The organism is Streptomyces sp. NPDC001714, assembly GCF_042892755.1.
Classification (GTDB): Bacteria; Actinomycetota; Actinomycetes; order Streptomycetales; family Streptomycetaceae; genus Streptomyces.
This window is the reverse complement of record NZ_JBIAUL010000015.1, coordinates 56,810-281,269: the sequence shown is the minus strand read 5'-3', so window position 1 is coordinate 281,269 and position 224,460 is coordinate 56,810. Positions and strand designations below refer to the sequence as shown.

General features: G+C 72.0%; 206 protein-coding genes, 1 pseudogene and 1 riboswitch (1 of these 208 running past the window's edge). Of the genes and pseudogenes, 92 read left to right on the top strand and 115 right to left on the bottom strand.

Annotation, left to right across the window (positions count from 1 at the left end):
- Positions 1 to 182: 182 nt before the first annotated feature.
- Together ACFY0P_RS34865 and ACFY0P_RS34860 are read right to left on the bottom strand one after the other, a co-directional pair.
- Positions 183 to 2,486 (bottom strand): FtsX-like permease family protein, encoded by a 2,304-nt coding sequence (locus tag ACFY0P_RS34865; protein ID WP_388922380.1) that lies wholly within the window; start codon positions 2,484 to 2,486, stop codon positions 183 to 185.
- Entirely contained in the window at positions 2,483 to 3,190 is a 708-nt protein-coding gene (locus tag ACFY0P_RS34860) for an ABC transporter ATP-binding protein (protein WP_388922377.1), read from the bottom strand. The genes ACFY0P_RS34865 and ACFY0P_RS34860 overlap by 4 nt, the downstream gene beginning before the upstream one ends.
- Before the next feature lie 139 nt (positions 3,191 to 3,329).
- On the opposite strand from ACFY0P_RS34860, the gene ACFY0P_RS34855 reads away from it, so the two are divergent.
- Together ACFY0P_RS34855 and ACFY0P_RS34850 are read left to right on the top strand one after the other, a co-directional pair.
- Positions 3,330 to 4,217, top strand: a complete 888-nt coding sequence (locus ACFY0P_RS34855) for a sensor histidine kinase (protein WP_388922374.1) — start codon at positions 3,330 to 3,332, stop codon at positions 4,215 to 4,217.
- The gene (locus ACFY0P_RS34850; RefSeq protein ID WP_388922371.1) at positions 4,214 to 4,921 is read left to right on the top strand and encodes a response regulator; all 708 of its coding nucleotides are present in this window, start codon (positions 4,214 to 4,216) and stop codon (positions 4,919 to 4,921) included. Before ACFY0P_RS34855 ends, ACFY0P_RS34850 begins: the two co-directional genes overlap by 4 nt.
- Here the strand turns inward: ACFY0P_RS34850 and ACFY0P_RS34845 are convergent.
- The 4 genes from ACFY0P_RS34845 to ACFY0P_RS34830 all read right to left on the bottom strand — a co-directional run bounded on the left by ACFY0P_RS34845 (position 4,918) and on the right by ACFY0P_RS34830 (position 8,269).
- Positions 4,918 to 6,030 carry an ADP-ribosylglycohydrolase family protein gene (locus ACFY0P_RS34845; protein WP_388922368.1) on the bottom strand — a complete coding sequence of 371 codons (1,113 nt, stop codon included), beginning with the start codon at positions 6,028 to 6,030 and terminating at the stop codon, positions 4,918 to 4,920. The genes ACFY0P_RS34850 and ACFY0P_RS34845 overlap by 4 nt on opposite strands.
- A 499-nt stretch (positions 6,031 to 6,529) precedes the next feature.
- The gene (locus ACFY0P_RS34840; RefSeq protein WP_388922365.1) at positions 6,530 to 6,766 is read right to left on the bottom strand and encodes a hypothetical protein; all 237 of its coding nucleotides are present in this window, start codon (positions 6,764 to 6,766) and stop codon (positions 6,530 to 6,532) included.
- Positions 6,767 to 6,802: 36 nt separating this feature from the next.
- On the bottom strand, positions 6,803 to 7,603 hold the full coding sequence (locus ACFY0P_RS34835) for a helix-turn-helix domain-containing protein (protein ID WP_388922362.1): 801 nt from the start codon (positions 7,601 to 7,603) through the stop codon (positions 6,803 to 6,805).
- A 225-nt stretch (positions 7,604 to 7,828) separates the two neighbouring features.
- Complete coding sequence (locus ACFY0P_RS34830; RefSeq protein ID WP_093501717.1) at positions 7,829 to 8,269, bottom strand: ATP-binding protein; 441 nt, start codon at positions 8,267 to 8,269, stop codon at positions 7,829 to 7,831.
- 113 nt (positions 8,270 to 8,382) lie between these two features.
- Here ACFY0P_RS34830 and ACFY0P_RS34825 point away from each other — a divergent pair, with 113 nt between their 5' ends.
- From ACFY0P_RS34825 to ACFY0P_RS34815, 3 genes are read left to right on the top strand one after another with little or no spacing between them, the layout of a single operon-like run.
- Positions 8,383 to 9,198 (top strand): helix-turn-helix domain-containing protein, encoded by an 816-nt coding sequence (locus tag ACFY0P_RS34825; protein ID WP_388922359.1) that lies wholly within the window; start codon positions 8,383 to 8,385, stop codon positions 9,196 to 9,198.
- Entirely contained in the window at positions 9,195 to 9,380 is a 186-nt protein-coding gene (locus ACFY0P_RS34820; protein ID WP_388922357.1) for a DUF397 domain-containing protein, read from the top strand. The genes ACFY0P_RS34825 and ACFY0P_RS34820 overlap by 4 nt, the downstream gene beginning before the upstream one ends.
- 34 nt (positions 9,381 to 9,414) lie before the next feature.
- A complete protein-coding gene (locus ACFY0P_RS34815) occupies positions 9,415 to 9,789 on the top strand; it encodes a nuclear transport factor 2 family protein (protein ID WP_351484064.1) in 375 nt (124 codons plus the stop codon).
- Positions 9,790 to 9,967: 178 nt separating this feature from the next.
- Here ACFY0P_RS34815 and ACFY0P_RS34810 read toward each other — a convergent pair whose 3' ends face one another.
- The gene (locus tag ACFY0P_RS34810) at positions 9,968 to 10,651 is read right to left on the bottom strand and encodes a class I SAM-dependent methyltransferase (protein WP_388922354.1); all 684 of its coding nucleotides are present in this window, start codon (positions 10,649 to 10,651) and stop codon (positions 9,968 to 9,970) included.
- 96 nt (positions 10,652 to 10,747) lie between these two features.
- Entirely contained in the window at positions 10,748 to 11,284 is a 537-nt protein-coding gene (locus tag ACFY0P_RS34805; protein WP_388922351.1) for a TetR/AcrR family transcriptional regulator, read from the bottom strand.
- 76 nt (positions 11,285 to 11,360) lie between these two features.
- Between ACFY0P_RS34805 and ACFY0P_RS34800 the strand changes: the two genes are divergently transcribed.
- The 3 genes from ACFY0P_RS34800 to ACFY0P_RS34790 are packed head-to-tail and all read left to right on the top strand — an operon-like array spanning position 11,361 to position 14,162.
- Positions 11,361 to 12,410: an aldo/keto reductase gene (locus ACFY0P_RS34800; RefSeq protein ID WP_388922348.1), complete on the top strand. Its 1,050-nt coding sequence runs from the start codon at positions 11,361 to 11,363 to the stop codon at positions 12,408 to 12,410.
- Entirely contained in the window at positions 12,407 to 13,129 is a 723-nt protein-coding gene (locus tag ACFY0P_RS34795; RefSeq protein WP_388922345.1) for a DUF998 domain-containing protein, read from the top strand. Before ACFY0P_RS34800 ends, ACFY0P_RS34795 begins: the two co-directional genes overlap by 4 nt.
- Before the next feature lie 10 nt (positions 13,130 to 13,139).
- Positions 13,140 to 14,162, top strand: coding sequence for an SDR family oxidoreductase (locus tag ACFY0P_RS34790; protein ID WP_388922342.1), 1,023 nt, complete (start codon positions 13,140 to 13,142; stop codon positions 14,160 to 14,162).
- A gap of 97 nt (positions 14,163 to 14,259) precedes the next feature.
- Here the strand turns inward: ACFY0P_RS34790 and ACFY0P_RS34785 are convergent, their stop codons facing one another.
- Complete coding sequence (locus ACFY0P_RS34785) at positions 14,260 to 16,644, bottom strand: tetratricopeptide repeat protein (RefSeq protein WP_388922339.1); 2,385 nt, start codon at positions 16,642 to 16,644, stop codon at positions 14,260 to 14,262.
- A gap of 215 nt (positions 16,645 to 16,859) precedes the next feature.
- Between ACFY0P_RS34785 and ACFY0P_RS34780 the strand changes: the two genes are divergently transcribed.
- Together ACFY0P_RS34780 and ACFY0P_RS34775 are read left to right on the top strand one after the other, a co-directional pair.
- Complete coding sequence (locus ACFY0P_RS34780) at positions 16,860 to 17,261, top strand: hypothetical protein (RefSeq protein ID WP_388922336.1); 402 nt, start codon at positions 16,860 to 16,862, stop codon at positions 17,259 to 17,261.
- A 25-nt stretch (positions 17,262 to 17,286) separates the two neighbouring features.
- Positions 17,287 to 18,993: an ATP-binding cassette domain-containing protein gene (locus ACFY0P_RS34775; RefSeq protein ID WP_388922333.1), complete on the top strand. Its 1,707-nt coding sequence runs from the start codon at positions 17,287 to 17,289 to the stop codon at positions 18,991 to 18,993.
- Positions 18,994 to 19,015: 22 nt separating this feature from the next.
- Here ACFY0P_RS34775 and ACFY0P_RS34770 read toward each other — a convergent pair whose 3' ends face one another.
- Positions 19,016 to 20,392 carry an aminotransferase class V-fold PLP-dependent enzyme gene (locus ACFY0P_RS34770; RefSeq protein WP_388922330.1) on the bottom strand — a complete coding sequence of 459 codons (1,377 nt, stop codon included), beginning with the start codon at positions 20,390 to 20,392 and terminating at the stop codon, positions 19,016 to 19,018.
- A gap of 139 nt (positions 20,393 to 20,531) precedes the next feature.
- On the opposite strand from ACFY0P_RS34770, the gene ACFY0P_RS34765 reads away from it, so the two are divergent.
- Positions 20,532 to 21,032 carry a DUF2165 domain-containing protein gene (locus ACFY0P_RS34765; protein ID WP_388922326.1) on the top strand — a complete coding sequence of 167 codons (501 nt, stop codon included), beginning with the start codon at positions 20,532 to 20,534 and terminating at the stop codon, positions 21,030 to 21,032.
- A gap of 25 nt (positions 21,033 to 21,057) precedes the next feature.
- Here ACFY0P_RS34765 and ACFY0P_RS34760 read toward each other — a convergent pair whose 3' ends face one another.
- Positions 21,058 to 21,654, bottom strand: coding sequence for an NADPH-dependent FMN reductase (locus ACFY0P_RS34760; protein ID WP_388922323.1), 597 nt, complete (start codon positions 21,652 to 21,654; stop codon positions 21,058 to 21,060).
- Positions 21,655 to 21,757: 103 nt separating this feature from the next.
- Between ACFY0P_RS34760 and ACFY0P_RS34755 the strand changes: the two genes are divergently transcribed.
- A complete protein-coding gene (locus ACFY0P_RS34755) occupies positions 21,758 to 22,597 on the top strand; it encodes a helix-turn-helix domain-containing protein (RefSeq protein ID WP_388922320.1) in 840 nt (279 codons plus the stop codon).
- Between the two features lie 214 nt (positions 22,598 to 22,811).
- On the opposite strand, the gene ACFY0P_RS34750 is transcribed toward ACFY0P_RS34755, so the two are convergent.
- Both ACFY0P_RS34750 and ACFY0P_RS34745 read right to left on the bottom strand, forming a co-directional pair.
- Entirely contained in the window at positions 22,812 to 23,384 is a 573-nt protein-coding gene (locus ACFY0P_RS34750; RefSeq protein ID WP_388922317.1) for a hypothetical protein, read from the bottom strand.
- A gap of 98 nt (positions 23,385 to 23,482) precedes the next feature.
- A complete protein-coding gene (locus tag ACFY0P_RS34745) occupies positions 23,483 to 26,095 on the bottom strand; it encodes a bifunctional FO biosynthesis protein CofGH (protein ID WP_388922314.1) in 2,613 nt (870 codons plus the stop codon).
- A 466-nt stretch (positions 26,096 to 26,561) separates the two neighbouring features.
- Between ACFY0P_RS34745 and ACFY0P_RS34740 the strand changes: the two genes are divergently transcribed.
- A complete protein-coding gene (locus ACFY0P_RS34740; RefSeq protein WP_388922311.1) occupies positions 26,562 to 28,148 on the top strand; it encodes a peptidoglycan-binding protein in 1,587 nt (528 codons plus the stop codon).
- Positions 28,149 to 28,244: 96 nt separating this feature from the next.
- Here ACFY0P_RS34740 and ACFY0P_RS34735 read toward each other — a convergent pair whose 3' ends face one another.
- Entirely contained in the window at positions 28,245 to 29,090 is an 846-nt protein-coding gene (locus tag ACFY0P_RS34735) for an LLM class F420-dependent oxidoreductase (RefSeq protein WP_388922308.1), read from the bottom strand.
- A gap of 154 nt (positions 29,091 to 29,244) precedes the next feature.
- On the opposite strand from ACFY0P_RS34735, the gene ACFY0P_RS34730 reads away from it, so the two are divergent.
- Positions 29,245 to 30,765, top strand: a complete 1,521-nt coding sequence (locus tag ACFY0P_RS34730) for a CehA/McbA family metallohydrolase (protein ID WP_388922305.1) — start codon at positions 29,245 to 29,247, stop codon at positions 30,763 to 30,765.
- A 290-nt stretch (positions 30,766 to 31,055) separates the two neighbouring features.
- On the opposite strand, the gene ACFY0P_RS34725 is transcribed toward ACFY0P_RS34730, so the two are convergent.
- Positions 31,056 to 31,736, bottom strand: a complete 681-nt coding sequence (locus ACFY0P_RS34725; RefSeq protein WP_388922302.1) for an IclR family transcriptional regulator — start codon at positions 31,734 to 31,736, stop codon at positions 31,056 to 31,058.
- Between the two features lie 72 nt (positions 31,737 to 31,808).
- On the opposite strand from ACFY0P_RS34725, the gene ACFY0P_RS34720 reads away from it, so the two are divergent.
- The gene (locus ACFY0P_RS34720) at positions 31,809 to 32,453 is read left to right on the top strand and encodes a nitroreductase family protein (protein ID WP_388922299.1); all 645 of its coding nucleotides are present in this window, start codon (positions 31,809 to 31,811) and stop codon (positions 32,451 to 32,453) included.
- Between the two features lie 21 nt (positions 32,454 to 32,474).
- Here ACFY0P_RS34720 and ACFY0P_RS34715 read toward each other — a convergent pair whose 3' ends face one another.
- Positions 32,475 to 33,086 (bottom strand): hypothetical protein, encoded by a 612-nt coding sequence (locus ACFY0P_RS34715; protein ID WP_388922296.1) that lies wholly within the window; start codon positions 33,084 to 33,086, stop codon positions 32,475 to 32,477.
- Positions 33,087 to 33,192: 106 nt separating this feature from the next.
- On the opposite strand from ACFY0P_RS34715, the gene ACFY0P_RS34710 reads away from it, so the two are divergent.
- Both ACFY0P_RS34710 and ACFY0P_RS34705 read left to right on the top strand, forming a co-directional pair.
- A complete protein-coding gene (locus ACFY0P_RS34710; protein ID WP_388922293.1) occupies positions 33,193 to 33,777 on the top strand; it encodes an exonuclease domain-containing protein in 585 nt (194 codons plus the stop codon).
- 23 nt (positions 33,778 to 33,800) lie between these two features.
- Positions 33,801 to 34,328 (top strand): hypothetical protein, encoded by a 528-nt coding sequence (locus ACFY0P_RS34705; protein WP_388922289.1) that lies wholly within the window; start codon positions 33,801 to 33,803, stop codon positions 34,326 to 34,328.
- Between the two features lie 63 nt (positions 34,329 to 34,391).
- Here the strand turns inward: ACFY0P_RS34705 and ACFY0P_RS34700 are convergent, their stop codons facing one another.
- Genes ACFY0P_RS34700 through ACFY0P_RS34690 form a run of 3 tightly spaced genes read right to left on the bottom strand, consistent with a single transcriptional unit; the run spans position 34,392 to position 35,421 of the window.
- Positions 34,392 to 34,673: a hypothetical protein gene (locus ACFY0P_RS34700; protein WP_388922286.1), complete on the bottom strand. Its 282-nt coding sequence runs from the start codon at positions 34,671 to 34,673 to the stop codon at positions 34,392 to 34,394.
- A complete protein-coding gene (locus ACFY0P_RS34695) occupies positions 34,670 to 34,969 on the bottom strand; it encodes a hypothetical protein (RefSeq protein ID WP_388922283.1) in 300 nt (99 codons plus the stop codon). The genes ACFY0P_RS34700 and ACFY0P_RS34695 overlap by 4 nt, the downstream gene beginning before the upstream one ends.
- Before the next feature lie 26 nt (positions 34,970 to 34,995).
- Positions 34,996 to 35,421, bottom strand: a complete 426-nt coding sequence (locus ACFY0P_RS34690; RefSeq protein WP_388922280.1) for an ATP-binding protein — start codon at positions 35,419 to 35,421, stop codon at positions 34,996 to 34,998.
- A 202-nt stretch (positions 35,422 to 35,623) separates the two neighbouring features.
- Between ACFY0P_RS34690 and ACFY0P_RS34685 the strand changes: the two genes are divergently transcribed.
- The 3 genes from ACFY0P_RS34685 (at position 35,624) to ACFY0P_RS34675 (ending at position 37,637) form a co-directional block, all read left to right on the top strand.
- Positions 35,624 to 36,478: a Scr1 family TA system antitoxin-like transcriptional regulator gene (locus ACFY0P_RS34685; RefSeq protein ID WP_388922278.1), complete on the top strand. Its 855-nt coding sequence runs from the start codon at positions 35,624 to 35,626 to the stop codon at positions 36,476 to 36,478.
- A 9-nt stretch (positions 36,479 to 36,487) separates the two neighbouring features.
- Positions 36,488 to 36,670 (top strand): DUF397 domain-containing protein, encoded by a 183-nt coding sequence (locus ACFY0P_RS34680; protein WP_388922276.1) that lies wholly within the window; start codon positions 36,488 to 36,490, stop codon positions 36,668 to 36,670.
- 112 nt (positions 36,671 to 36,782) lie between these two features.
- Positions 36,783 to 37,637, top strand: coding sequence for a serine hydrolase domain-containing protein (locus ACFY0P_RS34675; RefSeq protein WP_388922273.1), 855 nt, complete (start codon positions 36,783 to 36,785; stop codon positions 37,635 to 37,637).
- 148 nt (positions 37,638 to 37,785) lie between these two features.
- Here the strand turns inward: ACFY0P_RS34675 and ACFY0P_RS34670 are convergent, their stop codons facing one another.
- The gene (locus ACFY0P_RS34670; protein WP_388922272.1) at positions 37,786 to 39,435 is read right to left on the bottom strand and encodes an alkaline phosphatase family protein; all 1,650 of its coding nucleotides are present in this window, start codon (positions 39,433 to 39,435) and stop codon (positions 37,786 to 37,788) included.
- Positions 39,436 to 39,604: 169 nt separating this feature from the next.
- Between ACFY0P_RS34670 and ACFY0P_RS34665 the strand changes: the two genes are divergently transcribed.
- Positions 39,605 to 39,991 (top strand): nitroreductase/quinone reductase family protein, encoded by a 387-nt coding sequence (locus ACFY0P_RS34665; RefSeq protein ID WP_388922271.1) that lies wholly within the window; start codon positions 39,605 to 39,607, stop codon positions 39,989 to 39,991.
- A 176-nt stretch (positions 39,992 to 40,167) separates the two neighbouring features.
- Here the strand turns inward: ACFY0P_RS34665 and ACFY0P_RS34660 are convergent, their stop codons facing one another.
- From ACFY0P_RS34660 to ACFY0P_RS34630, 7 genes are all read right to left on the bottom strand, one after another.
- Positions 40,168 to 40,719, bottom strand: coding sequence for a DUF3455 domain-containing protein (locus ACFY0P_RS34660; RefSeq protein ID WP_388922270.1), 552 nt, complete (start codon positions 40,717 to 40,719; stop codon positions 40,168 to 40,170).
- 198 nt (positions 40,720 to 40,917) lie between these two features.
- Positions 40,918 to 42,378, bottom strand: coding sequence for an aldehyde dehydrogenase family protein (locus tag ACFY0P_RS34655; RefSeq protein ID WP_388922268.1), 1,461 nt, complete (start codon positions 42,376 to 42,378; stop codon positions 40,918 to 40,920).
- Positions 42,375 to 44,105 carry an amidohydrolase family protein gene (locus ACFY0P_RS34650; RefSeq protein ID WP_388922266.1) on the bottom strand — a complete coding sequence of 577 codons (1,731 nt, stop codon included), beginning with the start codon at positions 44,103 to 44,105 and terminating at the stop codon, positions 42,375 to 42,377. The genes ACFY0P_RS34655 and ACFY0P_RS34650 overlap by 4 nt, the downstream gene beginning before the upstream one ends.
- Positions 44,106 to 44,199: 94 nt before the next feature.
- Positions 44,200 to 45,318: an LLM class flavin-dependent oxidoreductase gene (locus ACFY0P_RS34645; protein ID WP_351702659.1), complete on the bottom strand. Its 1,119-nt coding sequence runs from the start codon at positions 45,316 to 45,318 to the stop codon at positions 44,200 to 44,202.
- 98 nt (positions 45,319 to 45,416) lie between these two features.
- Entirely contained in the window at positions 45,417 to 46,187 is a 771-nt protein-coding gene (locus ACFY0P_RS34640; protein ID WP_388922262.1) for an SDR family NAD(P)-dependent oxidoreductase, read from the bottom strand.
- Between the two features lie 9 nt (positions 46,188 to 46,196).
- Complete coding sequence (locus ACFY0P_RS34635; protein ID WP_388922259.1) at positions 46,197 to 47,120, bottom strand: LLM class F420-dependent oxidoreductase; 924 nt, start codon at positions 47,118 to 47,120, stop codon at positions 46,197 to 46,199.
- A complete protein-coding gene (locus tag ACFY0P_RS34630; RefSeq protein WP_388922256.1) occupies positions 47,117 to 48,352 on the bottom strand; it encodes an amidohydrolase family protein in 1,236 nt (411 codons plus the stop codon). Before ACFY0P_RS34630 ends, ACFY0P_RS34635 begins: the two co-directional genes overlap by 4 nt.
- A 44-nt stretch (positions 48,353 to 48,396) precedes the next feature.
- On the opposite strand from ACFY0P_RS34630, the gene ACFY0P_RS34625 reads away from it, so the two are divergent.
- The 3 genes from ACFY0P_RS34625 to ACFY0P_RS34615 all read left to right on the top strand — a co-directional run bounded on the left by ACFY0P_RS34625 (position 48,397) and on the right by ACFY0P_RS34615 (position 52,074).
- Positions 48,397 to 48,528, top strand: a complete 132-nt coding sequence (locus tag ACFY0P_RS34625) for a hypothetical protein (RefSeq protein WP_388922253.1) — start codon at positions 48,397 to 48,399, stop codon at positions 48,526 to 48,528.
- A 113-nt stretch (positions 48,529 to 48,641) separates the two neighbouring features.
- Positions 48,642 to 51,599 carry a BTAD domain-containing putative transcriptional regulator gene (locus ACFY0P_RS34620; RefSeq protein ID WP_388922250.1) on the top strand — a complete coding sequence of 986 codons (2,958 nt, stop codon included), beginning with the start codon at positions 48,642 to 48,644 and terminating at the stop codon, positions 51,597 to 51,599.
- 214 nt (positions 51,600 to 51,813) lie between these two features.
- Complete coding sequence (locus tag ACFY0P_RS34615; protein WP_388922248.1) at positions 51,814 to 52,074, top strand: hypothetical protein; 261 nt, start codon at positions 51,814 to 51,816, stop codon at positions 52,072 to 52,074.
- 116 nt (positions 52,075 to 52,190) lie between these two features.
- On the opposite strand, the gene ACFY0P_RS34610 is transcribed toward ACFY0P_RS34615, so the two are convergent.
- On the bottom strand, positions 52,191 to 53,759 hold the full coding sequence (locus ACFY0P_RS34610) for a FadD3 family acyl-CoA ligase (RefSeq protein ID WP_388922245.1): 1,569 nt from the start codon (positions 53,757 to 53,759) through the stop codon (positions 52,191 to 52,193).
- Positions 53,760 to 53,855: 96 nt separating this feature from the next.
- Between ACFY0P_RS34610 and ACFY0P_RS34605 the strand changes: the two genes are divergently transcribed.
- The 3 genes from ACFY0P_RS34605 to ACFY0P_RS34595 are packed head-to-tail and all read left to right on the top strand — an operon-like array spanning position 53,856 to position 56,204.
- A complete protein-coding gene (locus ACFY0P_RS34605) occupies positions 53,856 to 55,019 on the top strand; it encodes a lipid-transfer protein (protein ID WP_388922242.1) in 1,164 nt (387 codons plus the stop codon).
- Between the two features lies 1 nt (position 55,020).
- Positions 55,021 to 55,434: a Zn-ribbon domain-containing OB-fold protein gene (locus ACFY0P_RS34600; protein ID WP_388922239.1), complete on the top strand. Its 414-nt coding sequence runs from the start codon at positions 55,021 to 55,023 to the stop codon at positions 55,432 to 55,434.
- Complete coding sequence (locus ACFY0P_RS34595) at positions 55,431 to 56,204, top strand: enoyl-CoA hydratase/isomerase family protein (protein ID WP_388922236.1); 774 nt, start codon at positions 55,431 to 55,433, stop codon at positions 56,202 to 56,204. The genes ACFY0P_RS34600 and ACFY0P_RS34595 overlap by 4 nt, the downstream gene beginning before the upstream one ends.
- Positions 56,205 to 56,514: 310 nt before the next feature.
- Here the strand turns inward: ACFY0P_RS34595 and ACFY0P_RS34590 are convergent, their stop codons facing one another.
- A complete protein-coding gene (locus tag ACFY0P_RS34590; RefSeq protein ID WP_388922233.1) occupies positions 56,515 to 58,857 on the bottom strand; it encodes a PQQ-binding-like beta-propeller repeat protein in 2,343 nt (780 codons plus the stop codon).
- A gap of 199 nt (positions 58,858 to 59,056) precedes the next feature.
- Positions 59,057 to 59,779 carry a VOC family protein gene (locus tag ACFY0P_RS34585; RefSeq protein WP_388922230.1) on the bottom strand — a complete coding sequence of 241 codons (723 nt, stop codon included), beginning with the start codon at positions 59,777 to 59,779 and terminating at the stop codon, positions 59,057 to 59,059.
- 122 nt (positions 59,780 to 59,901) lie between these two features.
- On the opposite strand from ACFY0P_RS34585, the gene ACFY0P_RS34580 reads away from it, so the two are divergent.
- Positions 59,902 to 60,549 carry a TetR family transcriptional regulator gene (locus ACFY0P_RS34580; RefSeq protein WP_351484136.1) on the top strand — a complete coding sequence of 216 codons (648 nt, stop codon included), beginning with the start codon at positions 59,902 to 59,904 and terminating at the stop codon, positions 60,547 to 60,549.
- Between the two features lie 66 nt (positions 60,550 to 60,615).
- Here the strand turns inward: ACFY0P_RS34580 and ACFY0P_RS34575 are convergent, their stop codons facing one another.
- Positions 60,616 to 61,068, bottom strand: a complete 453-nt coding sequence (locus tag ACFY0P_RS34575) for an Lrp/AsnC family transcriptional regulator (protein WP_093501654.1) — start codon at positions 61,066 to 61,068, stop codon at positions 60,616 to 60,618.
- An 82-nt stretch (positions 61,069 to 61,150) separates the two neighbouring features.
- Here ACFY0P_RS34575 and ACFY0P_RS34570 point away from each other — a divergent pair, with 82 nt between their 5' ends.
- The gene (locus tag ACFY0P_RS34570) at positions 61,151 to 61,753 is read left to right on the top strand and encodes a LysE family translocator (protein ID WP_388922227.1); all 603 of its coding nucleotides are present in this window, start codon (positions 61,151 to 61,153) and stop codon (positions 61,751 to 61,753) included.
- A 38-nt stretch (positions 61,754 to 61,791) separates the two neighbouring features.
- Here the strand turns inward: ACFY0P_RS34570 and ACFY0P_RS34565 are convergent, their stop codons facing one another.
- The 3 genes from ACFY0P_RS34565 to ACFY0P_RS34555 all read right to left on the bottom strand — a co-directional run bounded on the left by ACFY0P_RS34565 (position 61,792) and on the right by ACFY0P_RS34555 (position 65,491).
- Positions 61,792 to 63,471, bottom strand: a complete 1,680-nt coding sequence (locus ACFY0P_RS34565; protein ID WP_388922224.1) for a tannase/feruloyl esterase family alpha/beta hydrolase — start codon at positions 63,469 to 63,471, stop codon at positions 61,792 to 61,794.
- A 302-nt stretch (positions 63,472 to 63,773) separates the two neighbouring features.
- The gene (locus ACFY0P_RS34560; RefSeq protein ID WP_388922221.1) at positions 63,774 to 64,238 is read right to left on the bottom strand and encodes a nitroreductase family deazaflavin-dependent oxidoreductase; all 465 of its coding nucleotides are present in this window, start codon (positions 64,236 to 64,238) and stop codon (positions 63,774 to 63,776) included.
- Positions 64,235 to 65,491, bottom strand: a complete 1,257-nt coding sequence (locus ACFY0P_RS34555; protein ID WP_388922219.1) for an acyl-CoA dehydrogenase family protein — start codon at positions 65,489 to 65,491, stop codon at positions 64,235 to 64,237. Before ACFY0P_RS34555 ends, ACFY0P_RS34560 begins: the two co-directional genes overlap by 4 nt.
- A gap of 99 nt (positions 65,492 to 65,590) precedes the next feature.
- On the opposite strand from ACFY0P_RS34555, the gene ACFY0P_RS34550 reads away from it, so the two are divergent.
- Entirely contained in the window at positions 65,591 to 66,760 is a 1,170-nt protein-coding gene (locus tag ACFY0P_RS34550; protein ID WP_388922216.1) for an acetyl-CoA acetyltransferase, read from the top strand.
- A 139-nt stretch (positions 66,761 to 66,899) separates the two neighbouring features.
- Positions 66,900 to 67,898 carry an expansin EXLX1 family cellulose-binding protein gene (locus tag ACFY0P_RS34545; protein WP_388922213.1) on the top strand — a complete coding sequence of 333 codons (999 nt, stop codon included), beginning with the start codon at positions 66,900 to 66,902 and terminating at the stop codon, positions 67,896 to 67,898.
- A 100-nt stretch (positions 67,899 to 67,998) separates the two neighbouring features.
- On the opposite strand, the gene ACFY0P_RS34540 is transcribed toward ACFY0P_RS34545, so the two are convergent.
- The gene (locus tag ACFY0P_RS34540; protein WP_388922210.1) at positions 67,999 to 68,445 is read right to left on the bottom strand and encodes a hypothetical protein; all 447 of its coding nucleotides are present in this window, start codon (positions 68,443 to 68,445) and stop codon (positions 67,999 to 68,001) included.
- A 142-nt stretch (positions 68,446 to 68,587) separates the two neighbouring features.
- Between ACFY0P_RS34540 and ACFY0P_RS34535 the strand changes: the two genes are divergently transcribed.
- A complete protein-coding gene (locus ACFY0P_RS34535) occupies positions 68,588 to 69,259 on the top strand; it encodes a pyridoxal 5'-phosphate synthase (protein ID WP_388922207.1) in 672 nt (223 codons plus the stop codon).
- 10 nt (positions 69,260 to 69,269) lie between these two features.
- On the opposite strand, the gene ACFY0P_RS34530 is transcribed toward ACFY0P_RS34535, so the two are convergent.
- The 6 genes from ACFY0P_RS34530 to ACFY0P_RS34505 all read right to left on the bottom strand — a co-directional run bounded on the left by ACFY0P_RS34530 (position 69,270) and on the right by ACFY0P_RS34505 (position 74,721).
- Complete coding sequence (locus tag ACFY0P_RS34530; RefSeq protein ID WP_388922204.1) at positions 69,270 to 70,478, bottom strand: cytochrome P450; 1,209 nt, start codon at positions 70,476 to 70,478, stop codon at positions 69,270 to 69,272.
- 39 nt (positions 70,479 to 70,517) lie between these two features.
- Positions 70,518 to 71,912, bottom strand: a complete 1,395-nt coding sequence (locus ACFY0P_RS34525; RefSeq protein ID WP_388922201.1) for an NAD(P)/FAD-dependent oxidoreductase — start codon at positions 71,910 to 71,912, stop codon at positions 70,518 to 70,520.
- Positions 71,902 to 72,129 carry a ferredoxin gene (locus ACFY0P_RS34520; protein ID WP_388922198.1) on the bottom strand — a complete coding sequence of 76 codons (228 nt, stop codon included), beginning with the start codon at positions 72,127 to 72,129 and terminating at the stop codon, positions 71,902 to 71,904. Before ACFY0P_RS34520 ends, ACFY0P_RS34525 begins: the two co-directional genes overlap by 11 nt.
- A 360-nt stretch (positions 72,130 to 72,489) precedes the next feature.
- The gene (locus ACFY0P_RS34515) at positions 72,490 to 73,374 is read right to left on the bottom strand and encodes a GNAT family N-acetyltransferase (RefSeq protein WP_388922195.1); all 885 of its coding nucleotides are present in this window, start codon (positions 73,372 to 73,374) and stop codon (positions 72,490 to 72,492) included.
- A 40-nt stretch (positions 73,375 to 73,414) separates the two neighbouring features.
- On the bottom strand, positions 73,415 to 74,038 hold the full coding sequence (locus tag ACFY0P_RS34510) for a GNAT family N-acetyltransferase (protein ID WP_388922192.1): 624 nt from the start codon (positions 74,036 to 74,038) through the stop codon (positions 73,415 to 73,417).
- Between the two features lie 245 nt (positions 74,039 to 74,283).
- A complete protein-coding gene (locus tag ACFY0P_RS34505; RefSeq protein ID WP_388922189.1) occupies positions 74,284 to 74,721 on the bottom strand; it encodes a Zn-ribbon domain-containing OB-fold protein in 438 nt (145 codons plus the stop codon).
- Between the two features lie 214 nt (positions 74,722 to 74,935).
- Here ACFY0P_RS34505 and ACFY0P_RS34500 point away from each other — a divergent pair, with 214 nt between their 5' ends.
- From ACFY0P_RS34500 to ACFY0P_RS34475, 6 genes are all read left to right on the top strand, one after another.
- Positions 74,936 to 76,540: a subtype B tannase gene (locus tag ACFY0P_RS34500; RefSeq protein ID WP_388922186.1), complete on the top strand. Its 1,605-nt coding sequence runs from the start codon at positions 74,936 to 74,938 to the stop codon at positions 76,538 to 76,540.
- 380 nt (positions 76,541 to 76,920) lie between these two features.
- On the top strand, positions 76,921 to 78,126 hold the full coding sequence (locus tag ACFY0P_RS34495; protein ID WP_388922183.1) for a flavin-containing monooxygenase: 1,206 nt from the start codon (positions 76,921 to 76,923) through the stop codon (positions 78,124 to 78,126).
- A gap of 238 nt (positions 78,127 to 78,364) precedes the next feature.
- A complete protein-coding gene (locus ACFY0P_RS34490) occupies positions 78,365 to 79,876 on the top strand; it encodes a flavin monoamine oxidase family protein (protein ID WP_388922180.1) in 1,512 nt (503 codons plus the stop codon).
- Positions 79,877 to 79,994: 118 nt separating this feature from the next.
- Positions 79,995 to 82,232, top strand: a complete 2,238-nt coding sequence (locus ACFY0P_RS34485) for an acetate--CoA ligase family protein (RefSeq protein WP_388922177.1) — start codon at positions 79,995 to 79,997, stop codon at positions 82,230 to 82,232.
- Positions 82,232 to 83,014 (top strand): enoyl-CoA hydratase/isomerase family protein, encoded by a 783-nt coding sequence (locus ACFY0P_RS34480; RefSeq protein ID WP_388922175.1) that lies wholly within the window; start codon positions 82,232 to 82,234, stop codon positions 83,012 to 83,014. The genes ACFY0P_RS34485 and ACFY0P_RS34480 overlap by 1 nt, the downstream gene beginning before the upstream one ends.
- Positions 83,015 to 83,075: 61 nt before the next feature.
- Positions 83,076 to 83,675 carry a flavin reductase family protein gene (locus ACFY0P_RS34475; RefSeq protein ID WP_388922172.1) on the top strand — a complete coding sequence of 200 codons (600 nt, stop codon included), beginning with the start codon at positions 83,076 to 83,078 and terminating at the stop codon, positions 83,673 to 83,675.
- Positions 83,676 to 84,048: 373 nt separating this feature from the next.
- Here ACFY0P_RS34475 and ACFY0P_RS34470 read toward each other — a convergent pair whose 3' ends face one another.
- Positions 84,049 to 85,383, bottom strand: a complete 1,335-nt coding sequence (locus ACFY0P_RS34470; protein ID WP_388922169.1) for an MFS transporter — start codon at positions 85,381 to 85,383, stop codon at positions 84,049 to 84,051.
- A 71-nt stretch (positions 85,384 to 85,454) separates the two neighbouring features.
- On the opposite strand from ACFY0P_RS34470, the gene ACFY0P_RS34465 reads away from it, so the two are divergent.
- Positions 85,455 to 86,492, top strand: coding sequence for a GlxA family transcriptional regulator (locus ACFY0P_RS34465; protein ID WP_388922166.1), 1,038 nt, complete (start codon positions 85,455 to 85,457; stop codon positions 86,490 to 86,492).
- On the opposite strand, the gene ACFY0P_RS34460 is transcribed toward ACFY0P_RS34465, so the two are convergent.
- From ACFY0P_RS34460 to ACFY0P_RS34445, 4 genes are all read right to left on the bottom strand, one after another.
- A complete protein-coding gene (locus ACFY0P_RS34460; RefSeq protein ID WP_388922163.1) occupies positions 86,382 to 87,647 on the bottom strand; it encodes an MFS transporter in 1,266 nt (421 codons plus the stop codon). The genes ACFY0P_RS34465 and ACFY0P_RS34460 overlap by 111 nt on opposite strands.
- Before the next feature lie 94 nt (positions 87,648 to 87,741).
- Positions 87,742 to 88,791 (bottom strand): Zn-dependent alcohol dehydrogenase, encoded by a 1,050-nt coding sequence (locus ACFY0P_RS34455; RefSeq protein WP_388922160.1) that lies wholly within the window; start codon positions 88,789 to 88,791, stop codon positions 87,742 to 87,744.
- The gene (locus ACFY0P_RS34450; RefSeq protein ID WP_388922157.1) at positions 88,791 to 89,945 is read right to left on the bottom strand and encodes an acyl-CoA dehydrogenase family protein; all 1,155 of its coding nucleotides are present in this window, start codon (positions 89,943 to 89,945) and stop codon (positions 88,791 to 88,793) included. The genes ACFY0P_RS34455 and ACFY0P_RS34450 overlap by 1 nt, the downstream gene beginning before the upstream one ends.
- A gap of 567 nt (positions 89,946 to 90,512) precedes the next feature.
- On the bottom strand, positions 90,513 to 91,427 hold the full coding sequence (locus ACFY0P_RS34445; protein ID WP_388922154.1) for an SDR family NAD(P)-dependent oxidoreductase: 915 nt from the start codon (positions 91,425 to 91,427) through the stop codon (positions 90,513 to 90,515).
- Between the two features lie 86 nt (positions 91,428 to 91,513).
- Here ACFY0P_RS34445 and ACFY0P_RS34440 point away from each other — a divergent pair, with 86 nt between their 5' ends.
- Positions 91,514 to 92,449, top strand: a complete 936-nt coding sequence (locus ACFY0P_RS34440) for a cyclase family protein (protein WP_388922151.1) — start codon at positions 91,514 to 91,516, stop codon at positions 92,447 to 92,449.
- A 318-nt stretch (positions 92,450 to 92,767) separates the two neighbouring features.
- Here ACFY0P_RS34440 and ACFY0P_RS34435 read toward each other — a convergent pair whose 3' ends face one another.
- The 3 genes from ACFY0P_RS34435 to ACFY0P_RS34425 all read right to left on the bottom strand — a co-directional run bounded on the left by ACFY0P_RS34435 (position 92,768) and on the right by ACFY0P_RS34425 (position 95,807).
- Positions 92,768 to 93,244 (bottom strand): ATP-binding protein, encoded by a 477-nt coding sequence (locus tag ACFY0P_RS34435; RefSeq protein WP_388922472.1) that lies wholly within the window; start codon positions 93,242 to 93,244, stop codon positions 92,768 to 92,770.
- Positions 93,245 to 93,797: 553 nt separating this feature from the next.
- Positions 93,798 to 94,670: an acyl-CoA dehydrogenase family protein gene (locus tag ACFY0P_RS34430; protein WP_388922148.1), complete on the bottom strand. Its 873-nt coding sequence runs from the start codon at positions 94,668 to 94,670 to the stop codon at positions 93,798 to 93,800.
- A 6-nt stretch (positions 94,671 to 94,676) separates the two neighbouring features.
- Positions 94,677 to 95,807: an acyl-CoA dehydrogenase family protein gene (locus ACFY0P_RS34425; protein WP_388922145.1), complete on the bottom strand. Its 1,131-nt coding sequence runs from the start codon at positions 95,805 to 95,807 to the stop codon at positions 94,677 to 94,679.
- 143 nt (positions 95,808 to 95,950) lie between these two features.
- Here ACFY0P_RS34425 and ACFY0P_RS34420 point away from each other — a divergent pair, with 143 nt between their 5' ends.
- Complete coding sequence (locus tag ACFY0P_RS34420; protein WP_388922143.1) at positions 95,951 to 97,567, top strand: class I adenylate-forming enzyme family protein; 1,617 nt, start codon at positions 95,951 to 95,953, stop codon at positions 97,565 to 97,567.
- Here ACFY0P_RS34420 and ACFY0P_RS34415 read toward each other — a convergent pair.
- Together ACFY0P_RS34415 and ACFY0P_RS34410 are read right to left on the bottom strand one after the other, a co-directional pair.
- Complete coding sequence (locus tag ACFY0P_RS34415) at positions 97,551 to 98,063, bottom strand: EF-hand domain-containing protein (protein ID WP_388922140.1); 513 nt, start codon at positions 98,061 to 98,063, stop codon at positions 97,551 to 97,553. The two genes, ACFY0P_RS34420 and ACFY0P_RS34415, sit on opposite strands and share 17 nt — an antisense overlap.
- Positions 98,064 to 98,229: 166 nt before the next feature.
- Positions 98,230 to 98,604: an STAS domain-containing protein gene (locus ACFY0P_RS34410; RefSeq protein WP_388922137.1), complete on the bottom strand. Its 375-nt coding sequence runs from the start codon at positions 98,602 to 98,604 to the stop codon at positions 98,230 to 98,232.
- A 377-nt stretch (positions 98,605 to 98,981) separates the two neighbouring features.
- On the opposite strand from ACFY0P_RS34410, the gene ACFY0P_RS34405 reads away from it, so the two are divergent.
- Together ACFY0P_RS34405 and ACFY0P_RS34400 are read left to right on the top strand one after the other, a co-directional pair.
- A complete protein-coding gene (locus ACFY0P_RS34405; RefSeq protein ID WP_388922134.1) occupies positions 98,982 to 99,563 on the top strand; it encodes a sigma-70 family RNA polymerase sigma factor in 582 nt (193 codons plus the stop codon).
- Positions 99,560 to 100,840, top strand: coding sequence for a maleylpyruvate isomerase N-terminal domain-containing protein (locus ACFY0P_RS34400; RefSeq protein WP_388922131.1), 1,281 nt, complete (start codon positions 99,560 to 99,562; stop codon positions 100,838 to 100,840). Before ACFY0P_RS34405 ends, ACFY0P_RS34400 begins: the two co-directional genes overlap by 4 nt.
- Before the next feature lie 225 nt (positions 100,841 to 101,065).
- Here ACFY0P_RS34400 and purU read toward each other — a convergent pair whose 3' ends face one another.
- Positions 101,066 to 101,950, bottom strand: coding sequence for a formyltetrahydrofolate deformylase (gene purU / locus ACFY0P_RS34395; RefSeq protein ID WP_388922128.1), 885 nt, complete (start codon positions 101,948 to 101,950; stop codon positions 101,066 to 101,068).
- A gap of 63 nt (positions 101,951 to 102,013) precedes the next feature.
- Positions 102,014 to 102,460, bottom strand: coding sequence for a hypothetical protein (locus tag ACFY0P_RS34390; protein WP_388922125.1), 447 nt, complete (start codon positions 102,458 to 102,460; stop codon positions 102,014 to 102,016).
- A gap of 172 nt (positions 102,461 to 102,632) precedes the next feature.
- Here ACFY0P_RS34390 and ACFY0P_RS34385 point away from each other — a divergent pair, with 172 nt between their 5' ends.
- A complete protein-coding gene (locus ACFY0P_RS34385) occupies positions 102,633 to 103,949 on the top strand; it encodes an ABC transporter substrate-binding protein (RefSeq protein ID WP_388922123.1) in 1,317 nt (438 codons plus the stop codon).
- A 37-nt stretch (positions 103,950 to 103,986) separates the two neighbouring features.
- On the opposite strand, the gene ACFY0P_RS34380 is transcribed toward ACFY0P_RS34385, so the two are convergent.
- A complete protein-coding gene (locus ACFY0P_RS34380; protein ID WP_388922120.1) occupies positions 103,987 to 105,606 on the bottom strand; it encodes a hypothetical protein in 1,620 nt (539 codons plus the stop codon).
- A gap of 199 nt (positions 105,607 to 105,805) precedes the next feature.
- Complete coding sequence (locus ACFY0P_RS34375; protein WP_351702810.1) at positions 105,806 to 107,191, bottom strand: transcriptional regulator; 1,386 nt, start codon at positions 107,189 to 107,191, stop codon at positions 105,806 to 105,808.
- Between the two features lie 274 nt (positions 107,192 to 107,465).
- On the opposite strand from ACFY0P_RS34375, the gene ACFY0P_RS34370 reads away from it, so the two are divergent.
- The 3 genes from ACFY0P_RS34370 (at position 107,466) to ACFY0P_RS34360 (ending at position 110,776) form a co-directional block, all read left to right on the top strand.
- Positions 107,466 to 108,128 carry a bifunctional DNA primase/polymerase gene (locus ACFY0P_RS34370; RefSeq protein WP_388922117.1) on the top strand — a complete coding sequence of 221 codons (663 nt, stop codon included), beginning with the start codon at positions 107,466 to 107,468 and terminating at the stop codon, positions 108,126 to 108,128.
- Between the two features lie 285 nt (positions 108,129 to 108,413).
- The gene (locus ACFY0P_RS34365; RefSeq protein WP_388922114.1) at positions 108,414 to 109,187 is read left to right on the top strand and encodes an ABC transporter ATP-binding protein; all 774 of its coding nucleotides are present in this window, start codon (positions 108,414 to 108,416) and stop codon (positions 109,185 to 109,187) included.
- Positions 109,184 to 110,776 (top strand): transporter, encoded by a 1,593-nt coding sequence (locus ACFY0P_RS34360; RefSeq protein ID WP_388922111.1) that lies wholly within the window; start codon positions 109,184 to 109,186, stop codon positions 110,774 to 110,776. Before ACFY0P_RS34365 ends, ACFY0P_RS34360 begins: the two co-directional genes overlap by 4 nt.
- Before the next feature lie 342 nt (positions 110,777 to 111,118).
- On the opposite strand, the gene ACFY0P_RS34355 is transcribed toward ACFY0P_RS34360, so the two are convergent.
- Both ACFY0P_RS34355 and ACFY0P_RS34350 read right to left on the bottom strand, forming a co-directional pair.
- Complete coding sequence (locus ACFY0P_RS34355) at positions 111,119 to 111,979, bottom strand: alpha/beta fold hydrolase (protein WP_388922108.1); 861 nt, start codon at positions 111,977 to 111,979, stop codon at positions 111,119 to 111,121.
- A 534-nt stretch (positions 111,980 to 112,513) separates the two neighbouring features.
- A complete protein-coding gene (locus ACFY0P_RS34350; RefSeq protein WP_030941023.1) occupies positions 112,514 to 113,206 on the bottom strand; it encodes a metal-dependent transcriptional regulator in 693 nt (230 codons plus the stop codon).
- Between the two features lie 393 nt (positions 113,207 to 113,599).
- Between ACFY0P_RS34350 and ACFY0P_RS34345 the strand changes: the two genes are divergently transcribed.
- Positions 113,600 to 114,355 (top strand): SIS domain-containing protein, encoded by a 756-nt coding sequence (locus ACFY0P_RS34345; protein ID WP_388922105.1) that lies wholly within the window; start codon positions 113,600 to 113,602, stop codon positions 114,353 to 114,355.
- A gap of 7 nt (positions 114,356 to 114,362) precedes the next feature.
- Here ACFY0P_RS34345 and ACFY0P_RS34340 read toward each other — a convergent pair whose 3' ends face one another.
- Entirely contained in the window at positions 114,363 to 115,784 is a 1,422-nt protein-coding gene (locus ACFY0P_RS34340) for a PAS domain-containing protein (RefSeq protein WP_388922102.1), read from the bottom strand.
- Between the two features lie 114 nt (positions 115,785 to 115,898).
- Positions 115,899 to 116,354, bottom strand: a complete 456-nt coding sequence (locus tag ACFY0P_RS34335; RefSeq protein ID WP_388922099.1) for a GNAT family N-acetyltransferase — start codon at positions 116,352 to 116,354, stop codon at positions 115,899 to 115,901.
- Between the two features lie 45 nt (positions 116,355 to 116,399).
- On the opposite strand from ACFY0P_RS34335, the gene ACFY0P_RS34330 reads away from it, so the two are divergent.
- A complete protein-coding gene (locus ACFY0P_RS34330; protein ID WP_388922096.1) occupies positions 116,400 to 117,053 on the top strand; it encodes a class I SAM-dependent methyltransferase in 654 nt (217 codons plus the stop codon).
- 438 nt (positions 117,054 to 117,491) lie between these two features.
- Here the strand turns inward: ACFY0P_RS34330 and pdxH are convergent, their stop codons facing one another.
- Positions 117,492 to 118,184, bottom strand: a complete 693-nt coding sequence (pdxH, locus tag ACFY0P_RS34325; RefSeq protein WP_388922093.1) for a pyridoxamine 5'-phosphate oxidase — start codon at positions 118,182 to 118,184, stop codon at positions 117,492 to 117,494.
- A 145-nt stretch (positions 118,185 to 118,329) separates the two neighbouring features.
- On the opposite strand from pdxH, the gene ACFY0P_RS34320 reads away from it, so the two are divergent.
- Positions 118,330 to 119,430 carry a citrate synthase 2 gene (locus tag ACFY0P_RS34320; protein ID WP_093501577.1) on the top strand — a complete coding sequence of 367 codons (1,101 nt, stop codon included), beginning with the start codon at positions 118,330 to 118,332 and terminating at the stop codon, positions 119,428 to 119,430.
- Positions 119,431 to 119,527: 97 nt separating this feature from the next.
- On the opposite strand, the gene ACFY0P_RS34315 is transcribed toward ACFY0P_RS34320, so the two are convergent.
- The 8 genes from ACFY0P_RS34315 to ACFY0P_RS34280 all read right to left on the bottom strand — a co-directional run bounded on the left by ACFY0P_RS34315 (position 119,528) and on the right by ACFY0P_RS34280 (position 129,917).
- Positions 119,528 to 120,133: a TetR/AcrR family transcriptional regulator gene (locus ACFY0P_RS34315; protein WP_388922089.1), complete on the bottom strand. Its 606-nt coding sequence runs from the start codon at positions 120,131 to 120,133 to the stop codon at positions 119,528 to 119,530.
- A gap of 8 nt (positions 120,134 to 120,141) precedes the next feature.
- Positions 120,142 to 120,888 carry an enoyl-CoA hydratase family protein gene (locus tag ACFY0P_RS34310; protein WP_388922086.1) on the bottom strand — a complete coding sequence of 249 codons (747 nt, stop codon included), beginning with the start codon at positions 120,886 to 120,888 and terminating at the stop codon, positions 120,142 to 120,144.
- Positions 120,885 to 122,480 carry a 4-coumarate--CoA ligase family protein gene (locus ACFY0P_RS34305; RefSeq protein ID WP_388922083.1) on the bottom strand — a complete coding sequence of 532 codons (1,596 nt, stop codon included), beginning with the start codon at positions 122,478 to 122,480 and terminating at the stop codon, positions 120,885 to 120,887. The genes ACFY0P_RS34310 and ACFY0P_RS34305 overlap by 4 nt, the downstream gene beginning before the upstream one ends.
- A gap of 58 nt (positions 122,481 to 122,538) precedes the next feature.
- Positions 122,539 to 123,705 (bottom strand): acyl-CoA dehydrogenase family protein, encoded by a 1,167-nt coding sequence (locus ACFY0P_RS34300; protein ID WP_388922080.1) that lies wholly within the window; start codon positions 123,703 to 123,705, stop codon positions 122,539 to 122,541.
- Between the two features lie 83 nt (positions 123,706 to 123,788).
- A complete protein-coding gene (locus ACFY0P_RS34295; protein ID WP_388922078.1) occupies positions 123,789 to 125,630 on the bottom strand; it encodes an acetyl/propionyl/methylcrotonyl-CoA carboxylase subunit alpha in 1,842 nt (613 codons plus the stop codon).
- 212 nt (positions 125,631 to 125,842) lie between these two features.
- The gene (locus ACFY0P_RS34290; RefSeq protein WP_388922075.1) at positions 125,843 to 127,441 is read right to left on the bottom strand and encodes an acyl-CoA carboxylase subunit beta; all 1,599 of its coding nucleotides are present in this window, start codon (positions 127,439 to 127,441) and stop codon (positions 125,843 to 125,845) included.
- Entirely contained in the window at positions 127,438 to 129,126 is a 1,689-nt protein-coding gene (locus ACFY0P_RS34285; protein WP_388922072.1) for an acyclic terpene utilization AtuA family protein, read from the bottom strand. The genes ACFY0P_RS34290 and ACFY0P_RS34285 overlap by 4 nt, the downstream gene beginning before the upstream one ends.
- Positions 129,123 to 129,917, bottom strand: a complete 795-nt coding sequence (locus ACFY0P_RS34280) for a TIGR03084 family metal-binding protein (protein WP_388922069.1) — start codon at positions 129,915 to 129,917, stop codon at positions 129,123 to 129,125. Before ACFY0P_RS34280 ends, ACFY0P_RS34285 begins: the two co-directional genes overlap by 4 nt.
- Positions 129,918 to 130,098: 181 nt before the next feature.
- Here ACFY0P_RS34280 and ACFY0P_RS34275 point away from each other — a divergent pair, with 181 nt between their 5' ends.
- Together ACFY0P_RS34275 and ACFY0P_RS34270 are read left to right on the top strand one after the other, a co-directional pair.
- A complete protein-coding gene (locus ACFY0P_RS34275) occupies positions 130,099 to 131,163 on the top strand; it encodes a permease (RefSeq protein ID WP_388922066.1) in 1,065 nt (354 codons plus the stop codon).
- Complete coding sequence (locus ACFY0P_RS34270) at positions 131,160 to 132,008, top strand: TIGR03943 family putative permease subunit (RefSeq protein ID WP_388922063.1); 849 nt, start codon at positions 131,160 to 131,162, stop codon at positions 132,006 to 132,008. Before ACFY0P_RS34275 ends, ACFY0P_RS34270 begins: the two co-directional genes overlap by 4 nt.
- Here the strand turns inward: ACFY0P_RS34270 and ACFY0P_RS34265 are convergent.
- Together ACFY0P_RS34265 and ACFY0P_RS34260 are read right to left on the bottom strand one after the other, a co-directional pair.
- Positions 131,978 to 132,994 (bottom strand): DMT family transporter, encoded by a 1,017-nt coding sequence (locus ACFY0P_RS34265; RefSeq protein WP_388922060.1) that lies wholly within the window; start codon positions 132,992 to 132,994, stop codon positions 131,978 to 131,980. The genes ACFY0P_RS34270 and ACFY0P_RS34265 overlap by 31 nt on opposite strands.
- Before the next feature lie 204 nt (positions 132,995 to 133,198).
- Positions 133,199 to 134,086, bottom strand: coding sequence for a hypothetical protein (locus ACFY0P_RS34260; RefSeq protein ID WP_388922057.1), 888 nt, complete (start codon positions 134,084 to 134,086; stop codon positions 133,199 to 133,201).
- A gap of 563 nt (positions 134,087 to 134,649) precedes the next feature.
- Here ACFY0P_RS34260 and ACFY0P_RS34255 point away from each other — a divergent pair.
- Both ACFY0P_RS34255 and ACFY0P_RS34250 read left to right on the top strand, forming a co-directional pair.
- Positions 134,650 to 135,396 carry a hypothetical protein gene (locus tag ACFY0P_RS34255; protein WP_388922054.1) on the top strand — a complete coding sequence of 249 codons (747 nt, stop codon included), beginning with the start codon at positions 134,650 to 134,652 and terminating at the stop codon, positions 135,394 to 135,396.
- The gene (locus ACFY0P_RS34250; RefSeq protein ID WP_388922051.1) at positions 135,383 to 135,991 is read left to right on the top strand and encodes a Fic family protein; all 609 of its coding nucleotides are present in this window, start codon (positions 135,383 to 135,385) and stop codon (positions 135,989 to 135,991) included. Before ACFY0P_RS34255 ends, ACFY0P_RS34250 begins: the two co-directional genes overlap by 14 nt.
- Before the next feature lie 19 nt (positions 135,992 to 136,010).
- On the opposite strand, the gene ACFY0P_RS34245 is transcribed toward ACFY0P_RS34250, so the two are convergent.
- From ACFY0P_RS34245 to ACFY0P_RS34220, 6 genes are all read right to left on the bottom strand, one after another.
- Positions 136,011 to 138,230, bottom strand: coding sequence for an ABC transporter ATP-binding protein (locus ACFY0P_RS34245; protein ID WP_388922047.1), 2,220 nt, complete (start codon positions 138,228 to 138,230; stop codon positions 136,011 to 136,013).
- Positions 138,231 to 138,323: 93 nt separating this feature from the next.
- On the bottom strand, positions 138,324 to 138,452 hold the full coding sequence (locus tag ACFY0P_RS34240) for a hypothetical protein (protein ID WP_388922044.1): 129 nt from the start codon (positions 138,450 to 138,452) through the stop codon (positions 138,324 to 138,326).
- Between the two features lie 308 nt (positions 138,453 to 138,760).
- The gene (locus ACFY0P_RS34235; RefSeq protein ID WP_388922041.1) at positions 138,761 to 139,888 is read right to left on the bottom strand and encodes a lipid II:glycine glycyltransferase FemX; all 1,128 of its coding nucleotides are present in this window, start codon (positions 139,886 to 139,888) and stop codon (positions 138,761 to 138,763) included.
- Between the two features lie 267 nt (positions 139,889 to 140,155).
- The gene (locus tag ACFY0P_RS34230) at positions 140,156 to 140,767 is read right to left on the bottom strand and encodes an isochorismatase family cysteine hydrolase (RefSeq protein WP_388922038.1); all 612 of its coding nucleotides are present in this window, start codon (positions 140,765 to 140,767) and stop codon (positions 140,156 to 140,158) included.
- A gap of 203 nt (positions 140,768 to 140,970) precedes the next feature.
- Positions 140,971 to 141,729 (bottom strand): metallophosphoesterase family protein, encoded by a 759-nt coding sequence (locus ACFY0P_RS34225; protein ID WP_388922035.1) that lies wholly within the window; start codon positions 141,727 to 141,729, stop codon positions 140,971 to 140,973.
- The gene (locus ACFY0P_RS34220; RefSeq protein WP_388922032.1) at positions 141,726 to 144,728 is read right to left on the bottom strand and encodes an FAD-binding and (Fe-S)-binding domain-containing protein; all 3,003 of its coding nucleotides are present in this window, start codon (positions 144,726 to 144,728) and stop codon (positions 141,726 to 141,728) included. The genes ACFY0P_RS34225 and ACFY0P_RS34220 overlap by 4 nt, the downstream gene beginning before the upstream one ends.
- Positions 144,729 to 144,841: 113 nt before the next feature.
- On the opposite strand from ACFY0P_RS34220, the gene serC reads away from it, so the two are divergent.
- Both serC and ACFY0P_RS34210 read left to right on the top strand, forming a co-directional pair.
- Positions 144,842 to 145,960, top strand: a complete 1,119-nt coding sequence (serC, locus tag ACFY0P_RS34215; protein WP_388922029.1) for a phosphoserine transaminase — start codon at positions 144,842 to 144,844, stop codon at positions 145,958 to 145,960.
- A gap of 138 nt (positions 145,961 to 146,098) precedes the next feature.
- Positions 146,099 to 146,581, top strand: a complete 483-nt coding sequence (locus ACFY0P_RS34210) for a hypothetical protein (RefSeq protein WP_388922026.1) — start codon at positions 146,099 to 146,101, stop codon at positions 146,579 to 146,581.
- Positions 146,582 to 146,636: 55 nt separating this feature from the next.
- Here the strand turns inward: ACFY0P_RS34210 and gcvH are convergent, their stop codons facing one another.
- The 3 genes from gcvH to ACFY0P_RS34195 form a co-directional block, all read right to left on the bottom strand.
- A complete protein-coding gene (gcvH, locus tag ACFY0P_RS34205) occupies positions 146,637 to 147,023 on the bottom strand; it encodes a glycine cleavage system protein GcvH (protein ID WP_388922023.1) in 387 nt (128 codons plus the stop codon).
- 148 nt (positions 147,024 to 147,171) lie between these two features.
- On the bottom strand, positions 147,172 to 148,677 hold the full coding sequence (locus tag ACFY0P_RS34200; protein WP_388922020.1) for a cellulase family glycosylhydrolase: 1,506 nt from the start codon (positions 148,675 to 148,677) through the stop codon (positions 147,172 to 147,174).
- A gap of 338 nt (positions 148,678 to 149,015) precedes the next feature.
- Complete coding sequence (locus tag ACFY0P_RS34195; RefSeq protein WP_388922017.1) at positions 149,016 to 150,008, bottom strand: WD40 repeat domain-containing protein; 993 nt, start codon at positions 150,006 to 150,008, stop codon at positions 149,016 to 149,018.
- Between the two features lie 94 nt (positions 150,009 to 150,102).
- Between ACFY0P_RS34195 and ACFY0P_RS34190 the strand changes: the two genes are divergently transcribed.
- The 3 genes from ACFY0P_RS34190 to ACFY0P_RS34180 all read left to right on the top strand — a co-directional run bounded on the left by ACFY0P_RS34190 (position 150,103) and on the right by ACFY0P_RS34180 (position 152,596).
- Complete coding sequence (locus ACFY0P_RS34190) at positions 150,103 to 150,786, top strand: GDSL-type esterase/lipase family protein (RefSeq protein WP_388922014.1); 684 nt, start codon at positions 150,103 to 150,105, stop codon at positions 150,784 to 150,786.
- A gap of 88 nt (positions 150,787 to 150,874) precedes the next feature.
- Positions 150,875 to 151,462, top strand: a complete 588-nt coding sequence (locus tag ACFY0P_RS34185; RefSeq protein WP_352356024.1) for a Uma2 family endonuclease — start codon at positions 150,875 to 150,877, stop codon at positions 151,460 to 151,462.
- A gap of 141 nt (positions 151,463 to 151,603) precedes the next feature.
- Positions 151,604 to 152,596, top strand: a complete 993-nt coding sequence (locus ACFY0P_RS34180; RefSeq protein ID WP_388922011.1) for an aldo/keto reductase — start codon at positions 151,604 to 151,606, stop codon at positions 152,594 to 152,596.
- A 226-nt stretch (positions 152,597 to 152,822) separates the two neighbouring features.
- Here ACFY0P_RS34180 and thpR read toward each other — a convergent pair whose 3' ends face one another.
- Positions 152,823 to 153,395, bottom strand: a complete 573-nt coding sequence (thpR, locus tag ACFY0P_RS34175) for an RNA 2',3'-cyclic phosphodiesterase (protein WP_388922008.1) — start codon at positions 153,393 to 153,395, stop codon at positions 152,823 to 152,825.
- Positions 153,396 to 153,455: 60 nt separating this feature from the next.
- Here thpR and ACFY0P_RS34170 point away from each other — a divergent pair, with 60 nt between their 5' ends.
- Positions 153,456 to 154,007, top strand: a complete 552-nt coding sequence (locus ACFY0P_RS34170; protein WP_388922005.1) for a GNAT family N-acetyltransferase — start codon at positions 153,456 to 153,458, stop codon at positions 154,005 to 154,007.
- A 63-nt stretch (positions 154,008 to 154,070) separates the two neighbouring features.
- Here the strand turns inward: ACFY0P_RS34170 and ACFY0P_RS34165 are convergent, their stop codons facing one another.
- Positions 154,071 to 155,420: an MFS transporter gene (locus ACFY0P_RS34165; protein WP_388922002.1), complete on the bottom strand. Its 1,350-nt coding sequence runs from the start codon at positions 155,418 to 155,420 to the stop codon at positions 154,071 to 154,073.
- A 29-nt stretch (positions 155,421 to 155,449) separates the two neighbouring features.
- Positions 155,450 to 155,887, bottom strand: a complete 438-nt coding sequence (locus ACFY0P_RS34160) for a MarR family winged helix-turn-helix transcriptional regulator (RefSeq protein ID WP_089101888.1) — start codon at positions 155,885 to 155,887, stop codon at positions 155,450 to 155,452.
- Positions 155,888 to 156,040: 153 nt separating this feature from the next.
- Here ACFY0P_RS34160 and ACFY0P_RS34155 point away from each other — a divergent pair, with 153 nt between their 5' ends.
- Positions 156,041 to 156,223 carry a ribbon-helix-helix protein, CopG family gene (locus ACFY0P_RS34155; protein WP_388921999.1) on the top strand — a complete coding sequence of 61 codons (183 nt, stop codon included), beginning with the start codon at positions 156,041 to 156,043 and terminating at the stop codon, positions 156,221 to 156,223.
- 110 nt (positions 156,224 to 156,333) lie between these two features.
- Positions 156,334 to 157,392, top strand: a complete 1,059-nt coding sequence (locus ACFY0P_RS34150) for a hypothetical protein (RefSeq protein WP_388921996.1) — start codon at positions 156,334 to 156,336, stop codon at positions 157,390 to 157,392.
- A 43-nt stretch (positions 157,393 to 157,435) separates the two neighbouring features.
- Here the strand turns inward: ACFY0P_RS34150 and ACFY0P_RS34145 are convergent, their stop codons facing one another.
- Positions 157,436 to 158,887: an NCS2 family permease gene (locus ACFY0P_RS34145; RefSeq protein ID WP_388921994.1), complete on the bottom strand. Its 1,452-nt coding sequence runs from the start codon at positions 158,885 to 158,887 to the stop codon at positions 157,436 to 157,438.
- A 112-nt stretch (positions 158,888 to 158,999) separates the two neighbouring features.
- Here ACFY0P_RS34145 and ACFY0P_RS34140 point away from each other — a divergent pair, with 112 nt between their 5' ends.
- Both ACFY0P_RS34140 and ACFY0P_RS34135 read left to right on the top strand, forming a co-directional pair.
- On the top strand, positions 159,000 to 159,254 hold the full coding sequence (locus ACFY0P_RS34140; protein WP_293989033.1) for a DUF2530 domain-containing protein: 255 nt from the start codon (positions 159,000 to 159,002) through the stop codon (positions 159,252 to 159,254).
- Between the two features lie 415 nt (positions 159,255 to 159,669).
- Positions 159,670 to 162,069 (top strand): HAD-IC family P-type ATPase, encoded by a 2,400-nt coding sequence (locus ACFY0P_RS34135; RefSeq protein WP_388921991.1) that lies wholly within the window; start codon positions 159,670 to 159,672, stop codon positions 162,067 to 162,069.
- Positions 162,070 to 162,172: 103 nt separating this feature from the next.
- On the opposite strand, the gene ACFY0P_RS34130 is transcribed toward ACFY0P_RS34135, so the two are convergent.
- The 3 genes from ACFY0P_RS34130 to ACFY0P_RS34120 all read right to left on the bottom strand — a co-directional run bounded on the left by ACFY0P_RS34130 (position 162,173) and on the right by ACFY0P_RS34120 (position 165,337).
- Complete coding sequence (locus tag ACFY0P_RS34130) at positions 162,173 to 162,955, bottom strand: hypothetical protein (RefSeq protein ID WP_388921989.1); 783 nt, start codon at positions 162,953 to 162,955, stop codon at positions 162,173 to 162,175.
- Between the two features lie 176 nt (positions 162,956 to 163,131).
- Positions 163,132 to 164,703, bottom strand: coding sequence for an FG-GAP-like repeat-containing protein (locus tag ACFY0P_RS34125; protein ID WP_388921986.1), 1,572 nt, complete (start codon positions 164,701 to 164,703; stop codon positions 163,132 to 163,134).
- 163 nt (positions 164,704 to 164,866) lie between these two features.
- A complete protein-coding gene (locus ACFY0P_RS34120; protein ID WP_388921984.1) occupies positions 164,867 to 165,337 on the bottom strand; it encodes a hypothetical protein in 471 nt (156 codons plus the stop codon).
- Between the two features lie 480 nt (positions 165,338 to 165,817).
- Between ACFY0P_RS34120 and ACFY0P_RS34115 the strand changes: the two genes are divergently transcribed.
- Together ACFY0P_RS34115 and ACFY0P_RS34110 are read left to right on the top strand one after the other, a co-directional pair.
- Positions 165,818 to 169,312, top strand: a complete 3,495-nt coding sequence (locus ACFY0P_RS34115; RefSeq protein WP_388921982.1) for a colicin E3/pyocin S6 family cytotoxin — start codon at positions 165,818 to 165,820, stop codon at positions 169,310 to 169,312.
- The gene (locus ACFY0P_RS34110) at positions 169,309 to 169,539 is read left to right on the top strand and encodes a hypothetical protein (RefSeq protein WP_388921980.1); all 231 of its coding nucleotides are present in this window, start codon (positions 169,309 to 169,311) and stop codon (positions 169,537 to 169,539) included. Before ACFY0P_RS34115 ends, ACFY0P_RS34110 begins: the two co-directional genes overlap by 4 nt.
- A gap of 83 nt (positions 169,540 to 169,622) precedes the next feature.
- Here the strand turns inward: ACFY0P_RS34110 and ACFY0P_RS34105 are convergent, their stop codons facing one another.
- From ACFY0P_RS34105 to ACFY0P_RS34095, 3 genes are all read right to left on the bottom strand, one after another.
- Positions 169,623 to 172,772 carry a sacsin N-terminal ATP-binding-like domain-containing protein gene (locus ACFY0P_RS34105; protein WP_388921977.1) on the bottom strand — a complete coding sequence of 1,050 codons (3,150 nt, stop codon included), beginning with the start codon at positions 172,770 to 172,772 and terminating at the stop codon, positions 169,623 to 169,625.
- A gap of 57 nt (positions 172,773 to 172,829) precedes the next feature.
- A complete protein-coding gene (locus ACFY0P_RS34100) occupies positions 172,830 to 173,363 on the bottom strand; it encodes a hypothetical protein (protein ID WP_388921975.1) in 534 nt (177 codons plus the stop codon).
- A 336-nt stretch (positions 173,364 to 173,699) separates the two neighbouring features.
- On the bottom strand, positions 173,700 to 174,626 hold the full coding sequence (locus tag ACFY0P_RS34095) for a DUF3027 domain-containing protein (protein WP_388921972.1): 927 nt from the start codon (positions 174,624 to 174,626) through the stop codon (positions 173,700 to 173,702).
- A gap of 548 nt (positions 174,627 to 175,174) precedes the next feature.
- Here ACFY0P_RS34095 and ACFY0P_RS34090 point away from each other — a divergent pair.
- From ACFY0P_RS34090 to ACFY0P_RS34075, 4 genes are all read left to right on the top strand, one after another.
- The gene (locus tag ACFY0P_RS34090; protein ID WP_388922469.1) at positions 175,175 to 176,518 is read left to right on the top strand and encodes an MFS transporter; all 1,344 of its coding nucleotides are present in this window, start codon (positions 175,175 to 175,177) and stop codon (positions 176,516 to 176,518) included.
- A 62-nt stretch (positions 176,519 to 176,580) separates the two neighbouring features.
- Positions 176,581 to 177,054, top strand: coding sequence for a DUF2771 domain-containing protein (locus tag ACFY0P_RS34085; protein WP_388921969.1), 474 nt, complete (start codon positions 176,581 to 176,583; stop codon positions 177,052 to 177,054).
- Entirely contained in the window at positions 177,024 to 177,782 is a 759-nt protein-coding gene (locus ACFY0P_RS34080; RefSeq protein ID WP_388921966.1) for a futalosine hydrolase, read from the top strand. Before ACFY0P_RS34085 ends, ACFY0P_RS34080 begins: the two co-directional genes overlap by 31 nt.
- Positions 177,769 to 178,620, top strand: coding sequence for a 1,4-dihydroxy-6-naphthoate synthase (locus ACFY0P_RS34075; protein WP_388921963.1), 852 nt, complete (start codon positions 177,769 to 177,771; stop codon positions 178,618 to 178,620). Before ACFY0P_RS34080 ends, ACFY0P_RS34075 begins: the two co-directional genes overlap by 14 nt.
- Positions 178,621 to 178,670: 50 nt before the next feature.
- On the opposite strand, the gene ACFY0P_RS34070 is transcribed toward ACFY0P_RS34075, so the two are convergent.
- On the bottom strand, positions 178,671 to 179,054 hold the full coding sequence (locus ACFY0P_RS34070) for a cold-shock protein (protein ID WP_093501504.1): 384 nt from the start codon (positions 179,052 to 179,054) through the stop codon (positions 178,671 to 178,673).
- A 188-nt stretch (positions 179,055 to 179,242) separates the two neighbouring features.
- Between ACFY0P_RS34070 and ACFY0P_RS34065 the strand changes: the two genes are divergently transcribed.
- Positions 179,243 to 179,497: a hypothetical protein gene (locus ACFY0P_RS34065; RefSeq protein WP_093501502.1), complete on the top strand. Its 255-nt coding sequence runs from the start codon at positions 179,243 to 179,245 to the stop codon at positions 179,495 to 179,497.
- On the opposite strand, the gene ACFY0P_RS34060 is transcribed toward ACFY0P_RS34065, so the two are convergent.
- From ACFY0P_RS34060 to ACFY0P_RS34050, 3 genes are all read right to left on the bottom strand, one after another.
- The gene (locus ACFY0P_RS34060) at positions 179,470 to 180,114 is read right to left on the bottom strand and encodes an HAD family hydrolase (RefSeq protein WP_388921960.1); all 645 of its coding nucleotides are present in this window, start codon (positions 180,112 to 180,114) and stop codon (positions 179,470 to 179,472) included. The genes ACFY0P_RS34065 and ACFY0P_RS34060 overlap by 28 nt on opposite strands.
- A 121-nt stretch (positions 180,115 to 180,235) precedes the next feature.
- Complete coding sequence (locus tag ACFY0P_RS34055) at positions 180,236 to 181,162, bottom strand: hypothetical protein (RefSeq protein ID WP_388921957.1); 927 nt, start codon at positions 181,160 to 181,162, stop codon at positions 180,236 to 180,238.
- Between the two features lie 70 nt (positions 181,163 to 181,232).
- Complete coding sequence (locus ACFY0P_RS34050; RefSeq protein ID WP_388921954.1) at positions 181,233 to 181,370, bottom strand: hypothetical protein; 138 nt, start codon at positions 181,368 to 181,370, stop codon at positions 181,233 to 181,235.
- Positions 181,371 to 181,558: 188 nt separating this feature from the next.
- Between ACFY0P_RS34050 and ACFY0P_RS34045 the strand changes: the two genes are divergently transcribed.
- A complete protein-coding gene (locus tag ACFY0P_RS34045; protein ID WP_388921952.1) occupies positions 181,559 to 184,093 on the top strand; it encodes a helicase-associated domain-containing protein in 2,535 nt (844 codons plus the stop codon).
- A 147-nt stretch (positions 184,094 to 184,240) separates the two neighbouring features.
- Here ACFY0P_RS34045 and ACFY0P_RS34040 read toward each other — a convergent pair whose 3' ends face one another.
- Complete coding sequence (locus tag ACFY0P_RS34040) at positions 184,241 to 184,789, bottom strand: hypothetical protein (protein ID WP_388921949.1); 549 nt, start codon at positions 184,787 to 184,789, stop codon at positions 184,241 to 184,243.
- Positions 184,790 to 185,021: 232 nt separating this feature from the next.
- Here ACFY0P_RS34040 and ACFY0P_RS34035 point away from each other — a divergent pair, with 232 nt between their 5' ends.
- Positions 185,022 to 186,665: a DNA repair helicase XPB gene (locus ACFY0P_RS34035; RefSeq protein ID WP_388921946.1), complete on the top strand. Its 1,644-nt coding sequence runs from the start codon at positions 185,022 to 185,024 to the stop codon at positions 186,663 to 186,665.
- On the opposite strand, the gene ACFY0P_RS34030 is transcribed toward ACFY0P_RS34035, so the two are convergent.
- Positions 186,623 to 187,879: a glycosyltransferase 87 family protein gene (locus ACFY0P_RS34030; RefSeq protein ID WP_388921942.1), complete on the bottom strand. Its 1,257-nt coding sequence runs from the start codon at positions 187,877 to 187,879 to the stop codon at positions 186,623 to 186,625. The genes ACFY0P_RS34035 and ACFY0P_RS34030 overlap by 43 nt on opposite strands.
- A gap of 18 nt (positions 187,880 to 187,897) precedes the next feature.
- Positions 187,898 to 188,083, bottom strand: a complete 186-nt coding sequence (locus ACFY0P_RS34025) for a hypothetical protein (RefSeq protein WP_351957006.1) — start codon at positions 188,081 to 188,083, stop codon at positions 187,898 to 187,900.
- A 359-nt stretch (positions 188,084 to 188,442) separates the two neighbouring features.
- Here ACFY0P_RS34025 and ACFY0P_RS34020 point away from each other — a divergent pair, with 359 nt between their 5' ends.
- The 3 genes from ACFY0P_RS34020 (at position 188,443) to ACFY0P_RS34010 (ending at position 194,870) form a co-directional block, all read left to right on the top strand.
- Positions 188,443 to 190,509: a HelD family protein gene (locus ACFY0P_RS34020; protein ID WP_388921939.1), complete on the top strand. Its 2,067-nt coding sequence runs from the start codon at positions 188,443 to 188,445 to the stop codon at positions 190,507 to 190,509.
- Positions 190,510 to 190,668: 159 nt separating this feature from the next.
- Positions 190,669 to 191,055: a hypothetical protein gene (locus tag ACFY0P_RS34015; protein WP_388921936.1), complete on the top strand. Its 387-nt coding sequence runs from the start codon at positions 190,669 to 190,671 to the stop codon at positions 191,053 to 191,055.
- Positions 191,052 to 194,870 carry a hypothetical protein gene (locus ACFY0P_RS34010; RefSeq protein WP_388921933.1) on the top strand — a complete coding sequence of 1,273 codons (3,819 nt, stop codon included), beginning with the start codon at positions 191,052 to 191,054 and terminating at the stop codon, positions 194,868 to 194,870. The genes ACFY0P_RS34015 and ACFY0P_RS34010 overlap by 4 nt, the downstream gene beginning before the upstream one ends.
- A 5-nt stretch (positions 194,871 to 194,875) precedes the next feature.
- Here ACFY0P_RS34010 and ACFY0P_RS34005 read toward each other — a convergent pair whose 3' ends face one another.
- Positions 194,876 to 195,568, bottom strand: coding sequence for a copper homeostasis protein CutC (locus tag ACFY0P_RS34005; RefSeq protein WP_388921930.1), 693 nt, complete (start codon positions 195,566 to 195,568; stop codon positions 194,876 to 194,878).
- Positions 195,569 to 195,691: 123 nt separating this feature from the next.
- Positions 195,692 to 196,363 carry a maleylpyruvate isomerase family mycothiol-dependent enzyme gene (locus ACFY0P_RS34000; protein ID WP_388921928.1) on the bottom strand — a complete coding sequence of 224 codons (672 nt, stop codon included), beginning with the start codon at positions 196,361 to 196,363 and terminating at the stop codon, positions 195,692 to 195,694.
- A gap of 47 nt (positions 196,364 to 196,410) precedes the next feature.
- Between ACFY0P_RS34000 and ACFY0P_RS33995 the strand changes: the two genes are divergently transcribed.
- Both ACFY0P_RS33995 and ACFY0P_RS33990 read left to right on the top strand, forming a co-directional pair.
- Positions 196,411 to 197,076, top strand: coding sequence for a hypothetical protein (locus ACFY0P_RS33995; protein ID WP_388921925.1), 666 nt, complete (start codon positions 196,411 to 196,413; stop codon positions 197,074 to 197,076).
- A 10-nt stretch (positions 197,077 to 197,086) separates the two neighbouring features.
- Positions 197,087 to 198,166, top strand: a complete 1,080-nt coding sequence (locus ACFY0P_RS33990; protein WP_388921922.1) for a GNAT family N-acetyltransferase — start codon at positions 197,087 to 197,089, stop codon at positions 198,164 to 198,166.
- Between the two features lie 6 nt (positions 198,167 to 198,172).
- Here the strand turns inward: ACFY0P_RS33990 and ACFY0P_RS33985 are convergent, their stop codons facing one another.
- The gene (locus ACFY0P_RS33985; protein ID WP_388921919.1) at positions 198,173 to 198,445 is read right to left on the bottom strand and encodes a DUF4031 domain-containing protein; all 273 of its coding nucleotides are present in this window, start codon (positions 198,443 to 198,445) and stop codon (positions 198,173 to 198,175) included.
- Positions 198,446 to 198,469: 24 nt separating this feature from the next.
- Entirely contained in the window at positions 198,470 to 198,856 is a 387-nt protein-coding gene (locus ACFY0P_RS33980; RefSeq protein ID WP_388921916.1) for a hypothetical protein, read from the bottom strand.
- Positions 198,857 to 198,911: 55 nt separating this feature from the next.
- On the opposite strand from ACFY0P_RS33980, the gene ACFY0P_RS33975 reads away from it, so the two are divergent.
- From ACFY0P_RS33975 to ACFY0P_RS33965, 3 genes are all read left to right on the top strand, one after another.
- Entirely contained in the window at positions 198,912 to 199,841 is a 930-nt protein-coding gene (locus ACFY0P_RS33975; protein WP_388921914.1) for a MurR/RpiR family transcriptional regulator, read from the top strand.
- Between the two features lie 139 nt (positions 199,842 to 199,980).
- A complete protein-coding gene (gene murQ / locus ACFY0P_RS33970; protein WP_388921911.1) occupies positions 199,981 to 200,910 on the top strand; it encodes an N-acetylmuramic acid 6-phosphate etherase in 930 nt (309 codons plus the stop codon).
- Positions 200,911 to 200,926: 16 nt separating this feature from the next.
- Positions 200,927 to 202,543: a PTS transporter subunit EIIC gene (locus ACFY0P_RS33965; protein ID WP_388921908.1), complete on the top strand. Its 1,617-nt coding sequence runs from the start codon at positions 200,927 to 200,929 to the stop codon at positions 202,541 to 202,543.
- Here ACFY0P_RS33965 and ACFY0P_RS33960 read toward each other — a convergent pair.
- The 4 genes from ACFY0P_RS33960 to ACFY0P_RS33945 form a co-directional block, all read right to left on the bottom strand.
- A complete protein-coding gene (locus ACFY0P_RS33960) occupies positions 202,485 to 204,014 on the bottom strand; it encodes a subtype B tannase (protein WP_388921905.1) in 1,530 nt (509 codons plus the stop codon). The two genes, ACFY0P_RS33965 and ACFY0P_RS33960, sit on opposite strands and share 59 nt — an antisense overlap.
- Positions 204,015 to 204,186: 172 nt before the next feature.
- On the bottom strand, positions 204,187 to 205,080 hold the full coding sequence (locus ACFY0P_RS33955) for an acyl-CoA thioester hydrolase/BAAT C-terminal domain-containing protein (RefSeq protein ID WP_388921902.1): 894 nt from the start codon (positions 205,078 to 205,080) through the stop codon (positions 204,187 to 204,189).
- Positions 205,077 to 205,514, bottom strand: a complete 438-nt coding sequence (locus ACFY0P_RS33950; RefSeq protein WP_388921900.1) for a GNAT family N-acetyltransferase — start codon at positions 205,512 to 205,514, stop codon at positions 205,077 to 205,079. The genes ACFY0P_RS33955 and ACFY0P_RS33950 overlap by 4 nt, the downstream gene beginning before the upstream one ends.
- A gap of 37 nt (positions 205,515 to 205,551) precedes the next feature.
- Positions 205,552 to 205,776: a hypothetical protein gene (locus ACFY0P_RS33945; protein WP_388921896.1), complete on the bottom strand. Its 225-nt coding sequence runs from the start codon at positions 205,774 to 205,776 to the stop codon at positions 205,552 to 205,554.
- Positions 205,777 to 205,787: 11 nt separating this feature from the next.
- Here ACFY0P_RS33945 and ACFY0P_RS33940 point away from each other — a divergent pair.
- The 7 genes and pseudogenes from ACFY0P_RS33940 to ACFY0P_RS33910 all read left to right on the top strand — a co-directional run.
- Positions 205,788 to 206,213, top strand: a pseudogene (locus tag ACFY0P_RS33940) (DUF5753 domain-containing protein); the annotation flags it as partial.
- A complete protein-coding gene (locus ACFY0P_RS33935) occupies positions 206,197 to 206,391 on the top strand; it encodes a DUF397 domain-containing protein (protein WP_388921893.1) in 195 nt (64 codons plus the stop codon). The pseudogene ACFY0P_RS33940 and the gene ACFY0P_RS33935, both read left to right, overlap by 17 nt.
- 24 nt (positions 206,392 to 206,415) lie before the next feature.
- A complete protein-coding gene (locus ACFY0P_RS33930; protein ID WP_388921891.1) occupies positions 206,416 to 206,778 on the top strand; it encodes a nuclear transport factor 2 family protein in 363 nt (120 codons plus the stop codon).
- A 48-nt stretch (positions 206,779 to 206,826) separates the two neighbouring features.
- The gene (locus ACFY0P_RS33925; protein WP_388921888.1) at positions 206,827 to 207,054 is read left to right on the top strand and encodes a hypothetical protein; all 228 of its coding nucleotides are present in this window, start codon (positions 206,827 to 206,829) and stop codon (positions 207,052 to 207,054) included.
- A 43-nt stretch (positions 207,055 to 207,097) separates the two neighbouring features.
- Complete coding sequence (locus tag ACFY0P_RS33920; RefSeq protein WP_388921885.1) at positions 207,098 to 207,673, top strand: hypothetical protein; 576 nt, start codon at positions 207,098 to 207,100, stop codon at positions 207,671 to 207,673.
- A gap of 180 nt (positions 207,674 to 207,853) precedes the next feature.
- Positions 207,854 to 208,753, top strand: a complete 900-nt coding sequence (locus ACFY0P_RS33915; protein ID WP_388921882.1) for a GNAT family N-acetyltransferase — start codon at positions 207,854 to 207,856, stop codon at positions 208,751 to 208,753.
- A 119-nt stretch (positions 208,754 to 208,872) separates the two neighbouring features.
- Positions 208,873 to 209,667, top strand: a complete 795-nt coding sequence (locus tag ACFY0P_RS33910; protein WP_388921879.1) for an SDR family NAD(P)-dependent oxidoreductase — start codon at positions 208,873 to 208,875, stop codon at positions 209,665 to 209,667.
- A gap of 22 nt (positions 209,668 to 209,689) precedes the next feature.
- On the opposite strand, the gene ACFY0P_RS33905 is transcribed toward ACFY0P_RS33910, so the two are convergent.
- The 3 genes from ACFY0P_RS33905 to ACFY0P_RS33895 all read right to left on the bottom strand — a co-directional run bounded on the left by ACFY0P_RS33905 (position 209,690) and on the right by ACFY0P_RS33895 (position 212,902).
- Positions 209,690 to 211,243, bottom strand: a complete 1,554-nt coding sequence (locus ACFY0P_RS33905; protein ID WP_388921876.1) for a carboxylesterase/lipase family protein — start codon at positions 211,241 to 211,243, stop codon at positions 209,690 to 209,692.
- Between the two features lie 145 nt (positions 211,244 to 211,388).
- On the bottom strand, positions 211,389 to 212,261 hold the full coding sequence (locus ACFY0P_RS33900; protein ID WP_388921873.1) for a metallophosphoesterase: 873 nt from the start codon (positions 212,259 to 212,261) through the stop codon (positions 211,389 to 211,391).
- 47 nt (positions 212,262 to 212,308) lie between these two features.
- Positions 212,309 to 212,902 (bottom strand): GNAT family N-acetyltransferase, encoded by a 594-nt coding sequence (locus tag ACFY0P_RS33895; protein WP_388921871.1) that lies wholly within the window; start codon positions 212,900 to 212,902, stop codon positions 212,309 to 212,311.
- Between the two features lie 347 nt (positions 212,903 to 213,249).
- On the opposite strand from ACFY0P_RS33895, the gene ACFY0P_RS33890 reads away from it, so the two are divergent.
- Both ACFY0P_RS33890 and ACFY0P_RS33885 read left to right on the top strand, forming a co-directional pair.
- Positions 213,250 to 213,714, top strand: coding sequence for a hypothetical protein (locus ACFY0P_RS33890; RefSeq protein WP_388921868.1), 465 nt, complete (start codon positions 213,250 to 213,252; stop codon positions 213,712 to 213,714).
- On the top strand, positions 213,705 to 214,109 hold the full coding sequence (locus ACFY0P_RS33885; protein WP_388921865.1) for a hypothetical protein: 405 nt from the start codon (positions 213,705 to 213,707) through the stop codon (positions 214,107 to 214,109). The genes ACFY0P_RS33890 and ACFY0P_RS33885 overlap by 10 nt, the downstream gene beginning before the upstream one ends.
- A gap of 22 nt (positions 214,110 to 214,131) precedes the next feature.
- Here the strand turns inward: ACFY0P_RS33885 and ACFY0P_RS33880 are convergent, their stop codons facing one another.
- From ACFY0P_RS33880 to thrC, 5 genes are all read right to left on the bottom strand, one after another.
- Positions 214,132 to 215,259: an NADH:flavin oxidoreductase gene (locus ACFY0P_RS33880; protein WP_388921862.1), complete on the bottom strand. Its 1,128-nt coding sequence runs from the start codon at positions 215,257 to 215,259 to the stop codon at positions 214,132 to 214,134.
- A 232-nt stretch (positions 215,260 to 215,491) separates the two neighbouring features.
- Positions 215,492 to 217,114 carry a chaperonin GroEL gene (gene groL, locus ACFY0P_RS33875; protein ID WP_388921859.1) on the bottom strand — a complete coding sequence of 541 codons (1,623 nt, stop codon included), beginning with the start codon at positions 217,112 to 217,114 and terminating at the stop codon, positions 215,492 to 215,494.
- A gap of 369 nt (positions 217,115 to 217,483) precedes the next feature.
- Positions 217,484 to 217,690, bottom strand: coding sequence for a cold-shock protein (locus tag ACFY0P_RS33870; protein WP_019057200.1), 207 nt, complete (start codon positions 217,688 to 217,690; stop codon positions 217,484 to 217,486).
- Positions 217,691 to 218,158: 468 nt separating this feature from the next.
- A complete protein-coding gene (locus ACFY0P_RS33865) occupies positions 218,159 to 218,434 on the bottom strand; it encodes a ubiquitin-like small modifier protein 1 (RefSeq protein ID WP_294001193.1) in 276 nt (91 codons plus the stop codon).
- Between the two features lie 43 nt (positions 218,435 to 218,477).
- Complete coding sequence (gene thrC / locus ACFY0P_RS33860) at positions 218,478 to 219,761, bottom strand: threonine synthase (protein ID WP_388921856.1); 1,284 nt, start codon at positions 219,759 to 219,761, stop codon at positions 218,478 to 218,480.
- A gap of 18 nt (positions 219,762 to 219,779) precedes the next feature.
- Positions 219,780 to 219,942, bottom strand: a riboswitch (SAM riboswitch).
- 157 nt (positions 219,943 to 220,099) lie between these two features.
- Here thrC and ACFY0P_RS33855 point away from each other — a divergent pair.
- Together ACFY0P_RS33855 and ACFY0P_RS33850 are read left to right on the top strand one after the other, a co-directional pair.
- Entirely contained in the window at positions 220,100 to 221,044 is a 945-nt protein-coding gene (locus tag ACFY0P_RS33855; protein WP_388921853.1) for a glucosyl-3-phosphoglycerate synthase, read from the top strand.
- A 131-nt stretch (positions 221,045 to 221,175) separates the two neighbouring features.
- On the top strand, positions 221,176 to 222,627 hold the full coding sequence (locus ACFY0P_RS33850) for a trehalose-6-phosphate synthase (RefSeq protein ID WP_388921850.1): 1,452 nt from the start codon (positions 221,176 to 221,178) through the stop codon (positions 222,625 to 222,627).
- A gap of 82 nt (positions 222,628 to 222,709) precedes the next feature.
- On the opposite strand, the gene otsB is transcribed toward ACFY0P_RS33850, so the two are convergent.
- The 3 genes from otsB to ACFY0P_RS33835 form a co-directional block, all read right to left on the bottom strand.
- A complete protein-coding gene (gene otsB / locus ACFY0P_RS33845) occupies positions 222,710 to 223,561 on the bottom strand; it encodes a trehalose-phosphatase (protein ID WP_388921847.1) in 852 nt (283 codons plus the stop codon).
- A gap of 219 nt (positions 223,562 to 223,780) precedes the next feature.
- Positions 223,781 to 224,014 (bottom strand): DUF3263 domain-containing protein, encoded by a 234-nt coding sequence (locus tag ACFY0P_RS33840; protein ID WP_388921844.1) that lies wholly within the window; start codon positions 224,012 to 224,014, stop codon positions 223,781 to 223,783.
- 17 nt (positions 224,015 to 224,031) lie between these two features.
- On the bottom strand, positions 224,032 to 224,460 hold the 3' portion of the coding sequence (locus ACFY0P_RS33835) for an extracellular solute-binding protein (protein ID WP_388921841.1). 840 nt of this gene lie beyond the right edge of the window; only the last 429 of its 1,269 coding nucleotides appear in the window; its start codon lies off the right edge, out of view; the stop codon is at positions 224,032 to 224,034.

Here is a 224,460-nt window from a genome sequence, read left to right as displayed (position 1 = left end):
GGGCGCGGGGCTCCATCAATGTGCGGCTCCGCCGCGTGGGCGCGACCGGCCACAACGGCGCCGCAGACGGCAGACGGCAGACGGCAGTACCGCAGACCGCAGACCGCAGACCGCAGACGACACATCGCGGAACTTCCAGCAGAGCGCTCGGTCATGTGTACGGCCCACCGGGCGCCGCCGCCTCACTCGTTGTGCAGCGCCTCCGCCACCGTCAGCCGTGCCGCGCCCCGGGCCGGGAGGTACGCCCCCAGCACCGCGATCGCGAGGCCCGACAGGGCCAGCAGGGCCAGGACGCCGGCCTGCCAGACGTCCGTCATGAAGTGGGGCAGGACGATGTCCACCGCGGCCGCCATGCGCGGCACCACCAGGTCGTAGCCCGCGATGCCCAGCGGGACGCCGAGCACGGAGCCGATCACCCCCAGGATCCCCATCGAGGTCACCGTCATCACCGTGACCTGGCGTGGCGTCATGCCGATGGACTTGAGCATGCCCAGGACCCGGCGGCGGTCACGGGTGTCGAGGACGACCGTGTTGAACACGCCCAGCGCGGCCACCACGGCGAGCATGGCGGTGAGGAGCGTCGCGGAGCCGGTGATCGTCTCGGCGCTGCTGCTGGACCCGCTCACCTCCGGATCGAGACCGGGGTCCAGGGCTCGGGCCGCCCGTGCGTAGGCGGCCGGGTCGGCACCGTCACGGAGCTTCACGTGGTAGGCGATGGGCTTCTCCCCCGCGGCGAGCGCCGTGAACGCCCCCCAGTCCCCGACGAGCAGCCGGCCGTCGGTCTCCATGGTCTCGCCGACGACGGTCACCCGTTCCCGGCGGTCGCCCTTCTCCACCGTGATCCGGTCGCCGACGCGCAGGCCGTGCCGGTGCAGGAACGCCGACGAGGCCACCACCTCTCCGCTGCCGTGGTTCCACCTGCCGTCGGTGAGCACGTCGCCCAGCCGCGGCAGGTCACCGCGACGGCCCTCGAACATCACCGGCTGCACGGAGCCGACGAGGTGCGCCTCGACGTCCCCCCGCGCGGTGACCTTGCTCGCGCCAGGCAACGCCCGGAACATCGCCTCGAGTTGACTCTCCCCGTGCTCGGCCTCCACGACCCTGCCGTGGCTGACCCGGCCCACGTACACCGTCACGTCGTAGTCGCGGCCGCTCTCCCCGAACCTGGTCATCGTCGTGGCCAGGCCGGTCGCGAAGGTCACCGTGGCCACCCCCAGGACCACGGCGGCCAGGGTCAGACCGCTGCGCCCCGGCCGGGCGAACGGCAGGCCCGCCCCCAGGCTCACCGACCGGGGCAGCCTGGTGCCGGCCAGCGCACGCTGGAGTCGCAGTGCCCGCCCGGCACGCGGGGCGGTGCCCGCGCTGATCGCCCGCGCAGCGGACAGCCGGTGCGCGCGCGACGCGGGGACGAGCGCGGCGGCCATGCAGACGGCGGGCATCCCGAGCAGGGCGACGACGTTCACCCAGGGCGCGATGCCGACGCTGCGGTGGAGCATCCCCGCGTCGGGTCCCGTGAACACGAACCGCAGGAAGGGCCGCGCGAGGACGTTCCCGACCAGGGTGCCGAGAGCACAGCCCACGACCGCGGGCACGGAGACCATGGTGAGGTAGACGGCGACCACCTGACCGGGGGTGAACCCCAGGGCCTTGAGGATCCCGATGTGCCGGAAGCCGGAGATCACCGCGCCGCTCACCACGTTGGCCACGATGAGCACGGCCACGAGGACGCCGAGGAGGCCGAAGGCCATCAGGTACTGGGCGTAGGCCCGGGCCGTGGCACCGATCTGCTGTTTGAGGGTGAGGTACGTCTGGGAGGCGGTGAGCGCGTCCTTCGGCAGTGCCGAGGTGACCGTCGACAGTTCCGCGCGCAGCCGGCTCTGGGACGAGGCGTCCGTGAAGCGGAACAGCATCTGGGTGGCCGTCGGCCGCAGCGCCGGCATCTGGGCCGGTGCGACCCAGGCGTCCGCGGTCCGGCTCATCTCGTAGCCGTAGCCGACGACGGTGAGGACGGTGCCCGAGGGCAGCCGGATCCTTTCGCCGAGCGCGGTCCGCCAGTCCGGCTGCCGGTTCAGGACCACCTCGCCCGGCCGGGTGGCCCACCGGCCCGCCCACAGGTCCACCCGGTCCACCGGCCCCCCGGGACCGGAACGGCCCACGATGGTGACCGCGCCCGTGAGTTCCCGGTTGGCCTCCGCAGGTATGTCGACGGCGGCCTGCGCGAAGGGCCCGGCGGCGGCCTCGACCCCGGCCCCGTGGGCGGCCTGCCGCAGCTGCGCGTCCGACACCTTCGCCGGGTCGAAGGCGGCGATGACATGCGGGCCGTGCTCCTTGGCGAAGGCCCGGTCGAACGGCGCGGACGCCGAGTCGACCAGCCCCAGCGCCACCACGATCGCCCCGGTCGAGGTCAGCGTCACCAGCCAGATGACGAGGGTCTGCAGCCGGCGCCGCCGCACGGCCGCGCGGGCGGCCGCCCACACCGCCCTCATGCGGACGGCTCCAGGGTGTGCTCGCCGGCCACCCGGCCGTCGGCGAGCAGGACCAGCCGGCTGGCGCAGCGCCGCGCGAGGTGCTCGTCATGGGTCACCAGGATCAGCGTCTGGCCGATCTGGTTGAGGTCGAGCAGCAGGTCCATCACCTGCTCGCCGGCCCGGCTGTCCAGGGCGCCGGTCGGTTCGTCGGCCAGCAGCAGGGCGGGCCGGTTCATCAACGCCCTTGCCACGGCGACACGTTGCCGTTCCCCGCCGCTGAGCACGGCAGGGTAGGCGTTGCGCCGGTCGGCGATGCCCAGTTCCTCGAAGAGTTCTAGCGCGCGGCGGCGGGCCTGCCGGGCCGGGGAGCCGGTCAGCTGCGCGGCCAGGGCCACGTTGTCCAGGGCGGTCAGGTCGTCGACCAGATTGAAGAACTGGAAGATCATGCCGATGCGCCGCCGCCGGTACAGCGCGAGGCCCTTCTCGCTGAGCTTCCCGACGTCCTCGCCGTGCACGACGACCGTGCCGTCCGTCGGCCGGTCGAGGCCGGAAACCATGTTGAGCAGCGTGGACTTGCCGCACCCGGAGGGTCCCATCACGGCGACCGCCTCGCCCGCCCGGATCCGCAGCGACACCCCGTCCAGGGCCGTCGTCCCGCCGTACTCCTTGCGCACACCGTCGAGTCGTACGACGGCCTCGCCCCCGCTGTCATCAGTGACCATGCACCGGACGCTAGGCCGGAAGGGCACGCCAGGGCATCCGCCTCCGGGCTGCACCTGGCCGGCATCTCATCCTGGAGATGCAGGGGCCGGGTCCCACGGGCCGATGCGGCCGCGGCGGCGGTCTGCGAGAGTGAACCCCGTGTCGGAGCAGGGAACTTACGCGCTGGTCGCGGCGCTGGGGGTGGCGGTCGCGGCCGTCGGCTGGCTTACCGTGGCCCTGCTGCGCACCCGGCGCCGCTGGCAGGCCGTCGCAGGAGACCGCGGCTGGCTTCTGGAACGGGAGCGGAAGAGTGCCGCGGACGCCGCCGTGGCGGCCGAACGCGACCGGATCGCACGGGAGTTGCACGATATCGTCAGTCACAACGTGAGCCTCATGGTGGTCCAGGCGGGCGCCGCCCGCGAGGTGCTCGGCACCATGCCCGACGAGGCCGCGGCGGCCCTGCGGGCCGTGGAGGACGCCGGACGCGGAGCGATGACCGACCTACGGCACCTGCTGGGGCTGCTGGCGCCGTCCCAGGCCGGCGAGGACGCGGACTACGAGAACCTGGTCGGACTCACGGGGAGCGAGGGCACCGGCACCGGACCGGCACCCCAGCCCGGCCTCGACCGGCTCGGCCCGCTGGTGGACCGGATCTCGTTCGCCGGGCTGCCCGTGGAGGTGCGGATCTCCGGCGAGCCGCGCCCGCTGCCCCAGGGCATCGACGTGACGGCCTACCGCATCGTCCAGGAGGCGCTGACCAACGCGCTCAGACACGGCGAGGACGGCGGCATGGCCCAGGTGACCGTGCGCTACGCGGACCACGCGCTGCGCGTGGAGGTCCTGAACACCGGCCCGAGCGTACTGACCGGCGCAGGTCCGGCAGGCTCTGCGGGGACGGTGGCGCGACGCGGCCCCGGCACCGGCACGGGCCGCGGACTGCTCGGCCTGCGGGAGCGGGTGGCGGTGTACGGCGGGGACCTGGACGCCCGGCGTCGCCTCGGCGGCGGCTACCGGGTCCGGGCCCGCATCCCCCTGGACCGCCCGTGACAGCGGCCGACGGCCCCGGGCCGTCCCCCCGGGTCCTCATCGCCGATGACCAGACCCTGATCCGCACCGGTTTCCGGCTGATCCTCACCGCCCGCGGCATCGAGGTCGTGGGCGAGGCGGCGGACGGCGTGGAGGCGGTGGCGGCGGCCCGCAGACTCAGACCGGACGTCGTCCTCATGGACATCCGGATGCCGAACCTGGACGGCCTGGAGGCCACCCGCCTCGTCCTGGACCAGCTCCCGCAGTGCCGGATCCTGATCCTGACCACGTTCGACCTGGACCGCTACGTGTACACGGCCCTCGCGGCCGGGGCCAGCGGGTTCCTCCTCAAGGACGTCACACCGGAACACCTGGCGGCGGCCGTACGGCTCGTCGGCACGGGCGACGCCCTGCTCGCCCCGTCGATCACCAGACGCCTGGTGGAACGCTTCGCCGCCGAGCCCGACCGTGCCCCCGCCGTGCACGCCGACCTGACCGCACTGACCCCCCGCGAGTTGGAGGTCCTCACCCTGCTGGGCCGCGGCCTGTCCAACACGCAACTGGCCGCCGAACTGACCCTGAGCGAGGCGACGGTGAAGTCCCACGTGGCCCGGATCTTCGCCAAGCTGGGACTGCGGGACCGCGCCCAGGCCGTCGTCGTCGCCTACGAGACAGGGCTGGTGCGGGCCGGTGACTCCGGTGCCCGGGAAGATGGTCAGGCCTAGCGCGGATACCGCGCGAGCCACCCCGGTGACGCGCCCACCGGGCTGTGCAGCGCCGGCCCCTGGGTCATCTCCATCGCGAAGTCGTCGGCGAGTTCGAGGATGGTCTGGCGGCCCTCCAGTTCGGCCACCCAGGCCGGCGGGAGGGCCGTCTCGCCGTGCAGGGCGCCGAGGAGGCCGCCGGTGAGGGCACCGGCCACGGCGGAGGGCCCGGCCTGGTTGACGGCGAGAGACAGCCCGTGCCGTACGTCCTCCCCCACGAGCGCGCAGTACACGGCCGCGGCCAGCATCCCGTCCGCCGCCCCGTCCCCGGCCAGCTCCTCGACCCGGGCGGGGGTGGGCATGCCCTGCCGTACGGCACCGAGCGCGTGCTGGAGCGCGTCGGAGACGGGCTGGTGGCCGGGCCGGGCGGCGAGCAGGGCGAGGGCCTGCTGGACCGACCCGTCCAGGGACGCGCCGCGCGCCAGTCCGTGCACGATCACCGCGTACGCGCCGGCCGACAGACAGGCGGTCGGATGCCCGTGCGTCTGCGCCGAGCACTCCACGGCGAGCTGTACGACGAGCTGCGGCTCCCAGCCGACGAGCAGCCCGAAGGGAGCGGATCTGGCGACGGCCTCGGGCCCCATGTCATCCGGGTTCTTGGGCGCCTCCAGCGTCCCCATCCGCTCGTCCCCGAGACCGAGCAGCAGCGACCGGGTCGGCTCCCGCCGCGCGTACAGCCACTCCTCCCGCGCCAGCCACCCGTCCTCCGCCCGCCGCTCGTCCGGCCCCCAGTCCCGCTGGGTGGCGGCCCACCGCAGATAGGCCCGGTGCAGGTCGGTGGGCGGATGCCAGGCTCCCGTGTCCCTGCGCACCTGGGCTCTTATCAACCCGTCCACGGTGAAGAGGGTCAGCTGCGTGTGATGGGTGACGGTCCCGCGCCGCCCGTACCCGAACGCGAGATCGACCAGCCCCTCCGGCCCGTAGGCCGCCCGTATCTCCTCCAGCGTCAGCCCGTCCACGGGCCCGCCGAGCGCGTCCCCCACGGCCGTACCGAGGAGCGTCCCGCGCACCCGGCTCCGGAAGTCCTGCTGCTCGACCCGGCCCCAGACGGCACCCAGCGTCGCACTCACCACCATGACCTCCCCACGGGCACCGTCCGTACATACGAGCGCACAGCACTGTAATCGACCGGGAACGGTCCGTTCAGGGGACAGTTAGGTATGCGAAGTGTGGGTTGTGTGGTCCCGAGTGGTCGGCTTTCGGCCAGGTCGGACGGGGAGAGAGGGGTCAGCCGTAGACAGCCCGGCCTCCGCCTCAGCCTCCGCTCGGATCACACAGATCTCTTCAATGGCCTCGGCCGGATCCTGTTCCCCGGCATCCACGATACGTTCGAGCACGCGCAGGCGCTCGGCGCGCACCAGGCATCGTTCGATCGCCACGAACACGGCCCAGGAGGCCACGAAAGCTTGCACAGGCGCGAGGCTCCGGACGTGGAGCGCGTTCGTGGTGGCCTCGGAGAGGTGCTGAGCGAAGGCCGGGAGTCGAGCGGGAGCGAGGCTTTCGACCGCTGTCCGCAGAGCCGCAGGTGTGAGCTCCGGTGGGGGAACCGCGATTTCGCCGAGTCGGTCGTCATGCCTTGGGCAGGAAACCGCGGTCCCGCAGTTCCTGGAGGGCGGCGGCGATCTCGAACTCGCTGTCTCCGAGCTGCCCCGCCAGCGCCTGGACGCTCGTGGGGGCGCCCTTGGGCAGCGTCCTGAGGTGGAAGCCGACGCCCATCGCCATGAGGGACAGCCCCGGACAGCGGGCAAGATCGTCGTGGCCTGCGAAGATGCGGGCCTTGGCGGTGGGCCTGAACGTGTAGGTCATCAGGACGTGCCCCTTTCCTTGTGTGGGCCTCGCTGCTCAAGCAGCTCGCTCGGACCGGGCCCGGCAGTCGCGGCAGCGGCCGGGACGGGCTGACCGGAACGCCCGCTCACAGCCGTCGCACGTCTGGAGCGGATCCGGGCGCAGCGGTGCGGAAATGTCCCGCGCTGCCGCCGGAGCCGGGAGGTGAGGTGGCAACTGGCCGGCGAGGCGGTGGGCGAGGAAGGCCGCCGGGTACTTGATCGGATCCTGGGGCAGGTCGGTCGTGAGCACGCGTGCGACGGCTGTGGGCGGCACGCCACGTTCCAGCCACTGCGTGACGGCCGGTGCCAGCCGGAGCACGTCCCGTTCGCTGAGAATCAGGCGGGAGTCGTACGTGCGAAGCCCGGCGAGCAGGTCGGCGGCCGTGCGGGGAGCCCGCGGCGTCCTCGGCGGGACGGGAGCCTTCGGCTTCGGTTCGGGAGCCCGGGCGGCTTCGACGACCGCCGGGCGCGGCCTGTTGTACGAGAACGTCCGGGTCACGACCTGGCCCGACGGAAGACGTTCCTTGGTACGCAGATGGAACCCGTACCGCTCCAGCTCCCGCAGAGCCGCGGCGATCCTGATCTCGCCCTCGGGCAGCTGCTCGGCGAGCGCCTTGATGCCGACCGGGCTGCCCTCGGGCAGCGACTGGATGCAGCTCCCGATACCCCTCGCCGTGGAGGACAACTCCGGGTGCTGGAGCAGTTCGTTGCTGATCACGGTGAAGTTGCCTTCGAGGCGTTCCTTCACATGGGTGACACCGGAGTGGGAATGCCGGGTCTGGGCGGGCGCGGGCGCGCTAGGGTGCTGAACAGTCATTGGGAAGGGTCTTCTTCCTTGATGATCAGGCCCTCGCAGTGGGATGGCAGTCCCGGCGAGGGCCGAAGTATGTCTGGACTTGTCGCCGCAGACGCTGCCGTACAACTGACCCTCCACGCCAGCCGAGTTCGGCATATTCACTCCGGCGAGTGATCGCCGGGGACGGCAGGGGAGGGTTGGGTTCTTTCCCCGGTTCTTTGGTCTTTGGCGTCGGGAACGCCCGGGTCACGGGCCCCCGCGACCCGGTGCCCCCAGCTCCGCCCACACGGTCTTGCAGCCCGCCTGCGCCTCGTCCACGCCCCACCGGTCGGCATATGCCCCGACGATCAGCAGGCCTCGCCCCGATTCCCCGTCGGCGCCGGCCGGATCGTGGAGGCGCGGGACGCGGTCGCCCCGGGCGTCGGTCACCTCGATACGGAGCGTGCGGTCGGCGTACAGCCGTAGCCCCAGCCGGAAGTCCCGTCCCGCCACGCGCCCGTGCAGCACCGCGTTCGACGCCAGCTCGGCCACGACCTGCGTCGCCGCCTCCGCGAACGGTGACCTCCAGTCGTCGAGTTGGCGTTCGGTGAGCAGCCGCGCCAGTCGGGCACCTCTTCGAGTGGCGGACAGCTGAACCGTGAAGTGGTGCGTCGGGGCGATGACTTGCGGGAGGGATTTCTGGTTCATGTCACCCAGCGTGGCCGCCCGTTCCTACCCTGAACAGCAACGACCCCGGCACAGAGCGTGACTGTACGGATGCCGGTCGGGGTCGTACGGGTCGTACGCCGGAAGGGGCGGGTGTGCAGGACGAGGAGGCCGAGGCCGTACTCAGGGCGGTCGGGCGGCAGATCAAGGTGTGGCGGGAGGCCGCCGGGCTCCGGCAGGGCGAACTCGGCGCCGCCATCGGCTACAGCGAGGAGATGGTGTCGGCCGTGGAGCGTGGCCGGCGCATCCCCAAGCCAGACTTCCTGGAGAAGGCCGACGAGGTGCTGGAGGCGGGCGGAAAGCTCGCGTTCATGAAGGAGGACGTGGAGCGGGCGCGGTATCCGAAGAAGGTTCGGGATCTGGCGAAGTTGGAGGAGGAGGCCGTCGAGATGGGGGCCTACGCCAGCCATTACATCCATGGCCTGCTGCAAACACCGGAGTACGCAAGAGCGTTGTACGTGATGCGTCGCCCCTCATACACCGAGGAGGAGATCGATCAATACGTCGCGGCCCGCATGGCACGCAAGGCCGTCTTCGAACGCGTGCCCCTGGTGGCCCTCACGTTTGTCCTGGAAGAGGTGACACTGCATCGGCCGATCGGCGGAAGACTGGTCAGGCAGAGGCAGCTTGAACACCTGCTGCAGATGGGCGCGTTGCGGCACGTTGAGATCCAGGTCATGCCCACGGACCGTGAGGACCACGCGGGCATGGGCGGCCCGATTCGCCTGCTGAAGCTACGGGATGGCAAGACCATGGCCCACGAGGAAGGACAGTCCTACAACCGCCTGGTCAGTGATCCCAGGGAAGTACAGCCGCTTGAGATGCGCTATGGGATCATCCGGTCCCAGGCTCTCCCGCCCCGGGAGTCACTCGCCTTCATCGAGAAAGTGCTGGGGGAAGAAGAGACATGAACGCCCTGGAGTGGTTCAAGAGCAGCTACAGCAGCAATGAGGGCCCCGACTGCGTCGAGGTCGCCATATCCCCCGCAACCGCCACCACCGTCCACGTCCGCGACTCCAAGGACAAGGACGGCGCACGGCTCACCTTCACCGACGCCTCGTGGGTCGACTTCCTGGCGTTCGCCCGGCGTTGAGCGCCGTCCGCGGAGCGGCTGGTATGACTGGTGCATGCAGGAAGAGACCGCACAGTCCGCGATCGACACGTTCATCTCCGCGTTCAACGCCTCGGACGACAGTTATGTGACCGCCCTGCTCTCCCAGGCCCTGACCTCGGACGTGGTCTTCTGGGGGCCGCTCGGCCGCAGTGAGGGGATCGAGGCGGTCGAGCGGTTCGTGCTGGACATCCGGCGCCATCCGGCGGGGACCGGCACGATGGTGCGTTGTTCGGCGGTGGACATGCCCGACGAGTGGGCCCGGTACCAGTGGGTCTTCACCACGCCGGACGGCGGCCCTCGCCTGGCCGGAACGGACGTCGTGCACCTGCGCCGGAGCCTCATCGACCAGGTCATCGTCTTCGCCGGGGAGATCGGGTCCGCCTCCTGAGCCGTTCAAGGACGGGTTCGCCGGGCAGGCGGTGTTCACCTGCCGGTGCAGCCACGAGCCCGCGGTGCGGGAGCGGCATGATCGCATCGCCGCGGCCCGGGCCGGAGGCGACACCGTGACCGCTGCCTGTCGCGACCTCCCGCGGCTCACGGACCGGCCGCGGTGAGCCGGCCGTCCCTCAGCGCAGTCGGCGTACGCGCAGTACCAGGTCGTCTGTGTGGTGGGCGCCGGCGCCGCCGTCGGGTGCCACGCGGGGGCGCTGTTCGTGCACCTCTGCCTCCCAGTCGTCGTCGAGGAGGTCGACGACCGTCGAGGGCCACACATAGTCGGCCGGGTCGAAGTCGCTGTCGTGTGCCTGCCGGGTCTCCATCCCCGCGTGGTGCACGACCAGCAGCATGCCGCCGGGCGCGACGGCGGCGAGCAGCGCTCGCTCTGCCGCGGCGTCGGGGGTGCGCAGCAGGGCCGGGTACTGCGCTGACACCAGATCGAAGGAGGCCGGCCGGATCATCGCGTCGGTCAGCGCGGCGTGCACCCAGTCAATGGCGAGGCCCGCGTCCCGCGCGTGGCCTGCCGCCCGCTCCAGTGCCACGCCGGAGACCTCGAGCGCGGTCACGTCCCAGCCGTGCCGCGCGAGCCAGATGGCGTCCGCGCCCTCGCCGCAGCCCACGTCGAGTACCCGGCCGGGGGTGAGCCCGGCTACCTCGGTCACGAGCGCACCGTTGGGCCGGCCGCTCCACAACTGCTGTCGTTCGGAGTACCGGTTGTCCCATTCCGCCCGCACCGCGGGGTCCCCGAGATATCCGTCGGCAGGCCCGGGGATGCCGGACGCGGGTGATTCTTCTGCGATGTCGTTGTCGGCCACGGGCCCACCGTCGCCCAGCCGGGTCCCGGTCTGCCACTTCTGTTGCCGGTCCGGCAAAACGGCGGTCTGTCGCGCCGCATCCGCACGCTGACGTGTCTACCGGTGCGTGCTCAGGCCGTCGAGGATGAGCCCGAGCATGCGGGGGGCCCGGTCCTCAGGGGTGGACGCGGCGCGCCAGAGCGCTCCGGTGAGCTGGAGGAAATCGGCGGGGTCGGCGTCCTGGCGGATGGTGCCGTCCTTCTTGCCGGCGTCCAGGAGCTGGGTGAGGGCGGCGATGACGGGGCCGTAGCTCTCCTCGGCGATCGCCTGGTGCGCCCCGGCGCTGAGGGCGTCACCCAGGCCGTGCTTCTTGCGCATGGCTTCGACCAGGTCGGTCGTCCAGTGGCGCAGCGCTTCCAGCGGCGGCATCTCGGCCAGCAGGTCCGGCACGGTGCCGGTGATGCGTGCCACCTCGTCCTGGTACACGGCCAGCACCAGGGCCTCGCGGGTGGGGAAGTTGCGGTACAGCGTGCCCGCCCCGACTCCGGCGCGCTGGGCCACCTGGTTCATCGAGGCGTTGCCGTCCTCGCCGAACGCCTCGCGGGCGGCCGCGAGGATGCGTGCCCGGTTCTCGCGAGCGTCTGAACGGACCACGGGACCTCACCTTGCTAAGTGGAGAACTCTCCACTACGTTATTCGGAGAGCTCTCCACTTACTTTAGAGGGGCGTCATGCACTACATCAAGCTCGGCACCACAGGCCTGGACGTGTCCCCGATCGCGATCGGCGCGATGACCTACGGCGAGCCCGACCGCGGGCACCCCGTCTGGTCGAAGGGCGAGCAGGAGGCCCGGCCGCTCGTCCGGCACGCGGTGGAGGCGGGGATCAACTTCTTCGACACCGCGAACCTGTACTCCAACGGTTCCAGCGAGGAGATCCTCGGCCGCGCGCTGAAGGACTACGCCGACCGCGACGCCGTGGTCATCGCCACGAAGCTGCGCCACCCGATGCGCCTCGGCCCGAACGGACGGGGACTGTCACGCAAAGCGATCATGACCGAGGTCGACCACTCCCTGCGCCGCCTGGGAACCGACTACATCGACCTCTACCAGATCCACCGCAACGACCACTCCACCCCCTGGGAGGAGACGCTCGAAGCACTCAACGACCTCGTGAAGGCCGGCAAGGTCCGCTACCTCGGTGCCTCCTCCATGCACGCATGGGAGTTCGCGAAGGCCCTGCACCTGCAGAAGCAGAACGGCTGGGCGCGTTTCGTGTCGATGCAGAACCACTACAACCTCCTCGCCCGCGAGGAGGAGCGCGAAATGATCCCGCTGTGCCTGGACGAGGGTGTCGGCACGGTCATCTGGTCCCCCCTGGCGCGCGGACGCCTGGCCCGCGGGTGGGACGACGCCCGCGCCACAGCGCGCGCCGAGACGGACGGAGCGTACGCGGACCTGCTCTACTCGCCCGAGCAGGAGGCGTCCAACAAGGCGATCGTCGACGCGGTCGGGCAGGTGGCGGACGCGCGCGGCGTCACCCGTGCGCAGGTCGCACTCGCCTGGCTGCGACGTCAGCCGGTCGTCACCGCACCGCTGGTCGGCGCCGGCTCGATCCGGCAGATCGACGAGGCGGTGGCCTCCCTGGACGTCGAGCTCACCGACGACGAGGTGCGCGCCCTGGAGGCCCCGTACACGCCGCGGTACGACTGGCAGGGTGTCTCGGACGAGGCCGAGCTGGAGGCCATCCGCCGGCGCGTCCCCGGCATGGCCCTGTCATGAAGCCCATCGTCCGCTCCGGCGCTGCCGCCCACGCCGGAGCCCTCCTCATCCTCCTCGGCCCGCTCGTGTCCTGGCTCGCCGAGTTCATCACCGCCGCCGCCTGGCAGGACCCGCCGTACTCACCCCTCTACAACTGGGTCAGTCACCTCGGCCTGACCGGTCCGGCCCAGACCGCGTTCGGTCAGGTCGCGAACTCCCCCCTCGGAGCCGTCATGGACACCGGCTGGGTCCTCTACGGCATCCTTCTGATCGTCGGCTCGTTCCTCGTGTTCGACCCACGCAGGGGCACCCGCCCGGTCATCGTCCTGGCTCTCGCCGTCCTCGCCGGTATCGGAGTCGCACTCGTCGGCACCGTCCAGGGCTCCAACGCCAACGTCCACAACGGCCTCATCGCGTTCCACACCCTCGGCGCGCAGACCGTCATGATCGCCGGCAACATCATGGCGATCGTCGTCGGAGCCGACGGAGCCCGCACCGGTCTCGGCAGGCGCCGGTCGGTCGCGAGCGTCGCACTCGGCACCTTCGGACTGATCGCGTTCCCGCTCTTCATGGCCGACGTCCTCACCGGCTGGATGTGGAACGTCGGCATGTTCGAGCGTGCCGTGATCTACCCGATCATGATCGGCCACGCCCTCCTCGGAAGCGGCCTGGCCGCTTCCGCCCCGCGTCGTCACGCGACGCGCCCGCTGCCCCCTTTCGATGCGCACGTCGCGCGCTGAGGAGCCACAGATGACACAGGTACTGGTCACCGGAGGAACAGGATTCATCGGCAGCTGGTGCGTCCTGACCCTGCTCGAAGCCGGACACACCGTACGCACCACGGTCCGCGACCTGCGGCGTGAACCGGCACTGCGCTCCTGGCTCCACGCGGCCGGTCCGTTCGACGACGACCGCCTCACGGTGGTACGCGCCGACCTCGAACACCCCGAGGACTGGGACGACGCCGTCGCCGACTGCGACTACGTCCTGCACGTCGCCTCCCCGACGCTGCGTCACACCCCGGCGAACGACGACGACCTGGTCGTCCCGGCACGGGAGGGCGTCGTACGAGTGCTGCGCGCCGCCCGTGACGCCAAAGTCCGCCGGGTCGTCCTCACCAGTGCCTTCGGCGCCATCGGGATCGGGCACCCCCCGCGCTCGACCCCGTTCACCGAGGGGGACTGGACCGACGTCGACAGCGACATCCCGCCCTACCAGCGCTCCAAGACCCTGGCCGAGCGCGCCGCCTGGCAGTTCGTCGAAGAGGAAGGTGATGGTCTGGAGCTGGCAGCGGTGCATCCCGTGGGCGTCTTCGGCCCCCTGCTCGGCCCGGACGACCCGCCGTCCCTGCGTCTGGTGCGCAGAATGCTCGAAGGACGGGTTCCGGCGTGCCCGCCCTTCGGAATGGGCTACGTGGACGTGCGCGACGTCGCCGACCTGCACGTGCGCGCGATGACCGATCCGGCAGCCGCCGGCGAACGCTTCCTCGCCGTCGCCGGGCACAGCCTGCGCGTCGTCGAGATAGCCCGCATACTGCGTGACCGCCTGGGTGAGCGCGCCGCGAAGGCCCCGACCCGCGAACTGCCCGTCCGGCTCACCCGCGCGCTGGGTGTCGTGAACCCGGAACTGCGACTGCTCAGGCACCAGCTCGGCCGCGATCTCGACGCCACGAGCGCCAAGGCCGAGCGACTCCTGGGGTGGCGGGCCCGGCCGATCGAGGACACCATCGCCGAGACCGCCGAGAGTCTCCTCGCACACGGCATCGGCCGATGACCGGGACGGCAGCGCGCCTCCATGGATGCGCAGCGTCTGGACAGAACAGACCTGCCCACCAAGGCCATGAACACGACCTCCAGGAGCCGACCGGTGTTCACAGGGCGATGTGCTGACGGATCGCGGCCCGGTGTTCCAGGGCCCAGGGGTAGTCCGGTTGCAGGGCGATGGCGTGGTCCAGGTCGGTGAGGCCCTCCTCGTGGCGGCCCAGGTTGGACAGGGACACGCCTCGGCTCGCGTAGGCGTACGCGTACTCGGGGTCGAGTTCGAGGGCGCGGTCGTAGTCGGCCAGGGCCTCCTCGTCACGGCCGGCGACGCGCAGCGCGTCGCCGCGTTCACAGCGGCCCCAGGCCCAGTCGGGCTGCAGGGCGAGGGCGCGGTCGAGGTCGGCGAGGCGGCGGGCCGTGTCGTCGAGTCCGCGCCAGACGCGGGAGCGGCGGGCCAGGGCCCAGGCGTAGTCCGGCTTGAGGGCCAGCGCACGGTCGAAGTCGGCGAGGGCCGCGTCGAGGTCGCCGTGGCGTTCGTGGGCGGCGCCGCGGGAGGCCCAGGCGAACTCGCTGGTGGGGTTGCGTCTGATCCCCTCGCTGAGGTCGGCCACCGCTTCGTCGTGGTGGCGGGCCAGCCGGTGGTGCTCGCCGCGCAGGATGACGTTCCACGGGTTGTCCGGCTCCAGTTCCAGCACCCGGTCGAGGTCGGCGAGCGCGCCCTCGTAATCGCCCGTCCCGCCCCGGGTGACGGCCCGGCCGCGGTGGGCCCGCACCAGGGCCGGGTCCAGGGCGAGGGCGCGGCCGTAGTCCTCCAGGGCCTGCTCGTGCGCGCCGTCCCGGGCGAGCGCGTCGGCGCGCAGCGCCCAGGCCGTCGCCCGCCACGGCTCGTCGCCCCGGGCGCGGCCGAGCAGCAGCCGGAGCAGTCCGGCGAGCCCGCCCCCGGCGAGCGCCTCGGAGAGGTCGGCGCCCCAGGTCCGTACGGCCTCGGCGTCCGCGTCCTCGCCCGCCTCGGCCAGGAGCCGCACCCAGGGCCGTACCGCGTCGTCGCCGTACACGCAGGCGGTGACGAGGTCCGCGAGGACGGCCGGCAGCGCGGCGCGGGGCCGCGCGCACAGCAGGTGGTACGACTCGCCGAGCCGCAGCTCCCGCCATTCCTCGTCGGCCCACGGCTCCTCGGGCCGCACGTCGGTCTCGGCCTCCGCGCGCCGTCTGCCGTACGCCTCGGCGAGCCGGGTGTGCCGTTCTGCCCAGCCCCGGGGCGAGCGCAGCCGCTGGAGCCGGAGCATCGGGGCCCGGACGACGCCGTGGTAGCGCATCCGGCCCCCGCGCTCGTCGACGAACGGCATGCCTCTCAGCCAGGCGAAGAGTACGTCGGACTGGTCCTCGGAGCCTTCCACGACGGAGCGGAACAGGTCCTCGTCGAGCTGCCGGGGCAGCGCGCCCGCCAGCGCGGCGGCTCTGCGTACGGGGTCCCGCTCCCACTTCAGGAAGCGGTCGACCGCCGTGGCACTGGGATCGCCGACCTCCGCGGGGCCGACGGGCCCGGACTCGGCCAGGGTGGAGACGAGCACCGGCAACCCGCCCGTCAGCCGCAGCACCTCCGCGACCACCGGCTCGTCCCGCACCCCCTTGTCGGCGAGCAGTCCCCGGGCCTCCGCCTCCGTGAACGGGCGGAGCGGCAGGTCCGTCCTGAAGTCCGCGAAGCTGCCCCAGCGGGCCGTGTCGAAGGGGCGCTGGCCGGAGGTGACCACGACGACGTTGGCGGGCACGGCGCCGTACCGGTCGGTGGTCATCACGTCGTGCAGCCAGGGGTCGAGGAAGGGGCCGGTGCGCTCGTAGGTGTCGAGGAGGAGGACGATCCAGGGGGCGGTGTCGGCGGCGCCCGCCAGTTCCGTCAGCAGCAGGGGGGTCAGCACCCGCTCGGGGGACAGCACCAGCTGCACGTCCTCCTGACTGCGGAAGCGGGCCCGGAGCCGGTCGGCGCCCTGGGCGAGCCGGTCGGTGTCCAGGGCGACGGCGAACGCGCCGGCCACCGGGACCATCCCCAGCCCCACCTGTGCCGCCCGCGCCACCGCCAGACTCCCCGCCGACGGCCCCTCCCGCTCCTCGGCGCCGCCCAGCACCAGAGCGGACTCCGCCTCGTGCCGCCGCTCCCTGTAGACGGCCAGCAACCGCTCCAGCTCCTTGAACCGCCGCCCCTGGGCCGCGAACTGACGGGCCACGGCCGCCATCGCCTCGGGTACCCCGGCCACGCCCTCGTCGACGTACGCGGTCAGCGCTCCGGCCTCCCGGGCGATCTGCTCCAACTCCCTGACCAGACGGGTCTTCCCGACGCCCGCCGCACCGTGCACATGGAACAGGAACCGGTGCCGCTCGTCCTCCGGCGGCAGCTGGAGGTTCCGCCGGAACGCGGCCCGCTCCTCGACCCGCCCGACGAACCCGGCCCTCCGGCGCCGCCCGATCAGCTCCTGCATCGACGGCCGTGTCGACCCCATCCACGCCTCCCCCGCAGTCGGCCCACAGTGAGTCTGGCAGAGACCCCCCTGCGCCCGGACGGAGCCTCCGGGTCGACGACTTGACGGGGGTGTCGATCACTGGCTGGTTTTGGTCTCTTGCCCGGAGCTTCTGATGACTCCTATTTTTTGAGCGACTGCTCAAACACTGGGAAAAGCGCCTCCCTCCTGGACATCTTCAAACGAGAGAAGAAGGCATGACCGGCAACAGACGCGCCTGGCTGCTCTTCACCGGATGGCTTCTGACGGGGGCCTGCTACTTGCTCGCCCTCGTCACCGTCCTGTCGATCGGGATCTTCATCCTGCCGATCCCCGTCGCCGGCACCGTCGTGCTGGCCACGCGTCGGGACACCCGTCCGGGCCTGCCCGGCCTGCTGTCGGGGGCGAGCCTGCCGCTGTTCCTGCTCGCCTACCTCAACCGGCACGGCCCCGGCACCTACTGCACCGCCTCGGCCGGCGGCAGCAGTTGCACCGAGGGCCTGCTCAACCCTTGGCTCCTGCTGGCTGCCGGCCTGCTCGCCCTCGGCGCCGGACCTGCACTGCTCCTCGCGATCCGACGACGGCCGGTGCACGGCTCCGTGCCGCGCCCCTCCCCGTAGCGGGCCCACCTGACATGCTGCCCCCATGTCGACACCGCCCCCGCTCCCGCCCACGGCCGTCGAGGCTCCCGTCCCCTCCGTCAACGGCCTGCGCCTGCGGGCGCGTCGGGTGAGCCGGGAGGTTCGTGGAGGTGGGCGGATACTGAACGACATATCCATCGATGTCGCTCCCGGGCAGCTCACGGTGATCGCCGGGAGCAGCGGTGCGGGCAAGACCGTGCTGTTGCAGACGCTGGCCGGGCTGAGCGCGCCGAGCGGCGGCGACGTGCTGCACGACGGGGCACGCCCCGGGCCGCCCGGGCCGGACTTCGGGTTCGTCCCGCAGGACGACATCATCCACCGCGAACTGCCGCTGCGCCGCACGCTGGTGTACGCGGCGGGCCTGCGGATGGCTCCGGGGACGCCGGCCGGGACCGTGCTGGAAACCGTCGACCGGGTACTGGACACGCTCGGTCTGGCGGAGCGGGCGGAGACGCCGGTGCGCGCACTGAGCGGCGGGGAACGCAAACGGGCCAGTATCGCGGTCGAGTTGCTCACCCGTCCCCGGGTGCTCTTCCTCGACGAGCCGACGTCCGGGCTCGACCCGGTCACCGGCGCGGCCCTGCTGCGCACCCTGCGGGCGCTGGCCGAGGACGGCACCACCGTCGTGCTGACCACGCACGTCCTCGCCGATCTGCTCCGCGCCGACCAGGTCGTGTTCCTCTCCGCCGGCGGCGAGGTCGCGTACGCGGGTGAACCGTCCGCCCTGTTCGAGGCCTTCGGGGTCGGCACCGTGGAGGAGGTGTACGAGGCGGTGGCGGGCGGCGCACGCGTCGAACGGGCCGTACCCGAGGACGACGGGCCTGCCGACGCCCCGTCATCGTCCGTGCGGCCGCCGCGGGTCGGCGCCCTGCGTCAGTGGGCGCTGCTGACCCGACGCGGTACTGCGCTGATGCTGCACAACCGGCTCTCGGCCGCCGTCCTGGCGGGCTCGCCGGTGATGATCGTCGCGATGTTCGCGGTGCTGTTCCGGGCCGGCGCGTTCGATCCGGCGGCACCGGATCCGGGGTCCTCGGCGATGATCATGTTCTGGATCGCGTTCGGCGCGTTCTTCTTCGGGCTGACGTACGGCCTGCTCCAGATCTGCACCGAACTGCCGGTGCTGCGCCGGGAGTGGCTCGCGGGGCTGCGGATCGGCCCGTACGTCGCCTCGAAGCTGACGACGATGCTGCCGGTGCTCGCGGTCGCCGACGCGCTGTTGCTGACCGTGCTGCGGGCCCTTGACCGGCTGCCGGCGGCCGGCTGGGACACGTACGGATCGCTGTTCGTGTCGAGCGTGCTGGCCTCGGCCGCCGCCCTCGCGCTGGGGCTGCTGGCGTCGGCGGCGGTGTCGGAGCCGGGGCAGGCGACGCTGATGCTGCCGTTGCTCTGCTTCCCCCAGGTGCTGTTCTCGGGCGCCTTCGTGCCGGTGCCCCGGATGACGGTGGCCGGGAAGGCGATCAGCTGGGCGATGACCAACCGCTGGGCGTTCGAGGCACTGGGCAGCGGGGTGGGGCTTGAGTCGTTGTGGCGGGCGGGCCGCTCGCCGCTCGGTCCGCCGCTGCTGGCGTCGTACGGGGATTCGTTCGGGCACCCGGCGAGCCGCGGGTGGGTGATCCTGGCGGGGTTCGCGCTGGCGTTCCTGGCCTGGACGTGGGTGATCCTGGTGCGCAAGTGCCGGGACGGGGCGGCGAGGAGCCGGGCGGGGCACTGACCTCCGGTGGGTTGGCGCGGGCTCAGCAGCTCTCCCGCGCGGCCAGCCCGGTCACCGTCGGCACCCGGTCCCGGTAGGTCTCCGTCACGAACGCCAGGAACGTCTCGATGTCCCTGGGCTGGGACGACACCCCCAGGGACACCCGGACGGCGCCCGCCGACGGCAGCTCCAGCAGCTCCAAGTACTCGTCCAGCGAAGCGACCTGCGCGTCGGCCGCCGAGAGCAGCCGGGTCAGCGGCAGGTCGAACGCCTCCTCTCCGGCGCCCGGATTGCAGAAGCAGCCTGTGCGCAGGGATATGCCGTGGGCGGCGCTGTCACGCGTGACGACGCGTTCGTCGACGATCCGGCCGTCCGCCCCGAGCACGTTCAGCGCGACGGTGCCGCCGCGGGCCCCGTCGGCGCGGTCGGTGCCGTACACGCGCACCAGCGGTGAGCCGTCGCTGTGCCGCAACGCCGCAAGGCCGCCGAGGAGTTGGCCGGTGAGGGCGGTGACATGGGCGTGTACGCGGTCCATGCCGATGCCGTCGATCCAGGCGAGTCCCGCCGTCACGTCGGGCAGGGACAGGAAGTTGACCGTGCCGTCCTCGAACGCTGCCTCGTCGGCGGCGAGGACGTGCCACTGGGCCTGAGCGCTGACGGCGTAGATGGTGCCGCCCGAGAACCAGGGGCGGCGCAGCCTGGCGAGGGCCTCGCGGCGGGCGATCAGACTGCCGATGCCGGTGGGGTGCCCGAAGACCTTGTACCAGCTGACGGCGGTGAAGTCCGGGTGGTGGCGGCTCAGGTCCAGGACGTTGGTCGGGGCGAAGGCCGCCGCGTCGAGCAGGACGTCGTAGCCGTGCGACCGGGCGGCGGCGATCCAGTCCAGTGAGTGCTGGACGCCGGTGAAGTTGCTCTGCGCCGGGTAGGCGAGCAGGCCGCCGGCGCCCCGGCGCGGGCCGGACGGGGACAGAGCGGCGCGCAGCCGCCCCTCGTCGATGTGCAGGCCCGGCACGTACACGGTCGTGGCGCCCCGCGCCCGCGCGTACTCCCTCAGGCCGTTGACCGAGTTGTGGTTGTCGAGGGACATGACGAGCCTGCTGTCGCGGGTGAAGGGGTACGCCTCACCGACCAGGCGCAGGGCCCCGGTCGCGTTGGGGGTGAAGATCACGGCGTACTCGTCGGGGTCCGCGTTGAAGTGGCGGAGCACCGCCTGCCGGGCCTCGGCCAGCAGGAGTCCGGAGGCACGGGAGGCCGGGCTCTCGGAGTGCGGGTTGCCGAACAGCCCGCCGGTGATCCGCCGGGCGCTGCCCATGACGAGGGAGCGCGGGGGAAGTCCGGCGCCGGTGTGGTCGAGGTAGGTGTGGCCGCCCTCGTCGAGGTAGCCGAACTCGCGCGTCCGCAACTCCGCGAAGCCGTCCACGAGACCCCCTTCGCACTTCGCACGAAACTTCGACCAAGGTACCCGCGTGCGAGCTGGTTGCCGCGGCGCCACGACGTCAGGGCGCCCGGCAACCGCCGAACAGGGGGTGTGAACGGCCGAGTTGGGGAAGGACGGTGACATGTCCGCCTCCCACGCGCCTCGTGCGCTCTCGCTTGCCGCTGCCGTTCTGACCGGAACGGTCGCTCTCTACATCGCCCTCGTCGCCTTCGGGAACATCACCGACTTCGGCACCAACCAGGCCTTCGTCCAGCATGTGCTGGCCATGGACACGACGTTCAAGGACGACGACCTGATGTGGCGGGCCGTCACGAACAAGGGGCTCGAGAACACCGCCTACGTCCTCATCATCGTGTGGGAGACGCTGGCCGCGCTCGTGCTGATCGCCGGCACCTGGTTCTGGGCACGCCGTGACAACGTTCGCGCGCGGCGCGTCTCCACCTACGGTCTGCTGATGCTCGTGCTGCTCTTCGGCGCCGGGTTCATCGGGATCGGCGGTGAGTGGTTCTCCATGTGGCAGTCCAAGACGTGGAACGGGCTGGACGCCGCGACCCGGGTGCTGGTCCTCACCGGGCTCGCGCTGATCGTCGTGCAGGTGAGCCCCGCGGACCAGGAGGGCTGATCAGGAGGCCTGATCACGAGGTTCGTCAGGAGGGATAGGGAGCCGCCTCGCGGCCCGCGCGGAGGACGGCCGTCCACCAGGCCAGCTGGTCGAGGAGAGCCTTGGCGTACCCGGCGGCCCCGGGATCCAGGGGGCGGCCGTCCTGCCACGCGGTGAAGTAGTTCGGGAAGGCCAGGCCGTCCCGGACGGTGACCGCGTGCAACTCCGTGAGCACGTTCTCCAGATGCAGCACCGCGTGCCTGCCCCCTGCCGCACCGCCGTAGCTGACGAACGCGACCGGCTTCGCCGTCCACTGGGTGAAGTGCCAGTCGACGGCCGCCTTCAGCGAGGCCGGATAGCTGTGGTTGTACTCGGGGGTGACGATGACGAACGCGTCCGCCGACGTCAGGGCCCTCGTCAGTGCGCTCATTCCGGCCGGGCGGGGGTAGGCGTCGCCCGCGTGCTTCGGTGACTCCGACGGCAACGTCAACGGGATGTCGTACGCCGCAAGGTCCACGATCTCCACCCCGAAGTCGCCGTGCGCGGAGGCCTGTTCGGCCATCCAGTCGGCCACCACAGGGCCGAACCGGCCCTCCCTGACGCTGCCCACGAGAATCACCAGCTTGTGTGTGTCGTTGTCCATGGCCGTCAGCCTGCGACCGCCGCGGCGGCGCAGCCAGACCGCGCTCAGGCTGGCCCCCGCAGGGCCACGCTGCGGGGGCTCCGGCCCGCCTATCCTCGGCCGTATGGGCACACCGCTGGGGGACTTCGTCCGGGCGAAGCGTGACAGTATCCAGCCGGAGGCGCTGGGACTGCCGGAGCGCGGGCGGCGCCGGTCGCCGGGGCTGCGGCGGCTCGACCTCGCCAACCGGGCCGGTGTGAGCGTGGAGTACCTGACGCGCATCGAGCAGGGCCGGGACCGCAATCCGTCGGTGGCCGTCGTGAACGCCCTGGCGGACGCCCTCAGCCTCGATCCCGCCGAGCGTGCCCACCTCCGCTACCTCGCGAAGATCACCGGCGGTGAGTGCGTGGCGCATCCGCGGCCGGCCCCGCCGCGGCGCGAGGTGCGACCGGCCGTCCTGGAGACCCTCCGCCTGCTCGAGCCCGGCCTCGCCCTGGTCACCAACCGGCTCGGCGACATCCTCGCCCGCACCGGTGCGTACGAGGCGTTGATGGGCGGGACCGGGCTCCTGGACGCCGAGGCGCCCAATCTCACCCGGTACGTCTTCACCGACCCCCGCGCGCGGGAGCTCTTCGCCGACTGGGACGCCGTCGCCGACGAGCAGGCTTTCGACCTGTGGCTCGGGCCCTCGGTGGAGAACAGCGAGTGGTTCACGGCGGAACTGGCACCCGTCGCCGGGGCGGACTTCACCGGGCGGCTCAACCGGCACGTCGTTCCGGCCCGTGGGGTCCTGCGGCTGCGGCACCCGTCGGGGGCCGGGCTTCGGCTGCGGCGCCAGGCGCTCGACATCACCGAGGACGCGCAGCAGCTGGTCGTCCTCCTGCCCGCAGACGAGGAGACGGCCGAGGCGGTCGAGCGGCTCCGGCGAGCCCGGCGGCTCCCCGCCCTCCGCGCCATCTCCTGACCGCCACCCGGCCACCGCCGCCCCGGCGGCTGCACGGCACTCCGTCATCCCCGCGCTGTTCGCCACCCCCGGCGGCTACCGGAATGCACAGAGCGGTCCCGGCACAGCGCGACGAAACGGGAAGGCACGGATTCCCGGCCGAACCCCGTGCCGCGTAGCGGCACAGCGACGATCGAGAAGGCCGGAATCCTCGGGCCTCGGCCCGAGGTGCAGGTCAATTCACCACCGTCACCTTGGTGTTCGGCTCCGTGCCGAACGTCCACAGGGCCGCGCCGTCCGCCGTGTGCATCCGGATGCCGCTGGTCTGCTTGCCCGCGGCGGGCGGCGGGGAGGAGCCGTCGACCGCGTTGGAGAAGGCGATCGACAGCCCCGACTTGGACGCGAAGTAGAGAATGTGCTCGATCTGGACGCCGTCCGAGCCGGTCGTGGCCGACAGGGTCTTGGAGATCGTGTAGGTGCCGGGATCGGGAGCGACCGTCCCCGGCCACACCGTGAACGTGCGGGTCGCCTTGCCGCTCGCGTCGACCGTCCACACCCGCTTGGCGCCGAGCGAGTAGACGATCCGGCGGCCGGTGCCGGAGGCCGCCGGTACGGCGGGCGCCTTCGCCCTGGCCGTCGGTGACGCGGAGGGGTGGGCGCCCGCCGACGCGCTCGCCGACGGGCGGACCGCCGCGGCCGTGGGGTGGGGCCCCTTGTCGGCCTGTACGGCGAGGAGGACGACGGCCACCGTCGCCCCCGCCGTCAGACCGGTGACCCAGACCCAGGAGGGCAGCAGTCGGGCAGCCACGGGTACGCATCTCCTCCGCTAAGAGCGCTATGAGGCCCCCTGCCTCTTCGCACAGGGGTCGGATCATCGTACTGTGCGCCGCCCGCCCACCCGACGGCTCAGTCCAGCACCGGCAGCAGCTCCGGCAGATGCCCGTCGGAGGCCTCCGCCGCCCGCTGCCGCTCCTCGGAGACCGGCCCGTACAGCGTCGTACGCGGCTTCGCCGGGCGCCCGGCGGCCTCGGCCACGGCCACGAGGTCGCGGACCGACTTGTACGAACCGTACGACGACCCCGCCATCCGCGAGATCGTCTCCTCCATCAGGGTGCCGCCGAGGTCGTTGGCTCCCGAGCGGAGCATCTCCGCCGCACCCTCTGTGCCCAGTTTCACCCAGCTTGTCTGGATGTTCGGGATGTAGGGGTGGAGGAGGAGACGGGCCATCGCCGTCACCGCCCGGTTGTCGCGCATCGTCGGGCCCGGCCGGGAGATGCCCGCCAGGTAGACGGGCGCGTTGGTGTGGATGAAGGGCAGCGTCACGAACTCCGTGAAGCCGCCGGTGCGCTGCTGGATGCCGGCCAGGGTGCGCAGGTGGCCCAGCCAGTGGCGGGGCTGGTCGACATGGCCGTACATCATGGTGGAGGAGGAGCGGATGCCCAGCTCGTGGGCGGTGGTGATCACCTCGATCCAGGTGGCGGCGGGGAGTTTGCCCTTGGTGAGGATCCAGCGGACCTCGTCGTCCAGGATCTCCGCCGCCGTGCCGGGGACGGTGTCGAGCCCCGCCTCCTTCGCCGCCGTGAGCCACTCGCGGATCGACATGCCGGTGCGGGTCGCGCCGTTCACCACCTCCATCGGCGAGAAGGCGTGCACGTGCATGCCGGGGACGCGTTCCTTGACCGCCTTCGCGATGTCGAAGTACGCCGTGCCGGGCAGGTCGGGGTGGATGCCGCCCTGCATGCAGACCTCGACCGCGCCGACGTCCCACGCCTGCTGGGCGCGGTCGGCGACCTGGTCCAGGGAGAGCGTGTAGGCGTCCGCGTCGGTGCGGCGCTGCGCGAAGGCGCAGAACCGGCAGCCGGTGTAGCAGACGTTGGTGAAGTTGATGTTGCGGGTGACGATGTAGGTGACGTCGTCGCCGACGGCCGACTTCCGCACGTCGTCGGCGATCCCCGTCAGCGCGTCCAGCGCCGGGCCGTCGGCGTGGAACAGGGCGAGGGCCTCGGCGTCCGTCAGCTTCGTGGGGTCGTCGGCCGCGGTCGCCAGGGCCGCGCGCACGTCCGTGTCGATGCGCTCCGGCGCCATCCCGGGGGCGGCCGCCTCCCGCAGCGCGCCCCAGTCGCCGTACACCTCGTCGAAGTCGTCGCGCCGGTCGGCCGTACGGCCCTCGGTGTCGATGGAGGCATGCAGATCCGTGCGGCCGGAGGCGACGAAGACCTCCTCCGGCTCCTGCCAGGGATGCCCCTCGACCACCGCGTCCGGCACCGCGAGGCCCGTCTCCGGGTCGGCCAGCGCGGCCACGTGCGGGCGCAGCCGCGGGTCCAGCCAGGGCTCGCCGCGGCGGACGAACTCCGGGTACACGCAGAGACGTTCCCGAAGCTCGAAGCCCGCGGCCGCCGACTTCCGCGCCAGCTCCTCGATCTGCGGCCAGGGGCGTTCGGGGTTGACGTGGTCGATGGTGAGCGGGGAGACCCCGCCCCAGTCGTCGATACCGGCCGCGATCAGCCGCTCGTACTCGCTGTCCACCAGGTTCGGCGGTGCCTGGATGTTGCCGGCCGGTCCCATGACCAGCCGGGCCACCGCCACGGCGGCGACCAGCTCGTCCAGTTCGGCGTCCGGCATGCCGCGCATCGCCGTGTCCGGCTTGGCGCGGAAGTTCTGGATGATCAGCTCCTGGACGCCGTGGTACGACCTGGCCACGCGCCGGAGCGCGAAGAGGGACTCGGCCCGCTCCTCGTACGTCTCGCCGATGCCGATCAGGATCCCCGAGGTGAAGGGGACGGAGGAGCGCCCGGCGTCCTCGAGCACCCGCAGCCGGACGGCGGGTTCCTTGTCCGGCGATCCGTGGTGCGGACCACCGGGCTCGGACCACAGCCGGGTGGCGGTCGTCTCCAGCATCATGCCCATCGACGGCGCGACCGGCTTGAGCCGCTGGAAGTCCGTCCAGGACATCACGCCCGGGTTGAGATGGGGCAGCAGGCCGGTCTCCTCCAGGATGCGGACGGAGATGGCCCGGACGTAGGCGATGGTGTCGTCGTAGCCGTGCGCGTCGAGCCACTCGCGCGCCTCGGGCCAGCGGTCCTCGGGTTTGTCGCCGAGGGTGATCAGGGCTTCCTTGCAGCCGAGGGCCGCGCCCTTGCGGGCGACGTCGAGGACCTCGTCCGGGGACATGAACATCCCGTGCCCGGCCCGGCGGAGCTTTCCGGGGACGGTGACGAACGTGCAGTAGTGGCACTTGTCGCGGCACAGGCGCGTGAGGGGGATGAAGACGCTCTTCGAGTACGTGATGACACCGGGCCGGCCGGCCTCTTCCAGACCGGCGTCGCGGACCCGGGCGGCGGACGCGGCGAGGTCGTCGAGGGCCGCACCGCGCGCCTGGAGCAGGACGGCGGCCTCGGAGACGTCGAGGGCGACGCCGTCCCGGGCGCGTTTGAGGGCGCGACGCATGGAGTTCTCGGTGGGGCCGGTACCGCCGGGGCGGTCGGTGGGGCCGGTTCCGGAGGTCGCGGAAGTCGTCATCCTTCGAGCATACGTAGGGGATCCATGGGTTCGGTGGGGGCGGGGGCACGCGATGCACGGAGGGTGCGCGTGCGCCCGGCCGGCCGGCTGACAGATCACGTTCTTCGTGGACCGCGCCGCCGCGCACCCTGTGGCGCGCGTCCCAGGGACATCCCAGCGCCGGCGGAGCGTCGCAGGTCGGTGCGGCAACGGCATCCCAGTCTCCCGCGGCCGGTGGTTCTCCTTCTCGGGGCGGGCCGCCGTCAGTAGCTTCCGCCTTGCTCACCGGGCGCCCGGCCGACCGGGCCCGCCAGGCCCAGGACCGGGCCCGCCAGGCCGGGCCCGTCGAGCCGGCCAGGGCTACCAGGCCGACCGGTCCGGCCCGCCCGACCGCCATCCGCACCTCCAGCGAAGGAGACGTTTCGCAGCCATGAGAACTCCACATCGTGTGCACACCGACAAAGCGGCCGTCCGGCATCGGGGCACCATGACCGCGAGACCCGGCTGGAGAGTCAGAGCCGGCGTCTTCGCGGCCACGGCGGCGCTCCTCTCGGCGGGCTCCCTGCTCGGTGCCGTCCCGGCGTCGGCGGCGCCCGCGGCGATCAGGCTGACCTCCTCGTCCTGCCCGGCGAACATCGTGCAGGGTCAGGTGAGCGGCTGTGTCACCGAGTTGCAGAACCTGCTCAACGCGCACGGTGCCGGTCTGACGGTGGACGGCGACTTCGGGGCGAACACGCTCTACGCGGTGCGCCAGTACCAGGCCTCCGTGGCGATCGCCGTGGACGGACAGGTCGGCCCGCAGACCAAGGCCAAGCTGTACGCGACCGGCGGCTCGGCGCCGTCGCCGATCAACCTCAACTCCTCCGCGTGCCCGGCGAACATCGTCAAGGGCGACAAGGGCGGCTGCGTCACCGAACTGCAGCGGCTGCTCCGCCACTTCGGCTACTCGATCGACGTGGACGGCGATTTCGGCTCGGCGACGGACAGCGCGGTCCGGGACTTCCAGTCCTCCAACGGCCTGTCGGTCGACGGCCAGGTCGGCACGAACACCAAGCGGGCGCTCTACGACACCGACGAGTCGCCGTCCACCGCCATGGACCTGCGCTCGGCGTCCTGCCCGTCGAACATCACGGAGGGCATGAGCGGCGGTTGCGTCTCGACGCTGCAGGCTCTGCTCAACGGCAAGGGCCAGCATGTCGACGTGGACGGCCAGTTCGGTCCCCAGACCCTGGCGGCCGTGAAGTCGTTCCAGTCGTCGGCGGGCCTCTCCGTGGACGGCGAGGTCGGCCCCAACACCAAGTCCGCCCTCTACTCGAACATCAGCACCGGCGGCGGCAGCGGCGCACCGTCACCGGTCAACCTCAACTCCAGCTCGTGCCCGAGCAACATCGTCAAGGGCCAGAAGAGCGGCTGTGTCACCGAGCTGCAGAGCCTGCTCAACCACCACGGCGCCGATCTCGCCGTCGACGGCGACTTCGGAGCGCTCACCGAGAGCGCGGTACGGGACTTCCAGGCCGAGAAGGGCCTGTCGGTCGACGGCCAGGTGGGCCCGAACACCAAGGCCGCCCTGTACGGCGCGGTCACCCCGCCGACCTCGACCCCGCCCGGCGGCGGGTACGGCAACATCCTCGCCGTGGCCGAGGCGGAGGCCGGCACGGTCGAGGGCAGCGCCCGGGCGAACAGCTACGGCTCGGCGGTGGGTCTGTCGCTGTCCACCCGCGACTACGCCTGGTGCGCGACCTTCGTGAGCTGGGTGGCCAAGCAGACCGGGGCCACCTCCTACCGCAACACCTACGTCTCGGGCTGGGTCAAGCAGGCGCGGGCCGGCAACTACCACCTCTCGGTGACGACGAACCCGCAGCCGGGCGACATCGTGGCCTTCGACTGGAACGGGGGCAACGACTACACCGGCGGGCACGAGCACATAGGCATCGTGCGCACGGTGAGCGGCGGCTCCAGCTTCACCACCGTCGAGGGCAACACGAGCAACCCCAACGGCGGTTCGGACGGTGTCTACGTCAAGACCCGCAGCACGAACAGCGGATACGACGTGCTGTTCATCCGGGTCCGCTGACCGGATGCCCGCAGGCCGGCGGCCGGCCGCGCTCCCTCGGTCACCACACGACGGAGCACGGCCGGCCGGCTCGGCCGACGAGTCGGCACACCCCCCTCAGAGGTACTCCGCACACGCGTCCAGTACCCGAAGGACCTCGGCCTCCCCCGCCGGAGGCAACTGCACCACGACCTCCTCGACACCCAGCTCCGCGTAGTGCGCGAGCTTCCCCGGCGTCGGCAGCACCGCATACGGCACCACCTGGAGCGCGGCCGGGTCGCGCCCCGCGTCGGCCCACACCTCGCGCAGGACCGGCACCGACTCCGAGAGCCCGCGTCCCCCGATCGGCAGCCATCCGTCGGCGTACTCCGCGATGTGCGCGAACAGCTTCGGCCCCGCCGCCCCGCCGATCAGCGTGCGCGGCCCGGCGACCGGCCCACGCGCCTTCTGCACCGGCTTGGGGAAGGCGAAGGAGGCTCGTACGCTCCCGAACTCGCCTTCGTAGCCGGTCGGTTCGTCCGCCCACAGCGCCCGCATCAACGCCATCCGGTCCCGGCCCAGCTCACGCCGGTCCCGCCACCGCACCCCGTGATCCGCGGCCTCCTCGACGTTCCAGCCGAAGCCGACGCCGAGCGTGAAGCGGCCGCCCGACAGGTGGTCGAGGGTGGCGATCTGCTTGGCGAGGTCGATCGGGTCGTGCTGGGCGACCAGGGTGATGCCGGTGCCGAGGCCGAGCCCCTCGGTGACGGCGGCGGCCTGGCCGAGGGCGACGAAGGGGTCGAGGGTACGGCCGTACTCGCGGGGCAGGTCGCCGCCCGCCGGGTACGGGGTGGCCCGTTCGACGGGGATGTGGGTGTGCTCGGGCAGGTACAGCCCGGCGAACCCGCGTGCCTCCAGCTCACGGGCGAGCCGGACGGGGGCGATGGTCTCGTCGGTGAGGAAGATCGTGACGGCTATGCGCATGCCCCATCTGTACCGGGGGTGGCTCGATATGTCCATACCGACCAGTCGGCATCACACGCCCCGCCTTTCACACAGCTATGCACATGACAGACGGATGCCTGTGGATTCCCTTTCCTTCCGTGGGAGTTCACGTCCGGAGGGGAGAGTGAGCGGCATGTGTGAGGACACGCACGGCATCGGCAGACGCGCGCTGATCGTGACGGGCGCGGCCACAGCCCTTACGTTGGGAAGCGTGAGCTTCGCAGCGGCGGACGGTCAGGACCAGGGGGCTCGGAAGACGGCGACGGTGAGCGGCACCCTGCCGCCCGGCTGCCCGGACTTCGTGTACGTACCGGTCGAAGTGCCCACCGGCGTACGGGAGCTCAAGGTCTCCTACACCTACGACAGGCCGGGCGTCCCGGCCGGCACCACGGGCAACGCGCTCGACATCGGCCTCTTCGACCAGCACGGCACCGAACTGGGCGGCAAGGGCTTCCGGGGCTGGTCGGGCGGCGCCCGCACGGAGTTCTTCGTCCGCGCCGACGACGCGACCCCCGGCTACATCCCCGGCCCGGTCGGCGCCGGCACCTGGTACGTCGCCCTCGGCCCCTACACGGTGGCCTCACAGGGCCTGTCGTACGAGCTGACGATCACCCTGACGTACGGCGAACCCGGCACCCCCGTCCGCCCGGTCTACCCGCCCTCCCGTGCCAAGGGCCGCGGCCGGGACTGGTACCGCGGCGACTGCCACCTGCACTCCTGGTACTCCGACGGCCGCCGCACCCCCGCCGAGATCGCGGCCCTCGCCCGCGCCGCCGGTCTGGACTTCATCAACTCCTCCGAGCACAACACCCACTCGTCGCACGCCCACTGGGCGGACCAGGCCGGCGACGACCTGCTGATCATGCTCGGCGAGGAGGTCACCACCCGCAACGGCCATGTCGTCGCCCTCGGCACGGAGCCCGGGACCTTCGTCGACTGGCGCTACCGGGCCCGCGACAACCGGTTCGGCCGCTTCGCGCACCAGATCCACAAGGCCGGCGGCCTGGTCGTACCGGCCCACCCGCACGCGACCTGCGTCGGCTGCGCCTGGAAGTTCGGCTTCGGGGAGGCGGACGCGGTCGAGGTCTGGAACGGCCCCTACACCCCCGACGACGAGGTGGCCCTGGCCGCGTGGGACGCCACGCTGGTGGCGTCGGTCCGGGAGAACCGGCAGTGGCTCCCGGGCATGGGCAACAGCGACGCGCACCGGGACCCGGACGCCGTGGGCTCGCCGCAGACGGTCGTCCTCGCCGACGACCTGAGCCGCGAGGCCATCCAGGAGGGCCTGCGCGCGGGCCGCTCCTACATCGCCGAGTCGAAGAACGTGACGCTGAGCTTCACGGCGACGGGCGGCCGCGGCGAGCGGGCGGGCATCGGCGAACGCCTCGCCGTCGCCCCCGACACCCCGGTGACCGTCCGTCTGGAGGCCTCCGGCGTCCCCCGCTGCACGGTCCGCTTCGTCACCGACGAGGGCGTCCTCCTCACCAGCGACCCGCTCCCGGTGGCCGGCTCGGGCGTGGTCGAGTGGCAGACGACCCCGTCGTACGCCGCCTACGTCCGCGCGGAGATCCGCCACGAGACAGCGGCGGGCCCGGTCCCCGGCGCCCTGGCGGCACTGACGAACCCGATCTTCCTGGGGCGGCCGGAGAAGTGACCCCGGTCGGGTGCCGCCCGCCGGACGGCACCTGACGCACTCGGCCGAGCTTCCAGGCCGGGCCCACGGACGGGTAGGTCGTGACCACCTGTGCGTCCCGCGCCGGGAATCCAGGCCGTTCCTCCGGGCATCCTGCAGAAGCCGTCGTGGCAGATCTTCGACTCGGGCTTCGGGGGAACGTCCGTCCGCCACCGAATGCCCTCTGCCAGCCGCGCCTCGTCCACACGCGGAACGACCCGGCTTGACGCCCCGGGCGACAACAGCTCCAGCCGGGCGCAATGGCTGTGCGGCTATCGAGGCAGGTCGGCGAGTCCTCGGCCGATGGTGCGGGCCGCGTCGCGGAGGGCGCCGTCGACGCGGTCGTGCGGGGTGCTGGTGGGCAGGGTGACGAGGACCGCCGCCACAGCGAGGCCGTCCCGCAGCACCGGTGCGGCGAAGGAGAGTTCGCCCAGTACGTACTCCTCGTGGGCCGTGGCCAGGCCCGTCTTCCTGATGCGGGTCAGCTGGGAGCCGAGGGTGCCCGGAGCGGTCACCGTATGGCGGGTGTGGCGCCGTACGTCCGCCGGCGGGCCGTGGCCGTGAGCAAGGAGGATCTTGCCGGCCGCCGTGGCGTGCAGGGGCAGGCGTTCACCGCTGACCAGGCACAGGGCCGCGCCCTCTGAGGGGACGGCGACGTCCGCGTGGCCGCCGGTGCGGGAGGTGAGCGTGCGGAGGGCGGGGAGCGAGAGGCCGAGCAGGCCGCGCGGGCAGGGAGCCGCGGCGCCGAGGGCGCGGATGCGGGTGCCCAGGCGGTAGGAGCCGTCGGCCGCCCGCTCCAGCCCGCCCCACGCGACCAGCTCCCGCACCATCCGCAGCGCAGTCGGCACCGGCAGCCCGGTCCGGCGGGCGATCTCCGTCAGGCGCAGCGTGGCCGGCGCACCCACGAACGCGTCCAGCACCGAGAAGACCCGCCCGGCAACGCTCCCGGCCATTTCGCCCCCGCGTTTTCATCCAGTGAAAGTCCGGCGTTGTCGCCGCACCGCACGCTCCGCGAAGGTCAACGCATGACTCTCGCCCTCTCTTCCGACGAGCTCCTCTCCACCACCCGGGCGGTCCGTCACCGCCTCGACCTCACCCGGCCCGTACCTCGCCGACTGCTCGAGGAATGCGTGGACCTGGCGGTCCAGGCCCCGACCGGCCGCAACCGCCAGCGGTGGCACTTCGTGATCGTGACCGACCCCGGGCGGCGGGCCGCGCTGGCCGAGGTGTGGCGCGACGGCGTACGCAAGCCGGGTGTGTCCGCCCCCGTCCCCGAACGGGACGTACGCCGAGCCGGCGTGGCGGACATGGGGCGGGTGTACTCCGGCGCCGCCCATCTCTACCAGCACATCCACGAGGTCCCCGCGATCGTCGTGCCGTGCGTGGAGGGCCGTACCGACGACGCGTCCGTCCTGCAGCAGGCCGGTACCTGGGGCTCCGTCCTCCCCGCCGTCTGGAGCTTCATGCTCGCCGCCCGCGCCCGCGGCATGGGCAGCTGCTGGACCACCGGCAACCTCGTCCACGAGAAGGAGTCGGCCCGCGTTCTCGGCATCCCCTACGACGACGTCATGCAGACGGCCTTCATCCCGGTGGCGTTCACCCTCGGCACCGACTTCCGCGCGGCCCGCCGCATCCCGAGGGAGGAGGTGCTGCACTGGGACACCTGGTGAACAGGGCGGCCGGATTCCGAACTACCGGCGGCCGTCCCGCCGGCGCTCGCTGCGCCGCAGTGCGCGACGCTGCTTGCCCGGCAGGGTGGCGGCCAGCTCGCCCACCGGGGCGACGTCGTGGCCGCTGCCCTCCCGGCCGCCCCGGCACCACCACACCGGTGGACCGGCCGCGTCCGTCGCACCCGGGTACCAGTCGTCGGCGGTTCCTGCGGGACGAACGTGCATTCCGGTCCTGTGTTCCCAGCACACCGGCCAGACCTGCCAGAGCAGCTCCATGACGGTCTCCTGCGCGGCGTCCGCGACCACGGTGAGGACCGTGTCCGCGTCGTCGGGCTCCAGCGGGTCGCCCTCCTCGGGGTCGTACGCGTTCACCTGGTTGCCCTGCCAGCGGCCGTCGGGCATCGCCACGTAGACGCGCCCCCTGTCGACGCCGCCCCAGGGCGTGGACTCCCGAGGCGGGTCGGCCATCAGTATCAGCGGCTCCTGCCCCGGCAAGGTCGCCGTCACGTCGCGGTTGACCACCGCCAGCGCGGCCTCCAGCTTCGGCCACCGCCCGGGTTCGGCCGGCCGGGGCTCCGGAAGCCGCTGCGGGTCATGACCAGGACCGATGCGCCCGTACGAGAAGTGGTTCACCGGGGCATCGTCCCATTCGCGCGGTCCTGCGCCAGGTTGGGGGTATGCGGTGAACCGCCCTGAAAACCAGGTGCCGCGGCCGCCGTGCCTCCCTACGCTTCCCGCCATGGACAGCACCTGGACCGCGGGTCTCGTCAACGTCGTGGACGTCGAGGCGACCTGCTGGGCCGGTTCCCCACCGCCCGGCGAGGTCAGCGAGATCATCGAGATCGGGCTGACCGTCGTCGACCTGGCGGCCGGTGAGCGCCTCGCCCGGCACCGGATCCTGGTGCGGCCCGCGCGGTCCACGGTCAGCGAGTTCTGCACGGAGCTGACCGGCCTCACCCAGCCCGAGGTCGACCAGGGGGTCACCTTCGCCGAGGCGTGCCGGCTGCTGGCGGCCGAGCACCGCGCGGGCGCCCGGCCGTGGGCCAGCTGGGGCGACTACGACCGCCACCAGTTCACCCGCCAGTGCCGGGCGACCCGGACCGCCTACCCCTTCAACCGCCGCCACACCAACGCGAAGGCCGCCTTCACCGAGGCGTACGGCCTGCGAAAGCGCCCCGGCATGGCCCAGGCCCTGGAGATCGCCGGGCTGCGGCTCGAAGGCCGGCACCACCGGGGCGAGGACGACGCCTGGAACATTGCGGCCCTCGTCCTTCACCTCTCCGCGCGGGGCCGCTGGCCGGCCCCGGTGGACCACCTCGCCTGACGGGTGGAGGGGAAAGGGCTGCCATGGGAGAACTGGCGGAACTCGCGGAACGGGTCGCACTGATCGACGCGTGCCTCGCGCCCATCGCGAGGCGGCCGGTGGATCTCACCGACCCCGACTGGGTACGGACGATGCAGGAAGGCCCGGATCCGCTGGACGAGGCGGGGATCCGCGCGGAGGCCGAGGCGGCGCTGCGGGACGTGCTCACCCGCTACGAGGAGGGCAACGACGGCGTCCGGGCCGGCCTGCGAGCCCTCCTGGAGCGGTGTCACTGGTTCGGCTGGGCGACGACGCTGCCCTTCGAGCCGACCCCCCAGGGCTTCCGGCAGCGACTGCTGAAGATATCGGTCGAGGACCAGGGCCTCGACGCCCGCGACATGATGGTCACCCTGAACGGTCTGTGCGGGCAGGCCCGGGACGCCGGCGTCGACATCCGTCCGCTGCTCCTGGACGTGGCCGAACTCTCCAGCGACGCCGACAAGTACGGGATGGGTTCCACCCGGCACATCCTGCTCCGGGCGACCGACCGGGAGCCCCCCGGTCTCTGGTGAGCCTGGGGTACGAAAACGCGCCGCCTTTCCCGCTCGGGAGCGGTGAGCGGGCGGAAGAACTGGTCAGTCCACCACCTGTGGATCACGGAAGTAGTACACGACGGTCACCCCCATGCCTGGGGTGTGCGTGTACACGACCGTGATCGCCTCGGCCGAGTCACGGGCGAGTGGTGTGGTGTACGTGTACTCCACGGACGGAGGCCGCCACCCAGGGATCTCGCGGCCCGCCGTCGGATCGCGGGCGATTGCGGCGAGCGCCTCCCGGACCAGTTCCCGCTCCCCCTCCGTCAGGTCGCCGAACGCCTTCCTGGCGGGCTCGGCCTCTTCCAACGGGACTTCGTTCACGCGCCGCCGCCTCCGGCTCGGGCGTCTTCCAGCGCCCTCATGATCTCGGGCGAGTTCCTGATCAGGACCCGGTGCCGGTAGGCCCGGACCACGGCTGCGGCGCCGGCGAAGTCGTTGGTCGGAGATGCTCCTATGGCGGCCGCCAGTTCCTCCTCGAAGCGCTCGCGATCACCCGGGAAGCCGTAGCGGCTGAGCGCGCTGCGCAGGTCGTCCACGGTCCGGATCTCCGGGAGGGGCATCGCTCCCCAGCCGTGCTCGGGCTGTGCGCTCATGATCAGCTCCTGACGGACGGACATCGCTCCACCTCCCAGTATGGCCCTGGTCACCATGCCGCCGCCCCGCCTCCGCACTCGGCCCACAGCAGCTTGCCGAGTTCACGGAGCCGCGACGCGCCCCAGGTGTCCGCGCAGGCCCGCACCAAGGGGAGTCCACGGCCGTGCTCGGCGTCGGGTGGGGGTGGCGGGGCGGGCGCATGAGAGAAGCCGGGCGGAATGTGCGGATCGGTGTCCCATACGGCCACGCGGAGACGTCCGGGGGTGGTCGAACGGAGGCGGAGGGCGTACGGCCCCTTCGTGTGACAGTGCGAGTTGGCGAGCAGTTCCGCCGCCACGAGTTCAGCTGTGGGGGTGAGCTCGGTCATCTCGTGCGCGGCGAGAATGAGTCTCAGGGTGCCCCGTGCAATACCCGGTGCGCGTGGATCGTGCGGAAGGTGCAGGGTGTAGTTCCAGGACGGGGATACGGTGACCATCGGAAGTCTCCGGTCGCTGAGGGGAGTTCGACAGGTGCCTGGTGTCTGTGCCGTGGCGTCCCACGGTGCGCTTCCAGGAGGGGGCGCCCAGGAATGACGATAGAGGTCCCGCAAAGCACCTTTGCGAACTTTCGAAGGATCTGGACCTCATCTCCCTCGTGTGAGTGACAAGCTCGCTGTACGTCCGCCAGGAGGAACACTCATGACGCCAAGGCCCGCTCCGACGGCCCGACGCGTCCGACTCGCCACCGAGCTGCGCAAACTCCGCGAACGGGCAGGCCTGACCTCCACCGAGGCCGCACAGATGCTCGGTACCAGCTCGGGTCAACTCAGCAATGTGGAGTCGGCCAGGTTCGGAGTGAGCCCTGACCGAGTCCGGGCCATGGCCAACGTCTACTCGTGCACGAACCAGCCCTACGTCGATGCCCTCGCTGACATGGCCGCGGAGAAGACACGCGGCTGGTGGTGGGAGACGTACCGCGAGGTGCTTCCCTCCGGACTGCTCACCCTCGCCGAACTGGAACACCACGCGACAGCTGTCCGTACCGCCTTCACGGCGCACATCCCGGGCATGCTCCAGACCGCCGAACACGCCCGGGAGATCTTCAGCAAGGCGATCCCGGCTCCCACCCCACCGGAAGTCGAGCACCGCGTCTCGCACCGCATCAAGCGCCAGGACGTGGTGTTCCGGGAAACTCCGAATCCGTACAGCACCGTGATCCACGAAGCCGCCCTGCACATGCGGGTGGGCGGCCGGAAAGTGGCCCGCGACCAGCTCAGGCACCTGATCAGTATGAGCCTGCGGGATCACATCACCCTGCGGGTGCTTCCCTTCGACGTCGGAGCCTTCCCGGGATCAGGCCAGTCCATCAACTACCTGTGCGGGCCCGTGGCGGAGCTGGACACCGTACAACTCGACCAGTTCCACGGTCCCGTGCTGCTGGACGCCGAGGCCCACTTGGAGAAGTACCGACGCCTCCTGGACGTCGTCGAAGCCACCGCCCTCAGCCCTGAGAAGTCCCGCGACCTGATCCACGCCATCATCCAGAACATGTGAGGAGTCGGCATGCCCACACCCCCCTGGCGGAAGTCGTCCTACTGCCAAGAAGGAGAGGCCTGCGTCCACATATCCACCGCCCCCACCCTCGTCCACATAGCCGACGCCGACCCGCCCCGAAGTGTCCTCACCGTCGGTGCCAGGGCCTTCGGCGGTCTGCTCGACATGGTGAAGTCGTCCGGCGGACGGTGACCGTGCCAGGCAGCCGCCGGGATGTGACCGAGATGCGCGCCAAAGGAGCAACGGGAGTCGACGTCGGGCGCCTCCTCACCCACCATCATCCGATCCCTACGGAGAGCGTGCCGTGCGCCCTGTTCCCACCTGTGTCCTCAGCAGCGGCCAAGCCCCCCAGGTCCAGCATGGACACGCCCTGGACTCGTACGTCCAGATCGGCTCTCTGAGCAAGCCGCTCACCGGAACCGTGCTGGCCCGACTGGCTGCGACGGGGGTGCTTCGGTTGGACGCCCCGTTGGAGGAGTTCCTCCCGGTACCGCGGGGTACCGGCATCACCTTGAGGCATCTCGCCCAGCACACCTCGGGACTGCCACGGCTGCCCCCGCACCTGAACCGGCGCGACCCTTACGCCGCCTTCGACGATGCCGCCCTGCACGCCGTACTCCACGGACTGGACACCCTCGCCGCCACCGCCCCCGGCCACACCGAGGAGTACTCCAACCTCGGATACGCCATCCTCGGAGCCGCACTCACCTCCGCCACAGGGATGTCCTACCAGGACCTCCTGAACCACTACGTCCTTGCCCCTCTGGACATCACGGAGGTGACCGGCACTCCTCCGCCGGACAGACGCCTGCACAGCCGCGGGCTGTTCGGCCGCCCACGTCGCCCCTGGACCATGACCGGCGCCATCCTGCCCGCCGGAGGCCTCTGGGCCACCCCGCGGGCCGCCGCCGATCTGGTGGTCGCCCTCCTCGTCGACCGGAAACTGGGAGAGCCCGCCCTGTCCTGGCAGAAATCCGGCACCGTGCTCTGGCACAACGGCGCCACCGGTGACGCCTCCGTTTTCGCCGGCGCCGTGCCGGACGGCAGATGGGTAGTGGTGCACCGGCTCACCGGACAGGCAGACCGCACCGACCAACTGGGCATCGAGGTCCTGCAGCAGACCGCACCCAGCAACACTGTCGAACTTCAGGACGAGTGAGTCCTACGCGCCGCCGACGGATGCTCAGCGCGGTTCGGGGAGCAGAACAGAAGCTCCTTCGGCGTACATCCCGGCACACCCCCACCACACCCCCACACCCCCGCACCGTCGGCCGGGGCCGCAGCCGACGGTGCGGCCCCGGGTCTGGTCAGCGCACCGGCAGCGACCGGGTGTGCTCGATGCGCACGGCGGCCAGGGCCCGCGGGTTCAGGCCGAGCAGCCGCAGCATCGTCGGCGCGATCTGCGTGGTCCGCACCGGAGCGTCGACGCGCACGTCGTGCGGGGTGCCGGCGCCGTAGACGACGAGCGGCACGTCGAGGTCGTCGGCGTGTGCTCCGCCGTGCTCCGCGATCTTGCCCTTGCCGCCGGTGTAGACCACGCCGTACTGGCTGATGCCGAACACGTCGGGCACGCGCGAGTCGCCGGGCCGGGCGTGGAAGTACCGGGCGGCCTCCGTACCGGCGTACACGGTCTTCAGGCCGCTCGCCGTGAACGTCTTGGCGGCTCCGTCGATGCCGTTGCCGGTGCCCGATCGGGCGAGCAGGTAGGCCTTGGCGAACTCGGTGGCGGCCTGGGAACGGTCGCTGAGCCACAGCAGCATGGCGTCGTCGTCCACGGCGTGGGCGACCAGATCACCGGCGCCGGGGTGGGCGGCCTTCCAGGCGGCGTTCAGCCCGTCGAGCAGCGGCCCGTCGTCGATGCGGGTCAGTGCCTTCGGGTCGGTGGGCGACTGGCCGTGCTTGGAAGACAGGATGACGGTGGTGCTTCCGTCGAGACCCCGCTGGTGGATCTCGTCGAGGAAGGCCCCGACCTCCTGGTCGACGAAGTCGAGGTTCTTCGCGAGCAGCGGGCCGGGGGTGCCGGGCGTGGTGTAACCACCCGTCAGGCCGTCGGAGACAGGCAGCTTCTGGGCGGTGGACACGGACTGGAAGTTCATCCCGAAGACCGCCGGGACGCCGGTCCTGTCGGTGCCGCTGTGGTCGTAGCCGTCGATCTCGTTGAGGACTGCCTTCACCTTGTACGCGTCGTACTGCTCGGTGGCCGCGTTGTCCTTCGTCCAGTCCTTGCCGGCCGGGTAACCGATGGCCTGGCTGTTGATCTCGGGCGCGAACAGGTCCTGGATGCCGTCGCCGGACGGCCCGTCGAGGATTTCGTAGGCGACGTGCTTGTCCGACCACGCGGTGCGCAGCCCCGCCTTGCGGGCGACGTCGAAGACCGTGTTCACCTTGAGGTAGGAGTGCGGGTAGACCGGCTTGCAGGTCTTCGGGTCGACGGGCAGCTTCGCCGGGTCGATGAGGGCGGCGGCGTCACCGGTCATGTTCAGGATGCTGCCGGGCAGGCCGGACAGGCCCTGGCCCGCGTCGAGGGAGTTCTGGTCCTTGTCGAGGTCCTCGGTGAGGTCCACCTCGGCGCCCGGCCTGACGCCTGCGCAGTCGGAGGTGCCGGCCGGGAGCAGGGCGTTGCTGTAGGAGTCGTCGTAGTAGACGCCCGTGACGCCCGGGTCCCCGCCGGTCAGCTGCCCCACCATGCCGGGGAAGGAGTCGGAGGGGACGGTGGTTCTCGCATGGGTGTACTCCACGCCGCCGCCGGCCAGGCGGGCGAGCGCGGAACGCGGGTGCCGGGCCACATACCAGGCCAGGTCGGACTGGTGCAGGCCGTCGACCGACAGCAGCAGGACGTGCCGGGAGCGGGACGCGGGGGAGGCCGAGGCGGGACCGGCTGTCGCGGCGGTCAGACCGCCGACGGCGGCGAGCGCGGCGGCGGCAGCCGCGACTGGACGGAGCGGGTGTCGGAACACGGGGTTCTCCTCGAAACTGTGCGGAGCTTGTGCCCCTGCGGGTGACGCACCGCCATTCGAGAAGGAGAACGTGTACGGAACCGGACCTGCGTACCCGATTCTGTCAAAGAACGTCATGTCGGCGCGCAAAGCCCACCGGCCTGTAGCCCACTTCGGAAACAGAGGAACGATGTCCGACCGCAGATTCCGGATCACCACCGCCTTCCAGCGGTACGTCGCCAACCCGCTGACCCGGCTCATGCCCTTCCAGACACTGCTGGAGACCACCGGCCGCGTCTCCGGGCAGCCGCGGCGGACGCCGTTGGGCGGGAAGCGGGTCGGGGACTCCTTCTGGCTGGTGTCGGAGTTCGGGACGAAGTCCCAGTACGTGCGCAACATCCAGGCCGATCCGCGGGTCCGGGTGCGGATCGGCGGGCGGTGGCACTCCGGCACCGCCCACCTGCTCCCCGACGACGACCCGGTCGCCCGGCTGCGCACCCTGCCCAAGGGCAACAGCATGGCCGTGAAGGCCCTGGGCACACAGCTCCTGACGATCCGGGTCGACCTGACCGACTGAGCAGGAGCACCCCGAACACGAGCACCCCGAACACGAGCGCCCCGAACAGGAGCGCCCCGAAGGGGCGCTGGGGGTACCCCCGGCCGAAGGCTGGGGGAGGAACTGCGCGACAAGCCACGACGACGTTGCAGCCGACAGACGGCAGACGGCTTATCGCGGCGCTTCCAGCGGAGCGCTCAGCTCGCCTTGTAGAACGCGTACGTCGCCGAGTACGGCACCGAGATCTGGTCCGTGCCGGTGCACGCCGCCGCCGGGGCCACGCCGCCCTCCGTGTCCAGGCGCTGGACGTAGGTGACGCCCTCGAAGGTCCCGGCGCCGCGGGTGGCCGTGGCCTTCAGGAGCAGCTCGGGGACGGCGCCGTCCTTCGCGGAGGTGGCGACCGCTGAGGCGTTGACGGCGCTGCCGTCGACCGTGGAGACCCAGACCGGGCCACGGGAGTGCAGGGCGACGGGGCGGTGGGCGCGGTCCCGCTTGTCGGAGAGGGTGGCGGCGGGCTCCAGGAGCTTCCAGGCGCCGTCGGTGCAGGTGTAGGTCTGCACGCCGTGCGCGGAGTACACGCCGGTCAGCTTGTTGCCGTCGGGCACCGCGAGCGCGGCGGGGGCGTGCACGGCCGGGAGGTGGGCGGGCTGCGCGGAGTAGGCCTGGACGGCGGTCGTCCCGAGCAGGGTGACGCCGGCCGCGGCGGCGACGGCCGTGGTGGTCAGGGCGATCTTCTTGGCGAGCTTCATGGAGTGGGCTCCAAGGATGTCGTGCGTGTTCCGGGAAGGGAGCGGCCGGACGTCGACGACTCGGAAACCGGCCGTCCCCCTTGTCGAGTCCGGACGCTACGGATCCGCCACCCGGTCCGGGGCCGGTTTCACGATCTCTGCCCACACGGGACACCTCGCAGATCCCCAAGGGGCAGCCGTAGGGCCCTTGTTGTCACCTCAGCCGGGCCAGACGATCGCCTGCACCTCGCTGTAGGCGTGCAGGGCGTAGGAGCCCACGTCCCGGCCCACCCCGCTCTTCTTGAACCCGCCGAACGGCGCCTCCATGTTCCGCCCCACGGTGTTGATCCCGACCCCGCCCGCCCGCAAACGCCGCGCCACCCGGAAGGCCCGGGCCACGTCCCCGGACCAGACGTAGTCGATGAGGCCGTAGTCGGAGTCGTTGGCGAGGGCGATGCCCTCCTCCTCGTCGTCGAAGGGGACGACGGAGACGACCGGGCCGAAGATCTCCTCGCGGGCCACCCGCATGTCGTTCGTGCAGTCGGCGAGGACCGTGGGAGGCACATAGAACCCCTTCGCCGGCAGCGGGCGTTCGCCGTCGGACACCACCGTCGCCCCCTCCTTCCTGCCGAGTTCGACGTACGACTCGACGCGTGCCCGGTGCTCGGCGGTGATCAACGGCCCGACCACGGTGTCCGGCGCGGCCGGGTCGCCCACCGTCAACCGCCCCGCGTACGCGGCCAGTCCGTCCACCAGCCGGTCGTACAGCCCCCGCTGCACCAGCACCCGGGTGGGCGCCGTGCAGATCTGCCCGCTGTAGAAGGAGAAGGTGGTGCCGATCCCGGCCACCGCCGAGCCGACGTCCGCGTCGTCGAAGACGACCGCCGCGCCCTTGCCGCCCAGCTCCATCAACTGGCGTTTCATGTCCCGCCCGCACACCTCGGCGATGCGCTGCCCGACGGCCGTGGAGCCGGTGAAGCTCACCATGTCGACGTCGGGGGACGCCACGGCCGCCTCGCCGACGGCGGTGGACCGGCCGGAGACGACGTTCACCACGCCCGGCGGGGCGCCCGCCGCCTCCAGCGCCTCCGCCATCCGGTAGACGGAGAGAGGGTCCTGCGGGGCCGGTTTCACGACCACCGTGTTGCCCATCGCCAGCGCCGGCGCGACCTTGCCCGCCGGGTTGGCCCACGGGTTGTTGTACGAGGTGATGCAGCTGACCACCCCGACCGGCTGGCGTACGGCCAGCGCGCCCATGACGCCGGCCTTCCCGATCGGCCCGGCTTCGTTGATCTGCGGCGGGATCGGCCACTCGGCCGGCTCGACGGTCGCGTACCGGCGGAACCGGGCCACCGCCACCCCGACCTGCATCGCGCGGGCGGTGGCGGTGGTCGCGCCCGTCTCGGCGCGGGCGAGGTCCGCGTGCTCGCCGAGCCGCCCGCGGATGATGTCGGCGGCCCGGCCGAGCACCGCGGCCCGCTCCCCCGCGGGCGTCCGCGACCAGGCCCCGAACGCCTCCCGGGCGGCCGCACAGGCCGCCAGCACCTGTTCCCGGGAGGCCTCCGGCGCCCGGCCCACGGTCTCCTCGGTCGCCGGGTCGACGACCTCGTAGTACCCGTCGTCGGGCGCGACCCACCGGCCCCCGAGGAACAGCCGCTGCCCGTCCGCCGCCTCGCTCACCGGGTGCTCACCGTCCTGGTGTCCCGCCCGGAGCGCAGCACCTTCCCCGGTACGGCCCCGCTCACCACGTCGTCCCGGATGGCCTCGACGCCGTTGACCCAGACCGCCCGTACCCCGATCGCCTTCGCGTCCAGGCGCGGGCTGTCTCCCGGCAGGTCGTGCACCAGGGTGGCCTGGCCGGCGGCGATCCGCTCCGGGTCGAAGAGCACGAGGTCCGCATGCCAGCCCTCCGCGATCCGGCCCCGCTCCCGCAGGCCGAAGAGCCGGGCGGGATCGTCGGTCAGCATCTTCACGGCCTGTTCGAGGCCGAGCAGCTTCCGGCCGCGCAGGCAGTCGCCGATGAAACGGGTGGTGTACGGGGCCCCGCACATCCGGTCCAGATGCGCCCCGGCGTCCGACCCGCCGAGCATGACGTCCTCGTGCTGCCAGGTCTCGGCGCGCAGCGCCCAGGAGGCCGGGTCGTTGTCGGTGGGCATGGGCCACAGGACGGTGCGGAGGTCGTCGGCGGCGCAGATCTCGACCAGGGTGCGGAAGGGGTCCTGGCCCCGCTCCTGTGCTATGTCACGTACCACCCGTCCCGTCAGCCCGGCGTTCGCCTCGCTGTACGTGTCCCCGATGACGTACCGCCCGAAGTTCGCCAGCCGCCGGAAGACCCCGGCCTCCTTGGACTGGGCCCGCGCCAGCATCTCCGCCCGTACGTCCGGATCGCGCAGCTTCTCGATCCGCTCCGGAACCGGCAGCCCGAGGATCGGCCCCCATCCGGGGATGAGGTTCAGCGCGCAGAAGGTGCCGAGCGACATGTTCATCGGCGTGAGGATCGGCATGGTCAGCGCCACGACCCTGCCGCCCGCCTTCCGGGCCCGCTCGCTTGCCTGGAGCTGCCGCGGCACCCTCTCCGGCACGGCGGCGTCGACCGTCAGCACGTTCCAGTTCAGGGGCCGCCCTGCGACCGCGCTCATCTCGGCGAACAGCTCGATCTCGGCGTCGCTGAACTGGTCGAGACACCCGGCGACGATCGCCTCGATCTGCGTCCCCTCGTGCTCCCCGACGGCCTTCGACAGGGCCAGCAGTTCGGCGGGGAGCGCGTGCCGGGAGGCGACCGGCTGCCCGTCCCCGTCGGAGTGCGTGCTGGACTGGGTGGTGGAGAAACCCCACGCCCCGGCGTCCATGGCCTCGTGCAACAGCCGTACGATCTCGGCGAGTTGCTCCTCACTCGGCTGCCCGCCCACCGCGTCGGGCCCCATCACGTACCGGCGCAGGGCACAGTGCCCCACCATGAACCCGGCGTTGACGGCGATCCGCCCGTCGAGCGCGTCCAGGTACTCCCCGAAGGAGTTCCAGCTCCAGGGCGCCCCTTCCTCCAGGGCGACCAGGGACATCCCCTCGACCTTGGACATCATGCGGCGGGTGTAGTCGGCGTCGGCGGGGCGGGCGGGGTTGAGCGGGGCGAGGGTGAAGCCACAGTTGCCCGCCGCGACCGTGGTCACCCCGTGATTCAACGAAGGTGTCGCATACGGGTCCCAGAAGAGCTGGGCGTCGTAGTGGGTGTGCGGATCGACGAACCCGGGCGCGAGCACGAGCCCGGCGGCGTCCTCGGTGGTGCGGGATTCCTCGGTGACGGTTCCGATGACGGCGATCCGACCGTCGCGGATACCGACGTCGGCGGTGAAGGCGGGCGCGCCGGTCCCGTCGACAACCGTCGCCCCTTTGATGACGTGATCAAGCATGGGCTCACCTCCTGGTATGCGGCAGGACTGCCTACCTAGGGGCGCGGGGAACTGCGCGACCAGCCACAACGCACCCGCACCCGCCAACGCACGCTCAAGCCCCCTGACGGAACCGCGTAGTTCGGTGCACAGGATCCGTGTCGATCTTCGGAATCACGTGCTCCCCGATCAACCGGATCGTCTGCAGCGTCTCCTCCTTCGGCACCCCCACCGGCAACCCGAAGCTCAGCTGGTCGGCGCCCGCCTGCTCCCAGCGCTTGCACTGCCGCAGCACCTCGTCGGGGTCGCCGCAGATCAACAGCTCCTCCTCCACGAGGAGTTCGACGAACTCGGGGGTGTACTCGGGCAGCGTCTCCGGCCACACCGGGAACCCCTCGGGCCGCGGGAAGGTGTCGTGGTACCGGAACACCAGGGACGGCAGATAGTGCAGCCCGCCGGACGCCGCGATGCGGATCGCCTCGTCGTGGGTCGGCGCGCAGATCGCCGTCGTCGTCACCATGACGTTGTCGTTGACGAAGTCCCCGACCGGCTCGGCGTTCACGATCGCGGTCTTGTACTGCTCAAGGACCCACTCCATGTCGGAGACCTTCTGGATGCTGAACCCGAGCACCCCGAGCCCCTTCTTCGCCGCCATGGCGTACGACGGCGGCGACCCGGCCGCGTACCACATCGCGGGGTGCGACTTGCCGTACGGCTTCGGCAGCACCTTGCGCGGCGGCAGCTGCCAGTGCTTGCCCTGGAAGCCGACGTACTCGTCCTGGAGCCACATCTTGGGGAACTCGGCGATGGTCTCCTCCCAGATCTCCTTGGTGTAGTTCATGTCGGTCACACCGGGGATGAATCCGAGGATCTCGTGGGAGCCGGCGCCGCGTCCGCTGCCGAACTCGAAGCGGTTGCCGGTGAGGTGGTCGAGCATGGCGACCTTCTCCGCCACCTTGACCGGGTGGTTGACCTGGGCGAGGGGGTTGAAGATCCCGGAGCCGAGGTGGATCCGCTCGGTGGCGTGAGCCAGGTAGCCCAGGTACACGTCGTTGGCGGACAGGTGGGAGTACTCGTCGAGGAAGTGGTGCTCGGAGGCCCAGGCGTACTTGAAGCCGGACTGGTCCGCCTGGATGACGTACTCGGTCTCCTCCATCAGTGCCTTGTGCTCGGCCAGCGGGTCGGTCTCGGCTCGCTTGCCCACGTATCCCTGTACAAAGAGCCCGAATTCCAAGGCGGTTCACCGTCCCATATTTCCTGACGCTCCGTCAGATACCGTTCGTTGGCCGACTGTCGCACCGGCCGCTTCCAGCGTCAATAGCTGACGTACCGTCAGATGACACTGACCCCCGCCAGCCACCCCCCGTCGATCACGAAGGGCTGCCCGGTGATGTACGACGAGTCGTCCGAGGTCAGGAAGAGCGCCAGCCTGGCCACCTCCTCCGCCCGCCCGATCCGGCCCAGCGGCACGAGCTTGCGGTACAGCTCGTCCAGCGCACGGCTCATCTCCGCCGGGTCGGCGGTGGGGTCGAGGCGCGCCGGGTTGGACATCGCGGTGTCGATGGCGCCGGGGCAGATCGCGTTGACGCGTATCCGCCGGTCGGCGAGTTCCAGCGCGGCGACCCGGGTGAGCCCGAGCACCGCGTGCTTGGTGGCCGCGTAGGTGCCCACCGCGGCCATTCCCGTCAGCGCCGTGTAGGAGGCCGTGTTGACGATGGTCCCCCCGTCGTCCAGTTCGGGCGCCACCGTCTTCATGCCCAGGAAGCAGCCGACCTGGTTGACCTGCACGACCTGCATGAACTCTGCCAGCGGCGTGTCCACGAGCGCGTTGAAGCGCAGGATGCCGGCGTTGTTCACCAGCCCGTCGAGACGGCCGTACGCCCTCTTCGCGGCGGCGACGGCGGCCTGCCACTCCTCCTCCACCCCCACGTCCAGGTGGACGTAGGCCGCCCCGATCTCCTTGGCGAGGGCCTCGCCCAGGTCGTCCAGCACGTCGGCGACGACGACTCTCGCGCCCTCCGCGACGAAGAGCCGCGCCTCCTGCTCGCCCTGTCCGCGCGCCGCCCCGGTGACGATGACGACCCGCCCGTCCAGCTTGCCCATGCCACTCCCTCAGGTGAGAAGGGGCGCGACGTCCGCCCCGAACGCCTCGATCTGGTCGATGAGTTCGGCCCGGCTCCGGCTGCGGAACCGCACCTGGATCTGGTGCACGCCCAGCTCCCCGTACGCCCGCAGCGACTCGGCGAGGGCCTCGGGGGCACCGCTGAGGGTGCGGCGGCCCACCGCCCAGTCCGGTGTGCCGACGTACAGCGGTTCGGTGATCGCGCCGACGGTGATCGGCTCCTCGATGCCCGCCTCCTCGCGCAGCCGCCGCAGCCGGGCGATCTGGGCGGGGAGCCGGTCCCGCGGGTCGCCCTGCGGCAGCCAGCCGTCGCCCCTGAGCGCGGCCCGCCGCACCGCGGCCGGCGACGATCCGCCGACCCACACCGGCACCCGTTCCTGCGTGGGCCGGGGCCGCTGCCCGAGCCCCTCGAAGTCGTAGAACTTGCCGTGGTGGGAGGAGAACTCGTCCGGCCCGAGCGCGGCGCGCAACGCGTCGATCGCCTCGTCCAGCACCGCCCCGCGCTGCCCGAAGTCCACCCCCAGCACCTCGAACTCCTCCCGCACGTGCCCGGCGCCGACGCCGAGGATCAGGCGGCCGCCGGAGAGGTGGTCGAGGGTCGCGTACTGCTTGGCGGAGAGCAGGGGATGCCGGAGCCCCACGACGGCGACGTGGCTGAGCAGCCGTACCCGCTCGGTCACGGCGGCCAGGTGGGCGAGGGTGGCCACCGGGTCGTACCAGACCGTGCTCATGGCCTCGGCCAGCCGGCGCGGGATCGCCACGTGGTCGCAGACGGCGAGGTAGGCGAAGCCGGCCCGGTCGACGGCTCGCGCGATCTCGACCAGGTCCGCGGCGCCGGCCCCGGCCTCCCAGCCCTCGGCGTAGATGGTCGACTGGGACTGGACGGGGAGCTGGATGCCGTAGTCGGGATTCACCGGGGACCGCCCCACAGCCCCTCGGGGGTCAGCCCCAGCAGCTCGATCGCGTTGCCGCGGACGATCCGCTCCACCACGTCCGGCGCCAGATGGCCCATCTGCGCCTCGCCGACCTCCCGCGACTTCGGCCACGTGGAGTCGGAGTGCGGGTAGTCGGTCTCGTACAGCACGTTGCCGAGGCCGATCGCGTCCAGGTTCTTCAGGCCGAAGGCGTCGTCGAAGAAGCAGCCGTAGACGTGCTCGGCGAAGAGTTCGGAGGGCGGCCGGTGCACCTTGTCGGCGACCCCGCCCCAGCCCCGGTTCTCCTCCCACACCACGTCGGCGCGCTCCAGTATGTAGGGGATCCAGCCGATCTGGCCCTCCGCGTACATCACCTTGAGGTGGGGGAAGCGCTCGAACTTGCCGCTCATCAGCCAGTCGACCATCGAGAAGCAGCAGTTGGCGAACGTGATGGTGGAGCCGACGGCGGGCGGGGCGTCGGCGGAGGTGGAGGGCATCCGGCTGCTGGAGCCGATGTGCATGGCGACGACCGTGCCGGTCTCGTCGCAGGCGGCGAGGAAGGGGTCCCAGTCGTCGGTGTGGACGGAGGGCAGCCCGAGGTGCGGGGGTATCTCGGAGAAGGCGACGGCGCGGACCCCGCGGGCCGCGTTGCGGCGGACCTCGGCGGCGGCCAGCTCGGCGTCCCACAGCGGGATGAGGATGAGAGGGATGAGCCGCCCCCGGGCCGACGGGCCGCACCACTCCTCCACCATCCAGTCGTTGTAGGCCTGGACGCAGAGCAGGGCCAGCTCGCGGTCCTCGGCCTCGGTGAAGGTCTGCCCGCAGAAGCGCGGGAAGGTCGGGAAGCAGAGCGCGGACTGGACGTGGTTGACGTCCATGTCGGCGAGCCGCTGCGGCACGTCGTAGGACCCCGCCCGCATCTGCTCGTACGTGATCACTTCGAGCTTGATCTCGTCCCTGCCGTAGCCGACGGCGGTGTCGAGGCGGGTGAGGGGGCGGTGCAGGTCCTCGTAGATCCACCAGTCGCCGATGGGGCCGTCCTCACCCGGTTTGCCCATGACCGGCTTGAAGCGGCCGCCGAGAAAACTCATTTCCCTCAGCGGGGCCCGGACGATGCGCGGACCGGTGTCCAGGTACTTCTTCGGGAGGCGGGACTGCCAGACGTCCGGCGGCTCCACGGTGTGGTCGTCGACGGAGATGATCAGCGGGAAGGTGCCGTCCTGGGTGTCCATGGCGCTCACGGTAGCGCCGATCTGACGAACCGTCAGCTAGTGTGATGACGGTTCGTCAGGCAGGGCGGGCGTGCGCCGCGGGCGCGTTCACGGACTCCGGCGCGGAGGACGCCGAGCCGCCCGCGGAATCGTTCCGCCACGAGTCGGCCCTGCTGGCGGCGGCCGCCGCCGTGTGAAGACCGTGTGGACCACCGCGTGTCGCCGTGTGATCGGTATCTCCCCCGGCTGACGCAACCCGCCCGGACAAGGCAGACTGACGGGGTGAAGCGGGATGTCTAGGGGGACGGGCATGGACGGTGGACCGCGGGTGCCGGAGCAGCGGCGTGCCTCCTCCTCGACGGAGGCGGCGGCGTTGCGCTTCAGCGTGCTCGGTCCGGTGCGCGCCTGGCGTGCCGAGGAACCGCTCAACACCGGCTCCCCGCAGCAACGCGCGCTGCTCGCCGCCCTTTTGCTGCGCGAGGGCCGCACGGCGACCGCGGCGGAGCTGATCGACGCACTGTGGGGTCCCGAGCCGCCGTCGCAGGCGCTGGCGGCGGTGCGCACCTACGCGTCCCGGCTGCGGAAGGTCCTGGACTCCGGCGTCCTGGTCAGCGAGTCCGGCGGCTATGCGGTCCGCGGGCTGGGCGAGGGCGCCCTGGACCTGGCGGTCGCACAGGATCTGGCTGCGGAGGCGGAGAAGGCGAGGAGCGCCGGGGACCTGTACCAGGCACGGGAGGTGCTCGGGCGGGCGCTGGCCCAGTGGGACGGCGAGCCGCTGGCCGGTGTGCCGGGGCCGTACGCGGAGACCCAGCGGGTGCGCCTGGACGAGCTGCGGCTGCAACTCCTGGAAGCCCGGCTGGACATGGACCTGGAGCAGGGCTGCCACGCGGAGGCCGTCTCCGAGCTGACGGCACTCACCGCGGCCCACCCCCTCCGCGAGCGCTTCCGCGAACTCCTCATGCTCGCCCTGTACCGCAGCGGCCGCCAGGCGGAGGCCCTCGCGGTGTACGCGGACACCCGCCGCCTGCTGGCGGAGGAGCTGGGCGTCGACCCGCGCCCCGGCCTGCGCGAACTCCAGCAGCGCATCCTCCAGGCCGACCCGGCCCTGGCGGAGCCCTCGACCCCGGCGCCGGAACCCGCCGCCGTCCAGGTCCGCCCCGCCCAGCTCCCCGCCACCGTCCCCGACTTCACCGGACGCGCCGCCTTCGTCACGGAGCTGAGCGAGGTGCTGGCGTCGGCCGAGGGCCGGGTGATGGCCGTATCGGCGCTGGCGGGCATCGGGGGCGTCGGCAAGACGACCCTCGCCGTGCACGTCGCCCACCAGGCCCGGTCCGCCTTCCCGGACGGCCAGCTGTACGTGGACCTGCAGGGCGCGGGCCCCCGCGCCGCGGAGCCGGAGACGGTCCTGGGATCCTTCCTGCGCGCCCTGGGCACGCCGGATGCGTCCATCCCCGACTCGCTGGAGGAGCGTTCGGCACTGTACCGCTCGGTCCTGGACGGCCGCCGGGTCCTCGTCCTCCTCGACAACGCGAAGGACGCGGCCCAGGTACGCCCCCTGCTCCCCGGCACGGAGGGCTGCGCGGCCCTGGTCACCGCCCGGGTACGGATGGTGGACCTGGCCGGGGCGCACCTGGTGGACCTGGACGTGATGTCCCCCGACGAGGCGTTGCAGCTGTTCACGAAGATCGTCGGTGCGGAGCGGGTCGCCGCCGAGCGCGAGGCGGCCCTCGACGTGGTGGCGGCCTGCGGTTTCCTCCCGCTCGCCATCCGCATCGCCGCGTCCCGCCTGGCGGCCCGCCGCACCTGGACGGTCTCGGTGCTGGCGGCGAAGCTCGCCGACGAACGCCGCCGCCTGGACGAACTCCAGGCCGGCGACCTCGCGGTGAAGGCGACGTTCGAACTGGGCTACGGCCAGCTGGAGCCGGCCCAGGCCCGGGCGTTCCGCCTCCTCGGCCTGGCGGACGGCCCGGACATCTCGCTCGCGGCGGCAGCGGCCGTACTCGATCTGCCGGCGGCGGCGACCGAGGACCTGCTGGAGGCCCTGGTCGACACCTCACTGCTGGAATCGGCGGCTCCGGGCCGCTACCGCTTCCACGACCTCGTACGGCTCTACGCGCGCGCATGCGCGGAACGGGACGAGCAGCCGCCTGGTGAGCGGGAGTCGGCGATGTCGCGGTTGCTGGACTTCTATCTGGCCACGGCGGCGGGGGTGTACGCGATCGAGCGCCCGGGGGAACGCGTACTGGACCATCTGAGCCGGAACACCTACCCGGGCCTCACCTTCACCAACCGGGACAAAGCGCTGGACTGGTTGTTCACCGAGGCGAGCGGCCTGCTGGCGGCCGTACAGCAGGCCGGTACGGCGGGCAGGCTGCGTCGGGCGGCCGATCTCCTCGTCGCGGCCGTCGACCTCGGGGAGTCCGGGATCGGCGCACGCCAGTACGTCCAGGCCGCCAGTGCGGTGATCTCGGCCGCCCAGCAGCACGGCGACGCCTACGCCGAGGGCCGCGCCCGTCTCATGCACAGTCATCTCCTCGGTTTCTTCGGTCAGTTCACCGAGTCGGATCGGGAGGCGAGCGTGGCCCTCCGGCTCGGTCTCGCCGCCGGGGATCCCGTCGTGTGTGCCCAGGCACCCAACCAGCAGGGCATCATCGCCCTCTACAACATGCGGCACGACGAGGCCGAGCAACATCTCACGCAGGCCCTGGCCGCCTTCCGGGCCGACCGGAACACGCCGGGTGAGGCCAGCGCCCTGTGCAATCTGTCCCGGGTCCACCTGGCAACCGGCCGTACCGAGAGCGCCGTCTCCCTGGCTCGCCAGGGGGTCACTATCTACGAACGCGACGACACCGGCATGGCCCTGCGCCTGGCCAACGGCAAGTACGCGCTGGGGCTCGCGCTGACCAGCGCGGGCGAGACGCAGCTGGCCCTGGAGACCCTCACCGACGCCCTGCGCATGTTCCAGGACGCGCGACAGCAACTGTGGCATGGCATGACGCTCTTCCGGATTGCCGAACTCCACCTGGTCGACCACAGCGCCGCGAAGGCCGCGGCATGCGCGGAACAATCGCTGGCCGTGCTGCACGGCATCGGCGGTGAGTGGCGCCGCGCCAACATCCTCACGGCCCTGGGCCGCGGTCTGCACGGCATCGGCCAGACCGATCGCGCGAAGGTCTGCTGGCAGGAGGCACTGGCGGTCTTCGAAGCATCGGGTGCACCGGAGGCGGCGGACGTGCGGGGGCTGCTGGCGTCCGCCCCCGTGGGCTAGGCCCGCTCCAGGAACCGCACCCGCGTTCATCGTTCGTTTATCGCCGCCCGGCACTCTCAGTGGTGCCGGACCGTCGCGTCGGGGGGCAGACGGCTCGGTGCGATGGCCGCACCACTAGGGTGAACGGCCATGCGATGCCCGCCCGGTGGCGCTCGGGGGAGTGACCGGGCGGGCATCTCCCGCTTCGAACCATCCTGTTCATTAGGAGTCACACATGGCCGACAACACCGGGACCGTCAAGCCCGACGACTTCCACGCCACGAGCGAGCCGGCCGACACCGCCGCTGCTCTCGTCATCGACCCGAAGCCGGACTTCGACCCGGCGGCCGCTCCGACCGCCGCCACGAAGCCGGCCACGGACACCGCGACCGCCCCGGCCACCGGCAAGGGCGACATAGCCAGCAAGGACTTCCACGCCACGTCCGAACCGCTGAACTCCCCCGCCGACTTCCACGCGACGGACGAGAAGGCCTGACAGACCACACCCGGACGGGGACGGCCGCGGCGGCGCGGAGGGGGAGCCGCCGCGGCCGAGGTGTGTCCGGGTACCCGCAAGCGGCACCCGCACGACAGCACCCGCACCCACCCCGCCTAGCCGGCCCGCAGCTCCCCCTTCACCACCTTCCCGCCGGCGTTGCGCGGCAGCTCCGTCACGAACTCCACCGTCCGCGGCACCTTGTAGTTCGCCATCTCGCGGCGGGCCCAGGCGATGAGGTCGTCGGCCGTCAGCACCGCCCCCGGCCGCCGCACCACGAACGCCTTGCCGACCTCGCCCAGCCGTCCGTCCGGTACGCCGATCACCGCCACGTCCGCCACCTCCGGGTGCAGGCCCAGCAGTTGCTCTATCTCCGCCGGGTAGGCGTTGAAGCCGCCGACGATGAACATGTCCTTGAGGCGGTCGGTGATGCGCAGGTTCCCGGCGGGGTCCAGGACGCCGACGTCGCCGGTGCGCAGCCAGCCGTCCGCCGTCAGCGTCTCGGCGGTCGCCGCCGGGTCCTCGAAGTAGCCGCGCATGACGTTGAACCCGCGGACCAGCACCTCCCCGGCCTCGTCCACCCGCACCTCCGTGCCGGGTATGGCACGGCCCGACGTCGACGCGATCACCGTCGGGTCGTCGCCCCGGCGGCACATGGTCACGATCCCGCTCGCCTCGGAGAGGCCGTAGGCGGTCAGGACCGTCTCGACGCCGAGCTCGCCGCGCAGGCGTTCGACGAGGAGGAGCGGTACGACGGCCGCACCCGTCACCACCAGCCGCAGGGCGGAGAGGTCGTGCGCGTCCCTGGCCGGGTGGTCCAGGAGGGACTGGTGGAGGGTCGGCGGGCCGGGCAGGACGGACACCCGCTCCGCCGCCACGTTGGCCAGGACCGTCGCCACGTCGAAGACCGGCTGCGGGATCATCGTCGCCCCGCGCATCAGGCACGCGATCACCCCGGCCTTGTAGCCGAAGGTGTGGAAGAAGGGGTTGACGATCAGGTAGCGGTCGCCGGTGCGCAGGCCCGCCAGGTCCGCCCAGATCTCGTACGCCCGCAGGGTCTGCGCATGGGTGATCATCGCACCCTTCGGACGGCCGGTCGTACCGGAGGTGAAGATGATGTCGGAGAGGCAGGTGCCGTCCAGCCCGGCCGACCGCGCGGACACTTCACCGGCGCCGACCCCCTCCCCGGCCGCCAGGAAGTCCTTCCAGGTGCGGAAGCCGACGGGCGCGTCCTCCGACAGCACCACCACGTCCCGGAGGGACGGCAGTCGTGGGAGGGGGCCGCTCCCGTCCCCCTCCCCCGCCGCCCTCCGCAGCGACGCCACGTACGAGGTCCCCAGGAACGTCCCCGTCACGAACAGCAGCCGGGCCCCGCTCCTGCGCAGCACGTCCGCCGCCTCCGTGCCCTTGAAGCGGGTGTTCAGCGGGACCAGCACCCCGCCCGCCGACACCGCGCCCAGCGCCGCGACGATCCACTCCAGGGAGTTCGGCGCCCAGATCCCCACCCGGTCGCCCGCCTCGACACCGGCGGCCAGGCAGGCGGCCGCGGCCCGTTCCACCCGGGCGCCCAGTTCGGCGTACGTGATCCGGGTGCGGCCGTCCACCACCGCCTCGACGTCCGCGTACCGCGTCGCCGCCGACCGCACCAGCCCCGGAACGGTCCCCCACTCCATGTCACCGCGCACAACCGGCCTCCCCGGACACATAGCTGACTGTCCGTCAGATTAGCTGTAGCCTGACGACCTGTCAGCAAGCCGCGACAGCCGTGGAGGTGCGGGCACATGGCCGGTCTCAGAGGCGTCAAGGACGCCACCGCCATCGTCGGGATCGGGCAGACCCCCTTCGCCAAACGGCTCGACGAGGACGAGAAGACCCTCGCCTGCCGGGCCGTCCTCGCCGCCCTCGACGACGCCGGCATCGCACCCGGCGAGGTCGACGCCCTCGCCTCCTTCACCATGGAGGAGACCGACGAGGTGGAGCTGGCCAAGGCGGTCGGCTTCGGCGACCTGACCTTCTTCAGCAAGGTGGGGTACGGCGGGGGCGGCTCCTGCGCCACGGTCGCGCACCTCGCCGCCGCGATAGCGAGCGGGCAGGCGAGCGTGGGCGTGGCATGGCGGTCGCGGAAGCGGGGCTCCGGCCCCCGGCCCTGGACCAACACCACCGTCCAGCTCCCCACCCCCGCCCAGTGGACCCGCCCCTTCGGCCTGCTCCGGCCCGCCGACGAGATAGCCATGCTCACCCGCCGCTACATGCACGAGTACGGCGCGACCCGCGACCACCTCTTCAACGTGGCCCTCGCCTGCCGCAACCGCGCCAACCAGAACCCGGCCGCCGTCATGTACGACCGCCCCCTCACCCGCGAGATGTACATGACCTCCCGGTGGATCAGCGAGCCCCTCTGCCTCTTCGACAACTGCCTGGAGACGGACGGGGCGCTGGCCTGTGTGGTGGTCGGCAGGGAGCGGGCCAGGGACTGCCGGCACAGGCCCGTCCACATCCACTCGGCCGCCCAGGGCCTGCCCGCCCAGCACCACGGCATGGTCAACTACTGGAACGACGACCCCCTCACCGGCCCCGCCTGGACCGCCGCCCGCCACCTGTGGAAGCACGCCGACCTCACCCCCGACGACGTCGACGTCGCCCAGATCTACGACGCCTTCACCGCCCTGATCCCGCTCTCCCTGGAGGGCTACGGCTTCTGCGGGCGCGGGGAGGGCGGGGCCTTCACCGAGCAGGGCGCCCTGGAGATCGGCGGGCGGCTGCCGATCAACACCGGCGGCGGGGGCCTCAGCGAGGCCTACGTGCACGGCTTCAACCTCATCACCGAGGGCGTCAAGCAGCTGCGCGGCACCAGCACCGCCCAGGTGCCGGGCGCCGCCACCTGCCTGGTCACCGCCGGCGAGGGCGTCCCGACCTCCGCCCTCCTCCTCACCAACCGGAGCTGAGATGCTGCGACCGGCCACCGACACCGACGGCGCCCCCTTCTGGGAGTACGCGGCCCGCGGCGAACTCCGCGTCCAGGCCTGCGCCGACTGCGGCGAGCCCCGCTTCCCGCCCCGCCCCTGCTGCCCGCACTGCCAGTCCTTCGCGAGCAGGTGGCGGCCGACGAGCGGGCGGGGCCGGATCTGGTCGTACGTCGTCCCGCACCCGCCGCTGCTGCCGGAGTACGCGGCGCAGGCTCCGTACAACGTGGTGGTCGTGGAACTCGACGAAGCGCCCCGGATACGGCTGGTGGGCAACGTGGTGAGTGAGGCAGGGGCGCCGCTCAACTCCCTTCCTCCGGACCGGATCCGGATCGGCGCCCGGGTGCAGGCGGTCTTCGCGGACGGTCTGCCGCAGTGGGTCCTGGAGCGGCCGTGAGCCTGCGACTGGACACGGACAAGGAGAGCGGGGTCGCCGTCGTCACCCTCGACCGGCCCGAGCGCCTCAACGCCATCGACCTCGCGACGGCCGCCGAACTCTCCTCCGCCTGGCGGGCGTTGCGCTTCGACGACGCGGTACGCGCCGTCGTGCTCACCGGGGCCGGCGGGCGCGCCTTCAGCACCGGGCTCGACCGGGACGCCGTCGTGCCGCAGCCGTCCTCGCCGTACAGCCAGGACGATCCGCTGATCGCCGTCGGGCCGAAGTCGAACGACCTGTGGAAACCGGTGATCGCGGCGGTGGCCGGGATGGCCTGCGGAGGCGCCTTCTACCTCCTCGGCGAGTGCGACTTCGTCATCGCCGACGAGACCGCGGCCTTCTTCGACCCGCACACCTCCTACGGCATGGTCAGCGCGTACGAGTCGGTGCTGATGGCGCAGCGGATGCCGTACGGGGAAGTGGCCCGGATGGTGCTCATGGGCAACGCCGAGCGGGTCTCCGCGCGGCGGGCGTACGAGGTGGGGCTGGTGTCCGAAGTGACGGCCGCCGGGGAGGCGTTGGCGGCCGCCGTGCGGTGCGCGACCGTGATCGCCGGGTATCCGACGGAGGGGGTGCAGGGGAGCGTGCGGGCGCTGTGGGCGGCGAAGTCGGCGGCCCGCGAGCGGGGCTGGGCCGAGGCCCCGCACCTGATCACGCTCGGCAACCTGCCCGGCGAACGGCAGGCGGAGCTGTTCGCCGACCGGGCGCGTACGGCGCCGCACACCCGCTGAGTCGTCGCGTGGCGGCGTCCGGGACTCGGGCGTAACGTTCGCTGCGGGAGCCGACTCCCACCCCGAGCGACGGCCGCCGTGCGCAGCCCTTCCGTGCGACCACTGGTGCGACGGCCGTCCCGGGCAGCCCCCGAACGCCGAAGAGGGCGCCACCCGGCGCCGCCGAGCGCCTGCGGGTACGTGGTGGCTTGTCGCGCAGTTCCCCGCGCCCCTAAAAGCAGGGCGCTGCACCAGCGCCCCTTTAGGGGCGCGGGGAACTGCGCGATCGGCCCCCACTCGGCTGCAGCCGCCCGTCAGCCGGTCCCGGCACTCACGCCGTGCGGGCCGTCCCCGTGCCCTTCTCGGCGTCCAGGGCGTACACGCAGCGGTCCTTGCTGCACGCGTACACCACCCCGTCCCGCACCACCGGTGACCCGGTGATCTCCCCGCCGGTGGCGAGCTTCCACCGCAGCCGGCCGTCGTCGGCCTTCAGCGTGTACAACAGGTGGTCCGTCGAACCGAAGTGGATGCGGCCCTCGGCCACCGCCGGAGCGCCCACGACATCGCCGCCCGCCTGGAAACGCCACTTGGGCGTACCGGTCACCGCGTCCAGGGTGTACAGCCCCTTGCCGCTGCCGACGTGGACGTGGCCGGCGGCGACGAGGACCGGCTCGATCGAGGCGCGGGCCTCCGTCGCGATACGCCAGCGGTCGCGGCCGTCGGTGGCGTCGAGGGCGTACACGGTGCCGAGGTAGTCGGCGAGGTAGATGCCGCCGCCGGTGACGGCGGGGCCGGGTACGTGGGTGGGCGGGGAGAGGAAGACCGCAGGCGCCTCGAAGTGCCAGCGGACGCGGCCGCTCGCGGTGTCGAGGGCGATGACGCGGGTGCCCGCGGAGGCGTACACGAAGCCGTCGTCGGCGTGGGTGAGGCGGACCGGGACGCCGCCGCAGGAGGCCGCGTCGCCGATGGGGTAGGACCAGCGTTCGTCGCCGGTACGGGCGTCCAGCGCCCGCAGGCGCGCGTCCTGCCAGACGTAGACCGTGCCGTCGTGGAGGGAGGGGCCGGACTCAGGGGCCTCGAAGTCGGTCTGGGCACCGGACAGCTCCCAGAGCTTCTGCCCGCTGGAGGCCTCCCAGGCCTGGACGCCGCCGCCCCGGGTGCCGGTGGCGAGGGTGCCGCGGTCGGCCTTGAGGGAGTACACCCAGGCGTCGGTGGACAGCCGCCACAGGTCGCCGCCCTCGCGTGCCTCCAGGGCGAACAGGGTGGGGCCGTCGGAGGCGTGGATACGGCCGTCGGCCACCGCCATGGACCAGGCGACGTCCCGTGTCTTGAAGCGGCGGCGTCCGGTGGCCACGTCGAGGGCGTGCACCTCGAAGGAGGTGACGTAGACGAGGTCGCCGTCGACGGCCGGGGTGCCCCAGACGTCGTTGGACATCCGGAACCGCCAGGGCCGCCAGCCGGAGGCCGTCTCCGGGGGCAGGGCGGGGACCCCCGGTACGGCGGGGTCGGCGCCGTTGACACCGGGGTGCGGGCGGGACCAGCTGGCCACCAGGCCGGCCTCGGGCGGAGGCGCCTTCACGGCGGCGGCGCGGGCGTCGGCGACCCGCGGTCCCGGGCCGATCGGCACCCGGGCGCCGGCGAGGCGGACCGGGCCGGTGTCGGGGGCGCCGACCGGTACCGGGGCCGGGACCACGGGGTCGTAGGAGGGCGGCGGAGGGACCGCGAGGCGGCCGGCGCTGCGGGCGCCGGACGGGTTGGCGGAGGGTTTCACGGCCGGGCGGCCGCCGCGCCGGGACTCGATCAGCCCGACCGCCTTCTCGGGCAGCCAGGCGGACGCCGTACCGCTGTCGTCGGAGCCGGAGCCGAACAGATGGGGGGCGAGCTGGGCCTGGAGGTCGGCCGGGTTGGGGCGGGCGGTGGCCTCCATCTGCATGCAGGACTCGATGAGCGGACGCAGCTCGTCCGGGAGGCCTTCGAGGTCGGGGCCCTCGCGCAGCAGCATGAAGACGGTCTCGACCGGGTTGGCGCCGTGGAAGGGCGGGTGGCCGGTGGCCGCGAAGACGAGCATGGAGCCGAGGGAGAAGACGTCGCTCGCGCCGGTCACCGACCGGGAGTCCTTCGCCTGCTCCGGGGACATGTAGGCGGGGGTGCCGACCGCGACGTTCGTCATGGTCAGGCGGGTGTTCGAGACACCGGAGGCGATACCGAAGTCGATGACCCGGGGACCGTCCTCGACGACGAGCACGTTGGAGGGCTTGAGGTCGCGGTGGACCAGTCCGGCGCCGTGGATCGACTGGAGCGCCTCGGCGACGCCCGCCGCCAGCCAGCGGACCGCCTGGGCCGGGAGCGGCCCGCAGTCGTTCACTATCTCCTCGAGGGAGGGCGCCGGCACGTACGCGGTCGCGAGCCACGGCACGGCCGCGCGCGGGTCGGCGTCGACCACGGCCGCCGTGTAGAAGCCGGAGACCGCGCGGGCCGCCTCCACCTCGCGGGTGAAGCGGACCCGGAACAACTGGTCCTCGGCGAGCTCGGTCCGTACCGTCTTGATCGCCACGCGCCGTCCGGACGCCGAGCGCGCCAGATAGACCAGCCCCATGCCGCCGGCCCCCAGCCGTCCCAGCACCTCGAACGGCCCGATCCGCCGCGGATCGTGCTGCGTCAGCTGATCCACCACTTGCCTGCCACCTCCCCGTACGGGCCCCGTCCACCCACATATGTACGCGACCCCGTGCAGCGTCTCACCACCGCACCGCCATGGCGGCACGCACCCCGATTCTTCCTGGCCCGGGCACAGGTTGCGAACCCGGCGACCAATCGGGGTGTCTCATGACAAAGTCAGACATTTACCCGCCAAGAGCCGCCTGTTTCCGGCCTCAGCGTTCCAGCAGCGCGAAGAACGCCCCCTGATTGTCGGTCACGACGGCGACTTTTCCGTACGACGTCTCGAAGGGCGGCGCCTGGACCCGGCCGCCCAGCTGGTGCACGGCCAGGGCCGCGGCCGCCACGTCCCCGGTGCGGAAGTGGACGACGAACTGGGCCGGCATCCCGGCCGCGAACACCTCGGTCACCGGGGCGCGGCCGAAGTCCGGGTCGGCGTCGGTACCGAAGAGGACGTCGGCGAAGAGGCGGCCGTAGAAGGTGTCGGCCGCGTCGACGTCGCTGGTGTAGAGCTGCGCCCAGGCGAAGGTGCCGGGGGCGTGCCGGACGCCGAAGCCGGGGTGGCCCGCGGCCTGCCAGAGGCCGAAGACGGCGCCCTGGGGATCGGCGGCCAGGGCGGCGGTGCCGAGGTCGCGGACGGGCACCACCTCGTTGACGATCTGTCCGCCGGCGGCGCGGATCCGGCGGGCGAGGTCCTGGGCGTCCGGCGTCGCGAAGTACACCGTCCAGACGGTGGGCATCCGGCCGTCCCGCTTCCGGGCCAGCCTGGCGACGGCCGCGCCGCCCAGCCGGGCCCACACGGCCTCCGCGCCGGCGTCCTCGAAGGTCCACCCGAAGAGCCCGCCGTAGAACCGCTTGCCCGCCTCGACGTCGGGGAGCTGCGCGTCCACCCAGCACGGGACGCCCTCCGCGTATCCGGATGCCCTGTTTTCGGCCATGCCGTCAAAGTAACCGCCCGGCCCGCACCGCGCAGACCAGCCGCACCGGCCCCTATACACCCGTGCACCCCATTTGCAGTCGGCCGAATCGCGCTCCGATCACCCCTCGGTAAGCTGACGGCATGACAGGACAAGTGCGTACCGTCGACGGCCGCGTGGCCGGCCGGCGTGGGCAGGCGACCCGGCAGAAGCTGCTCGACTGCCTCAGCGAGATGCTCAGCTCCTCCCCTTACCGGGACGTCAAGGTCATCGATGTCGCCCGGAAAGCGGGCACTTCGCCCGCGACCTTCTACCAGTACTTCCCGGACGTCGAAGGCGCCGTTCTGGAGATCGCCGAGCAAATGGCCACCGAGGGCGGTCAGTTGACCGAGCTGCTGGCCGGGCGCTCCTGGGTCGGCAAGGCCGGCTGGGCGACCGCGCAGGAACTCGTGGACGGTTTCCTGGAGTTCTGGCGCAAGAACGACGCGATCCTGCGCGTCGTCGACCTCGGGGCGGCCGAGGGGGACAAACGGTTCTACAAGATCCGTATGAAGATCCTGAACTCGGTGAACAACTCCCTGACCGACTCCATCGCGGAGTTGCAGTCCAAGGGCAGGGTCGACAAGGACGTGAACCCGGCGGCCGTGGCCGGTTCGCTGGTCGCGATGCTCGCGGCCGTCGCCGCGCACCAGAAGGGTTTCCAGACCTGGGGTGTGAAGCAGGCCGAACTCAAGCCGAACCTGGCGCTGTTGGTGCATCTGGGCGTGACCGGGAAGAAGCCCACGAAGTAGCCCGCGTCCTGGGTCCTGTCTGGCAGGCGGTGGTTCACGTGCAGCGGTGAACCACCGCCTGTCGCCCTACGCCGGCAACGGCCGGTCCCGCACCACGTGCTTCATCACCAGCGTCGAGGTGAGGCGCTGCACGCCCGGCAGGGTCGCGAGCCGTTCGTCGTAGAGCCGCTGGAAGGCGGCGAGGTCGGCGGTGGCCACCCGCAGCAGGTAGTCGGGTTCGCCGAACAGCCGCTGCGCGTCCAGCACATGGGGGATCTCCGCGAGCGCCCGCTCGAAGTCGGCGACGGTGTCCCGGTCCTCCTGCCGCATGGACACGAAGACCAGCGCCTCGAAGGTCAGCCCCACGGCGGCCGGGTCCACCACCGCCCGGTACCCGCTGATCGCCCCCGACCGCTCCAGCTCGCGCAGCCGCCGGTGGCACGGCGAGACGCTCAGCCGCACCCGCCCGGCCAGCTCGGTCACGGTCAGCCGCCCGTCCTGCTGAAGCTCGGCAAGGATTTTCCGGTCCACGTCGTCCATGAGCAAGATTCTCCCCCGGAACCTGCACTCTCGAGCAAATTCCAGAAACACTTTCGGGCCAATCGCGCTTAATGTCCCTTCCATGGACACCGGACTCCTGCTCTCCTTCCTCGCCGTCGACCTGCTGCTGGTGTGCGTGCCGGGCGCCGACTGGGCCTACGTGATCGCCGCCGGGGTGCGCGGCCGCTCGGTGCCGCGCGCGGTGGCGGGCCTGATCGCCGGGTACGCGCTGCACACCGCGCTGGCGGTCGCGGGCCTCGCGGTGCTGGTCGCCCGGTCGCCGCGGCTGCTCACGGCCCTGACCGTGGCCGGCGCCGGATACCTGCTGTGGCTGGGCTGGGGCGTGCTGCGCCGCCCGATGGTCCCGCAGGAGGCGGAGGCCGGGCCGCAGGGCTTCCGGCGGGGCGCCGCGATCAGCGGCCTGAACCCCAAGGCGCTGCTGCTCTACCTGTCGGTACTCCCCCAGTTCCTGGTCACGACGGGCACCCACCTCCCGGTGGCCGCCCAGACCGCCGTGCTCGGCGCCCTGCACATGGCCGCCTGCGCCGCCGTCTATCTGGCGGTCGGCGCCCTCTCACGCGCTCTGCTGGCCGCCCGCCCCCGGGCCGCCCGCGCGGTGACCCGGACCTCGGGGGCGGCGATGCTGGGCATCGGGGCGCTGCTGCTGGGAGAGCGGCTGTTCTGAGCGGGTGACGGCCTGTCGCGGCACTTCCGGCGGAGCGCTCAGCGGCGGTCCAGGGCGGTGGTCGACTGGGCGGCCAGGTCGGCGGGCACGCTCGTCCTGGTCGTGCAGGAGGCGTTCGCGCCGGGGGCGGTGGCGGTGTCCGGGTAGGCGCAGATCGTGCGCTCGGTGCCGGTGCCGGGGTCCTTCTGGTCGAAGGACTCGGGGGCGCGGCCGTGCTCGGTCCACGCCTCCAGGGCGTCCAGGAGCTGCGACCGCGCGTCGGCGGTGCCGGTGAGGCCCGGCTCGGTGTGGCCGACGCCCGGGAAGTAGAAGGTGCGGACGACGGAACGGGTGCCCTGGACGCCGTAACGGTCGAACAGGCGCTGCTGGTAGTTGTAGGTGTTGAACGGCAGGATCAGGGGGTCGTCGGTCCCCGTGTAGTAGAGGATCTTGCCGTTGTTCCGCCGGACCTTGGACAGGTCGGTGCTGTCGGTGGCGGCGGTCCTCTCGAACTTGCGGTAGGACGCCTCGAAGACCCGCGGGAAGTTCTCCATGGTCAGGTTCTTGCGCCAGTCGTAGTCCGGGTCCTGCTTCAGCCAGTTGCGGAGGTAGGTCTCGATCAGCGGGCTCATGGTGTTCCCGCCGGGCAGCAGGACCGCGAAGGTGGTGCCCCGGGTGATGCCGCCCCACAGCCGGTTGCCGTGGGCGTCGCGCGGGCCGTCCCAGATGAGGTCGATCGCCTCGGCCTCCCGGGCGGTGAGTCCCTTGACCTCGCGGGCGTCGAAGGCACAGCGGCGGGGGTCGGCGACGACCCCGTCGGTGACGCCGTCCTCGGGGTCGCAGGCGGCGACGGCGGCGGCGTTCGCGGCGTCGCTCTTGGCGGGTGACAGGCCGCCGGCGCCCAGGAGTTCGTTGACGACGACCGCGGGCCAGGCCTCGCCGACGATGAACCGGTTCCAGTTGACCGCCGGGTAGCCGAGCAGGAAGCCGTCGTACTCGTCGCCGTACTTCTGGGCCATCTCCCAGCCCTGCCGGCCGCCGGTGGAGCCGCCGACCCAGTAGTTCCGCTGCGCGGCCCGGCCGTAGTAGCTCTTCGCGAGGGAGAGCGCCCAGACCGTCTGTTCGTGCAGGCTGCGGTCGATGAATTCGTCGACCTGCCGGGTGTTCAGCTCGCCCGAGGGGGACAGCACGAAGCCGCCGCCGGCCTCACCGCAGCCGGGCTGGGCGTTGGGCCGGCCGGTCCTCGGATTGGTCGCGTCGCACCAGGCGGAGCTGTGGCCGGTGTCGGTGACCGAGCCGACCTCGCCGCGCTGGACCGTCACGCCGAGGTCGCCGAGGGTGCCGGCGTACCCGCCGCCGCCGGTGTTCAGGACCCGGCCGTTCCAGGCGCCCGCGTAGGTGCCGCCGGTGCCGGCGTCGGCGGTGCTGAGCGGGAGGGCGACGCGGACGTTGATGGCGCGGGTGGGCACGAGGTCGACCTGGCAGTAGGCCGGGAGCGTCCCGGAGGCGGGCACGAGCTCGGAGCTGATGCTCTTGACGTGCGAGTCGGCGAGCACCGTCCGCGCGAGGTCGGCACAGCCGGGCCCGGACGCGCGGCCGCCGGCCTCGGCGCCGGCCGGCCGCACGGCGAGCGCGGCCACCGTCACCGTCACGGCGCCCACGAGGCAGGCCGCCAGGCGCAGCCGGCGGGCGGAGGAGCTGACGGGCCGCTGGGGCGCGAGCGGTTCACGTGTGGTCATTCGTCGGCCTTTCGGAGGCGGGAATGCTCAACGCGTCATCCCAGCCTCCAGTCACGCACCGGGGGACCACGCGTGCCGCTCCGCGGAGGGGGCCGACGTGAACACCGACGGCGTACGGCGCACCCCGGTAGCCCTGTAGCCCTTCGGCCGCGGGTGCGTGGGGGCTGGTCGCACAGTTCCCCGCGCCCCTGAAAACAGGGGCGCTGCAGTGAGCGCCCCTTCAGGGGCGCGGGGAACTGCGCGACCAGCCACGACGGCGCCGCGGTCGGCTGACGGCAGGTCGCGGCCTTCCAGCGGGGCGCTCACCTCCGGGTCAGCCGGAAGATCCGGATCTCCCGGTCCACCCGCTCCTGGTAGGCGGCGTACGGCGGCCAGAACACCAGCAGCCGGCGCCAGGCGTCCGCCCGTTCCGCTCCCTCCAGCAGGCGGGCGGTGACCGGGACGTCCCGGCCCTTCCAGCTGATCTCGGCGTCGGGACGGTGGAGGAGGTTGTAGGTCCAGGCGGGATGGCCGGTGCGTCCGAAGTTGGAGCCGACGAGGAGCCAGCCGTCGCCCTCCGGCATGCACGCCAGCGGCGTACGGCGAGGCCGGCCGCTGCGCGCGCCGGTGGAGGTGAGGATCACGCCGGGCAGCATCTGGGCGCTGAGCAGCACCCGGCCGCGGCTGAGCCGGTGCACGGCCCGGTCCAGGGCCGGGACCACGTGCGGGGCCACCTTGGCGAACCCCCGGGTGGCGGACACCTTCTGAACCAGCCGTCGGCCGATCACACCGCCACCTCCCGTCCGGTGAACAGCCCGGCCGCGTCGGCCGCGTGCGCGCGCAGCCGGTGGCCCGGCCCGAACAGCAACTCGTCCCCGGCGGCCCGCTTGAAGTACAGGTGCGCCTCGTGCTCCCAGGTGAACCCGATCCCGCCGTGCAGCTGGATCCCCTCCCCCGCGGCGGTCCGCAGCGCCTCCAGCCCCTGCGCGAGCGCCAGCCCGCCGGCCTGCCCACCCGTCGCCCGCCACCGCCCCTCCAAGGAGGCGCTTCGCGCCGCACCTCCTGTTTCGTGCGCCGTCGCCCAGGCCGCGTAGTAGGCCGCCGACCGGGCCGCCCGCACCGCCACGTAGACGTCGGCCAGCCGGTGCTTGACCGCCTGGAACGACCCGATGGGCCGCCCGAACTGCTCCCGCTGCTTCACGTACTCCACGGTCCGCTCCAGCGCCCGGTCGGCGGCTCCCACGGCTTCGGCCGCGAGCACGGCGGCCACGAAGTCGCCGAGGGCGGCGAGGGCGGCCCGGACGTCGGTGTCCTCGTCCGGCCCGAGCAACTCGGCCTGGACGTTCCGTAGTTGCACCCGGCCCTGGCTGCGGGTGGCGTCGAGACCGGTCCGCCGCGTCCGTACGACCCCGGCGGCGTCCCCGGCCACCAGGAAGAGGAGGACGCGCGAGCGGGCGTACCCGCCGGTGTGCGCGGGGACGAGCAGCAGCCCGGCGCTGTGGCCGTCGAGGACCTGGTCAGCCTCCCCGTACAGCCGCCACCGGTCCCCCGTGCGCCGCGCCTGGACGCCCCCGGCCCGCCCGCCGCCGGCCCAGTCCGCGCCGTCCGGCCCGGCGCCGCCCGGCCCGGTGAGCGCGAGGGCGGTGCCGAGCCGGGTGCCGGGGACGGCGAGCGCGGCGGTGAGGCCGCCGTCGGCGATCCTCGGCAGCAGCTCGGCACGCTGGGCGTCGGTGCCGAGGGCGAGCAGCAGCGGGGCGGTGAGCACGGCGGTGGCGAGGAACGGGGTGGGGGCCAGGGCCCGCCCCAACTCCTCCGCGGCGAGCGCGACTTCCGTGCGCGTGCAACCGGCGCCGCCGTACGCCTCGGGGAGGGCGAGGCCGGGCAGGCCGAGCTGTTCGCCGAGGGTGGTCCACAGGCCGGGGTCGTACCCCTCCGGCCTGTCGACGGCGGCCCGCACGTCCTCCGTACCGCAGCGCTTGTGGAGCAGTTCACGCAGGGCGCGCCGGATCTCGTCCTGCTCGTCGGTGAAGCGGGCGTCCATGACCGGACCTCCTGACGATCTGACGGCCCGTCATGCTAGGGGCGTTGGATGCAGATGCACAGGGGCGGAGTCACGCGGATCTGATGTACCGTCAGATTCATGACTGGACCCCGCAAGGTCGCCGTGGTCGGCGTGGCCCTGTCCGACTGCGGCCGGGTGGACGAGGCCACCCCCTACGCCCTGCACGCCCAGGCGGCCCGGCGCGCGCTGGCCGACGCGGGCCTCGCCCGTGAGGCGGTGGACGGCTTCGCGTCGGCGGGGCTGGGCACGCTGGCCCCGGTGGAGGTGGCCGAGTACCTGGGCCTGCGCCCCACCTGGGCCGACTCCACCTCCGTCGGCGGCTCGACCTGGGAGGTCATGGCGGCCCACGCCGCCGACGCGATCGCCGCGGGCCACGCCAACGCGGTCCTGCTGGTGTACGGCTCGACGGCCCGCGCCGACATCCGGGCCGGGCGGCGCACCGGGAACCTGTCCTTCGGCGCCCGCGGCCCCCTGCAGTTCGAGGTCCCCTACGGCCACACCCTCATCGCCAAGTACGCGATGGCCGCCCGCCGCCACATGATCGAACACGGCACCACGATCGAGCAGTTGGCCGAGGTCGCGGTCCAGGCGCGGGCCAACGCGGCACTGAACCCGGACGCGATGTTCCGCACCCCGATCACGGTCGACGAGGTCCTGTCCGGACCGATGATCGCCGACCCCTTCACCAAGCTGCACTGCTGCATCCGCTCGGACGGCGGCGCGGCGGTGCTGCTGGCGGCCGAGGAGTACGTACGGGACTGCCGGACCGCCCCGGTGTGGATCCTGGGCACGGGCGAGTGCCTCTCCCACGCCACCATGTCCGAGTGGGAGGACTTCACGGTGTCCCCGGCGGCGGTGAGCGGGCAACTGGCCTTCCGGCGCGCCGGAGTCACCCCCTCCGACATCGACTTCGCCGAGATCTACGACGCGTTCACCTACATGACCCTGGTCACCCTGGAGGACCTCGGCTTCTGCGCCAAGGGCGAGGGCGGGGCGTTCGTGGAGAAGGGGCGGCTGCGGGTCGCGGGCGGGGAGCTGCCGGTGAACACGGACGGCGGCGGCCTGTCGGCCCAGCACCCCGGCATGCGGGGGCTGTTCCTCCTGGTGGAAGCGGTACGGCAGCTGCGCGGCGAGGCCGGGGACCGGCAGGTGCGGCGGGCGGACGGGGGGCTGCCGGAACTGGGGGTGGCGTCGGGGACGGGGGGCTGGTTCTGCTCGTCGGGGACGGTGGTGCTGGGGCGCGGGTAGCCGCGCGGGCGGCCTCCCTCCGATCGGCGGCAACTTTTCGCGCAACGGCGGCAACCTTTTCCGTCCCGGCGGCCACTGTCGTACCGGAAGCTTCGATGTTCGAAGGACGTGCACCGCCGAATCGCGTAAGGATCACTCCGTGGCCTCCTCCTCACATCGCCGCCGCGCGCAGCCGAACCGGGACCGGGACTTCGCATGGCGCCCGGTCCGCGGACCGTTGCTCGCGGTGGCCGCCGTCGCCGTCGTCGCCCTGGTCGTGACCCTGGCCGTGGCCTTCCGCCCCGGCGCCGCGGCCGACGCCACCGGGCAGGACCGGGCGGTCTCCGGAGCCGCGTCGGACGCCGTGACGAGCGCCGCGGCGACCCCGAAGGCCCCGTCCCGGAAGCCGTCCGCGACGCCCACGCCGACCCCCACGGCGAGCAGGCCCACCACGCCGGCCTCCGCGGCCGTATCGGCGACCCCGTCCGCCGCCCCGGCCCGGCGCTCGGCGACCGGTGCCTCCTCCACCACCACGGCCCCCGCGGCCGGCCGGATCCGCCCCGGCACCACCTACCGAGGGGTCGCCACCTCCTACGACGTCGGCAACGGCGACGGCGCCTGCTCCTACGGCCCGACCTCCGACGTGATGACCGCGGCGATGAACACCGCGGACTACGAGACGGCGAAGGCCTGCGGCGCGTACGTCTCCGTCCGCGCGGCGAGCGGTACGGCCATCACCGTACGGATCACCAACGAGTGCCCGGCGCCCTGCGCGGTCGGCCAACTCGACCTCAGTCACCAGGCGTTCGCGAAACTGGCCCCCCTGTCGGCGGGGCGGATCGCGATCACCTGGAGCCTGCTGAGCCCGGCCACCTCCGACACCGTCTCGATCCGCTACAAGACCGGTTCCAGCCAGTACTGGTGCGGCATCCAGGCGATCGGCCACCGCAACCCGCTGGCCCGCCTGGAAGTCCGCACGGGCGGCGGCTGGCTGGCGCTGACCCGCACCGGGTACAACTACTTCCTCTCCGAACACGGCACCGGCTGCGGCGGCGAGATCCGCCTCACCGACATCTACGGGGAGCAACTCACCGTGCCGGCCCTCGCCGTACGCCCGGACGTGGTGCAGCGGACCGGGGTCCAGTTCGCCCGGCACTGAGGAGGCCCCCGCGCAACGCCCCGTCAGGGGCGCGGGGGCTGCGCGACCGGCCGCGGCGGCGCCGCAGGCGACCGACGACCCGTTGCGGCCCGCGAAGCGTCTAGCGCACCGGCACGATCCGGTGGCCGCGGCGCGGCGCGGGGCCGTCGAGCAGGACGACGCCGATGTGGTGGCGGCTGCGCACCCACGCCGTGGGCGTCATGACGAGCCCGACGACCGCGACGAGCACGCTGGTCGAGAGGAGGGCCGGCAGCGCCCTGCCGCCCCCGTGGACCGCATAGCCGAGGGCGGCGAGGGAGACGAGCAGGGAGAGCCCCGACACCGCCGCCCACCCGTTCCGCACCCGCCGGGTGCGCGTGTGGTCGGCGACCTCGGCGAGGACGGACGCCGTACAGACGGGGCACTCCAGCTCGACCCGGTCCCGCCCCTCGGCCGGCCGCACCAGCCGGAAGTCGCGGGCGGCCCAGGTGACGGCCCGTGTCCTGCGCCGTCCGACATCGCCGTTTACATGGCGTACAGCCACTTTCACGGTCTTCGGTCCCCTCATGCCGGACAGTGTGGGGCCGGGGCACAGGTGTTCGCAGCGGTTTGCTCTGTTGTGCCCCGGGGTCTGGCCGCGGGGACCCCGGGGCCGCCGCACGAGGTGGCTGATGGCACGGTTGCGGGAGGTACCGAGTGATACTCGGCACATGGCAGCAACGGATCTTCACGCGCTCCTGAAGTCGCTCCGCGTCTGGCACCCCGAGGCCACGGAGCTACGGCCCTTCGACCCGGCGTCGGCTCCGGCGGCGCCGCTCCCCCTCTTCACCGCGTGGTTCGCGGAGGCGGTGGCGGCCGGGCAGCCGGAGCCGCACACCGTATCGCTGGCGACGTCGGACGAGGAGGGCCGGGCGGACGTCCGGATCGTGATGCTGCACGGCGCGGACGCGCGGGGCTGGTCCTTCGCGTCCCACGTGACCAGCCGCAAGGGACACCAGCTGAGCGCCCGCCCGTACGCGGCCCTCGCCTTCTACTGGCCGGTGCTGGGCCGCCAGGTCCGGCTCCGCGGCCCGGTCACCGCGGCCCCCGCCGAGGAGAGCCAGGCCGACCTGCACGCCCGCTCGACGGGCGCCCTGGCGGCGGCCCTCACCGGCCGCCAGAGCAGTCCCCTGTCCTCGCTGGAGGAACTGCGCACGGAGTCGGAGGCGGCCTGGCAACGCGCCCACGCCGACCCGGCCGCTTCCTCCCCGACCTGGACCCTCTACCACCTGCACCCCGAGGAGGCGGAGTTCTTCCAGGGCGACCCGGACCGGCGGCACGTCCGGCTCCGGTACGTCGCGGAGCCGGACGGCGGGTGGCGGAAGCAACTGCTGTGGCCGTGAGCGCCGGCGCTCAGGCCACGAGGCCCTCGATCGCCACGGGAAGGTGCCGGGGGCCGCGCAGCACCGCGTTGGCGCGGTACTGCGGCGGGTCCTCAAGGAGCCCGGTGAACTTGACCCGCCGGAACAACTCGGGCACGGCCGCATGGAGTTCCACCCGGGCGAGCGGGGCGCCGAAGCAGTAGTGGATGCCGGTGTAGAAACCCAGGTGCTCGTTGTCCTTGCGGTCGGGATCGAACCGGTCGGGGTCGTGGAAACGCGCGGGGTCGCGGTTGGCCGCGGCCAGCATGAGCCAGACCGGCGAGCCCTTGGGGATCGTCGTGCCGGCGACGTCGATGTCGGCGAGGGCGGTGGTGAACGGTATGAACTGGACGGGGGGCTCGTACCGCAGCACCTCCTCGACGAGCGGGACGGCCAGCCCCGGCTCCTTCTGGAACCGCTCGAGGATGTCGGGGTGGCGCAGCAGGGTGAGGGTCGTGTTGCTGATCGCGTTGACGGTGGTCTCGTGGCCGGCGACCAGGAGCAGCACCGCGGTGGCCTCCAGGTCCATCGGTGTCATGTCGGGGGCGAGCGCGCTGAGTATCCCGGGACCGGGGTGGCGGCGTCTGGTCTCGATCAGCTCGGCCAGGTAGGCGCCCAGGTCCTGGCGCGCCCGCTGTGCCGCTTCCTGCGCGTCGCCGCCGCCGGACGCGGGATCGAGTGACGACGCCAGGGCGTCGGCCCAGCCGTGGAAGCGCGGTTCGTCCTCGCGCGGTACGCCCAGGACCCGGCAGATGGCGGTGACCGGAAGGGGGTAGGAGAAGTCCTCGACGATGTCGACCCGGTCCTTGCCGTCGAAGTCGTCGAGCAGTTCGGTGACGACCTTGGACAGTTCACCGCGCAGGCCGTCGAGGAACCGGGGGCTGTGCGGGGGGCCGAACGGCCGGTTGATGGTGTCGCGCAGCCGGTCGTGCACGGGCGGGTCGGTGAAGATGAAGCTGGGCGGCAGGCCGGACTCCTCCGCCGGCTGACCGGTGCGGACGTAGCCCGGTGGGCGGTTGCTCGTGTCGTTGCTCAGCCGAGGGTCGTTGGCCAGGCTCCGTACCTCGTGGTAGGTGCTCACCAGGTAGGTGCCGTCGTCCTCCCGCACGACCGGTGTCTTGCGCAGCTCCGCGTAGAGCGGGTACGGATCGGCCCGGTTGGCGTAGTCGGTGATCTGCGCGGAGATGGGCTCGGGCGTCATGGCGTCTCCTCGGGGCTCCGAGCGGTACAAGGCCGGTGATCAGGCATGGGACGGAACGAACTCGACGCGCCGTTCGCTCGGTGAGTGACCCGTCAGCGTGACCGTGGCCCCGTGGGTCGGCAGATGGGGGTCGGGGAAGGCGGGGTCGACCGGCTGCAGCGTCTCGGTCCGGCGGTCGACCGTGCGGTACTCCGGCGGGAAGGGCGCGCCCGACGCGATCTGCTGCTCGTAGAACCCCAGCCACTTGGCTCCGTCGAAGGCCACCGCGGCGATGCAGCGGCCGTGGTACCCGTACACCGCGACGAACCGCTCCTCGGTGAGCGCCCCCTGCGCGACGACCAGCTGGTCGCCCAGCGAGGGCACACCCACCGACTTGATGTTGACGCCGAACTGGGAGGACCAGAACATCGGCAGCCACAGATGCGGACGCCGCTCCGGGCTCGCGCAGATCATGTTGTGGGCGGCGATCTCGGCCTGCTCGACCGCGTTGCCCCAGTGCTCCAGCGACAGGAACTGGTAGTCGAACAGCGGGTGGGGGCTGCGTGCCACGTCCCCGGCGGCGTAGATGTCGTCGGTGACGATGCCGTTGACGTCGAACACCCGGCACCCGGCGTCGCAGGCGATCCCCCGGGGCCCCGCGGCCACGCCCGAGCCGGCGAGCCAGTCCGTGTTCCGCACGGCACCGAGCGAGACGACCGCCACCTCCACGTCGATCGCCGAACCGTCGGACAGATGGGCGCGCCTGAGCCGCCCCACATCGTCGCCCTCCAGGGCGGTGACGCTGATGCCGCAGCGCAGGTCGACGCCGTGCCTGCGCTGCAGCCCGTCCGCGACCGCGCCGATCACCCCGCCGAGTGCGCCCACCAGCGGTGCCGGGCCGCGTTCCGCGACCGTCACGTCGAGGCCCAGCTCCCGGCAGGCGGAGGCGACTTCGGAACCCGTGAAGCCGGCCCCGATCACCAGCACCCGGGACACACCCCCGGCCAGCTTCCGGGTCAGACGCGCGGAGTCGTCACGGGTGCGCAGCACGAACACCCCGTCCAGCGCGGCCTCTTCCGGGTGGAACCAGGGCCGGGCCCTGGTCCCGGTGGTGATCAGCAGGCGGTCGTACGGGACGCTGTCGCCGTTCGCCAGGATCACCCGCTTGCCACCCCGGTCCAGTTCCTCGGCGGCGACGCCCAGATGCCATTCGGCGTCGATGTCCCGCCGCCGCGGCAGCTCGGTGTCCTCCGGCCGGGTTCGTCCCAGCAGCGCCTGTTTGGACAGCGGCGGCCGGTCGTAGGGTTCGTACGGCTCGTCGCCGATCATGGTCAGCGATCCGGTGAAGCCCTGGTCGCGCAGGGTCTCCGCCGCGCGCAGACCGGCCAGCGAGGCACCGACGACGACGATGCGGCCCTGGCGCCGCAGGACCTCGACGTCCGTGTCAGCCGACATGGGATGCCACCCCTCGCGTCGGCTCGTCGGAGTAGTCGACGAGGATGGCCTGGACCGGGCAGGCGGCGGCTGCCTGTTCCACCCGGTCACGCTGTGCCTCGTCGAAGCGAGGGGAGAACAGCAGCGCCTCATCGCCGTGCAGGGCGAAGACGTCCGGCGCGAGGAAGACGCACTGCGCGAACCCCTGGCACCGGTTGAGATCGACGACAAGCCTCATCGGGCACCCGCTCCCTGCACGGGCCGCGGAACCCCGCGGACTCCGCGGCCACCCGCGCTCGATCCATACGGTGGTCGGCATGCCTCCCTCCCAGCCTGTGCCTCCGCGGAGGGCTCCGCAAGGCGAGGAATGCGAGCCGGGCGGAGTACCTCGCTTCGGCCCGCCCGTCCGTCTCCGACCTGCCCGAGCGGGTCCGACGAAACCGACGGCGGTCCGACGAAGCCGACGGCGGCTCGGAAGCGCCCCATAGGGGCGCTGGGGGTAGCCCCGGCCGAAGGCTGGGGGAGGAACTGCGCGACCAGCCACGACGGCGCCGCAGCCGACCGACGGCAGACGACCGCGGCACTTCCACCCGTTCGCTCAGGACGCCTCCCCGAGGTCGTACACCGCCCAATCGGCCACCGGCCGGTAGCCGATCCGCTGGTAGAGCGCGTTGCTCGTCGGGTTCGCGAGGTCCGTGAAGAGCAGCACCTCGGCGGCGCCCGCGGCCAGCGCCGCCCGGCCCACCTCCGTCGTCACCGCACCGGCGTAGCCGCGGCCGCGCAGGTCCGGCGGGGTGTAGACGGGGGCGACCCGGACCTGGCCGGCGACCGCCAGGGTCACGCCGGCCATGGAGACGGGGGTGCCGTCGGGGGTCTCCCAGAGGGTGACGCCGCCGTACGAGAGCCGGAAGTCCGCCCAGTCCCCGGCGTCCCGGCCGCCGCCCTGCAGGCCCGCGTCGGCCACGAACCCCTCGTACCACCGGATCAGCAAGTCCCGGTCGGAGGCCGCAGCCACCCTCGCCCGCCCCTCCGGCGCCGGAGCGGGGGGCGTCAACTCGGCCAGCCGGTAGAGGCGTTGCAGCTCGCGCAGCTTTCCCGGCGTCCCTGTCCGCCGTTCCCACGCCGCCACGAACGCCTCCGCCGTGGCGTTCTCGGCGCAGATACCGGACACCGGGTGGCCGAGGGCGACAAGACGGTCGGCCAGCGCCTCGGTCTCCTCGGCCGTGAGGCGGGTGACGTTCAGGGCGTAGGGGGGTGTGTGGAACAGCGTCGCGGCCACGCCGCCGTCGCCGCGGGTCAGGAGGCCGAAGAACGGTGGGTCGTCGCCGTACGCCCGCGGCCCCCGTAGCCGGAGCTGCGCCGTCACCGTGAGTTGAACGGTGTGCAGATCCGGGCGGGAGTGGAGGAAGTCGTGGGTGCGGGCGAGGAATTCGTCGACGTCGGCAGTGAAGTGCCAATCAGCGACACGAAGTTGTGAAGTCATGGTCGATGGTCCCGGCGGACCGCCGGGCTCCGCACCCGAATTAACCCCGCGCCAGGACCCGGTCCAGGTCCGGGCTCGGGTCCGTGGCCAGGCGGGCGTGCAGGTGTACGTCGCGGAAGGCGTCTTGCCGGCCGGCCTCGAACATCGCTCCGCGCAGCGTCCCCTCGTAGGCGAACCCGCATGTCCGGGCCACACGGCAGGACGCGTCATGACCGAGGGCATGCCCCAACTCCAGGCGGTAGAGGCCCAGTTCGGTGAAGGCCCAGTCCGCCGCCAGGGCCAGGGCGCGGGTGGCGACCCGGCGGCCCCGGGCCTCGGGGAGGGTCCAGTAGCCGACCCGGGCCGTGCGGAACGTCCGGTCGATCATGTTGACGCCGATGTGGCCGAGGGTCGTACCGCGCTCCGCGTCCGTGATCCGGAACGGCGCGCAGGCACCGGCGGCCGCCTGTTCCCGCTGCCTGACCATGGCGGCCCGGGCACCGGCGAGATCGGTCTCCAGGATCAGCGGGGTGTTCCAGCGACGGAATTCCGGGTCGGTACGGCCCCGCAGCCACGCCTCGACGTGGGCCTCCGCGTCCAGGTCCCAGCGGTCGAGCCGCAGACCGTGACCGTGCGGGGTGACGTCGGGGCGGGGGACGGCTGGCTGTTCGTCGGTGAGGGCCATGGCGTTATTGAAACCCGCGCGCCAGGGGAGGGCCCAGAGGTTTCCATGCACTGCCGGGCAGCCGTCGAATGGGTTTCCATGCACTGCCGGACAGCCGTCGAGTAGGTATCCATGCGTCGCCGGACAGCCGTCGAGTGGGTATCCATGCGTCGCCGGCGCCGGCGGCCCTGCGGGTTTCCTGCGCGCGGCCCGGCAGATGCGCTGCGCGCGGCCCGGCGGATTCGCTGCGCGCGGCCCGGCCGGGCTCAGCGCGGCGGCGCCGGTGCCGGGCGGAACACCGGTGCCCCCTCCCGGAAGGCCACCTCCAGTTCCAGTCCGGCGCGCAGGGCCTCCGGGTCGGCGGCCACCAGCTCCGTCATCATGCGCGGCCCCTCCGCGAGGTCGACCACGGCGGGCACGTACGGGACGCGGTCGCCGAACGGCGGGAGGTCGTTGCGGTGGACGACGGACCAGGTGTAGAGGGTCGCGCGGCCGGTGGCCGGCTCCCAGGTGACGTCCTCGCTCCAGCAGTGCGGGCAGAACTCCCGGGGGTAGTGGTGGGCCCGGCCGCAGGAGCCGCAGCGGCGGAGCAGGAGCCGCCCCTCGGCCGCGGCCTCCCAGTAGGGGCGGGTGAAGGCGTCCGGTTCGGGGCGGTCGTACCGCGGGCGCTCGCTGCGTATGCCGTCGGAACTCGTCGCGTCCATGAATCTGACGTTACGTCAGATACTGAAGCGCAGCCCAGCCCCGGATAGGCAAAACCTGTGCATTTCCCGTGGCCCTGTGGGTCCCCCGTGAGATCCCGGGAAATTGTTGACGATTTTGTCGGGCCGAGATTACGTTCGCAGCCGCAAGGCCAAGGAGCCCGACACGAGAGGCAGCAATGTGAAGCACAGGGCAGTGAAGCGCAGGACCGTGGTCATGGGGATCGGCGCCACGGCCGGTGTCGCGGCAGTCGGCGGCATCGCCCTCAGCGCGCAGGCATCGAGCAAGTCCTCCTCGTCCGCGGACTCCCTCAAGTTCGACCCGGACGGCTATGCGAAGCTGACGAAGACGATCACGGACACCGAGGGCACCGAGCACAATGTGACGTACCACTTCTGGAAGGCGATCACCTACGTCGCCGACCCGGTGGACGCCACCTACCAGTCCCTGATCGTCAGCGCCCCGGTCGAGATCGACGGCACGGCGGTCGACCCGACGAACGCCCCGATCCTGCTCGCCAACTCCATCGGTGGCTACATGCCCGCCTCCGTGGCCGACGCCACCGAGGTCGGCGGCGGCGGTTCCGCGACGGGCGGCGGCGCGGCGCCCAGCGGTGCGGCCCCGAGCGGCGCGGCGCCCAGCTCCTCCAGCAGCGCGGCCTCCAACGCCAACGGCAACACCAACGCCACCGGCGGCGCCACCTCCAGCAACCAGCTGCTCGCGCTCGCCGCCGGGTACGTCGTGATCGAGCCCGGCGCCCGCGGCCGTACCCTCAAGAACTCCGACGGCGAGTACTACGGCACCGCGCCCGCCGCGATCGTCGACCTCAAGGCCGCCGTCCGGTACATCAGGGCGAACAAGGGCCTGATCCCGGGCGACGTCGAGCGAATCGTTTCTGCAGGTACCAGCGCGGGCGGCGCCCTCTCCGCGCTGCTCGGCGCGTCCGGCGACAGCCCGATCTACGACAAGTACCTCAAGGAGCTCGGCGCGGCCGACGCCTCGGACGTGATCTTCGCGGTCGGCGCCTGGTGCCCGATCACCGACCTGGAGCACGCCGACGGCGCCTACGAGTGGAACTGGGGCACCAACGACCTCTCCACCGGCAAGCAGGTCGACCAGACCGTCTCCAAGGACCTCAAGGCCCAGTTCGCCGAGTACCAGGCGGGCCTGAAGCTGCGCGGCCTGAACGGCTTCGGCCCGCTGACGGCCCGCAACTACGACGACTACCTGGTCGAGCAGTACCTGCAGCCGTCCGCCACCAGGTACCTCACCGATCTCTCGGACTCGGACCGCGAGACGTACCTGGCGAAGAACACCTTCATCACCTTCTCGGGCGGCAAGGCCACCTTCGCCTGGGACGACTTCCTCTCCCACGTCGGCGCCCGCAAGAAGGACACCCCGGCCTTCGACGCCTTCGACCTGTCGGCCGGCGAGAACAATGAATTCGGAGCGGGTACGACCGAGACCCGCCACTTCACGGCGTACGGCGCGAAGAATGACTCCACCGGACTCAGCACCAAGCGGGTCGCCGCCGACATCCCCGAGAAGCTGAACCTCATGAACCCGATGTACCACCTGGTGGAGAAGGTCAACGACCGCCGCTCCAAGCACTGGTGGATCCGCCTCGGCACCAGCGACTCCGACACCTCGCACGTCATCTCCGCGAACCTGGCGGCCCGCCTGGACAACCTCGGCGACGACGTCAACCACCTCTACTACTGGGACCAGGGCCACGGCGCCAACACCGACCCGGGCGACTTCATCACCTGGATCGCGACGGTGACGGGCTATGGCAAGGGCAAGAAGGACAAGCGGAATTAACGGGCTGCCGCGAACCCGACAGGCTGCCGTGGAACCGATAGGCCCCCGCGGAAGTAAGAAGCTCTCACAGTCGTGATAGCGCTCTCGAGCCGCGATAGCCTCCCCGAACGCGGTGTCCTTTCCCGTCTGTCTGAGGACACCGCCCACCCGTGACGTCGGGCCCCAGCGCACCGGGGCCCGACGTCACGCGCCTTTCGCTTTTCGGGCCGGTTCCGGGCCGGTTCCGGGTCGGTTCCGGGTCGGTTCCGGGCCGTTTTCCGGCAGATGAGGTGGGCTACGTCACAACTCCCACCCACTTCTCCTACGGGTGTGATCAATCCGCAACCAATTCCGGTCTTGACCGAGACCCATCAACGTGAAGCGTGATTACGCTCGCGCTCATGGCCGTGTTCTCCCCCACCGCATCGCCCGTCTACGTCATCGGCGCAGGCCCCGGAGGGCTCGCCGCCGCGTACGCGCTGCGGGCCCGGGGCATCCGTGCCGTGATCCTGGAGAAGTCGGACGACGTCGGCGCGACCTGGCGCCGCCACTACGACCGTCTCCACCTCCACACCACCCGGCGCCTGTCCGCGCTGCCCGGGCTGCCCATGCCGCGCCGCTTCGGCCGCTGGGTCTCCCGTGACGACGTGGTGCGCTACCTGGAGAAGTACGCCGAGCACCACGAGCTGGAGATCGTCACCGGCGTCGAGGTCTCCCGCGTGGAACGCGCGCCCGACGGCGACGGCTGGCTGCTGCACGCCTCCGGCGGGCGCGAGCTGACCGGCTCCGCGGTGGTGATCGCCACCGGCTTCAACCACACCCCGCGCATCCCCGACTGGCCGGGACGGGACGGTTTCGGCGGCGAGTTCCTGCACGCCGGCGCGTACCGCAACGCCGAGCCCTTCGCCGGCCGGGACGTCCTCGTCGTCGGCCCCGGCAACACCGGCGCCGAGATCGCCGTCGACCTGACCGAGGGCGGCGCCTCCCGGGTACGGCTGGCCGTCCGCACGGTCCCGCACATCGTGCGCCGCTCCACCGCCGGCTGGGCGGCCCAGTACAACTCCATCCTGGTACGGCGGCTCCCGACGGCCTTCGTCGACCGGCTGGCCCGCACGATGGCCAAGGTCAGCGTGCCCGACCTGGCCGCGCACGGCCTGCCCCGCCCCGACAGCGGCCTCTACAGCCGGGTGAAGCAGGGCGCCATCCCGATCCTGGACGTCGGCCTCATCGACGCGGTGCGCCAGGGGAAGATCGAGATCGTGGCCGCCGTGGACGGTTTCGAGGACGGCGAGGTCGCGCTCGCCGACGGCACCCGCATCTCCCCCGACGCGGTGATCGCCGCGACCGGGTACGTCCGCGCCCTGGAGGGCCTGGTCGGCCACCTCGGCGTACTCGACGGCCGCGGCCGACCGGTCGCCCACGGCCCCCGCACCCCGAAGAACGCCCCCGGCCTCTACTTCACCGGCTACACCAACCCCATCAGCGGCAACTTCCGCGAGATGGCGATCGACGCGGAGAAGATCGCGAAGGCGGTCGCGAGGACGACCGCGAAGGCGACCGCCAAGCAGCAGCGGCCGACCCGGTCCGAGTCGCAGCCGACGACGTAGACCGAGCGGCAGCCGACGGCGCGACCGAGCGGCCGCGAACGCCGGCGAGCCGCCGCGAACGCCGGCGAACGGCTCCGGATAGCCTCAACCCCCTTTACACAGCAACCCTGTTGCCCATGTGACGCAGGCGACGGATGCTCTTTGTTACCGGCGGTAGCATCGCGCCCGTGCCCGGGACCAGAATGTGAGCCCTGCTCAACTTTCCGGCTCCCCCTCTCGCCCAGCACGGAGGACGCACGTGGCACGTGAAAGACAGCTCTCCCCCCGGCCCTCGCCCCGGCTCTCCCGCCGTTCCCTCCTCGGCGGTGCCGCCGCCGGGGCCGTCGGCCTCACCGCGGTCTCCGCAGGCACCGCCTCGGCCGCCGCCTCCCGGACCGTCGACGTCGCGATCGTCGGCGGCGGCATCGCCGGGCTCACCGCGGCCCGTGACCTGGTGGCCGGCGGCAAGTCGGTGGCCGTACTGGAGGCCCGGGACCGGGTCGGCGGCCGGGTGGTGAACCTGAAGCTGGCGAACGGCGGTTTCACCGAGGGCGGCGGCGAGTTCATCGGCCCCACCCAGAACCGCATCAAGGCCCTCGCCGACTCCCTGGGCGTCGCCACCTTCACCACGTACAACACGGGGAAGAACCTCCTCTACAAGGACGGCAAGCGCACCCCGTACGACACCAGCGGCCTGCTCGGCTCGGTCCCGCCGGTGGACGCGGCGGGGCTCGCCAACGCGGCGATCGTGCAGTCGGAGCTGGACAGCATGGCCGCGCAGGTGCCGGTGGACGCGCCGTGGACGGCCGCCAAGGCCGCCGAATGGGACAAGCAGACCTTCGAGAGCTGGCTGAACGCCAACGCGATCATCCCCTCCGCCAAGTTCCTGCTGGACCTGGCCTGCACGTCGATCTTCTCGGCCCAGCCCCGCGAGCTCTCCCTGCTCTACGTCCTCTACTACATCGCCGCCGCCGGGGACGAGTCGAACGCCGGCACCCTGGAACGCCTCACCGACACGGCCGGCGGCGCCCAGGAGTCCCGCTTCGTCGGCGGCAGCCAGCAGGTCCCGATCAAGCTCGCCGCGACCCTCGGCGACCGGGTGGTACTGAGCGCGCCGGTGCGGTCGATCGTCAAGTCCGGTGGTGCGTACGTCGTCACGGCCGACGGGATCACCGTGAACGCCACCCGAGTCGTCGTCGCCCTGCCGCCCCCGCTGGCCGCCCGGATCACCTACGACCCGCTGCTCCCGGCCGCCCGCGACCAGCTCACCCAGCGGATGCCGATGGGCTCGATCGGCAAGGCCATCGCCGTCTACGACACCCCGTTCTGGCGGGCCGACGGCCTCAACGGGCAGGCGGTCAGCGACGCCGGAGTGGTCCGCTCGACCTTCGACAACTCCCCGCCGGACGGCTCCTACGGCGCGCTGATGGGCTTCGTCGAGGCCGACGAGATGCGGGCGTACGACGCGGCGAGCGAGGCCGACGTCAAGGCCGCCGTTCTGGCCGACTACGCCAACTACTTCGGAGACAAGGCGAAATCCCCCACCTCCTTCGTGCTGCAACGCTGGGACAATGAGGGCTTCTCGCGGGGCGGCCCGGTGGCCTACGCACCGCCCGGGGTGCTGACCGAGTACGGGGCCGCGCTGCGCACGCCGGCGGGCGGTATCCACTGGGCCGGGACGGAGACCTCGACGTTCTGGGCCGGGTACATGGACGGGGCGGTGCGGTCGGGCGAGCGGGCGGCGAAGGAGGTGCTGGCCGCCCTCGGCTGAGAGGAAGAGCTGCTTCGTCCCTCAACTTTGCGTGCAGACCAGTTCCTGACGCAGCGTCAGTTCAGTAATCTGACACTGCGTCAGGTAATTGTGCTGTCACACAGGAGCGGGCGGAACGATGCTTGGATCAACCCACGGCACCCTCACCACCGACTCCCGCCGGGCCCGGGTCATCGCCTGCGGTGAGCAGCGTCCCGGGCCCGCCGTCCACGGCCGCGCGGCCGAGGCGGGCGACGCGGACGCGCTGGACGTCAGCGGACGGCCGCTGTACGCGGACGTACCGGATCTGGACAGGTTCTTCCGCCCCGAGTCCGTCGCCGTGATCGGCGCCTCGGACGCCGAGGGGCGGCCCAACACCGGCATCACCCGGCAGCTCCTCGACTGGGCCGGGCGGGTCGGGGCCCGGGTGCACCCGGTGCATCCGACCCGGCCGTCGGTCTTCGGCATCGCCTGCGTGCCCTCCGTCGCCGACCTGCCCGAGCAGGTCGACCTCGCCGTGCTCCTGGTCGCCGACCCGCTGCCGGTGATCGAGGAACTGGCCGAGGCGAAGGTGAGGTTCGCCGTCGCCTTCGCCTCCGGGTTCGCGGAGACCGGCGAGGAGGGCGCGGCCGCCCAGACCCGGCTCGCGGCGGCCGTACGCCGGTCCGGGCTCCGGCTGCTCGGCCCGAACACCAACCTGAACGCCTTCGAGCGGTTCCGCGACGACCTGGACGGCCCGGCGATCGCGCTGATCACCCAGTCCGGTCACCAGGGCCGGCCCGTCTTCGCCGCCCAGGAACTCGGCATCCGGCTCTCGCACTGGGCGCCGACCGGCAACGAGGCCGACCTGGAGACCGCCGACTTCATCTCCTACTTCGCCGAGCGCCCCGAGGTCGGCGCCATCGCCTGCTACGTCGAGGGCCTCAAGGACGGCCGCGCCTTCCTGCTCGCCGCCGACCGCGCGGCCCGCCGCAGGGTGCCGGTCGTCGCCGTGAAGGTGGGCCGCACCGAGGCCGGCGCCCGCACCGCCGCCTCCCACACCGGCAAGCTGACCGGCGCGGACGACGTGGTCGACGCGGCGCTGCGCCAGTACGGCGTGATCCGCGTCGACGGCCTCGACGAACTCCAGGACACCGCCGCCCTGCTGGCCCGGGCCCGGGCTCCGCGCGCCGACGGGGTGGTCGTCTACTCGATCTCGGGCGGCACCGGCGCGCACGTCGCCGACCTGGCCGCCGGCCTGGGGCTGAAGCTGCCGGTGCTGTCCGAGGCCCGGCAGGCCGAGCTCCACCAGTGGATACCGGAGTACCTGAGCGTGGCCAACCCGGTCGACAACGGCGGGCACCCGGTGGGCGACTGGCGCGGGCGGAAGATCATCGACGCAATCCTCGCCGACCCGGAGGTCGGGGTGCTGGTCTGCCCGATCACCGGGCCCTTCCCGCCGCTCAGCGACAAACTCGTCCAGGACCTGGTCGACGCGGCCGAGGCGACCGACAAGCTGGTGTGCGTGGTGTGGGGGTCCCCGGTCGGCACCGAGGCCGCCTACCGCGACGTCCTGCTCGGCTCCTCCCGGGTGGCCACCTTCCGCACGGTCGGCAACTGCCTCACCGCCGTCCGCGCCTACCTCGACCACCACCGCTTCGTGAGCGACTACCGCTCCCCCTTCGACGAGGCCCCGCGCACCCCGTCCCCCTCCTACCGCAAGGCGCTCGCGCTGATGCGGCCCGGACAGCAGCTGAGCGAGCACGCGGCGAAGCAGCTGCTGCGCGCGTACGGCATCCGGGTGCCGCGCGAGCAGCTGGTGACCAGCGCGGCGGCGGCCGTGCGCGCGGCGGGGCTGGTCGGCTACCCGGTGGTGATGAAGGCGTCCGGCGGCCAGCTCGCCCACAAGACGGAGCTGGGCCTGGTGAAGATCGGCCTGACCTCGGCCAGCCAGGTCCGGGACGCCTACCGCGACCTGACGGACATCGCCCGCTACGAGGGGGTCGCCCTGGACGGCGTACTGGTCTGCCAGATGGTCGAGCGGGGCGTGGAGATGGTCGTCGGGGTCACCCACGACGACCTGTTCGGGCCGACCGTGACCGTGGGGCTCGGCGGGGTCCTAGTCGAGGTCCTGCACGACGCCGCCGTGCGCGTGCCGCCGTTCGGCGAGGACCAGGCCCGGGACATGCTCGCGGAGCTGCGTGGGCGGGCCCTGCTGGCCGGGGTGCGCGGCCGCCCGCCGGCCGATCTGGACGCCCTCGTCGAGGTGATCCTCCGCGTCCAGCGGATGGCCCTGGAACTCGGCGACCAGCTCGCCGAGCTCGACATCAACCCGCTGATGGTGCTGGAGCAGGGCCAGGGCGCGGTGGCGCTGGACGCGCTGGCGGTGTGCCGCTGATGGACACCGTCCGGTACGTGACGGCGGAGCGGGTCGCCCACCTCACCCTCGACCGCCCCGACGCCCTCAACGCCCTCACCCCCGACCAGCGCGACCACGTCATCCACCTCCTCGGCGAGGCCTCCGCGGACCCGGAGATCGGAGCGGTGGTCATCACCGGCACCGGCCGCGGTTTCTGCGCGGGCGCCGACCTGCGCGGCACCGCCACGGGTGAGCGCGTGCCGGGTGACGTGGCCCGCACCATCCGGCTCGGCGCCCAGCGGCTCGTCGCCGCCGTCCTCGACTGCGAGAAGCCGGTGATCGCGGCGGTGAACGGCACCGCCGCCGGTCTGGGCGCGCACCTCGCGCTCGCCTGCGACCTGGTGCTGGCCGCCGAGTCGGCCCGGTTCATCGAGGTGTTCGTCCGGCGCGGCCTGGTCCCCGACGGCGGCGGCGCCTACCTCCTCCCCCGCCTGATCGGCCCGCACCGCGCCAAGGAGCTGATGTTCTTCGGCGACGCGCTCTCCGCACCGGAGGCCGAGCGGCTGGGCCTGGTCAACCGGGTCGTCCCGGACGCCGACCTGCCCAAGACGGCCCGTGACTGGGCGGCCCGCCTGGCCACCGGCCCCACCCGTGCCCTGGCGCTGACCAAGCAGCTGGTCAACGCGTCCCTGGACACCGACCGGACGGCCGCCTTCGCCGCCGAGGCCGCCGCCCAGGAGATCAACATGACGACTCGGGACGCCCAGGAGGGCGTACGGGCCTTCGTGGAGCGCAGGAGCCCCGGCTTCCAGGGCCGATGACCGCGATACCGGGTCCCTGCCCCTTCCCATCTGACGATCCGTCACTTTCAATGAAGAGGTGATGGGACACGCAGGGGCGGCCGCGGCCGCCGTCCGTTATCTGAGGTCGGTCCCCGCGGCGGGGCCCGTGGAGGCGCTGCCGCGCCCGGAGTTGCGGTGCGTGCGCGCGGACGAGCGGGCGTCGGTCGACCAGACGGAGTTCCGGCGCGTGCTCGGCACCTTCGCGACCGGGGTGACCGTGATCACCGCACCGGCCGCCGAGGGCGAGCCCGCCCCGGCCGGTTTCGCCTGCCAGTCCTTCTCCTCCCTCTCCCTCGACCCGCCCCTGGTCTGCTTCATGGTCGGCCGTACGTCGGCCACCTGGCCGCGCATCGCCCGCGCCGGCGTCTTCTGCGTCAACGTCCTCGGCGCGGGCCAGGGCGAGCTGTGCCGCGCCTTCGCGGTGAGCGGCGCGGACAAGTTCGCCGGGGTCACGTACGACGCGGCCCCGGTATCCGGCTCCCCCCGGCTGACCGACGCGGCCGCCTGGATCGACTGCACGGTCCACGCGGTCCACACCGGCGGCGACCACCTGATCGTGGTCGGCCGGGTGACCGCACTGGGCACGGGCGAGACCTCGGACCGGGCGCCCCTGCTCTTCCACAAAGGGCGCTTCCTGTGACCGATCGAGCACCCTTGCGCGGCCTGCCTCTTTTCGGAGCTGCGGGACGCCACGACATCACTCCCTCGGCGGACAGGCCGAGGCGGGCGAGGTGTCCGGTGTGGCGGCGGCCAAGAGGCTCCTCCCCCGCTTTCGCGTGAGCGGCGGGTCGAGGGCCGACGCCGGACGGTGCGTACCTCGCCCACGTTCGCCGCTCCCTGCGCGTACGACCGCGAGTAAAGAACCGCCAGGGAAACGAACTCCTCGTCCCTGCTGAGCAGTTCAGCCAGTCCGCGGACCGTCGGAGTGACCGGACGCCGGTTCTGAACCGTTTGCCGGTACCACGGTCCCTGGACGAGCTGTACGGCCGGTCCGTGCCGACGGAGTTCCTGCCCTAAGCCGCCGGCACCGGCCGGTTCAGGGCACCCGGTCCCCCCACCGCGGTCACCGGCCGCCGCCGGATCAGCAGGGCCATCAGGGCCGCCGCCGCGCACAGGGTGCCGGAGGCGTACCAGACCATGTCGTAGCTGCCGAAGACGTCGCGGGCGACGCCGCCGAGCCAGGCGACGAGGGCCGCGCCGACCTGGTGGGAGGCGAGGACCCAGCCGAAGACGATGGCGCTGTCGTCGCCGTACCGCTCCCGGCACAGGGCCAGGGTGGGCGGGACGGTGGCGACCCAGTCGAGGCCGTAGAAGATGATGAAGAAGATCATCGAGGGGTGGAGCGACGGTCCGAGGAGCATCGGCAGGAAGAGCAGCGAGATGCCGCGCAGGGCGTAGTAGACGGCGAGCAGGCGGCGCGGTTCGAAGCGGTCGGTGAACCAGCCGGAGGCGATCGTGCCGACGACGTCGAAGACGCCGATGACCGCGAGCAGCGAGGCCGCCGTCGTGACGGGCAGGCCGTGGTCGTGGGCCGCGGGCACGAAGTGGGTCTGGACCAGGCCGTTGGTGGAGGCCCCGCAGATCGCGAAGGTACCGGCGAGCAGCCAGAAGGGCCCGGTGCGCACGGCGGAGAACAGCACGCTGAGGGTCCTGCGCGCCGCCCCGGTGACCGGTGCCGGCTTCGGCACGAACTCGGTCGCGCCGTACGGCTTCTGGTCCACGTCGGCCGGGTGGTCGCGCAGCAGCAGCCACACGAAGGGGACGACCGCGAGGGCGGCGAGGGAGACGGTGACGGCGGCCGGGCGCCAGTCGTGCGTCTCGACCATCCAGGACAGCAGCGGCAGGAAGATCAGCTGTCCTGAGGCGGAGGCGGCGGTGAGGATGCCGCTGACCAGGCCGCGCCGGGTGGTGAACCAGCGGTTGGTGACCGTGGCGGCGAAGGCGAGCGCCATCGAGCCGGACCCGAGGCCGACCAGCAGGCCCCAGCAGAGAAGCAGCTGCCAGGCCGCCGTCATCCACACGGTCAGGCCCGAGCCCAGCGCGATGACGGTCAGGGCGACGGCCACCACGCGCCGTATGCCGAACCGGTCCATCAGCGCGGCCGCGAAGGGCGCGGTGAGCCCGTACAGCGCGAGGTTGACGGAGACGGCCGCGCCGATGGTGCCGCGCGACCAGCCGAACTCCTGGTTCAGCGGGTCGATGAGCAGGCCGGGCAGGGAGCGGAAGGCGGCCGCACCGATGATCGTGACGAAGGTGACGGCGGCGACGAACCAGGCGCGGTGGATGCGCGGCGATCGGGTCGGCTTCGCGTCCTGGAGGGCTGCTGCGGCTTCGCTTGTCTGGGTCACGCCATAAAGCTTCGGCCGCCGGGATCACTCCATCGAGTGGCCCGGAGGACAGTATTCGCTAGGATCGGGCCATGAGCAGTGACCCCGGCTTCCGTCCGCACCGCGTCGTCGTCCTCGCCCTCGACGGCCTGCTCCCCTTCGAGCTGGGCATCCCGCACCGCATCTTCGGCCGCCCGAAGGACGCGCGGGGCCGGCATCTGTACGAGGTGGTGACCTGCTCGATCCGGCCGCCGGGCCCGGTCGAGACCGACGCCGACTTCGCGATCCATGTGCCGCACGGCCCGGAGGCGCTGGCCACCGCCGACACGGTGATCGTCCCCGCGTCGTACGAACTGGGCCCGGTCTTCGAGCAGGGCGTCCTCACCCCCGAGCTGGCCGCCGCCCTGGCCCGGATCCGCCCCGGCACCCGGCTCGCCTCCATCTGCACCGGTGTCTACGTCCTGGCCGCAGCCGGCTACCTGGACGGCCGCCCGGCGACCACGCACTGGGCCGAGGCGGACCACCTCCAGAAGCTGTTCCCGCAGCTGAAGGTGGACGCGGACGTGCTGTTCATCGACGACGGTGACGTGCTGACCTCGGCCGGGGTGGCCGCCGGCATCGACCTGTGCCTGCACATGGTCCGCCGCGACCACGGCACGGCCGTCGCCAACGAGGTGGCCCGCCGCACGGTCGTCCCGCCGCACCGGGACGGCGGCCAGGCCCAGTACATCCACCGGCCGCTCCCCGACCCCCAGGTCGCCACCACCACCGCGGCCCGCGCCTGGGCCCTCGGCCGCCTCCACGAGCCCATCCAGCTGCGCGACATGGCCGAGCAGGAGGCCATGTCGGTACGGACCTTCACGCGCCGCTTCCGCGAGGAGACCGGCGTCAGCCCCGGCCAGTGGCTCACCCAGCAGCGCGTCGAACGCGCCCGCCACCTCCTGGAGTCCACCGACCGCTCCGTCGACCAGGTGGCCCGCGACGCCGGCTTCGGCACCGCCCAGTCGATGCGCCAGCACCTACAGGCGGCGCTCGGCGTCACCCCGACCGCCTATCGCCGCACCTTCCGCACCTTCCGCCCCGGCACGAATTCGACCGGCAGCCCCGGCGTCGTCGGCGCCCCGGGCTGACCTCCCGGCCCGCCACACCTCGCCCCACCAGCCGAGCCCGCTCAGCACCAGGGTCACCCCGACCCCGGCCAGCACGGCCGTGGACGGCGCCACCACCCGCAGCAGCGCCCCGGCGAGGGAGCCGGTCGCCGCGTAACCGGCACCCGCGGCCGCGTACATGACGGAGTAGCCGGCGGCCAGGGCACTCGGCGGGAGGACCTCGCGCAGCGACAGGTTGCGGGTGAGCATCGCGGCCGACTGGAGCATGCCGCCCACCACCAGCACGGCCGCGATCCCGACCGTGTGCGGTACCAGAGCCGCGAGCGTCACGCACACCGCCATGGAGGTCATCAGAAGGACGCTGTGGTCGCGCAGCCGTCCCGGCCAGGCGCGCAGGCCGTGCAGGAACGCGCCGAGCCCGCCGCCCACCGCCATCCCGGTCAGCAGCGGCCCCGACCAGCCGACGTCGATCCCGCGCTGTTCGAGCAGGGCGGGCAGTACGAGCTCGGACAGCCCGAGCAGGGTCAGGCTGGCCGCGCCCGTGATGTACACCGGCCAGGCGCCGGCCAGGACGCGCACGAGGGGCACGGCCTGCCGCCCGGGCGGGCCCCAGGCCGCCGGCAGGAGCCACAGTCCGGCCACCGACGCGGCCATGAGGGCGGCGGCGAGCCGCAGCGGGACGGCGGGGGCGACGCCCAGGGCCAGACCGGCCACCGCGGCCGGGGAGACGGCCCACACGGCGGCCATCAGTATCGACTCGACGGACAGCGCCTGCGCCGCCGCCCGCTCCGGGACCAGCGTGGTGAGCAGGGTGCGCAGGGCCCCGGTGGCCGCGGCAGGCGCGGCGCCGGCGACGCCCGCGAGGACGGCGAGGACGGCCGGGGGCGCGTCCGGGAAACCGCCGAGGCCCGCGAATCCGGCGGCCCCGACCGCGAGTCCGGCCGTCAGCTGCGCACGGGCCCGCTCGGGACGCAGCCGCATCCCGAGCACCGGGGCACCCGCGATCTCGCCGATCGCATAGGCGGCCGCGAGCAGCGCGCCCAGCGAGTAGCCGCCGGGCCGCTCGCGCACCAGGAACACCAGCGCCAACGGCGCCATGGCGACCGGCATCCGGGCCCCCAGGGCGGTACCGGCCCAGGTCAGGACGTGCTTTGACGCGACGTCGCGGTAGGTCATGGGACGACGGTAGGAGACGGCACCGACAACGACGAGAGGTTTTCCCGGGGCTGTGGACAACTCGGATCGCTGTGGACGACCCGCCCTGCGCCCCTCAGAACGTGAGCACCCCCCGGGCCACCCGCCCCGCCTCCGCGTCGGCCCGGGCCTTCTCGAAGTCCTCCACCGGGTACGTCTCGGTCACCAACTCGTCCAGCAGCAGGCTCCCTTGGCGGTACAGCCCGGCGTAGAGCGCGATGTCGTGCTGCGGCCGCGAGGAGCCGTACCGGCAGCCCAGGATGGACTTGTCGAGGAACATGGAGGCGACGGCGAAGGACGCCTCGGCGGTGGGGGCGGGCATGCCGAGGAGAACGGCCTGGCCGTGCCGGTCGAGGAGGTCGACGGCCTGCCGGACCAGTTCGACCCGGCCGACGCACTCGAATGCGTGGTCCACCCCGGTCGGCAGCAGGTCCCTCACTCCCTCCGTCGAGGTCAGGAAGTCGGTCGCCCCGAACTGCCGGGCCGCCTCCTCCTTCGCCGGGTTGGCGTCCACGGCCACGATCCGCAGCGCGCCCGCGATCCGCGCGCCCTGGATGACGTTGAGACCGATCCCACCGGTGCCGATGACCAGTACGGTGTCGCCGCGGTCGACGCGGGCGCGGTTCAGCACCGCGCCCACACCGGTCAGCACCCCGCATCCGATCAGGGCGGCCGACGTCAGGGGGATGTCCGCCGGGATCCGTACCGCCTGCACGGCCTTGACGACCGTCCGTTCCGCGAAGGCCGAGTTGCACGCGAACTGGTACACGGACCGGCCGCCGCGCGTGAACGGCTGCTGCGGGCGCCCTATGGCCTTGCGGCACATGGTGGGCCGGCCCCGGTCGCAGTCTGCGCAGGCACCGCAGTTGGCGAGCGTGGACAGGGCGACATGGTCTCCCGGTGCCACATGGGTGACGCCCACACCGACCGCCTCCACCACACCCGCACCCTCATGCCCGAGCACCACAGGAACGGGGAAGGGTATGGTCCCGTCCACCACCGACAGATCGCTGTGGCACAGCCCCGCCGCGGCCACGGCGACCAGCACCTCCCCGGGCCCCGGCTCCCGCACATCCAGATCGTCGACGACCTGCACCTGCTTGCCGTCGAACACGACCCCACGCATCACGACTCGACCCCCTTCGGTTCCCTCGGCAGACCGAGCACCCGCTCGGCGATGATGGTGCGCTGGACCTGGTCCGAGCCGCCGTAGATGGTGTCGGCCCGGGAGAAGAGGAACAGGTGCTGGGCGGCGTCCAGTTCGTACGGCGCGGCGGCCGACCAGCCGACCGGGCCGACGCTCGCGGACGCGCCCCGCACCAGCACGGCGAGCTCACCGAGCCGCTGGTGCCAGCGGCCCCACAGCAGCTTGGCCACACTGGGCGCGCCGGGTTCCGCTGCCGAACTCCCCAACGTCCGCAGGGCGTTCCACCTCATCACCCGCAACTCGGCCCACTGCCGCACCAGCCGCTCCCGTACGACGGGATCGTCGACGGCCCCGTTCGCCACGGCGTCCCGCACCACCCGCCCCAACTCCGCGGCGAACCCGATCTGCTGGGCGAGCGTGGACACCCCGCGCTCGAAGCCGAGCAGGCTCATCGCGACGCGCCACCCGTTGCCCTCGCCGCCGACGACGTGCTCCGCGCGCGCGTGCGCCCCGTCGAAGAAGACCTCGTTGAAGTCGCTGGTGCCGGTCATCTGCCGGATGGGGCGGACCTCGACGCGGCCCGGCTGGTCCATGGGCACGAGCAGGAAGCTCAGCCCGTGGTGCCGCCGCGAGCCCGCCTCGGTCCGCGCCAGCACGAAACACCAGTCGGCCTCGTGGGCGAGCGAGGTCCAGATCTTCTGCCCGGAGACGCGGTACCCGCCACCCTCCCGCACGGCCACGGTCCGCACACCGGCCAGATCGGACCCGGCGCCGGGCTCGCTGTACCCCTGGCACCAGAGCTCTTCCCCGGCCGCGACGGCCGGCAGAAAGCGCGCCTTCTGCTCATCGCTGCCATGCGCGATGAGCGTCGGAGCGAGCAGATTCTCCCCGATGTGCCCGGACCGCGGCGGCGCGGCCGACCGCGCGTACTCCTCGGCCCAGGCGACCTGCTGGGTGAGCGTGGCGGTCCGGTTCCCGTACCCGCCCTCCGCCCACCCGAGCCCGATCCACCCGGCACCCCCGAGGGTGCGCTCCCAACTACGCCGGTCCACTCCGGATGTGGCATGCACGCCGAGCCAGGTCCGGACTTCACTGCGAAACACCTCGTCCTCCGGCGCTGCGCCGAAATCCACGGTGACCTCCAGAGATGCGTCGGGGTTCAAGGCCGTACGAAAACCGCCGGCCACCGCCGTGACAGCTGATCACCGTTGCGGCGGAGAAGAGCAGGGGGCCGACAGGGGAGCAGGCAAGGTGGGCGAGTGATCGGCCGAGGAGTGGGACCGGTGGTGAGTGAGCTGACGGAGGCGGACGGCTGCCGAACCGAGCGACGCGTAGTGAAAGGCTTCGACCCCTCGGAGATTCGGCGAACGGGACCTCTGAACGCCGGCAGGCGCACCCCCCAGGGGCGCGGGGAACTGCGCGAGCAACCACGAGGGCGCCGCACCCGCCCACACACCGCAACCCACAACGGCGAGCGCCCCGCCAGGGGCGCGGGGAACTGCGCGAGCAACCACGAGGGCGCCGCACCTGCCCACGCGCCACCCCCCCAACCGAGCCTCCGAACACCGACCACCGCAATCCCCTCAGGGGCGCGGGGAACTGCGCGAGCAACCACGAGGGCGCCGCACCCGCCCGCACACCGCAACCCACAACGGCGGGCGGGTGCCCGACCCACCCCCTCATGTGCCCGGCCCACTCCCTCATGTGTTCGGCCGCTCCCCCGCCCGCGCGGCGGCCTCCATCGCCGCCAGCCGCGCCAGCATCGGCATCGGATCCACCCCCACACTCCCCGGCAGCGCCTGTGCGATCCGTTCCGGTGTCCAGGAGCCCCCGTCGGCGTACGCGGCCCGCAACTCCCTCGGCTGGGCCCACACCGCGATCTTCGGCCCGGCCACCGTGTAGACCTGCCCGGTGACCCCCGCGTCCCGCGCCGCGTCCGACAGCAGGTAGACCACGAACGCGGCCACGTCCTCCGGCTCGCCGATCTCCGTCAGTTCCATCGGCACGCCCGCCGACATCCGGGTCCGGGCCACCGGCGCCACCGCGTTCGCGGTCACCCCGTACTTGTGCAGCCCCAGCGCCGCGCTCCGCACCAGCGAGATGATCCCGCCCTTGGCCGCGCTGTAGTTGGCCTGCGAGACCGAGCCCTGGTGGTTGCCGCTGGTGAAGCCGATCAGCGTGCCGGCGCGTTGCTTCCGCATCACCGCGGACGCCGCCCGGAACACCGTGAACGTGCCCTTGAGGTGGGTGGCGACCACCGGGTCCCACTCCTCCTCGGCCATGTTGAACAGCATCCGCTCGCGCAGGATCCCCGCCACGCACACGACCCCGTCGAGCCGGCCGTACGACGACAGCGCCGCGTCCACGACCCGCTGCCCGCCCGCCATCGTGGAGATGTCGTCGGCGACCGCTACCGCGTCCCCGCCGGCCGCCTCGATCTCCTTGACGACGGCCTCGGCGACCTCGCTGGTGGGCGAGGCGCCGTCGACCGCGACGCCGTAGTCGTTGACGACGACCTTCGCCCCCTCGGCCGCCGCCGCCAGCGCCACCGCCCGTCCGATGCCGCGCCCCGCACCGGTCACGGCGACGACCTTGCCTGCCAAGAAGTTCCCCACGCCCGGCCCCTTCCCGCGGTTTCTGACGGACCGTTAGATTTTATGGCGCGTCGGATGTGCGGACACAAGCCCCGGGGAGGACCCAGATGTCAGTGCCGTCACCTCATCCCGCGTTCCACGACATCGCCAAGCGCGTCAACAACTGGGGGCGCTGGGGCGCCGACGACGAGATCGGCACGCTGAACCTGATCACCGACGAGGTGGTGCGGGAGGCGGCGGCGACCGTCAGGACCGGGCGGCGCGTGCCGCTCGCCCTGCCGCTCCAGCAGGACGGCGTGCAGACCGGGATGATCCCCGGCCGGGTCAACCCGCTGCACGCCATGGTGCAGATAAACCAGGAGCTCTTCGGCCCCGGGACGGTCGCGTGCAGCGACGACGCCGTGACCATGGGGCTGCAGGCCGGCACCCACTGGGACGCGCTCACCCACGTCTCGCACTCGGGGAAGCTCTACAACGGCCGTCCGGCGCACACCGTCACGGCGCACGGCGGTGCCGAGTTCAGCGGGATCGACAAGGCGCGGCACATCGTCTCGCGCGGGGTGCTGCTCGACGTGGCACGCGCGCGTGGCGTGGACCGGCTGGCGGGCGGCCACGCGGTCACCCCGGAAGACCTCGACGCGGCGGAGGAGTTCGCCGGGACGACCGTCCGCGGCGGCGACGTCGTCCTCGTACGGACCGGGCAGGTGCAGGTGTACCTCGCCGGGGACAAGCACGGGTACGGCTATCCGTCGCCGGGCCTCTCGGTGCACACCCCGGAGTGGTTCCACGCGCGCGATGTGGCCGCCGTCGCGAACGACACCCTCACGTTCGAGATCTTCCCGCCCGAGATCGAGGACCTGTGGCTGCCCGTGCACGCCCTGGACCTGGTCGAGATGGGGATGCTGCAGGGGCAGAACTGGAATCTCGAAGAGTTGTCCACAGCCTGTGGAGAAACCGGCCGGTACACGTTCCTGCTGTCGGCGATGCCCGAGCCGTTCGTCGGGGCGACGGGCACTCCGGTCGCCCCCGTGGCGATCCTCTGAACGGCGTCTCGCTGGAAGCCGGTGTCACGCCCGAGGGGGCGTGACACCGACCCTCCCCCATTCCCCCCTGAATCCGGACGGCTGCGCGCACCGGCCCGCCCCGAGCCCGGTCCCGCACGCCGCCGTCCGGCTCGACCCACACTCGACGAGGGCGCCCGTCACCCAGACCCTCGTCGTCCCCTCGCGGCGAATCGCAGACCTCAAGCGTGAGCAAACGGTCACAAGGCGTCAACACCCGTACGGGGTTTTACGACTTATGCCCCGGTTCACCATGGGCGCGCACGGATGCAAACCCCGGCGCACATCCGCACACCGGGATCACACCGCCTCGAAGGCCAGCCCTTCGTACGAGGCCAGCCCGCCCCCGTACGCCACCGCCGCACCCTGCCGGGTTTCCGAACAGCGGTCGAGTTCGCACCAGATGCGCTTGCCGCCGCCCTCGGGGCTCCAGCCCCAGCGGTCGGCGAGCCCGTCGACGAGGGCGAGACCCCGGCCACCGGTCGCGTCGCCGTCGGCGCACCGCGGCACGGGCGCGCGGTCGCTGGCGTCGGCGACCTCCAGCCGTACGGTGACCGACTCGTCGCCGCCCCCGCGGTCCGCGCCCGGCAGCGAGAGCCGCAGCACGGCGGGACAGCCGGTGTGCACCACGGCGTTGGTGACCAGCTCGGAGACGAGCAGGATCAGCGTCTCGGCCAGCGGCTCGTCCGCCGCTATACCGGACCCGGCGAGGCGCGAGCGGGCCCACCTTCTGGCCCGCCCCACCTCCGTGGGGTCGGGCCGGATCTCCAGCTGCACTTGAAGCACCTGCACCGCTCACACCATCCGAACCGGCGGACACATGAACCCGCGCCGACTGGGCGCCACGACGAGGGCCGCGACGACAAGGACGACGAGGGCCACGATCGTAGCCATTTTCTGCATGGCCAGAACAACGGCCAGAGCAAGGGTCACGGAACGTGATTCCCTTACGAGACAGCATGGTTGACGTACAGTCACCCCAACAAGCGCTTCGGGCATATTCCAGCGCGAAGGAGTACGCCTACGGCATACTGTGCGACGCTCGCGGCGGGGAGTCGAACAGGCGGGGGCCCAGGCCCTGACCGCCCTGCGAGCGGCGGTGCGCACCATGATCGGCGGGGCCGCTTCGACGGCACCGCCGGCATGGCTCGTCCTCGGAACCACTCGCATCCCACAGAAGGTACCCGAGGGGACAGTCGACTCCAGTCCGTGACGAGTCACGCGTTGGACACAACCCTGTATCAACGCTCCGTGATTCCGGTATGCCACAATCCGCGACATCAGGGTCGCCCGAACCCCTGATTCCGCAGGCCAGGGCCGTTTCGAACGCTCAGCCGAGCAACTCCGCGGCGAGCATTTCCTCACTCTCCGTATTCACTCCACCACGCTGCGCCCGTACCCATGTCCGTTTCAGATGCAGATGCACCTCCGACTCCCAGGTGAAGCCCATCCCGCCGTGCACCTGGAGGCAGTCCCGGGCGCCGCGTACGGCGGCCTCGTCGGCGAGCAGCCGGGCCGCGGCGATGTCCACGGGGTCTGCAGTGACGGCGGCGGCATAGACGGCAGCCCGCGCGGTCTCGGCGCGCACCAGCATGTCGGCGCACAGGTGCTTGACCGCCTGGAACGCCCCGACGGGCCGACCGAACTGCACGCGTGTGCGGGCGTGTTGCACGGCCAGCTCGCACGCGCGCGTGGCCGTGCCGAGCTGCTCGGCGGCGGTGAGGAGCACGGCGACCGGATCGGGCGGCCCGGAGACCGGTCCGGGGACCCGGTGCAGGGGCGTCAACGGGTCCACCGAGCGCACCGGTACGGCCCCCGAGGCGTCCCCCGTCACCGCGTCCGCCCCGGCCAGCCACTCGACCAGGCCGCCGTCCACGCGGGCCACCACGGCCTCGCCGGTGGCCGCGCCGGGCACGTCGGCCGCCGCGAGGTGGGTGGCCACCAGCGGACCGGGCAGCAGCGCCCGCCCCGCCTCCTCGAACACCAACACGGCTTCGGGCAGGCCGAGTCCGACCCCGCCGTCGGCCTCGGGCAGCCGCAGCGCGAAGAACCCGGCGGCCCCCAGCTCCCGCCACAGGGCCCGGTCGAGACGCACCGGCCCGTCCGCCGCCGCCCGCAGCGCCTCGCCGTCGAACCGGCGCGCGAGCAGCTCCCGCATGCCCTCCCGCAACGCCTCCTGGTCACGGGTCAGTCGAAAGCGCACGTCCGCTCACCGCCCCTTCGGCAGCCCGAGGATCCGCTCGGCCACGATGTTCCGCTGGATCTGCGAGGTCCCGGCCGCGATGGTGTACGAGAGCGAGGAGAGCCGGTCGAGGACCCAGGGCCGGTCCAGGTCGAGCGCGTCGGGTCCGAGCACGGCGGCCGCCGCGTCGTACAGCTCCTGCCGCGCGTGCGAGTACCGCAGCTTGAAGACCGAGCCCCCGACGCCCGGCACGCCCCGGCCCTCCGCCTCGCTGACGTTCCACTGGGTGAGCCGCCACAGCGCCCGGAACTCGGCGTTCAGGCGGCCGAGGCGGCGGCGCAGTTCCAGGTCGTCCCAGGTGCCGTTCCCACGCGCCACGCGCGCGAGGTCGCCGAGGACCCGGCGGCAGGCGACGACCTCGCCGACGAAGGCGGTCCCGCGTTCGAAGGAGAGGGTCACCATGGTGACGCGCCAGCCGTCGTTCTCGGCGCCCACCCGGTTGGCCACGGGCACCCGCACCTCGTCGAGGAACACCTCGGCGAACTCGGCCGACCCGGCGAGCGTGCGCAGCGGCCGTACCGTGACGCCCGGCGCGTCCATGGGCATGGCCAGCCAGGTGATGCCCCGGTGCCTGGGTGCCTGGGCGTCCGTCCGCACCAGCAGCTCGCACCAGTCGGCGACCTCCGCGTGCGAGGTCCAGATCTTGGATCCGCTCACCACGTAGTGGTCGCCGTCGCGCCACGCGCGCGTGCGCAGCGCGGCCAGGTCGGAGCCGGCGTCCGGCTCACTGAAGCCCTGGCACCACACCTCGTCGCCGCGCAGGATCGGCGCCAGCCAGCGGGCCCGCTGCGCCTCGGTGCCCTCGGCGGCGATGGTGGGGCCCGCGTGCAGCAGGCCGACGAAGTTGGCGCCCACATAGGGCGCGCCGGCCTTCTCGGTCTCCTCGAGGAAGATCAGCCGGGTGGTCGGGGAGGCGTCCCAGTGGACGTCGGCGTACCCGGCGTCGTACAGCGTGCGCTGCCAGCCGAGGTCGTAGGCGCGACGGCCCGGCCAGTCCTCGGGCCTCGGCTTCGGCGGGAGGCCGGGCAGCACCTTGGTGAGCCACTCCCGCAGCCGCGCCCGGAAGTCCTCCTCCTCGGGCGTGTACGACAGGTCCACCGGCAGCCACCCCCACCGAACTGATGGTTCGTCAGAATTCGTCGGACATCGCAGGCTAGCCCCGCACCCCTGGACCGACAAGGCGCCAGGACCTACGATCTGACGACTCGTCAGCCAACGACGGAGCGAGCAGGGGGCCGGCCATGGACGCCACGAACGCCACCGCACACGATCCGAACGCCATCGCACACGAACTGGGCACCTCCCGCACGCTCTGGGACCTGGTCACCCGCCGTGCCGGGCTCACCCCCGACCGGCCGGTGTTCCTCCAGGGCGACCGCGTCCTCTCCTTCGGCGGGCTGCACGCGCGCGCCGAACGCGTCGCGGCCGGGCTGTACGGCATGGGCGTGCGCCCCGGAACGGTCGTCGCCTGGCAGCTGCCCACCCGGATCGAGACGGCCGTGCTGTCCTTCGCGCTGGCCAGGCTCGGCGCCGTGCAGTCACCCGTCATCCCCTTCTACCGGGACCGCGAGGTCGGCTTCGCGCTGCGCGAGTCCAGGGCCGAGTTCTTCGCCGTGCCCGGCGTGTGGCGCGGCTTCGACCACACCGAGATGGCGCGGCGGCTGGGCGCGAAGGGGATCTTCGAGGCGTACGACGGCGCCGGGCTGCCCGACGGCGATCCGGCCGTGCTGCCCGCGCCGCCCGCCGAGGGCACCTCCGTCCGGTGGATCTACTGGACGTCGGGAACCACCTCCGACCCCAAGGGCGTTCTGCATACGGACCGTTCGCTCATCGCGGGCGGTTCGTGCCTCGCGCACGCGCTGCGGCTCACGGCGGCGGACGTGGGCTCGATGGCGTTCCCGTACGCGCACATCGCCGGCCCCGACTACACGGTGATGCTGCTGCTGTACGGCTTCCCGGCGGTGCTGTTCGAGCAGTTCGCGCTGCCGGACGCGCTGCCGGAGTACCGCAGGCACGGGGTGACGGTGGCGGGCGGTTCGACGGCGTTCTACTCGATGTTCCTGGCCGAGCAGCGCAAACAGCCCGGGGTGCCGGTCATCCCCTCGCTGCGGCTGCTGGCCGGCGGCGGGGCGCCCAAGCCGCCGGAGGTGTACCACGCGGTGGTGCGCGAGATGGGGGTGCAGCTGACGCACGGGTACGGCATGACCGAGGTGCCGATGATCACGATGGGGGCGCCGGACGACACCGCGGAGAACCTGGCGACGACCGAGGGACGGCCGCCGGAGGGGATGGAGATACGGATCGCGGAGGGCGGCGAGGTGCGGTTGCGCGGGGAGGCGGTGTGCCAGGGGTACCTGGATCCGGCGCAGTCCGCCGCGGCCTTCGACGAGGACGGCTTCCTGCGCACCGGCGACCTGGGCCGGGTCACCGGGACCGGCCATCTCGTCCTCACCGGGCGGCTCAAGGACGTGATCATCCGCAAGGGCGAGAACATCTCGGCGAAGGAGATCGAGGACCTGCTCGCCGCGCATCCGGCGGTGGCCGACGCGGCGGTGGTCGGGCTGCCGGACGCGGAGCGCGGGGAACTGGTCTGCGCGGTGGTCGAGCAGCCACCGGGGGCCGCCGCGTTGACGCTCCCGGCGGTGGTGTCGTACCTGCGGGCGGAGGGGCTGTCGGTGCACAAGCTGCCGGAGCGGCTGGAGGTGGTGGCCGCCCTGCCGCGCAACGAGACGCTGCGCAAGGTGCTCAAGTACAAGCTGCGCGAGCGGTTCTCGGGGCCTCCCGCACCGGGGAGTGCCGTGGCAGGGCCTTCCACCCCGGAGAGCCCCGCTCCGGAGAGCGCTACTCCGGGATCGTGAAGTAGCGGGCGAACGCGGGGACGATCTCGGTCTCCGCCACGTTGCCGTCGCCGTCGGTGTCGAGGCCCGACGCGATCGCCTGCGCGAGTTCCGGGGCGACCCCGAGGACGCACAGCACGCGCGCGGTGTCGGCGACGGTCGCCGTGCCGGTGCCCGCGGTGTCCGCGAGGGCGAGGGCCGCGTGCAGGAAGGGGCGGGCGATCTCGCCGAACCGCTCGGGGTTGTCGTGCAGCCGCTTGACCGCGCCGCTCACGAACTCCTGGCGGGTGATGCGCTGGTCGCCGTCCCGGTCCGCCATGCCGGCCATGCCCTGCCAGAAGGCCTCCGCACCGGCGTACAGGGCCTGGCCCTTGTCGGAGCGGGCGGGAACGCCGAACTCGGCGAGCAGGGCCTTGGCCGCCGAGTTGAAGTCCTCGCGGTCGATCCAGCCGTTGCCGTCCTGGTCGAAGGTTGCGAACCGGGCGGCGATCCGTCGCTCGTACTCGGTGCTGACCATGTCTGTTCGGGCCGCCTTACTTGACGTGGGGGTTCATCTCGCTGGGAGCGTACGACGCGGCGGCGGCCGGAGAGCGGGAAAACGACGGTTGTGCCAAGACCGGGGGAATTCCGCGACAACAACGTGGCACTGTCGTAATAGTCGGCTATGGGGTCACGAGGCCTGGCTAAGCCGACAGCGGGTCCTCCTCGTCGGTGGTCGCGCTGTCGATGTCGGCGTACACGTCGAAGAGCCGTCGTACGCCGAGGGCGCCGAGAACCCGGTTGACGTGAGAACCGTCACTCGCGCCGTGGGCGGGCAGTATCAGCCGCAGCCGGCCCCGGCAGGAACGGATCAGGCGGCGGGCGGCGATGAGGACGCCTACCCCGCTGGAGTCGCAGAAGAACACGTCGGAGAGGTCGAGGACCAGGCTGTGGTGGCCCTCGGCGACCACGTCGTGCACCCGCTGGCGCAGCACCGGCGAGGTCACCAGGTCCAGTTCGCCCGACACCCCGAGCACGGCCCACTCACCCTGTTCGACGCCGGTCACCTTGAAAGCCACGGCTCAGCCCTCCGCTCGCCGGATCTCCGGAACCGCCCGGAAACGGAGCCAGTTCCTACGCTTCTTGTCGCGCGGCTGCCCACCGGCCGTTCCCCGAAACCCCGGACGACAAACGAACGTCGATCAGGAAGGGGCTTGTTTCGGTCACTGTCGATCCGGTTCGATCAGAAACAGAGGGTTCGGTAGCGACAGAGGGTTCGGCCGGACACGGCCGTCGCGCGGAGAAAGGCAGGGAGAAGCACCGGGAGCGCCTACTACCACCCGAGGTCCGTCAAGGGGCGCGCATTGCCATAAAGGGGCGTGCGTTGCCGGACGTGCCGACTACATTCGAGGTGACGGTGGAGACACGCTGGACACGGACACGGGGAGGGGGCCGCATGGCGAAGAAGGACGTACCGCCCCGCTGGGACCGCAAGATGCAGCAGCGGCTCGCACGCGGCGAGGCGGCCGCCCTCGGTGAGCTGTACGACCGCTTCGCCTCGCTCGTGCACGGGCTCGCCCATCGCGTCCTCGGGGACGAGCGGGCCGCCGACGGCATAACCCGCGAGGTCTTCGCCCAGGTCTGGGAGCACCCGGACGCCTACGATCCCCGGCAGGGGCCGTTGCGCTCGTGGCTCGCCGCGCTGACCCACCGGCTCGCCGTGCAGCGCCTCAGGGCCACCGAGACCGCCGCGCTCGCCCCGGGCGACAGCGGCTCCCCGCAGGCCGCGGAGGAGCTGGAGCACAAGGTGCGGCGGGCGTCCGTCGCGGCCCGCGCGGACTACATCGTGCACTCCATGCCGGCCCCGCTGCGCGCCGCCCTGGACCTCGCCTACTTCCAGCGCCGCGACTACCGGCAGACCGCGGTGGACCTCGGCGTCACCGAGGACGAGGCCCGCCGCCGGCTGCGCCTGGGCCTGCAACTGCTGTCCACCGCGCACGATGCCGGGGCGCCGCCCGGATACGGAGGTGGGCGGTGACCGGCGCCGAGTTCTCCGGGGCGCACGGCGGCACCGGCTCCGGGGACGGTGACGTGCCGCGCGAGAGCGGCGGCGACCTCGGCCGGCCGCCGCGCATACCCCTGCCCCGGGCCTCCGTCGAGGACGGCGGGCAGCCGCTGCCCGAGCCGGCCGGCCTGCCGCCCGTACCGCTGGAGCTGTCGCACGACGTCCTGAAGTCGCTGCTCGGCGCGTGGGCGCTGGCCGCGTGCTCGACGGCGGAGTCCCTCGCCGTCGAGGCCCACCTCGGCGACTGCGGGGCCTGCGCGGACGAGGCCCGGCGGCTGCGCGAGGCGGTCGGCCTGCTGCACCAGCCGGAGAGCCTGGACCTCGACCCCGGCCTGCGCACCCGGGTCCTGGAGGCCTGCCTGGACCGCCGGCCGGCCAGGATCCCGGTCCCCGCCTGGGCCGCCCCCTACGACGCGGAGACCGCCCGCCTGGACGCCCTGCTCCAGGACATCGGCGACGCGGAGTGGCACGCGCCGGTGCGGCTGCGCTGGTTCGACGGCGAGGCGGCGGCGACCCGCCGTACGACGGTCGCCGGAGTGATCGCGCATCTGCTGACCGTCGACGGGCTGGTGGCGACGGCACTGGGCCTCGGCGACCCCCTCGGGGAGACCCGGGTGACGGGCCCGGCCGCCCGTACCGAGGCGTTCTGGCAGGCCTCGCACTTCCCGCCGACGCGTGCGGTGCGGGTGCCCTGGCGGGAGCAGAGCCACCGGCTCGTGCAGACCGTCTCCTTCACCGGCGGCGGCGCCGGGCGCCTCGGGGTGTCGTACGGGGACTTCGAACTGCCGTTGCACGACGCGATGCTGGACCGCGCCTTCGAGTGCTGGGTGCACGCGGAGGACATCGCGGAGGCCGTGGACTATCCCTACGGGCCGCCGGCCCCCAAGCACCTGCACCGGATGATCGACCTCGCGGCCCGGATGCTGCCCGTCGCGCTGGCCGAGCGCCGCCGGGCGGGGCTGGCGTCGCCCGGCCAGGCCCCCCATCTGGTCCCCGCGGGACGGCCCGGCCGCAGCCTGCGGCTGGAGATCGAGGGCAACGGCGGCGGTGAGTGGCTGATCCCGCTGGACTCGCCGGGGGCGGTGGGCTCACCGGAGTTCGAGGTGGCGCACGTGGCGCTGGACGACGTGGAGTTCTGCAGGCTGGCCGCGGGCCACGTGCCGCCGGAGGACGCCGCCGCGGGGCAGCTCGGGGACCGGGCGGCGATCAGGGACGTCCTGTTCGCCGCCGCGAGCCTGAGCCGGATGTAGGAGCGTTCGCCCACGGGGTGGAGTGCTTTCCGTCGTACGGCGACTGCGGGTAGTCCGTGGCTGGTCGCGCAGTTCCCCGCGCCCCTGAAGGGGCGAACGGCAGCGCCCCTTTCTTTTGGGGGCGCGGGGAACTGCGCGAACGGCCCCCACGCGCCCGCAGTCGCCGTACGACGGAACCACCCCGCCCCTCGGGCGACGCCCAACCCCCCGCGCGGAAAAGTGCCCTCAGGCGAAGACGACCGTCCGTCGGCCGTTGAGCAGGATGCGGCGCTCCGCATGCCACTTCACCGCCCGCGCCAGCGCCTGGCACTCCACGTCGCGGCCGATCGCGACCAGCTGGTCGGGGGTGACGTCGTGGCCGACCCGTTCGACCTCCTGCTCGATGATCGGGCCCTCGTCCAGGTCGGCGGTGACGTAGTGCGCCGTCGCACCGATCAGCTTCACGCCCCGCGCATGCGCCTGGTGGTACGGCTTCGCGCCCTTGAAGCTCGGCAGGAACGAGTGGTGGATGTTGATGATCCGGCCGCTCAGCTGCTTGCACAGGTCGTCCGAGAGGACCTGCATGTAGCGGGCCAGCACCACCAGTTCGACGTTCTCCTCACGGACGAGGTCGAGCAGCCGGGCCTCGGCGTCGGCCTTCGTCTCCTTCGTCACCGGGATGTGGTGGAAGGGGATGTGGTACGAGTCCACCAGCTCCGCGAAGTCGGTGTGGTTGGAGACCACGGCCGCGATGTCCACCGGCAGGGCGCCGATGCGGGCGCGGAAGAGCAGGTCGTTCAGGCAGTGGCCGAACTTGCTGACCATGAGGACGATGCGCATCCGCTCGTCGGCCCGGTTGATCTGCCAGTCCATGTGGAAGGAGTCACCGATCGCCGTGAAGCTCGCCCGCAGCTTGTCGACCGTCACCGGCGCGTCGGCCGAGAAGTGCACGCGCATGAAGAACAGACCCGTGTCGTGGTCCCCGAACTGCTGACTGTCCTCGATGTTGCAGCCGGTCATGAACAGGTAGCTCGACACGGCGTGCACGATGCCCTTTTTGTCCGGGCAGGAGAGCGTGAGGACGTACTGGTCCGCCGGGGCGGCCTGGGCTCGGGTGCCTTGATCGGTCATGCGTCACAGAATCTCATGCCCCGCCCGCCCGGGCGGCCCCTGTCCGCACCGCGGACCGGCGGCTCAGGCGGCCCGCGTCATGATCCGCAGCACGTCGAGGCTGCGCGGCGGGACGTCCGGATCGTCGCCGTCGCTCGCCGCCAGGCGTATGTGCGCGTCCCGGGCCGCCCGGACCGCGTCCGGCCATCCCTGGTGCTCGAGGTAGGCGGAGACGTGCGCGTCCGGCCCCACCTGGTGCATGATCCGCAGCACCCGCAGCACGGCGGTGTCGACGAGCGCCGCCTCCTGCGAGTCGCGGAATATCGTCCCTACGTACTTCTCCGCGGACCAGTTGTCCAGCCAGGTGTCCTCGACCAGCCGGTAGACCGCGTCGGTCACGTCGCCGTACCCGTCCTGGCCGGCCAGCCAGACGTTCCGCTGGAAGTCCGGGTCGGAGAGCATGTGCAGCGCGGAGCGCACATTGCTGCGCCAGCGCCACCACGGCATGTCATTGAGTGGCATGCCGCCCATGGTGGAGGAGCGACGGCCGCGACGGGAAGAGTTCTCCGAACCTTGCACGGTCGTCGATCGTACGTTCCTCGTCCCAGGCCCTTGGCAGACCCCCCGTAATTCACCTGTACGTCACCCTTCGTTGACCGTAGGTCACTTCCGGGTTAGTGATGTGACGGAATCGTGCATGTCCATGACCGGCAGGCGCCCCACCCGCAGCACCATCATCGGCAGCATCCGCCCCGCGGCCCACCGGCGCGTCAGAGCCGCCGCTCTGTCCGCGGTGGCCATGGCCGCCTGTGCGTCACTCGCGGCCGGCTGCGGCGTCGTCCCAGGGCTTTCGGCCTCCACGGACGACTCGATCAAGGTGATGACCTGGGCGCCACAGGGAACCAGCGCCACCAACAAGCCCGGCATGCCCGCCATGGCCTCCGCCTACATCAAGTGGATCAACTCCCAGGGCGGCATCCACGGCCACAAGCTCAAGCTCCTCACCTGCAACGACCACAACACCAGCGTGGGCGCCGCGAGCTGCGCCCAGCGCGCGGTCGACCAGAACGTCGTCGCCGTGGTCGGCTCCTACAGCCAGTTCGGCGACTCCTACTTCGCCCCGCTGGAGGGCGCGGCCATCCCCTACATAGGCGGCTACGGGGCGTCGAACGACGAGTTCACCAGCCCCGTCTCCTACCCGGTCAACGGCGGCTCGCTCACCCTGCTCGCCGGACTCGGGGAGGCGCTGGCCGACTCCTGCGGCCCGGTCACCCTGGTCCGCCCCGACAGCATCGCCGGCGACCAGCTGCCCCAGCTGCTCGACTCGGGCCTGCAGGCGGGCGGCCACGCCAAGGCGATCGACCAGCTCGCGGCCGAGGACCTCACCGAGTACGACCAGCAGTCGCAGAAGGCGCTGGAGAGCGCCACCTCGGACTCCGGGAAGACCGGCTGCGTGGTCCCCGAGCTGGGTGACCGCACGGCCACCTTCATGGACAGCTTCCAGCGGGCCCGCCAGGGCCAACCGGCCGTGAAGACGGCCGCCGAGATCGGCAGCGTCGACCAGACGGTGATCAACTCCACCGGCGGCGCGGGCGGCCCGTACGAGGGGTCGTACATCACCGGCTGGTACCCCGTCGCCTCGGACTCGCGCTGGGACGAGATGAAGAAGGTCATCAGCAAGGAGGCCTTCGGCGACAACCGGATCGATCCGGCCGACGCCGGCGTGCAGACCACCTGGATCGCCTACCAGGTCCTCACCGCCGCACTGGAGAAGACCGGCGACGGCGAGATCAGCGCCGACAGTGTGCGGCGCACCCTCAACGGCGGCCTGAAGGTCTCCACCGGCGGCCTCACCCCGTCCCTGTCCTGGCCCTACCAGGGCAAGCTGGCCGCGGCCGGCTTCGCCCGGCTGGTCAACGCCGACGTGAACGTCCAGACGGTCAAGAGCGGCCTGCTGCAGTCGGCGAACAAGCAGGCCCTGGACATGACCAGGATCCTGGAGAACGCCGACCTCAGCTGACCCCCTCAGCTGACTCCCCCAGCCGGCCCGGCCGTGGTCACAGCTGGGTCGGCTGCCGCTGGGTCAGTCCGTACTTGCTCGCGATCGTGTTCCACAGCGCGGCCGCCTTCACCTTCTGGCTGCTGGCGGTGCCGCTCTCGCGGTTGCCGGCGGCGGTCTGGCCGGTGGTGCGGGCCTGGCCCTTGCGGCAGCCGTGCTTGCCCTTGGCCTGCTCGGCCCAGGCCGCGTAGTGGTTGTCGGCGTTCGCGGAGGCCTGCCAGGCCTTGGTGAGGGAGGCGCTCAGCTCGGCGTTGCCCGGCAGCTTGTCGACGGACAGCTTCGACAGCCGGGTGACCAGGTCGGCGCGCTGCTGGGCGGCGTTGCGCAGGTCGGAGGCGGAGCCGTCGAGGTTCTTGCACTGCTTGACCTGGGCGACGGCGTTGATCACCGAGGCGCGGCTGCTGCCGCTGTCGGCGAGCAGCTTGTCCAGGGCGACGGCCTGCGCCTTCGCGGGGTCGGCCGCGGCCGACGAGGACCCGTCGGTGGCCGAGGCGGACGCGGCGACCGTCTTGTTGGCGTCCGAGTCACCGCCGCCCCCGCTGAGCAGGGCACCGGCGCCGATGCCGAGCACGGCGATGCCGATCCCGACGGCCGCGATCAGCGGCACCTTCGACCTGCCGCCGCGGCCGCCCCGGCCACCGTCGTCGTCATGGTCGAAGGACGTCGGGGGCGGGGTGTACGCCAGCGGCTGCTGGTAGGCGGTGCTCTGGGGCTGCTGCTGGAAGCGCGGCAGGTGGGCCGTGGACATGGCCGGGGGCTCGCCGCCGGGCGCGCTGCGGAAGAGGTTGTCGAACTCGGCGGGCGGCTGCCGGTCGGCGCCACCGCCCTGCGGGCCGCCGCCCGGGTACGGCGCGATGTACTGCGTGGCCTCGGCGTCCGCGTGCGCCGCGGGGGCGGGCGGGCCGCCGAGGTAGGTGGTCTGCTCGTGGGACATCTCCGGCGGCAGCGCCCCGGGGCCCACCGGCGGTATGAGCTGGGTGGCGCCCTCGGAGGCCGCAGGCACCGGCGGTATGTACTGCGTGGCGCCCTCGTCCACCGGTGCGGCGGGCACCGGCGGTATGTACTGGGTCGCGCCCTCGTCGGCGGGCGGCAGCGCACCCCCGTAACCGCCGTGGGCCCCCTGCGGGACGGCGGGCGGCAGCGCGGCGCCCGGAGCGCCGTAGGGGTCCTGGGCGGCGGCCGGGGGCAGCGGGGCGCCGTACGGCTGCTGGGGCTGGGGAGCGCCGTAGCCGTACGACTGCTCGTAGCCGCCGTACGACGGGGCGGGCTCTCCCTCCGGCGGGAGCGGACCGGCGCCGGGGGCCTGGGCCTGGTCGGTGTGGGTCCGGCCGGCGTGCGACTGGGCGTTCCAGGCGGCCGGGAGCTGCTCCGGAGCGGCCCACTCCTGGCCGGCCGCCTGCGGCCAGCCCTGGCCGGGCTGCTGGGGCTGCGGGCTCTGCTCGTGGCCGGGGCCCCACGGCTGGCCCCAGGACCGGCCCTCGGACGGCGCGGCGGCCGGGGCGGGCGGCTGCGCTGCGGGGACGGGGCTGCCCGTCATACCCGGCAGCAGCGGCTCGCCACCGTCGGAGGGCAGCACGATGCCTTCGCGCGCGGGCTCGCCCTGTCCACTCTGCGTCACCGGGACTCCTACTAATGGGGGACCTTGTGAATCGGGCTCACGCTACCGGGTCCCCTCGGCAGGGTGCCACGCAGCCGAGGACGCGATCTTGTTCCCTGTGACAGCAGTAACAAAACCGCCCCGCGGTGCGCTGTATATGCCGCTTCTTGCGCGGCAACGTGTGGTTTCCCACACGTTCACGCACCCGCGGGGCAGGAATTCATGCGGCCGCCTGCAGATCCAGACGCGCTCCGAACTCCCTGACCACCGGTTCGTCCCGGAACGGCTCCAGTCGCTGCTGGAAGTCCTCCAGGTACTCGGCACCCCGGTTGGAGCGAACCGTCTCCAGCAGTTCGACCGCCTTCGTCCCGGTGGCACAGGCCTGTTCGATCTCACGCTGCTGCACCTGCGCTGTGGCGAGGAGCACATAGCCGATCGCCCGGCGCCGGGCCCGCGTCTCCGGATGCCCGTCCAGCGACTGCTGCGCGCACCTGGCGGCCGCCTCGGCCTGGCCCAGGTCGCGGTGGCAGTGCGCCAACTCGTCGGCCAGATAGGCCTCGTCGAAGTGCTTGATCCACGCCGGGTCGTCGCCGGACGCGGGATCGGCCGCCTCCATCGCCGACACCGCCCGCCCGGACGCCAGCTGCGCCGACCGCACATCGCCCAGCAGGGCGTGCCCACGGGCCTCGGCCGCAAAGAACATCGCCTCCGCACGCGGGGTCACGCGACCCCGCGCCCCCTCCTGCGCCGCCCGCGCCAACTGCGCGATCTCACGCGGGTTTCCGAGCTGGGCGGCGAGGTGGCTCATGGAGGAGGCGAGCACATAGCCGCCGTAGCCACGGTCGCCGGCCGCCTGCGCGAGGCGCAGCGACTGGATGTAGTACCGCTGGGCGAGCCCGGGTTGACCGGTGTCGACCGCCATGTACCCGGCCAGCTCGGTGAGCCGGGCGACCGCGGCGAACAACTCCCGTCCCACGGACTCCCGGTAGGACCCGGCCAGCAGGCCGGACACCACACTGTTGAGGTAGTGCACGACGACCGGGCGCACATGCCCGCTGCCGAACTGATGGTCCAGGTCCGTCAGCGCCTGCGTCATCGCCTTGACCGCCGCGACGTCCGACTGCCCGACCCGCGGCCCCGCCTGCCGCGCCACCTGCGCGTCCGGCGCCGAGATCAGCCAGTCCCGGCTGGGCTCCACCAGCGCGGACGCGGCGACCGAGGAACCGGACAGGAAGTCCCGGCGCCCCACGTCACTGCGCCACAGCTCGCAGACCTGCTCGATGGCCCCCAGCACCGTCGGCGAGAACTGGAGACCGACACCCGAGGCGAGGTTCTTGCCGTTGGCCATGCCGATCTCGTCGATCGTGACCGTACGGCCCAGCTTGCGCCCCAGCGCCTCGGCGATGATCGCGGGCGCCCGGCCCCGCGGCTGCTGGCCGCGCAGCCAGCGTGCCACGGACGTCTTGTCGTACCGCAGGTCGAGACCGTGCTCGGCGCCGCACATGTTGACCCGGCGGGCGAGCCCGGCGTTCGAGCACCCCGCCTCCTGGATGAGCGCCTGCAACCGTTCGTTCGGCTGCCGCGCGACAAGCGGCCTTGCGGCCATGGCGTACCCCCTGCGAACTCCCTGTAGGGAAAAGATCCGGCCTTTGCGATCACTGCCCAGCGGACATACCGAAAATGCGGGACATGCGAGGATTGCCGGGTAAAGGCGGCGGAACCACGGGTACGACCGCCACCAACCCCCCACGTGTGACTACCCGCTCACGCCCCGGTTCCTCCTGCGCGCCCCCACACGTGCATCCATGCGCCCCAGTTACGGGAAAGATGCTCCTCCCCCGCGCGCGCTACGCCCGTAACTCCAGGTGGGTGCGGGAGTTGTGTTGAGCGTGGAAGAGACGATCGTGGGCACCGAAGCCGCTCAGATTCCGAAGCAGCGTGGGGAATCGCTGCTGGAGACCGCCGTACGCTACGCCGAGGAGCGCCACTGGGACGTCTTCCCCGGCACCTGGCTGGAAGCGGTCGAGGGGGTGCAACGCTGTTCCTGTGGTGAGGTCGCGTGCGTCGCGCCCGGCGCGCATGCGACGCGCCCGGACTGGGCGACGCAGGCGACCGGTAGTGCGACGGTGGCGCGCCGGATGTGGCAGAAGCAGCCGACGGCGTCGATCCTGCTGCCGACGGGACGGACCTTCGACGCGCTGTCCGTCCCGGAGACGGCGGGGTTCCTCGCGCTGGCGCGCATGGAGCGGATGGAGCTGACGCTGGGGCCGGTGACCCTGACGCCCGACCGCCGGATGCAGTTCTTCGTTCTTCCCGGGGCGTCGGTGAAGGTTCCGGATCTGGTCCGGAAGCTGGGCTGGTCGCCTGCGTCGCTGGACCTCACGGCACTGGGCGAGGGCGCGTACGTGCCGGCGCCGCCCACACGGTACGGGTCGCGGGGGGCCGTGCAGTGGGCGTGCCGGCCGACGGCCGCGAACCGGTGGCTGCCGGATGCGGAGGAGTTGATCTCGCCGTTGGCGTATGCGTGCGGGAGGGATCGGTAGGGCGCCTGTTGGGCTGCCGGGTGCGATGTGTGCGCGAGTACAGGTCGCGTGTGGTTGCTCGCGCAGTTCCTCCCCCAGCCTTCGGCCGGGGGTGCCCCCAGCGCCCCTTACGGGGCGCTGCAGTCATGTCGGCTGCATAGCTGCGGGCAGGCGTGCCGCAGGGCGGCACGGGTGGGCGCTGGGGGTCCCCCCGGCCGAAGGCTGGGGGAGGCACCCTGCGAGCGCCGGCAAGCGAACCCCCCGCCCTACCCACCCGCACCCTCGCCGCCCCCTTAGGGTTCACCCATGACCGATGCCGTGCGTGTTCGTGGGCTCTGGAAACGGTTTGGGCAACAGGTGGCCGTCGGCGGGATCGACCTGTCGCTGCCCGCCGGGAAGTTCGTCGGGCTCGTCGGACCCAACGGCGCCGGCAAGACCACCACCCTCTCCATGGTGACCGGGCTGCTGCGCCCGGATCAGGGCTCCGTCGAGGTCGTCGGCCACGACGTGTGGCGGGACCCGGTGGCCGTGAAGGCCCGCATCGGCGTCCTCCCCGAAGGCCTCCGCCTCTTCGAACGGCTCTCCGGCCGCGAACTGCTCGGCTACTCCGGCCGCCTGCGCGGCCTCCCCGGCGCCGAGGTCGACAAGCGGGCCACCCAGCTCCTCGGCGTGCTCGACCTCGCCGGAGCCCAGCACAAACTCGTCGTCGACTACTCGACCGGCATGCGCAAGAAGATCGGGCTCGCCGCCGCTCTCCTCCACAACCCCGAAGTCCTCTTCCTGGACGAGCCGTTCGAGGGCGTCGACCCGGTGTCCGCGCAGACCATCCGGAGCGTGCTGGAGCGCTACACCGCCTCCGGCGCGACCGTCGTCTTCTCCTCCCACGTCATGGAGCTCGTCGAGTCGCTGTGCGACTGGGTCGCGGTGCTGGCGGCCGGGCGGATCCGCGCGACGGGCACGCTGGAAGAGGTACGCGGGGCGCATCCGACCCTCCAGGCCGCGTTCCTCGAACTCGTCGGCGCGAGCGGCCGGGACACGGCCTCCGACCTGGACTGGCTGGGCGGCGGGGCGGCCCGATGACGGACGTGACCGCCACCGTCGTACGGCTGAAGCTGTCGCTGCTGCGCAACGGACTGCGGCAGTCCGGCGGCCGGCGGGCCGCGTTCGTCGCGTCGGCGGTCGTCGCGCTGCTCTTCGCGGCACTGCAACTGCTGGGCCTGGTCCTGCTGCGCGGGCACGCGCACGCGGACGCGGTGGCGGTGCTGGGGGCCGCCGTACTGGCGCTGGGGTGGGCCTTCATGCCGCTGTTCTTCCCGGGCGGCGACGAGACCCTGGACCCGACCCGGCTGGTGATGCTCCCGCTGCGGCCCCGGCCCCTGGTACGGGCCCTGCTGGCCGCCTCGCTGGTCGGCATCGGTCCGCTGTTCAGCCTGTTGCTGCTGGTGGGCTGCGCGGTGTCGGTGGCGCACGGTGCGGCCGGCTACGGCGTCGCGGTCGTCGGCGTGGCCCTCGCGCTGCTGGTCTGCGTGGCCCTCGCGCGCACCGTGGCCACCGCGAACGTACGGCTGCTCAGCAGCCGCAAGGGACGGGACCTGGCCGTCCTGAGCGGCCTGGTCATCGCCGTCGGGGTGCAGCTCGTGAACTTCGGCGCCCAGAGCCTCGGTTCGGCCGGACTCGGCAGGCTCACGCCGGTGTCCGACGTGGTGCGGTGGCTGCCGCCCGCGTCGGCGATCGGCGCCGTCGACTCGGCGAGCGAGGGGTCGTACGGCACGGCGGTCCTCCAGCTCGGCCTGTCCCTCGCCGCGCTGGCACTGCTCGTCGGCGCCTGGGCGAGGACGCTGACCCGGCTGATGACCTCACCCGACGGCTCCACGCTCCAGGCACCCGACGCGGCCGGCCGGAGCCGTTCGCCCGAGGGCGGCGGTCTGGGGCGGCTGCTGCCCGGCGGACGCACCGGCACGGTCATGGCGCGCAGCCTGCGCTACGTGTGGCGCGACCCCAAGACCAAGGCCGCCTGGGTGACCTCGCTGGCCATCGGCCTGATCGTGCCCGTCTTCAACGCCCTGCAGGGCACCGGGTCGATCTACTTCGCCTGCTTCGCCGCCGGGATGCTCGGCATCCAGATGTACAACCAGTTCGGGCAGGACACCTCCGCCTTCTGGCTGGTGGCGACCACCATCTCGTCCCCGCGGGACGCCTACGCCGAACTGCGCGGGCGGGCGCTGGCCCTGCTGGTGATCACCCTGCCGTACGCCACGCTGGTGACCGTCCTGACCACGGCCATGCTGGGCGACTGGCCCCGGCTGCCCGAGGTGCTCGGCCTCTCCTTCGCCCTGCTCGGCGCGATGCTGGCGACCGGCGCCTGGACCTCCGCCCGCTTCCCCTACTCCATCCCCCAGGAAGGCCACAAGAACGTGGCCCCCGGCCAGGCCGGCCTCGCCTGGATCTCGATCTTCGGCGGCATGGTCTCGGCGGCCCTGCTGTGCTCGCCCGTCATCGCCCTCGCGATCGCACTGAACGTCAGCGCCGGGGGCGATGAGTGGACCTGGCTGCTCCTGCCGGTCGGCGCGGCCTACGGCGCGGCGATCACCTGGGCGGGGCTGCGCGCGGCGGCCCCGCGCACGGCGGCGAACCTGCCGGAGATCCTGACGGCCGTCAGCAAGGGCTAGCCGGGGCAACCCGTCAGGGACGGAAGCACCCCGTCAGGGGGGCGGGAGCAGCACCCCGTCAGGGGGGCGGGAGCAGCACACCGTCAGGGGGCGCGAAGCAGCACACCGTCAGGGGGCGCGAAGCAGCACACCGTCAGGGGGGCGGAAGCAGCACACCGTCAGGGGCGCGAAGCAGCACACCGTCAGGGGGGCGGAAGCAGCACCCCGTCAGGGGGCGGGAAGCAGGGCCCCATCCCGGGGACGCGGAGGCAGCGCCCCGTCAGGGGCGCGGGGAACTGCGCGACCAGCCACCACGGGCCCGCAGCCGCCTACATCGCACGGCCCCTGCCCCCTAGGCGCTCTTCACTCCCCCACCCGATCAAGAAACGGCTCCACAGCCGCCCGCCACGCCTCCGGCCGGTCATAGGGCAGCAGATGCCCGGCGTCCGCCACCTCGGCGTACTCCCCCTTCGGCAGCACCCGGACCATCTCCTGCGCCTCCGCCCGCCCCAGCTCCCCGTCCACCCCGCGCACGACCAGCGTCGGGCACGGCACCTGGGCCAGCTCCTCCCAGTGCGCGTCGTACACCCAGGTCTCCCGGGACCTCAGCATCCGGTCGGGGTCGAACACGGGCCGCCAGCCGTCGGCGCACTCGTGCATCACCTCGGCGTAGAACTCCCCGCGCGCGGGGTTCGGCCGCTCCACCCAGGGATCGTCCTCGCCGAACCACTTGCGTACGTCGGCGAGCGTGGCGAAGGGAACGGGCCAGGCCTTGAACCAGTCGGCCCACTCGCGCTGCGAGGCCGCGCCGAGCGCGGAGGCCCGCATGTCGCAGATGATCAGGCCCCGCACCAGTTCGGGGCGCTTCGCCGCGAGCTGCCAGGCGGTCAGCGCGCCCATGGCGTGGCCGATGAGCACGGCCGGGGCGAGGCCCAGCTGCTCGACGGCGGCCGCGGCGTCCTCGACGTAGGCCTCGCGGGTGTAGGCGGCCTGCGGGGGCTTGTCGCTCTGGCCGTGGCCGCGCTGGTCGAGGGCGACGGCACGGTGCCGGCCGCCGAGCCAGCGGGCGGTGGACGCCCAGTGCGAGGCGCGGCCCATCAGGCCGTGCAATAACAGCACGCCGGGAGAGGAGTGGTCGGGATCCTCCGTCTTGGGCGGGTCCGCGAACTCCCAGGCGGCGAGGTGTACGCCGCCGGCTCCTGTCACGTCGATGCGCCGTGCCATGGGCTTGGCACCCCCCTAGCTCCGCGTGCCTAGTGTCGCCTCGTATCGCTTCGTGGTGCTTCGGTACCCCTGCAGACTATCGAACCCCTATTCGAAAATCGGCTTCCTGCGGGCAACACCCCTCATTCGAGTGACCCCTCCCCAGGCATGATCGGCGTCACCGGGGGGATTTGTTCTGCGGGGGGCGGACCGCTCGGGGAAAACGGTCCGAGGGGATGACCCTGAGAGCTCGGGGCTCCGGGTCAGCACTGGGGAGGACAGGCCCCGGTACCGAAAGGTGCCGGGGCCAATCCCACGTCCGTGCACATGTCCGCGTCCACGTCTTCGGCACATCCTCCCCGCCCCCTCAGGTCATATGCCTCTCGCGACAGCCTCGCACGCGAAACGTTCCAGCGTTGCGATTCGGCGCACTGAATCTTGGAATCGACGCGTTCGACACACGCCGGAAAGACGTCCACCGGGAAGCGTCAACTTCCCCACGAGCAACGGAAGTTGAACGATGCTCCGATTCCGGCGACGCTCCGGTCCCGGCGCTCAGCGCTTGGCGACGAACACGTGGGAGGCGACGTCCGCCTCCAGCTCGGCCGCCTCGCCGCCGCTGCCCACCAGCACCCCGCCGGCCGACTCCGTCACGCTCACCACCGAACCGGGCTGCACCCCCGCCCGCCGCAGCGTGTACATCAGCTGCGCGTCGGTCTGGATGGGCTCGCCGATCCGGCGCACGACCACCGTCTTGCCGTCCGCGCCCGGATCCAGGTCGGCCAGCGACACCATGCCCTCGTCCAGGAACGGGTCCGCGCCGTCCTTCTCGCCCAGCTCCTCCAGACCCGGGATCGGATTGCCGTACGGCGACTCGGTCGGGTGCCGCAGCAGCTCCAGGACGCGCCGCTCCACGGCCTCGCTCATCACGTGTTCCCAGCGACACGCCTCGGCGTGCACCTGCTCCCACTCCAGACCGATCACGTCGACCAGCAGGCACTCGGCGAGCCGGTGCTTGCGCATCACGCGCGTCGCCAGCCGCCGGCCCTCGTCGGTCAGCTCCAGGTGGCGGTCGGTGGCGACCGACACCAGACCGTCCCGCTCCATCCGCGCCACCGTCTGGCTCACCGTCGGCCCGCTCTGGTCGAGCCGCTCCGCGATGCGGGCGCGCATGGGGACAACGCCTTCCTCTTCGAGCTCGAGGATGGTGCGGAGATACATCTCCGTTGTGTCGATCAGTCCGGACATTCGTGCCCCTCGATTACCTCTGCCGGAAACCCCGGCGGCGTGCGCTGGCCCTGAACCAATTCTGCCGGATCCCACTGACAAGCGGGGCACACCGGAAAAACGGGGGTGCGGACCGTCCTTCACCTGCGGGCCTGAGGGCTGCTCGCGCAGTGCCCCGCACCCCTGACGGGGCGCTGCAGTCACGTCAGCCACATAGCTGCGGGCAGGCGTGCCGCAGGGCGGCACGGGTGGGCACAGCCGGCACCCTGCCAGCGCCGGTAAGCGTCCCCACCCCCGACCCCAGCCCCCACCCACCCGCACCGAACCACCGGCCGTATTGACACCACCCTGGTCCAGACCTAAGGGTGATCGGCGACACAGAGACACAGACGCTGACGCTGCGAAGGGGCCCGCATGAGCGACGGCACACCCGCCGACCTGTTCTTCGACGCCGCCATCGGCCTCCTGCAACGGGTCCGCGACGAGGAGGCCGAGGCCATCGCCGCCGCCGGCACCCTCCTCGCCGACACCGTCGCCTCCGGCGGCCGGCTGTTCGCCTTCGGCGCCGGGCACTCCTCCCTCGCCGCCCAGGACGTCGTCTACCGCGCCGGCGGCCTCGCCCTCATGAACCTCCTCGCCGCCCCCGGCCTCGTCGGCGTCGACGTCATGCCCGCCACCCTCGGCTCCCGCCTCGAACGCGTCGACGGACTCGCCACCGCCGTCCTCGACACCTCACCCCTGCGCGCCGGCGACGCCCTCGTGATCATCTCCCTGTCCGGCCGCAACGCCCTGCCCGTCGAGATGGCCATCAGCGCCCGCGACCGCGGCGCCAAGGTCATCGGGGTGACCTCGGTCGCGTACGCCACCGAGACCACCTCCCGGCACACCTCCGGCACCTACCTCAAGGACCACTGCGACATCGTCCTCGACTCGAAGATCGCCGTCGGCGACGCCGAACTCACCCTCGACACCATCCCGGCCCCCTTCGCGCCCGCCTCCACGGTCGTCACCAGCGCCCTGCTCCAGGCCGTCCTCGCCACCACCGCCGCCACCCTCGCCGACCGCGGCACCGAACCCCCGCTGCTGCGCTCCGGCAACGTCGACGGCGGCCACGAATGGAACGCCCGCGTGTTCGAGGAGTACCGCGACCGGATCTTCTACCAGCACTGAACGGCAGTCACTGCTGCCGCTCCTTCTCAAGGTGGGCGAGATCCAGCGCGGTCGCGATACGCACGGCCACGTCCTCGGCGTACGTCGCGTCCATGCGCTCGAAACGGTTGCGGCCCGACCCGCGCAGGAACGTCACCACACCCAGCGTCCGCCCCCGGCTGCGCAGCACCGCGCACAACGCGTGCACCGCGTCCCCGGGCCACTGCCGGTCCAGCGCCCAGGCCCGCGCCCGGTCCGGCGGCACCGAACCGGCATCCGCCCGCACACTCCCGGCCCGCGCCACGCACTGCAACGCCGGATGCCCCTCCTCGTAGCGCACCGGCAGCCCCGCCGCGCCCGTCAGCATGCTCGGCCCCGGCGTCCCGGACGGCGTCGCCGCGATCCGCACCAGCCGCACCGGCCCCACCTCCCCGTCGGCCCGCGAACCGCCCACCACCCGGTCGATCACCGCGTGGTCGGCGAACCCGGCCAACGCGAAGTCCAGATGCACGGTGGCAGCCTCCGCCGGATCCTCGCACTCGGCGGCCGCACGGGCCGCACGATGCAGCTGGTTGGCCCGGAAGCGCAGCATCGCCGCCTCCTGCTCGGCGTGCTTGGCCTCCGTGACGTCCAGGAACAGCCAGCCGACCCCGAGCGGCACCGGCTCCTCCGCGAGCGGCGACGCCAACCGCAGGAACCCCGACCGCCAGCAGCGCCGCTGCTCGCCCTCCGCCGTCCGCACACTCACCCACATCTCGGCCGGCGCGGGCGGCGCCCCCTCGGCCAGCACATGCGTCAGCGCGCTCTCCAGGTCCTCCACACCCAGCGCCAGCAGCTCCCCCAGCGGCCGCCCGAGCGCCGACGTACGCCCGATACCGAGCGCCCGCGCGGCATGCGCGTTCACGACGGCGGGCCGCAGATCCGCGTCCACGAGTACGACACCCCAGGCCGCGTCCTCGAACAGCGCCTCGCTCAGCGCGATCGACCGCTCCAGGTCGATCTGCGCGTGCACCTCGCTGAACGCGCAGTACACACCCGCCGGCTTCCCGTCCGGCCCGCGCACGGCCGCCGACTGCGTCCGCACCAGCACCCGCCCGCCGTCCTTCGTGACCAGCGCGAACTCATGCACCTGCCGCCCCGGGGCGTGCATGGCCGACAACAGCCGCCCCTCCACCTCGTCGGCGTCCGCCTCACGCACCGCCCACCCGGCGAACCCGTGCCGCCCCACCGCCTCGGCCGCCGTCCACCCCAGGATCCGCTCGGCCTCACGGTTCCAGTGGGTGACGAAACCGTCCGCGTCGAACGCGCACAGCGCCGCGTCCATACCGTCGAGCAGCGCGGCGAGCAGGTCGGAGCCACCCGAGTCCTCCGGAACATCCCGCTCCGGATCCGGCTCGGGCTCGTCGGGCCCCAGCTCGTCCGTGGCCCCACTACGCCGGGAAGCACTCACCTGGACCCCCATCAGGCTCACTCACTGCCCTTCATTCAACTCGAACGTGACGCAGCCCACACCGTGTTCCCGCAAGATTGAAGGAATCGTTGCAACCCGCCGTCCACCTCCGCTTCACAGCACGAGCCGCAGGTCCACCCACTCGTCGCTCTCCCCGTCCAGCACATACCGCTCGACCTCGGCAAACCCGTACCGACGGGCAAACCGCAACCCGTCCTCATTGACACCCAGCACACAGGTCTCGACGACCTCGGCACCCTGCACGCGCGCGTACCCGAGCGCGTGCTCGTACAAGGCCGCCCCGAACCCCCGCCGCCGAAACTCCGGCAACACCCGCGCGATCACCGTCACCACCCCGTCGACCACAGGCCGCACGGTCGAACACCCCACGAGCACATCCCCGTCGTACGCGTTCTCCAGCCGATACCCCCGCGCAAGCCGCTCCCCCGCCTCCACCACCGACATGGCGGCAGGCGGCACCACCACGTTGTGCACATACCGCCACCGTTCCAGCGCCTCATCGCCGTCGACGAGGACCATCCGGAGATCACTCACGCGCCGTTTTGTCATGCACGGGATGCTAGGGGGCACCACAGAGCCGTACGCTGCACGCGCATGAAGGATCCAGGCGATCAGATCGCATACTGGGACAGCATCGGGGCCACGAAGACGTTCACCCACCCGGTCAACCTCACCTGGCTGACCGGAGTGGGCCGGACCGCTCGGATCCTGGACTACGGCTGCGGATACGGACGCGTCACCGCCGAGCTGAGCGAACACGGCTTCTCCGACGTGTCCGGCGCAGACCCCTCTCCCACACTGATCGCACGCGCCCGCCGACTCAGGCCGGACCTGCGGTTCACGGTCCTCACGTCCCCACCGGAACTGCCGTGCGATCCCGAGACCTTCGATGTCGTCCTGCTGTTCGCCGTGCTGACCTGCGTCCCGGACGACGACACCCGGCAAGCACTCGTCACCGAGCTCAACCGCCTCCTGACACCCGGCGGGCTGCTCTACATCAGCGACATGATCCTGCAGGACGACGAACGAAACCGACATCGCTACGCCACCCACGCCGACCGGTTCAACACCCCTTACGGAGTGTTCGCCACCGACGACGGCGCGGTCTGCCGACACCACGACATCTCGGAACTGCACACCCTCCTGCTCCTGTCCGACTTCGACCTGGTGGACGAGCACCCGATCAAGGTCACCACGATGAACGGCCACCAGTCGCAGGCCGTGCAAATACTGGCCCGCAAGCGGTGAGGCTCGGCCACCTGGCAGGGAGATCACGTGCCCGTTCGGGAAGCGGTCGGCAAACTGCCGCTGCCGAGCACCGCGATCGAACAACCGCGTCGTCGCCCGAACGGCTACTCCACCCAGCCGGAGGCAGCCCCGCCGGCATCTCCAAAAATCCCTTGAGCCCTGCCAACCAGCCTCGTAATGTGTGGGGCACCGAGGAAAGGAGGTGGTTCGGAGCATGTATGCACACCGGACGTCGGAGGTGGCTGCGGGCTAGCGCCCGTCACCACGCCAGTGCGGTGCCGGACCAGCGTGCGAGCGTTGCACGCAGTCGGCCAATCCAACGCAGTCACCCGACCCGCGAGCTCGCCGGTACGTCCGGCCGGCTTCTCCGCCGTATGGCGGAGGGACCCCGAGCTCGCGGGTCGTCTGCGTTTTCGGGGCCGGTAGGTCCCTAGGGCCTCAGGGGCTGAGGCGTTCCACGTGCCAGGTGCCGGCGGGGTCGGCGACGTAGCGGAGGCGGTCGTGGAGGCGGTTCTGGCGGCCCTGCCAGAACTCGACGGTCTGGGGGGCGATGCGGAAGCCGCCCCAGTGCGGGGGGACCGGGACCTGTTCGCCCTCGGGGTAGCGGGCGCTGAGCTCCGCGTAGGCGGCGTCGAGTTCGGCGCGGGAGTAGATGACCGTGGACTGGGTGCTGGCCCAGGCGCCGAGCTGGGAGCCGTGCGGGCGGGTGCGGAAGTAGGCGGCGGTCTCGTCGCGGCCGGTGCGGCGGGCGGTGCCGGTGACGACGACCTGGCGGGCGATGGCGTGCCAGGGGAAGACCAGGGAGACGTACGGGTTCGCGGCGAGGTCCTGGGCCTTGCGGGAGTCGTAGTTGGTGTAGAAGACGAAGCCGCGGGAGTCGTACTGCTTCATGAGGACCGTGCGGGAGCTGGGGCGGCCCTCGGCGTCGGCGGTGGCGACGACCATCGCGTTGGGTTCGTAGATCATGCCGTCGGCGGCGGCTCGCGCGGCCTGTTCGAACCAGCGGGTGAACTGGTCCATGGGGTGTTCGGCCAGGTCGTGTTCTTCGAGGCCCTCGGCCCGGTAGTGCTTGCGCATCGCGGCGGGGTCGAGGATGGGTTCGTCGGAGGCGGCGGCGTCGCGATCGGTCACGCGGTCATCTTGCCGTATGCACATATGGGTCCGGGGCACATGTGACGCATACCCACCGTGGCACTGAGTGCCGCCGGGCTCCCCAACTCTGGCACTCGGGGTTATGGTGCAGTTGCCTCCGCCTACACCCATGAGGAGCCGCCCCATGTCGGACTTCGTACCCGGGCTCGAAGGAGTCGTCGCGTTCGAGACGGAGATCGCCGAACCGGACAAGGAGGGCGGCGCCCTGCGGTACCGGGGCGTCGACATCGAGGATCTGGTCGGGCACGTCTCGTTCGGGAACGTGTGGGGGCTGCTGGTCGACGGGGCCTTCAACCCGGGGCTGCCGCCGGCCGAGCCGTTCCCGATCCCCGTCCATTCGGGTGACATCCGGGTGGACGTGCAGTCGGCGCTGGCCATGCTGGCGCCGGTGTGGGGCCTGAAGCCGCTTCTGGACATCGATGCCGAGCAGGCTCGGGAGGATCTGGCGCGGGCCGCGGTCATGGCGCTGTCGTACGTCGCCCAGTCGGCGCGCGGGCAGGGGCTGGCGATGGTGCCGCAGCGGGAGATCGACAAGGCGCACTCGGTGGTCGAGCGGTTCATGATCCGGTGGCGGGGGGAGCCGGATCCCAAGCACGTGGCGGCTGTGGATGCCTACTGGACCTCGGCTGCCGAGCACGGGATGAACGCGTCCACGTTCACGGCGCGGGTGATCGCCTCGACCGGTGCGGATGTGGCCGCGGCGCTGTCGGGTGCGGTGGGGGCCATGTCGGGGCCGTTGCACGGGGGTGCGCCCTCGCGGGTGCTCGGGATGATCGAGGAGATCGAGCGGACCGGGGACGCGGTCGGGTACGTCAAGCGGGCGCTGGACCGTGGTGAGCGGTTGATGGGGTTCGGGCACCGGGTGTACCGGGCGGAGGATCCGCGGGCGCGGGTGTTGCGGCGGACGGCGCGGGAGCTGGGGGCGCCGCGGTTCGAGATCGCGGAGGCGCTGGAGAAGGCGGCGCTGGAGGAGCTCCACAATCGTCGGCCGGATCGTGTGCTGGCCACCAATGTGGAGTTCTGGGCGGCGATCATGCTGGACTTCGCGGAGGTGCCGGCGCACATGTTCACGTCGATGTTCACGTGTGCGCGGACCGCCGGGTGGTCGGCGCACATTCTTGAGCAGAAGCGGACGGGGCGGTTGGTGCGGCCGTCGGCGGAGTATGTGGGGCCGGGGGTGCGGAGGCCTCAGGACATCGAGGGGTACGGGGACATCGCCCACTGAGGGGGCCGGCTGGGGAGCACGGGCGACTGCGGGTGCGTTGTGGCTTGTCGCGCAGTTCCCCGCGCCCCTGAAAAGCGGGCCCTTCGGGCCCTGCTTTTCATCCCAGCACCTCGTCCAGCAGTGCCGCCCACTGCGTCACCACCCGCTCCCGCCGCGCCCTGTCGTCGGTCAGGAGGTTGGCCAGGCCGAGGCCTCGTGCCATGTCCAGGAGGCCCTGGACCGTTTCCCGGGTGCCGGGGTGGGATTCGTCGGCGGCGAGGAGGTCGACGGCGATGCGGTGGGTCTCGCGGCCGACTCGGGCTTCCAGTTCCGTCACCCGGGGGCGGAGCTGGTCCTCGTTGGAGGCGGCGACCCACAGGTGGAGGGCGGCGCGGAAGAGGGGGCCGGTGTAGAGGTCGACGAGGGCGGAGACGGCTGCTCTGCGGTCGCCGGTCGCGCCCTGCGGGAAGAGGGCGCGCAGGGCCGTGGAGCGTTCCTCGGCGACGTATTCGACGGCGGCCGTGAAGAGGTCCTCGCGGGTCGGGAAGTGGTGCTGGGCTGCGCCCCGGGAGACCCCGGCGCGTTCGGCGACGACGGCGACCGTGGAGCCCGTCCAGCCGTGTTCGGCGAGGCAGGCGACGGCGGCTTCCAGGAGCCGCTGCCGGGTGGCCCGGCTGCGGTCCTGTTTCGGGGCGCGTTCCGCCGTACTCGCCCCCGTGCTCACACCCGTGTTCACACCACCCACGCCGCGTCCCGTCGTTCGAGGAAGGCCGTCATCCCCTCGCGGGCCTGGTCGGAGGAGAACAGCCGGGCCGAGAGTGCGGTGAGGGTGGCCGCGTCCCGGTCGAATGTCTCCAGCACCCTAGCCGTGAGCAGCTGTTTCGTCTCGGCCAGGGCCTGGGGTGCGGAGCGGCGGAGGCCGTCGAGGACGGGGGCGAGGGCGGTGTCGACGTCGTCGGCGGTGGTGGTGAGGAGGCCGAGGCGGACGGCCTCGGCGGGGGCGAAGCGTTCGCCGGTGAGGTAGTAGCGGGCCAGGGCGCGGGGGTCGGTGCGTGGGAGGAGGGGCAGGGAGATCACCGCGGGGGCGACGCCGATGCGTACCTCGGTGAAGGCGAAGGTGGACTCGGCGGACGCGGCGGCGATGTCGCAGGCGGCGAGGAGGCCGAGGCCGCCCGCGCGGACGTGGCCGGTGACGCGGGCGACGACCGGTTTGGGCAGTTCGACGATCTGGCGCAGGAGGCCGACGAGCGCGTCGGGGTCGGGCGGGTCCCGCAGGTCGGCGCCGGCGCTGAACGTCGTACCGGTGTGGGTGAGGACGACCGCGCGGACGTCGGGGTCCTTGGCGCAGTCGGTGAGGGCCCCGGCGAGTTCGGCGACGAGAGCGGCGGACAGGGCGTTGCGGGTGGCGGTGGCGTCGAGGCTGAGGGTGGTGACGGCACGCGTGTGTGTCTGTCCGATCAGCGTTCCGGTCGACGTCATGGGCGCTCCTCGGGTTCCGCGGTCTTCGCGAGGGCACGCAGTTCGCGGCGGAGTATCTTTCCGGAGGCCGCGCGGGGCACGCCGGCGATGAAGGTGACCTTGCGGACGCGCTTGTAGGGCGCGACGCGTTCGGCGACGTAGAGCATGGTCTCGTTCTCGGTGAGGTCGCCGGCGGTGGGCTGGCGGACGACGAAGGCGTGCGGGATCTCGTTGCCGTCCTCGTTGTAGGCACCGACGACGGCGGCGTCGGCGATGCCCGGGTGGGTGAGCAGGAGGGCCTCCAGTTCGGCGGGGGCCACCTGGAAGCCCTTGTACTTGATGAGTTCCTTGACCCGGTCGACGACGTACAGCCAGCCGTCGGCGTCGACGTGGCCGACGTCGCCGGTGTGCAGCCAGCCGTCGCTGTCGATCATGTCGGCGGTGGCGTCGGGGCGGCCGAGGTAGCCCTTCATGACCTGGGGGCCGCGGATGGCGATCTCGCCGGGTTCGCCGACACCGAGGTCCTTGTGCGGATCGTCGAGGGAGACGATCCGCATCTCGGTGCCGGCGATGAGCTTGCCGACGGTGCCGGGCGGTGCCTGGCGCAGCGCGTCGAGGGGGACGATGTGGGTGCCGGGGGAGAGTTCCGTCATGCCGTAGCCCTGGGCGACGGGCGGCAGGCCGAGGCGCTGCCCGCCGACGGTGGCGAGTTGCGCGTCCAGGGGTGCGGCGGCGCTCATGACGTACTTCAGGGAGGACAGGTCGTACTGCTCGACCAGCGGGTGTTTGGCGAGGGCGAGGACGATGGGCGGGGCGACCCACAGGCCGGTGATGCGGTGGTTCTGGATCGCGGCGAGGAAGGTCTCCAGCTCGAAGCGGGGCAGGACGACGACGGTGGCGCCCTTGCGCAGCGGCGCGTTCATGAGCGCGGTGAGGCCGTAGATGTGGAAGAACGGCAGGACGGCGAGGATGCGGTCGCCGGGCCCGGACGGCACGGAGACGTCCAGCTGGGCGAGGTTGGTGGCGATCTGCCGGTGGGTGAGCATCACGCCCTTGGGGACGCCGGTGGTGCCGGAGGAGTACGGCAGCGCGGCGACGTCCTCGACGGGGTCGATGTCGACCTGCGGCTCGGGGGCTTCACTGGCCAGCATGTCGAGGAGGGAGCGGTGTCCGGGTGCGCTGTCGCAGACGAAGATCTCCGCTATGCCGCCGGCGAGTTCGGCGGCCCGGCGGGCGGCCTCCAGGAGCGGTGAGACGGTGACGATCCAGCGGGCCGCGGAGTCCTTGAGCTGTTTGGCGAACTCCTCGGGCGTGGCGAGCGGGTGCACGGTGGTGACGGAGGCACCCGCGCGCGTGGCCGCGTAGAACGCCGTCGGGAAGGCGACCGTGTTGGGGCTGTGCAGGGCGAGTACGTCGCCTTTGCGGACGCCGGCGTCGGCGAGCGCGGCGGCGATCCGCCGGTGGAACCGGTCCAGTTGTGCGTAGGTGAGGGTGGTGCCGTCGTTGCCGTCGATCAGGGCGGGCGTGTCCCCGAATTCGGCGGCCCGGCCGAGCACGGCTTCGTGGATGGGGAGTTCTACGGGCGGAACGTCTGCGTACTCGCTGCGGAACACGGTTCCTCCAAGGCGGCCTTGGGCCTCAGTGCGGCCTGCGTACGACCTGAGTGGGGCCTCAGTACGACTTGGGCAGGCCGAGGGTCTGGTGGGAGACGTAGTTGAGAATCATCTCCCTGCTCACCGGAGCAATACGAGCCACGCGCGCGGCCGTTATCAACGAGGCGAGCCCGAATTCGCGCGTGAGTCCGTTGCCGCCGAGGGTGTGCACGGCCTGGTCGACGGCCCGCACGCAGGCCTCCCCCGCCGCGTACTTCGCCATGTTGGCGGCCTCACCTGCGCCGACGTCGTCGCCGGCGTCGTAGAGGTGAGCCGCCTTCTGCATCATCAGGCGGGCGAGTTCGAGGTCGATGTGCGCCTGGGCGAGGGGGTGCGCGATGGCCTGGTGGGCGCCGATGGGGGCCTTCCAGACGGTGCGGTCGCGCGCGTACTCGATCGCTTTGGAGAGCGCGTAGCGGCCCATGCCGATCGCGAACGCGGCCGTCATGATCCGCTCGGGGTTGAGTCCGGCGAACAGTTGCAGGAGGCCCGCGTCCTCGTCGCCGACGAGTGCGTCGGCGGGCAGCCGTACGTCGTCGAGGGTCAGCTCGAACTGCTTCTCGGCGGCGCTGAGTTCCATGTCTATGGGGCGCCTGTGGAAGCCCTCGGCGTCCGTGGGGACGATGAACAGGCAGGGTTTGAGGCTGCCGGTGCGGGCGTCCTCGGTGCGGCCGACGATCAGGACGGCGTCGGCCATGTCGACGCCGGAGATGAAGACCTTGCGGCCGGTGAGCAGCCAGTCGCCGCTCGCCGGGTCGCGGCGGGCGGTGGTGGTGATGCGGTGGGAGTTGGAGCCGGCGTCGGGTTCGGTGATGCCGAAGGCCATCAGGCGGGAGCCGTCGGAGAGGGCCGGCAGCCAGGCCCGCTTCTGTGCCTCGGTGCCGAAGCGGGCGATCACCGTGCCGCAGATGGCGGGTGAGACGACGAGCATGAGGAGCGGGGAGCCCGCGGCGCCGAGTTCCTCCAGGACGATGGAGAGTTCGGCGATGCCGCCCCCTCCGCCGCCGTGCTCCTCCGGGAGGTTGACGCCGAGGTAGCCGAGTTTTCCGGCTTCCTGCCAGAGCTCGGTCGGGTGGCGGCCCGCGGCGATGGTGCGGGTGATGTAGTCGCGGCCGTACTTCGCGCCGAGGGCTGCTACCGCTGCGCGGAGTGCCTTGTGTTCGTCGGTTTCGATTTGGGGGCTCATGGTGGCTCCTTCGGGTGCGGGTTGTGTGTGGTTGCTCGCGCAGTTCCTCCCCCAGCCTTCGGCCGGGGGTACCCCCAGCGCCCCTAAGTTGCTTGCACTACCGCCAGTAGAGAGCCGGGCTCTACCTGCTGTCCGACCACGACCCGCAGCTCGCTCAGCGTGCCCGTGACCGGTGCTGTGATCTGGTGCTGCATCTTCATCGCCTCCAGCCAGAGCAGGGGCTGGCCGGCTTCCACCGGCGCCCCCACCTCCAGCCCCTCCGCCATCCGTACGACCGTCCCCGGCATCGGTGCCAGCAGCGACCCCGGTGCCAACTGAGCCTTGGCATCGGGGAAGCGGGGCAGGGCGGTGAGGGTCGTGTTGTTGACGTGGACCTGGTCGCCGTAGCTCGTCACCTCGTACTTGCGGTGCACGCCGTCGATGTCGAGTACGACGAGGTGCGCGCCGGCGTGCACGACCCGTACGCCGTCTGCGGTGAGGCCCTCGCGGGTGTGCCGGTAGGGGGCCTCGTGCTCCTCGCCGGCCATCAGGTAGCGCTTGGTCTGGGGCTGGGAGGGCAGGTTGCGCCAGCCGCCGAAGCGGGAGCGGCCGTGGGCGTCGGCCAGGGCGGCGGCGAGGGGGGCGTGCGGGTCGGCGGTGGGTGCCGTCAGCTCGGTGAGGTGGCGGTCGTAGAAGCCGGTGTCCATGCGGGCCGTCGCGAACTCCTCGTGGCGCAGGGAGCGGACCAGGAGGTCGCGGTTGGTGGTGGGGCCGTGCAGGGTGGCCTGTTCCAGGGCGTGGGCGAGTTTGCGCAGGGCTTCCGCGCGGGTGGGGGCGTGGGCGACGGCTTTCGCGAGCATGGCGTCGTAGTGGACGCCGATCTCGTCGCCGTCGGTGTAGCCGGTGTCCAGGCGGACGCCGGCCGGTACGGCGAGGCGGTGCAGGGTGCCGGTCTGCGGGGCCCAGTCGCGGGCGGGGTCCTCGGCGTAGAGGCGGGCCTCGATCGCGTGGCCACGCGCGCGTGGCGGGTCGAGGGGGAGGCTGTGGCCCTCGGCGACGCGGATCTGTTCGGCGACGAGGTCGAGTCCGAACACGACCTCGGTGACGGGGTGTTCCACCTGGAGGCGGGTGTTCATCTCCAGGAAGTGCGCCTTGCCGTCGGCGACGAGGAACTCGACCGTGCCCGCGCCGACGTAGGCGACGGCGCGCGCGGCGCGCACGGCCAGCGCGTGCAGCTCCTTCACCAGCCCCTCGGGGAGGCCGGGCGCCGGTGCTTCCTCGATGACCTTCTGGTGCCTGCGCTGGAGTGAGCAGTCGCGGGTGCCGAGCGGCCAGACCGTGCCGTGCGTGTCGGCGAGGATCTGCACCTCGACGTGCCGGCCGCGCTCGATGTAGGGCTCGACGAAGACCTCGCCGTCGCCGAAGGCGCTCGCGGCCTCGGCGCGTGCGCCCTCCAGGGCGGCGTCCAGTTCGTCGAGGCGGCGCACGATGCGCATGCCGCGCCCGCCGCCGCCCGCGGCCGCCTTGACCAGCACCGGCAGGTCGGACTCGGTGACCTCGGCGAGCGGGGCGATCCCCATGAGCTCCTTGGCGCGGGTCTTGGACGCCATCGCCTCGATCGCCTCCGGCGGCGGGCCGATCCAGACCAGGCCGGCGTCGAGGACGGCGCGCGCGAAGTCGGCGTTCTCGGAGAGGAAGCCGTACCCGGGATGCACGGCGTCCGCGCCGGCGCTCGCGGCGGCCTTCACCACCACGTCGCCACGGAGGTAGGTGTCGGCGGGCGTGGCGCCCGGCAGCCGGACGGCGGTGTCGGCCACGCGCGCGTGGAGCGCGTTCGCGTCGGCGTCGGAGTGCACGGCGACGGTCCTGATGCCGAGGTCGGCACAGGTGCGGAAGATCCGGCAGGCGATCTCGCCGCGGTTGGCGACGAGCAGGCTGTTGATCACGTGGTCTCTCCACTAGCGCCCCGACGCATAGAGCGAAATGCCTTCAGTGACGGAGCTGGTACTATCAGTGACGTCCTTGCTTGTCCTACCGAACCGGGCTGGTTCCAACCCGGCTGGTGTTGATCGTGTAAGAGCTGATGGCCCGCCGGGCGTCAGCCGACGTGAGCCAGGAATCCCCTCGCATCAGTTGGGGGGAGGGCTCAAGTGGTCCCTCACATCCGGAAAACGCCATAGCCATACCGCACCCCCTCAAGGGGGGCGGTGTGGATGGCGGACAGGCACAGGCCGAGGACGGTGCGGGTGTCGCGCGGGTCGATGACGCCGTCGTCGTACAGCCGCCCGGACAGGAACTTCGGCAGCGACTCGGACTCGATCTGCTGCTCGACCATGGCGCGCAGGGCCGCGTCGCCGTCCTCGTCGTACGGCTGGCCCTTCGCGGCGGCCGACTGGCGGGCGACGATCGAGAGGACGCCGGCTAGCTGCTGCGGGCCCATGACGGCCGACTTGGCGCTGGGCCAGGCGAACAGGAAGCGGGGGTCGTAGGCGCGGCCGCACATGCCGTAGTGCCCGGCGCCGTAGGAGGCGCCCATGAGGACGGAGAGGTGCGGGACGCGGCTGTTGCTGACCGCGTTGATCATCATCGCGCCGTGTTTGATGATGCCGCCCTGCTCGTACTCCTTGCCGACCATGTAGCCGGTGGTGTTGTGGAGGAAGAGGAGGGGGATGTCGCGCTGGTTGGCGAGCTGGATGAACTGGGCGGCCTTCTGGGACTCCTGGCTGAACAGCACGCCCTGGGCGTTCGCCAGGATGCCGACCGGGTAGCCGTGCAGGTTCGCCCAGCCGGTGGCGAGGCTGGTCCCGTACAGCGGCTTGAACTCGTCGAAGTCGGAGGCGTCGACGAGGCGGGCGATCACCTCGCGCGGGTCGAAGGGGATCTTCAGGTCGCCGGGGACGATGCCGAGGAGTTCGTCGGCCGCGTACTTGGGCGGTTCGGCGGGGCCGGGGTCAGGGTGGGCCTTGCGGTGGTTGAGGCGGGCCACCACGCGCCGTGCCTGCCGGAGCGCGTCCGGTTCGTCGACGGCGAAGTAGTCGGCGAGGCCCGACACGCGCGCGTGCATCTCCGCGCCGCCCAGCGACTCGTCGTCGCTCTCCTCGCCGGTGGCCATCTTCACCAGGGGCGGTCCGCCGAGGAAGACCTTCGCGCGCTCCTTGACCATGATCACGTGGTCGGACATGCCCGGGATGTAGGCGCCGCCGGCGGTGGAGTTGCCGAAGACGACGGCCACGGTGGGGATCCCGGCGGCCGAGAGGCGGGTGAGGTCGCGGAAGATGGCGCCGCCCGGGATGAAGATCTCCTTCTGAGAGGGCAGGTCGGCGCCGCCGGACTCGACCAGGCTGATGCAGGGCAGCCGGTTGGCGAGGGCGATGTCGTTGGCGCGCAGGGCCTTCTTCAGCGACCAGGGGTTGCTGGCGCCGCCGCGCACGGTCGGGTCGTTGGCGGTGATCAGGCACTCCACGCCCTCGACGACCCCGATGCCGGTGACCAGCGAGGCGCCGACGGCGTAGTCGCTGCCCCAGGCGGCCAGCGGGGACAGCTCCAGGAAGGGGGTGTCGGGGTCGAGGAGGAGCTCGATGCGTTCGCGGGCGAGGAGCTTGCCGCGTTTCCGGTGCCGTTCGACGTACTTCGGGCCGCCGCCCGCGAGGGCCTTGGCGTGCTCGGCCTCCAGGTCGGTGAGCTTGGCGAGCATGGCGTCGCGGTTCGCGCGGTAGTCCGGCGAGGCGGTGTCCAACGCCGAGGAGAGGACGGTCACAGCAGGGCCTCCGGGATGTCCAGGTGGCGGGAGCGGAGCCATTCGCCGAGGGCCTTGGCCTGGGGGTCGAAACGGTGCTGGGCGGCCACCCCCTCGCCGAGCACGCCCTCGACGGTGAAGTTGAGGGCGCGGAGGTTGGGGAGGATGTGCCGGGTGACCGCCAACTCGGCGGTCTCGGGGAGGAGACGGCGGAAGGTCTCCGCGGTCAGGGTGTGCGCGAGCCAGCGCCAGGCCTCGTCCGAGCGCACCCAGACGCCGACGTTGGCGTTCCCGCCCTTGTCCCCGCTGCGGGCCCCGGCGACGAGCCCGAGGGGCGCCCGCCGGGTGGGACCACCGGCCGGGTACGGCTCGGGCAGGGGCGGTGCGGGCGAGTCCTGGAGTACGAGGGTGTCCTGGGCCGGCGGCACAGGGATCCGTCGCCCGTCGTGGAGGACCGCCATATGGGGCACGTCACCCTGGGGGACGTACACGTCCTCGAAGACCCCGTAGGGTGCGCCCTTTCCCGGTGGGGCGAGCACATGGAAGCCGGGGTAGCTGGCGAGCGCCAGTTCCACCGCGGCTCCGGTCAGCGCCCGGCCGACCGTCTCCTGGTCCCGGTCCCGCACGACGAGGCGCAGCAGCGCGCTGGCCGTCTCCTCGGTGTCCGCGTCGGGGCGGTCGGTGCGCACCAGCTCCCAGCGGGTCCCGGCCGGCGGGGACTTGGCGAGCGCGTCGGCCATCTGCTCCCGCACCAGCGCGGCCTTCGCCTCGATGTCGAGCCCGGTGAGCACGAAGACGACCTCGTTGCGGAAGCCGCCCAGCCGGTTGCGGCCGACCTTGAGGGTCGGGGGCGGTGCCTCGCCCCGGACGCCCTCGATCCGCACCCGGTCGGGGCCGTCCTGGCTGAGCCGGACGCTGTCCAGGCGGGCGGTGACGTCGGGGCCCGGGTAGCGGGCGCCGCCGGTCTCGTAGAGGAGCTGGGCGGTCACCGTGCCGACGTCGACGAAGCCGCCGGTGCCGGGGTGCTTGGTGATGACGCAGCTGCCGTCCTCGTGGAGTTCGGCGAGCGGGAAGCCGGGCCGCCGCAGGTCCCAGCGGGCCCCCGCTTCGGCGAAGAAGGCGTAGTTGCCGCCGGTGGCCTGGGTGCCGCACTCCAGGACGTGCCCGGCGACGACGGCGCCGGCGAGCCGGTCGTACTCCCCCGGCCGCCAGCCGAAGTGCGCGGCGGCGGGACCGGTGACCAGGGCCGCGTCGGTGACCCGGCCGGTGACCACGATGTCGGCGCCGGCCCGCAGGCACTCGGCGATCCCGAAACCGCCGAGATAGGCGTGGGCGGCGAGGCTGCCGGGGTGGGCGGCGGTGAGGTCGTCGCCCTCCACATGTGCGACGCGCACAGGTATGCCGAGCCGGTCGGCCAGCTGCCGTACGGCGTCGGCGAGTCCGGCCGGGTTGAGGCCGCCGGCGTTGGTGACGATCCGTACGCCCCGCTCCCGGGCCAGGCCCAGGCAGTCCTCCAGCTGGCGCAGGAAGGTGCGGGCGTATCCGGCGCCGGGGTCCTTGAGCCGGTCGCGGCCCAGGATGAGCATGGTCAGTTCGGCGAGGTAGTCGCCGGTGAGGACGTCGAGTTCGCCGCCGGTGAGCATCTCGCGCAGCGCGTCGAAGCGGTCGCCGTAGAAGCCGGAGGCGTTGCCTAGGCGCAGGGTCACTCGGTGCCGCCCTTCGGGGCGCGGCCGGGGCCGGGCGGGCCGGCGAAGGCCTGGGCGACGTCCAGCCAGCGGTCGGCGTCGGGGCCGACGGCTTCGAGGGCGAGGTCGGCGCGGTGGGCGCGCTGCGTGACCAGGAGGCAGAAGTCGAGGGCCGGGCCGGTGACCCGGTCGTCGGCGTCCTCGGGGCCGTACGTCCACAGGTCGCCGGACGGGGCGGTCAGTTCGACGCGGAACTCCTCGAACGGCACGGCCAGCCCGTGCACGCCGAAGGCGAAGTCACGGGTGCGGACGCCGAGTCGGGTGATGTGCCGGAGCCGGTCGGTGGGGGTACGGGTCACGCCCAGCGCGTCGGCGATGTCCAGGCCGTGCGCCCAGGTCTCCATGAGCCGGGCGGTGGCCATGGAGGCGACCGACATAGGGGGGCCGTACCAGGGGAAACGTGCCCGTGCGGGGGCGGCGCGCAACGCCTGGTCCAGGGCCTCGCGTCCGGCCCGCCAGTCCGCCAGCAACCGGGCGGGGGGCTTGCCGGCGCCGTCCTCCGCCCCGTTGTCCACGAAGTCGCCGGGTGCGGTCAGCGCCTTCTCGACCTCGCGGGCGAAGGCGTCCTGATCGGTCACGGCCAGCAGCGAGGAGTGGTCGGTCCAGGCGAGGTGTGCGATCTGGTGGGCGACGGTCCAGCGGGGCGCGGGGGTGGCGAGAGCCCACTGCTCGGTACCCAACTCGGCTACCAGCCGGTCGAGTTCCGCACTCTCCTCACGCAGGTCGGCGATGACGGGCGTCGGATCGGACATGGGGGGAGCATGGCAGCGGGCCCGGAAACAATCAAGCACGCTTGCATGAATTTGTCTCTTGGCGACCTCTGGAATCACCCTGGGTCAATCCTTGGCACAGCCCGTCGTGGCAGGGGCACCGCGATGCCCTATGTTCGATGCGAACATCCGGCGATGGAGTGATGTGTGAGGCGTGCGGGGCGTGCGGAGGACAGATGAACTCGCCGCGGGGGCGAAGGCGACCGCCGTCGTCGAGCTCCCGGCGAACGGTTACCCGGTGGACGCGGACCCCGAGGACCCGCCGCCACGCGAACCTCCACGCCTGTGGCCCCTTCTCCTGGTGGCCGCCGCCGTCCTGCCGGGTACCGCCCTCTTCCTCGTGGGCCAGGGCGTCAGCAAGGCCGCGCTGCAGGCCTGGCAGACGGTGTGCCTCGCCGTGATCGTGCAGGCGACACCGTTTCTGCTGCTCGGTACGGCACTGTCGGGGGCGATCAACGCGTTCGTGCCGGAGCGGGTGTTCACGCGGCTGCTGCCCAAGCGGGCCGCGCTCGCCGTGCCGGTCGCAGGAGTCGCCGGAGTCGTACTGCCGGGGTGCGAGTGCGCGTCGGTGCCGGTGGCCAGCAGCCTGATCGGACGCGGGGTCACCCCGGCCGCCGCGTTCGCGTTCCTGCTCTCCGCACCCGCCATCAACCCGGTCGTGCTGACCGCCACCGCCATCGCCTTCCCCGGCACTCCCCTCATGGTGCTGGCCCGGCTGCTGGCCTCGCTGGTCACCGCCGCCGTGATGGGCTGGCTGTGGCTCTGGCTGGGCCGGGAGGAGTGGCTGCGGCCCGCCGTACGGCACACCGGGCACCAGCCGGGGCACCACCGCTGGACGGAGTTCCGCCGCGCCTTCCAGCACGACTTCCTCCAGGCAGGCGGTTTCCTGGTGGTCGGCGCCATGGCCGCGGCCACCTTCAACGTGGCCGTACCGCGCTCGGTGCTCGACACCTTCTCCGGTTCGCCCTGGCTGTCGGTGCTGTTCCTGGCCGCGCTGGCGGTCATCCTCGCGGTGTGCTCGGAGGCGGACGCGTTCGTGGCGTCGTCGCTCACCGGTTTCTCGCCCACCGCCCGGCTGGCGTTCATGGTGGTCGGCCCCATGGTGGACCTCAAGCTGATCGCGTTGCAGGCGGGCACGTTCGGCCGGGCCTTCGCGGCCCGCTTCTCGGCCGCCACGACGGTCGTCGCGGTCCTGTGCAGTGTGCTGGTCGGAGGGATGCTGCTGTGAGACGTCCGCTTCAGGTGACCCTGCTGGTCCTCAGCGGCCTCGGCCTGCTGCACGCCTCCCTCTTCACCGACCTGTGCCTGCGCTACGTCAAGCCCGGGATGCGGCCGCTGCTGATCGCCTCCGGGTTCGTGCTGCTGGTGCTGGGCATCGTGGAGGCGGCGGCGCGGGAGGGACGGGAAGGGCAGCGGGGACACGGCAGGCATGGTGGCCACGCATATGGCGCCCACGCACATGTCTCCGGGCCACACAGCGAGCCGGGACAGCGTCACGGTCACGAACCACACCCCGGGGACAACGACAGCCACGGCGGCACCCACCACGGACACGACCACTCGGCCGTGCCCCGGGTCGCCTGGCTGCTCCTGCTCCCGGCGCTGAGTCTGCTCTTCTACGCCCCGCCGGCGCTCGGCGCGTACACCGCGGCCCGGCAGCCCGCCAAGGTCATCGCGGAGCAGGACGACTTCGATCCGCTGCCGAAGACCTCACCGCTGCCCATCACGCTCACGGACTTCACCACCCGGGTGCAGCAGGACCGCTCGCTGGCCATCAAGGCGCGGACCGTGGAGATGAGCGGGCTGGTCACGCCCGTCCCGGGGGGCGGGAGCTGGGACCTGACCCGGATCATCATCTCCTGCTGCGCGGCCGACGCGCAGTCCGTGAAGGTGCGGATCTACAGCGACAGCATCCCGCCCGCCAACACCTGGGTCTCCGTCACCGGAAACTGGCATCCCGGCGGGAAGCTGGGCACGAGGTCCGCGCCGGTCGCGCTGGACGCCCAGACCGTGAAGAAGATCCAGCGGCCCTCGAACGGGTATCAGGACGCGCTGCCGTTTCCGTCGGGCTGAGCGCCGACGACCGGCTCCGGCCGGGCGGCGACCGCCGGGTTCACCTGAGGACTGCCCGCCGGTTTCCGGCCGCGTCCCACCTGGGAGCGGACCGCACCGATGCTCGCCGCGATGACGAGGGCGACGGCGGCCGCCTGGGTCGCCGACAGGGCCTGGCCGAGGACGAGGAAGCCGGCGGTGGCGGCGATGGCCGGTTCCAGGCTCATGAGGACGGCGAAGGTGTGGGCCGGAAGGCGGCGCAGGGCGAGGAGTTCGAGGGTGTAGGGCAGGACCGAGGAGAGGACCGCGACCGATGAGCCCAGGGCGACGGTGGTCGGGTCCAGGAGCCTGCCGCCGGCCTCGGCGATGCCCAGCGGGAGGAACAGCAGGGCCGCGACCGCCATGGCCAGGGCCAGACCGTCGGCCTGCGGGAAACGGCGGCCGGTGCGGGCGCTGAAGATGATGTAGGTGGCCCACATGGCGCCGGCGCCCAGGGCCAGGCCGACACCCACCGGGTCGAGGCCGCTGAAGTTTCCGCCGCCGAGCAGGAAGACGCCGCCCAGCGCCAGTCCCGCCCAGAGGGCGTTGATCAGGCGCCGGGAGGCCAGCACGGACAGGGCGAGCGGTCCGAGCACTTCGAGGGTGACGGCGAGGCCCAGCGGGATGCGGTCGACGGCCTCGTAGAACAGGCCGTTCATCGCGCCCATGGTGATGCCGAAGACGATCACCGTGCCCCAGTCGGTGCGGGAGTGGCCGCGCAGCCGTGGCCGGCAGACGACGAGCAGGACCACGGCGGCCGCGAGGAGCCGCAGGGTCACCACGCCGAGCGCGCCCGCCCTGGGCATCAGGGTCACCGCGAGGGCACCGCCGAACTGCACGGAGATCCCTCCGGCCAGGACCAGCCCGACGGGCCCGAGCGAACCGAGCCGGCCCGGGGTGCCGGTGGCGGCGGGACCGGACACCGGGGCGGGCGTCGACGTCGGCTGTGAGGTGCTGGGGGTGGTCACGGGCGGTCCAGAGGATTCGTTGTTCATTACGATGGACTTCTCAGTCCAGGGTAATGGACTTCGACAGGCGCGTGAACCCCTTATGGAACTGTCCTGGATGGTGAGATGCCGCACGCCGAGACGGCGCGAACACGTTCGGCCCCGCCCAGTGCACCGGGCGGGGCCGAACGGCAGTGAAACGAATCTTCAGGTGGCGGCCGGAAGCTACTTCACGTCGACGTAGTCGCCGGCCGCCGTCGAGGCGCCGGTGGTGGCGTTGGTCGCGAAGGAGAAGCGGTAGTAGCCGTCGACCGTGGCCTTGGTGGTGGTCTTGAGCGCGCCGCCGGTGCCGGCGGTGATGGTCTTGAGGGTGGTGTAGGTGGTGCTGCCCTTCTTGCGGAACTGCAGCTGCACCTTCTGCGACGCGTACCCGGGGTACTTGCCGGTGTTCCAGTCGGCGCGCGTCAGCTTGCCGGTGACGGTGATGGTCTTGCCCTTCTTCACCGGCTCCGGGGTGGCATTGACGGTCAGCTTGGACGCCTTCTTGATCTTGCCGGTGCCGATGTTGTCGTCGAAGCTGGCGCTCGCGTCGAGGTCGTAGCCGCCGATGGCGAGCTTCCAGGTGCCGGCGACACCGTTGTTCTTCATGTCGGTGGCCGCGTGGATGTTGAAGACGGCCTTGCAGCTGTAGACGCCGGTCTGGGTGGTCGACTCGGTGCAGACCGGGTCGTCGTCGGTGCCCAGGGCACCGGTGATGGTGTCCGTGCTGGAGGGGTCGGTGCCCTGCCAGAGGAACGCCTCCGTGAGCGCGACGCCGCTGGAGCTGGTGGCGGTGTAGGTCGCGGTGACGGACTTGTTCGTGGTGGTGCCGAGGACGATGTCCTTGCCGCCGTTGACGACGCCGTTCGAGAAGGAGATGGTCCCTATCCCCGTCTTCGGGCGGACGGTCTGCGCGGAGTTCTTGGCGTGCGCGGCGGACGCGGAGTTCGCGAAGAAGGAGCTGAGCTGCGCCTTCACGCTCGGGCTCGACGCCGCCTGGGCGGCCACCGGGACAGCGAGCGCGGACAGTGCGACCGCACCGGACAGAACGGTGGCCGCGACGCGTATACGCATGTGAATCCCCCTGGGATCGCGAGGGGCCCGGCGGGTCGCCCCCGGCCGAGCCCATTGGCGTACGCAGCCTACGGACAACATGGAGAACTCTTGAAGATCCCTTGTGCAATAGGTGTGTAACAAGACCGATGTGACGGGCACTCACCAGCGTTGCGGCCCGTCCGGGGGCACCTCGGATGCGCCGTCCCGGGCGAGGGGTTCGCCGTGGCGGCCGGTCTCGGCCTCGTCGGGGTTCTGCGCCGAAGCCGTGGGGACTCGGCTTCGGCAGCCTGGCGCCGGACATCAGCCTCTGACTCCCTTTCACCATGCTTGTCGCCGGGCAACGGGCACCTCACGGGTGTCCGCCCGCCGGCCAGTCGGACCTATGCGGCCGGCAGTTCCACGGGCCCCGACGTCGGCGACGACGGCCTCGGGCAGACCCGGTGCGCGGCGGGCATGCGCGGATGGCCGCACCGGGGTGCCGTCCGGAAAACCGTTCGCGCCCCGAGGGCTTCGAGCCGAGACTGGGGGGCGATCACATCGGACAGGAAGAGTGGCCGGCGCTGACGTACAACCGTGACACCTTGCCCTTCCCCGAGAACCGTGTGCCCCCCGTCACCTACCGGGGCATTCCGGGCTGGGACGAACTCGCACCGGCCCGGAACCCGTTCCCCTGGGACGAGGACGAGGACGCCCACCTCCGCTCGCTGGTCCGCGAGTGGGTGCCGCCGGTGCTCTCCGGTATGGCCGGCTGGTGGCAGGGCGAACACTGGTGTGAACGCCAGGTCGACGCGATCATCCGGGAGCGGTACGGCAACTGGGCCTGGGGATGGAATTGGTGCTGCCGGCACGGCGGGCCCATCGGTAGCTGGGTCGACGGGCCGGGCTCGGTGACGACCCCCGACGAGACCGCGGCACGTGCCGTAGCCGCGCTGTTGGAATGGCGGGAGTGGTTGGAACGGATGGCTGAGCGCTTCGCCGAACTGGCGCCGCCGCCGGACGCCTCACCCGAGGACCGCAGCTGGCACCTGGAGCGGGCCTGCGTCCGGCTTGTGACGTACGCGCTGGACTGCTCCGGGGCGGAGGGCGGCTGGCACGGGCAGGCCGCGATGGTTCTGCGCTGGTTCCTCACCTCCACCGGCATGGACCAGGCCGCGGCCGCACAAGCGGTGGACAGCGCGATCGGCGGCCGGTTCAAGAGCTGGGTCCCCCCTGAACAGACGCTGATCGATTCCGTGGGCGAGGACCTCGCCGTCGGCCTCACCGGCCACGCCCCCTACCGGGACCATCGTGAGAGGGCGGCCCTGGAGGATCTCCATGACCGCTACTGACAGCCTTGCGGTCTGGCTGCGCGTGCGCCGCGAGGTCGACTGGCGGCACGCACCGGTGCTACGACGGGACCCGTCCGCGAGCGACGGGTTCCGGACCTGGTGCGAAGGGCCGGTGCGCCGACGCGACCCCGTTCGCGCCGAACGTCTGCTCGCTGCCCACGCCTTGGCCCTGGCCGATGCCGCACGCCATACCCCGCTGAGCTTCGCCGTGCTGTCCGGCTGGCAGCGCGAGGTCCTCGGCGAAGCGGAGGCGCCGTTCCGCGCGAACGACGCCTATGCGAAGGCCGGCCGCGAGCGCTACGGCCTGACCCCGCGCACCCGGGCCGACTTCGCCTCCTGCCTGCGCGAGACGGCCGACCCGGACATCCCGCCGGCGGCCCGCGCGGCCCGCGCGTACCTCGACGTGGCGTTCTTCCACCCCTTCGCCGACGGCAACGCCCGCGCCGCCCTGTTGACCCTGGTACACGTCCTGGCCCGGGAGGGCATCGTCCTTCCTGAGGTGGGCCCTCTCCAGACCACCCGCTACGCGGACGACCCGGCGGGCGCCGCCGACCTTGCCACTCTCATCGGGGTGCTCAACCGCCGCCGGTACTGAAGCCTTCGCCCTCTTGAGCTCAGATGCCGGGCCAGGGCTCCTCGTCGCGGAACAGGGGCCGCCCGTCGGGGAGGCTGGTGGGCACGTCGGCCCCGTAGTCGGCCTGTATGTGGGCCTCGTGGTCGGCCTGTATGTGGGCCTCGTACACGGGCTGCGGCCATAGCCCCGCGGCCGCGTACACGTTGTAGTCGTACATGTTCCCGTACGGCTGCTGACAGGCATACCCACCGTCCCCACCGCCCTGCGCCCCCGCGTAGGCGGCCTGGGGCACCCCCGCCCCCACGGTCCCCACAGCCCCCGCCGCCGGAACGGTGCCGCCCTGTTCCACGAACAGCGGCAGCCGCAGTTCGCCGGTGTCCATCACCGCGTTGTTCTGGGAGCGGTGGAGGCGGGAGTAGGCGCCACCGCGGGCGAGGAGTTCGTCGTGGCGGCCGGTCTCGACGATGCGACCACGGTCGACGACGAGGATGCGGTCGGCGTCGGGGGCGAGGTTGAGGTCGTGGGTGATCATGATGGTCGTACGGCCGGTCATCAGGCGCCGCAGCGGCTTGACGACCCGGCGGGCGGCCATCGCGTCCAGGCCGGTGGTCGGCTCGTCGAGGACGAGGACCGGGGCGTCGCGCAGGATCGCGCGGGCGATGGCCAGGCGCTGGAGCTGACCGCCGGAGAGCCGGGCGGAGTTGGGGTCGACCTTGGTGTCGTAGCCGTCGGGGAGCCGGACGATGAAGTCGTGGGCGTCGGCCGCCCTGGCCGCGTCCTCGATGGCCTGGTCGCTGGCGCCGGGGCGGCCGCAGGCGATGTTGGCGCGGACGGTGTCGTGCAGGACGAGGGTCTCCTGGGGGAGGAGAGTGATGTACTCGCGCAGCCGGGCCAGCGGGAAATCGCGGATCGGGACGCCGTCCAGGAGCACTTCACCGCTGTCCGGGTCGTAGAAGCGGAGCAGCATCTTGGAGACGGTGGACTTGCCGGCGCCGCTGGGGCCGGTGATGATCACGAGTTCGCCGGGGCTGACGGCGAAGGAGAGGCCCTCCAGGGCGGCCTGGTCGGCGCCGGGGTAGCGGAAGCCGACGTCGCGGACCTCGACGGCGCCGTCCGGGCGGCCGGTGTCGGTGCCGGTGCCGCGCCGGGGGTCGGTGACCGACGGCCGCACGTCCAGGATCTCGATCAGCCGTTCCGCGCCCGCCGTGGCGGCGGTGACGGTGAGGCCCAGCTGGGCGAGGCCGCGCACGGGCGGGTAGAGGTAGCCGAGGAAGGCGGAGAAGGCGAGGAGCTGGCCGAGGGTCATGCGCCCGGTGGAGATCTCCCAGGCGCCGATGCCGATGACGGCGAGGACGCAGATCGTCTCGATGACCTGGACGAGTTGTTCGTAGGCCTCGTTGAGCCGGGTGGAGCGCACGGAGGCGCGGAACCAGGCGCTCGCCTCCTCGTTCAGGCGCCGCCGCTCGGCGTCGCGCCGGTCGTACGCCTGCGTCAGCACGATGTTGCCGAGGGACTCCTCGACGACGGAGGTGATCGCGCCGTCGGCGACCCGGCCCTGCCGCGACACGTCCTTGATGGAGCCGGAGAAGCGGCGGGCGGCCAGCCAGAACAGGGGCGCGAGAACGAAGGTGGCGGCGGCCAGGTCCCAGCGCAGCCAGAACGCGGCGGCCGCGTAGAAGAGGGCGCTGAACAGGGCGGACGCGGCGCCGACCAGCCCGGAGACGACCATGGTCTCGATGGCCTCGACGTCGCTGGTCAGGCGGGAGAGCAGGTCGCCCTGGCGGTGGTGCTGGAAGAAGTGCGGGGGCAGCTGCTGGACGTGGTCGAAGACGTTTTCGCGCAGCCGCATGACGAAGCGTTCGGTGACCCAGGCGGCCAGGGAGTTGCCGGCGTACGCGACGATCGCGCCGACGATCGCGATGCCCAGCCATTTGGTCGCCGGGCTCCAGAAGGCGCTCAGCGAGCCCTTCTGCAGGGCGTGGTCGGTGAGGTCGCTGAAGAGCAGGATGGCCTCGGTCTCGGCGAGCGCGGCGATCACCGTGCACACCCAGACGATCACCAGCCAGCCGCGCAGGCCCCGGGTCAGCGGCCAGAAGCGGCGGAAGGCGGCGCGGGCCGGGATGGTGGGCGTGTACTCGTCCTCGTAATCGCCGTCGTACTCGTCCTCGTACTCCTCGGCGTCGTCCCCGCCATCGCCCTCGTAGGTCGGGGCGGCGACTTCGTACTCGTATTCTGTGCCTTCACTCTCCTTCACGCGCATTTCACACGCCTCCGTTCTCCGTCGCTGGAATTACCGAAATTCAGGAAGTGAAAAAGGACCGACGGCGAACCGTCGGTCCTTTTTACGGCCTACTCAGTTGTCGCGGTCGCCGGGGATGGGCTTGGGAGCCGGCTTCGGCGCGCGCTTCTTCGGCTTCGGCGGCGGCGGGGGCAGCTGCTTCTTGGGCTTGGGGGGCAGCGGGGCGAGCTTCTTGAGGCTCATTCCGACTCCTTGAGAGTTCGAAGTGCAATTGGTGCAGGATGGTACGAGAATTCTCTTGGGGCAACGTCCGGGGATTTCGGATCGTCATCCTCGGCAATCCCCGCCGCCCGACACCGAGAAACTTACACGGCCCAGAAGCCAAGCAACGGCAAAGTCGGCTCGCGAACGGCAAACAGGTGCTGTGAATACCTGGGTAACAGCTGTATAACGACCCCGAACCTGAGAGTTCTCTTATGAACCTGAGAGTCACCTTGTGAAGCTGAGCGGAAGGAGCCCCGGACAGGCGCTCGCCGCACCCCGGGCAGGTCTCAGCGGCGGGCCATGTACAGGTCGAACGCCTTGTGGAGCAGCTTGTTGAGCGGGAAGTCCCACTCCCCGACGTACTCGACGGCCTCGCCGCCGGCGCCCACCTTGAAGCGGAGCAGCCCCAGCAGGTGGTTGGACTCCTCCAGGGTGTCCGTGATGCCCCTGAAGTCGTAGACGGCGGCGCCGAGTTCGTGGGCGTCGCACATCATCCGCCACTGCATGGCGTTGTTGGGCTGGACCTCGCGCCGGCGGCTGGTGGAGGCGCCGTAGGAGTACCAGACGTGGTCGCCGACGGTGAGCATGGTGGCCGCGGCGAGGACGTCACCCTCGTGGTGGGCGAGGTAAAGGCGCATGCGGTCGGGGTGTTCGGCGGTGAGCGCGGTCCACATGCGCTGGAAGTAGGAGAGGGGGCGCGCGATGAAGCGGTCGCGCTCGGCGGTCTCCGTGTACAGGCCGTAGAAGGCGGACAGGTCCTCGTACCCGCCCCGCACCACCTTGACCCCAGCCTTCTCCGCCTTCTTCACGTTGCGCCGCCACTGCTGGTTGAGCCCGCGCTGGATGTCCTCCAACGACCGCCCCGCGAACGGCACCTGGAACACGTACCGGGGCTGCCCGGCCGCGAACCCCTCCTCCCCGCCCGCCTCGGCCCGCCGCCACCCCGTCCGGCGCAGCCGCTCGGCGAGGCCGGTGCCATGGGCGTCGTACGACGTCGGCTCGGTGTCACCCAGCCGCCGGGCGGCCGGATCGGCGATGGCCTCCTTCACCGCCTCCGCGCTCCACCGCCGTACCGCGACCGGCGGCCCCATCTTCACCGCGAACGCCCCGCGCCCCTTCAGATACGCCAGCAGCGGGTCGAGCCACCGCTCCAGCTCCGGGTCGTGCCAGTCGATGGCGGGCCCCTCCGGCAGGTACGCGAGATACCGCTTCACCCTGGGCACCGCACGCAGCAGCACCAGCCCGGCCCCGACGATCCGCCCCTCCCCGTCGAACCACCCCAGGCTCTCGGCCTCCCAGTCGCGCTTCACGTCCCCCCAGGACGGCAGCTGCATATGGCTGACGGAGGGACGGGACCCGGCGAAGGCGAGATGCTCGGCACGGGAGATGGGCCGGAGGCGAAGGGCTGCGGTCATGGCGGTGCTCCTGGGCGGGTCGGCGACGGCTCACTGGCGATGCGCACCGGCCGGGACGGCGGAGGGGACCGGTGGCGTCGGCATCAAGAACAACAGACGCGTGCCTGCCAGGAATCGTTTCGGCGCGCAGGTGGGCGAAGGCGTGTCGGCGGCGGCCGGGGACGGTGGGCACCCGGCGCCGGGACGGGGCCTGCCGGCCGTGCGCGGGGCGCGTTCGCTCGTCGGCGCGTGCGCACCACCTGTGACTGAGCCGTCCGTCCGCGGGCGTCACCCCAGCTGTGCGAGCAGTTCTTCGGTCGTGAGGATGGCGTGGGCGAAGGTCGGGCCGTTGACGGCGTGGGCGGCGTGCATGCCCTCCCGGCCGAAGGCGGCGGTGGCGTCCTTGACCAGGGTGACGTGGTACCCGAGCTCCGTGCCGAAGCGGCCGGTCGCCTCGATACAGGTGTTGGCGATCAGGCCGACCAGCACGATGTGGCGGATGCCGTGCTGCTTGAGCTGCAGATCGAGATCGGTGTTGGCGAAGCCGCTCGATCCCCAGTGCTCGTGGGCGACGACGTCTCCGGGCTGGGGCTGGAAGTCGTCGCTGAAGGTCCCGCCCCACGTGTCCTTGGCGAAGACCTCCTTCGCGGCCGAGCCGAGCTGGTAGGGCGTGGGAAAGTCGAAGGAGACGTAGTCGCCGGGCTCCCAGCGGTGGTGCGGCACGAAGACGATCCTCAGCCCCCGGGCACGCGCGGTCGCGACCACCTGCCGCAGGTGATCGAGCAGGTTCACCTCCTCGGCGACCGCCTTCACCCGCGGCCAGACCTTGCCGCCCTCGCTGAGGAAGTCGTTGTAGGGGTCGACCAGCAGGACGGCGGTGGTCGAGGCGTCGTAGCTCATTGCGGTCTCCTGTTCGGTCGGGCATGCCGAATCGCGGCGACGCGCCCGTTCCGGGGAACCCGATGCCGCGGAAACCCACCCGGACAAGTGCGGTCGGCTCTCATTTCTCCATGGTGCGAGGGGTCGCCCCGGGGCGCCTCCGGACGCGGGGTCCCCCGCGGCACGGCAGCCACCACGCCGCGCCCCCGTGAGGCCCTGGCCCGCTATCGCGCCCCGAACACCCCGAGCGCCTCCCCGTCCGACGCCCGGGCCCGCAGGAAGTAGTCGGCCCATTCCTCGATGTCGGGGTGGGCGCACTCCGCCACGACCCGGGCGACGGCCGCGGGGATGTCGTACCGCGTCACGCGCAGGTCGGCACCGGGGCCGAGGAGGCACCAGTGGGCGCCCGGGCGGCCGTACGGCATGCCGACGCTGCCGGGGTTGACGACCAGACGGCCGTGGGCGAGGCGCAGGTAGGGCATGTGGGTGTGGCCGCAGACGACCGTGCCGACGTCGGGCGCGACGGAGCCGAAGACCTCCGCCCAGCGGTCCAGAGGGGAGTCGACCAGGACGATCTCCTCGTCGTCGCGCGGCGTCGCGTGGCAGAAGAGGACCCGGCCGAGGCCTCGGACCGTCAGGGTGGCCGTCCCGGGGAGGGCGGCCAGGAAGTCGACCTGGTCGTCCCGGAGCGCGGCCGCCGCGAACGGGCCGATCGGGTCCGGGATCCCGGCGCGCTCTCCCCTGCGGTACTCCACCAGTTCCCGGTCGGCGTTCCCCGACAGCCACAGCACCCGGTCGCCCAGGTCACGCAGCACGTCGATGGTCTCGGCCGGTTGCGGGCCCGCCGTGATGTCGCCGGTGAGGACGATGCGGTCGGCCGCGGCCACGTCCGGCTCCGCCAGCACCGCCTCCAGCGCCGGAAGCACCCCGTGGATGTCGGAGAGCACCGCCACCCGGCCGAACTCGGCTTCGTCGCCCGTCACTTCCACTCCCCGTCCAGTCCCTCCGCCAGCACCTCGGCCAGATGTCTCCCCCGTACCCCCGCCAGCTGTTCCAGCTGCGTCCGGCACGAGAAGCCGTCGGCGAGGACCACCGTGCCGGGCGCCGCCTCCCGGGCCGCAGGCAGGAGCTGTTCCTCCGCGCACGTCCTCGACACCTCGAAGTGCCCCTTCTCGAAGCCGAAGTTGCCGGCCAGGCCGCAGCAGCCGCCGACGAGGTCGCCGGTGAGGCCGGCGGCCTCGCGGAGGCGGCGGTCGGGGGTGTCACCGAGGACCGCGTGCTGGTGGCAGTGGGTCTGGCCGGTGACCGGACGGTCCAGGCGGGGCAGGGTCCAGTCGGGGGCCAGCCGTTCCAGGGCCTCCGCGAAGGTGAGCACCCGCGCGGCGAGCCGGGCGGCGCGGGGGTCGTCGGGGAGCAGCTCGGGCAGATCGACACGGAGGGCGGCGGCACAGCTGGGCTCCAGGACGACGAACGGCGGCGGGTACGGGACCGAGTCGTCCGCATCCGACTCCGACTCCGCGTCCACCTCCAGGTCCTCGAGCAGCAGGAGCGGCTCCAGCAGGTCCAGTGTCCGGCGCAACACCGCGCGAGCCCGGTCGAGTTGGCCCGTCGAGAGGTACGTGAGGCCGCAGCAGGCGTGCACCCGGCGGGTCCCCCACGGGAACACGCCGATGCTCTGCAGCTCACCGTCGTCCGACAGCCGCACCCGCGACGGCCGGGTCGGCAGTGCCACGACCCCCACGCCCGCCGCCTCCAGGACCCGTACGGCGGCACGCCCCACGGCCGGCGACAGGTGCTCCGTGAAGGTGTCCGGCCACAGGAACGCCAGCCGCCTCGGGAGGTCCGGCCGCCGTCCCGCCCGCGCGTCCGCCGTCCACTCCCGCAGCCGCCCGCGCTCCCGTCGCCGCTCCCACCGGCTGAACGGCTCCGCCGCCAGGCGCGGGATCCGCCGCTCCGGCGCGATCCCGCCCAGCCGTTTGGCGAGCGCCGCCAGCGGTCGTACCGAGGTGAGCACGTTGACCAGCCCCGCCGTGCGGGTCCTGGCCACCAGGCGCAGCCACTTCGGCAGCCAACCCATGCTGTAGTGCGCCATCGGCCGCCTGCGGCCCGCGTAGTGGTGGTGCAGGAACTCCGCCTTGTACGTCGCCATGTCCACCCCCACCGGACAGTCCGACCGGCAGCCCTTGCAGGACAGGCACAGGTCGAGGGCGTCCCGGACCTCCGTCGAGCGCCAGCCGTCCGTCACCAGCTCGCCCGCCAGCATCTCGTGCAGCAGCCGGGCCCGGCCGCGCGTGGAGTGCGCTTCCTCGCCCGTGGCCCGGAAGGACGGGCACATGACGGACGCGCCGGACACCCCGGTCGTACGGCACTTCGCCACGCCCACGCAGCGGCGGACCGCCGCGGAGAAGTCGCCGCCGTCGGACGGGTAGCCGAAGGCCACGGGCACCGGCTCGCGCGGGAGGACCGCGAAGCGGAGGTTCGTGTCCAGGGGGGCGGGCCGCACCAGCATGCCCGGGTTCAGGAGGTCGTCCGGGTCCCACACGCCCTTCGCCCGCTCGAACAGCGACACCGTCTCCGCGCCGTACATCTTCGGGAGGAGTTCCGCCCTCGCCTGCCCGTCCCCGTGCTCCCCGGACAGCGAGCCGCCGTGCGCCACCACCACGTCCGCCAGTTCCTCGGAGAAACGGCGGAAGCGGGCCACGCCCGCCTCGCTCAGCAGGTCGAAGTCGATACGGACGTGGATGCAGCCGTCGCCGAAGTGGCCGTACGGCGTGCCGCGCAGGTGGTGGGCGGTCAGCAGGGCGCGGAAGTCACGCAGGTACGCGCCCAGGCGGGCCGGCGGTACCGCGCAGTCCTCCCAGCCCGGCCAGGCCTCCCTGCCGTCCGGCATCCGGGTCGCCGTACCGGAGGCGTCCTCGCGGACGCGCCACAGCGCGCGTTGCCCGGCCGCGTCGGTGACGACCAGCGCGTCCAGGACGTCCGCCGCCCGGACGATCGCCTCGGCACGCGCGCGTGCCTCCGCCGCCGTCTCCCCGCCCGTCTCGACGAACAGCCAGGCACCGCCCCGGGGCAGTCCGGCCGGGGAGGGCACCAGGTCGGCGGCCATGCCCTCCACGGTGAGCGGGCCGTGCGGCAGCAGTCCGGCCGCCGCCTCCGCCGCCGCTCTCTCGTCGCCGTAGCCGAGCACCGCGAGCGCACGCGCGCGTGGCGCCGCCACGAGCCCTACGGTCGCCTCCGTGAGGATCCCCAGCGTGCCCTCGCTGCCGCAGAAGGAGCGGGCGACGTCCGCGCCCTTCTCGGGGAGGAGGGCGTCCAGGGCGTAGCCGGAGATACGGCGGGGGAGGTCGGGGAAGCCCGTGCGCAGGCGCGCCAGCTCCCCCTCGACCAGCTCCCGCAGCCCTTCCGGCGCCCCGGCCCAGTCCCGCCCCAGCCGCAGCCGCCGCCCCCGCGCGGTCAGCACGTCCAGCTCCCGGACGCTGTCCGCCGTGGTCCCCCAGGCCACGCTGTGCGAGCCGCAGGAGTTGTTGCCGATCATCCCGCCGAGCGTGCAGCGGCCGTGCGTGGAGGGGTCCGGGCCGAAGCGCAGGCCGTGCGGGGCGGCGGCCTCCTGGAGCCGGTCGAGGACCAGACCCGGCTGGACGACGGCCGTACGGGTGGCCGGGTCGAGGCGGACCAGGCGGTTCATGTGGCGGGTGAAGTCCAGCACCACGCCGGTGCCCGTCGCCTGGCCCGCGATCGAGGTGCCGCCGCCCCGCGCCACCACCGGCACGCCACGGGCCCGGCACAGCTCCAGCACGGCCGCCACGTCGTCCGCGTCCCGCGGAGCCACCACCCCCACCGGAACCCGCCGGTAGTTGGACGCGTCCATGGTGACCAGCGCCCGGGACGTGACGTCGAAGCCGACCTCACCCCGGACGGCGCCCCGCAGCTCCGCCTCGAGGTCCGAGAATTCCGATTCCGAGGATTCCGAGAATTCCGACATGCGTCCACTCAACCAGCCCGCCCGGCGCTACGACGCGCTCGGGCGCGCACCCACGCGTCTCACCCGACGGACGAGGTTTCGCCCAGGTTTCCTCCACGGGCTAACCTCACCCCGTGGCTGACATCCAGATCCCCGCTGACATCAAGCCCGCCGACGGACGCTTCGGCGCTGGCCCCTCCAAGGTGCGGACGGAAGCGCTGGACGCGCTGGCCGCCACCGGTACCTCCCTGATGGGCACCTCCCACCGCCAGGCCCCGGTCAAGAACCTGGTCGGCCGGGTCCGCGAGGGCATCAGCGCCCTGTTCTCCCTGCCGGACGGCTACGAGGTCGTCCTCGGCAACGGCGGCTCCACCGCCTTCTGGGACGTCGCCACCCACGGCCTGATCGACACCAAGTCGCAGCACCTCAATTTCGGCGAGTTCTCGTCCAAGTTCGCCAAGGCCGCCAAGCTCGCCCCCTGGCTGGCCGAGCCCACCGTCATCGCCTCCGACCCGGGCACCCACCCGGAGCCGCAGGCCGAGGCCGGCGTCGACGTGTACGCCTTCACCCACAACGAGACCTCGACCGGCGTCGCCATGCCGATCAGGCGGGTCGCGGGCGCCGACGAGGGCGCGCTGGTCCTCGTGGACGCCACCTCCGGCGCCGGCGGCCTCCCGGTCGACGTCGCCGAGACCGACGTCTACTACTTCGCCCCGCAGAAGTCCTTCGCCTCCGACGGCGGCCTGTGGATCGGCGTCTTCTCCCCGGCCGCGATCGAGCGCGCCGAGCGGATCCACGCGTCCGGCCGCCACGTCCCGGAGTTCTTCAGCCTGCCCACGGCCATCGACAACTCCCGCAAGAACCAGACGTACAACACCCCGGCCCTCGCCACCCTCTTCCTGCTCGACCAGCAGCTGGAGTGGCTGAACGGCCAGGGCGGCCTCGCCTGGTCGACGGCCCGCACGAAGGACTCCTCGACCCGCCTGTACACCTGGGCGGAGGAGTCCAAGTACGCCACCCCGTTCGTCGCCGACCCGGCCAAGCGCTCGCAGGTCATCGGCACGATCGACTTCGCCGACGAGATCGACGCGGCCGCCGTCGCCAAGGTGCTGCGCGCCAACGGCATCGTCGACACCGAGCCCTACCGCAAGCTGGGCCGCAACCAGCTCCGCATCGCGATGTTCCCGGCGATCGACCCGGCGGACGTCGAGGCGCTGACGAAGTGCGTCGACCACGTGATCGAGAAGCTGTAGGACCCGGCAACTCCCGTAACAAGCTGCTGGTTTACCCGGAAGGCATGCTCAAGGCAAAGCCTTCCGCGGACAGTTGAGTCTCCTTCGTCGCACACCGGACACTGTGTGCCCCATGCGACGAAGGAGATCCACGCGCACATGAACAGACCGATACCGGGCACTGTCGAGGTAGGGGTACGCCATATCCTGAGCGACAAGGTCACGGGTTTCCTCGTCCGTACCCGGCGCATCACCTGGAAGGACAACGTCTTCCGGGTACGCCGGCCGCAGTCCGGCAAGCAGACCGTGGAGCTCACCTGCCCCGTCTGCGACGCGTCCCTGCTGGCCGAGGTCCGCACCGAGGCCACCGCCCGCCGGACCAGGGGCGTCTTCGGCATCCTGGCCGCCCTCTGCGCGATCGTCTTCTTCGCCGCCTTCGGCTACGCCGTCCACGAAGGCGGCAAGACCCTGCCCGAGGGCCAGTCGCTGCCGACCCTGTTCCCCGTCAGCATCGTCTCGATCTTCGTCACGTTCGCCGTCACTCCCGCGCTCTTCATCCGGAGCCGCGTCTACAACGGCGTCAGCCTGCTGGACGCCCCCAAGCCACGCCGCCGGCACGCGGTCAGGCCGGTGCGGGGCTGAGCGCCGGGACGACGAGGGGCACCCGGCGCGGGTACACCGGGCGCCCCTCGGGCTTTCACCCCTCGCTGACGAGCTTCGCGTACGCCTTGGCGTCGAGCAGCCCGTTGGACGACGCCCCGCTCTTGGTCTTGATCTTGAAGAGCCACATCTCGTAGGGGTCGGAGTTGACGTCCTCGGGGCTCTCGACGACCTCCTCGTTGACCGCGACGATCTCGCCGTCGAACGGGCTGAAGATCTCGGACACCGACTTGACCGACTCCACCGTGCCGACGGGGTCACCCGCCTGGACCTTCCGGCCGACTTCGGGCAGTTCGAAGAAGACGATGTCGCCGAGGCTCTTCTGCGCGTGGTAGGTGATGCCTACGGTCACGCTGCCGTCGGACTCGGTGTGGATCCACTCGTGGTCGTGGGTGTAGCGGAGGTCGGCGGGCACGTTGGACATGTCTGCTCCATCAGCCGTCGTGGCGCGGTGTCCGGCCGCCCCTGTCGACGACCGGCAGGAACAGCCTGCTGCACCGTCTCCCGAAGGCGTGTATTTCGGGCAGCACGCTCCGCCACCCGGGTGACGGCCGCCGCCTCACGCCGCCGCCTCACGAAGCCTTACACGTCACCGCCGGCACACCCCCGCCCCCGGGTGCGCCCCCGAAGCCGAAGCTCGCCGAGCCTCCGGCCGGGATCGCGCCGTTGTGGGCGGCGTTGACCGCCGTCACGGTCGCGCCGCTCTGCGTGTACGACGCGTTCCACATGTTCGTCACCTGCTGCGCCCCGCTCCACGTCCAGGTCACCGTCCACGAACCGATGGCCGTGGACCCGGTGTTGGTGACCGTCACGTCCGCGTTGAACCCGCTCCCCCAGTCGCTGCTGACGGCGTAGGAGGCCGAGCAGGAAGCGGACGTCCCCCCGCCGCCGCTCCCGCCCCCGCCGCCCGGGAACAACGGCGCCTTGATGCTCGCCAGATACCCGTCCTTCACCGTGTCCACGGTCGCCCAGTCGTCCTTCAGGATCCCGCCGGTGTCACCGGAGTCCGGATTCCAGGACCAGAAGGTCCACTGGAAGGAGTCGGCGCCGTACGTCGACGTCGGCCGCAGGTAACTCACCAGCGCGGCCAGCCACTTCCGGTCCACGGTCGAGGCGAGTGTCGTACCGAACTCGCCGACCCACACCGGGGCGATGTTCTGCTTGAAGATGTAGCCCCAGTACGAGTCCCACACCCCCGGCATGTTGGCGGGGAACGTGGGATCGCTGAACCAGCTCTGCTGGGCCACGCTGGTGGCGTAGTCGTGGGCCGAGTACACCACCCGGTTCGGCACGGAGAGCTGGACCGGGTACTGGCCGACGCCCATCAGGTTGCCGCCCCACCAGCCCGAGACGCCGTTGTACGTCTGCACGCCCTCGACGAAGACCAGCAGGTCGGGGTTGACGGACAGGACGGCGTTCCCGGCCCGCTGGGCGGCCAGCCGCCAGTCGATCGTGGTGTCCCCGCAGCCCCAGCAGGCGGGATCGTGGGGTTCGTTGTGGAGGTCGATGCCGATGACGGTCGGGTCGGCCGCGTACCGCGTCGCCAGGGCCTTCAGGTCGGCGATCCAGGTCGACTCGGGGACGGACGAGGTGTACCAGAGCGCCGACTGGCCGCCGGCGTCCGGCCGGTGCCGGTCGAGGATGACCTTGAGCCCGTCCTGCCCGGCGTAGGCCACGATCCTGTCCATCACCTGGAGCGAGTTCAGCCCCTGCAGGTCGGCGTTCTTGCCGTTGCTGAAGTCGATGCTGTCGGGGACGGTCGCGCTCTTGAAGATGTCGTCGCTGTAGGGCAGCCGGATGGTGTTGTAGCCCAGCGACCTCATCTGGTCGATCATGCTCTTGTAGTCGCGTGACCAGAGGCCGTGCACCACGTGGTTGGCGGTCTCGAAGCCGAACCAGTTGATCCCGGCGATCCGGACCGGCCGCCCGGCCGCGTCCAGGATCTGCCGGCCGCTGGTGTGCCAGTAGCCGGCGCCGGGGGCGTCGGCGGCGTGCGCCGACTGGACGCCGACCGCTCCCAGCGGGAGCAGAAGCGCCGCGGCGGCAGCGCACAGCACTCTTCGCAGGCTGCGGAACATGTCGCTGCTTCCTTTCGAGGAGGCGCGGCCCCGGAACACATGGGAGCGCTCCCATGCGCCGCACACCTCCATGGAACTGACTCCCCGTCATCACGTCAAGGAGTCACGCGGCGCCTTCCGCACCTCCCGCATCCCGAACGGCGGAAGGACTAGCTACGCCACCTTCGCGACACAAGCGCCCTATTTGACGTGTCGCCACATATGCGCCGTGAAGGGGACGTTGACGCGCTTTCCGCCGACCGCGGACAGGGTGATGCAACACCGGCAAAAATCGGCCCGTCGGGGTGGGCCGAGCCGTAGGAGGCACAGCGTTCCCTCGACGTCCTCCCGCTGCCTGTTCAGCTCCTGCGGAACAACCGTCTGCCCCCGAAGATCACGACGAGGGCGGCCGCCAACGCCAGGAATCCGACCTTCAGCCTGCCGCCGGTAGAGCCGCCGCCGCTTCCGCTCGCGACCGAACCGCCACTCCCGGCAGGGGACTTGGAGTTGCCAGTGGAGGTGCCGCCCGGGGCGTCCTTCGCCTGCACCGGGCTGTCGGCCCCCTCGCTGCCGTACATCAGCTTGGTGCCGTCGGCGGAGTAGGTGACCGACTCGCCCTGCTTCTGGAGCGGCACGTCGAGCCGCCCCTCGCGCTTGATCTTCCCGCCGTTCCAGTCGTAGTAGATGCCGCCGAAGTAGCCGCGTACGGCGAGTTGCGTGCCGTCGGGCGAGAAGGCGGCGTCGGTGGCCCAGAGGTCGACGGCGGCGACGGGCCTGAAGATGTTCGTACCCGTCGGGGACAGGGTCGCCGGGCCCTCGTACAGATGCCCGCCGTCCTCCTTCTTGTCGATGATGTACACCCGCCCGGTCTTGGGGTGCACGATCAGCGACTCGGCGTTCCTGGCGCCGTTCGCGTACTTGACGACGTACTGCGTGGCCCGGACGGTCTGGTCGACCAGCTTCTTCGGCTCGGGCAGCCGGTAGATCCAGACGTACGGCCAGCTGCCGTCGAGGTTGTCGCCGATGTCGCCGACGTAGATCTGGTGGTCGGGGCCGATGGAGATGGCCTCCACGTCACGGGGCGTGCCGACCCCGCTGAGCGTGATTCTCGCGACGGTCTTCCCGGTCGCGCTGTCGACGGCGTAGATGTACGGGCCGTCGCCGCTGTCGTTGTGCGTCCAGTAGATGCCGGGGTGCAGGTGGGAGGCGGCGAGACCGCTGGACTCGGCGATGCGCGGGTCCTTGATCGTGAACCCCTGGTCACCGGCGCCGTCGGCGGCGGAGGCGGGTGCGGCGGCGAGGGCACCCGTGAGCAGGACACCGGCGAGGAGGGCGAGCGATCGTGGACGCATGGGCCCAAGCCTGCCATCCCGCACTGTGTCCGAACGCGGCGGACGTGTCGGTCCTCACACCCCGCCGCTCCCGCTGATCGTCCATCATGAGCGGATGCTCAGGTTCATGCCCGTCGGGGACTCGATGACGATCGGCAGCACGGGCGAGCACACATGGCGGTACCGCATGTGGCAGCACCTGTGCGAGACGTACGGCGGCCCGTTCACGCTGGTCGGCCCCCGCGAGACGCTGTACGACAAGCAGGCCGACGCGCCCACCTCGTACGCCTACGCCGAGCCCGGCTTCCCCCGCGGCCACCTGGCCGGCTGGGGCGAGGGCTGGCTGCACATGGCGCCGCTGATCGGGGAGGCGGTGCGCTCCTGCCGCGCCGACGTCCTCCTCGTCTCGCTCGGCCTGATCGACCTGGGCTTCTACACGAACGCGGAGCAGACGGCGGCGAACGCACGGACCTTCGTCGCGAACGCACGGGCGGCCGACGCGGGCATCCACATGGTGCTGCTGCCGGTGATCCCGAACATCCGCGCGACGACGGACGAGCCGTTCGCGGAACAGGTGGCCCTCTTCAACGAACTCCTGGCCAAGACCGCGGCCGACCTCGACGAGCCCCGCTCCCCCGTCATCATGGCCGCGCCGCCGGAGCCGTACGACATCCACACGGACACCTACGACGGCACCCACCCGAACGCGAACGGCGAGCACCGGATCGCGGCGGCGTTCGCGGAGGCGATGTGGCAGGACTGGGACCTGGGCGGGGAGTACGCGGCCGGAAGCAGTTGACCGAATTCGGCCGCTTCCCGGTCACCCTGCGTATCGTTGAACCGCGCGGCTGCACTCGTGCGGAGAGCAGCCGGGGAGGAGCGCCAGGATGACCGTCCTCGAAGACAGGATCGCGATGGCCAAGAGCGACGACGAGATCACGCTCGACGAGCTGTTCGAGCAGATCGAGAAGATGCCCGCCCCCGAGGGATACAAGGTCGAGATCGTCGAGGGGACCGTCTTCATGTCGCCACAGCGGGACACCCACTGGGAGATCATCGCGGACATCTACGAGCAGTTGCGGACCAAGTATCCCCGGAAGCGGGTCAAGTCCGACGTCCGTATCGACTACCCGGGACACCTCAACGGGTTCGCGTCGGACGTGACGGTGATGGCCGAGGACGCCGCCAAGACGGACAGCGGGCTCTGGCGGCATCAGGACGTCGAGTTCGTCGCCGAGGTCATCTCCAAGGGCACCGCGGCCAACGACTACGGCCTCAAGAAGACCGCGTACGCCGTGGCCGAGGTCCCCGTCTACCTGATCGCCGACCCCTACCAGCGCCGCTGCCACGTCTTCACCAACCCCAAGGGCGAGGACTACGCGACCGAGACGAGGGTCGCCTTCGGCACCGACGTCGACCTGACCGGCACGGTGGTCGGCCTCGTCCTCAGGACCGACGAGTTCCCGACCGACTAGCTCTCCCGCCGGGGGACCGACCGGCGGCTCCGGCACCACGGGGCGCGCTTGCCCGGTCGCCGTCGGCCTCCTCGCGGAACTCCGGCCAACTGACTCCAGGTCCTTGCCTAGAGCGCACTCCACGCCGTTGGCTGGGTGACCATGAAGTACACGCAGCTCGGACGTACCGGACTCAAGGTCAGCCGACTCGTCCTCGGCACCATGAACTTCGGCCCGCAGACCGACGAGGCCGACAGTCACGCGATCATGGACGCGGCCCTCGACGCCGGCATCAACTTCTTCGACACCGCCAACGTCTACGGGTGGGGTGAGAACAAGGGGCGGACCGAGGAGATCATCGGCAACTGGTTCGCCAAGAGCCCCGTCCACCGCGACAAGGTCGTGCTCGCCACCAAGGTGTACGGCAACATGGCCGCCGACGGCGACGCCTGGCCCAACCACGACAAGCTCTCCGCGCTGAACATCCGGCGCGCGGTCGACGCCAGCCTCAAGCGGCTGCAGACCGACTACATCGACGTCTACCAGTTCCACCACGTCGACCGGCGGACCCCCTTCGAGGAGATCTGGCAGGCGATCGACACCCTCGTCACGCAGGGGAAGATCCTCTACGTCGGCTCCTCCAACTTCCCCGGCTACAAGATCGCCCAGGCCAACGAGATCGCCGCCCGGCGCGGCGGGACCATCGGGCTGGTCAGCGAGCAGTGCCTCTACAACCTCGCCGAGCGCCGTGCCGAGATGGAGGTCATCCCGGCCGCGCAGGAGTACGGCCTCGGGGTCATCCCCTGGTCGCCGCTGCACGGCGGGCTGCTCGGCGGTGTGATCAAGAAGGAGGTCGAGGGCGGGCGCCGGGCCGGTGGCCGGGCCGCCGACTCCCTCGCCAACACCGCCATCCGCGCCCAGATCCAGGCCTACGAGGACCTGCTGGACAAGCACGGCGTGGAGCCCGGTGAGGCGGCGCTGGCATGGCTGCTCACGCGTCCGGGAGTGACCGGCCCGATCGTCGGCCCGCGCACCGGCGAACAGCTGGCCTCGGCGCTGAGGGCCGTGGAGCTGGAACTGAGCACGGAACTCCTGGAAGGCCTCGACGAGATCTTCCCGGGCCCGGGTCCCTCCCCGGAGGCCTTCGCCTGGTAGTTCCGTGAGGGCAAGCGGCCCGTAGGGGGCGCGGGGCGGTAGCCGATACGCGGCTACCGCCCCGCGGGCACGACCGGCCACGGACGGCCCGCGGCCGACAACGGCGGCCGCGGGCCGTCCAGCCTGCCCTCACCTCATGGCAGAGGCCACGGCAACCACCACGAACAACAACACAAGCGCACCGGCCATGATCCGGTTCCGGGTCTTCGGGTCCACGGCAACGAGCCTAACCGGCCGCGCCGAGCCCCCATCGGCCGACCACCTCGTACCGCGGCTGCTCCCCCGGCACCCCCGACGTCGGCAGAGTGCTCCGCACCAGCGCCAGCTCCCCGACCGTCCAGGTCCGGCTCGCGAACTCCGTGAGCAGCGCGACGTACGGCCGTACCTCCACCGCGTCCCGGCTGCGGGCCACCGTCAGGTGGGCCTTGTAGCGGCGGTGCTCCCCCATCGGCAGGCCCGCCTTCCGGGCCGCCGCCTCCGCGCGGTCGGCCAGCAGCCGGAGGGTGTCCAGGTCGCCGTCGGCGCCCGCCCACAGGGCCCTGCCGTGTCCGAACTGCCCGCCGCCCGCGACGGCCAGCGCGAAGGGCGGAGTGCGGCGGGCGGCGCGGGAGAGGCGGTCGGAGAGGTCCGGTACGACGTCGTCGTCCACCTCGCCGTAGAACGCGAGGGTGTAGTGCCAGCCGGGGCGGCCGGTCCAGCGCAGCGTCCGGGCGCCGGGCAGCCGCTTCAAACGGTCGACCTCGGCGGCGAGTTCGGCGGCCACCTCAGGCGGGGGCAGCACGGCTGCGAAGAGTCTCATGGAGGCAACCCTGCCAAAAAAGGGATTGCGCGCGGGCCGTACGGCGGCGTGAATCGCTGCATGGAGAGCACGGAGAGCACGGAGAGCAACGGGAAGATCAGGATCCGGGACGGCCGCGCCGACGACATCCCGGTGGTCCTCGGGATGTTCGACAGCGCCGTGGCGTGGCTGGTGTCCCAGGGGCGGACCAGGCAATGGGGGACCACCCCCTGGTCGGAGAACCCGAAGGCAGTGGAGATGGTCACCCGGTACTTCGCCGAGGGCAGCCCGTACATCGCCGAGTACGACGGCGTCCCGGCCGCCACCCTCACCCTCACCGACGCGCCCGGCCCCTATCTCGCGCCCGTCGACGAACCCGAGCGGTACATCCACATCCTGGCCTCGGACCGCCGCTTCAAGGGCTCCGGCACCGGCGCCGCGCTGCTCGCCCACGCGGCCGCGGAGACCCGCCGGGCCGGGATCTCGCTGCTGCGGGTCGACTGCTACGCGGGCGACGACCGCAAACTGGTCGCCTTCTACGAGAGCAACGGCTTCACCCCGACCGAGACCTTCACCGTCAGCGTTCCGGGCGACGACGGCTGGCCCGGACAGGTACTGGCCCGGAGGCTGTAGGCGTGGTCACGGCCCGCCTCCGGGCCGGTCGCCGACCGCGGCCGCGCCGGACGCGTACGGGTCTCACGCGGCCGGTGCGAGCTGTTCCTGCTGTTCTCTCGGGACGAAGCGGACCCAGGGGTGGCCGCCGTGCCAGCCGACCGAGAGGCGGAGGTTGCCGACCCGGGCCAGGACGAGGCCGATGACGATCGCCGCGGCCGCGGCGATCGCACCGCCGACGGCGAGGCCCGCCCGGACGCCGTAGGTGTCCGTGATCCAGCCGGCGATGGGCGCGCCGATGGGTGAGCCGCCCATGAACACCATCATGTAGAGGGCCATCACCCGGCCCCGCATGGCCGGGTCCGTGCCCATCTGGACGGTGGTGTTGGCGGTGACGTTGACCGTCATGCCGAACATCCCGATCGGGACCATGAGCAGGGAGAACAGCCAGAGGGAGGGAGCGGTCGCGGCCACCAGTTCCAGGCCGCCGAAGGCCACCGCCGCCGCGAGCATCACGCGCAACTTGGCGGTACCGCGGCGGGCCGCGAGCAGCGCCCCCGCCAGGGAGCCGACCGCCATCAGGGTGTTGAAGAGGCTGTAGGAGCCGGCGCCCGCGTGGAAGACGTCGTCCGCGAAGGCGGAGAGGTAGACGGGGAAGTTGAAGCCGAAGGTGCCGATGAACCCGATGAGGATGATGGTCCAGGTCAGGTCCGGGCGCCCGGCGACATAGCGCAGGCCCTCTCTGAGCTGGCCCTTCCCCTTGGGTGTGCGCCGGACGACGTGCAGCTCGCGCGCCCGCATCAGCAGCAGGCCGACGAGGGGGGCCACGAAGGACAGGCCGTTGAAGAGGAACGCCCAGCCGGTGCCCACGCCGGTGATCATGAGGCCGGCGACGGCCGGGCCGACCAGGCGGGCGGACTGGAAGTTCGCGGAGTTCAGGCTGACCGCGTTCTGCAGCTGGTCCGGGCCAACCATCTCCGAGACGAAGGACTGGCGGGCCGGGTTGTCGACGACCGTGGCGAGGCCGACGACGAAGGCGGCGAGGTAGACGTGCCAGACCTGGACGTGGCCGGAGAGGGTCAGCAGCGCCAGCGCGATGCCGGTCAGGGCCATCGAGGTCTGGGTGACGAGGAGGGCGCGCCGCTTGTTGAGGCGGTCGACCAGGACCCCGCCGTAGAGGCCGAAGAGCAGCATCGGCAGGAACTGCAGGGCGGTGGTGACGCCGACGGCGGTCGCGGAGCCGGTGAGGCTGAGGACCAGCCAGTCCTGCGCGATGCGCTGCATCCAGGTGCCTATGTTCGAGACGACCTGGCCGGCGAAGAACAGCCGGTAGTTCCTGACCTTCAGCGAGCTGAACATCGAGGACTTACGGGCTGCGGGGGTAGTAGGGGCGGTCGGTGCGGGGGCGGAAGGTGTTCCGGGTCCCGTACTCAAACGGATTCGCCTCCTCCTTCTCTCGGGTGTTACAGGTGTGCGAGCTTCTCCAGCACGGGGGCGGCGGCGCGGAGTTTCGCCCACTCGTCCTCGTCGAGGCCGTCGACCAGGCCGGCCAGGAACGCGTTGCGCTTGCGACGGCTCTCCTCGAGCATCGCCTCGGCCTGTTCGGTCCTGGTGACGACCTTCTGGCGCCGGTCCTCGGGGTGCGGCTCCAGCCGGACCAGTCCCTTGGCCTCCAGCAGCGCGACGATGCGGGTCATCGAGGGCGGCTGCACGTGCTCCTTGCGGGCCAGCTCACCGGGGGTGGCCTGGCCGCAGTTGGAGAGGGTGCCCAGCACCGACATCTCGGTGGGGCTCAGTGACTCGTCGACCCGCTGGTGCTTGAGCCGTCGCGAGAGTCGCATCACGGCGGAGCGGAGGGAGTTCACGGCGGCCGCGTCGTCGCCATGGGTAAGGTCCGGCATGTTCTTTAGAGTAACTCATTACCCTACCTAAAGACCACCTGGGCGCGCCGATATGCCCGTGACCTCGGCCACTGAACCCCTTCATCACCCTTACGAGTGAGTCGACACCGGAAAGTGACGCATCGGGCGCGCGGATGTGGCGCCCTCGTACCCATGGGGACCAGTGTGCTCAGCCTGCGGATAGACAAGGAGCTGCTCGACCGGCTCCGGTGCCATGCCGCGAAAAGGGGAATGAGCGTCCAGGACTACGTGATCCGGACGCTCATCCGGGACGACTTCGACGAACGGTTCTCGGCCGCCGTCGAGGAGACGGAGCGGTTCTACGGGGTCACCTGACGGACCCGACAGGTTTTCGACGAACACAGATGCGATGTCAACTCCCGTTCGTCTAGCGTTAACCCCTCGTGCCGGGCGCCCGCCCGGCGACAACAGGGGGGCTACAACCCATGGACGACGGAACGTCCGTCCCGCAGCAGTGGAACCCGAGCAGACGCCGGTTGCTGCGCACCGGCGCCGGGCTCGTCGGTGCGGCCGCGGTCGGTACCGCGGCCCCACTGGTGGCGGCGGGCACCGCCCAGGCCACCGTCGCGGCTTCGAAGCACTTCGTGCTGTCCGGCGACGGCGGCAACCCGGTCTGGCGCGCCACTCTCCACCAGCCCTACTGGGCGATGCAGTCCTTCGCCTACGACAACGTCAACGGCCGTATCTACTTCGCCCAGCACCGCATCGGGGACAGTGCCGGGCACAACGGCGACCTGTGGATCTCCCAGACCGACCTCTCGGGCAACGTCCTCGGCACGATGGCCGTCCAGGGATTCGGCCACGGCTCCTCGATGGGCGTGGAGCCGACGGGTTCGGGCTCGACGCCGTACCTGTGGATCGAGGGCAGCGACTCCGACGACAACGGAGCCGGCGAGAAGCTGTCCCGCTTCCGGTTCACGGACGGACTGACCCTCGAGTACTTCAACCCCAGCATCACGATCTACGACCGCACCCCGACCATCTCCAGCTTCGTCAAGCTGCCCCGGCCGGCGATCGACCCGTACACCGACCGGCTGCTGATCCGCTACGCGACCAGCGACTCCGCCGCCCGGGTGTGGCGCCTGGCCGTCTTCGCCATGGCGGACGCCGTCGCCGGGCGCCTCAGCGACGGCTACCGACTCGTGGAACGGGCCATCCCCAACAACGACGAGCTCGGCCTCACCGACGACGACCTGTTCCAGGGAATCACCCTGTGCGGCCAGTACGCCTATCTCCTGTACGGCGGCCCCGGCGGTCCCTCCTACCTGGTCACGCTCGACCTGAACGACACCGGCGGCTCGTACTACGACAAGTTCCAGACGACCGCCGGGGCCTCCCTGCCGGGGCGCGAGCCCCAGGGCACGGCGATCTGGATGGTCTCCGGGGCGCCGAGACTGGCCTTCGGCTTCTCGTCGAAGACCACGACCACCGATCCGGACACCCTGGACGCGAGCGTCTTCTACAAGAGCGACTTCGTCTCCTGAGGGGGCCCGCCGGCCTCACGTGACCGGCGCGCCCCCGCGCGGGTCACGTGAGGCCGAGGGCCGGCATCAGGTAGTAGAAGGCGAACACCGCCGAGACCACGTACATCGCGACCGGGATCTCCCTGGCCCGGCCGGCGGCCAGGCGCAGCACCACGAAGGTGATGAAACCCATGCCGATGCCGTTCGTGATCGAGTAGGTGAACGGCATCATCACCATGGTCACGAAGGCCGGGATCGCGAGCGTGTAGTCGGCCCAGTCGATCTCCTTGATCGACCCGGCCAGGATCAGGAAGCCGACCGCGAACAGCGCCGGGGTGGCCGCCTGGGACGGGACCATCGTCGCGACGGGGGTGAGGAACAGCGCCACGGCGAACAGCCCGCCGGTGACGACGTTGGCGAAGCCGGTGCGGGCGCCCTCGCCGACGCCGGCCGTCGACTCGACGAAGCAGGTGGTGGCGGAGGAGGAGCTGGCACCGCCGACCGCGACCGCGACACCGTCGATGAAGAGGACCTTGTTGATGCCCGGCATGTAGCCCTGGGCGTCGGTCAGCTTGGCCTCGTCGCTGACGCCCATGATCGTGCCCATGGCGTCGAAGAAGCAGGACAGCAGGACCGTGAAGACGAAGAGGATGCCGGTCAGCACGCCGACCTTGCCGAAGCCGCCGAAGAGGCTGACCTTGCCGAGCAGGCCGAAGTCCGGGCTGGAGACGGGGTTGCCGGGCCAGGTCGGGACGGTCAGGCCCCAGGTGGTCACGTGCGCGACGGCGTTGATGATCAGCGCCAGCACGGTCATCGCGACGATCGAGATCAGGATCGCGCCGGAGACCTTGCGGACGATCAGCGCGAGGGTGAGCAGCACGCCGAGCACGAAGACGAGCACCGGCCAGCCGTTGAGGTGACCGTCGGCGCCGAGCTGGAGCGGGACGGTGGTCTGGGCGACGTCCGGGATACGGGTGACGAAGCCGGAGTCCACCAGACCGATCAGCATGATGAACAGGCCGATACCGATCGAGATCGCCTTGCGCAGGCTGTAGGGGACGGCGTTCATCACGCGCTCACGCAGACCGCTGGCGACCAGCAGCATCACGACGATGCCGGCCAGCACCACCATGCCCATGGCGTCCGGCCAGGACATCCGGGGCGCCAGCTGGAGCGCGACGACGGAGTTCACGCCGAGGCCGGCGGCGAGCGCGATCGGGACGTTGCCGATGACGCCCATGAGCAGCGTCGTGAAGGCCGCCGTGATGACCGTGGCGGTGACCAGCTGACCGTGGTCGAGGTGGTGGCCGTACATGTCCTTCGCGCTGCCGAGGATGATCGGGTTCAGCACGATGATGTACGCCATCGCGAAGAACGTGGCGAAGCCGCCGCGCACCTCGCGGGCCAGGGTGCTGCCCCGCTCGGAGATCTTGAAGTAACGGTCCAGCGCGCCGTACGCGGGGGTCGCACCCGGCTGTTCGGGGGCGGGGGCCTGAGTGGGAGCCGGGCTCGACATTGGAGGTTCCTACGATCAGAAGTGGTCAAACACAAACGGTTTCAGTATGAACGTATGATGTCGAGATCGCTATCTCCGCGCGTAGACCTTGCGGGTGCGTAAGCTAAGCGCCATGGCGAAGTGGACCCCCCAGCACGAGGCACCGGAGCCCCTTGAGGGCCCTGTCGTCCCGACGATCATCGGTGGCACGATCATCTGGTTCGTCCTCTTCCTGGCCCAGCTCCCCTTCTACGGCTGGTACTCCGACCACGGCCACACCTGGTGGATCTGGACCTGCCTGGCCGGCGGCGGCCTCGGCCTGATCGGCGTGTACTACGTGAAGCGGCGGGACGCGGCGATCAAGGCGCACCGGGCGACGGCCGAGTAGGGCACCACCCCGAAGCCGGCCAGAAGCACCCCCCTCCTCACGGCATCGGCCTGAACGGCCTCGTCCTGGAACGCCGGACGGGCTGGAGGGGATGCGGACCGGCCCTCGGCCCTGAACGCCGACAGCGCGAAGGGGTTTGCGGAACGGGCTCCGCCCCGAACCCCAGGCGGACCCGAAGGGAACGCGCAGCCGGCTTGGCCCCCGAACACCGGAAGGCACCGAAGGGGACACGGACCGGGCGTCGCCCGTGAACGCCGGCCGGCTGGAGGATGCTTTTCAGGTAACCGAGTCGGGTGGGCGGGCGGGCGAAGAGGTCCCGGCGTCTACAACCTGCGCACGACCTCGGTCCTCCCCTGGTCGGATCTTCCGGGCACTCGGCAGGTGAACGCGCAAATCCGCACGTACCGTCGAAGGCATGCAGCACATCGACGCGGGCGCCGAACTCGACCCTGTGCATCCCGTACCGCTGCCGGCGCCCATGCGGGCGACCGGCCTGACGGCCGCCGAGGTCGCGGGGCGGGTCGCGCGCGGCCAGGTGAACGACGTACCGGTACGCAGCAGCCGCTCGTTCGGCGAGATCGTGCGCGCGAACGTCTTCACCCGGTTCAACGCGATCATCGGCGTGCTGTGGCTGATCATGCTGGTCGTGGCGCCGATCCAGGACAGCCTCTTCGGCTTCGTGATCCTCGCCAACACGGGCATCGGCATCGTGCAGGAGTGGCGGGCGAAGAAGACCCTGGACTCGCTCGCGGTGATAGGCGAGGCGCGGCCGACGGTGCGCCGGGACGGGGCCGCCGTCGAAGTGAGTACGCACGAGATCGTGCTCGATGACCTGATCGAGATCGGCCCCGGCGACAAGATCGTCGTGGACGGGGTGTGCGCCGAGGCGGACGGCCTGGAGATCGACGAGTCGCTGCTCACCGGTGAGGCCGACCCGGTCGTCAAACGCCCGGGCGACCAGGTGATGTCGGGCTCCTTCGTGGTGGCCGGCGGTGGCGCCTTCGCGGCGACCAAGGTCGGCCGGGAGGCGTACGCGGCCCAGCTCGCCGAGGAGGCGTCCCGCTTCACTCTCGTCCACTCCGAGCTGCGCAGCGGTATCTCGACCATCCTCAAGTACGTGACCTGGATGATGGTCCCGGCCGCGATCGGCCTGGTCGCCACCCAGCTGGTCGTGAAGAACAACGGCCTCAAGGACGCCGTCGCCCGCACGGTCGGCGGCATCGTCCCGATGGTCCCCGAGGGCCTGGTCCTGCTCACCTCCGTCGCCTTCGCGATCGGCGTGATCCGGCTGGGCCGCCAGCAGTGCCTGGTCCAGGAACTCCCCGCGATCGAGGGTCTCGCCCGGATCGACACCGTCTGCCTCGACAAGACCGGCACCCTCACCGAGGGCGGCATGGACGTCACCGAGCTGCGGGCGCTGGACGGCGTCGACGAGACGTACGTACACAAGGTGCTGGGCTCGCTCGGCGAGTCCGACCCGCGCCCCAATGCCTCCCTCCAGGCGATCATCGACGCCTACCCCGACAGCGAGGACTGGCGGTGCGTGGAGTCGCTGCCCTTCTCCTCCGCCCGCAAGTACAGCGGGGCGACCTTCAGCGAGGGCGACGGGGAGCTGAGCACCTGGCTGCTGGGGGCGCCGGACGTGCTCCTCGGCGCCGACGACCCGGCACTGGCCGAAACCGTACGCCTCAACGAGCAGGGGCTGCGGGTGCTGCTGCTCGCCCGCGCCGGCCGGGACCTCGACGACCCGGAGGTGGCGCGGGGCGCCGACGCCACCGCGTTGGTCGTCCTGGAGCAGCGGCTCCGCCCGGACGCCGCCGACACCCTCCGCTACTTCGCCGACCAGGACGTCCGCGCCAAGGTCATCTCCGGCGACAACGCGGTGTCGGTGGGCGCCGTGGCGGCCAAGCTCGGCCTCACCGGTACGACGGTGGACGCGCGCCGGCTGCCCGCCGAGCGGGACGGGATGGCCGAGGCCCTCGACGCGGGCACCGTCTTCGGACGGGTCACCCCGCAGCAGAAGCGGGACATGGTGGGGGCGTTGCAGTCGCGCGGGCACACGGTCGCGATGACCGGCGACGGCGTGAACGACGTACTCGCCCTCAAGGACGCCGACATCGGCGTCTCCATGGGCTCGGGCTCGGAGGCGACCCGGGCGGTGGCCCAGATCGTCCTGCTCAACAACAGCTTCGCCACGCTGCCCTCGGTGGTGGCCGAGGGGCGGCGGGTGATCGGCAACATCACCCGGGTCGCCACGCTGTTCCTGGTCAAGACGGTGTACTCGGTGCTGCTCGCGGTCCTGGTGGTCTGCTGGCAGGTCGAATACCCCTTCCTGCCGAGGCACCTGACCCTGCTCTCCACCCTGACCATCGGCATCCCGGCCTTCTTCCTCGCCCTGGCACCGAACAGGGAACGGGCGCAGCCGCACTTCGTCCGCCGGGTGATGCGGTACTCGATCCCGGGGGGCGTGGTGGCCGGTGCCGCGACCTTCGTGACGTACCTGATCGCCCGGCACTACTACACGGGAACGGGATCGCTGGACGCCGAGACCAGCGCCGCGACCCTGACCCTCTTCCTGATCTCGATGTGGGTGCTGGCGATCATCGCCCGGCCGTACACGTGGTGGCGGGTCGCCCTGGTGGCCTCGATGGGCGTGGCCTTCGTGTTCGTGCTCACCGTACCGGCGCTGCAGAGCTTCTTCGCGTTGAAGCTGGTGGGGATGGCGATGCCGTGGACCGCCGTCGGCGTGGCCGTGGTGGCGTCGGCGGTGCTGGAGTTTCTGTGGAAGTGGGTGGAGCGGACGTACCCGGTGTGATGCGGTTGCGGGAACCGCGCGGGCCCGGTGGTGGCTGGGTCGCGCCCGCGCGGCGGTAGCCGCACATCAGATACAGCCCCGCGCCCCTGACGGGGCGCTGCAACTACTGCACGTCGACGTAGTCGCCCGTGGCGTTGACCGCCGGGGTCGTGGAGGTGCCGGCGAAGGAGTAGCGGTAGTAGCCGTCCACCGTCGCGGTGGTCGTCGTCTTCAGGGCGCCCGTGGACGAGGACTTGATGGTCTTCAGCGTGGTGTAGGTGCTGGAGCCCTTCTTGCGGAACTGGAGCTTGACGGACTGGCTCGCGTAGCCCGAGTACTTCTTGGCGTCCCAGTTGGCGCGGGTCAGGGAGCCGGTGACCGTGATGGTCTTGCCCTTCTTGACCGGCTCGGGGGCGGCGTTGACCGTCAGCTTGGACAGGCGCTGGACGAGCACCTTGCCCATGTTGTCCTGGAAGGTCGGGTCGTCGTTCTTGTCGAAGGCGATACCGCCCTTCTGCCACGTGCCGGCGATGCTGTTGACCAGGTCGGCGCGGCTCACGTTGAGGGTGGCCTTGCAGCTCTGGACGGTGGACGAGGTGTCCGTGCAGGTCGGGTCGGTGTCGGGGGCGACGCCGTACTCGGAGGTCTTGATCGAGGAGCCGTGGTAGATGACCGGGACGGCGTAGAAGTCGCCCGTGCTCAGGCTCGCGGCGTGGGTCACCTTGTAGGTGACCGCGACCTTCACGGTGCCCGTGGCGGGCACGACGATCGCCTTGCCGGCGTTGACCGTCATGCTGGAGAAGGTGACGTCCAGCGTGGTACTGCCGGCGGCGTGCGCGGCCGGGGCGACGAACGCGGAGAGGGCCAGGGCGCCGGAGACGGCGGCCACGGTGGCACGAATGCGCATGAATTCCCCAGTGGGAACAGTGGGCGCGAGGCCCAAGTGATCTAGGGAGTCTGTTGACTCGCGTGATCAGATCCACGAGGTGCGATCAGGGTTGTACGTGTGAGACGTAATCCGGCCATTTTTTGTTTCCTTTGCGACCGGATTACGTCTCCTTGGGGTCACTCACCCCCGGCGGTTCAGACCGTCGGCCACATGGACCTGCCCGCCGCCAGTGCGCCCTTGCCGTCGCCCGCGTACCACTTCAGGTCACCGTTGGCCCACAGCGCGGCCAGGTCCGCCTTGCCGTCACCGTCGAAGTCGCCGCCGACCACGGCGCGGATGGTGCCCCAGCTCTTGTCGGGCCACATCGAACGGGCCTTGTCGAAGGTGCCGTCGGCCTTGCCCGGGTAGAGGTGGAGCGCACCGTCGGCGGCGACGGCGGCGATGTCGTCCCGCCCGTCACCGGTGAAGTCGGCCGTGGCGATGTGCTTCTTCTTCCAGGTCTTGTCCGGCCACATCGCCTTCCTCTGGTTGACGAGGTTGCCGTCGGCATCGCGCTTGTAGGTGTAGAGGGAACCGTCGGGCCACTGGAAGAGCAGGGTGTCGCGGCCCTCCTTCCCGGTCCGCAGCGTGGCCACGGGCAGGCCGTTCTTCCAGGTGGCGTCCGTCCACAGCTTGGAGCGGTTGTAGACGCCCGGAACCCACGAGCGCCTGCTGAACAGGGTGAGGTCGCCGTCGGCGTCGGCCGCGATCAGCTCGGTCCCGGCGGTCGTGTCGAAGTCCCCGGCGACGAGCTCCTTCTGGTCACTGCGTCCGATCGCCCTCAGGACGGAGCCGTATTCGAGCGTGCCGTCGGACCGGCCGTGGAAGACCTGGGCCGAGCCGCTGGTGAGCAGCGCGGAGATATCGGTACGGCCGTCGCCGTCGAAGTCGGCCGCGGACATGACGTCGGTGACGTACTTCTGGCGGTTGGTCAGCAGCACCTTCTGCACCCAGTCGGCGATGTCGTCGACCCGGGTGGCGACGGCCCCGGTGCGGGTCTCCCGCGAGTTGAAGCAGCCGCCGTCCCAGGCGGCGCTGACCACGCCGACGACCCTGCCGCCGGTGTCGAGCACCGGCCCGCCGGCGTCTCCCTTGCACAGCGCGCCGCCGGAGGCGGCGGGCGAGATCGCCAGGGTGGTGGGGTTGACGAGATCCACGCCGAAGGATCCGCTGTGGGCCCGCGCGGGAACCCATTCCAGCCGGGTACGGCCGTAACCGACCGCCGTGAGCCGGTCGCCCTGCGCCGGGGCCGCGGAGCTGACGTCGGCGGAGGCGATGTCGGGGAACGGCCCGTCCAGCTGGTCGGCGGCGGTGGTCGGGTCGTCGAGACGCGCCATGACCAGGTCGCGGCCCGGGTACGGCACGATCTCGCGGACCCGCTGCTTCAGCTCGGCCGTCGGCGTGGGGGCGTTGCCGTCGGCGGTCACCAGAGTGGGCAGGGGCGGCGCGCCCCGGGTGAGCGCGGTCGCCTGCCGGGGGTCGGGCGCGAAGCAGCTCGCCGCGGTGAGGACCCACTGCTGATCGACCAGGGTGCCGGAGCAGCCACGCTCGTTGTCGGTGCCGCCGGCGATGTGGAGCTTGACCGTGAACTGGTCGACTCCGTCCGCGAGCTGGTCACCGACGACGGACTGGGCCGGGGCCGCGGTCAGCAGACCGGTCGTCAGACCGGCGGCCGCGAGACCGGCGGCCCACATCATGCGCGTGCTGCGCGGACGGGCGTCTTTCACGTTTCCCTCGAATCGAAAGGCGGGCTTCCCGACAGCGCCGCTGGACGCAGGGCGCACGGGGGAAAGCCGAGGAGCATGCGGAAGGGCGGGTAAGGGCAAGGCGTAGCCCAACAGCCCGGCGCCCGGCGGAACCCGCGGGCCGGGGTGCGGCGGCCGGCGGTTCTCAGCCGGTCACCTGGAGTTCGACGAGGACCGACGGCGCGCCGCCGGCGCCCTCGCCGACGGACTCGAAGCCGCCCTTGGGAACGCTGACCGAGGTGGTCTGGCCGTTGCTGGTCAGGTCGGCGCGGATCGGGTGGTCGGCGCCCGCCTCCACCATGAAGACCTGCGGGAGTTCGAGCGTGAGGCGGCCGGTCTTCGCGGTGGCCTGGAAGCAGTAGGTGCCCGCCCGGCCCACGGAGTCGTCCTTGCGGGTCAGCACCCGGATCTGCTGGGTGCCCTGGTCGCAGTCGGCCAGCAGAATGTGCCCGTCGCCCCTCTTCAGCCGGATGCCCTTTTCGGCGAATACGTGGTCGGCGCCGGGATAACCGTAGTCCTCGACCGCCACGGGCGGTGCCGAGTCGGCCGGGGATTGCGGCGGATCGTCGGCCGCTGCCACCGAAATTCCGGCCAGCGTGACACACGCGACCGCCATTCCGGAAACAACAAGATTTCGGGCGCGGAAAGGCACCGAAGATTCCCTTCCGGCGTGGATCCTCGCATCGAGAGACCCCCGCCAGGATGCGATGAAAAAAATGCAGACATGCGTGAGCAGCGACCCTCATTGCCGCTGTATGCCCAGATCAGCCGGTTGCGAGCGCGCGCAACCGGTCCCCCCTCCATCCCCGTGAATACAGGTCCACGGCACCGCGGGCTGGTCGGGCCCGATTACCGCGAACGTAAAGTCGAGGCACAGGGTAAGCAAAGGTGCGCCGCGTCGTCAACCTCGACCCCCGCGCCGCCGCCGCGCCGGCTCCGCCGACGCATAATTCGCTTCCACTCGGTAAAACGATGGCTATGCTTACCCGTCGACCATTCGGCGACTCGCAATTCGGGGGTCGTCGCCGATTACCGAGACAGGTACTCAGTGAATCGAAGAACTGACCAGTTCGATACCGCTGGAAAAGCCGTACGGGTGATACGGGGAACCGCGCTCGGTCTGCTGCCCCTGGCGATCGCCGCGGGGCTGCTCGGCCCCGTCCCGGCCCAGGCCGCAGGTTCGCCGGCCGGCGGCTCCGACACGACGAGCGGGGCGTACTCGGACCGTGGCCGGGTCCTGGAGTTGTGGAAGTCGGGCGGGCCGGGGCTGCGGGCCGCCGCGGAGATCGCCCTCACCGGCGCGGACACCGACGTGCGGCACTTCCTCGACGACGTCGCGCCCGAGGCCGCCTACCAGGACGACCGGGTGCAGACCGCGCAGCTCGCGAGTATCGGCGGACGGGGCCTGCAGGAGGCCGCCCGCACGGCGCTGGCCGGGTCGCAGGACGACCTGACCGCCTTCCTGAAGGACGGCTGGAAGGCGCCGCTGGAGCAGGACCAACGCGTCCGCATTGCCCAGATCATCGACGCGGGCGGGCCCGGCGTGCAGGAGGCCGGCCGGGCCGCTCTCAAAGGCACGTCCGAGGACATGACCGCCTTCCTCGACGAGGGCCAGTACACGCAGCGCGAGGAGGACGAGCGGGTCCAGCTCGTGCAGATCGTGAGCACGGGCGGACCCAATGTCCGGGCCGCGGGCCGGGTCGCGCTGGACGGCACCGCCGCCGACATCCGCGAGTTCCTCCAGGTCGGCCAGTATGTCGCCCGCTCACGCGACCAGGAGCGCGCCACGGTCGCCCAGCTCGCCGCGCAGGCGAAGGAGGCCGGACGCCAGGCGAAGGCGGAGACGGAGGCGGCCAAGGACGCCTCGGCGCGGGCCGTCGCGGCCTCCGCGCTGGCCAAGGAGGCCGCGCAGAAGGCGGCGAAGGAGACAGAGGCGGCCCGCAAGGACTCGGTGCGCGCCGCGTCCGCGGCCTCCCGCGCGGCCACCGCCGCGGGCCAGGCCGCCAAGGCGGCCCAGCAGGCCATCGACGCGGCCCGCGCGGCCAACAACTCGGCCCGTACGGCGGCCACCGCGGCCACCCAGGCCGCCGCCGCGGCGACCGGTGCCGCCCAGGCCGCGAGCCGGGCCCGCGGGGCGGCGGCCGACGCGGCCACGGACGCCACCAAGGCGAGCACCGCCCACAAGGCCGCCGACGACGCCCGTACCGCGGCGAAGGGCGCCCGGCTCGCGGCGGACGCCGCCGCCCAGGCCGGGGTCGCGGCGACCGCGGCGGGGGACGCGGCGAAGGCCGCGGCGAGCGCTGGCGGCAACGCCGACGCGGCCGCCAGTGCGGCGAGCGACGCCAGCGCCTATGCGGACCAGGCCGGGGCGCACTCCGCCGAGGCCGACGCGGCGGCCGCGGCCGCACGCGCCCAGGCCGCGGAGGCCACCCGCGCCGCGAACGCCGCGGAGAGCCTGGCCCGCAAGGCGGCCACCGCCGCGGGCGAGGCCCGGGACGCGGCCAACTCGGCCGCCACGCACGCCGAGAACGCGGCCAAGGAGGCCGACGCGGCCGCCGACCACGCCGCGGACGCCGCCGACGCGGCCAACCAGGCGACCGCCCACGCGAAGGCCGCCAAGGAGGCGGCGGACATCGCGAGCGGAGCCGTGGCCAAGGCCAAGTCGGTGTTCACGCTGGCCCGGCAGATCGAGGCCGAGGAGCTGACCGCCCGTACCAACGAGGCCGTGGCGCGCGCCCGGGACCTCAAGGCGCAGGAGGAGCGGCGGCAGGCGGCGCAGGAGCGCGTGACGCAGGCGTCCGCGGCCCTCGAAGCGGATGCCCGGCAGCTGAGCACCGCCGCCTCCGCGCCCGGCGCCGATCTGCAGAAGGTCGCCGCCGACGGCCGTGACCTCGCCCTGCGCACCCTGAAGTCCCGTGGGCCCTGGAGCCGTTCGGCGGCCGGGGACGCGCTCGCCGGGGACACCGCCGAGGTGGTGTCGTACGTCCGTAGCGGCCGGGTCGAGGCGGCCCAGGCGGACGAGCGGGCCCGGGTGCAGACGCTGGCCCTGGAGTCGCCGTCGTCCGGCGTGCGCGGCTCGGCCGAGCAGGCCCTGGCCGGCGGCACGGCCCGGATCAGCACGTTCCTGAAGGACGGCCAGTACCAGGCGATGGCCGACGACCTGCGTGTCTACATCGCGCGGGTCGTCTCCACCGGGGGCCCGGGCGTCCAGGAGGCGGGCCGGGCGGCGCTGAACTCCGGTTCCGTGGACCGGTACCGCACGTTCGTCACCGACGGCCAGTACCAGGCCCGCACCGAGGACGAGCGGGTGCGCGCGGCGCAGCTCGTGGACAGCGGCGGCCCCGAGGTCAAGGCGGCGGCCAGGATCGCGTTGGAGGGGCCCGCGCCGCTGCTGCACGCGTTCATCCAGCACGGCCAGTACCAGGCGCAGCGCAAGGACCAGCTGGCGGCCGGCCATGTCGCCCTGGTCCAGCAGCTGATCTCCGAGGCCGCCTCGGTGGCCGCGACCGCCCAGAAGAACGCCGCCGAGGCCGGCAAGGTCGCCGCCACGGCGCGCAAGGCCGCGGCCGACGCCAAGGAGTACGCCAAGCAGGCCGACGCCTCGGCGAAGGCCGCCAAGGGGTACGCCGACGACGCCCTCAAGTCCGCCCAGGACGCGGAGACGTCGGCGGCGAACGCGGCGGCCTCGGCCAGGACCGCGCGGGCCGCGGAGGAGGACGCCCACGCGGCGGCCGCACGGGCCGTCGAGTCCGCCACCCAGGCGCAGGCGTCGGCGAACTGGGCCCAGGGCTCGGCCGACGAGGCGTGGCGCGCGGCGGACGACGCCCGCGCGTCGGCGACGGCCGCCGGCAAGGACTCCACGGCCGCCGGCAAGGCCGCCCTGGACGCCTTCCAGGCCGCAGTCACCAAGCAGATCCAGGAGGAGGCCGAGTACCGGAAGACGGAGGAGGCCTGGCGCAGCGCCCCGAGCCAGGACGCGCCCGACGAGGACTCCGGCAGCGACTGGGTCCCGGACTGGCTGGAGGACACCGCGGACACCGTCCTCACCTACGGCGAGGCGATCCTCACCAACGAGGACGTCTGGACGGGTCTCGCGGAGACCGGCGCGGGCGTCGTGATGATGGGCGTCGGCGGCTCCGGCGACATCGCCGGCGGTGCGCTGTGCATCACCGGCATCGGCTGTCTCGCCGGTGCCCCGGCCATCGCCGCGAGCACGACACTGATCGTCTCGGGCGGTTTCACCACCGCCGACGGCGTGGGCCGCTTCAACGACGGCCTGGGCCAGGCCCTGCGCGAGGCGCAGAGCAAGAGCAACGTCAACAAGGTCGTCCAGCCGGGCCCGAAGCCGGCGCCGAGCAACCTGCCGGGCTTCCCCAAGGCCGCCCGCGCCAAGCCGAAGACTCCCGTGCAGGGCGGCGGGGGCCTGCGCAAGCGGTGGAAGGACCCGGGCACCGGGGAGATCTACGAGTGGGACTCGCAGCACGGGACGGTCGAGAAGTACAACAAGCGCGGCAAGCACCTCGGGGAGTTCGACCCCAATACTGGTGCCCAGACCAAGCCCGCGGACGGAACCCGGAAGGTGACCCCATGAAATACCTCGTCGCCCGCTACGCCAAGGACGAGGACACGCCCGAGACGGTCACCGACGTCTCGTCCGTGGGCGCCGACGCCTTCGCGGAGCTGCTGGCGGTGCCCGCGGACCGGTTCACCGACGTGTACCCGCTGCGGCCGGAGCACGCGGACGGTTTCCACCAGCTGACCGGCATGGCCCTCGACCTGGACCGCTTCGAGTACTTCCTGGAAGTGGAAGCGGACTAGCGGAGCAGCGGACCGAGCCGAGGACGCGACGCGGCCCGGGCCCCAGGGGGCCCGGGCCGCGTCTGTCCGGTTCCCCGGCCTGCTCAGTCGAACCAGCGGTCCCGCGCCAGCTCCTCCGTCCGGGACGGGTCCTCCAGGAGGGCCGCCACCTCGAACCGGCGCGGCCACTGGCCCGCCGCCCAGGCCAGGCCGGCGGCCACGCCCTCCAGGGTCGCGGCGTGCAGGACGCCGTCGCCGGTGAGGCGCCAGTCGATCTCGACGCCGTCGACCACCAGTTCCTCGTGCTCGACGTACGTCTGCGGAGTGCGCGGGCCGAGCAGGACGTGCACCGGCTCCGGGACGTCGTGCTCCGTGCCCTCCGAGTCGACCGAACCCGTCACCGACTCGCTCAGCCGCCGCACCTGGAACAGCTCGGCCAGCTCGGCGGCCCGCGACGGCCGTACGGGGAGCAGGGGGACACCGGAGGTGAAGGGGAGGAGGTCGGGCGAGTCGACGACCACCGCGTCCGCCGCGTCCACGACCTCCACCCGGCCGTCGACGACCGCCCGCAGCTCGTCGGGGAGCGTCACCTGCTCCGGGTCCAGGTCCGCCAGCGCGCCGTACAGCGCGTGCAGTTGGGCGCCGGTCACGGAGCGGTCCGGGTCGGCGAGGCGGTCCAGGAGTTCGGCGGCGCCGCCGGGTTCGTCCAGGAGGGCGGCCACCGAGGTCCGTACGCCCAGTGCCCGCAGCACCTGCTCGTCCTCGAAGCCGGTCGCGTCGGCCTCCTCGTAGAGGCCGCGCAGCAGCGGGTCGCCGCCGGCCGCCAGCAGGCCGGCCGGGCGGCGGCCGTCGAGGACCGGGTGCCCGCGCAGCCACCACGCGGTGTACGGCCGTACGACCTCGTGCGTGCCGTCGGGCAGCAGGACGCGGACCGGCTGGGTGAGGGCGTCGCGCAGCGGCGGCTGGGCGAGCAGGGCGAGGGCCTCGGGCCAGTGGTCCTCGTCGACGAGGTCGAGGTCGCGGACGGCGATCAGCTCGGTGGCGACCGGGGGGACGGGGGTGTCCGGGAAGCGGTCGAGGATGTCCTCGCACCAGACGTCGACCGCGTCGAGCAGGCCCGCGTCGTCGGGCTCGGCGAAGTCGCCCTCGCGGGGCTCCAGTTCGTCCGGATCCAGGACGACGTCGGTGGCGCGGACGAGCGCGAAGTTCGCCAGGACCCCGCAGGCGGCGAGCGGGCCCTCGCCCCACTTCCCGGCCAGCTCGGCGTCCACGGAGGCCAGTTCGTCCTCCCTGATCACCCGGGCGAAGGCGCTGCCGGGGAAGACCAGTTCACCGGCCGGGGCCAGCTCGCCGTCCTCGTCCGGAAGTGCCAGCGCGCCCAGCCACGGCTCGTCACCGGGCTCAAGACCGGCGTCCCGGACCAGGGCGAGCACGGTGTCCGCCAGCTCCTCGGCGTCCGGAGCATCCTCCTCCCAGAGCGCGCCGCCCTCGTCGTCCAGCGAGGCGGCGACAGCGGCCCGCACCTGCGGGGTGGTGAGGACCGCGCGGGGGCTGGCGGGCAGCGCGCCGAGCTTCTCCAGGAGCGGGTGGGCGGCGTCCTGGTGGGCGACCTTGAGGCCGAGCCGGGCCAGCACCTCGGGGTCGATGGCGGCCGCGTCCGCGGTGGGGAGCAGAACCTGCCGGGGACCGATGGTGGTCCTGCCTCCCCCAGAGCCAAAAGCCTGGGAGGTACCCCCAGCGAGCGGCACCGGCAGGCCGGAGAGCCGGTCCGGGTCGACGCCCGCGAGGCTGTCGTAGAGCCGCCACCACCAGTCCGGGTCCTTCTCCAGACCGGCCAGGCGGTCGACGGCGTCGGCGAGCGGCAGCCGGGCGACGGAGAGGGTGCGCAGCTCGACGCGGCGTTCGAGGCCGGCGGGCAGGAGCGTCGGCAGCACCTCGGCCAGGACCCGGACGGTCTCCGCTCCCGCCCCCTCCACGATCTCGGCGTCGCGCGGCCGCAGCGCCTCCGGAAGGTCGCTGTCGTCTCCGGCCTCGACGGCGGGCGGCAGGAACGCGGTGCGCGGCAGCCGCTCCAGGATCGCCTGGCGCAGCGCGCCGTCCAGTTCGCCCTTGCCGAGCGGGCCGGGCACCAGGTGGATGATCCCCTCCCCCACCGGCCGCCAGTCGGCGAGGAGTTCGGCGTACGCGTCGGCCGCGCGCTGCACCAGGAAGTCGGTGAGCGGGCCGGGGGCGGCGTGCCGGCGGGTGGTGTCGAGGGGGAAGGAGGCGATGAGCAGGGCGGGCACGCCGAGGGGCTCGTCGCTGGGGGTCGGGGCGTGCACGACGGCGGCGGTGCGCGGCCGGTCGGGGGCGCCCTCGGCGTCCGTGGGCACGGCCCAGGTCAGCGACCAGTGCGGTCGCAGCCGCTCCTCGACCGGCCGGTCGGCGAGCAGGTCGGGGGTGAGCGGGCCGTGCGCGGAGACCGTACGCCAGTGGGTCGTGCCCTCCTGGGAGTCCGCTACGACGGTGAGCGCGCCGTCGGTGCTGCGGCGCAGGGTGCGGGTGGCGTCGGCCGTCTCGACCACGACCTCTTCGAGACCCGGCAGGGCCAGGAGCAGGGCGTCGTCCACGGCGTCGAGGAGACGCTCGGCGAGATCGGCGGCCGCGGTGTCCCTGAGCGGCAGGATCACGACCGTGTCGTACGGGTCCGGGGCGGTGCCCTCGGCGGCGAACGGGAGCCGCAGGAGGGGGACATGGCCGTCCCGCCGACGGATCTCGTCCCCCAGCCCCGGGCTGTGCCGGGCGGTCTCCTCGGCCAGCTCCCGGGCCTCGGCGAGGGACCAGCGGACCCCGCCGTGCCGCCCCACGACCGCGGGTTCGTCGGTCACGGCCAGCACGGCGGCGAAGCCGACGCCGAACCGCCCCACCGCCCCTTCGCCGTCCCCCCGCTTCGCGGAGGCGCGCAGGGTGGAGAGGGACTCGACACCGGTCGCGTCCAGCGGGGCGCCGGTGTTGGCGGCGAACAGGACGCCGTCGCGGAGGGTGAGCCGGAGCCGGCCGGGACCACCGGCCCGCGCCGCCGCGTCGGCCGCGTTCTGGGCGAGCTCCACGACGAGCCGGTCCCGGTAGCCGCCGAGGACCAGGTCCTCCTCGGCGTTGGCGTCCTCCCGGAACCGGGCGGGGCTGGTGGCCCAGGCGTCGAGGACACCTCGCCGAAGACGAGCGGTCCCGAACGGGTCGGCACCCTCGGCTGCGGGCCGCACGAACTTGCTCACGTTGTCTCTCCTCGTCGACGTGAGCACGAAGGTACCGCCTCACTGGGGAAGCGTCGGCTAGAGGCCGCCGACCTTGACCGGGAGCTTCTGCAGCGTCGCGACCGTGACGCCGGGGTTCTCCGGGTCCACCAGGTCGACGGGGTTCTGCAGCTGGTACAGGTCGCCCCGCGGCGGGTACTGGGTGAGCCGGGCGACGAGCCTGGCCGGGTCCTTGGTGGTCAGCACCTGGACCCCGCCGTTGCCCGGCCGGTCGATGGTCATGCAGAAGGGGAGCACCCACACGCTCTCGTACTGGGGCGGGAACTGCTGGGTCTGCCGCAGCAGGCTCTTCGGGTCGACGTCGATGTCGTTCTGCTCGATGGTGACGGTTCCGCCGTCGCCTCCGTCGTCCGACGGCAGCTCCGCCGAGATCCGGAAGCCGATGGTCCGCATCCGGACGCTGTTGATCGGGTCCTCCGGGTCGACGTCGACCCGGTGCTTGATGCCCCCTCGGAAGTCGACGCTGACCAGGGAGTCCTTGAGCTGGAGCGGGGTGTTGATCCCGAGCATGCTGCACGGGATCTCCGCGCCGATGGGAGGCAGGCCGGGCATGGGTTCTCATTCGCGAGAGGGCCGCTGGCATATTCAGCGATCTCACTCTCGAAGCAGGGCGTGCCCGGACGAAACGACCACGCCGTGCAGACGGGTCCCCTCACACGGACGGGGCCGGCGCGTACCTCGGGGCGCGGAATCGGGCTCTGCCCGCGGTCGTGGAGGGCCTTCGCCGCCGCAGCGGGAACGGTCACCGGCCTCCGGAAACGCGGGCTCCGGTCGCGAGGGAGGTCGCCCCTCGGCGAGCGGGTCCTCGTCGTTCGGATCACGTACCCGGCGTGCTGAGCCGCCCGCACGGCGCGGGCGGCCCGTCGGCCCCGGGCCCGTCGGCCCCGGCTACGAGTGGCCCAGCTCCGCCGACGTCTCGTCCTCCGTCGCCGGCACCGAACCGGAGTCGGCGGCGGGGCGGAGGGGGAAGGGGTCGACTCTCGTCTCGTCGATGACCGGCGGGGCCGGCTGGGGCGGCTTCGGCATGACCGCGGCCTCCGAGTGGCCGCCGCAGCCGTAGGAGAGGGAGACGACCCGGCCGTCGGCCGGGGAGAACTCGTTGGCGCAGACGCCGAAGGCCTGGCCGAGGGAGCCGCCGATGGGGGTGAGGAAGCCGCAGCTCACGCACGTTGCGGGGGCCGCCTGGGCCATGGGGGTCTTGGCGCCGTACGCCTCCTCCCAGCGGTCCGCGGCGATGTGCAGGCCGTAGCGGGACAGGACCCGGGCCCGGCGCATGCCGAGTTCCTCGGCGACCGAGGCGATGGTGCCGCGGGAGGGGACCGTCGGCAGGTGCGCGGGCGTGCCCGCGGTGACCTCGGCGTCCTCCGCCTCCGCCAGCTCCTCCATCTCCGCCGAGATCGGGGAGTTCGGCTCCGGTCCGTCCTCGCCGGTGTAGCCGGGCTCCAGGCGGAGGTCCTCGGCCTCGGTGGGCAGCAGGTCGCCGGGGCCCATGTCACCGGGGCGCAGCCGCTCGCTCCACGGCACCCACTCGGGGGCGAGGAGGGCGTCGGGGCCGGGAAGGAGGACCACCTCGTCCAGGGTGACGACCTTGGCGCGGGAGGCGCGGGCCACCGTCACCGCCCAGCGCCAGCCGCGGTACCCCAGCTCCTTGCATTCGAAGAAGTGCGTGACCACGCGATCGCCCTCGGCCACCGCTCCGGCGTGCTCGCCCACCACCCCGGGTGCGGCGGCCTCCTCGGCGGCTCCACGGGCGAGGTCGACGGCCTCGGCGCACAGACGGTCGGGGGTGCGGCTTCGCGTTGTCGCTGCGCTCACAGGTATCGCTTCTCTCCTACGCCGTCTCACGAGTGCGGCTGCCTCCGGCGGTGGGGCGGACGGAGCGGACCTGTGGGCCGCATCGACGTCCGCGTCCGATCGCGCTCGGGCGCACCTATGCCATCCATTCTGCTTTATGGCTGAGATACGCACGCTACCCCGTCGCCGGTGGTGGGGGACAGTCCGGCGTGCGAGCGGGGAGGGGGGAGAGCCGACGGGGGTGGGGCGAGGGCCGGTTCGAGGCCGGGCGGGGGTGGGTTCCGGGGTGGTAGGGGCTGTGGGGGGTGTGCGGGTGGGCGGGGGCTGGTCGCGCAGTGCCTCCCCCAGCCTTCGGCCGGGGTACCCCCGGCGCCCCTTGCGGGGGCGCTGTCCGGCCGCGTCCAGCGGCACCCGGCGAGCGCGGTGGGCGAAACCCCCCGCCCCCGGCCCCTTCCGACTCGCTTGGCCACAAAGTGCACCAGGAACAGCACTCTCAGGGCACTATGAAGCACGTGGCAACCGCGAGGTCACCCCAACGCGCCGTCGGGGTCGGTAGCGGTGCGGGCCGGATGCGCGGTGCCGTCCGCTCGGTCGGCCGTGCCCTGCACCTCCCGGTGACCGGTACCGCCCGCGGCATCCGCAAGGCCACCCACGCGCACGGCGCCGGCGAGTCCGGGCTGGGGAAGCTGATCGAGCTCCATGCGGTCAACGGCGCGGGCGACGTCATGATCACCGTCGCGCTCGCCTCGACCGTGTTCTTCTCCGTCCCCACCGACGAGGCCCGCGGCCGCGTCGCGCTCTACCTCGCCATCACGATGGCGCCCTTCACCGTCCTCGCCCCGGTCATCGGTCCGCTGCTCGACCGGCTGCCGCACGGGCGGCGCGCCGCGATGGCCGGCGCGATGCTCGCCCGGGCGCTGCTCGCGCTGATCATCGCGGGCGCGGTGGCCGGCGGCGGTCTGGAGCTGTATCCGGCCGCGCTCGGGGTGCTGGTCGCGTCGAAGGCGTACGGCGTGGTGCGCAGCGCCGTCGTGCCCAGACTCCTGCCGCCCCGGTTCTCGCTGGTGAAGGCCAACTCGCGGGTCACCCTGGCCGGGCTGCTCGCCACCGGCGTCGCCGCCCCGATCGGGGCCGGGCTGCACGCGATCGGCGACCCGTGGCCGCTCTACGGCGCCTTCGTGATCTTCGTGGCGGGAACCTTCCTCTCCTTCTCCCTCCCCCCGAAGGTCGACTCCGCCAAGGGCGAGGACGTGGCGCTGCTCGCCGCCGACGAGGACCATCTGCACGGCCCGCTCCGGAAGGAGACGAGGCGGCCGGGGCTGCGGACGGTCGGGCCCGCCGTCACCCACGCCCTCGGCGCCAACGCCGCGCTGCGCTGCCTCTCCGGCTTCCTGATCTTCTTCCTGGCGTTCCTGCTCCGCGAGCACCCGCTGACCGGCGAGAGCGCGGCCGTGTCGCTCGGGATCGTCGGGGTCGCGGCGGGCGCCGGCAACGCGCTCGGTACGGCGGTGGGGTCGTGGCTGCGCTCCCGGGCGCCGGAGATCATCATCGTGGCGGCGGTGGCCGCGGTGCTGGGTACGGCGATCGTCGCGGCGCTGTTCTTCGGCGCCTTCCTGGTGGCGGTGCTGACGGCGATGGCCGGTTTCGGGCAGGCGCTGGCCAAGCTGTCCCTGGACGCGCTGATCCAGCGGGACGTGCCGGAACTGGTGCGCACGTCCGCGTTCGCGCGCTCGGAGACGCTGCTCCAGGTGGCCTGGGTGTTCGGCGGCGCGGTGGGCATCGTGATGCCGCTGAACGGCACCCTGGGACTGGTGGTGGCCGCCGCGATCGTGGCGGCCGGCTGGCTGGCCACCCTGCGCGGCCTGCTCAGCTCCGCCCGGCACGGCACCCGTCCCCGCCCGCGAGTGGCGTAACGAACCGGGCACGCCGTACCCCACATGGGGAGACGGCCCGGAGCGCCCGATAGCCTTCGGCCATGACCACGCTGCAATCCCGCTCGCGACGCCGCCGCGTCGTCGCCGCCGCCGGCGCCGTTTCCGCCGGACTGCTCGTCCTGTCTGCCTGTGACAAGCCGACGCCGATCGCCACGATCACCGTCGGTACGAACTCGGTCAACTCCGAGGCGACCTGCTACAACGACGGCAAGGCCCTGGACACGGAATCCCTCACGAAGTGCCTGAAGGACACCGGGATCAAGTCCATCAAGGTGGACCCGGACGACACGGTCCGCTTCGGTGTCGACCCGAAGATCGCGGACAGCGGCTGGACGATCCTGATGAACGGTCAGGCGCTCACCGACTCCAGCTCCAAGACCTACCGCACCATCCCGGGCAGCGTGTTCTTCAACGCCCAGTACGGCGCCTCCGGCAACTCGACCCTCGTCTCCATCAAGGAGGGCGACAAGTCGGTGCTGGGCCTGTGGTCCTTCAAGCTCAAGAAGGACGCCTGACCACGTCCGCCGCGCGGATCCTCGTGGCCACCGCGGTCCCGGCCGAACGGGACGCGGTGGCACGGGCGTTCACCAACGGTACGACGGAGGAGGTACGGCTGCCGGGCTCGGCCCCGCTGCTGCGCACGACCGGCGGGTACGACCTGCTCGCCGCCGGGGTCGGTCCGGCCCTCGCCGCCGCCGGCACCGCGACCGCCCTCACTGCCGCCGCCCTCGACGGCCGCCCCTACGCGCTGGTCGTCTCCGCCGGGATCGCCGGCGGTTTCCAGCCGGAAGCACCCGTCGGCTCCCTGGTCGTCGCCGACGAGATCACCGTGGCCGATCTGGGCGCCGAGACGGCCGACGGTTTTCTTCCGGTCACCGAACTGGGCTTCGGAGCCGTCAGCCACCGTCCACCGAATTCACTCGTACGAGTGATAGCCCAGGCCACCGGAGCCCACCCCGGATCGGTACTCACCGTCTCCACGGTGACCGGAACCGCCGCCCGCGCGGCCGAACTGCGGACCCGGCACCCGCACGCCCTCGCCGAGGCCATGGAGGGCTTCGGCGTCGCCGAGGCGGCCGCCGCGCACGGCGTGCCCGTGCTGGAGCTGCGCGCGGTCTCCAACCCCGTCGGCCCCCGTGACCGTGCCGCCTGGCGCATCGGCGACGCCCTGGCAGCCCTGACCGAGGCATTCGGGAAGCTCGTGCCCGCCCTGGAGAGTTGGAACCCACATGACCACCGCTGACCCGCTGCGCATCGCGTACTCGCCCTGCCCGAACGACACCTTCGTCTTCGACGCCCTCGCCCACGGCCGGATCCCGGGCGCGCCCGCGCTCGACGTGACCTTCGCCGACATCGACATCACCAACGGCATGGCCGAGCGCGGCGAGTCGGACGCGCTGAAGGTGTCGTACGCCGTGCTGCCGTACGTCCTCGACGAATACGCCCTGCTGCCCTGCGGGGGCGCGCTGGGGCGGGGCTGCGGGCCGCTGGTGCTGACCCGGGAGGCGGGGGCGGACTTGACCGGCCGTACGGTCGCCGTACCGAGCGAGAAGTCGACGGCGTACCTGCTGTTCCGCCTCTGGGCGGCGGACACGCTCCCCGGCGGTGTCGGCGAGATCGTCGTCATGCCGTTCCACGAGATCATGCCCGCCGTGCGGGACGGGAAGGTCGACGCGGGGCTCGTGATCCACGAGGCGCGCTTCACGTACCAGAACTACGGCCTGCACAAACTCGCGGACATGGGCGAGCACTGGGAGAACACGACGGGCCTGCCCATCCCGCTGGGCGCGATCATCGCGAAGCGGTCGCTGGGCGCCGAGACGCTCACCCGCCTCGCGGACTCGATCCGTGCCTCCGTCCACGCGGCCTGGGACGATCCCGAGGTCTCCCGGCCGTACGTCATGGCGCACGCCCAGGAGATGGACCCGGCCGTCGCCGACCAGCACATCGGGCTCTACGTCAACGAGTTCACCTCGGAACTCGGCGAGGACGGTTACGCGGCGGTCCGCGGACTGCTCACCCGCGCGGCGGCCGAGGGACTCGTCCCGCCCCTCGGCCCGCACGCACTCGATTTCCCCTGAAAAACGCACGGGACTTACCCGCTTCCGAGACGCATATGCCTCTTGTGCGGCTACACGTCCAGCTGGTCCGCGACCGCGCGCAGCAGCCCGGCGATCTTCGCGCCGGCGGCCTTGTCCGGGTAACGGCCGCGCTCCAGCATCGGCGTGATGTTTTCGAGCAGGGTCGTCAGGTCCTGCACGATCGAGGCCAGCTCGTCCGGCTTCTTGCGCTGGGCGGCGGCGACCGACGGGGTGGGGTCGAGCAGGACCACGGACAGTGCCTGGTCACCGCGCTGACCGGCGACGACGCCGAACTCCACGCGCTGGCCCGGCTTGAGTGCGTCGACCCCGTCGGGGAGAACCGAGGAATGGACGAAGACGTCACCGCCGTCGTCGCGGGAGAGAAAGCCGAAGCCCTTCTCGCTGTTGAACCACTTGACCTTGCCGGTAGGCACGTCTGTCCTCGTCCTCGTATCTCGTCGGAAACTGCTCGGAAAACTTCTGAATGCAACAGCTCTGGAACGGGCCTTGATAGCACTCGGGCGGGTCGACCATGACCCGCCGGTACCAAGGCTAATGGTCTTCGGGCGCGTGACAAGACGTCGCCCGGTTGTTCCTTCGGGCAGGGAACTACCCTGGTCGAGTGCGTGACAAAACCCAAGCGAATTCCGCCGGGCCCGGTGACCGACTGGTCCGCGCCGGAGCCGTGGTCTTCTTCATCGGTACGGTGGCCACACTCGTCACCGTGATACCGCTGTTCCTCGGCGCGAAGCCTTTTCCGACGTACATGTACCTGCTGAGCATGCTCATGGGCGTCGGCTTCCTGGTCGCGGCCGCCGGAGTGCTCCAGTCGGTCGCGGCCGGACGCCGTCAGGCGCGGGAGGCGTCCTCCCGGTAGCCGTCCTCGAGGTAGCCGGCCAGCCACGCGGGCAGCTCGGTGAGGTCGGCGAGCACCACGTCGGCGCCGGCCGCGCGCAGCTCCTCGGCGTCACAGGGCCCGGTGGCCACCGCCACCGACAGGGCTCCCGCCTTGCGCGCCCCGCGTACGTCCCCGACGTGGTCGCCGACGTACGCGCCCGCGGCGTGCTCGCGCAGCGCCACCGCCTTCTGCTCGGCCCACAGGTCGCCGACGACGGCGTCCGGGACTATGCCGAGGTGGCTGAGGTGCAGCTTCGCGTTGGGCTCGTACTTCGCGGTGACCACCACGCTCTTCCCACCGGCGTCCCGCACCGCGGCGATCGCCTCCCGCGCACCGGGCATGGCGGGCGTCGCGGCGATGGCGATCTCCGGATACATGCCCCGGTACAGATCACTCACCTCCGCGATCCGCTCGGCCGGAAACCAGTGGATCAACTCCTCGGCGAGCGGCGGTCCCAGCCGGGTGACCGCCAGATCGGCATCGATGTAGGTCCCGGTCCGCTCGGCGAGCGCCAGGTAGGTGGCGTGGATGCCGGGCCGGGAGTCGATGAGCGTCATGTCCAGATCGAAGCCGACGGAGAGGGGGCGAGGAGTCATGTGGGTCATTGTGCAGGGTGGGGGGTGACCGCGGGTGGGGGCTGGGGACGCTTGCGACCAGCCCCCGCCCACCCGCAGCCGCCCGACGACCGACAGCCCCGCCCCGTACCGCGCCGCCCCCCTACCGCGCCCTCTGCGACCGCCACACCACATAAACGGCCGAGGCCAGCGCAGCGCCCCGCACCACCCACGGCCACGTCTCCGCCACCGCATCGCTCATGTGCCCCTGCGCGATCGGGTCGCCCCACCGCCCCGCGCTGCGTCCCCACAGCCACACCAGCCCGGCCGCGACGGACAGCCCCGGTACCCACAGCACCGCCAGCTTCGTCTCCGTCGGGGTGAGCCGCCGGGAGCCGTAGGCGATGGCCCAGCCGAGGACGAGCGCGAACCAGTTGCCGAGCACCGCGCCCACCACGAGCGCGGCGGCGGCGAGCAGGAGGAGGGGGTTGCTCCAGCCGGTGGCGGGGCGGGGGACGACACGGAGCCGGCGTCGCGCCGACGGTGCGGCCTCCTCCACCACCGGGGCCTTCTCCGGCTCGACCGGCTCGACCGGCGCGTCATCCGGCTCCGCCTTCCGCAGCCGCGGCCTGCTGAGCAGCTCCGGGATCTCCACCCCGCCGACGAACCCCGGCACCCCGTCCCCGTCACCGAACGGGCTGCTGTCCACCCGCCACCAGTCGGGCGGCGGTGCCGAACCGTCCGGCTCCGACGGCCGGGGGCGCGGCACGACGCGCCGCAGGTCCTCGGCCGGCGCCGCGGGCTCCGGGTCCCGTTGGACGGGGACCGTGCCCGACGGCGACTGCGCCGCGGCGCTCGCCGTCGTACCGCCCGCCGCCTCGACGACCTCGTCGGGCGTGCCCAGCCGGTCCAGGATGCGCCGTACCGCGGCGGGGCTGTCGACGGTGGCCTTCGCCCGCTGCCGGTCGATGTCGTTGCGCAGCCCGGAGACCAGGCGCATCCGCTCGGCCGAGGACAACTGGCGCTGGTGCGCGATGTCCCCGACGCGGCTCAGATACTCGTAGACGACCTGATCGCTCTCGATACCCACGAAGTCCCCTCCGGGGCCGGTACGTTGCCTTGGATTACCCCGCCGGAACGACGGTAGCGCAGGCCACGGCTCATGTCGGCCGGCACACCAGCGGGTAGCGGGTCCCGGAGCGGGGGAGGTTGCCGTACTCGCGCAGGATGTCCTTGCCGCCCTGGTCGGTGAGGTAGCGCAGGAAGGCGGCGGCGACGGAGCCGGCGGGCGTCCTCACGACCGCATGGGAGCCCAGGGTGACGACCGGGTGCCGGGTGTTGCCAGAGGTGCCGGGATCCTCCCGCTGAAATCCATTCGCCGGACATCTGCGCAACGTCCCGTTCTCCCCGTGGCTGCCCGTTGCACAGGAACGGTCGCGGGACAGGTGATCCCGGCGCCCGCCCCGCACCCGCTACCGTGGGTCGGATGAGCAACCCGGCCACCCCGCCGCGTTCCCTCGCGGAGGCGCTTCGGGCCAGGGACGACGCCTCCCTGGCCGTACTGCTGCGTGCCCGCCCCGACCTCATCACCCCCGTCCCCACCGACCTGACCCAGCTGGCCACCCGGGCCGGCACCCGCGCCTCGGTGCTGCGCGCCCTGGAACGCCTGGACCGCTTCGCCCTGCAGACCGCGGAGGCGCTGGCGGTGGCCGGCGACCCGGCGTCGTACCAGGAGCTGCTGGGTCTGATGGCCGGTGACGGCGGGGACCCGGCCGTCACCGGCGAGCTGCCGCGGGCCGTCGCCGTGCTCCGCGACCAGGCGCTGGTGTGGGGCGACGACGACCGGCTGCGGCTGGTGCGGACCGCGCGCGAGGTGCTCGCCCCGTCTCCGCAGCACCCTTCGCCGACCGGTCTCGGCCCGGCCGTGCGGGAGGCCACCGCGGGGATGTCGCCGGGCCGGATCCAGGCGATCGTGGCCGCCGCCGGGCTGCCCTCCACACACGACTCGGTCTCCGCGGTGGACGCGCTCACCAAGCTGTTCGGCCACCGGAAGAAGATGGCGAAACTGCTCGCCGCCGCGCCCGCCGAGTCCCGCGAGGTCCTCGCCCGGCTGGTCTGGGGTCCGCCGTACGGCCAGGTCACCCCCGAACCGGCCGCCCATCTGCGCTGGCTCCTCGACCGCGGCCTGCTGCTGCCGACCGCGCCCGGCACGGTGGTCCTCCCCCGCGAGGTCGCCCTGCACCTGCGCGAGGGCCGGGCGCACCGCGAACCGGAGCCCACCCCGCCCGCCGTCGAGCCCGCCGCCGCCCACCGTCCACAGGTTGTGGACGCGACCGCGGCCGGGCAGGCGTACACCGCGCTCGCGACCGTCGAGGAGCTGCTGAAGGACTGGGACGAGGGCGGTCCCGCGGTGCTGCGGGCCGGTGGCCTGAGCGTCCGGGACCTCAAGCGGACGGCCGTCGCCCTGGACGTGCCCGAACCGATCGCCGCCTTCTGGGTCGAGCTGGCCTACGCGGCCGGGCTGCTCGCCTCCGACGGCGAGGCCGACGAACGCTACGCGGCGACCCCCGCCTACGACGAGTGGCTGGACCGCCCGCCCGCCGAACGCTGGGCCCAGCTGGCGGAGGCCTGGCTCACCGCGACCCGCGCCTCGGGCCTGGTCGGCGGCCGGGACGCCAAGGACCGCGCCCTGTCGGCGCTCGGCCCCGGCCTCGACCGCTCCGCCGCGCCCGAGGTACGGCACCGGGTCCTGTCCCTCCTCGCCGCGCTCCCGGAGGGCACCGCCCCGGCCCCCGACTCGGTCCTGGCCCGGCTGCGCTGGGAACGCCCGCTGCGCGGCCCGCAGCAGCACGGCGACGACCTGCGCACCCGGCTGGCCCGTTGGACCCTGTCGGAGGCCGAGCTGCTGGGCGTGACCGGGCGCGGGGCGCTGTCGGCGCACGGCCGCGCGCTCCTCGGCGCACCGGCCGTGGAGAAGACGCCCGAGCAGGCCGCGGAGCCGTCCGGCCCGGGCGACAAGCTGCCGGTGCGCCATCACCACGTCTCCCCCGCCCTCGAACCCCTCTCCCCGCCCGAGCAGGCCGTCGCCACCGCGGCCGCCGGCCGGCTGCTCGCCCCGCTCCTCCCCGAGCCCCTCGACCACGTCCTGCTCCAGGCCGACCTGACCGCGGTCGCTCCGGGTCCGCTGCGCCGCCCGCTCGCCGACGCGCTGGGCGCCCTCGCCGACGTCGAGTCCAAGGGCGGTGCCACGGTCTACCGCTTCACACCCGCCTCGGTCCGCCGCGCCCTGGACGCCGGCCAGACCGCCGCCGACCTGCACGCCTTCCTCGCCACGCACTCCCGCACGCCGGTCCCGCAGCCGCTCGCGTACCTGATCGACGACGTCGCCCGCAGGCACGGCCATCTGCGGGTGGGCGCGGCCTCGGCGTACGTCCGCTGCGACGACGACGCCGTCCTCAACGAGATCATGGCCGACAAACGGGCGTCGGGTCTGCGCCTGCGCCGCCTGGCCCCGACGGTGCTCGCCACCCAGGCCGACCCGGCCGCCCTCCTGGAGGGCCTGCGCGCGATGGGCTACGCGCCCGCCGCCGAGTCCGCCGAGGGCGACGTACTGATCACCCGCGCCCACGCCCACCGCACCCCGCCGCGCACGGCCCCCGAGCCGGTCCCGGACGGCCCGCCGCCACCGGACTCCACCCTCCTCGCGGCGGCGATCCGCGCGATCCGCGCGGGCGACCTCGCCGCCACCACCCCGCGTAAGTCCGCCGGCACCGCCGTCAGGGGCGGCGAGCTGCCTCGCACCACTCCCGCCGAGACCCTCGCCACCATGCAGGCCGCCGTCCTCACCGGCGACACCCTCTGGATCGGGTACGTCAACGCCGAAGGCACCGCAAGCCAACGCGTCATCGCCCCCGTCCGCGTCGAGGGCGGCTTCGTCACGGCCTACGACCACACCGCCGACGAGGTACGCACCTATCCCTTGCACCGCGTGACGGGCGTCGCCGAGCTGGCGGAGGACTGAAGCGCCCCGCTGGAGAGGCAGCGATGGGCCGTCGTTCGGCTGCCGCGCCGTCGTGGCCGGTCGCGCAGTTCCTCCCCCAGCGCCTTCGGCCGGGGGTACCCCCAGCGCCAGCGCCCCCTCGGGGCGCCTCACAGTTCGGTGGCCCTGCTAGCAGTCCCGCACCGGCGCCCCGGCCGGCAAGCCGAAGTGGGCGCGGGCCGCGGTCTCCAGGACGGTGGACGCCATCGGCCGGTCGAGGCGGGACGCCGCGTGGTGGCTGAAGTGGGTCTCCTCCCACTCCCCGTAGCCCTCGCCGTCCGGCGGCTCCTGCGCGGAGAGGACCCGGAAACCGCCGTTCGCCGGATCCCGTACCAGCCGGACCACCTGCGGTGTCTGCCCGCCGCTGCACTCGACCAGGGTGCCGCCGTCAGCGCCGTACTCCAGGCACAGCGTGTCGACGCCGGCCCGCACCCGGCCCCCGCTCTCCTCCAGTTCCAGGGCCTCCGCCCGGCAGAACCACCGAGCCCTGAGCGCGGGCTCGTCCATCTCCGCGTACCCGGACCCGGTCATCTCCGTCACCATCCGCGCCTCGATCGCGGGACGCACCTGCGCCCACAGTCCGGCGTCCACCGCGCTCGACCCGCGCGCCCACACCCCGGCCGCCACCAGCACCACCACGGCACCCGCGCCGGTACCCCAGATGCGTACGGACGTCACCCCAGCCTCCCCACCGGGCCACGCCCATCCGTGGCCCCCTCGGACATGACACCCGAAACGGACCCAAGGTTGCACCGGACGATCAGGCACCTCTAGAAGCCGGTCACGGGCGGTGCATGTTCCGTCGAACGGCGAAGGTGATCGCTCGTATATGAGGCACACTGGAACTTTGGCCCGTGACGATGGCCGCCATGGCGATGGCCGCACGGACCGAACGGAAAGGGTGCAGCGCGTGAATGGTCCGTTGATCGTCCAGTCCGACAAGACCCTGCTCCTGGAAGTCGACCACGAGCGGGCCGACGAGTGCCGTCGGGCGATCGCGCCCTTCGCCGAGCTGGAGCGGGCGCCGGAGCACATCCACACCTACCGGGTGACCCCGCTGGGGCTGTGGAACGCACGGGCCGCCGGGCACGACGCCGAGCAGGTCGTGGACGCGCTGGTCGAGTACAGCCGCTACCCAGTGCCGCACGCGCTGCTGGTCGACATCGCCGAGACGATGGACCGGTACGGGCGGCTGACGCTCAGCAAGCACCCGGCGCACGGGCTGGTGCTCACCACCACCGACCGGCCCGTCCTCGAGGAGATCCTGCGCTCCAAGCGGATCACCCCGCTGGTCGGCGCCCGGATCGACCCCGACACCGTCGCCGTGCACCCCTCCGAGCGCGGGCAGATCAAGCAGACCCTGCTGAAGCTGGGGTGGCCCGCCGAGGACCTCGCCGGGTACGTGGACGGGGAGGCCCACCCGATCGAGCTCGCCGAGGACGGCTGGGCGCTGCGGCCGTACCAGAAGCAGGCCGTGGAGAACTTCTGGCACGGCGGGAGCGGCGTCGTCGTCCTCCCCTGCGGGGCCGGGAAGACCCTGGTCGGGGCCGGGTCCATGGCCCAGGCGAAGTCGACCACGCTGATCCTGGTGACGAACACCGTGTCCGCGCGGCAGTGGAAGCACGAGCTGGTGAAGCGGACGAGTCTCACCGAGGACGAGATCGGGGAGTACAGCGGGACGCGCAAGGAGATCCGGCCTGTCACGATCGCCACGTACCAGGTCCTCACGACCAGGCGGAAGGGCGTCTACCCGCACCTCGAACTCTTCGACTCCCGCGACTGGGGTCTGATCGTCTACGACGAGGTCCATCTGCTGCCGGCTCCTGTCTTCAAGTTCACCGCCGACCTGCAGGCGCGCCGACGGCTGGGGCTGACGGCCACCCTGGTGCGCGAGGACGGCCGGGAATCGGACGTGTTCTCTCTCATCGGGCCCAAGCGGTTCGACGCTCCGTGGAAGGAGATCGAGGCGCAGGGCTACATCGCACCCGCCGACTGTGTGGAGGTGCGGGTGAACCTGACGGACTCGGAGCGGCTGGCGTACGCCACCGCCGAGACCGAGGAGAAGTACCGCTTCTGTGCGACCACCGCGACCAAGCGGAAGGTCACGGAGGCGATCGTGAGGCGCTTCGCCGGGCAGCAGATCCTCGTCATCGGCCAGTACATCGACCAGCTCGACGAGCTGGGCGAGCACCTGAACGCCCCGGTCATCAAAGGCGAGACCTCCAACGCCCAGCGCGAGAAGCTCTTCGACGCCTTCCGCGAGGGCGAGATCAGCGTGCTGGTCGTCTCGAAGGTCGCCAACTTCTCCATCGACCTGCCGGAGGCGACGGTCGCCATCCAGGTGTCGGGCACCTTCGGCTCCCGCCAGGAGGAGGCCCAGCGCCTCGGCCGGGTCCTGCGCCCGAAGGCCGACGGCCACCAGGCCCACTTCTACTCCGTCGTCGCCCGGGACACGATCGACCAGGACTTCGCCGCCCACCGGCAGCGGTTCCTGGCGGAGCAGGGATACGCCTACCGGATCATGGACGCGGACGAGCTGCTGGCGGAGAGCTGAGAGTCGGCCGGCAGAGCGGCGCCCGGTCTGTCGGGCAGGGCGCCGCTCCGCCTTCGTAGGGCCACCACCGCGCCTGCCAGCAGTGCCAGCCCCAGCAGCGGGTACGGCGATGCCGACGGCTGCTGCCACCACGGCAGGTGCAGGTCCAGGTCGCCCTGGTGGGGCAGCAGCCACATGGTGCGGGCCGTGAAGACCAGTGCCGCCGTGGCCGCGAGGAGCGTGCGCCCCTCGGCCAGCAGGACCGCCAGCAGCGGGACGCACCACACCCAGTGGTGGGACCAGCTGATCGGGCAGACCAGCAGGGCCGTGAACGCGGTGAGCAGGATGCCCCAGCGGTCGCCGCGCTCGCCGTGGGCGCGGCGTGTGCGGGTGGCCAGCCACAGGCCCGTCACCGCCACCGCCGCCGCCGGGAGCGCCCAGGCCAGGCCCGGTGCCGCCGTGCCCGTCGCCCTTGCGACCAGGCCCTGGAGCGACTGGTTGTCGATGATCCAGGCCTTGCCGATCCGGCCGGTCTCGAACAGCCGCCGCGTCCAGAAGTCCGCCGTGGCCGAGGGGAGGAGAAGGGCGCCGAACAGGGCCGTGCCGGCGAAGGAAGCCGTCGCGGTGGCTGCCTCCTTTCTGCGTGCGGTGAGGAACAGGTAGGCGATGAAGATCGCCGGGGTGAGTTTGACGCCCGCCGCGATGCCCAGGGCCAGCCCCTTGGCGCGGGCGCCGGGCGGGCGGGTGAGGTCCCACAGGACCAGGCCGGTGATCGCCAGGTTGACCTGCCCGAAGAGCAGTGTCTGGAAGACCGGCTCCAGCCAGAGCGCGACTGCGGTCGCCGCGCTCAGCAGCGGAAGGGGTGCCCTGCGGCCGGCCAGGCGGGCGGAGAGGGCGAGGAGCCAGGCGAGCAGGAGCGCGTTGCCCGCGAGGAACACGGCTTTCAGGGCCGGGACGGGGATCCAGGTCGTCGGGACGAACAGGACCGCCGCGAAGGGCGGATACGTCGCCGGCAGCCGCCACTCGGTGACGGTGAAGCCGTACAGGTCACCGCCGTGGACCACGGCTTCGCCCTCGGCCCGGTAGACCACCAGATCGGCCATCGGGGCACGGAGCAGGACGCAGAGGACGCCGAAGGAGCAGAGGGAGACCGTCAGTAAGGAGAGGGACAGGAGGAGAGGGAGGGGCGGGAAGGCGGGTGAGGCAGGGGGTGACGTCACCGTCCGGTTCGGCACGGGAGCGACCCTATGCCGTTACTTGCGGCGTATGCCCGCTTCCTCGCCGTACTCACCGAGTATCGCGACGCTGAACGCCGCGCTGACGAAGACCTTGACGGCGCGCAGGGCGTCGCCCAGGCGGTGGTGGGGTTGGGGGACTCCGTCGAGGGCCGTGGCGCCCGGGGGACGGCTGGGGGCTGGGTGGATGGTTGCTGCGCTCATGCCTCAATGGTGGAACTTCGGGCATGGGTACGGCATCGGTCCACGGGTCCAATTTCCGGCATCCTCCGGTCCATCCCCCGATGGACGCCGCCCCCGACCTCGGACCCACCCTCCGGGTGACGCGTCCCCTAGGGGTTGCGAGGAAATCCATTGGCCTCCCCCGCCCCCACCTCATTACAATCTCCGCTCTTGCCCGCCTCCGCCCCCCGGAGTGCCGCCCACCCGTCTCCCACCACCACCCTCGACCGAGGCCCTACGGGCCGCCCCAACGTTGCCGGACGGAAACCGTCGGCTGATCGCCACCTGTGCGCCACCCATACCTGAGCGCCATCGACTCGCAGGCCTTCGGAGGCACCCCCTTGTCCACGCCCGCCCACGACCCTCTGGCCGACCCGCACCCCGACCCCCTCTCCCGCGAACGTTCCCACCTCGCCGAGTCCCGCGCCGCCCTGCGCGCCATGCGCGAGGACGTCGAGTCGCTGGACATCAGCGACGTCACCGCGAACTGGGTCAACGCCGAGGTCCTCGCCCGCCAGATGGAGGAGCGCATCAAGGCGCTGGCCGACCTCAGCGACACCCCGCTGTTCTTCGGCCGCCTCGACTACCTGCACGCCCCGGGCGCCGACCAGGCCGAGGGCGCCTACGGCGAGCGCTTCTACATCGGGCGCCGGCACGTGCACGACCACGACGGCGACCCGATGGTCATCGACTGGCGGGCGCCGGTCTCGCAGCCGTTCTACCGGGCGTCCAAGAAGGACCCGATGGACGTCACGCTGCGCCGCCGCTTCGGGTACACCCGCGGCGACATCACGGCGTACGAGGACGAGCACCTCTCCGACCCCGCCGAGGCGGCCCGCACCAGCAAGCTGCTCCAGCAGGAGATCGAGCGCCCGCGCGTCGGCCCGATGCGCGACATCGTGGCGACCATCCAGCCCGAGCAGGACGAGATCGTGCGCAGCGGGCTCGGCGGCACGGTGTGCGTGCAGGGTGGCCCGGGGACCGGGAAGACGGCCGTCGGCCTGCACCGGGTCGCGTACCTCCTCTACGCGCACCGGGAACGGCTGGCCCGCACCGGCACCCTGGTCATCGGGCCGAACCGCTCCTTCCTGCACTACATCGAGCAGGTGCTGCCCGCGCTGGGCGAGCTGACCGTGCAGCAGGCGACGGTGGACGACCTGGTGGCACGTGACGTCGACATCCGCGGCACCGACGACGCCCCCGCCGCGGTCGTCAAGGGCGACGCCCGGATGGCGGAGGTCCTGCGCAGGGCCGTCTACGCGCACGTCACGCCGCCCACCGAACCGGTCGTGGTGGTGCGCGGCTCCCGGCGCTGGCGGGTCCCGGCGTACGAACTGGAGAACATCGTGCGGGAGTTGCTGGACCGGGGCATCCGGTACGGCGCCGCGCGCGAGGCCCTGCCGCAGCGCATCGCGCACGCCGTGCTGGTCCAGATGGAGCGCTCGGGAGAGGCGCCCGACGACCGCGTGCAGGACTCGGTGGCCCGCAACGCCGCGGTGAAGGCGGCCGTCAAGCAGGTCTGGCCGCCGGTCGACCCGGCGAAGCTCGTGCTGCGCCTGCTCACGGACGCGGACTTCCTCGCGGAGCACGCCGCCGGGATCCTCGACGAGGACGAGCAGAAGACGATCCTCTGGGCGAAGCCGGTGCGCAGCGTCAAGGCGGCCAGGTGGTCGGCCGCGGACGCGGTGCTGATCGACGAGGCGACGGACCTCGTCCAGCGCACGCACTCGCTCGGCCATGTCGTCCTGGACGAGGCGCAGGACCTCTCCCCCATGCAGTACCGCGCGGTCGGCCGCCGCTGCACCACCGGTTCGGCGACCGTCCTCGGCGACCTGGCGCAGGGCACCACGCCCTGGGCGACCCGGAGTTGGGCCGAGGCCCTGTCCCACCTGGGCAAGACCGACGGGGTGATCGAGGAACTGACGGCGGGTTTCCGCGTCCCGACCGACGTCATCACCTACGCCTCCCGGCTCCTCCCGCACATCGCCCCCGGCCTCACCCCGGTGGCCTCGGTCCGTGAGAACCCCGGTTTCTTCGCCCTCCGTCCCGTCACGGACACCGCCGAAGTGGTTGCCGCGTGCGAGGAGTTGCTGCGCAACGAGGGCTCGACGGGCCTGATCGCGGCGGACGCGCGCGTGCCCGCGCTGGCCGAGGCGCTCACCGCGGCCGGTATCGGCCACCTCTCCCCCGGCGAGGAGACGACCGCCGAAACCCGCCTCACCCTGGTCCCCGCCTCACTCGCCAAGGGCCTGGAGTACGACTACGTCGTCCTGGACGAGCCCCAGGCCGTGGTCGACGGCGAACCCGACGAACGCACCGGCCTGCGCCGCCTGTACGTGGCCCTGACCCGAGCGGTGTCGGGCCTGATCGTGGCCCACGCGGCCCCCCTGCCGGCGCAGCTGACCTGAGCCCGTCCTTCACCGTTCAACCAAAGCGCCCTGACCGCCATCGGATTGACGCGACACCATGCCCAAAAGTGAGTAGATTATCCCCATATAGGGGAATTCACGGGGTTGATGGCGATGGATCCGATCGTAGTATCGGCGGCCACGGCCTTGGTGGGGGCGATGACCACTGACGCCTGGGAGCACGTGCACACGGCCCTCGTCAGCTGGTGGCGCCGCATCCGCCCCCAGCACGCCGACAGCGTGGCCGCAGAACTGGAGCAGTCCCGGGACCGCGCGCTGACGGCCCGACGGGATCACGACAGCGCCGCGGAGTCGGAGCTGATCGCAGCCTGGCAGAACCAGCTCGCCGAGGTGCTCGGGGACAATCGCGCGCTGGCGGAGGACCTGCGCCTCCTGGTCGAACGGGACATCACCCCGTACACGCACCACGAACACGTGCACCACGACAGCGGCAGCCGCACCGGCACCCAGGAAACCCACGTCGAGGCTTCCGGAGACGCACACGTCTTCATCGCCGGGCGTGATCAGCACATCCACGAGCCATGAACCCCGCCGACGAACCCCCCGTACCCGGCCTCGGCGGACTCCGCGCCCCGGGCGAGGAGAGCGGGCACGGCGAGGCGAACTGCTCGCACATCCACGCCTCGGACCAGGCCACGGTCAACCAGGCCCAGCGGGACATGTTCATCGCCGAACGGGATCTGCACGTGCACCTCCTCAACGGTGTGCGCGAGGCGCGCCAGGTGGTCACCACTTCGGTCTCCGACGAGTGCCCGTATCCGGGCCTGACCGCCTTCGGCATCGGCCAGTCGCAGTGGTTCTTCGGCCGGGACGAGCTGTTGGCCGGGCTGCTGGTCCGGCTGGACAGATGCCGGGCGGTGGGCGGCGCGCTGGTGGTCGTCGGCCCCTCCGGTTCCGGGAAGTCCTCACTGCTCAGGGCGGGGCTGCTGGCCACGCTGGAGCAGGGCGCGCTGCCGGGTTCGAGGCATTGGCCGAAAATGTCGCTGACTCCGACGGCCCATCCCATGGAGGCCCTCCGCAACCACCTGTGGGAGGTCATGGGCAGTGGTTCCGGCGGCTCTCCCGTCCTGCGGCCGGACACGCTGCGCCAGGCGTTCGCGCGGCGCCCCGGGGAACGCCGGATGGTCCTGGTCGTCGACCAGCTGGAGGAACTGTTCACGCTGTGCCCCGACAAGCAGGAGCGACGGGACTTCCTCGACGCCGTCCTCGGCATCGCGGAGCTCGGGCCGGGCGGCGAGCCCCCGCCCGCCCTGGTCGTCTTCGGTCTGCGTTCGGACTTCTACACCCAGTGCGCGGCACACGCCGGTCTCATGAAGGCGGTGGGGCGCAACCAGCTGATGGTGGGACCGCTGACCCGGACCGGCGTGGAGCAGGCGATCCTGTTCCCCGCCCAACGGGTCGGGCTGGACGTCGAACCCGGGCTGGTGCAGATACTGCTGCGCGACCTGGGCGGGCCGGAGGGCGGACCGGACGACGCCGCCTACGAGATCGGCCGCCTGCCGCTGCTCGCCCACGCCCTGCGGGCCACCTGGATGCGCCGCGCGGGCCATGTCCTCACCGTGGCGGGCTACGAGGCGACCGGCGGCATCGCGAACAGCGTGGCGGCCGAGGCGGACAGCTGGTTCGACCGGCTGGACACCTCGGCCCAGCAGACCGCGCAATCCGTGTTCCTGCACCTGATCACGTTCGGCGGCAGCGGAACCAGGGACACGCGCCGCCCGGTGCCGTACGACGAGCTCGTGGGCCACTGCGCACGCCCCGAGGAGGCGGCCCAGGTCGTCGAGATGTTCACCAAGGGCCGGCTGCTGACCCAGGAGCGGGACACGGTCACCATCACTCACGAGGTGCTGCTGCGGACCTGGCCGCTGCTGCGGCGGTGGATCCGGGAGCACCGGGTCCGCTACCTGGCCCGGCAGCGGCTGGAGGACGCGGCGGTCGCCTGGGAGGAGGCCGGGCGGGACCCGGGCATGCTGTACCGGGGCGGCCGGCTGGAGGAGGCGCGGACGCTGGCGCGCGAAGACGACGAGGACCAGGAACGACTGGGCCCGGTCGCGTCCGCGTTCCTGGCCGCTTCGGTACGGCATCGGCGGCGGACCCGGCGGATGTGGCAGACGCTCATCGCCTGCCTGAGTGCGCTGGTCGTGCTCGTCGCGGTGATGGACGTCAGGGCCCGGCAGGAAGCCGATATCGCGTTCGCCGAGCAGCTCAGGGGCGAAGCCGACCACCTGCGTACGACGGACGCCTCCCTCGCCGCCCAGCTGGACCTGGTGGCCGACCGGATGAAGTCCGCCGAGTCGACCCGGGTCAACATGCTCGGTGACCAGAACACACCGCTGTCCACCCTGCTGACCGGACACAAGGGCCAGGTGAACACGGTGGAATTCAGCCCGGACGGGCGAGAGCTGGCGAGCGCGGACAGCAAAGGCGTGATCCGGTTGTGGGACACAGCGGGCACGGGCACCCCGACCGCGCTCGGCAACCCGCTGCACGGCTTCCACAAGCCACTGTGGGGAGTGGTCTTCAGCCCCGACGGACACTTCCTCGCCGCCACCGGCGAGGACGGCACCATCCGCCGGTGGGACATTCGCGACCCCCGGCACCCCACCGGTCTGGGCGCCCCGATCACGGTGAGCGGCGGAGCCCTGTACACGCTCGCCATCAGCCCTGACGGACACTCCATGGCGGCAGCGGGCGACAACGGCCTCATCCACCTGTGGAACGTCACCGATCCCCGGCATCCGAAGCTCCTCGCCAAGCCGCTCACCAGCGGCGGTTCCCGCACCGAGGTGTACGGAGTCGCCTTCAGTCCGGACGGCAAGCTGCTGGCGTCCGGCGGGAGCGACGGGACGGTACGGCTGTGGAACATGACGGACCCACGACACCCGTCGGCAGCCGGCAGGACCGACTCGGTGACCCGCACCACGTTCCAGATGGTCGCCTTCCGTGACGACAACCAGACGCTGGCCGCGGCCGGCAGCGACGGGACGACCCACCTCTGGGACGTCTCGAATCCGAACAAACCGGCCCGGATCGACTCCCCGAGTGCGAGCGCCGCCGTCAACGCGGTGGCCTTCTCCCGCAACGGCGATCTCATGGCCTACGGCGGCTACGACAACGCCGTGTCGCTCGACAACATGACGTCCCCGAAGGACTACCAGCCCCTCACACCGAACCTGACGGGCCACACCGGCAGCGTGTGGGGGCTCGCGTTCGACCCCAAGGGCACCCGGCTGGCCAGCGCCAGTGACGACCACACCGTCAGGGTCTGGACGATGCCGCGCACCATCCTCACCGGGCACGCGAGTCTCATACTGGCCACAGCCCTGAGCCGCAGCGGGCAGTTGCTGGCCTCCGGCTCGGAGGACGGGACCGTACGTCTCTGGAACGTGAGCGACACGGCCCATCCCCGGCTGATCAACAGTTCGATCCGGGTCGACACGAAGTCGCAGTTCCCCTACGCGGTCGCCTTCCACCCCGGTGGGAAGGTGCTGGCCGTCTCGACCGGCCCGAAGGTGCAGCTGTGGGACGTGGCCGACCCGGCCGCCCCGAGACTTCTGGGCAGTCCTCCGGGGCATACCGGCGACTTGTTCCGGAGCGTCGCGTTCACTCGCAACGGAAAGACGCTGGCCGGCGGCAATGCCGACGGAACAGTCGTCCTCTGGAACGTCAGCGACCCGTCCCGTCCGAAGCCCCTGGGCCAACCGCTGAAGACCGGGGCGAACAGCCAGATCAACCGTGTGGCCGTCAGTCCTGACGGACGCGTGCTCGCCGCCGTGTCGAACGACGGCAGACTGCGCCTGTGGGACATCACCGACCCCACCCACCCCAAAAACCCGAGCCCGCTCCTGTCACCCAGCGATGTCGGGCTCAACGCGATCGTCTTCAGCCCGAACGGCCAGATGATCGCAGCTGCTGGCGACGACGCGGGACTCCGCTTGTGGGATGTCAGCGACCCCGCCCGTCCCCGGCAGTTGGGCCAGGAACTGACCGGCCACACCGGCAGGATCGAGGCATTGGCCTTCGAACCGGACGGCCGCACGATCGTCAGCGGCGGCACCGACCAGACCATCCGGCTATGGGACGTCCGGGACCCGGAGCGCGCGCGGCCCTCCGGAGACCCGATGGCCGTTTTCCCCAACTACATCGACGCGCTCACGTACTCCCCCGACGGCCACCACCTCTTCATCGGCGACGGGGCATACACGGTTCGCGTCCTTCCCATGACGCCCCAGGCGGCCACCGACTACATCTGCCACACCACCGGCAACGTGCTGACCAGAAACGTATGGAGCGAGTACGTCCCCCATCACAGGTACGACCCTCCGTGCGGTCGCACCTGAGGCCCTCAGCCCTCGTCCAGGGCCCTCCTCCAGTCCCGCACCGCCTCCGCCGACACCGGCCCGCTCCAGCCGCCCGGCCGGGCCGCGCCGCCGATGTGGAAGGCGTCGATGCCCGCCGCTCGCAGCTCGGCCACGTGATCGAGCCGCAGGCCGCCGCCCACCAAGAGCGTCTGTTCGTACCCCGGCTCGCCGCGCCGCCCCGCCTCTGCCAGCAGGCTGGGCAGCCCCTCGTCCACGCCCTCCGCGGCCCCGGCCGTGAGGTAGGTGTCGAGGCCCGGCAGGTCGGCGAGCTGTTTGCGCAGGGCGCCCCGGTCCGCGGCCCGGTCGATGGCCCGGTGGAAGGTCCAGCGGCAGCCGTCGAGCCCGGCCACCACCCGCTCGACCGCATCCAGGTCCACTCCGCCGTCCGCGTCGAGGAACCCGAGCACGAACTGGTCGGCCCCCGCCGCCCGCAGCTCCCCGGCCACCCCCGCCAGCCGGTCGACGTCGCCCGCCGCGAACCCGTCCGCCAGCCGGAGCATCACGCGCAGGTCGATATCGACGGCGGCGCGGATCTCGGTGAAGGTCCGGGTCGGCGGGGTCAGCCCGTCGGCCGCCATGTCGGTGACCAGTTCGAGGCGGTCCGCGCCTCCGGCCTGGGCGGCGACCGCGTCCTCGGCGTCGAGGGCGATCACCTCCAGGACTGCCCGCGTGCTCATAGGGCCCCTTCCGTGGTGTTCCCCGTGTACCCATGCGACCGACCACAGGAGGTCTAGTCCAATCCAGGGTACGCGGGGAACGCCGACGGCCGCGAGACCGCCCCCGTCACACACCGTCCGTATTCAGCCGTAGAGGTTCAGCTCCGCCGGCTCCGCTCCCATCAGCTCGTACGACGCCCCGTCCGGCGACCGCCCGGTGTACAGCCGTACGAGCGTCGCCGCGTCCCCCATGAAACGGGCCGGGGTCCGGGCCCCGCTGGGCTCGCCCAGGTGCAGCGGGTCGTCCACGTCGTCCAGGTCGGCCTGGAGCCGCAGGTGCCCCCGCTCCCGGGTCACCCGGGCCAGCAGCGAGAGCGCGTGGGGCAGGCCCGCGCCCGTGTAGGCACCGGGTTCGCCGAGGGTGTCGCGGACGTCACCGGCGTGCACCCACTCGCCGAGGGCGATCCGGTCCAGCGCCCCGTCCGCCCGCCCCGCGATCACGTCCCCGGCCTCGGTCATCCCGCGCTCCAGCTCGTCGAGGACCCGGGAGTTCGCCCAGTCGGCGCGCTCGGCGATGTCCCGGTCGTTCGACTCGGGTGAGAACACCCCGGGCTCGAAGCGGCCTTCGACCACCCGGATCAGCGCGGACGAACAGTGGGCGAGCAGGTCCCGCACCGTCCACCCCGGACAGGCGGCGGTCGGCAGCGCGAAGTCCGCGTCCGGCCGGGAGCGGAGGAGCGGGATCAGCGCGTCGCGCTCGACGGTGAGGAGACGGCCGGGAAGGAGGGGGTCGCGTACGTCGTCAGCAGCAGTCATGCCTCCCACGCTAGGGCGATGTCGGTGGCGGGCGGGAGAATGAGCGCATGGCCGATCTCCCCGATCTCCACTCCCGCTGGCGGGGCGCCCTCCTCATGGCGCGCGACGACGACCCCCGCCACCCCGATCCCGACCCGTACGCCGACGAACTGCTCCGCCGCTGGCAGGAGCCCCAGCGCCGGTACCACACGGTCGCCCACCTCACGGCGGTCCTCGACCGCATCGACGTACTGGAGGAGTACGCGGACGACCCGGACCTGGTCCGGCTCGCCGCCTGGTTCCACGACGCGGTGTACCTGCCGGACCGGTCGGAGAACGAGGAGCGCTCGGCCCGCCTCGCCGAACGCGCCCTCCCCGAGGCCGGGCTCCCGGCACGGCAGACCGCCGAGGTGGCCCGCCTGGTCCGGCTCACCGTCACCCACGACCCGGCCCCCGGCGACCGCAACGGCGAGGTCCTGTGCGACGCCGACCTCGCCATCCTCGCCGCCCCGCCCTCCGGGTACGCCGCCTACACCGCCGAAGTCCGCGAGGAGTACCACTTCGTCCCCAGCGACGCCTTCCGCGCGGGCCGTTCCGCGATCCTGCGCCAACTCCTCGACCTGCCACACCTGTTCAGAACGCCGTACGGCCGGACCGAGTGGGAGCCGACCGCCCGTTACAACCTCGCCGCGGAGCTGGAAATGCTGTCGACCGCCGAGGATCCGGCGCCCTAGGGTGCGGCCCATGCGTGAAATGGGCGGGGACCAGGTGGAAGAGGCCGTGGCGGGCTGCGTGACGGCGCTGCGGCCCGCGGTGGCGAGGGACTGGACGGCGGTGACGGCCGGCAGGCTGGACTGGAACTGCCACGAGACGGCGGTCCACGTCGCCGACGACCTCATCGCGTACGCGGCCAATCTGGCCGGGCGGGCCCAGGACGCGTACGTGCCCTTCGAGCTCCGGCTCGACGACGGAACCGACAACTCCGGCCTGCTGCAGGTGATCGAGACGACCGGCGCCCTGCTCGCCGCCACCGTCCGCACCACCTCCCGCCATGTCCGCGCCTTCCACCCCTACCCCTTCCGCAGCGCGGACCGCGCGGGCTTCGCCGCGATGGGCATCGCCGAAGTGCTGCTCCACACCCACGACATGGCCCTGGGCCTGGGGCTCGCCTACCGGCCCTCCGAAGAACTCGCGGAGTCCGTCCTGGCCTGGCTGTTCCCGCATGTCCAGCCCGGCCCCGCCGCCTGGCCGACCCTTCTGTGGGCCACCGGCCGCGGCGAGCTGCCCGGCCGCGCCCCGGTCACCGACTGGCGCTGGTCCAACAACCTCGTCATCCCCGCCGAGCGTCTCGACCTCGTCGGCATCCGCCCCGCCGAGGCCCTCGACCTGCGCCTCGGCGGCGACGGGGGCTTCGAGTGGATCGACGGCGGCCCCTACAAGGGCACCCGGGACGCCGCCGGCTTCCTGCTGAAGGCGTACGAAGGGGGCGTCCACCGGCCGGAGTTCGGCGTCTTCACCCTGGTCCGCCGGGCGGACGGCCGTGCGGTCGGCGGCATCGGCTTCCACTCCGCCCCGGACGAGGAGGGCCGGGTGGAGATCGGCTACGACCTGGCCGAGGCCGCCCGCGGCAACGGCTACGCGACCGAAGCGCTCCGCGCCCTGGCCGACTGGGCCCTGGCCCGCGACGACGTACGCTCCCTCTTCGCCACCGTCGAGCCGGCCAACACCCCTTCCCAGGCGGTCGTCGCACGCGCCGGCTTCACCAAGGTGAGCGAGGACGAGACGGGGCTGGCCTTCGCGCTGTGGACGGAGCAGGGGGCGTAGGGGCCGTTACCGGCGGGGCACGTCGCTCTTGCGCCGGCGCAGCCCCGCCCCGTGCAGCAGCCGCACCACCTCGCGGCTGCTGACCTCCACGGCCCCGGCCCGGACCGCGTCCGGGTAGCGGTGGGAGGGGATGTCGTAGTGGTCGCGCTCGAAGGCGCGGCGCAGGATGCCCATGTCCTCGGCGAAGGCGTGCAGTTCGGCGTACGAGACATCGCTGACGAGGTGGGACCACATCCGGCCGTGGCCCGGCCAGTTCGGCGGATCGATGTACACCGTCACGAGAACTCCGTCATGAGAACTCCGTCATGAGGACGGCATCCCGCCGCCCAGGGAACTGCCCAGGGAACCGACGGAGGCGACCTTCACGCCCGCCTTGTGGCACACCCAGTGCGGGTCCGGGCCGAGTTCCGGTTCGACGTCCAGCGCGTGCGGGTCGCCGGAGCCGCACACCGGGCACAGCGGCCAGCGGCCGTACCGCTCGAGGAGCGCGTCCTGTACGTCCTGGGCCACCAGCCCCGCCACGTATCCCGCGCCCTCCGGCCACTGCTCCACCCACCAGCGCCGCTGTACGACGGAGTCCTCGACCAGCGAGACGACGTCCGCCTCGGCGACCTCGCCTGCGACCAGGTCGGCGAGCACCAGGGCGCGGGCTGCGTGCAGCACCTGTTCCAAGGGGCTTACGGGATCCATGGTCCTATTGTGCGCGGTCTTGACCGGGTACCCGAACCGAAAATATCTTTCAAGGGTGACCGAGGACGTGAAGGAAATTTTCGGCAGCCACGGGAGCGGTGGCGCGCCGCCGGCTCCCGCCGCCCTGGCGGCCAAGGTGCGGACCCTCGCGCCCTCCATGACCCGTTCGATGCAGCGCGTCGCCGAGGCCGTCGCGGGCGACCCCGCCGGCTGCGCGGCCCTCACGGTCACCGGCCTCGCGGAACTCACCGGCACCAGCGAGGCGACCGTCGTCCGCACCGCCCGGCTGCTCGGCTACCCCGGCTACCGCGACCTGCGGCTCGCCCTCGCCGGGCTGGCCGCGCAGCAGCAGTCGGGGCGGGCGCCCGCGATCACCACCGACATCGCCGTCGACGACCCGATCGCCGACGTCGTCGCGAAACTCGCCTACGACGAGCAGCAGACCCTCGCGGACACGGCGGCCGGCCTCGACACGGTGCAGTTGGGGGCCGCCGTCAGCGCGCTCGCCGGGGCACGGCGGACCGATGTGTACGGCATCGGGGCGTCGGGGCTGGTCGCCCAGGACCTCACGCAGAAGCTGCTGCGGATAGGGCTGATAGCGCACGCCCACAGCGATCCGCATCTCGCGGTCACCAACGCGGTGCAGTTGCGGGCCGGGGACGTGGCGATAGCGATCACGCACTCCGGGTCGACCGGGGACGTCATAGAGCCGTTGCGGGTGGCCTTCGAACGGGGGGCCACGACCGTCGCGATCACCGGGCGGCCGGGGTCGTCGGTGACGCAGTACGCCGACCATGTGCTGACGACGTCGACCGCGCGGGAGAGCGAGTTGCGGCCGGCGGCGATGTCGTCGCGGACCGGGCAGTTGCTGGTGGTGGACTGCCTGTTCGTGGGGGTGGCGCAGCGGACGTACGAGGCGGCCGCGCCGGCGTTGGCGGCGTCGTACGAGGCGTTGGCTCACCGGCACCGGAGTGCGCCTCGATAGACCGTAGGGCTTGATCATTGTGGGAGCGTGCCGGTTCGTCGTGACTAGTCGCGCAGTTCCTCCCCCAGCCTTCGGCCGGGGGTACCCCCAGCGCCCCTGAGTTGATGCACTCGTCCGCGTTGAAAAGAGCCGTATCCGAATGACCACCGAACACCGCTCCCTTCGCAGCGAGCTGGAAACGCTCACCACCGAGGCCTTCCGGCCCGAGCTCGCCGAGATCGACACCCTCCCCACCCTCGACATCGCGCGGCTCATGAACGGCGAGGACGCCGGGGTGGCCGGCGCTGTCGCGAAGCGTCTTCCGCAGATCTCGGCCGCCATCGACGCCATCGCCACCCGGATGGCCCAGGGCGGCCGGCTGGTCTACGCCGGGGCCGGTACCGCCGGGCGGCTCGGGATTCTGGACGCCTCCGAGTGCCCGCCCACCTTCAACACGCGGCCCGGTCAGGTCGTCGGGGTCATCGCGGGCGGGCCGGAGGCCATGGTCACGTCGGTGGAAGGGGCCGAGGACTCCGCGCAGCTGGCCCGGATGGACCTGGACGCGCTGGACATCGGCGCCGCCGACACCGTCGTCGGCGTCTCGGCCTCCGGCCGCACCCCGTACGCCGTCGGCGCCGTCGAGCACGCCCGCGCCCTGGGCGCCCTGACCGTCGGCCTCTCCTGCAACGCGGGCAGCGCGCTCGCGGCCGCCGCCGAGCACGGGATCGAGGTCGTCGTCGGCCCCGAGCTGCTCACCGGGTCCACCCGCCTCAAGGCCGGCACCGCCCAGAAGCTCGTCCTCAACATGCTGTCGACGATCACGATGATCCGGCTCGGCAAGACCTACGGGAACCTGATGGTCGACGTCCGGGCCTCGAACGAGAAGCTGCGGGCCCGTTCCCGGCGGATCGTCGCCCTCGCCACGGGCGCCTCGGACGACGAGATCGAGGCGGCCCTCACCGCCACCGACGGCGAGGTGAAGGCCGCCGTCCTGGTGATCCTGGCCGGCGTCGACGGGCCCACCGCCGCCCGCCTTCTGGAGGAGTCCGGCGGTCGTCTGCGCGCGGCGCTCGCCACGACGGGCGGCTGACCCGCACGCTCGGGGGGTGCAGAGATCGTCGTACGACACCGCCGCCGCGCTGCTGCCCCTGGTCGGCGGCCCCGCGAACGTCACCTCCGTCGCCCACTGCATGACCCGGCTGCGGCTGGGCATCGCCGACCGGGAAAGGGCCGACGCGGAGGCGGTACGGGCGGTGCCCGGGGTGCTGGGTGTGGTGGCCGACGGAGACACCCTCCAGGTGGTGATCGGCCCGGGTGCGGTGGTGGCGGTGACCGCCGAGTTCGAAAGGCTGCTCGGCGCCGCCGCGACGGCCGATCGCGCACCGGGCGCCGACCGGCCGGGCGCCTTCGAGTCGTGCGCCCCCCTGCCGGACGGCCCGGCTCCGGACGGCCCCGCCACGGGCGGCCTCCGGCCTGGCGGCGCGTCACTGCGACGCGCCCCGAAGGGACGCGGGGAACTGCACGAGCAACCACGACGCACCCGCACCCGAGAACGTCGGCCCGATCACGACGCCGCGGACCTCGCCGCCCGCGGCGCCGAACTGAAAGCGGCCCGTGCCCGGCGCAACGCGACCCCCCTCAAGACCGCCCTGCGCCGTATCGCCGACGTCTTCGTGCCGCTCATCCCGGCCCTGATCGGCTGCGGGGTACTGGCCGGCCTCAACGGGCTGCTCGTGAACGCCGGCCGGCTGTCCTGGCTGACCCCCGCCCTCGCCGCCATCGCCTCCGGCTTCATGGCCCTGATCAGCGTCTTCGTCGGGTACAACACGGCGAAGGTGTTCGGCGGGACACCCGTCCTCGGGGGTGCGGTCGCGGCGATCGTCGTCTATCCCGGCGTCGCGAAGGTGACGGCCTTCGGGGTGACGCTCGCGCCCGGCCAGGGCGGGGTCCTCGGGGCCCTGGCGGCGGCGCTGCTCGCGACGTACGTCGAACGGTGGTGCCGGGGCCGCGTCCCGGACGCCCTCGACGTCCTCCTCACCCCCACCGTCACCGTCCTCGTCGCGGGCCTCGCCACGCTCTATGGCCTCATGTACGCCGCCGGTCTCGTCTCCGCCGCCATCGGCACGGCGGCCAACTGGCTGCTCGCCACCACCGGCCCGCTCGCGGGCCTGGTCCTCGGCGGCCTCTTCCTCCCCCTCGTCATGCTGGGCCTGCACCAGGCCCTGATCCCCATCCACACCACCCTCATCCAGCAGCAGGGCTACACCGTCCTGCTCCCCCTGCTGGCGATGGCCGGCGCGGGCCAGGTGGGCGCGGCGATCGCCGTCTACGTCCGTCTCCGCCACGACACCCAGCTCCGTACGACGATCAGGTCGGCGCTCCCGGCGGGCCTGCTGGGCGTCGGCGAGCCCCTCATCTACGGCGTCTCGCTCCCGCTCGGCCGCCCGTTCCTCACCGCCTGCGCGGGCGGGGCGGCGGGCGGCGCCTTCGTCGGGTTCTTCGCGGTGCTGGGCGACCGCGTGGGCGCCACCGCCATCGGCCCGTCGGGCTGGGCCCTGTTCCCCCTTCTCACGGGGAACAGGGGCCCGGCCCCGGCGGCGGCGATCTACGCGGGCGGCCTGCTGACCGGTTACGCGGTCGGCTTCCTGGCCACGTACGTCGGGTTCAACGTCGCCGGTGGCCCGCGCCCGGACGACCCGTCACCTCGGCGATCCAGTCGATGAAGTCACCGGGGTCGTCGTCGGCGCCGTGCCCGGCGTCCCAGTAGTACTTGATGTCGACGTCGTCGCCGAGGTTCTTCAGCTTGGCGGCGAAGTTGGCGGCGACGGTGAGCGAGGTGTCGCTGTCCTTGGTGCCGAGGCGGATCCACCAGTGCCGGGTGCGGTTGGCCTGCTGCGCCACGTGGTACATGGCGTTCATCTGGTCGCGCTTCTTCGGGATGTCGGCGTCGAGCCGTGCGCTGTCGCCCTCCGCGTGCCGCAGGCTGTAGAGGGTGAAGTGGCGGGTGGCGGTGGTGTCGGTGCCGAACTCGTTGCACTCCGGGGTCGACAGGTCGAAGGCGTCGAAGGCGGGTGCGTTCTTCCTGCGGGGGCCGACGTGGGTGAGGAAGTCCGCCCAGGAGAAGGTGGCGTTCGTGCCGTCCCAGGTGATGAAGGTGTTGGCGGCGAGGTAGGTGGCGCGGTCGGTGTCGGACAGCGCGGCCAGGTAGCGGGTGGCGGACGGCTCCAGGTGGGTCTTCACCAGGTACTCGTCGAGGTTGCGGTCGGTGAGCCGCCCGAAGCCCGGGGCCGTCAGCCGCAGGGCGGCGAGGTAGTCGGTGAACTGCGCCTTCAGATCGGCGGAGACGGTGGCGTCGACACTCGAACCGTCGGCGAGCGGGTTGCCGCCCCAGCACCACTCGTACGCCATGTCGGAGTGTTCGAGGTCGGTGATCGGGCACCAGTCGCCGCTCGCGAACACCGCGTCACTCGCGTCGGCCGCACCCAGCGCGGCCAGTTCCTCCGCGTACAGGGGGCTGTCGCCGGAGGAGCCGAGCAGAGCGGAGAGCGCACCGCCCGCGCTCGTCCCGGCCGAGACGATCCGGTCGACGTCGCCCGGTATCAGCCCCCGGTTGGACTTCACGTACCGCACAGCCGCCTTGAGGTCGACGATGGCGGCGGGCGCACATCCATAGTAGAAGCCGTTCGCGTCGACGAGGGTACGGCCCCGGGCTCCCGGCTCGACGACGACATACCCGGCGAGCAGCGCCAGCATCGTACGGTTCGGTCCACTGTTCCCACCGCCGGGCCCACCCGGGCCACCGGGCCCCCCGGCACCCCCGCCGCCCCCGATCCCGGTCGCGCTCGCCACCGACGAAGGCATGTACCCGCCCACGTTGTTGGCGAGCAGCACCGGCGCGTGGGTCGCGTCCACGGCGACCCCGTCGACCGAGACCGGAACACTGACGTTGAGCCCCTGGTACGTGACGTCCACCGGGTTCGCCACATAACTGCTGACCTTGTAGAAGTGGTAGGTCACATCGTGGGCGGCGCCCGCGGTGTCGGTGATGCTGGTGGTCAGCTCGGTGTAGGCGGCGGGGTCGAAGACCAGGGCCGAGTCCGTGGCCGACGACGTGCCCGCCGCCGCCCGGGTGGCGGCCTGCGCGCCCGTCGCGAACCCGACCGCCGGAACCGCGGCGGCTGCGGTGAGCCCCATGACTACAGTTCTGCGCTTCACTCGCTTCACTTCCGTCTCTTCTGTGGGCGGCTCGTGCGGGCATGAGTGCAACAGCGGTCACTGAAGAGTTGCTGTGAAGTCGATGAGTTGTCGCCAGGATTGTTGACACCACCTGGTCAGCGGACAGCCCACCCACAGAAGTTGGCCGGTTTCAGCGCTCGTCGGCAGCGGCTCCTCCGCCGCCGAGCGCGTCGAGGATGTGCGGCCACGCTGCCCTGCCGAGGAGCGCGTCCGCTTCAGGAGTGCCTCCGTACCTGAAGCGCGGGGACGCCGGCGCGGGGCTCTCACCAGGAAGGCGTGGCCGGTGACCGGCATCGTCGCGGGCGATCAGACACACGGCTGCCCCGGCCGACCGTCGGCGATGTGCCAGCTGCTCGGCGAAGGGAAGCGATGGCCACATCGCGTCATCGCCGCCCGCCACCAGCAGGACATCGGCTCTGGCTGTGTCCACGGGGATGTCCGCCGGCGGGAGCGACTGAGCGAAGGTCCGCTCGCTCAGTTCGTACCATCCCCGAAGGGCGACCGGACCGCTGTCCGGCTCCTCGGGCACCCAGGAATCGTCCATCGGGACAAACGGCAGCGGCCGGTCCCGCCAGGTCCAGGACGAGCGATACGGGTGGTGCGCACCGTCGCGGCCCGGGCCGACATTGCACCAGACGCGCGAGGTCGGCGACAGCGCGACGGCCACGTCCACACGCGTGTCACGCACAGCCGTGAGCAGAGCCGCCTCAGCCCCCTTGGAGACGCCGAGAATGCCGATGCGTCGCGCTCCGCCCAGCCGGAGGAGGTCGACGGCGGTGGTGAAGGTCTCCAGGGGAACTTCGCAGATCCCCGGCGGCTGCCCGGGCCCACCGAACCAGCGGATCGCCAGGGCTGCGAACCCCTGCCGAGCGAGGATGCGCGCCCGCTCACGCTCGACGCGCCCGCTGGATCCCGCCAGGACCAGAACGCCGACCTCGCTCCCGTGCGCCGGAGCGATCAGAACCCCCTCCCACGGATGGGTCAGCTCGCGCTCAGTGACATCCGTCGATACGGCTCCGCTCACCGCTGCAGGACAAAGCGGTAGACCCGGGAATCCCTGACCTCGAAACCGAGGCGCTCGTACAGCCGGTTCGCCGCCGGTCTGGACGGACGCGAGGTGAGGTCCACGGTTCGAGCGCCCGCCGCCTCCGCCAGCCGCAGCGCCTCCTCGGTCAGGGCACCCCCGACACCGTGCCCCCGCGCGGCCTCGTCCACCACCACGTCCTCGATGCGGGCCCGCAGACCGGAAGCCAGGGGAAACATGACCAATGTCAGCATCCCGACCACTTCGCCGTCGACCCGCGCCATGAGCACCGTGTTCGCATCGCTGCCGAGCAGAGTCCGCACGGCCCCGCGATCCACGGGACCGGCCGTACTCGAAAGCTGCGGCAGCAAGCGCGCCAATGCCTCGACCGACTCGTCGTCCGCTTCCCGGAGGACCGCCACCTCAACACTCATGACCGCGACCCTACAGAGCGGGCTTCCTCCCCAGGCATCAACAGGGCAGCCGCCGCACCCCGTTGATCCACCGCACCTGCGCCCGCAGCACCTCCTCCGGCGGCGCCGGCTCCAGCGACTCCGGCGGACAGTCCCACTCCTCGCCGCCGACGACCGGCCGCACCTGCACGACACCGCCGGCATGGCCCCTGACCTCGCCGATCCGCCCGTCCCGCACGTCCGTCACGTACGTCCCGAGCGGCGGCCGTTCCCCCCGCACCACCGAGGCGAGCGGAGTGGACAGAGGGCCGGATGGATCGGACTCGTCTGCTGGACCACCCAACAAAGCCGTTGTTGTGGGCGGTGCTTGACGAGGCAGCGTTGCGCCGGGAGATCGGTGGGGCGGCAGTGATGGCAGAGGCTCTACGCCATGTCGTCGGATTGGCTCGCCGGAGCCGGATCATCGTGCAGGTAGTGCCGTTCAGCGCAGGCGGGCACCCGGCAATGCAGGGTGCCCTGAAGTTGATGGATTTCGCAGACGCCCCTCCGCTTGTCTACTTCGAAGGAGTGCGCAGCTCGCGGTTGGAGGACGACCCCGCCATCGTCACCCGACTGAGGTTCGTGTTTGATCTGCTCGTGGCTTCCGCACTCTCGCAGGAGAAGTCCCTGGCTCTGATCGAGGCGTTGGCGCAGGATTACGCCCATGAGGACCATCCCTGACCACGAACTGAGCTGGCGCAAGTCGACGTACAGCGGACCCGGCGGTGACGACTGCCTCGAAGTAGCCCCGGGCCACCCCACCCTCACGCCCGTACGCGACTCGAAAAATCCCCTCGGCCCGAAACTCGTGTTCCGGTCGGCGGCCTGGTCGGCCTTCGTGGAGAGTGTCAGGAAGTGACCGCAACGACCCGGAGGACCGCCCATGACCAGAACCGTCGCCGACCTGATGCGCCGTAACCTGCTGGACGTCTTCAACGAACCGGACACCGAGCGGCGCAACGCGGCCATCGCCGAGACGTACGCCGAGGACGTCGTGTGGCACGAGCCCGACCGCGTGAACCGTGGCCGCAAGGCCTTCGCCGAGCGCGCCACAGAGCTGCTCGCGGAGACCCCGGGCTGGGTCTTCCGGCCCGACGGCCCCGTCTCCGCCCTCGACGACCTCGGTTTCCTGTACGGCCCGGCCGGCGAACCGCCCGTCGTGACCGGCATGGACATCGCCCACTGCAAGGACGGCGTCATCGTCGAGCTCTACACCCTCATCACCGAAGCCCCCCGGCCGTCCTGAACCGGCCCCGAGGCTCAAGCGCTCGGCCCCGAGTCCTCTTTTCACGGAATGGGTGGAGGGCCTCAACCCGCCCTCCCAACTCTCGCCCCACTGCTCACGGAGTGGTTCGCCCGGGGCGCCACCGACGAATACGTACTCCAGGCCCTCGCCTACAGCGAGCCCGAGGACAGCCGCTCCCAACAGACCGCCTCCTATCCCTGGGGAACCCCCGTCGAGCTCCCCGAACCCCTCGGTTTCACCCTGGACACCGAGAAGCTCAAGGACTACGCCGACTGATCTCACCGAAGGGTTGTCAGCGCCGTATGCCACGCTGGTCCCCATGAACCACTCCCAGCTCACCGCCCTGGGCCGGGCCCTTCGTCTGCTCGGGGAGCACGGGGAGGCCCTGACCGCGAGTACACCCGACGCCAAGTTGCACGAGGTCAAGGACGACCTGCGGCGCGCCCTCGACCTGCTGGAGGAGACCGTCAGCGCGGCCGCGCCCACGACCCGGTGCGCCGAGCACCCGCAGGGGCCCGTGGACGAGAGCGCCCCCGACCTGTGTCTGCTGTGCGAGACGCGGCGGCGGGCCGCGCGGCGGTCGGAGTACGCGGGTGGGCCTCGGCCCGTGCCCGAGGAAGCCGCCGGACCCTCCATGTCCCGCTACGGCGTGCGCGCCGACCGGCCGCAGCCGCAGCAGCGCTGGCTGCCCGAGGCGTGGAACGGCCGGGAGTGGGAGCTGTGCGGCACCCCCCGGCGCGACCGGCGCGAGGCCGAGCTGTACCTCGCCGCCCAACGGCGCGGATCCCGGCCGGCCATGGCCTATCGGCTGGTCCACGAGTTCACCGACTACGAGGTGCTCCGGGTGTGGGGCACGCCGGTGCACGTGGACATCGAGCCGCTGGGCAACCTCTGAGCGGGTCCTGCGGCAGCGCCCCAAAGGGGCGCTGTGGGTATCCCGGCCGAAGGCTGGGGGGAGGAACTGCGCGACCAGCCACCACGGCGCCGCAGTCGCCGGACGGCCTATCGCGGCACTTCCAGCGGAGCGCTCAGCGGCCGATGGCGCCACCCATTGTTCTCTGACTAAAGTCAGGGAATGAATGTGGCACAGATCGAGCAGGTACGGCGGTTCAACCGGACCGTCACCGAACGCGTGGGCGTGCTCCACGACCGCTACCTGGGCCGTGACCGGCCGATCGGCGAAGCCCGGCTGCTCTGGGAGATCGGCGAGCAGGGCGACGACGTGCGCCGGCTGCGTGAGCGTCTCGGGCTCGATTCCGGGTACGTCAGCCGGCTGCTGCGTTCCCTGGAGGCGGATGGCCTGGTGGCGGTGGAGCCGCACCCGCAGGACAGGCGGGTGCGTACCGTGCGGCTGACCGGGAAGGGCCGGGCGGAGCGCGCCCTGCTCGACGACCGCAGCGACGAACTGGCCGGCTCCCTGCTCCAGCCGCTCAACGCCGCACAGCGCGCCCGGCTGGTCGCGGCCATGGCCGAGGTCGACCGGCTGCTGACCGCCGGGACGGTCACCCTGGACGTCGTCGACCCCGACCATCCCGACGCCCGGCGCTGCCTGCTGGCGTACTTCGCCGAGTTGCAGGAGCGCTTCGACACCGGTTTCGATCCCGCGCGCAGCCTGCTGCCGGACGCGGGTGAACTCCGGCCGCCGCGCGGCCTGTTCCTGGTCGCCCGGCTGCACGGCGAAGCCGTCGGCTGTGCGGGGGTGAAGCTGCCGCCCGGGGCTCCGGCGGAGATCAAGCGCATGTGGGTCGCCCCCCGGGCCCGCAGACTCGGCCTCGCCCGCCGGTTCCTGACCGAACTGGAGGCGCGGGCCGCCGGGCACGGCTACGACACCCTGCGCCTCGACACCAACAAGACGCTCAGCTCCGCGATCAACCTCTACCACTCCTACGGCTTCCAGGAGGTACCGGCGTTCAACGACGAGCCGTACGCCCACCACTGGTTCGAGAAGCGGATCACCGCACCGCCGCCGGCGTGACACGGGGCGGCGCCCGGTGCCGGTGCCGCCATCCAGGCGCTGAACGCCTGAACCCTTTGTGTCGGGGCGCCCACCCGGGTACCTGAGCTCAGACACGCACGCGGAAGGGGTTCGGCGGGATGAAGATCGATCTGACGGGACGCACGGCACTGGTCACCGGCTCCACGCAGGGCATCGGCGCGGCGATCGCCGTCGGCCTGGCCCGTGCCGGGGCCCGGGTGGGGGTCAACGGCCGGGACGCGAAGCGCGTCGAGGAGAGCGTGGCCCGGCTGGCGGAGGAGGCCCCCGGCGCGGATCTCGTTCCGGTCGCGGCGGACGTGACCGGCGAAGAGGGCGCCCGCCGAGCGGCGGAGGCCCTGCCGCAGGTGGACATCCTCGTCAACAACCTGGGTATCTTCGGTGCCGAGGATCCCCTGCGGATCACGGACGAGGAGTGGCGGCGCTACTTCGAGGTGAACGTCCTGGCCGCGGTACGGCTGACCCGCCTCTTCCTGCCGGGCATGATCGAACGCGGCTGGGGGCGCGTCCAGTACATCGCCAGCGACTCGGCGGTCGTCATCCCCGCGGAGATGATCCACTACGGGATGTCGAAGACCGCGCTGCTCGCGGTGGGCCGCGGCTTCGCCAAGCAGGCCGCCGGCACCGGCGTCACGGTGAACTCCGTGATCGCCGGTCCCACCCACACCGGAGGCGTCGAGGACTTCGTCTACGAACTCGTCGACCGCGACCTGCCCTGGGACGAGGCCCAGCGCGTCTTCATGCGCGAGCACCGTCCGCAGTCGCTGCTCCAGCGCCTGATCGAACCGGAGGAGATCGCCCACATGGTGGTCTACCTCAGCTCCGACCAGGCCTCGGCCACCACCGGGGGCGCCCTGCGGGTGGACGGCGGCTACGTCGACTCCATCCTGCCGTGACCGGCCCGGCCCCGCGGCTCGGTCAGCCCAGCAGTGGTGAGGGAGCGAAGTCGTACCCCTCCCACAGCTGCCTGCTCGTCTCCTCCGGGTAGGCCGTCACCGACGGTGCCGTGTCCAGGACCTGGGTGGTGCGGGCCTCGGTGTCATAGGCGGGCCAGCCCGGGTCGCCGGTCGCGGCGAAGGACGTCCACGCGGTGCGGAAGCGGGCGGAGAGGGCCTTCGCCTCGGGGGTGACGCCGGTGCCCGCCCAGAGGAGGTTGGCGAGGTCCGCCTCGAACGTGCCGAACAGGAGCGGGATGTCCAGGCCGTGGCAGGCGCCCAGCAGTCCGTCGTTGCCCGGGGCGCCCCAGGTCAGTTCGTAGAGGTGGGCCCGGCCGCCGCCCGCGGTCTGTGCCTCCGCCAGGCGCAGGGACGGTATGGCGAACAGCCAGTCGGTCTGGACCCGTTCGTACAGGTCGCTCGGCGAGGCGTCGGGGTGGGCGGCGCGGTAGGCGTGGTCGCCCGCCGCGCCGCCCGGTGCGAACAAGCGCAGGGCGCCGGTGGCCTGCTCCTCCGTGATCTTGCCGTACATCCCGCTCATGACCAGGAACAGGCGGAACTCGTCGCGGTTGTGGCCGACCAGGAGGTCCACGTCACGCGCGGAGCCGGACGCCAGCGCCTGCCAGGGGGTGGTGCGGAGCACCTCGCCGTCGACCACCGGGGAGAAAGGGGTGACCGTCGGCGCGATCTGGCCCCAACGGTCCACGTACTGGGGCATCTTGGCGCCGAGCGCCTGCCCGGCCTCGGTCAGCCGGCGCGGGTCGGTCGTCGCCAGGTCGGCCACGGTGGGGCGCAGACCGGCCTCGGCCGCGAGAGCCCTGCCGATGTCCTCCGCCAGGTCGAGGGAGAAGAACGTGCCCGGGACGCTCTGGGCGATCGCCCGCCGGAACAGCCCGCGCGCCCTCTCCATCGCCAGCAGGGAGGCGACCGACCCGGCCCCCGCCGACTCGCCGAAGACCGTGACCCGGTCGGGATCGCCGCCGAACGCCGTGATGTTCTCCCGCACCCACTCCAGCGCCGCCACCTGGTCCAGCAGGCCCCGGTTGGCGGGCGCCCCCTCGATCTGGGCGAAACCCTCCATGCCGACGCGGTAGTTGAGGGAGACCACGACCACGTCGCCGTCGCGGGCGAGGTGCTGGGCGTCGTATCCGGGGCTGCCGGAGTGGCCCAGCTTGTAGGCGCCGCCGTAGATCCACACCATCACCGGGCGGCGGGCGGCCGGGTCCGGGGCGGGCGTCCACACGTTCACCGTCAGCCAGTCGTCGCCCTCGGGGGCCTCCAGGACACCCGTGCGCCCCTGGATGCCCAGGTCCTGCGGGGGCGGCGGGCCGAAGGCGTACGCCTCACGCGTCCCGTCCCACGGACGCGCCGGGCGCGGCGCGGCGAACCTGGCCGCTCCCACCGGCGGTTCGGCGAACGGTATCCCCCGGAAGACCGCCAGGCCGCCCTCCCGCAGGCCGCGCACGGCGCCGGCGGTGGTGCGCACGACGGGGCCCTCGGTGACGGCCGTCGGCCCGGCGGACTCGTTCGTGATCATGATCGCTCGCTTTCGACGGCTGGTTGCTGCCACTTCCGACGACTGACCGCTGCCGGTTTCACAGCCGGTCACCGATGAAACGTCCGGCGCCTCGCACGAGTGCCGAACACCCCTCACCCGTTGGAGTGAAGCCGGGCAATCCAGGTCAGCCGTGCCGGGCCATGAACGCCCTGGCCTCCGCCTCGTCGATCTCGTACACCGTCTCATGGGCCCGCGGATCCCGCGCATGGAAGGTGTGGAACATCGGGCCCGCGGACCCGCCCAGCTCCACCAGCGACGCCGACGCCCCGCGCACCGCCCGCTCGCCGCCGGGCGCCACGGTCAGGTCGATGCGGTTGACGACCCCGGGCGTCACCCAGACCGGCACCGATTCCAGCAGCCCGAAGAGCTGGATGTGGTAGTGGCCGGTGAGGATCACCCGTACGTCGCCGCCCCGGACCACGGCCGCCAGGTCGCCGGGGTCGCGCAGCCCGAAGACCTGCTGCATCGGCGACATCTCCAGGGCGACGGGCGGGTGGTGGAAGGCGAGGACCGTGCCGCGCTCGGCCGGGGTGCGCAGCACCTCACGCAGCCACTCCAGCTGGGATGCGCCGAGACGGCCGTAGACCTTGCCGGGTACGAGCGAGTCCAGGGTGACGAAGCGCCAGCCGGCGGCGGTGCTCACGGCGGCCCGCTCCTGCGAGTCGAACACCAGCTCGGCTCGATCGGTGCCGTCGGCGTCCAGATGCCCGCTGCCCAGCACCTTGGCGAAGGCCTCGCGCTCGTCGTGGTTGCCGGTGGTGCAAAGGACGGGGATGTTCCGGTCCCGCGCGTAGGCGCCGATCAGCGTGCGCAGGGTGGTGTACGCCTCCACCGCGCCGTCGTCGGCGAGGTCACCGGTGACGACGATCGCGTCGAGGCCCTGGAGACGGCGGAGTTCGTCGAGCATCAGCCGCAGCGACGCGGTGGCGTTGACACCGCGCGCGTTGGGGGCGTCGGTGCGGTCCAGGTGGGTGTCGGAGAGATGCAGGATCCTCATCTTCCGCAGGCTAGGGGGAGGTTGCGGATGCGGGAAAGAGCGGACGCTCAGCGGGCCGGGCGCCACATGCTGGTCACGGTGGCTCCGCCCGGCATGGTGATCTCGGCGCGCGGGGTGAAGCCGACGCTCTCGTACCGGCGGTTGTTGGCGGGGTTGGTGGACTCCAGACAGGCGGCCGCGCCCACGGCGTCGAGACGGGTCAGGGTGTCGGACAGGAGGGCCATGCCAAGTCCCTTGCCCCGGTGGTCGGCATGGGTGCCGAGGAGGGTCAGGTGGAAGAAGGGTTCGTCGGGGTGGGCGGCCCCGAAGCTCGCCTCGGCCGCCTCGACCGCCCGCGCCACTCCGGCTCCCGCGACCCGCTCCAGCAGCCCGGGCCGCTCCCGCTCCTCCTCCTCGGTCAGCTCGGTGCCGCCCGCGGGGATCCACACGGCCACCGCCTCCGCTCCCGGCGTCACGAACGTCCACGGGTAGCGCAGCGCCGAGGTGGCGTAGACCCGCCACAGCACGGCCGCCTGCCCGGCCCGCCGGCTCTTGTCGGGGAAGACCGGACCCCACACCGGGTCGTGGAAGAAGGCGCTGGTGAGGGTGGACACGATGGCGTCGAGATCGGCGGGGGTGGCCAGGCGGAAGTCGTCGCTCATGGGGTCGAAGGTAACGGGAGAGATCCGGACCGAGAAGTGGCGCATCCACGGGCGACGACGGTGGTGAGGGCGCTCCGCTGTCCTCACAAGCACATAACGAAGTACATGCGACAAGTGGGTCGGTCCCGCACCCCACTTGAGATGTTCTGGCTGGCCAGAACCGGTTTGCCCAACAGGCGGCGCACGGCCGTCACCTAGACTGCGCCCTCCTGGGACAGCGGTTTTCAGCCAGGCGACGAGCCGGGAGGAACGCCCTCACAGATTCCTGGCGTCCCATGTCCCCGTCAGCCGCCGACCAGAGAGCAAGCCGTGATGAAGCACGCGACAAACGCCCCGGGTGAACGCCGATGACCGGCCTGCTCAAGCAGTTGCGGGTGTCGCTCCTGGTCACGCTCGCGACGTCGGCCTTCAACATGTCGGGGGACCTCCTGGGCGGACTGGTGCACGGGGATTTCCTCGCGGTCCTGGGCGACCGGGTCTCGGGCGCGCTCATCATCTGCACCTTCGTCGCCCTCGTGCACTCCGTGATCTACAGCGCGATGTACTTCGGCCGGCCGGAGACCCGCGAGGCGCGGGGCGTCCGGGCCGGGGTGGGGGTGCTGATGGCCCTCGACGTGGTCCCGCTGTTCGCGGCGGGGCAGGTCGTGCTGGCCCTCGTCCCTCTCCTGGCCGCCGTCGGAGGCTGGAGCTGGGGGAGGTACGGCGGCCTGGACGCGGACTCCGCGCGCTGGGGCGCTCTGATCTTCGGCGTCCTGTCCTTGCCGATCCAGGGTGTGGTCGCCCTCGTCATGAGCATCGCGGGGTGGCTGTGACCGTCTCCGCGGACACCGGCGCCATGTGGGCCACCCTGCTGATGCTCGCGGGCCTGCCCGCGATCGGGTACGCGCTCTTCACCAGGCTCAGGGGCCGGGGGTCCGGCGGGGCTGCCCCCTGGCGGGTACAGGACGACCCGGTGACCTGGGTCGGAGCGGCTGCGGCGGTCACCGGCCAGGTGCTGGCCACGGTCGCGGTGGTCGGTGAGTGGGGCAGGGTGTTCGGGTTCATGTCGACGGCATACGTCGGCGGGTGTGTCGCCGGCGCCTTCGTCTATGCGTACGACACCCGGGTGCGCGCGGGCGAGCAGCGCCGACGCACCCTGCGTCCCGCGCTCCTGCTCGTGATGCCGTACGCGTTCGCCCTCGGGTTCTTCGGCCGGATCGCCGGGTGACCCGAGGGCGAGCGCGCGGAAATCAGCTCAGCGTCTGCAGCGCCGCCCCCTCGAACGGCTTCAGCTCGTCCGCGCGGCCGGCGAGGACCTTCGCCGCCCACTCGGGGTCCTGGAGCAGGGCACGGCCGACGGCGACCATGTCGTACTCCTCGCGCTCCAGGCTGTCGAGGAGGTCGTCGATGCCCTTGGTCGCGGAGCCCTGGCCGACGAAGGCCTTGAGGAACTCGCCGTCGAGGCCGACCGAGCCGACGGTGATGGTGGGCCTGCCGGTGAGCTTCTTCGTCCAGCCGGCCAGGTTGAGGTCGGAGCCGTCGAACTCGGGGACCCAGTAGCGGCGGGTGGAAGCGTGGAAGACGTCGACGCCGGCGGCGGCCAGCGGGGTGAGGATCGCCTCCAGCTCCTCCGGGGTCTCGGCGAGGCGGGCGTCGTAGTTGTCGGACTTCCACTGCGAGTACCGGAAGATGACCGGGAACTCCGGGGAGACCGACTCCCGTACGGCGGCCACGATCTCCGCGGCGAACTTCGTACGGGCGACCGGGTCGCCGCCGTAGGCGTCGGTGCGGCGGTTGGTGCCCGCCCACAGGAACTGGTCGAGCAGGTAGCCGTGGGCGCCGTGCAGCTCGACGCCGTCGAAGCCGATGCGCTCGGCGGCGGCCGCGGCCTCGGCGAACGCGCGGATGACGTCGTCCAGGTCCTGCTGGGTCATCGCCTTGCCCTCGCCCTCGGTGCCGTCCAGGCGGATGCCGGAGGGGCCGACGGCGGGGGCGTCCGCGACCGGCGCCTGCCCCTGCTTGCGGACCATGCCGATGTGCCAAAGCTGCGGGACGATCGTGCCGCCGGCCGCGTGCACGCCCTCGGCGACCTTCGCCCAGCCCGCCAGCTGCTCCTCGCCGTGGAACCGCGGGACGCGACTGCTGCCTCCGGCCGAGTCGTGGCCGACGTACGTCCCCTCGGTGACGATCAGACCGACACCGGCGGCGGCCCGGCGGGAGTAGTACGAGACCACGTCCTCACCGGGGACGCCGCCGGGGCTGAACTGGCGGGTCATCGGCGCCATCACGATCCGGTTGGGAACCGTGAGCCCGTTCAGGGCGATGGGACGGGAGAGGATCTCGGCCGCGCGGGAGGCGGGGGGCGTGGTGACGGTCACGTGGGGGGCTCCTCGTGAGTAGGTCGTATACCTAAGTCGTATACCAGTCGGTATGTGCACGCGCATCGAGTGCACGCCCGTGTACAACGAACCACCCGGTCGTACGCATTCCCGCTCCCGCACGGGTGCCGTGTGACTCCGGACACGGGTCCGGGTACGCCGAAGGGCGGCACCCCCTGTCGAACAGGGAGTGCCGCCCTCGGTACCGCGTCAGAACATCCGAGCCTCAGGCTCAGAAGTCCATGTCACCGCCCGGCATGCCGCCCGGAGCGGCCGCGGCGGCCTTCTCCGGCTTGTCGGCGATGACGGCCTCGGTGGTGAGGAACAGCGCGGCGATGGAGGCGGCGTTCTGCAGGGCAGAGCGGGTCACCTTCGCCGGGTCGATGATGCCCTCGGCGATCAGGTCGACGTACTCGCCGGTCGCGGCGTTGAGGCCGTGACCCGGGGTGAGGTTGCGGACCTTCTCCACCACGACGCCGCCTTCGAGGCCGGCGTTGACGGCGATCTGCTTCAGCGGGGCCTCGAGGGCGAGCTTCACGGCCTGCGCGCCGGTCGCCTCGTCACCGTCCAGCTCCAGCTTCTCGAACACCTGGGAGGCCTGGAGCAGGGCCACGCCACCACCGGCGACGATGCCCTCCTCGACGGCCGCCTTGGCGTTGCGCACGGCGTCCTCGATGCGGTGCTTGCGCTCCTTGAGCTCGACCTCGGTCGCGGCACCGGCCTTGATGACGGCGACGCCACCGGCGAGCTTGGCCAGGCGCTCCTGGAGCTTCTCGCGGTCGTAGTCCGAGTCGGACTGCTCGATCTCGGCGCGGATCTGGTTGACCCGGCCCTGGACCTGCTCGGTGGAGCCGGCGCCGTCGACGATGGTGGTCTCGTCCTTGGTGATGACCACCTTGCGGGCGCGGCCCAGCAGGTCGAGGGTCGTGTTCTCGAGCTTGAGACCGACCTCCTCGGAGATGACCTCGCCACCGGTGAGGATGGCGATGTCGTTCAGCATCGCCTTGCGGCGGTCGCCGAAGCCCGGGGCCTTGACGGCGACGGACTTGAAGGTGCCGCGGATCTTGTTGACGACCAGGGTCGACAGGGCCTCGCCCTCGACGTCCTCGGCGATGATCAGCAGCGGCTTGCCCGACTGCATGACCTTCTCCAGGAGCGGGAGCAGGTCCTTGACGGAGCCGATCTTCGAGTTGGCGATCAGGATGTACGGGTCGTCGAGGGACGCCTCCATACGCTCCATGTCGGTGGCGAAGTACGCCGAGATGTAGCCCTTGTCGAAGCGCATACCCTCGGTGAGCTCCAGCTCCAGACCGAAGGTCTGGGACTCCTCGACGGTGATGACGCCTTCCTTGCCGACCTTGTCCATCGCCTCGGCGATGAGCTCGCCGATCTGGGTGTCGGCGGCGGAGATGGAGGCCGTGGAGGCGATCTGCTCCTTGGTCTCGACGTCCTTCGCCTGCTCGAGCAGGGCACCGGAGACAGCCTCGACGGCCTTCTCGATACCGCGCTTCAGGGCCATCGGGTTGGCGCCGGCGGCGACGTTGCGCAGGCCTTCCTTGACCAGGGCCTGGGCGAGGACGGTCGCGGTGGTCGTACCGTCACCGGCGACGTCGTCCGTCTTCTTGGCGACTTCCTTGACCAGCTCGGCGCCGATCTTCTCGTACGGGTCCTCCAGCTCGATCTCCTTGGCGATGGACACACCATCGTTGGTGATCGTGGGGGCGCCCCACTTCTTCTCAAGGACGACGTTGCGGCCCTTGGGGCCGAGGGTGACCTTGACGGCGTCGGCGAGCTGGTTCATACCGCGCTCAAGGCCGCGCCGCGCCTCCTCGTCGAACGCGATGATCTTGGCCATGTGAAGTGGTCCCTCCAGGACTGGGGGTGAGTCTTCGGACCGCGCCCGCGCCCGCGACGGACGGCTCGCCGACCCGTGGGTTCCTTGCCCCACCCGGTCTGCGGGCCTCACCGACCCGGTCCTTCGTTGTCACTCTCACCTTCAGAGTGCTAACGCCAATGATTAGCACTCGGCCCAGGAGAGTGCAAGGCGCGCTCGCGAAGCGAGTGCTCGTTGGGGGGTGGCGGTCGGGCGACGGGCGGGCGCAAGCGGCTCTCGAGGACCGGGGCCCGGGAACATGGCTCAGGACATGCCGAAGGGCTCGTGCCCCGGGAGGCACGAGCCCTTCGAAGAAGTACAGAAGAACGTCGCTGTCAGTCGGCGCGTGCTTCAGCTGGTCGCCAGCCGGACCATGTCCGCCTGCGGCCCCTTCTGGCCCTGCGAGATCTCGAAATCGACCCGCTGACCCTCTTCCAGGGTGCGGTAGCCGTCCATCTGAATCGCGCTGTAGTGGACGAAAACATCCGCACCACCGTCGACCGCGATGAAGCCGTACCCCTTCTCCGCGTTGAACCACTTGACGGTGCCCTGAGCCATGCCTAACTCCCCTATTACTGGCCCTTGCACAGATCCACACTTCGCGGATCCGGGTCAGACCTCACCCCCCATTGGTTGGGGGCGTGCGCCGGAACGCGTCGACCGCGGCTGAATGTATCTGTCCAACTGCCGTCTGCAACAGGTCAATCGGACGAGAATTCTGGACGGACGGGGTCCGGAATGTAGCAAGAATTCGGCCGAATTCAGGGCAAGTCGGGCCCCATAAAGGCCACAAAAGCCGCATAAAACCCACGCACTTTGGCTACTTCTTGGCGGGCTCGCGGTATCGAATACGGGGCCCGCGACCTGGAGATCGGGGCCGTGTTCCCCAACTGTACCGCGCTCAACCACACAGAATTGCCCCCTCCGCTTCTCTCACGGAGGGGGCAATCAGGTGAACAGTCGGTGATCGGCGTTACCGAAGGTAATGTTCGGTCATTCGATCAGCCTGTCAAGCAGGTCCGCAGGTCAGCCGCCGGCGACGGCCGGGATGATGGAGACGCCGGCCCCGTCCGGGGTGGCGGTCTCCAGGCCCTGCTCGAACCGCACGTCGTCGTCGTTGACGTACACGTTGACGAACCGGCGCAGCTTGCCCTGGTCGTCGAGAACGCGTGCGGAGATCCCGGTGTGGTTCTTCTCCAGGTCCGAGATGACCTCGCCGAGAGTGGCCCCCTCGGCGGCGACTTCGGCCTGACCACCGGTGTAGGTGCGCAGGATGGTCGGGATGCGAACAGTGACGCTCACGTTTTTACCTCCGGTCTGGGCAACGCCCTATTTCTCAGGGGACTCAGGCGAGCCCGGCCTCGCGGAAAGACTCGAGATTCGGGCGAATGGTCGCGGTGAGCCCGGTCCCCGCGACCGCGTCCAGCGTCTTCAGTCCATCACCGGTGTTGAGTACAACGACCGACTTCGCCGGATCAATCAACCCATTCTCAATGAGCTTTTTGGTGACTCCAACCGTCACCCCGCCGGCGGTTTCCGCGAAGATTCCCTCGGTCCGCGCCAGCAGCTTGATGGCGTCGACGACCTGCTCGTCGGTGACGTCCTCCACGGCACCGCCGGTGCGCCGCGCGATGTCCAGGACGTACGGCCCGTCGGCCGGGTTGCCGATGGCGAGGGACTTGGCGATGGTGTTCGGCTTCTGCGGACGGACCACGTCGTGGCCCTCCTTGTAGGCCACCGACACCGGCGAGCACCCCTCGGCCTGGGCGCCGAAGATCTTGTACGGCTTGTCCTCGACGAGACCGAGCTTGATCAGCTCCTGCAGACCCTTGTCGATCTTCGTGAGCTGCGAGCCGGAGGCGATCGGGATGACCAGCTGGTCCGGGATCCGCCAGCCGAGCTGCTCGCAGATCTCGTACGCCAGGGTCTTGGAGCCCTCCGCGTAGTACGGCCGCAGGTTGACGTTGACGAAGCCCCAGCCCTCGCCGGCCGGGTCGCCGATCAACTCGGAGCAGAAACGGTTCACGTCGTCGTAGTTGCCCTCGATGCCGACGAGCTCGCCGCCGTAGATCGCGGCCATGACGACCTTGCCCTGCTCCAGGTCGTGCGGGATGAACACGCAGGAGCGGAAGCCGGCCCGGGCGGCGGCGGCGCCGACCGCGCCGGCCAGGTTGCCGGTGGAGGAGCAGGAGAGGGTGGTGTAGCCGAAGGCGCGGGCGGCCTCGACGGCCTGGGCGACGACCCGGTCCTTGAAGGAGTGCGTCGGGTTGCCGGAGTCGTCCTTCACGTACAGCCCGCCGGTCACCCCCAGCTCCTTCGCCAGGTTGTCGGCCTTGACGAGCTTGGTCCAGCCGGGGTTGATGTTCGGCTTGGTGGCCACGTCCGCGGGGACGGGCAGCAGCGGCGCGTAGCGCCAGATGTTCGCGGGACCCGCTTCGATCCGCTTGCGGAGCTCCTCGGTGTCGTAGGCCGAGAAGTCGTACGCGATCTCCAGCGGGCCGAAACACTCCTCGCAGGCGAACACCGGGCCGAGCGGCACCCGGTGACCGCACTCGCGGCAGCTGAGGGCAGCGGCGGGACCGAGGTCGACGGTGGAATCCGTGGTGCTTGCAACAGTCTGCACAGCCATGTGAGGCGAGGCCCTTTCTCCTCATCTTCCTCACGACGCATCTCGCCGTGAGACGGATTTGGCACCTTCCCTAGCCGGGAGCCTCGCGAGCGATCGACACTGATCGGCGATCTACGAGTAACCGACTGGAGGGTTGCCGGGGCTTCAACGGGCCGTATCCCTCTGCCCCTCTGGATGAGCGGTATGCGGTTGTCAGCGCCGGGTGGCCTCAGGACATGCGATGGTCATCGGCGTTGTTCAAGACTGTAACCGAAGGCCAGGACAGTTGAGAGAGTCGTCCGAACCGCGAGATGGATCACACCTCGTCGTGTGACCGTGACAGTGAGGAGCCGCTGACCGTGCTGGAAGAAGTCGAGCGCTGGCTGGCCACCCGCTCCTGGTCCGTAACCGATCGTCCCCTGCACCGGGTCATGGCCGCCAAACGGTCCTCCGGACAGACGGTCAGCGTCGTGCTGCCCGCGCTCAACGAGGAGGAGACCGTCGGCGACATCGTCGCGATCATCCGCCACGACCTCATGCAGCAGGTACCGCTCGTCGACGAGATCGTGGTCGTCGACTCCGGCTCCACCGACCGCACGGCGGCCGTCGCCGCGGCGGCCGGCGCCCGCGTCGTGCACCGCGACGCGATCCTGCCCCGCATCCCGGCCGCCCCCGGCAAGGGCGAGGTCCTCTGGCGCTCCCTCCTGGTCACCACCGGGGACGTCGTCTGCTTCATCGACGCCGACCTGCGGGAGTTCTCCTCCGACTTCGTCACCGGGATCGTCGGCCCGCTGCTGACCGACCCGGACGTGGACCTGGTCAAGGCGATGTACGACCGCCCGCTCGCCGGCACCGCCGGGCAGGGCGGCCGGGTCACCGAGCTGATGGCCCGTCCGCTGCTGAACATGCACTGGCCGCAGCTGGCCGGCTTCGTCCAGCCGCTCGGCGGCGAGTACGCGGCCCGGCGCAGCCTCCTCGAACAGCTCCCCTTCCCGGTCGGCTACGGCGTGGAGCTGGGCATGCTGGTCGACGCCCTGCACCTGGTGGGCCTCGACGCGCTGGCTCAGGTCGACGTCGGCGTCCGCAAGCACCGCCACCAGGACGGCCAGGCCCTCGGCCGGATGTCCGCCGCGATCTACCGCACGGCCCAGCTCCGGCTGGCCCGCGGCCACCTGATCCGCCCCTCCCTCACCCAGTTCGAACGGGGCGAGGACGGCTTCGAACCGCGCACCTACTCCGTGGACACGGAGGAACGGCCGCCGATGGCGGAGATCGCGGAGTACGCCGAGCGCCGGGTGGCGTGAGCGACGTCGCCGTAGGGCCGCGTACCGGATGGCGTGACTTCGTCGTACGGCCGTATACGGCGGCGCGTCGGGCGCGGCCGTACGTTTGAGCGTTTACGGGCCGGGCTAGGTTGTGGCGTATGGCTTCCCCCATGGCTTCCACCGGCGGTGCCGAGGTGCTGGTCGCCTCGAACCGCGGCCCGGTCTCGTACGACCTGCGCGAAGACGGTTCGCTGTACGCCAAACGGGGCGGCGGCGGACTGGTCTCGGGACTGTCGGCCATCGGGCCGGACGCGAACGCGGTGTGGGTGTGCGCGGCGCTGAGCGACGGTGACCGGGAGGCGGTGCGCCGGGCCGAGGGGGGCAGGCTGCCGGCCGGGGACACCGGGCGGCAGCAGGTCCGGATGCTCGACATCGACGCGGAGGTGTTCTCCGACGCGTACAACGGCATCGCGAACTCGGTCCTCTGGTTCGTCCACCACATGCTCTACCAGACCCCGCTGGAGCCGGTCTTCGACGCGGAGTTCCGGCGGCAGTGGGGTTCGTACCAGGCCTACAACCGTGCCTTCGCGGAAGCGCTGGCACAGGAGGCGGGGCAAGGCGCGGTGGTGGTCATCCAGGACTACCACCTGGCGCTGGCCCCGCGGCTGCTCCGCCGGCTCCGCCCCGACCTCCGCATCGGCCACTTCTCCCACACCCCGTGGGCGCCGCCGGACTACTTCCGGCTCCTCCCCGACGACATCGCGGCGGAGCTGCTGGGCGGGATCCTGGGCGCCGATCACGCCGCGTTCCTGACGCGACGGTGGGCGGACGCGTTCGTCGCCTGCTGTCACGCGGTGCTGGGCCCGGGAATCCCGGCAGCCGATCCGGCCTCCGGCCCCGGCGGCACCCGGATCGGGGTGCACGGGCTCGGGGCCGACGCGGACTTCCTGCGGAAGCGGTCGCACGAGCCGGACGTGGGCGAGCGGATGGCCGCTCTTCGGGAGGAGATCGGGGAAGGGCGGAAGACGATCGTCCGGGTCGACCGGACGGAGCTGTCGAAGAACATCGTGCGGGGGCTGCTGGCGTACCGGCAGCTGCTCGACGACCACCCCGAGTGGCGGGAACGGGTCGTGCACGTCGCGTTCGCGTATCCGTCGCGGCAGGACCTCTCCGTCTACCGCGACTACACGGCGGAGGTGCGGCGGGTGGCGGACGAGATCAACGCCGCCTACGGGACGCCCGGTTGGACACCGGTGGTACTGCACGTCAAGGACGACTTCGCGCGGTCGCTGGCGGCGTACCGGCTGGCCGACGTGGCGCTCGTCAACCCCATCCGGGACGGGATGAACCTGGTGGCGAAGGAGATCCCGGTGGTGTCGGACGAGGGGTGTGTGCTCGTGCTGTCGCGGGAGGCCGGGGCGTACGAGGAGCTGGGCGAGGACGCGGTGGTCGTGAACCCGTACGACATCGGGGGGACGGCGGAGGCGTTGGCGCTGGCGCTGGCCATGCCGGTGGAGGAGCGGGCGGAGCGCTGCAAACGGTTGGCCGAGGCGGCTACGGCGTTGCCGCCGGCGGCCTGGTTCCTTGAGCAGCTTGAGGCGTTGGCCGGGAGCCCCGGGTAGTGGTTCGGCTGCGGGCCGGTGGGGGCTTCTCGCGCAGTTCCCCGCGCCCCTTACGGGGCGCTTCCGTACAGGGCGTTACAAGTCATGAAGCGCTCAGAGCGGCCAGGCTTCTCAGCAGTCGTACGACTCCCTCCGGGCCCTCCACCACCACGTCCGCCCGGTCCGCCAGCTCTGTCACCTCTGTGCTGCCGCTGCACACCAGGAGGCCGGGGACGCCCTGCTCGCGGAGTTTCTCGACGGCGGCGAAGGCCGGGATGTCGCCCAGGTCGTCGCCGACGTAGAGGACCGCGCCCGCGGAGATGTGGCGGGCGTACTCGCGCAGGGCCACGCCCTTGTCCATGCCCGGGGGACGGAGTTCCAGGACGAGGCGGCCCGGTTCGACGATCAGGCCGTGCCGGGTGGCGAGATCGGTGAGGGGGTCACGGAGGGTTTCGAAGGTGGCCTGGGGATCGGGGGCGCGGCGGGTGTGGACCGCGATCGCCCGACCCTTCTCCTCGATCCAGGTGCCGTGCGAGGCCCCGGCACGGTCGAGCAGGGCGGGGAGTTCGGTGCGGACGGCGGCGATGCCGGGGTGCGGGGGCGGTGCGGTGAGCTCGCCGGTCGCCGCGTCCCAGCGTTCGGCTCCGTAGTGGCCGAGGACGACGAGGTGCTCCAGGCCGGGTACGCCCGCGAAGCCGCCGTAGCGGACGGCCACCTCGGCCGGGCGGCCGGTGACCACGGCGACGGCGGCCACCTTCGGGGCGAGCGCGGCCAGCACCGGTACGGCGTCCGGGTGGGCCCGGGCCTGCTCGGGGTCGGCGACGATCGGCGCGAGGGTGCCGTCGAAGTCGAGGCCGACGAGGGCGGTGCGGGGCTGCGAGACGAGTGCGGCGAGGCCGTCGCGACCGGCCGCGGTGCGCGGCGTCGGGAGGGGTTCCGTGATGTGGGTTCCCATGAAGACCGACACTATCCCGTCGGGGGTCCAGGACAGCGCCCCTTCAGGAGCAGCGCCCCGTAGGGGCGCTGGGGGCACCCCCGGCCGAAGGCTGGGGGAGGAACTGCGCGACCAGCCCCCACCGGCCCGCAGATCCATTTCCACCGATGGGGGCCGAAGGGGGCGCAGCCCCCTGGAGGACGGGACGGGTAGGGGCGGCGGGGGCGGAGAACCGTCGGCTCAGCGCTCCGAGCGGCGCGCCTCCCGCACCCGCCGCAGCCGGTTCACCGTCACCGGATCGTGGGCCAGTGCCCGCTCGTCGTCCAGCAGGGCGTTCAGGAGCTGGAAGTAGCGCACCGGCGCCAGGTCCAGTTCCTCGCGTATCGCGCGTTCCTTCGCGCCGGGGCTCGGGAAGCCCCGGCGTTCGAGGGCGAGGATGGCCTGCTCGCGCACGCCCAGTTCGTGCCGGTCCATGACGAGAACCGTAGCGCTCAGCCGGTCCCGGCCGTACGGCTGTCGGCCGTAGCGGCCTCGGCCTGGATCCGGGTGAGGACACCGGTCGGGTTGCCGCCCGGGCTCACCGCCGTACCGATCTGCTTCTTGATGTCGGCGCTGATCGCCGCCCAGGAGGTCTTGCCCGCCGGGTAGAGCTCCGAGGTGGGCAGCTGCTCCAGGAAGGGCCGCAGCTGCTTGTCCTCGGCCTGCGTGGAGTCGGTCATCGTCTGGGACGCGGACGTGGTGACGGGCAGCAGACCGTACTCGCGGGAGAAGGCGAGGACGTTCTTCTCGCTGTAGACGTAGTTCAGGAAGTCGCCGATCTGCTCGGCGTGGCCGTTCTGCTTGAACGCGGCCATCCAGTCGGCGACGCCCATCGACGCGGTGCTGGTGCTCTGGCCCGCGCGGGCCGGCATCGGGACCGC

Bases quoted from the DNA above. Each gene is read 5' to 3' on its own strand.
- ACFY0P_RS34185 (WP_352356024.1), top strand. From the start codon at position 150,875: ATGACCGTCCTCGAAGACAGGATCGCGATGGCCAAGAGCGACGACGAG.
- ACFY0P_RS34790 (WP_388922342.1), top strand. From the start codon at position 13,140: ATGACACAGGTACTGGTCACCGGAGGAACAGGATTCATCGGCAGCTGG.
- ACFY0P_RS34135 (WP_388921991.1), top strand. From the start codon at position 159,670: ATGCAGCACATCGACGCGGGCGCCGAACTCGACCCTGTGCATCCCGTA.
- ACFY0P_RS34660 (WP_388922270.1), bottom strand. From the start codon at position 40,719: ATGAAGCTCGCCAAGAAGATCGCCCTGACCACCACGGCCGTCGCCGCC.
- ACFY0P_RS34815 (WP_351484064.1), top strand. From the start codon at position 9,415: ATGCAGGAAGAGACCGCACAGTCCGCGATCGACACGTTCATCTCCGCG.
- murQ (WP_388921911.1), top strand. From the start codon at position 199,981: ATGACCACCGAACACCGCTCCCTTCGCAGCGAGCTGGAAACGCTCACC.
- ACFY0P_RS34485 (WP_388922177.1), top strand. From the start codon at position 79,995: ATGCTTGGATCAACCCACGGCACCCTCACCACCGACTCCCGCCGGGCC.
- ACFY0P_RS34360 (WP_388922111.1), top strand. From the start codon at position 109,184: ATGACGGACGTGACCGCCACCGTCGTACGGCTGAAGCTGTCGCTGCTG.
- ACFY0P_RS34500 (WP_388922186.1), top strand. From the start codon at position 74,936: ATGGGGATCGGCGCCACGGCCGGTGTCGCGGCAGTCGGCGGCATCGCC.
- ACFY0P_RS34650 (WP_388922266.1), bottom strand. From the start codon at position 44,105: ATGCTTGATCACGTCATCAAAGGGGCGACGGTTGTCGACGGGACCGGC.
- ACFY0P_RS34515 (WP_388922195.1), bottom strand. From the start codon at position 73,374: ATGACTTCACAACTTCGTGTCGCTGATTGGCACTTCACTGCCGACGTC.
- ACFY0P_RS34600 (WP_388922239.1), top strand. From the start codon at position 55,021: ATGCTGCGACCGGCCACCGACACCGACGGCGCCCCCTTCTGGGAGTAC.
- ACFY0P_RS34440 (WP_388922151.1), top strand. From the start codon at position 91,514: ATGTCAGTGCCGTCACCTCATCCCGCGTTCCACGACATCGCCAAGCGC.
- ACFY0P_RS34375 (WP_351702810.1), bottom strand. From the start codon at position 107,191: ATGGCCGCAAGGCCGCTTGTCGCGCGGCAGCCGAACGAACGGTTGCAG.
- ACFY0P_RS34585 (WP_388922230.1), bottom strand. From the start codon at position 59,779: ATGGCCGAAAACAGGGCATCCGGATACGCGGAGGGCGTCCCGTGCTGG.
- ACFY0P_RS34190 (WP_388922014.1), top strand. From the start codon at position 150,103: ATGCTCAGGTTCATGCCCGTCGGGGACTCGATGACGATCGGCAGCACG.
- ACFY0P_RS34575 (WP_093501654.1), bottom strand. From the start codon at position 61,068: ATGGACGACGTGGACCGGAAAATCCTTGCCGAGCTTCAGCAGGACGGG.
- ACFY0P_RS34840 (WP_388922365.1), bottom strand. From the start codon at position 6,766: ATGACCTACACGTTCAGGCCCACCGCCAAGGCCCGCATCTTCGCAGGC.
- ACFY0P_RS33890 (WP_388921868.1), top strand. From the start codon at position 213,250: ATGACCGGCCTGCTCAAGCAGTTGCGGGTGTCGCTCCTGGTCACGCTC.
- ACFY0P_RS34720 (WP_388922299.1), top strand. From the start codon at position 31,809: ATGACTCTCGCCCTCTCTTCCGACGAGCTCCTCTCCACCACCCGGGCG.
- ACFY0P_RS34730 (WP_388922305.1), top strand. From the start codon at position 29,245: ATGTGTGAGGACACGCACGGCATCGGCAGACGCGCGCTGATCGTGACG.
- ACFY0P_RS34630 (WP_388922256.1), bottom strand. From the start codon at position 48,352: ATGGACACCCAGGACGGCACCTTCCCGCTGATCATCTCCGTCGACGAC.
- ACFY0P_RS34535 (WP_388922207.1), top strand. From the start codon at position 68,588: ATGGCAGCAACGGATCTTCACGCGCTCCTGAAGTCGCTCCGCGTCTGG.
- ACFY0P_RS33900 (WP_388921873.1), bottom strand. From the start codon at position 212,261: ATGAGGATCCTGCATCTCTCCGACACCCACCTGGACCGCACCGACGCC.
- ACFY0P_RS34480 (WP_388922175.1), top strand. From the start codon at position 82,232: ATGGACACCGTCCGGTACGTGACGGCGGAGCGGGTCGCCCACCTCACC.
- ACFY0P_RS34140 (WP_293989033.1), top strand. From the start codon at position 159,000: ATGGCGAAGTGGACCCCCCAGCACGAGGCACCGGAGCCCCTTGAGGGC.
- ACFY0P_RS34760 (WP_388922323.1), bottom strand. From the start codon at position 21,654: ATGGACAACGACACACACAAGCTGGTGATTCTCGTGGGCAGCGTCAGG.
- ACFY0P_RS33930 (WP_388921891.1), top strand. From the start codon at position 206,416: ATGACCAGAACCGTCGCCGACCTGATGCGCCGTAACCTGCTGGACGTC.
- ACFY0P_RS34250 (WP_388922051.1), top strand. From the start codon at position 135,383: ATGACCGCTACTGACAGCCTTGCGGTCTGGCTGCGCGTGCGCCGCGAG.
- ACFY0P_RS33960 (WP_388921905.1), bottom strand. From the start codon at position 204,014: ATGGGGCTCACCGCAGCCGCCGCGGTTCCGGCGGTCGGGTTCGCGACG.
- ACFY0P_RS34260 (WP_388922057.1), bottom strand. From the start codon at position 134,086: ATGCGTATACGCGTCGCGGCCACCGTTCTGTCCGGTGCGGTCGCACTG.
- ACFY0P_RS34745 (WP_388922314.1), bottom strand. From the start codon at position 26,095: ATGACGACTTCCGCGACCTCCGGAACCGGCCCCACCGACCGCCCCGGC.
- ACFY0P_RS34755 (WP_388922320.1), top strand. From the start codon at position 21,758: ATGGGCACACCGCTGGGGGACTTCGTCCGGGCGAAGCGTGACAGTATC.
- groL (WP_388921859.1), bottom strand. From the start codon at position 217,114: ATGGCCAAGATCATCGCGTTCGACGAGGAGGCGCGGCGCGGCCTTGAG.
- ACFY0P_RS34800 (WP_388922348.1), top strand. From the start codon at position 11,361: ATGCACTACATCAAGCTCGGCACCACAGGCCTGGACGTGTCCCCGATC.
- ACFY0P_RS34540 (WP_388922210.1), bottom strand. From the start codon at position 68,445: ATGAGGGGACCGAAGACCGTGAAAGTGGCTGTACGCCATGTAAACGGC.
- ACFY0P_RS34775 (WP_388922333.1), top strand. From the start codon at position 17,287: ATGTCGACACCGCCCCCGCTCCCGCCCACGGCCGTCGAGGCTCCCGTC.
- ACFY0P_RS34860 (WP_388922377.1), bottom strand. From the start codon at position 3,190: ATGGTCACTGATGACAGCGGGGGCGAGGCCGTCGTACGACTCGACGGT.
- ACFY0P_RS34640 (WP_388922262.1), bottom strand. From the start codon at position 46,187: ATGGGCAAGCTGGACGGGCGGGTCGTCATCGTCACCGGGGCGGCGCGC.
- ACFY0P_RS34090 (WP_388922469.1), top strand. From the start codon at position 175,175: ATGCGCGGTGCCGTCCGCTCGGTCGGCCGTGCCCTGCACCTCCCGGTG.
- ACFY0P_RS33905 (WP_388921876.1), bottom strand. From the start codon at position 211,243: ATGATCACGAACGAGTCCGCCGGGCCGACGGCCGTCACCGAGGGCCCC.
- ACFY0P_RS34155 (WP_388921999.1), top strand. From the start codon at position 156,041: ATGGGGACCAGTGTGCTCAGCCTGCGGATAGACAAGGAGCTGCTCGAC.
- ACFY0P_RS34355 (WP_388922108.1), bottom strand. From the start codon at position 111,979: ATGGCACGGCGCATCGACGTGACAGGAGCCGGCGGCGTACACCTCGCC.
- ACFY0P_RS33895 (WP_388921871.1), bottom strand. From the start codon at position 212,902: ATGAGCGACGACTTCCGCCTGGCCACCCCCGCCGATCTCGACGCCATC.
- ACFY0P_RS34350 (WP_030941023.1), bottom strand. From the start codon at position 113,206: ATGTCCGGACTGATCGACACAACGGAGATGTATCTCCGCACCATCCTC.
- ACFY0P_RS34365 (WP_388922114.1), top strand. From the start codon at position 108,414: ATGACCGATGCCGTGCGTGTTCGTGGGCTCTGGAAACGGTTTGGGCAA.
- ACFY0P_RS34505 (WP_388922189.1), bottom strand. From the start codon at position 74,721: ATGGACGCGACGAGTTCCGACGGCATACGCAGCGAGCGCCCGCGGTAC.
- ACFY0P_RS33990 (WP_388921922.1), top strand. From the start codon at position 197,087: ATGCGTGAAATGGGCGGGGACCAGGTGGAAGAGGCCGTGGCGGGCTGC.
- ACFY0P_RS34345 (WP_388922105.1), top strand. From the start codon at position 113,600: ATGAGCGACGGCACACCCGCCGACCTGTTCTTCGACGCCGCCATCGGC.
- ACFY0P_RS33980 (WP_388921916.1), bottom strand. From the start codon at position 198,856: ATGGATCCCGTAAGCCCCTTGGAACAGGTGCTGCACGCAGCCCGCGCC.
- ACFY0P_RS34310 (WP_388922086.1), bottom strand. From the start codon at position 120,888: ATGACGTCGACCGGAACGCTGATCGGACAGACACACACGCGTGCCGTC.
- ACFY0P_RS34005 (WP_388921930.1), bottom strand. From the start codon at position 195,568: ATGAGCACGCGGGCAGTCCTGGAGGTGATCGCCCTCGACGCCGAGGAC.
- ACFY0P_RS34765 (WP_388922326.1), top strand. From the start codon at position 20,532: ATGTCCGCCTCCCACGCGCCTCGTGCGCTCTCGCTTGCCGCTGCCGTT.
- ACFY0P_RS34385 (WP_388922123.1), top strand. From the start codon at position 102,633: ATGACCGGCAGGCGCCCCACCCGCAGCACCATCATCGGCAGCATCCGC.
- ACFY0P_RS34010 (WP_388921933.1), top strand. From the start codon at position 191,052: ATGAACCCCGCCGACGAACCCCCCGTACCCGGCCTCGGCGGACTCCGC.
- ACFY0P_RS34820 (WP_388922357.1), top strand. From the start codon at position 9,195: ATGAACGCCCTGGAGTGGTTCAAGAGCAGCTACAGCAGCAATGAGGGC.
- ACFY0P_RS34725 (WP_388922302.1), bottom strand. From the start codon at position 31,736: ATGGCCGGGAGCGTTGCCGGGCGGGTCTTCTCGGTGCTGGACGCGTTC.
- ACFY0P_RS34665 (WP_388922271.1), top strand. From the start codon at position 39,605: ATGTCCGACCGCAGATTCCGGATCACCACCGCCTTCCAGCGGTACGTC.
- ACFY0P_RS34235 (WP_388922041.1), bottom strand. From the start codon at position 139,888: ATGACCGCAGCCCTTCGCCTCCGGCCCATCTCCCGTGCCGAGCATCTC.
- thpR (WP_388922008.1), bottom strand. From the start codon at position 153,395: ATGAGACTCTTCGCAGCCGTGCTGCCCCCGCCTGAGGTGGCCGCCGAA.
- ACFY0P_RS34785 (WP_388922339.1), bottom strand. From the start codon at position 16,644: ATGGGGTCGACACGGCCGTCGATGCAGGAGCTGATCGGGCGGCGCCGG.
- ACFY0P_RS34555 (WP_388922219.1), bottom strand. From the start codon at position 65,491: ATGGACGCCCGCTTCACCGACGAGCAGGACGAGATCCGGCGCGCCCTG.
- ACFY0P_RS33995 (WP_388921925.1), top strand. From the start codon at position 196,411: ATGGCCGATCTCCCCGATCTCCACTCCCGCTGGCGGGGCGCCCTCCTC.
- ACFY0P_RS34200 (WP_388922020.1), bottom strand. From the start codon at position 148,677: ATGTTCCGCAGCCTGCGAAGAGTGCTGTGCGCTGCCGCCGCGGCGCTT.
- ACFY0P_RS33910 (WP_388921879.1), top strand. From the start codon at position 208,873: ATGAAGATCGATCTGACGGGACGCACGGCACTGGTCACCGGCTCCACG.
- ACFY0P_RS34195 (WP_388922017.1), bottom strand. From the start codon at position 150,008: ATGCGTCCACGATCGCTCGCCCTCCTCGCCGGTGTCCTGCTCACGGGT.
- otsB (WP_388921847.1), bottom strand. From the start codon at position 223,561: ATGGGAACCCACATCACGGAACCCCTCCCGACGCCGCGCACCGCGGCC.
- ACFY0P_RS34245 (WP_388922047.1), bottom strand. From the start codon at position 138,230: ATGCGCGTGAAGGAGAGTGAAGGCACAGAATACGAGTACGAAGTCGCC.
- ACFY0P_RS34025 (WP_351957006.1), bottom strand. From the start codon at position 188,083: ATGAGCGCAGCAACCATCCACCCAGCCCCCAGCCGTCCCCCGGGCGCC.
- ACFY0P_RS34180 (WP_388922011.1), top strand. From the start codon at position 151,604: ATGAAGTACACGCAGCTCGGACGTACCGGACTCAAGGTCAGCCGACTC.
- ACFY0P_RS34415 (WP_388922140.1), bottom strand. From the start codon at position 98,063: ATGGTCAGCACCGAGTACGAGCGACGGATCGCCGCCCGGTTCGCAACC.
- ACFY0P_RS34240 (WP_388922044.1), bottom strand. From the start codon at position 138,452: ATGAGCCTCAAGAAGCTCGCCCCGCTGCCCCCCAAGCCCAAGAAGCAG.
- ACFY0P_RS34455 (WP_388922160.1), bottom strand. From the start codon at position 88,791: ATGCGTGGGGTCGTGTTCGACGGCAAGCAGGTGCAGGTCGTCGACGAT.
- ACFY0P_RS34570 (WP_388922227.1), top strand. From the start codon at position 61,151: ATGGACACCGGACTCCTGCTCTCCTTCCTCGCCGTCGACCTGCTGCTG.
- ACFY0P_RS34060 (WP_388921960.1), bottom strand. From the start codon at position 180,114: ATGACTCCTCGCCCCCTCTCCGTCGGCTTCGATCTGGACATGACGCTC.
- ACFY0P_RS34145 (WP_388921994.1), bottom strand. From the start codon at position 158,887: ATGTCGAGCCCGGCTCCCACTCAGGCCCCCGCCCCCGAACAGCCGGGT.
- ACFY0P_RS33950 (WP_388921900.1), bottom strand. From the start codon at position 205,514: ATGAGTGTTGAGGTGGCGGTCCTCCGGGAAGCGGACGACGAGTCGGTC.
- ACFY0P_RS34390 (WP_388922125.1), bottom strand. From the start codon at position 102,460: ATGGGCGGCATGCCACTCAATGACATGCCGTGGTGGCGCTGGCGCAGC.
- ACFY0P_RS33840 (WP_388921844.1), bottom strand. From the start codon at position 224,014: ATGGACCGGCACGAACTGGGCGTGCGCGAGCAGGCCATCCTCGCCCTC.
- ACFY0P_RS34835 (WP_388922362.1), bottom strand. From the start codon at position 7,603: ATGACTGTTCAGCACCCTAGCGCGCCCGCGCCCGCCCAGACCCGGCAT.
- ACFY0P_RS34580 (WP_351484136.1), top strand. From the start codon at position 59,902: ATGACAGGACAAGTGCGTACCGTCGACGGCCGCGTGGCCGGCCGGCGT.
- ACFY0P_RS34405 (WP_388922134.1), top strand. From the start codon at position 98,982: ATGGCGAAGAAGGACGTACCGCCCCGCTGGGACCGCAAGATGCAGCAG.
- ACFY0P_RS34015 (WP_388921936.1), top strand. From the start codon at position 190,669: ATGACCACTGACGCCTGGGAGCACGTGCACACGGCCCTCGTCAGCTGG.
- ACFY0P_RS34000 (WP_388921928.1), bottom strand. From the start codon at position 196,363: ATGACTGCTGCTGACGACGTACGCGACCCCCTCCTTCCCGGCCGTCTC.
- ACFY0P_RS34335 (WP_388922099.1), bottom strand. From the start codon at position 116,354: ATGACAAAACGGCGCGTGAGTGATCTCCGGATGGTCCTCGTCGACGGC.
- ACFY0P_RS34620 (WP_388922250.1), top strand. From the start codon at position 48,642: ATGGACGGTGGACCGCGGGTGCCGGAGCAGCGGCGTGCCTCCTCCTCG.
- ACFY0P_RS33925 (WP_388921888.1), top strand. From the start codon at position 206,827: ATGGGTGGAGGGCCTCAACCCGCCCTCCCAACTCTCGCCCCACTGCTC.
- ACFY0P_RS34615 (WP_388922248.1), top strand. From the start codon at position 51,814: ATGGCCGACAACACCGGGACCGTCAAGCCCGACGACTTCCACGCCACG.
- ACFY0P_RS34120 (WP_388921984.1), bottom strand. From the start codon at position 165,337: ATGGCGGTCGCGTGTGTCACGCTGGCCGGAATTTCGGTGGCAGCGGCC.
- ACFY0P_RS34085 (WP_388921969.1), top strand. From the start codon at position 176,581: ATGACCACGCTGCAATCCCGCTCGCGACGCCGCCGCGTCGTCGCCGCC.
- ACFY0P_RS33915 (WP_388921882.1), top strand. From the start codon at position 207,854: ATGAATGTGGCACAGATCGAGCAGGTACGGCGGTTCAACCGGACCGTC.
- ACFY0P_RS34465 (WP_388922166.1), top strand. From the start codon at position 85,455: ATGAGCAGTGACCCCGGCTTCCGTCCGCACCGCGTCGTCGTCCTCGCC.
- ACFY0P_RS34695 (WP_388922283.1), bottom strand. From the start codon at position 34,969: ATGTCCGTCCGTCAGGAGCTGATCATGAGCGCACAGCCCGAGCACGGC.
- gcvH (WP_388922023.1), bottom strand. From the start codon at position 147,023: ATGTCCAACGTGCCCGCCGACCTCCGCTACACCCACGACCACGAGTGG.
- ACFY0P_RS34685 (WP_388922278.1), top strand. From the start codon at position 35,624: ATGACGCCAAGGCCCGCTCCGACGGCCCGACGCGTCCGACTCGCCACC.
- ACFY0P_RS34705 (WP_388922289.1), top strand. From the start codon at position 33,801: ATGGGAGAACTGGCGGAACTCGCGGAACGGGTCGCACTGATCGACGCG.
- ACFY0P_RS34510 (WP_388922192.1), bottom strand. From the start codon at position 74,038: ATGGCCCTCACCGACGAACAGCCAGCCGTCCCCCGCCCCGACGTCACC.
- ACFY0P_RS34795 (WP_388922345.1), top strand. From the start codon at position 12,407: ATGAAGCCCATCGTCCGCTCCGGCGCTGCCGCCCACGCCGGAGCCCTC.
- ACFY0P_RS34160 (WP_089101888.1), bottom strand. From the start codon at position 155,887: ATGCCGGACCTTACCCATGGCGACGACGCGGCCGCCGTGAACTCCCTC.
- ACFY0P_RS34075 (WP_388921963.1), top strand. From the start codon at position 177,769: ATGACCACCGCTGACCCGCTGCGCATCGCGTACTCGCCCTGCCCGAAC.
- ACFY0P_RS34565 (WP_388922224.1), bottom strand. From the start codon at position 63,471: ATGACCACACGTGAACCGCTCGCGCCCCAGCGGCCCGTCAGCTCCTCC.
- ACFY0P_RS34735 (WP_388922308.1), bottom strand. From the start codon at position 29,090: ATGCGCATAGCCGTCACGATCTTCCTCACCGACGAGACCATCGCCCCC.
- ACFY0P_RS34045 (WP_388921952.1), top strand. From the start codon at position 181,559: ATGAGCAACCCGGCCACCCCGCCGCGTTCCCTCGCGGAGGCGCTTCGG.
- ACFY0P_RS34220 (WP_388922032.1), bottom strand. From the start codon at position 144,728: ATGTCGGAATTCTCGGAATCCTCGGAATCGGAATTCTCGGACCTCGAG.
- ACFY0P_RS34525 (WP_388922201.1), bottom strand. From the start codon at position 71,912: ATGTCGGCTGACACGGACGTCGAGGTCCTGCGGCGCCAGGGCCGCATC.
- ACFY0P_RS34330 (WP_388922096.1), top strand. From the start codon at position 116,400: ATGAAGGATCCAGGCGATCAGATCGCATACTGGGACAGCATCGGGGCC.
- ACFY0P_RS34460 (WP_388922163.1), bottom strand. From the start codon at position 87,647: ATGACCTACCGCGACGTCGCGTCAAAGCACGTCCTGACCTGGGCCGGT.
- ACFY0P_RS34625 (WP_388922253.1), top strand. From the start codon at position 48,397: ATGACGGTTCGTCAGGCAGGGCGGGCGTGCGCCGCGGGCGCGTTCACG.
- ACFY0P_RS33870 (WP_019057200.1), bottom strand. From the start codon at position 217,690: ATGGCTCAGGGCACCGTCAAGTGGTTCAACGCGGAGAAGGGGTACGGC.
- ACFY0P_RS34605 (WP_388922242.1), top strand. From the start codon at position 53,856: ATGGCCGGTCTCAGAGGCGTCAAGGACGCCACCGCCATCGTCGGGATC.
- ACFY0P_RS34420 (WP_388922143.1), top strand. From the start codon at position 95,951: ATGGACGCCACGAACGCCACCGCACACGATCCGAACGCCATCGCACAC.
- ACFY0P_RS34170 (WP_388922005.1), top strand. From the start codon at position 153,456: ATGGAGAGCACGGAGAGCACGGAGAGCAACGGGAAGATCAGGATCCGG.
- ACFY0P_RS34210 (WP_388922026.1), top strand. From the start codon at position 146,099: ATGAACAGACCGATACCGGGCACTGTCGAGGTAGGGGTACGCCATATC.
- ACFY0P_RS34865 (WP_388922380.1), bottom strand. From the start codon at position 2,486: ATGAGGGCGGTGTGGGCGGCCGCCCGCGCGGCCGTGCGGCGGCGCCGG.
- ACFY0P_RS34110 (WP_388921980.1), top strand. From the start codon at position 169,309: ATGAAATACCTCGTCGCCCGCTACGCCAAGGACGAGGACACGCCCGAG.
- purU (WP_388922128.1), bottom strand. From the start codon at position 101,950: ATGACCGATCAAGGCACCCGAGCCCAGGCCGCCCCGGCGGACCAGTAC.
- ACFY0P_RS34320 (WP_093501577.1), top strand. From the start codon at position 118,330: ATGTCGGACTTCGTACCCGGGCTCGAAGGAGTCGTCGCGTTCGAGACG.
- ACFY0P_RS34680 (WP_388922276.1), top strand. From the start codon at position 36,488: ATGCCCACACCCCCCTGGCGGAAGTCGTCCTACTGCCAAGAAGGAGAG.
- ACFY0P_RS34475 (WP_388922172.1), top strand. From the start codon at position 83,076: ATGGGACACGCAGGGGCGGCCGCGGCCGCCGTCCGTTATCTGAGGTCG.
- ACFY0P_RS34710 (WP_388922293.1), top strand. From the start codon at position 33,193: ATGGACAGCACCTGGACCGCGGGTCTCGTCAACGTCGTGGACGTCGAG.
- ACFY0P_RS34150 (WP_388921996.1), top strand. From the start codon at position 156,334: ATGGACGACGGAACGTCCGTCCCGCAGCAGTGGAACCCGAGCAGACGC.
- ACFY0P_RS33935 (WP_388921893.1), top strand. From the start codon at position 206,197: ATGAGGACCATCCCTGACCACGAACTGAGCTGGCGCAAGTCGACGTAC.
- thrC (WP_388921856.1), bottom strand. From the start codon at position 219,761: ATGGCTGTGCAGACTGTTGCAAGCACCACGGATTCCACCGTCGACCTC.
- ACFY0P_RS33920 (WP_388921885.1), top strand. From the start codon at position 207,098: ATGAACCACTCCCAGCTCACCGCCCTGGGCCGGGCCCTTCGTCTGCTC.
- ACFY0P_RS34550 (WP_388922216.1), top strand. From the start codon at position 65,591: ATGACTGGACCCCGCAAGGTCGCCGTGGTCGGCGTGGCCCTGTCCGAC.
- ACFY0P_RS34280 (WP_388922069.1), bottom strand. From the start codon at position 129,917: ATGTCCGATCCGACGCCCGTCATCGCCGACCTGCGTGAGGAGAGTGCG.
- ACFY0P_RS34300 (WP_388922080.1), bottom strand. From the start codon at position 123,705: ATGAGCCCCCAAATCGAAACCGACGAACACAAGGCACTCCGCGCAGCG.
- ACFY0P_RS34520 (WP_388922198.1), bottom strand. From the start codon at position 72,129: ATGAGGCTTGTCGTCGATCTCAACCGGTGCCAGGGGTTCGCGCAGTGC.
- ACFY0P_RS33850 (WP_388921850.1), top strand. From the start codon at position 221,176: ATGGCTTCCACCGGCGGTGCCGAGGTGCTGGTCGCCTCGAACCGCGGC.
- ACFY0P_RS34780 (WP_388922336.1), top strand. From the start codon at position 16,860: ATGACCGGCAACAGACGCGCCTGGCTGCTCTTCACCGGATGGCTTCTG.
- ACFY0P_RS34740 (WP_388922311.1), top strand. From the start codon at position 26,562: ATGACCGCGAGACCCGGCTGGAGAGTCAGAGCCGGCGTCTTCGCGGCC.
- ACFY0P_RS34100 (WP_388921975.1), bottom strand. From the start codon at position 173,363: ATGCCCGGCCTGCCTCCCATCGGCGCGGAGATCCCGTGCAGCATGCTC.
- ACFY0P_RS34130 (WP_388921989.1), bottom strand. From the start codon at position 162,955: ATGCGCATTCGTGCCACCGTGGCCGCCGTCTCCGGCGCCCTGGCCCTC.
- ACFY0P_RS34495 (WP_388922183.1), top strand. From the start codon at position 76,921: ATGGCCGTGTTCTCCCCCACCGCATCGCCCGTCTACGTCATCGGCGCA.
- ACFY0P_RS34530 (WP_388922204.1), bottom strand. From the start codon at position 70,478: ATGACGCCCGAGCCCATCTCCGCGCAGATCACCGACTACGCCAACCGG.
- ACFY0P_RS34230 (WP_388922038.1), bottom strand. From the start codon at position 140,767: ATGAGCTACGACGCCTCGACCACCGCCGTCCTGCTGGTCGACCCCTAC.
- ACFY0P_RS34690 (WP_388922280.1), bottom strand. From the start codon at position 35,421: ATGGTCACCGTATCCCCGTCCTGGAACTACACCCTGCACCTTCCGCAC.
- ACFY0P_RS34830 (WP_093501717.1), bottom strand. From the start codon at position 8,269: ATGAACCAGAAATCCCTCCCGCAAGTCATCGCCCCGACGCACCACTTC.